Genomic DNA, 217,092 nt, shown 5'->3' on the forward strand with positions numbered 1-217,092 from the left:
GCGAGTCACTTTTTGTCCGAGCGACAAAAAGTAACCAAAAAACGCGTCGCCTGTGCGGCTGGCAATCCATTCCACGGCGTTGGTGGTTCGGACGGTGGTGCTTGCCGTTTGGCGTGGGTGCCCGTTCGACCCTGCTACGCCATGTGAGTGTGGGACAGTGCCTCCGTTAACCCACTATTGAACGATCCCCATGCAGGGCGTAGGCCACCTGCTGCCAGCCATATCGCGGGGACGCCTACGGCTGCTGCGCAGGCTCAAAATGCGCTGACGGTCATTGGGCGCTTGCGCGAAGCGCAGCCGAAGGCGTTGATGCGAGATCGCTGGAGAGCACGGGCCACCGCCCGACTTGGGGATCGTTCAAAAGCCGGTTATCGCAGGCACTGTCCCACACTCACATGGCGTTAGCAGGGGTCGAACCGCGACCACATCCAAACGGCAAGCACCGCCGCCCTTACGACCAACACCGTGAAATGGATTGCCAGCCGCACAGGCGACGCGTTTTTTGGTTACTTTTTGTCGCTCGGACAAAAAGTGACTCGCCGGCTACGCCGGCGAAACAGCCACGCCCGCCAAGAACGACAAGCAACCGTATGCGTCAAGGCTAAGTGCCATCACCCAAAACTCCCCATCACCTCCTCCTCTCATCCCAAGGATCATACCGATCCGCCTCCCAATAAGGCGAAATCCCGTAATACTGGTGAATGCTGGTAGCCCACTGCGAATCCGCCATGCTGGGCCAGTGGTCCTTGTCAAACCCCGGCGCGGCCTTGAGCCGATCCCTTTCAACACCAAGCACAAAACACTTGCGCCGCGTATCGAGCGTCAGCGCCGACCACGGCAAGGCGAAGAGTTTTTCACCAATGCCAAGGAAGCCGCCCATGGCCAGCACTGCGTAGGCCACGCGCCCGCCCAGCACGTCGATCATGATGTGGTCGATGGTGCCGATATCGTCGCCGGCGGGGTCAACCACCTTGTTGCCCTCGAGCGTGTCGGCTGCCATCACGAATGGGCCAGGGCCCGGGGAATCGCGGTCGATGCCGCCGACGATGGATGCGCCGTGCGGCGGCCGTTCTTCAGGGGGTTCAGGTTGGACTCGGGTCATGGCTATCTCCGTTTGGCGGGGCCGCGGCGCGAGGGCCCTGGGTAGGGCCCCGCCGCGGCACCTGGACTCAGGGTTGCGGAAATGCGCTTCAGCGCTTGCTGGCCGACCCCTTGCGCTGGCCTGCCGGCTTGGCGCCCACGGGCTGCTCTTCACTGCCCCGTTTGAGCTTCCAGTCGACATCGTCGCGCGCGGTCTGCGTCTTCTTCTCGGCGTGCATGGCTGCGCTCGGCGAGATCGGGTCGCTGGCCGGGAACGTCATCTCCAGCGAGTCGTCCACGGCGGCCTGGTAGGTCTTGGCTTCCTTGCCCCGTTGCTTGTCGCCTGCGGCGGCCTTGCTGCCTGCACGGGCCTTGCCCGCGGATGGCCCGCTCATGCGGGCAGCCCGGGACTTGTCGGATTTCGCGCCGGACGGCTTGTGAGCAACCTGCGCGGCCTTGTCGGATTTGCGGCTGGCTTTGGGCATGGTTGTACCCTCCTTGGTTGGGTCATTCATCCATGCAAGGCGCGGGCCAGAAACGGGAAAAGACAGGAGCGTGGCGGGGGAGCGGTGCGGGCGCTGTCGTGACGCCGCAGGTATGGCAAGTGCAACCACGGCCGGCCGGCAAGCGCTACGCGTAGCGCACGCGACAGGCCGGTAAAAACTACATGGATGCGCGGCGCCGCGTCAGGCGCTCATGTGGCGCGGGAACCTGACGGCGATGCAGACCCTGATCCGGTCGTTATCGCAGCCATCGCTTTCCGCGCTCAGCGCCGCCCCGTGCATTTCGACCATGCGGCGCGTCAGCAGCAGCGCGCTGCTCTGCCGGGCCGGGGTCGCGCCGTCCGGCGCCGCCCGGCGCCCGAAGAAATCGGTCAGCGCGGCCAGCCGGCTGGCGCTGCGCTGCTGGTCCAGCGGCGGGCTCTCGGTGATGCGCAGCTTTACGTGATCCGGCTCGCTCAACACCTGCACGGCGACCGTGCCGCCGGCCGGCGCGCGCCAGATGCAATGCACCAGCAGGTGCCGCAGCAGCGGGGCCAGCCGCTCGGCGTCGCCATCGATCAGATAGGCCGATTCGGACGAGTCGCCGGCACCGTCGGTGGCGACCGGCGACAGCAGCACGCCACGGGCTTCGGCAGTGGTACGCCGGTCGGCAATGGCCTGGGCCGTGAGCGCCAGCAGGTCCAGGCGCTGCCAGCGCGGTGCGCTCTCGTCGGCCAGCAGCCGCACGGCCTCTTCCATCTCCTCGATCAGCGCCAGCTGCTGCTGCATGCCGGAGCGAATCCCGTCCAGCGCGCGCTGCGCGGGCGCCGGCGTGGCATCGAAAGCACGGTCCAGCACGTAGGCCCAGCTCTGGATGGCGTTCAGCGACGAACGCAGGTCATGCGCCGATTGCTCGATCAGCGCGCTCACCTCTTGCACGCTGCGCACGGCGCCGGCCGGCGAAGAAAGCGGAGCGTCCGGCATCGCGGATTGCGGGGGTTGCTGCGTCATGTGCGGCTCGGCATTGGCACGTCCCCGGCCGGATTGGCCGGGTTGGATGCGTTGGAGGAAGCAAGAAACGTGCTGCACAGGGCGCTGCGGCCCACTGGCACGGGCCGATCCCCGCAAACGCAGGCGCTGCCTCACGCCGTCAGCCGGTAGCCGACGAACCGGTGTCGTTGCGCGAGGCGCGTAGCCACTCGGGCAATTCGCCGCGGGCGGCATAATCTTCCAGCCGGTTGTACAAAGTCTTCAGGCTGATGCCGAGGATCTCGGCCGCGTGCTTCTTCACCCCCGCGCATTGCTCCAGCGTGGCGAAGATCAGCTGCCGGTCGGCATCGGCCAGGGACATGCCCACCGGCACCGACACCACCGCCGCGCCCGGCGCCTGCGTGGCCGCGACCTGCAGCGGCACCTGCACTTCGGTGATGAGGTCGTCGTCGGACATGATGAAGGCGCGCTGCACGAAGTTGCGCAGCTCGCGCACATTGCCGGGCCAGGCGTGCAGGCGCAGGCTGTCCAGCACATTGGGCGCGAAGCGGCGCCGGGTGCCCTGCTCGGCATTGAGCTGGTCCAGCATCAGGTTGGCGATCTGGATCACGTCGTCGCCGCGCGCGCGCAGCGGCGGCAGTTCTACCGGGAACACGTTCAGCCGGTGGAACAGGTCCGCGCGCAGCTTGCCGTCGGCCACCGCATCTTCAGGGTTGCGGTTGGTGGCGGCCAGCACGCGCACATCGGCATGGCATTCGCGGTTGGTGCCCACGCGCATGAAGGTGCCGGTCTCCAGCACGCGCAGCAGCTTGACCTGCAGCTCGGCGGGCATCTCGGTGATCTCGTCCAGGAACAGGGTGCCGCCGTCGGCGCGCTCGAAATAGCCCTTGTGCTGGCGGTCCGCGCCGGTAAAGCTGCCGCGCTCGTGGCCGAACATCTCGCTTTCGATCAGCGTGGGCGAGATCGCGCCGCAGTTGACCGCCAGGAACGGCTGGCGCCGCCGCGACGAGAGCTCGTGCACGGTCTGCGCGGCCAGTTCCTTGCCGGTGCCGCTTTCGCCGATCAGCAGTACCGTGGCTTCAGTCGGGGCCACGCGCGCAAGCTGGTCGTAGACCACCTGCATCACTTCGGAACTGCCCATCAGCCGGCCGAAACGACCGTAGCGGCGCAACTCACCGCGCAGCGAATGGATCTCGGCGCGCAACTCGCCGGTGGTGGCCAGGCGCCTGAGCACGGTCTGCAGCCGCGCCACGTTGATGGGCTTGACCAGGTAATCGGTGGCACCGGCGCGCAGCGCTTCGACCGCGCTTTCCACGCTGGCATAGCCGGTCGTGAGGATCACTTCGACGCCCGAGGCGCCAACCTCGTCGAACAGCTCCATGCCGTTGCCGTCCGGCAGGCGCAGGTCCGCCACAATCGCCTCCGGCATGCGCCAGCCGATCTGCAGCCGTGCCTCGCGCAGGGTGCCCGCCGTGGCGGAGCTGAAGCCTTCCATGGCCACGATCTCGGCTAGCGCGGCACATGCGTTTTCGTCGTCATCGACAATCAGGATGTGGGGCATACGATCCGTCAGTGAGACCTATTGGAAACTTGGGCGAAATCCGCTGGCGCCTCCGTTCGCGGGCCACGGCGGTCATGCTGCCGGGCTCGGGCACGCCTGCCGCCACGCTCCATGCAAGGCGTGGCGCGACAGGCACAGGGGCGGCACGGGTTTCGACTGCGACATTGTCAGTCGGTTGCACAAGTCCACTGCGTAATGCCAGTCTAAGCGCGGGCAGGCACGGTCGTTGCCGGTGTCCGTCTGACACAGCTGTCGGATGTTTCCGCGCGGGCTCAGACACCTATGGCAAGCCCCTGCGCCAAAGGCTAGCATAGGAACTTCTCACGACAAGCCCGCCCCCGACCGAGGCCTTCATTGTGCCCGTGACCGCCAGCACATCGCGGCGCACCAACGCCGCTCTCTCTGGCCAGCCCGCCAGCCACGCCGCCAGCACATCCGAGCCGGCGCGCGAGCCAGCGCCGCGCCGTGCCATACCCTCGCAGGTCTCGCTGCTGTGGGAAAGCGCGTCGCCCGCCATGCAACGCCTGCTGGCCCAGATCGAGCGCGTGGCGCCCACCGATGTCACCATGCTTGCGGTAGGCGAAAGCGGCTCCGGCAAGGAAGTGGTGGCGCGCGCGGTGCATGAGCGCAGCGCGCGCCGCAAGGGTCCCTTCATTGCGGTCAACTGCGGCGCAATCCAGCCCACGTTGATCGAGTCAGAACTGTTCGGACACGAGAAAGGCGGCTTTACCGGCGCGATCGAGCAGAAGGCAGGCTACTTCGAGCAGGCCCATGGGGGCACGCTGTTTCTCGACGAAGTCACTGAAATGCCGCTCGATATGCAGATCAAGTTGTTGCGGGTGCTGGAAGGCCGCACCTTCCACCGCGTCGGCGGCGACACGCCCATCGCCACCGACGTGCGCATCCTGGCAGCCACCAACCGCGACCCGGTCGAGGCAGCACGTGCCGGCCAGTTGCGCGAAGACCTGCTGTACCGGCTGGCCGTATTCCCGCTGCATATCCCGCCGCTGCGCGAGCGGCCCGACGATATCGTGCCGCTGGCACGCCACTTCCTGGCCGAGTACAACGCCATGGAGCGCACCGACAAGGCCTTCTCGGCCGCCTCGCTGGAGCGGCTGGTGCGCTATGACTGGCCGGGCAATGTGCGCGAGCTGAAGAACGCCGTCTACCGCGCCTTTATCCTGGCCGACAAGGTCGTGGAGATCGGCAACCCCAACCTGGCCACGCAGCCGCCGCGGCCCACCACGGTGGACGGCGTGGTCAGCGTGCGCGTCGGCACCACGCTGGCCGACACCCAGCGCGAAATCATCATGGCCACGCTGGCGCGCTTTGACGGCGACAAGCGCCAGGCCGCGCGCGCGCTCGGCATCAGCCTGAAGACGCTGTACAACCGGCTGGACGCCTACCGCTCCTTGTAAGGCCGCGGCGCAGCCAGCGCGCGCGACAGGGCCTCGATCGCCAGCGGCTTGGTCAGGTAGGCATGGAAGCCGGCCAGTTCGCTGCGCCGCTGGTCTTCGGCAGTGCAGCGCCCGGTCAGCGCCAGGAACTGCACCGCGTGCGGGGCGCACGCCTGGCGCAATGCCGGCAGGACTTCAAAGCCCGACATGTCGGGCATTTCCAGGTCGAGCAGCACGCAATCCGGGCGGAATTCGGCAACCAGGTCCAGTGCCTGCTGGCCGCCATGGGCCGCGCGCGCCTCATGGCCGAGCAGGCCCAGCAGCTCGGCCATGCTGTCGGCCGAATCGGCATTGTCATCCACCACCAGCACGCGGCGCCGCGGCACCGGCCCCGGCGGCGGCGTGCCGGCCTCGCGCCGGCGCGCGCTGACGCGCGGCAGGATCACGGTGAAGGTGCTGCCCGTGCCCGCGCCACCGCTGTCGGCCTGGATCGCGCCGCCGTGCGCTTCCACCACGGCCTTGGCCAGTGCCAGCCCGATGCCCAGGCCGCTGCGGCTGCCGGCGTCGGCCTCCTGCGCGAACAGGTTGAAGATGCGGTCCAGCGCCGCCGGCGCGAGACCCCGGCCAGTATCCGACACGGCGGTGATCACGCGCGCTGACTCCACGCTCACATGCACGCTGACGGTACCGCCGCGCGGGGTGTACTTGACCGCATTGCTGAGCAGGTTCAGCAGCACCTGCCCCAGCCGCGCGGCGTCGGCGCGCACATAGGGCGAGCTTGCCGGGAGCGCCAACACGAGCCGCTGGCCGGCGGCTTCCAGCACCGGGCGGATTGCCTCGATGCTGGTGGTTACCACGTCGTTGTACGAGGTGGGCGTCAGCTCCATCTTCAGCTTGCCGGCGGTCACGCGGCCTACGTCGAGCAGGTCGTTCACCAGCCGCTCCAGCTGGTGCAGCTGGCGGTCGATGATCCCGGCGCAGCGGCGCACGCGCGTGTCGGCATCCGGGGTCAGCTCGATCACTTCGACCGCGTTGCGCACCGCCGCCAGCGGATTGCGCAGTTCATGCGCCAGGATGGCCAGGAACGATTGCAGCCGGCGGCTGCCGGCTTCCAGCATTTCCAGCCGCAGCGCATCGCTCGGGTCGCGCACGGTCCACAGCAGGCTGGTCGGGCAGCCGGCGGCGTCGCGCACCAGCACCATGCGCGTATGGCAACGCACCACCGAGCCGTCCTTGCGTGCCACGCGCTCTTCGCCGGCCCACTGGCCGCAGGCGCGCGCGGCTTCCAGCGCCGCGCGGTCGCGCCCCGCGGCGGCATCCTGGCGGGAATAGAGCAGTGCCAGCGGCTGGCCGACGGCTTCGGCCTCGACATATCCGGCCAGCGCCTGCGCGCCGACGTTCCAGCTGCGGATGGTGCCGTCCAGATCAAGTTCGCACACCGCGGTGCCGGGCAGGTTTTCGGCCAGCAGCCGCATCCGGGTATCGGCCAGCCGGGCATGCTCGGATGCGGCCTGCTGCACGGTAATGTCGCGGCACGACACGATAAAGCCGGCGGCCTGGCCTGCCGCGGACTCCACGGACGAGGCATCGCCATGCCTGGCCGCCACGTCCGGCCCGTCGGCAGCACCAATGGCCCGCATGAGGCAGGACGCCTGCAGCAGGCTGCCGTCGCGCCGCACACGCCAGCCCTGGTCGCGCGCGCTGCCTCCGAGTGCGGCCGCCTGCAGCCATTGCTGCGGCAGGCCGGCAGCGACATCGTCAGGACGATGCAGGCAGGAAAGGTGACAACCGGTGATTTCCTCGGCGCTGTAGCCGAACACGCGCCGCGCGGCATCCGGCCACATCGCAATGCACCCGTGCGCATCGGTCTCGAACACGGCGCAGTCTTCCACCGCGTCGAGCAGGCGCCGGTACTGTGCCGCCAGCAGGAGGCCGGCATCGTCCGCCAGGGTGCCGTCCGGATCGCCGACGGGTGACGTACGGACGCCTTTTGCCGCATGCGGCTCGGACATGTGCACACCTTCTGTGTGATGGGGTGAAGACAGCAGGCCCCGTGCGCGCGCGGCCTGGCGCCGCCGCGCTGCGGAGGGCCGAATGCCCGCAAATGCGGGCATTCGAGTCAATGATAGGTGTTCTCGGCGCATGCGCCACCCATGTGCGCGGCACCGGACACTAGCGCCTGTGCCGCAACTGGTACACCGCGGCAACCGCGGCGGAGGCGCCCACCACCAGCGCAGTGGCCAGCATCGGGTGCCGCGCCGTGGTGGTGTAGGGACAGGAGTGCAGCGCGTGGTGGCTGCCGCTGCGTTCCTGCAGGCCGCTGCCGCTGCCATACAGCGCGTTGTCCTCGAGCGGGCCCGCGGGGTGGGCCGTCTGTTGCGCGCGGCCCATGAAGCGGCGCATGAAGCGGTCGAAGGTGTGCGGCGCGTGGTACGCTGCGGCCGAGAACGCCTTGGCGGCCGCACCAACGAAAAGCTCGCGGCGCGGGTTCGCGGCGGCAAACAGGATCGCGTCGGCCGCCAGCGCCGGGTCATACAGCGGCGGCGGCATGCGCGGTTCGACATCGAGGAAGTTCTTGGCGTGCATCGCCAGCGGCGTTTCCAGTCCGGCAGGCTTGATCAGCGTCACGCTGACCGGCGCCTGCTCCTGCTCCAGTTCCAGCCGCAGCGAATCGGTAAAACCCTTGATCGCGTGCTGCGAGGCCGCGTAGGCGCTTTGCAGCGGCAGCGGGCCGTCCGCCGCCTCGCTGCCCATGTTGATGATGGCGCCGCCGTGCTCGCGCAGGTGCGCGGCCGCCGCCAGCGAGCCATGCACGGTGCCCCAGTAGTTGGTATCGAACAGCCGCCGCTGGTCTTCCAGCGGCACGTCGCAATGGCGGCCGAAGATAGTCACGCCGGCGTTGTTGATCCAGGTATCGAAGCCACCGAAGCGCTCGATCGCAGCCTGCGCCACCTTGCCAACCTCTTCATGCTTGCCGACATCGGCCACCACGGTGATGACTTCATTGCCATGCTCGCGCAGCTCTTCGGCCAGCTGGTGCAGCGAGCCCTCGCTGCGCGCCACCAGCACCAGCCGCGCGCCCTGCTGCGCCGCCTTGCGCGCCGTCACCAGGCCCACGCCGCTGCTGGCACCGGTCAGGACGATGACCTGCGAGCCAATGTTCTTCAGGGTTGGTTTCATCGCCGCTTCTCCTCGGGGAGGCCCGGCACGGTGCCGGGCATGCCGCTGGGGAGTCGCAAGGAGCGTTCCTGTCCGGGGCGGCCCTGGCTGGCGGCGCCGCGGCAGGCGGGCTGCCGCAGATTTACAACACCCGGTAAGAACCACATGGCGCGGCGCGCGCATGGGGCTGCCGCCGGGCGCTGTAGGACGGGCGCCGATTTCAGCGGCGGCATGTGCTGCCTAAGCTGGATACATCCCACCTAACCGGCGACAGCCATGGCCAAGACCACGCGACCGACAGCGCCAAAGGATCCAGGCAAACGCCGCGCCGCGGCAAAAGGCGCCGGCAAGCCCAGCGGCAAGCGCGCCAGCACGGCCCCCCCGGCGGCACGCGGCGCGCCAGCCGCCAAGGCCGCTCCCGCCGCGCTCGATAAATACCGCCGCATGCGCGACTTCGGCGCCACGCCTGAGCCCAGCGGCGCCGCGCGCACCCGCGGCAAACCGCGCAAGCGCGCCGGCGAGCTGTCCTTCGTGATCCAGAAGCATGCGGCGCGTCGGCTGCACTACGACTTTCGCCTCGAACTCGGCGGCGCCCTGAAAAGCTGGGCCGTGCCCAAGGGCCCGAGCCTGGACCCGGCCGACAAGCGCATGGCCATCCATGTCGAGGATCACCCGCTGGACTATGCCGGCTTCGAGGGCGTGATCCCCGCCGGCCACTATGGCGCCGGCACGGTCATCGTCTGGGACCGCGGCACCTGGTTGCCGGTGGGCGATGCCGAGGCCGGCTACCGCGCCGGCAAGCTGAAGTTCGAGCTGCGCGGTGAAAAGCTGCACGGTCACTGGACCCTGGTGCGCATGCACGGCAGCCGGCAGAAGGAGCAGGACGCCTGGCTGCTGATCAAAGAGCGCGACGAGACCGCCGTGCCGGCATCGGAGTTCGATGTGGTCGAGGCCTTGCCGGACAGCGTGCTGGGCGGCACGCAGCGCAAACCCGCGGCAAAGCGCGCCAAGTCCGCGCAGCCGCCTGACGAAGCCGCACCAGATGCACACGGCACGGCGAAGTCCCTGAAGCCGCCGCGCGGCGCGCCGCGCGCGGCCTTGCCGCTGGCGCTGGCGCCGCAGCTGGCCACGCTGGTGGAGCAGCCTCCGTCCGACGCGCAGGCGTGGCGCTACGAGATCAAGTTCGACGGCTACCGGCTGCTGGCCCGCATCGACGGCAAGGATGTGCGCCTGTTCACGCGCCAGGGCAACGACTGGACCAGCAAGCTGCGTGTGCTGGCGCGCGACGTCGGCACACTCGGCCTGCCCGACGGCTGGCTCGATGGCGAGATCGTGGTGCTCGGCAAGCATGGCGCAACCGACTTCCAGGCGCTGCAGAATGCCTTCGATACCGCGCGCGTCGAGGGCATCCAGTATTTCGTGTTCGACCTGCCCTACTTTGCCGGCCATGACCTGCGCAAGGTGCCGCTGGTGGAGCGGCGCGCCCTGCTGCGCCGGATCTTCGCGCACAACACCTCGCCGCGCCTGCAGTTCAGCGAGGACTTCGAGGCCGGCCCTGCCGACATGCTTGAGGCAGCCTGCCGCATGAAGCTTGAAGGCGTGATCGGCAAGCGCGCCGACGCCGCCTATGTCAGCGCGCGCACCAGTACCTGGATCAAGCTGAAATGCACCTTGCGCCAGGAGTTCGTGGTGGCGGGCTTCACCGACCCGAAAGGCAGCCGCGCCGGCATCGGCTCGCTGCTGCTTGGCGTGCACGACAGCGGCGGGCGGCTGCGCTACGCGGGCAATGTCGGCACCGGCTTCGACACACGCACGCTGGGCGCGCTGCGCACGCAACTGGACGCGTTGCGCGCCGATTCCGCGCCCTTTGAGAGCGTGCCGGCAGGCGTGAAAGGGCACTGGGTGCGGCCAAAGCTGGTGGCCGAGGTCTCGTTCGGCAGCTGGACCCGCGAGGGCCGCGTGCGCCATTCCGTCTTCCACGGCCTGCGCACCGACAAGCCCGCGCGCGCGGTGTCGGTGGAGCGGCCGGCAACGCCGGCGGCCAAAGGCAAGCCCGCGGCAACCACGGCAAAGCATGCCGGCACACGGCCGAAGGCCGCGGCAAAGCGCACCACCGCCGCCGGCGGCAAGGTCGCGATCAGCCATGCCGAGCGCGTCATCGACACGGCATCCGGCCTGACCAAGGGCGACCTGGTGCGCTACTACGAACGCGCCGCGCCGCTGATCCTGCCGCACCTGCGCGGGCGACCGATCGCGATGGTGCGCGCGCCGTCGGGCGTGGGCGGCGAGCAGTTCTTCCAGCGGCATAGCGACACGCTGCGGGTCGACGGCCTCAACGTGCTCGATCCGGGCCTGTGGCCGGGGCATCCCGCGCTGCTGGAAATCGCGTCAGCCGAAGCCCTGGTGGCCGCGGCACAGCTCAACGTGGTGGAGTTCCACACCTGGAACGCCAGCAAGCGCAGCATCGACCGCCCCAACCGCATCATCTTCGACCTGGACCCGGGCGAAGGCGTGCCCTGGGCACAAATGCAGGAAGCCGCCGCGCTGATGAAGGCGCTGCTCGATGAACTCGGCCTCGCCAGCTTCCTGAAGACCAGCGGCGGCAAGGGGCTGCACGTGGTGGTGCCGATCACGCCGCGTGCCGGCTGGGACGAGGTGAAGGCGTTCGCGCATGACGCGGTGCGCCATGTCGCCGCCACCGTGCCGCAGCGCTTCGTGGCCAAGAGCGGTCCAAGCAACCGCGTTGGCAAGATTTTCATCGATTACCTGCGCAATGGCATAGGCGCCACCACGGTGGCGGCATTCTCGGCGCGGGCACGCCCGGGGCTGGGGGTATCGATGCCGGTGTGGTGGGAGGAACTCGATAGCCTGCAAGGCGCCGCGCAGTGGACCGTGGCCAATGCCGGCCCGAGGCTCGACGCCGTTGCGGCCGACGACCCATGGGCGGACTACGCCGAAACCCGGCAGGCGATCACGCGCGCCGCGGCGCGACTGGCACGCGCCCGATAGCCTCCCGTTCCCGCCGGAAATCCGCAGCAGAAGCCAAGCGGCACATTTCTTGCCGCATCCCGGTCATGGCACACGGCCCGGCACACCCGCCGCGTGTGCCTCGTTGCACTGCTGCCAGTGCAGCAACGACATGGAGACGTGATGATGAGCCAACTCAGGATCGCCGCGAAGATTCGAGCCGCCGCTGCCGCGCCACGCAACCGGCGCGCCTTGCGCCACCTGCTGGTTTCCTGCGCGATGCTGTCCTTCGCCGCCAGCCCGGTGCAGGCACGCCTGCCGGCACCGACGCCCGAGCAGCAGCAGGCCGCCGAAGCCAAAAAGACCAAGGAAGCCGAAGCGGCCAAACAGCAGGCCGAGGCATTAAGCCGGGTCCAGGACCGGATCGCTGCGCGCTTTGGCAAGGGCGCCACCGGCGGCGGTACTACCGAGCCCGGCAAGATCCCGCAGAAAGCTGCCGAAGCGGCCGGCTCGGCCGGACCGCACGGCGGCACCTCCCCCAGCGCCGAAGCGCATGGCGGCGAGGCGGCCCGCCGCTGAAGCGCGACGCCACGCGGTTGCCGCGCTGCGTGCCGGGCGACGCCTGCCCGGCACGCCTCTTGCCACTCTGCCAGCGCAACAGCCTGGCAAAGACCGCAGGCGTGCTGATGCATAAGGGGGAATGGCGATGGACGACTTCTGTGCGCATGTAATAACTACAACCGGCAGCCGCGCCGGCGCGGCAAAGCTTGCAAGCGGTGCGGCGCGGCCGGCGCGGTTTTACACGGCGCCGCCGCGGACCATCCCGGGCCCTGAGCAGACCTCCGCGCGGGCGCGCAAGCGCCTGTCAGCGTGATGCCATGACGCCGCATGCCGCCAACCCGGCCCCGCTGATCCTGAATGTCGATGACCGCGAGGGGCCGCGCTACGTCAAGAGCCGCATCCTCCATCGCGGCGAGTATTCCGTGATCGAGGCCGCCACCGGCCATTCGGCGCTGTCGCTGGTGCGACAGCATGCGCCGGTGCTGGTCCTGCTGGCCTCACGCCTGCCCGATATCAGCGGGCTGGAAGTTTGCCGGCTGCTCAAGGCCGATCCACAGACCGCGCACACGCTGGTGCTGCTGACCTCGCCAGGGCTGGCGCAATCGCGCCAGCGCGTAGAGGCGCTGAACTGCGGCGCCGACGGCTACCTGGTCGAGCCTGCCGAGCCGGAAGAGGTGTTGTCGAGCATCCAGGCGCTGCTGCGGCTGCGCGGGGCAGAGGACGCCTATCACCGCACCTCGCGGGCACTGCATGAGCATGAAGACATGTTCCGCCAGCTGGCTGAATCGCTGGCCGACGTGGTCTGGATCCTCGACCCGGCCGAGCCCCGCTTGCTGTTCGCCAGCCCCTCGCTCGCCACGTTGTGCGGCCATGCGCCCGAGCAGCTGACGCAAGAGCCGCGCCGCTGCCTGGAGCGCGTGGCGTCGGCCGACCGTGCGCGCGTGGAAGCGGCGTTCGCCAGCATGCTGAGCGATGGCAGGCTGGACCTCGAGTTCCGCCTTGCGCGCCCGGACGGCGAGCTGCGCGATATCCGCGCGCGCGCGTTCCCGGTACGCGGCGCGGAAGGCCCGCCGGCCGACGACCGCACGCCGCCGTTGCGCATTGCCGGCACCTGCCAGGACGTGACGCTGCAAAACCGTGCCGGCCGCGCGCTGCACGACGAGGAACGGCGCAAGGACCAGTTCCTGGCCATGCTGGCGCACGAACTGCGCAATCCGCTGGCGCCGCTGCGCAGCGCCGCGGACCTGTTGCAGCAGCTCTCGCCCTCGCGCGAGGACATGTTCCGCGCGCGCGACATCATCGGCCGGCAGCTGCACCACCTGACCCGGCTGGTGGACGAGCTGCTCGACATCTCGCGCTTCAACCAGGGCCGCATCACGCTGCGCGAGGACCTGGTGGAACTGCGCACCGCGCTCAATACCGCGGTGGAAGCCGTGCGCCCCACGATGGACGCCTGCGGCCATACGCTGCGCCTGTCGCTGCCCGAGCAGCCCCTGCCGGTACGTGGAGACCTGGTGCGCCTGACGCAGATCTTCAGCAACCTGCTGCAGAACGCCGCGGCCTACACGCCCGCCGGCGGCCAGATCTTCGTCGATGCCAGTCTTGAGGACGGCGCGGCGGACACCGCGCCCGATGCCGCGTCCGGCGCCCGCGTCACCGTGCGCGTGCGCGACAACGGCGCCGGCCTGTCCGAGGCACTGCAGCGGCAGCTGTTCGACCCGCTGGCCCCGCGCGACGACGGCACCCAGCCAGAACCGCCGCGCAGCGCGTTCCAGCAGGACGGTCCCGGCATCGGCCTGACGCTGGTGCAAAAGCTGGTGCGCCTGCATGGCGGCACCATTCGCGCCGACAGCCCCGGCCCCGGACAGGGCAGCACCTTCACGGTGACGCTGCCGGTGGAGCCGTGGCAGAAGTGGCACCCAGGCTCCGGCCGCGCCGCGCCGCACCGGGGCATACCCCGCCGAATCATGGTGGTGGACGACAACCCTGACGCGCTCGAGGCCATGATGATGACGCTGCAGACGCTCGGCCATACGGTGGTGACCGCCGCCGACGGCCCCAGCGCGCTGGCGCGCGCCACCGATGCCCGGCCTGAGGTGGTGCTGCTGGACCTGGGCATGCCCGCCATGGACGGCTTCGAGACCGCGCGCCGCCTGCGCGCGCTGCCCGAGATGCGCGGCGCCACGCTGGTGGCGCTGACCGGCTTCGGCCAGCCCGAGGACCGCCGCCGCGCGCTGGAAGCCGGCTTCGACCAGCACCTGGTCAAGCCGGCCGACCTGGACGCGCTGACACGGCTGCTGGACGCACTCAGCGCGGACCATCCCTAGCGCGATGCCGATGCCAGCCGCCGCTCCCATCCACCCTTGAACAAGGAAGCTCCGTGCATACCACGCCCGATCCCGACATCCCGCCGCGCAAGCCTGAAACCCCGCCGCCGGAACCTCCGCCGGGCCCGCCCGAACCGGTGGCAGACCCGCCTCCGGGCGATCTGCCGCCCCCGCCGCCGCAACGTGCCCGTGCGGCTGGCAAAGGAGCCCTCACGTGTCACGCATCATCTGGAAAGGCGCCATAACCTTTGGCCTGGTCAATATCCCGGTGGTATTGCGGCCCGCGTCGCGCAGCCAGACGCTGGACCTTGACCTGCTCGACGTGCGCGACATGGCGCCGGTGGGCTACCAGCGCATCAACAAGAGCACCGGCAAGCCGGTCGACAAGGAGCATATCGTCAAGGGCTACCAGTACGCCAAGGACGAATACGTGCTGCTGAACGAGGAAGACTTCCGCCAGGCTAATGTCGAGGCCACGCAGACAGTGGATATCGTCAGCTTTGTCGACGCGCAGAGCATCCCGCCGTACTACTTCGACACGCCCTATTACCTCGAGCCCGACAAGCGCGGCGAGCGCGGCTACGCGCTGCTGCACGAAACCATGCGCCGCACCGGGCGTGCCGCGCTGGCGCTGGTGGTGCTGCGCGCCCGCCAGCACCTGGCCGCGATGCTGGTGCACGGCGACGCGCTGGTGCTCAACACCATGCGCTTTGCCGACGAGGTGCTGCCCATCTCCGAACTGCGCCTGCCCAAGGCGGCCACCGGCAAACCTACCGGCGCGCATGCGCGCGAGATCGAGATGGCCACCAAGCTGGTCGAGGACATGAGCGAAGACTGGGAGCCGGAACAGTACCGCGACAGCTATCGTGACGACCTGATGGCGCGCATCGAAGAAAAGATCGACTCCGGCAAGACCCACCAGCTGACCCCGCCTGCGGAAGAGGAAGAAGCGCCGCGCCAGGGCGCCAAGGTCATCGACATGGTGGCGCTGCTGCGCCAGAGCCTGGGCCAGCGCGGCAAGGAAGACAAGGAAGACGCCACGCCCGCGCGCCGCAAGGCCCCTGCGCGGCATGCCGCCGCCAGGAAGCAGCCGGCTGCCAAGCGGGCTGCGACCCCGCCTGCCAAGCGCGCCAGCACCGCCGCCAAGACCAAGCGTGCACCGGCCAAGCGCGAGTCGCACGCGCCGGCCGCGCGCAAGAGTTCAAGCACTACGCGCAGGAAGCACGCGGCTTAGGCAGGCGGCCAAATTCCGATTGCGTTCTCCCTCTCCCGCGCGCGGGAGAGGGGAGCTTACCCTCAGCATCGGACAAACCCGCTTACCGCGATGACACCTTCAGGTTGTCATTGACCGACGTCACGCCCTCGACGCTGCGGATCGCGTCGAGCGCCACGTCGTGCTGCTGCTGGCTCGGCACCGTGCCGCTCACGTCGACCGTGCCCTGCCTGGTTTTCACACGGATGCCGGTGGACTTGAGGTCCTTGGTCGTGAGCAGCTTGGTCTTGATCCTGGTGGTGATGGCACCGTCCTCGACGGCCCGCTTGGCCTTGTCGGCGCTCACGTCCGGGGCGGCGCCCCGGTCAGGGTCGGCACGGCCGGGCATGCCCGGCGCGGAATTGACGGGTGCCACAGGGGTATCGTCGGCCGCAACCAGGATCAGGCCGCTCTTGTCGAGCGCCAGGGTGTTGCCGGCCACCGCCAGCGCTGCAGCAACACAGGCCATCCGCACGGCGCGCGCGGGGATTCGGGAAAAACGCATGGCTGCCTCCTGTTTCGGGTCACCAGCGCATCCGTTGCCGGCCTTGCCTGGCACGCGGAACCACTGGTAAGGCATATTTCAGCAAGCTCCATACCTGCCAGCCAGGCCGCACCAGGCGTCCGCGACCGTATCCAGGGTGTGTAAATCGGGCCGCCCGTTGTAAAAGCGCCCGCCGCGTGATGTGCTGCATTCCCCGCTACAGGCCATTGCTGGCGGCACCCGGGTCCTTCCATGCTTGGCATGGCGATTGCGAAACAGGGAATGCGGCAGTTCGCCGCGTCAAGGAGCTAGCAATGGGACAGCAGCAACAGCCGGGTCAATCGCAGTCGGGCCAGAAGCCGCAGGAACAGAAGCAGCAGGAACAATCTGGCCAGCGCGGCAGCCAGCAGCAGCCGGGACAACAACAAGGCGGCGGTCAGATGGGTAACCAGGACCGCAAGCAGGACCAACAACAGCAGCAAGATCGCGGCAGCTCGCAACCGGGCCAGCAAAGCGGCCAACGCAGCGGCCAGCAAGGCGGCCAGGGCGGGCAACAGGGTGGCCAGCAAGGCGGACAACGCCAGCCGTAAGTAAGCCGCACCAGCCACGACAACAGGCAGCTTTCCGGGTATGTGCGGCAGCAACATGCGGTGCGGCCGCAGGGGCATACGCCGGAGATTGACAGGCCGGGACTCCCGCAAGGGGGCTCCGGCCCTTTTTGCGGCAAGCGCAGCGGCATGACCCCGCGCACATCGCCCCGCATCCCGTGTATGCTGGCCCTGACTTTCCGATTCAGGCACCGGCCTTGTCCAGCTTTACCGACCCCGCCGCCGGCCGCTCTGCGCAGCCACGACGCGGCCCGCTGAACCATCTCTCCACCAGGCTGCGCGAGCGCGCCGGCGCGCACGTGCGCGCGCTGACCCGCAGCAATTCCGGCCTGACCCTCGACTACGACAACCCGCCGGGCGATCCCGGCCTGTTCGGGCCCGACGCGGTCTGCTGGCGCGTGCATGCCGACTTTCCGGCAATGCTCGCGAGCGGCGTCAGTGCGCTGCTGCTGCAGACGCTGCATCCGCTGGCGCTGGCCGGGGTCTGGGACCACTCCAGCTTTCGCACCGACATGCAGGGGCGCCTGGGGCGCACCGCGCAGTTCATCGCCGGCACCACCTACGGCAGCCGTGCCGATGCCATGGCGCTGATCGGGCGCGTACGGCGCATCCATGCCGGCGTGGTCGGCGTGGCCCCGGACGGGCGGCACTATGCCGCCTCCGACCCGGCGTTGCTGACGTGGGTGCACGTGGCCGAGGTCTCGAGCTTCCTGGCTGGCTATCTGCGCTATGTCGGACCACTGAGCGGCACCGAGCAGGATCGCTACTACGACGAGGTTGCGCGCATCGCCCAGATGCTGGGCGCGGCCGACGTGCCGCGCTCGCGCGCCGAAGTCACGGCCTACCTGGAGGCCATGCGGCCTGCGCTGCTGGCCAGCGAACGCACCAGCGAAGTAGTGCGGCTGGTGCGGAAGATGCCGGTGGCCAACCCGCTGCTGCAGCCGGCGGTGCGGATCATGGCCGACGCGGGCATCGCACTGCTGCCGCCGTGGGCACGGCAACAGCTCGATCTGGACGGCCCTTCGATACGGCGCCCGGCAGCACTCGCGGGCATGCATGTGCTGGCACCGGCGCTGCGCTGGGTGCTGGGCGCCGGCCTGGCAGCGCGCGCACGGCGGCGCGTGGCCCGCGGCACCGCCACGACGGTCGGCTGAGGGCCGCGCCGACTATCGGCGTTCAGCGGACACTTCTTGAAGGGAAATGAGAATTAGTGGCAAAAACCCTCGCATTTCGGAGGATTGCACGGCGCGAAAGTGGCGTTTAATCGCCTTGGGCATTCCGAACGGCCGGTCGGATTTACCAGCCGCACCAGCCACAGCGCCACAGAGCGCGATTCAAACGACGCAGGCAAAAAAAGAAGCCTACGCGCGGGGTGCTCGTAGGCTTTCCAGGACTGCTCGAGCTGAAAGGCTCTTGCCAAGAATATAAACGCGCTTACATGAGGTGTAAATCCTGTTTCTATCAGGGGATTCCCTCATGACGATATGAGATTGTTTGCGCACTTTTGGCGGTTTTAGCCCTGACGCTACATCAGGGCATTTTTCGCATGGGCTGGCAATTTCCTCGCGGGCCGGCCCAGACCGGCGCCTGCCGGCCCAACGCTCTAACCGCAGTATGCGGCAGCGCACAATCTGTTACAATATCGCAGCTTCGAGAGCAACAACTTTTATAGAGCAAAGCCTCTATTCCAGGAACGGCGTGCGGTTCGTCAACGCTTGAAAAAACTTTGCTACTCTCGGCGCTGAAGTACTCCCCTTCTCTTCTGGCAGCGCCAACCGCCGGCATCAGCGCCGTTACCGAGAGCGGATGTTTCTCTTGCCGCCCTGGCCACGCTGCACCTCAAGCCGCCGGCCAACGGACTGTTATCAGCCGCCAGAACCCTAGCGGGCTCTTCCGGAGTCGTTGTGAAGAAGAAGGAAACCCGGCCCAAGTCACGCAGCCGGAAACAACTGCAACACCAACAATTTGCGGCATACAGCACCAGCCAGGCCCCGGTGATCGTCCACCTGTCCACCGGCGCCCGGCTGCAGGGCCTCGTCCTGGCGTCAGACGACTACGTGGTGCTGCTTGGCCGGCAGCCGGACGACATCCGGCCCACGGTGGTCTACAAGCGGGCGATCTGCCTGGTCACGCTGGCCAATGCGCCGGACGCGCCGGCGGTGGCGCCGGATTTGGCTCCAGAGCCGGACTTCCTGCCGATCTACATCCCTCGCACCAGCAAGCGCCGCTAGGCCAACGCCCGCCCCACGCGCCTTCCTGCCCTGCCGCGCGGGGCCTCAGCCCGCCCTGCCGGCACCCCGCGAAACTATCGCGGAGATCACTCTAAACCTTTGCCTTGCCCGGTCGATAACCCAAGCAACGGAGGCACTCTACGCCCTGCAAAGCAGGCCGCCAACGTTACGGCACTAGCCGGAATGCCCAAAACTTTGCATATAGGAGTCGTACCATGGCGCAAGTCATTAACACCAATTCGTTGTCTCTGATGACTCAGAACAACCTGAATACGTCGCAATCGTCGCTGAACACGGCGATCCAGCGCCTGTCGTCGGGCCTGCGCATCAACAGCGCCAAGGACGATGCTGCCGGCCAGGCCATCGCCAACCGCTTCACCTCCAACATCCGCGGCCTGACGCAAGCCCAGCGTAATGCCAACGATGGCATCTCGCTGGCGCAAACGACGGAAGGCGCGCTGACCGAAGTTAACAACAACCTGCAACGCATCCGTGAACTGAGCGTGCAGGCCGCCACGGGCTCGAACTCGGCTTCCGACCTGAAGTCGATCCAGGACGAAATCAAGCAGCGCCTGGACGAAATCGACCGCACTTCGGCCCAGACCGACTTCAACGGTGTGAAGGTGCTGTCCGGCAACGCCAAGCCGCTGACCGTGCAAGTGGGCGCCAATGACGGCGAAACGATCACCATCAACCTGAAGGAAATCAGCTCGAAGACCCTGGGCCTGTCTGGCTTCTCGGTGGCACGTTCGCAGCCGAAGGTCGGCGACGCCGTGACGGAAGTGGGTGCGTCCGGCGCATTGCAAAACGTCAACATGAGTGCCGTGGAAACCGGCCTCGGCGTCGCGGCTGGCTCGACGAGCCTGCACCGTGTATTGGATTCGAACGGTAACGCTACCGCCCAATACGTCGCCAAGTCCGGCGATGACATGTACGCCGTGAACGTTGCCGACGCAACTGGCGCCGTAACGCTGACCAAGACGGCCAACACGATCACGTACCAGGACGGCTCGCTGCAGGCTGCCGCCGCCGCGTACAACATCAAGGTGGCAGCCGATGCCAACGGTGCCGCCGTTGGCTACATCACCATCCAAGGCCACAACTTCGAGACGAACAGCCTGACCAACACCACCGCCACGCTGACGGACGTTGACGGCGCAGGCACCGACGGTATCGCCATCGTTCTGGGCACTACCACCGAGTACAAGGGCACGGCTTCGAACAACCCGAAGGCTCTGCTGGACTCCGCCCTGAAGATCGTGGACGACCTGCGCAGCTCGCTGGGTGCCGTGCAGAACCGTTTTGACTCGGTGATCTCGAACCTGGGCACGACCATCACCAACCTGTCGTCCTCGCGCTCGCGCATCCAAGACGCAGACTACGCCACGGAAGTGTCGAACATGACCCGCGGCAACATCCTGCAACAGGCTGGTACCTCGGTGCTGGCGCAAGCCAACCAGACCACGCAAGGCGTGCTGTCGCTGCTGCGTTAATCGCGCCGCAACCCTCCGCAGAAAGCCGGGCCACTTCGGCCCGGCTTTTTGCCGGAGTGCTAAGCAAGCGGACCACCACTTGCTTAGCACTTCCCCGTGTCGACTACGACGACTGACGAGACCCGACCATGGCCATACCCTCCGCTGCTTCCGCAGTCTCCTCTGCTCAGCCTCGCACCTTCGCGGGCACGGCGCCGCAGGCACCAGTCCGCAACGCCGCTGGTACTGCGAGCGCGGCTGGCGGCTTCCCGGCCAACAGCGTGGAAACCCTGCCGGAAGACATGTCGGCAGCGGTCCGCGAACTGAGCGATGCGTTACGCACCACCACCATCGGCCTGCAGTTCGAGATCGACGAGACCACGCACAAGGTCATCACCAAGGTGATCGACCGCGACACCGGCGAGCTGATCCGCCAGTTGCCGTCCGAAGAGGTCATGCGGATCGCGCGCGCCATGAACAAGCTCCAAGGCCTGCTGGTCCACCAGTCAGCCTGAAGCCAGGAAGACAAGAAGGTCTCTCCGATCTCCCTGAAGACGTTAATAAGAAACGAGGTACAGCCATGGCATCCATCTCCTCCCTGGGCAGCGCTTCCGGCCTGGATCTGCAAGGTCTGCTCGACAAGCTGACCACCGCGGAAAGCGCGCCGCTGACGATGCTGAAGAACCAGCAGACCGCCTACCAGGCCAAGTTGTCCGCCTATGGCACGCTGCAAAGCGTCCTGTCCGCCTTTCAGGCATCCGCCGCCAAACTGTCCGAAGCCGCGACGTTCAGCTCAGTCAAGGCCACGACCAGCAATACCGAAGTGCTTGGCGTCGCAACGAGCACATCGGCCGTGGCCGGCAGCTATTCGGTCAATGTGACGAGCCTGGCCCAGGCGCAGTCATTGGTCAGCGGCGGCCAGGCGAGCCAGACCGGCGCAGTTGTCACCGGCACGCTGCCCGCCACGTTGTCGTTCGAGTTCGGCCAGGTGACCGGCTACGACAGCGCGACCGGCAGCTATGGCACGCCCGGCTTCACGCCCACCGCGGGATCGACCAAGACCGTCACCATCGACAGCAGCAACAACTCGCTGCAAGGCATCCGCGACGCCATCAACAAGGCGAACATCGGCGTCACCGCCAGCATCGTGAACGATGGCAGCGGCACGCCCTACCGTCTGGTAATGACCTCCAGCAACACCGGCGAGTCCAACAGCATGAAGATCTCCAGCAGCGACGGCGATCTCCAGAACCTGATCGGCTTCGACCCCGCAGCCATGAACGCATCGGGCACCACGGCCAACGGGGTGCGAGAAACGGTACGCGGCACCAATGCCAACCTGACGGTCAACGGCATCGCCGTCACCAGCGCCAAGAACGCCGTCACCGACGCCGTGCAGGGTGTCACGCTGACGCTGAACAAGACAGGCACCAGCACCGTCTCGGTCACCCGTGACACGGATTCCATGAAGGCGGCGGTCACTGCGTTCGCCACGGCCTACAACAATCTGCAGTCCACAGCTGCCAAGCTGACGGCATTTGATGCCAGCGAGGGCACCAGCTCCGCGCTGACCGGGGACGCTGTGCTGCGCAACATCCAGATCCGTCTGCGCGGTGTCCTGAACACGCCGCAAACCGGAGGCGCAACGCTCAACAGCCTCTCTCAGATCGGCGTGTCGTTCCAGAAGGACGGCACCATCTCCGTGGACGACAGCAAGCTGACGAAGGCGCTGAACGAGAACCTTCCCGGCGTGACGCAGCTGTTTGGCGGCGACGGCAAGACCGGTGGCTATGGCCGCCAGATCTCCGACACGATCAAGAGCTTCAGCGCCACCGACGGCGCGCTGAAGTCGGCACAGGACGGCATCAACAAGACGCTGAAGGACATCGCCGCCGACTACGCCAAGCAGCAGGACCGCATCACCGACACAATGGAGCGCTACCGCAAGCAGTTCACGCAACTGGACCTGGTGGTATCGCAGATGAACCAGACCAGCAGCTACCTGACACAGCAGTTCAACGCGCTCAACAACGCGGGCAAGAAGTAAGCTGCCGCAGGGCGCCCGTGACCGGGCGCAGTGCCTTTCCCATAGCGAGGTCCATTCATGTACGCACGTCACGCCATCAATGCCTACGCCCAGGTCGGCGTCCAGACCGGTGCCATGAGCGCCAGCCCGCACAAGCTGATCGCCATGCTCTACGACGGCGCACGCGCAGCCATAGCGCGGGCGAAGTTCCACCTGGAAGGCGGCAACATTGCCGAACGCGGCAACGCCATCTCCAAAGCCATCGACATCATCGACAACGGCCTGCGCGCCGTGCTCGACCATGAGGCTGGCGGCGAGATCTCCGCCAACCTCGAATCCCTGTACGAGTACATGGTGCGCCGGCTGATGCTGGCCAACCTGCGCAGCGACGCGGCCCTGCTGGCCGAGGTCGACACGCTGCTCGAAAGCCTGGCTTCGGCCTGGGCGCAGATCGACGACACGGCCGCGGCCGCAAATCAGCAACCCGCCTTGCAGGACAACTGACATGGCTTCCCTTCCCGAGTTTTCCCCGATCGTGGACTGCTACGAGGAAATCCTCGCGCTGTCCGCACGCATGCACGAAGCCGCCCAGGCAGCTGACTGGGACACCGTCACCGCGCTGCAGCAGGGCTACCTGGCCCTGGTGGACCGCCTGCGCCAGATGGACCACGAGGCACCGTTCTCCGATGCGGAGCGCATGCGCCGCTACCAGTTGCTGGACCGCATCCTCACTTACGATGCCCGCATCCGCGACCTGGCCATGCCGCAGCTGAAGAAGCTAGGCGACATGCTGACCAGCTCGCGCCGCCAGATCGAACTGTCCGCCGCCTACGGCGCCACCGCCTGACGCAGCCTGACCGCTGCGCTACTCACCGCGGCGGGCCGGAAAGCCCGCCGTCTGCATTCACACGGCCCGTATGACCGGCATCCATCTGCCTCCAGGCCTGACACCCGGTCAGGCCCCGGACCCGCAACCGCTGCGCACCGCGCTTGCCATCGACAAGCTGGCGGCGCTGCAGCCCGTGCCCGAGGCCACCGAGTCGAATGTCCAGAACTCCACCGGCCAGGCGATCCGCCACAGCCAGCAGGCCACCGGTCCCAACGCCTTGGCAGGCCAGGCTACCTTGCTGCCGGGCACTTCGACGCAGGAATCGCTGAGCGCGGCGGCGCGCGCCATCCTGGCGGTGATGGACGGTACCGAGGCCCAGCCGGTGCGCAGCGCCGGCCCGCTGCTGGCCGCCGCGCCCACGCCAGCGTCCGCGCAGGCCGCCGCGGCGGCCCTTGCCAACACGGTCGGGCAGAGCGGCCTGTTCTACGAATCGCACCTGGCGCAGTGGGTTGCCGGCGCGCGCGCGTTGCCCGGCATCCGCCAGGAGCCGCAGGCGCAAGTGCCGGTGCCGGCCCGAGCGGCTGCTCCAGGTGGCACTGCGCAAGCCGCGGCAACACCGCCGCCGTCTTCGCTGCTGACCTATGCCGGCGGTGCCGTAGCGGCAGAGCCGGCGCGGCCCTCGGCGCCGCCGCTGATTCCGGCCTCGCAGGTGCTGGCTGAAGCGCTGGCCTCGGCCGGCAATCCGCGCGTGGCCCATAGCCATGCGGCGGCGGAACAGGCGCTGCGGCAAGGCGCCGCCACCACGGCGGCCTACAGCCGCGAAGCCGCTGCCGGACCGGGGGCCCAACGCCAGTCCGCCGCGGCGCTGGCCACGCAGGCCTACCAGACCACCGCGGAGGCTGGCGCGCCGGACAGCCTCATCCCCCACGCGGCGCGTGCTGGCCTGCCGGACACCGCCTCGGCGGACGCCGGCCGGCAGGCCGCGGCAGCCGGCCCGGCCATCCATCCGGCAACCGAAGGCGTGGTCCGCCAGCAGCTGGAGTTGCTTGCCACGCAGCAGTTCCGCTTTGCCGGCGAAGCCTGGCCCGGCGTGCCGATGGCGTGGGAGCTGCTGCGCCCCGATGCGGATGGCGCGGCGCAAACCCATGACGACAGCACCCGCCAATGGTCCAGCCGCCTGCGGCTGCAATTGCCGAGCCTCGGCATCGTCGAAGCGGTGCTGACACTGGGGCCGGCAGGGCTCGACGCCCGCGTGGCAACGCCCGAGACCGATGTCGCGGCGCGTTTGATCGCGGCACGGCCGCTGCTGCGCAACCAGCTGGAGGCGCAGGGCATCGTGCTGCAGCGCCTGAGCGTGCAGACCCAGGACAACATGATGGAAGGAGCGGCGCGATGAGCGAAGCGGCGCAAGACCGCGGCGCGGCGATCGCGCTGTCCTACCAGCACAGCGACAGGGCCCCGCGCGTGGTCGCCAAGGGCTATGGCGTGGTGGCCGAAGCCATCATCGCGCGCGCGCGCGAAGCGGGCGTCTATATCCACGATTCACCCACCCTGGTGAACCTGCTGATGCAGGTCGACCTGGACAGCCACGTGCCGCCGCAGCTCTATGTGGCCGTGGCGGAACTGCTGGCGTGGATCTACCACCTTGAAGCGGGCAGGGACGCAGGCGCTGAAGCGCAGGCCTGACCCGGCAGGCCTCCCTGACGACAAGAGCCCCTGGCCGCTTGCGCGCCCAGGGGCTTTTTGCTTTAGAGGCAGGCCGGTAGGCTTACACCGCCATATTCATCATTTCCTGGTAAGCCGCCACCAGCCGGTTCCGCACCTGCACCCCGGTCTGGAACGACACATTGGCCTTCTGCAGGTCGATCATCACGTCATTGAGCGCCACGCCGGGCTTGCCCAGCTCGAACGCCTCGGCCTGGCCGTAGGCGCGTTCCTGCGCGGCGTTGATGCGCCCCAGCGAGCGCTGCAGCTCGCCGGCAAAGCCGCCGCCGACCGGCGCGGCGGACTGGCTGGCACTGTTGCCCGAGGCAACCTGGGACATCCCGCGCAGTTGCTGCAGCATGCCCTCGATGGAAGAGATAGTGGTCATTTGGCTCGTCGTATGCCGGTCCACCGGCAGAGTTCGTCTTGTGGCGCGCCCCTCGCATCGCAGAGCAGCCTGCCGGCAGGAGGGCCTCAGGCGGTTCGCACCCAGTTTCAGCCCCCGCAGAGTACCCGCCGTCTCCGTCCTCCCATGGGCCGAAATCGGACAAAAAACCGCGTCTGTTCGCCGGATTGTCGCGCTCAAGTCTGGCCGATCATTGCCATCGTGCCGGAAGAGCGCGGGCGGCCGTCCTGTGCTGGCTCCGGAAATCACCAGACAACCATCGATTCGGGAGTACGCGTGTTTTCTCTGCAGCGTAATGTGAGCCGTGCCGTGAGCCGCGCCGACGACCAAGGCGGTCAGCATCGCCCGTGCCGTCGCCAGCATCGCGGCGCCGGATCCGGAGCACGCGCATGACCGCGACCGTGGCACTGCCCGGGCGCCCGGCAGAAGTGATCGAGCGCCTGAAGGCCAACCCGAAGCTGCCGCTGATGCTGGCCGGCGCCGCCCTGGCCGCGGCCATAGCGGTGGGCGTGCTGTGGTCGCGCAGCCCGGACTACAAGGTGCTATACAGCAACCTGTCCGAGCGCGATGGCGGCGCGGTGCTGCAGTCGCTGCAGCAGATGAACGTGCCGTACAAGTTCGCCGAAGGCGGCGGCGCGGTCATGGTGCCGGCCGAGAAGGTGCATGAGACGCGCCTGCGCCTGGCATCGCAGGGCCTGCCCAAGAGCGGCACGGCCGGCATGGAGCTGATGGACAACCAGAAGTTCGGCATCAGCCAGTTTGCCGAGCAGGTCAATTACCAGCGCGGGCTGGAAGGCGAACTGGCGCGCTCGATCGAATCCATCGCCGCGGTGCAGTCCGCCCGCGTGCACCTGGCCATCCCCAAGCCTACGCTGTTCGTGCGCGAGCGCCAGAAGCCGACCGCGTCGATCGTGCTGCAGCTGTACCCGGGCCGCGCCATCGATGAAGGCCAGGTCGCTGCGATCAGCCACCTGGTGTCGTCGAGCGTGCCGGAGCTGACGCCCAAGTCGATCTCGATCGTCGACCAGCACGGCAACCTGCTGTCGAACAGTGGCAACGAGCGCATGCTCGACGCGACCCAGCTCAAGTACGTCCAGGCGCTGGAGCAGAACTACCTGAAGCGCATCGAAGCGATCCTGACGCCGATCGTCGGCAAGGACAACGTGCGCGCGCAGGTGACCGCCGACGTGGACTTTTCCATCGTCGAGCACACCGACGAGAGCTACAAGCCCAACCAGGACCCGACCCGCTCGGCGATCCGCAGCCAGCAGACCAGCGAGTCGACCCAGCAGGGTGTCACGCCGCCGGGCGGCGTGCCCGGCGCGCTGTCGAACCAGCCGCCGGCTGCCGCCGCCGCGCCCGTGACCACGCCGCAGACGCCGCGTGCGGGCCAGGCGCCGGGACAGGCCGGCGCTCCGGCTGCCGCGCAACCGGGACAGCCGGGGCAGGCTGCCCAGCCAGGCCAGGGGGCCCAGGGCGCCAGTTCCACGGCTTCCGGCGGCCCCAGCAGCAATCGCCGCGACTCCACCGTCAACTACGAACTGGACCGCTCCGTGCGCCACGTGCAGCAGGCACCGGGCGGCGTGCGCCGCCTGTCGGTGGCGGTGGTGGTCAACTACCGCCAGCAGGCCGATGCCAAGGGCAAGCTCGTGGCCGAACCGCTGCCGCCGGCACTGCTGGCGCAGATCCAGAACCTGACCAAGGAGGCGATGGGGTTCTCGGCCGACCGCGGCGACTCCATCAACGTAGTCAACAGCCCGTTCACCGCCGAGCGCGACAAGGCCGCGCCCGAGGTGCCGCTGTGGAAGCAGCCCGACATGATCGAGCTGGGCAAGACCCTTGCTGGCTACCTGCTGCTGGCAGTGCTGGCGCTGTTCGTGTGGTTCAAGGTGGCGCGCCCGATCCTGCGCCGCTACACCTCGCCGCCGCTGCCGGCACCGGAAGCCAAGGACGAGACCGAGGCAGTGCTGCTGCCGCCGGACGAGCCCGCCAACCCGGAGATCCTGCGGCTTGCCGCCAAGTATGAAAGCGACCTCGCGCTGGTGCGCGACGCCGCACAGCGCGACCCGCGCCTGGTCGCCAGCGTGATCAAGAACTGGATTGCCAATGACAACCGCTAAGGGCATCTCCGAATCTGGCCTGCAAAAGAGCGCCGTCCTGATGATGGCGATCGGCGAGGATGCCGCGGCCGAGGTGTTCAAGCACCTGTCGCAGCGCGAAGTGCAGGAACTGGGCTCGGCCATGGCCACACTCAGCTCGGTCACCCGCGAGGAAATGGCCGAGGTGCTGGGCGAGTTCCGCGCCGAGACCGAGCAGTACCTGGCCCTGAACGTCGATTCCAACGCCTTTATCCGCAGCGTGCTGAACAAGGCGCTGGGCGAGGAACGCGCCCAGTCGGTGATCGAAGACATCCTGGAGTCGCGCGATCCGGGCGGCGGGATCGATTCGCTGAACTGGATGGACGCCACGGCCATTGCCGAGCTGATCCGCGACGAGCACCCGCAGATCATCGCCACCATCCTGATCCACCTGGACCGCCAGAAGTCGTCAGAAGTGCTGGCACTGTTCACCGACCGCCTGCGCAACGACGTGATCCTGCGTATCGCCACCTTCGGCGGCGTGCAGCCGGGCGCGCTGCAGGAACTGACCGACGTGCTGACCAAGCTGCTGGCGGGCCAGAGCCTGAAGCGCAGCCGCATGGGCGGCGTGCGCACCGCGGCCGAGATCATCAACCTGATGAGCACCGCGCACGAAGAGGCCGTCATCGACGGCGTGCGCCTGCACGACGGCGACCTGGCGCAGAAAATCATCGACGAGATGTTCCTGTTCGAGAACCTGCTGGAGGTCGACGACCGCGGCATCCAGCGCGTGCTCAAGGAAATCGCCACCGAGTCGCTCATCGTCGCGCTCAAGGGCGCGCCGCAGGAACTGCGCGACAAGTTCATCCGCAATATGTCCACCCGCGCCGGCGAGATGCTGCGCGAGGACCTGGACGCGCTGGGCCCGGTGCGCGTGTCGCAGGTCGAGGCCGAGCAGAAGGCCATCCTGCAGGTGGTAAGACGCCTGGCGGATGCGGGCGAAGTGCAGATCGGCGGAGGCGACGATGCCTATGTCTAAGGCAAACCCTGAGCGCGGCCAGGCCGCACGCCACGCGCCGCGCGGCGACCCGCTCTCTTCCCTTGCCGGCAACGGCGCGGCCGCCGAACCCGGCGGCTTTGCGCCGTTCGAGCCTCCGCGGCGCGCCCGTGGCGGCGCGGCCGGCTGGCAGCGCTGGCAGATGGGCTCGCTCGATCCCCGCGAAAGCGAGCCGCCCGAAGCCCTGGCCGCCATGCCCTCCGAGCCCGCACCGCCGCCGATCGACTTCGAGGCGCTCGACGCGATGCGCGAAGGCGCGCGCAAGGAAGGCTATGCCCAGGGCTACACCCAGGGGCAGACCCAGGGCTACGGCGACGGCCACCGCGAGGGCTACGCCCGCGGCCTCGAAGCCGCACGCAACGAGGCCACGCAACTGCAGGCGCTGGCCACCAACTTCCGCAGCGCGCTCAGCGGCGTGGACGACCAGGTCTCGCGCGCGCTGGTGTCGCTGGCGCTGGACGTGGCGCGCCAGCTGGTGCGCACTGCGCTTGCCGACGACCCCGCGGTGCTGCTGCCGGCCGTGCGCGAGCTGCTGGCCAGCGAACCCGCGCTGTGCGGATCGCCCAGCCTGCTGCTGCATCCCGACGACGTGGCGCTGGTGGAAACCCATCTGCATGGCGAACTGGCGGCGGCGGGCTGGGCCGTGCGCGCCGATACGTCGGTGGCGCGCGGCGGCTGCATCGCCAGCGCCGCCAGCGGCGAGCGCGATGCCACGCTGCCCACGCGCTGGACGCGCGTGGTCAAGGCGCTGGGCCGCGACGATCCATGGGAGCCGCCACATGCCTGACGCCGCCGCGCAAGCCACGCCCGCACCGGATCAGGGACTGCCCCATGCGCAACGCTGGATCGGCGCGCTGGACAGCGCCGCGGCCGGCATCGCCGGGCTCGACAGCAAGCGCAGCTGCGGCCGCCTGACACGCGCCGCGGGCCTGGTGCTGGAAGCCGTGGGCCTGCGCCTGCCCGTGGGCAGCGACTGCCTGATCGAGCTGCCCGCGGGGCAGTTCACCACCGACAGCAATGCCCCGCGCACCGCGGAGGCGGAGGTGGTGGGCTTTGGCGCCGACCGGCTCTACCTGATGCCGCAATCGGATGTGGTGGGCTTGCTGCCGGGCGCGCGCGTCTATCCGCTGGAACCATCGCCGCAGCCGGCCGGCACCGCCACGCCGCGCGAGCCGGGCTCCAAGCGCCTGCCGGTTGGCGCCGGCCTGCTGGGCCGCGTGCTGGACGCCGCGGGCCGTCCGCTCGACGGGCTGGGCCCGATCACCGCCGCCATGGAAGTGCCGCTGGCCGGCGAGCAGATCAACCCGCTGATGCGCGCACCGATCGAGACTGTGCTCGATACCGGCGTGCGCGCCATCAACGGCATGCTGACCGTCGGACGCGGCCAGCGCATGGGCCTGTTCGCGGGCTCGGGCGTGGGCAAGAGCGTGCTGCTCGGCATGATGGCGCGCTATACCAGCGCCGACGTGATCGTGGTCGGCCTGATCGGCGAACGCGGCCGCGAAGTGAAGGAGTTCATCGAGAACATCCTTGGCCCCGAAGGCCGCGCACGATCAGTCGTGGTGGCCGCGCCGGCCGATACCTCGCCGCTGCTGCGCATGCAGGGCGCCGCCTATGCAACGCGGCTGGCCGAGTATTTCCGCGACCAGGGCCAGCATGTGCTGCTGATCATGGATTCGCTGACGCGCTACGCCATGGCGCAGCGCGAGATCGCGCTGGCCATCGGCGAGCCGCCGGCGACCAAGGGCTATCCGCCCTCGGTCTTTGCCAAGCTGCCGACGCTGGTCGAGCGCACCGGCAATGGCCCCGAAGGGGGCGGCTCGATCACCGCGTTCTACACGGTGCTGACCGAAGGCGACGACCAGCAGGACCCGATCGCCGATTCCGCGCGCGCCATCCTGGACGGCCATATCGTGCTGTCGCGCAGCCTGGCCGAATCCGGCCACTACCCGGCCATCGACGTGGAAGCATCGATCAGCCGCGCCATGACCGCGCTGATCCCGCAGGAGCAGTTCGGCTCGGTGCGGCGCTTCAAGCAGCTGATGTCGCGCTACCAGCGCAACCGCGACCTGATCAGCGTGGGTGCCTATGTGCCGGGCAACGACCCGGAGCTGGACCTGGCGATGCGCCTGCACCCGCGCATGGAAGCCTTCCTGCAGCAGGACATCCACGAGCGCGCCGGCTACGACGACGCCATCGCTCAGCTTCACAGCCTCTTCGACAGGAGTGAACATGCTCAAGCATTCACCGCTTAATACGCTGGCTGACCTCGCCCAGAACGATACCGACGCCGCCGCGCGCGAGCTGGGCAGGCTGCAGGGACTGCGCACGCAGGCTGAGCAGCAGCTCAACCAGCTCACCGAGTACCGCCATGAGTACCGCGCGCGCATGCAGATGGTGGCCGCCGAAGGCATGACCTCCAGCCGCTGGCAGGATTTCTCGCGCTTTCTCGATTCGCTCGACCATGCCATCCGCCAGCAGGGCGCGGCGCTGGCCAAGGCCGAAGCCGACCTGCTGGCAGGGCGCAACCACTGGCAGCACCAGAAGCGCCGCCTGAACTCGTTCGACACACTGATCGCGCGCGCCGAAGCGAAGGAAGAACAGGTTGCCGCGCGCCGCGAGCAGCGCGCCAACGACGAATACGCCGCCCGCCTGGCCCGCACCACGGCCAGCCGTCTCAGCGAAGCCTGACCCGGGCCACCCCCGTAGCCAACTCCATGATCGATATCAGCCAGATTGTCAGCAGCGCCGCCAATGCGGTCGAGGGCGCCAGGCGCGCCAGCGCCGATGCAACCGCGAGCGGATTCGGCGACGCGCTGTCGCGCGCCCGCGAAAGCAGCAAGGCGCCCGCGCCGCCGGCCAGGGAAGCCGCCGCGCGCGACCAGCCCGCATCGCGCCAGCCCGCGGCGCAGGCCGACGCCGGCAAGCCGCAGCCAGCCGCCGCGGCCGGCAAGAAGCCCGCGGCCGGCCACAAGGATGAAGACCAGGACCAGGATGACACCGCGGCGGCCACGCCGACGGATGCCGCAGCCGCTGCCGCAGCGGCCCTGGCCCTGATGCTTCCCGCCGCAGCCCCGGCCAGCCCCGCTGCCGCGCCGGCCGGCGCGGCGGGTTCCGCCATCGCCGGCGTTGCCGACACCGGCGCCGCCGCACTGCAGGCGGCACTGGCAAATGCCGCGCAGCCGGCCACGGCAGATGCCCCGGCCGATGCCATGCCGGCGGCCGCCACGCCACTGCCGGAAACGCTGCAGGTCGTCACCACCGAAGCCCGGCCAGCACAGCCTTCGGTAGCCGACACGCTGGCCACCATCGCATCCCAGCGCGCCGCGATGCAGGCCAGCACCAGCGCAGGCACCGACGGCAAGACCGGCACGGCCCAGGCCATCCCGGGCGACGTGCTCGCGGTCCAGCAGGACGCCAGCGGCCAGTCTGCCGGCGGATCGGGCAATCGCCCGGACAGCGGCATCGCCCAGCACCGCGCCGATCCGCTCGCCGCCAGCCCCGGCACGGCCGATGCCAGGCCCGCGGCAACGCCGTTCGCCGTCGCACAGGCTGCCGCCCGCACCGGCGAGGCTGGCGCGGCCAGCCCCGACAACACACAAGCCGTGGCCGCCGCGCTGGCCGGCCAGGCCACCCCGTCGGCTACTGCAGCCGCTGCCGCCGCCTCCGCCCGTCCGGTGGTCACCCCGCAGCTGTACGACAGCCAGTGGCCGCAGGCCCTTGGCCAGCAGATGATCCGCATGAGCACGCAAGGCCAGCAACGCGCCGAACTGCAGCTGAACCCGCCCGATCTCGGGCCGCTCAAGGTCGTGCTCAACGTGGTCAACGACCAGGCCCAGGCCCAGTTCGTCTCGCCCCACCAGGCCGTGCGCGCCGCGGTGGAAGCGGCGCTGCCGCACCTGCGCACCGCGCTGTCGGAGAATGGCATCCAGCTTGGCCAGACCTCGGTGGGCGCAGACGCCTTTGCCAGCCAGGCGGGCAATGGGAACGGGCAGCAACAGCAAGCGCCGGGGAATGGGCGCGGGCAAACCGGCTTTGGTAGCGGCACGCTGGCGGCTGTTGAGCCGGCGGCAGGGGCCAGTACGACGGTGCGTCCCGCGCGTGTGCTTGGGCGTGGCGAGATCGATACGTTTGCCTGATCAATCACTGTGTAACGGGGTCCCTTGAAGGGATAGCAGGAGCAACCGGTGTTGGATAACCGCCTGGGTGCTCCCTCTCCCGCAACCGGGAGAGGGGAGCAAACCACCGGCAAGCTGATTCTGCAGCAGCAAAGGCGCGCGGAATAAATGGCTGCAATTGCGCTCCACTGACTTGCCTGCAACAAGGGCAGGTAAGGAGCACAATGCATGGGATTGCCGCAGCATGTGTATCCGGCCACCTGCCCCATGACCTTTGATCTTTTCGACAGCCTCGACGGCCCGAACCCCGCTACACCAACCATCGAGTCCCTCGCCGACGGCGCCGTAGTCCTGCGCGGCCTGGCCCGTGCGGATGCCGAAGTGCTGCTGGCCGATGTCCAGGCCATCATCGCGCTTGCGCCCTGGCGGCACATGATCACCCCCGGCGGGCTGACAATGTCGGTGGCAATGGTCAACTGCGGCACGGTCGGCTGGGTCTCCGATGCGCGCGGCTATCGCTATGACCCCATCGATCCGCTGAACGGAAAGCCGTGGCCGGAGATGCCTGCGAGTTTCCGGCAGCTGGCCACCACCGCCGCGGCGCAAGCGGGCTTTGCCGGTTTCGAACCGGATGCCTGCCTCATCAATCGCTACGAGCCGGGCACCCGGCTCTCGCTGCACCAGGACCGCGACGAGCGCGATTTCAGCGCGCCCATCGTTTCGGTCTCGCTGGGACTGCCCGCGGTGTTCCTGTTCGGCGGCATGCGCCGCGCCGACCGCCCGCAGCGGGTGCGGCTGGCGCATGGCGACGTGGTGGTGTGGGGCGGGCCGTCGCGGCTGGCCTTCCACGGCGTGGCGCCGCTGGCCGACGGCGACCATCCGCTGCTGGGGCGGCTGCGCATCAACCTGACATTCCGCAAGGCGCGTTAGCCATCACCGCCGCCTTGGCACTTTGCCGGGGGTTTTCTACAGTCAATGGACTGTCCTGAACGCCACCGTGCAAAGGCCCATACCATGCATCTCGACGGCTCCTGCCATTGCGGCGCGGTCCACTTCTCGCTTGAATCCGATTCACCCAGTCCGTATATGCATTGCCATTGCTCGATCTGCCGCAAGACGGCCGGCGGTGGCGGCTACGCGATCAACATCGGCGGCGACGCGGCCACGCTGCGCGTGCGCGGGCGCAAGCACCTGGGCATTTACCACGCCGTGCTGCGCGAACCCGGCAAGCGCGCGCGGCGCTCGCCGGCGCAGCGGCATTTCTGCGTGAAATGCGGCAGCGCGCTGTGGCTTTGGGACCCGCGCTGGCCGGAGTTGGTATATCCGCATGCATCGGCCATCGACACGCCGCTGCCGCGCCCGCCGGAGGTGGTGGAGGCCTCGCTGGAATCGGTCGCGCCCTGGGTCGACGTGCCCAAGGGCAAAGGCCATGTGCACTGCGACACCTGGCCGGAAGAATCGCTGGCGGACTGGCACAAGCGGCACGGCCTGTCGTCGCGCTGAAAGGCTCCCGTTCGGCGTCAATGTGCGGCTCGATGCCGGCTTCGGGCGGCGCACGCGCGGGGTCTACTTCCAGATCAATGAAGCGTTCTGAGCGCCCGGGCCGCAAAGGCCGGGCGCTTGCGTCTGCTTAGGCGGGCAGGAACCCCTCGACGGTCAGGTAGCGCTCGCCGGTGTCGTAGTTGAAGCCCAGCACGCGCGCGTTGGCCGGCAGCTCGGGCAGTTTCTGCGCGATCGCGGCCAGCGTGGCGCCGGACGAGATGCCGACCAGGATGCCTTCCTCGCGCGCGCAGCGGCGTGCCATCTCGCGCGCGGGCTCGGCATCGACCTGGATCACGCCGTCGAGCAACGAGGTATCGAGGTTCTTCGGGATAAAGCCCGCGCCGATGCCCTGGATCGGGTGCGGCGCCGGCGCGCCGCCGGAGATCACCGGCGAGGCCACCGGCTCGACGCCAAAGACCTTGAGCTGCGGCCACTTGTCCTTGAGCACGCGGGCGCAGCCCGTCAGGTGGCCGCCGGTGCCGACGCCGGTGATCAGCACATCCAGCCCCTCGGGGAAGTCATTCAGGATTTCCTGCGCGGTGGTGCGCGCGTGCACGTCGACATTGGCCGGGTTCTCGAACTGCTGCGGCATCCATGCGCCCGGCGTGGCCGCAACCAGTTCCTCGGCGCGAGCGATCGAGCCCTTCATGCCCTTCTCGCGCGGGGTCAGGTCAAAGGTGGCGCCATAAGCCAGCATCAGGCGGCGGCGTTCCACTGACATGCTGTCGGGCATCACCAGCACCAGCTTGTAGCCCTTGACCGCGGCCACCATGGCCAGGCCGATGCCGGTATTGCCCGAGGTCGGCTCGATGATGGTGCCGCCCGGCTTGAGCACGCCACGGCGTTCTGCGTCTTCCACCATCGACAGCGCGATGCGGTCCTTGATCGAGGCGCCGGGGTTGCTGCGCTCTGACTTGATCCAGACCTCGTGGCCGTTGCCGAACAGGCGGTTGATGCGGATATGCGGGGTATTGCCGATCGTCTGCAGGATGTTCTGGACCTTCATGGTGTTCTCCGTGGCGGGCGCGATGCCGCAGGCCTGTAAGGCGCTGGCATCGCAGGATCGAATGACGGGATGATTCTAGAGCAAAGCGCCGTGCAGGCCGAATGCTGGCCAGTGACCGAAATCCCTCGCCCCTGCCTTAAATGGTCTTCATATCAGAAATAAACAACAACCGCCCGATGCGACATCGGGTCGTCAAAGAGCTCCCTCTTATGGCACCATGCGGACTAGTCGGATGACTATGCCGACATGCTCTCCGCTTGTAGCTCGACGGGCACCGCGCCCATTGGAAGCCAACATGAAGACTGAGCAGCCCAAACGCTATATCGCCTGGCTAGTGGCCGTCTATGTGTCTTGCGGATTCGCGTATCTCGCCTGGCGCGTAGGAACCGTCAACATGGACGCGCCGTGGCTGTCTCTGCCGCTGTATGCCGCTGAAGTCTACGGATACCTGAGCGGCCTTCTGTTCGTGCTGATGACCTTCCGGCTCAGCGTGCGGGAGGTAGTACCGCCGCCAGCGGGACTGAAGGTCGATGTGTTCGTGCCCACTTATAACGAGTCCGTGGAGCTGCTGCGTCGTACGCTGCTGGCGGCCACGCGGATGGAGTACCCGCATGTTACCTGGCTACTGGATGACGGCCGGCGGCCAGACATGCGCAAGCTGGCCGAGGATCTTGGCTGCCGCTACCTCGCCCGCGATAACAACTCCCACGCCAAGGCCGGCAACCTGAACCACGCGCTGCAGTTCTGCGAAGGCGACTTCATTGCGATCTTCGACGCCGACCATGCTCCTCGCAAGGATTTCCTGGTGAAGACACTGGGATTCTTCCTCGATGCAGACGTTGCGTTCGTGCAGACACCGCAAGACTTCTTCAATATCGACTCGTTCAACCACCGCGTCGGAAAGAAGCGGGTCTGGGATGAGCAGGCGCTCTTCTTCAAAGTCATACAGCGCGGCAAGGACGCACTGAATGCGGCCTTTTTCTGCGGCAGTTGTGCGGTTATCCGACGTTCCGCGGTGGAGAGAATCGGCGGCTTCGCCACCGAGACCGTTACGGAGGATGTCCATACGGCAGTCAAGCTGCACAAGCTGGGATTCAAGTCTGTGTACTACGCCGAATCACTTGCCTTTGGCCTGGCGCCGCACAGCATTGACACCTACCTGAAGCAGCGCATGCGTTGGGGAATGGGATCGATGCAGGTATTCCGGCGCGAAAGAATTCTTTTCAGCCGGGGCCTGACGCTGGGCCAGCGACTCAACTATTTCGCCTCGGCACTTTTCTTCTTCGAAGGTTGGCAGAAGCTTGTTTTCTTTCTGACACCGCCGGCAGTATTTCTCTCGGGCGACCTACCCATAGTCTCATCGCTCAACACCTTCCTGCTGCTGTTCTGCCTGTACTACCTGCTGTCGATGTTGGTTCACCTTGAGCTGGGACGCGGCTACAACTCGCTGCTTCTCAGCGAGCAGTACGCCATGACTCGATTCTTTGCCTTCATGTCAACGAGCGTTGGACTGTTTCGTCGCAACATCCCGTTCGCCGTGACCGACAAGCAGCTTTCCGATACAGGCAGGATGTGGCTCTGGATGTCGCCGGTGCTTGCGCTGGCGGGGATTACGGCAATCAGCGTGCCGATAGGCCTGTACCGGATGCATACAGGGAGCATTCCGGTCGGTGCAGGCCTCGTCACGCTCCTATGGACCTGCGTGACCCTTCTCACGGCAGCGATGGTGACCGTCTACGCTCACCGCCATGCAAGCAACCGCCGCACCGAGTACCGCTTCCCGCTGCGGCTGCCGATCACGCTGACCCTTGATGGCAAGTCATACCTTGGCTTGACATCGGACCTTTCCCCCAACGGCGCGCTTTACATCGGGGAGCCAATTCCAACGTTATCCCGCGGCGACACGGTAAACATGGCCATCCACCTGCCCAATCTGATCGTATGCGATGCGGCCGTGGCGACCTTCGTCAACCGAGCTGCGGCGTGGGCGGGAAAGGCCGCGTCGGGCGTCGCCGGGGAGGCCACAGTGGGACTGCGCTTTAACTGGGATGCGCAGGGCAACACCGGCGCACTCGAGACGTTCCTGTACGGTAGTCGGCTGCAGCTTGAAATGGGCAACCTTTCTGAAACCGAGACTCCGCCTCTGACTCGCCTGGCTGAATTGCTGAGCCGCGACGGGGGCGCGCCACTGCTGACGCAGAACTGGGCGCCGGGACTGCTGATGCAGCCGCTGCGCGCCGGCGTGTTGCCGGTGGTCATCGCCACGATCGAGGGCGCGGCGCCGCTGCTGTTCAGCAGCATCGAACTCGATCTGGACACTGGTGCCACGTTGCGTCGTACCACGGAAGGCATGGCCACGGAACATACGGTCAGGCTGACGCCCACGGGCAGGCTAGCGACGCCAACCGGCGATTTCCACCTTTACAACATTACGCCGCACGCGACGACGGTATGAGAGAAAAAAGCCGAATGACGCAGGACACGCGCAAGAATATTCGGGCCGACCGTGCTCTCGCCATCGTGACCCTCTGTGGCGCGGCCATGGTCCCGTTGCCGGCCATGGCGGGCACGTTGTTCGGCGGGGCAAGCTTCGCCGGTGGAGGTGAGCGTAGCGAATACGCTGGTGTCACCGGCAATTGGCTGCCGGTGTCCTTCCTCACCCAGAAGCTCGTCGTCAGCGACTACCACTACAAGTACGGCTCGAACGGCACGACGGTGTCAGTGAACGGACAGTCGGCCGAGGCGGCGCTTGGCGTACAGAAAGGCTGGGAGACCGGCTGGGTTGAAGCCACGGCCGGTGCGCGCTATCGCTACAATCGCGTGTCGCCAGAAGGCGCCGATAACCGTGTCGACGGCGGCGAATGGGGCCTGGCATTGACAGTCCTCGGCCAGCAGGAGTTCGCGAAACACTGGGCCGTCAACGGGATCGCGAGCTACAACATCGGGCCCAAGGCGTATTGGGCGCGCGGCCGGATTCTCTACAAGATTTTCGGCGATGCGTGGGCCGGCGCGGAGATCATCAAGCACGGCGACCCGTTTTACCACTCCACGCAGGGCGGTCTGGTGCTGACCGGCATCTCGCTCGGCCAGACCGTGAAGCTTGGCTTCTACGGTGGTGTCAAGAAGACCGGTGGGCAGCCGCGCGCGTTCTATGGCGGGCTGGAAATCAGCAAGGCGTTCTGATGGCGCTGGTGCCGCACACATACGGCTGCGGGAGCGGCGCACGGCGTTGCTGCTGACGGGAACGAGTGGGCGCCGCTGAATCCGGGGAAGATCGTCACAGATGCCCCAAAGTGCCCCAACAATACGCTAACTATTTGATTCCATTGACATGGAACGTTAGGCTGAAGTTGTTGGCGGGCATTGGCACCGGCTCGTCGCAGCGCATGCCCTGCGCCTCGCCCAACGCGATCACGGCTTCCATGTCGCGCACGCCCCAGTCGGCATCGGTGGCGCGCAGCTGCGCGTCGAAGGCGGCGTTGCTGGGCGCCGTATGCGCGCCGCCGCGGCGATAGGGGCCATACAGGAACAGCACGCCGCCCGGGCCCAGCAGCTTGCCGGCGCCTGCGAAGAGCGCCTCGGCCGCGGCCCACGGGGCGATATGGATCATGTTGATGCAGACCACCGCATCCGCGGCGTCGATGCCCCACGGCTGGCGGCAGACATCCAGCGCCAGCGGCGCGCGCACATTGGCCAGGCCCGCATGCGCGGTCCACGCGGCGATCGACGCGCGCGCGGCGGCTTCCGGATCGCTTGGCTGCCAGGTCAGTCCCGGCAACGCTGCCGCGAAGTGCACGGCATGCTGGCCGGTGCCGCTGGCAATTTCCAGCACCGTGCCGCTGGCGGGCAGCACTTTGCGCAATACCGCAAGGATCGGCTCGCGGTTGCGCTCGGTGGCGGGCGCCATGCGGCGTGCATCGGGGTCTTGGGTCGAGCCGGTCATGATGGCATGCTCAGCGGGGGAAAGCGCCTAGCGTAGCAGAATCGGCGCGCCGGGGGGCGCGCTGCCGCAGTGCGTCAACGGCGCCCCGGAATCCGGTAGATCAAGCGCTCGAACTTGCGCGTCGTGGCCTGGCCCACGACCGTGCCGCCAAGCGACTCTGCGATCCGGCGGCTGGGCCAGTTCGGTTCGGCCACGGGATAGACCAGGTGCGCCGGCGACAGGTTGTCCTGCGCCCATTGCGCCAGCGCAGTGACCGCTTCCAGGCCGAAGGCATGGCCGTGGCAGTCCTCGCGGATCCAGATGCCGAGTTCCGGCGCGGGCGTGTCGGCATGGTGCAATCCCGCCAGCCCCAGGAACAGCCCGTCGTCGGCACGCCGGATGGTGAGCACGAATTCCGAGCCTCGCGCCATGCCTGCCAGCCAGCCTTGCCACACGGCCTCGAAAGCCGCCGGCGAGGGCGACGGCTCTCCCAGTCCATGAATCGCGCAAGCGTCGGGGTGATGCAGGCAAACGCCTCGGCTGCATCGTCGCCACGAAAGGGCAGCAGGCTGAGGCGCGCGGAGCGGATGTGCGGAAGCTGGTCAGGCATGACGGGCGGGAGGCTGGGCGTGAACCGGAGTTGCCATGTTAGACGATCGCGCCCCAGTAAAAAACGGCGGGCCGAAGCCCGCCGCCCTCATCCTGGCACTGCGCGACGCGTCAGGCCTTGGCCAGCCTGACGCCGGTCGGGTCGCCCGTCAGGTAACCCACGGCGGCACCGAAGCGGTCCTTGTAGTTGGCCATCACCTTGGCTTCAAGCGCCGGCCGCACCTTGTCGTGCAGCGGCGACTCCCAGTCGCCAACGTGCTGGAAGTTGCTCATCACATAAGTCCAGCCGTTGATCTCGTCCACCGCGTGCAGGCCGGTGGATTCGGCGCCGACCGGGCACGACAGCACGCGGCTGAGCACCTTGGTATCGACGTTGTACGCCCACAGGAAGTTGTTGACGTGGGTGTTGCTGTCCTCGCCGACAAACAGCGTGCGCAGCTTTTCCGAGAACTTCAGGTTGTCGGGCGTGGCCACCTTGTCCGGGTTGGCAAAGTTGCCCAGCGCATCCTGCTGCTTCATCTTGCCACCGCCCAGGTCTTCGCTGACCAGCGCGGGCACCGCCGCCATGTCGACCGGCACCCATTCGCTGTTGATGGCCGTGCCGGTCTTGTCGGCCTGGCCGCCCTTCAGGTTCAGCTCATAGACCGCGCCGGAGTACGGGCCTTCCACCTGGATATCACCGGCGTTGGCGGCATTGCCCGTGAGCATGCTCGACTCGATGCGGGACATGGCCGAGTAGGCCTTCTTGTCCTTGATGTTGACCGTGGTGCCTTCCATCTTGGTAAAGCCCAGGCTGCCGCCGACCAGGGCGGCGTAGCGGTGCGTTTCCAGGAACGCCGCGGCCTTTTCCATGCCCGGCATCAGCTTCACCCAGTTCGGCTTGCCGTTGTAGATGATGCGGGTGTAGCTGACGTCAGCGGGATCGGTGGTCCTGACATCCATGATGTCGGCCAGCCTGATGCCGCCGTCGACCAGCGCGCGGATTTCGGCACTGGTGGCGCTGCCCAGCCTGATCCACGACAGCGTGGCGCTGCCCGGCCCCACGCCCGAGGTCTGGTGCCACTTGGCCACGTACAGCGTGCCGGACGACAGGTCGCGGGCGCGGTCGGCGATAAACAGGAACAGGCCGCCGTTGGTGGCATCGTCGCCCATCAGCACGGTGCGTTCGTCGGGCATGACCTGCACCAGCTCATGCGAGATGCGGCCCAGGCAGTAGTGCTTCTTGATGGTGCCGGTGCCGTCCGGGTTGACCGTGACTTCCGGCAGGTGGCCGTAGTTGTAGGCGTTGGCGCGGGCCGGGTCGCCGTACAGGTTCTGGCTGTAGCCCTGCAACTGCGTGACCGCGCTGGCGTTCAGCAGGTCGGTCTCGTACTCCTCGCTCGACAGGTGGGTGTTCCACGGCGACAGGCTGGCGCCGCAGGTGATCCACAGGCCGTTGACGCCCGAGGTATCGACATTGTGGTACTTGACCGGGGTCAGCTTGCCGGTGGCCGGGTCCTGGTCCAGCGTCACCACCGCGATCGGCGACGGCAGCAGGCCGTACATGCTGACATTGCCCTGGTTGCGCGTGGTGTACTCGAACTGCACCACCGCAAACACCGTCTTGCCCTTGATGCCGGGCACGGTCGGGTTGGCCAGGGTCAGCAGCGAGCTGCCGTCCGGCGCGTCGGAGAAGAACTGGCGTTCCTTGCCGGCCACGGAGGTGTCCATGATCGGCTTGTTGTTGATGTCGTAGTAGCCGCCGGCCAGGATGGTGCCGCCCTTGCCGTCGGGCAGGGTGTCGCCGGTGATGAAGAACGGCTGGTAGGCCAGCTTGTAGGTCTGGCTGCTGCCGTCGCTGAACGACACCTTGAGGCTGGAGCCCACCGTGGTGGTCGCCATGGCGTCGGGCGTTGCCAGCGTCGGCGCGCTCATGCCAACGAATTCGGCCGTGGTGAACGTGGCCGCCTGGGCCGGCGGAAGCGGCGCGGCGACAGCGTCGTCGCCACCGCCGCAACCTGCCAGCAGGCTGGTGGAGGCAAGGCCAAGCGGCAGCATCGGCGCGCCGGCCAGGAGCTTCAGGGCCTTGCGGCGGCCTGCATTGGGTTGTTCAAGCATGTTCTCGATCCGGGGAAAAGGAAGGGATATGTTGTTCACTGCGTATTTGCGCCGGTCCTGCGGGCGGGGCCGGGCACCAGTTGGCACAGGCGGGCGGCGGGCGGCATTGCGCATGGCCGTAGCGGATCGTAGGCGCCGTTTGTGACACCAAGTTGACGATACAACACAAAAGCGGTGCTATCGCCCTGGTCCCGGATGCCGCTGCGGTACACTTGCCCTTTGCATCCGCGGCTCCACAGGCGCGGATCCGTTGAATGCCGGCAGCCGCCGTTTCTGCCTCCTTCCGCCCTTCCGCTTGCCCACCTACACGCTAGCCAACCCCGTCCGGGCCGAGATCGAAATCCGCAAGAGCCGCTTCCTGGCGCTGGCGCTGCCCGTTGCCGACCGTGACGCCGCCATGGCGGCGCTGCAGGCGCTTCGCGCCGAGCACCCCACTGCCACCCACGTGTGCTGGGCCTTGCTGGCTGGCGGCGCCTCGGGCATGTCCGACGATGGCGAACCTTCCGGCACCGCCGGCCGGCCCATCCTGGAAGTGGTGCGCCACCATGACCTGGACGGCGTGCTGGCGGCGGTGGTGCGCTATTACGGTGGCGTCAAGCTGGGGGCCGGCGGGTTGGTACGCGCTTACACCGATGCCATCGCGGCCGCGCTGAAAACGGCCGAGCGCGTGGAACGCATCGCCTACGGCACCCTGACGGTGTCAGTCGACTACGCCGACGAGCCGCGCGTGCGCCGCTGGCTCGACTACGATGCGCAGCCGGGATGCACGCTGGCCGACACCGCCTATGGCGCGCTGGCCACGCTGGTCCTGCGCATGCCCGCAACCCAGCTCGACGCCGCGCGCGACGCCCTGCGCGACGCGACCCACGGACGCGCCCAATTCCCGGAAGCGGAGGATGAGGACCATGGCTGAACGCGAGCCGGTGGCGCCCGACGACCGCGCGGAATTCACCGCAAGCGTCCTGCCAGGCAATACCCGCTTCGCCGCGTCGGCGGCGCTGAGCCTGCTGGAAGCTGCCTTGCTCGAAGGCGTGGCGCTGCCCAACTCCTGCCGCAACGGCACCTGCCGCGCCTGCGCCAGCCGGCTGCATGCGGGGACGATCCGCTATCGGATCGAATGGCCGGGGTTGAGTCTGGATGAGAGGGATGAGGGGCTGATCTTGCCGTGCGTGGCTTGTCCGGCCAGTGATGTGGTGATTGAGCCTGTCAGTTTGGGATAGGGCTCAGGCCTGAAGAGAGCCTTAATCACCGTTGGGCAGCGTCAAGACTACGCTCTCACCCCTCAACCGCCAGAAAAAACCGCAACGCCAGCTTCAACCCATCCGGCCCCGCCGGATCGGAAAACGCCTGCCCGCCTGCCCCGCCACTCCAGGCGTGACCCAGCCCCTCGATCCGCACCAGGCGCACGTAAGGCGACTTTCCGTCCATCCAGTCGAACACATCCATCGCATGGCGCATGCCGCGCTGGATGCGCCGTGCCGGCACCGCGGACAGCGCGTGCGCACCCTCCGGCTGCAGGTGCATCCACATGCCCGCCGCGGCGGTGGCGTTGCTGAAGTCGACCACGTGGTCGGCATCGCCATGCAGCAATAGCAACGGCGGCGGGCGGCGCCCTGCCAGCCCGAACCGCAGCGCCTGCATGGCCTTGGCATCGGGCCCACGCCCCCCGCGCATGGCGCGCGCTGCCTGGGCGGCATTGGTGGCGCTCCATGGCACCGCGCCGGAGTGCGACCCCACTGCGGCAAAGCGTTCCGGATAGCGCAGCCCCAGCATCAGCGCCATCGCGCCGCCCGCGGACAGCCCCAGCACGCTGATGCGGTCCGCGGCAACTGGATGGCAGCGGCAAGCCTGGTCGACCAGCGCCATCAGCAGCCCGGCTTCGACGCCGCCCTGCGCGGCGGGCCGGAACCAGTTCCAGCAGCGCTGTGCATTGGCCTGCGAGGTCTGTTCAGGCAGCAACACCACCCAGCCGGCTTCGCGCGCCACCGCGGCGGCGCGCGTGACCGTGGCAAAGCTGGCGGCGTCCTGGCCGCAGCCATGCAGCAGCACCAGCATTGGCGCGCGCCGCGACGCCGTGACGCCGGCCGGCACGAAGATGCGGTAGCGGCGCGGTGCCACTGGCGCGCCCCATGCGCCTTCTTCCCAGCGCCCGCTGCCGCGGCTCTGCGGCGCCTGCACCGGCGATACCACGCCCGACAGTGCGCGCTGCGTGGCGGCCGTGACTGCAGCAGATTGCTTCACTGCGTTGCGCACGATGGCCTCGGTCATCGGCCTGGTCAGGTTCTGGTTGACGGCGCGCTGCATGCGGCGCGCATTGCGGGCAGCAGCCTTGTTCAGCGTGGACCAGAGTTTTGCACCGGATGAGCGGGGCATGCGGCGTCCTGTCGGCTTGGGTAACCCGTACATCATATGCGCAAGCCCAGGCCCACCTTGCATGCAACGCGTGCCGGATGACTGCCTACAATGCAAGGGCCGTGTCGCCCCGAGACATGGACAGGAGGCAAGCATGAGCGATGTGACAAACGAGTTCAGGCCTTTGGATCCTGGCCGCATCAACCTGATGGATCCGCTTGAAGTGCAGTACTGGTGCCGGGAGCTCGGCTGCAGCACCAGTGACCTGGAGAACGCCGTCGATGCCGCGGGCGACCATATCTCCGCGGTACGCGCGCAACTGGAATCGAACCAGGCCGGCGCGCGGCCTGGCTGAAATCCCGAGACAAACGGTGGCAGGCAGGCATCCCCGGCTGAGCGGGGATGCCTGTGGCGGCCTGCGCCTTCAGCGGCCACGTGAGATGTCGGCGCCGTCCATGACGGCATGCGCGGCACGCATCAATCGCATGCGTGCATGCAGTCCATACTCTTGTTAAGCGCTGTGCAGACCGGAATTCAGCAATGCCTTATTCGCTGGACGGCGGTTTTGCTGCATGATTTCCGGCCCGGGCAAAAGACCCGGCACTCAAGACTGGGACAGCTTGATTACACCATGTCGGAAAACAAGGGGTTACCAACACTAGGACGCATCGACAATGAACACCAGGCTGCCGATTTTCACGGTTTGCACCGCCTTGCTTGCACCTGCCGCGTGGGCCGGCAATGACCCGCACTGGAGCTACACCGGACCGACCGGCGCCAGCCACTGGGCCAAGCTCGACCAGGACTACAAGACCTGTGCGCTGGGCAAGCACCAGTCGCCCATCGATATCCGCACCGGCAAGGCCCAACCTGCCGACCTGAAGCCGATCGGCTTTGGCTATGCCGCGGCGCCCGCCACCGTGGTCAACAACGGCCACACCGTACAGGTCAACCTGCCCGCAGCGGGGCAGATCGAACTCGACGGCGTGCCCTACAGGCTGCTGCAGTTCCACTTCCATACGCCCAGCGAAGAGAAGATCAACGGCAAGAGCTATCCGCTGGTCGCGCACCTGGTGCACCAGAATGCAGAAGGCAAGCTGGCGGTGGTGGCGGTGCTGTTCAAGTCCGGGCGGGAGAATGCGGCGCTGAAACCGGTCTTCGCGAGCCTGCCGGCCAAGGCCGGCGAGTCGCGCGAACTGACGGCGCCGCTGGATGTGGCGGCGTTGCTGCCGGCCCGGCAGTCGTACTGGGCCTTCTCCGGCTCGCTGACCACGCCGCCGTGCAGCGAGGACGTGCGCTGGCAGGTGCTGAAGACCCCGGTGGAAGTGTCGCCGGCGCAGTTGGCCGCATTCCGCCGGCTTTATCCGATGAACGCCCGTCCGGTGCAGCCGCTGAACGGCCGCACGGTGCAGGCCAGCCGCTAACTGCGCACTGTTTGCTCCCTCTTCCGCTTGCGGGAGAGGGAGCAAACCGGCAGCGTGCTTAGGACAGCCCGCGCAGCGCCAGCTCGCCGCCCAACACCAGCAGCCCGCAGAAGAACAGCTTGCGGAAGCGCTCGGCGCTGATCCGGTGGCGCAGCCACTGGCCCAGGAACATGCCGCCGAGCGCCGGCACCAGCGCCAGCGCCGAGGCGCCCAGCACCGGCATATGCAGCAGCGACCCGCCCATGGCCAGGCTCACCGCCAGCGCAATGGTCGATACCGTGAACGACAGCCCGAGCGCCTGCACCAGGCTTTCCTTGTCCATCCCGAGTCCCTGCAGGTAAGGCACGGCGGGAATCACGAACACACCGGTCACCGCCGTAATGCCACCCGTGACCAGCCCGGTCAACGGCCCGAGCCACCGCTCCGCCCCCGCCGGCACCACCAGCTTCACCGCTGCCAGCCCGACCACCGCGTACAGCACCAGCGCCACACCCAAGGCCGAGGTCGCGTGCGTCATCATGCCGGCCGGCACCCATGCCGCGCACAGCCAGGTGCCGGCGCAGATCGCCACCAGCATCGGCCACAGCCGTTGCATCAGTTGCCCGAAGCGCGGGCCGCTGAACAGCTGCACCACGTTGGTCACCATCGACGGCGCCACCAGCAGCGCCGCTGCCTGCGCGGGCGGCATCACCAGCCCCAGCATGCCCACCGCGACCGTGGGCAAGCCCAGGCCCACCACCCCTTTGACAAAGCCTGCCAGCAAGAATGTCAGGCCGATAAAGGCGGCTTGGGTGGCGATTGCTTCCATCGTCATCGCTGCTCCCCCTCAGCCCGCCTTGTGGTCATGCACCGCGCGGCTGTCCGCCGGCGCCTGGTCGCGCTCGTTCAGCCCGTAGTCGCGCAGCACCTGCGCCACGCGCAGCCGGTAGCCGGCAAACACGCCGCCGCGACCGGACGCCTGCGCCTGGCGATGCGCCAGCGTATTGCGCCAGGCGATCACCGCGGCCTCGTCGCGGAAGAACGACAGCGACAGCAGCTTGTTGGGGTTGGTCAGGCTCTGGAAGCGCTCCACCGAGATAAAGCCGTCGATGGCCTCCAGCTGCGGGCGCAGGTCCGCGGCGATGTCGAGGTAGTTGTCCTGCCGGCCCGGCGCGGGCTCGACTTCGAAGATGACTGCGATCATGTTGTCTCCTGGGGGCAATGGCGGGAATCAAAGGAAATGCGGAATGCGTGCGTTCAGCGACGGACGATAGCGGAATGCCTGCGCCAGCGCGGCCGGGTCGGCCCCACGCACACGCAGCGCCGCCACCATGGCGGCAGCCAGCGCCTGCGCCAGGCGGTCGCCGGGACAGGCATGGCGGCCGTGGCCGAAGGTCCATGGCCGTTCGCCGGCCGCGGCACCACTGCACGACGCCGCGGCCAGCAGCACCAGCACCGCGTCGCCGGCCTTGACGGCGTGGCCGCACAGTTGCGCATCGGCGGCCAGGAAGCGCCGCGTATTCTGCACCGGCGGATCCTCCCGGGCGACCCGCGCCACCACGGCATCGAGCGGCAGCTCTGACTGCGTCGTGTCGCGACCCAGCCGCAGCAGCGTATTCCCGGCCAGCGCCGCGGTAGCTTCGCAGGCTTGCACCAGCAGGCCGATGATGTTGGCGGCGACCGCCTGCGCGTCGATGCCGGCGGCACGGGCTGCCTGCCGCAGCGCCGGCAGCGGCCCTGCGCCGTCCGCCGCATCGGCAAGCCAGTGCCCCAGCCATTGAGCGGCCTCGGCGCCTGCGCGCACGGCCGGTGCATCGGCCAATGGCGACTGCGCGCCGGCGAAGGCCGCAACCCGTTGTGCGGCTTCGGCCGCGCTGCTGCCTTCGTTGGCAGCCGGCAGGCCGAGCAGGTCGGCGACCGTGATGACCGGCAGCGTGAACAGCCAGCGATTGATGCACTCGCCGGACATGGCGGCCCAGGACGCTTCGCCGGCATCGAGCACCGCCGCCAGCACCGTCGCGCGCTGCGCCGCGGCGGCCGGGTCGATACCCGCCAGCATCGGCATCAGCAGGGCCTTGAGCGGCGCGTGCGCGGCGCCGTCGTTCATCCGGATCAGCCGGCCGAACAGCTCGCCGGCGGCGGTGCCGGCCAGCGCGGGCGGCACCGGCTGTGCAGGCGGCCGCACGCGGCAGTCGGGGTGGGCAAGCACGTCGGCCACTTCCCGCGCGCCGGCGGCAACCCACAGGCGCAGGCGGTCATCGCGGAAGAATGGCTGGCTGGCGGCCAGCTCCCGGTAGTACGGGTACGGGTCGGGATGGGTGACGGCGCTGAGCGGATCGATATTGGTATCGGGCATGGCGGCACAGTGGATGGAAGTGCTGAGTCCTTGCAGCGAACCCAGCGCCCGGGGGCGGGCGGACAGTCGCATCATGCCCCCGCGGCGCAGGCCGAAGGTTCATGGTGACATGAACTATCGAATGCAATGGCGCAACACCGCCGCACCCTGGCTCACGCATCCATTCGCGCCAGCTCCCCTTCCCCTTGCGCCGCTTGCGTCGCCGCCTCGTCGTTCCGGTGCGCCAGCCGGTACAGCACCGGCAACACCAGCAAGGTCAGCGCCGTCGACGACAGGATGCCGCCGATGACGACCGTCGCCAGCGGGCGCTGCACCTCGGCACCCGTGCCCGTGGCCAGGGCCATCGGCACGAAGCCCAGCGAAGCCACCAGCGCCGTCATCAGCACGGGGCGCAGGCGCGTCAGCGCGCCGTTGCGAATGGCATCGTCAAGGCCATGGCCTTCCTCGCGCAGCGAGCGGATAAACGACAGCATCACCAGCCCGTTGAGCACCGCAACGCCGCACAGGGCGATAAAGCCCACTGCCGCCGAGATCGACAGCGGGATACCGCGCAGCCATAGCGCCAGGATGCCGCCGGTCAGCGCGAACGGGATACCGGTGAAGACCAGCAGGCCGTCCTTGACGTTGCCGAACATGGCGAACAGCAGCACGAACACCAGACCCAGCGCCAGCGGCACCACCACGCGCAGCCGCGCGGTGGCGGACTGCAGCTGCTCGAAGGTGCCGCCCCAGCTGGTCCAGTAGCCCGCCGGGATCTGCACGCGCGCGCGGATCGCGGCCTCGGCCTCGGGCACGAAGCTGCCGATATCGCGCCCGCGCACATTGGCGCTGACCACGATGCGGCGCTTGCCGTTCTCGCGCGAGACCTGGTTGGGGCCCGGCGCGATCTCCACGCTGGCGACTTCGCTCAGCGGGATATAGCTGGTGCGCGCCGCGGCTTCCTTCGGCAGCGGCACCGGCAGCCGCTGCAGCGCTTCCACGTCCTCGCGCACGGCATCGGGCAGGCGCACCACGATGTCGAAGCGCCGGTCGCCGCTGAAGAAGGTGCCCGACACCTTGCCACCGATGCCGATCGCCACCGCATCCTGGATATCGCTCAGGTTCAGGCCATAGCGCGCCGCCTTGTTGCGGTCGATCTGCACCGTCAGCATCGGCAGGCCGGTGGTCTGCTCGACCTTCACCTCGGCCGCGCCGGGGATGCCCTGCAGCACTGCCGCGATGCGATTGGCGGTCTGCTCCAGCACCGCGTTGTCGTCGCCGAACACCTTGACCGCCACGTCGGAGCGCACGCCCGAGATCAGCTCATTGAAGCGCAGCTGGATCGGTTGCGAGAATTCATAGTTGTTGCCCGGCAGCTTGCCCACCTCGTCGCGTATCGCGGCGATCAGCTCGTCGCGCGTGCGGCGCGGCTCGGGCCATTGCGACATGGGCTTGAGCATGATGTAGCCGTCGGAGATATTCGGCGGCATCGGGTCGGAGGCGATCTCCGCGGTGCCGGTGCGCGCAAAGATGCGCTCGATCTCCGGGAACTTGGCCTTCAGCGCGGTTTCCACCTGCTGCTGCATCGCCACGGATTGCGTCAGGCTGGTGCCGGGGATGCGCAAGGCCTGGATCGCCAGGTCGCCTTCGTTGAGGCTGGGCACGAACTCACTGCCCAGCCGCGTGGCAATGGCCAGGCACAATGCCACCGCCACGCCGGCAAACGTCAGCACCACTGGCGTCGCGGCCAGCGAGCGCTCCAGCAGCACCGCGTAGCGGCGGCTCGCCCAGGCCATCAGCCGGTTCTCGCGCTCGGCCACGCGGTTGCCGATGAACAGCGCCACCGCGGCCGGCACGAAGGTCACTGACAGCACCATCGCGCCCAGCAGCGCCAGCACCACGGTGAAGGCCATCGGGTGGAACATCTTGCCCTCGACCCCGGTCAGCGCAAAGATCGGCAGGTACACCACCATGATGATGAGCTGGCCGTACAGCAGCGGCCGGCGTGCCTCGCGCGCCGCGGCAAAGACTTCATGCAGGCGTTCGCCGCGCGTGAGGGGCCGGCCGTGGCGCTCCTGCGCATGCGCCAGCCGGCGCACGCAGTTCTCGACGATCACCACCGCGCCGTCGACGATGATGCCGAAGTCCAGCGCCCCGAGGCTCATCAGGTTGGCGCTGATGCGGTAATGCACCATGCCCGTGAAGGTGAACAGCATCGACAGCGGGATCACCAGCGCGGTGATCAGCGCCGCACGCAGGTTGCCAAGGAACAGGAACAGGATGGCGATCACCAGCACCGCGCCTTCCAGCAGGTTCTTCTTGACCGTGGCAATGGCCTTGTCGACCAGCGTGGTGCGGTCGTACACCGTGACGGCCTGCACGCCCTTGGGCAGGGTGCGGTTGATCTCGGCCATCTTGCGGTCCACCGCCTGCGACACCGTGCGGCTGTTCTCGCCGATCAGCATGAACACGGTGCCCAGCACCACCTCGCGGCCGTTCTCGGTGGCCGCGCCGGTGCGCAGCTCGCCGCCGGTCTGCACGGTGGCCACGTCGCGCACGCGGATCGGCTGGCCCTGCGCGGTGCCGACGATCACGTCGCGGATATCCTCAAGCGAGCGCACCTGCCCCGGCACGCGAACCAGGTACTGCTCGCCGCGGCGCTCGATATAGCCGGCGCCGACGTTGTCGTTGTTCTTCTCCAGCGCGCTCACCACATCGGCCAGCGACAAGCCGTACGACGCCATGCGCTCCAGGCTGGGCGCGACCACATAGGCGCGCGCATGGCCGCCGATGGCATTGACCTCGGTCACGCCGGGCACGTTGCGCAGCTGCGGGCGGATCACCCAGTCCTGGATCTCGCGCAAGTCCGCGAGCGTGTAGGGCGTGCCGTCAGGCTTGCGCGCACCGGGGTCGGCCTCGACCGTCCACAGGTAGATCTCGCCCAGCCCGGTCGAGATCGGGCCCATCGCGGGCGTGATGCCGGCAGGCAGCTTGTCGCGCGCTTCCTGGATGCGCTGGTTGACCAGCTGGCGCGCAAAGTGGATATCGGTGCCGTCGCGGAAGATCACCGTCACCTGCGACAGCCCGTAGCGCGACAGCGAGCGCGTCTGCTCCAGCCCGGGCAGGCCCGCCATCACGGTCTCGACCGGATAGGTGATGCGCTGCTCGGTCTCCAGCGGCGAATAGCCCGGCGCGGCGGTGTTGATCTGCACCTGCACGTTGGTGATATCGGGCACCGCATCGATCGGCAGCCGGGTGTAGCTGTACAGGCCCAGCGCGGCCATGCCCAGCACCGCCAGCAGGACCAGCCAGCGTTGCTCGATGGCAAAGCGGATCAGGCGTTCAAACATGTGTGCCTCCCGCTCAGTGCTCATGCCCGGCGCTGGCTTTGCCCAGCTCGGACTTGAGGATGAAGCTGTTGGCCGCGGCGTAGCGCGCGCCGGCCTGCAGGCCCTCGGTCACCTCCACCAGCTTGCCGCCGGCGCGCCCGGTCTTGACCGGCTGCACCGCAAACCCGCCCGGCACGGCGATGAACACCACGCTCTGGCCGTCGACCTGCTGCACCGCGTCGGCCGCCACCGTCACCGGCACCTGCGCCGGCGCGCCCAGCACGCTGACCGTGACGAACAAACCCGGGCGCCACGCCATGCCGGGATTGGCCAGCGTCACGCGCGCCTTGGCCGTGCGCGTCTGCTCGCCCAGCAGCGCGCCGACGTAGGACACCTTGCCCTCGGCCTGCGTGTCCGAGGCGCTCGAGCGCACCGTGACCGCTTCGCCCACGCGCACCTGGTCCAGGTCACGCGCGGACACCACGAACTCCGCCCACACCGAACTCAGGTCCGAGACCGTGAACACGCTGGTGGCTTCCTGGACCGCTTCGCCCAGCGCCAGGTGCTTCTCGACCACGATGCCATCGAACGGGGCACGCAGCGCAAACTGGTTCAGGCCGCCGCCCTTGCCCGCGCTGTTCTCCGTGGCGCCGATCGCGGTCAGCTTCTGGCGCGCGTTCTGCACCGCGATCTGCGCTTCCTCCAGCGCCGTGCGGGCCTGCTGGTAATCCTGCTCGGCGGAGATCTTCTCCTGCCACAGCGTCTTCTCGCGCGCGTAGGTGGCACGCGCCAGCGCCTCGCGCTTCTGCGCCGCCAGCAGTTCGCTGCGCTGTTCGGCCAGGGCCATGCTGGCGAGCAGCGCCAGCACTTCGCCCTTGCGCACCTGCTGGCCAAGGTTGGCCGGCACCGCCTGCGCCACGCCCGCCACGCGCGGCACCACGTGCGCGGTGCGGTCTTCATTGAAGCGGATCTCGCCGGGGAAATCGACGCTGCTGCGCAGCGGCGCAGCGGCGGCGGCGGCAATGCCGATGCCGGCCTGCTGGATCTGCGCGGGCGTCAGCGCGATCAGGTGCGGCTTGCCTTCGCCTTCCGGTTTCGCCGCGGGGACGCTGGCGTCAGCGTGCGCGGCCGCCTTGTCTCCCTCCTTGTCATGTTCATGCTCCTCGCCATGCTCGGCATGCCCGTGCCCGGCCTCGCCGGTAGTGCTGCCGCCCTTGCCGGTGAACAGGATCGCCGCGCCGCCCAGCAGCCCCGCGACCAGGATGGCCACCACGGCGGCCCGTTGTTGCTTGCTCATTGCCATGTCTGCAGCTTCCGTATCAGTGTCCGAGGATGCGGTCGATGCTGGCCGCCGCGTCATAGGTGCGGGCCAGCACGTCCAGGTAGCGGATGCGCGCCTGGAACAGCGTGCGCTGGGCATCCAGCACATCGAGGAAATTGAATTTGCCGGCCTCGAACCCGCGCGAGGCGGCGGCATAGGCCTGCTCCGCCGCGGGCAGCACCGAGGCCTGCAGCGTCTGCGCCGCGGCGCGCGATACCGACAGCTGCGTCGACGCCTGCTGCAGCTCACCGACCAGGCGGATGCGCGTGGCCGCGTGCGTGTCCTGCGCCTTGTCGGCGCGGCGCAATGCGGCGTACAGGTTGCCCTGGTTGCGGTCAAACAGCGGCAGCGGGATCGCCACGCCCAGCACGGCCATATTGCGGTTGGCCTCGTTGTCGCGCTTGGCGCCCAGGCTCACGGTCACGTCGGGGTACTGGCGGCTGCGCGCCACGGCGACTTCGGCGCGGCTGCGCTCGGCCAGGAGGCGGCTTGCCGCCAGCTGCGGCGAGTCTTCCAGCGCCGCTTGCAGCGCTGCCGGCGCGGGGCGCGAGGGCAGTGCATCAAGGTCGCCCTGCGCCTGCGCAAAGTGCGGCACGGCATTGCCCCACAGCGCGGCCAGCGACTGCCGTGCGGATTGGAGCGCGCCGGTGGCCTCGGCCAGTTCCAGCTCGGCATTGGCCTGTTCGACCCTGGCGCGCGCTTCTTCCAGCGGCGCGACCTTGCCGGCGGCCACGCGCCGCCCGGCCGCCGCGGCCGCCTTGCTGGCGATGCCGACCGAGCCTTCGGCGAGCTTGACGCGCTCCTGCGCCACCAGCACGCCAAAGAAGCGTGCGATCACCGCGGCGCGCAGCTCGGCGCGTGCGCCGCCCAGCTCGGCCTGCGCCAGTTCGCGCCCGCGCTCGGCCACGCCGATGCGCGCGGCGCGCTTGCCGCCGAGTTCGATCGGCAGGTTGATCTGGCCGGTGGTGGAGCGCGTGGCCTTGCGCGTGTCTTCCATCGACACGGCCAGTTCGGGATTGGGCAGCACGCGCGCCTGCGTGACATCGCCCTCGGTGGCGTCAAGCTCCTTGCCCGCCGCGGACAGCGCGAAGTTGCCGGCTTCGGCCAGCGCCAGCGCGGCGTCGAGCGTGAGCGTGCCGGCAGGCTCTTGGCCCGGGGCCGGCGAGGATGCCGATGGCTGCGCCATGGCAGGGGGCGGCGTCTGCGCGACGCCATGGATCGGGCTGGATAGGACGGCCGCCAGCCCAAGCGGCAGCAAAAGTCTTCGCATCGAATTGCACCAGGAAAGAAACCGGGAGAATTCGGCGAGACGCCTGACGTCAGGGACTCAGGAAGACCAGGAAATGGAAGCGTCGTCTCGCCGGCTAGGCAAGACGCGGCCACTGCGGACGGTCTGGCGCCCGCGCACTGTGCGAAGAGAAGCTGGGCTGCGGCGCCGGTGGCGCCAGTTCCACCCGGCGCATGGCGTGCACGTCGGGCGCGTCGGCCCGTGCAAACGGCAGCGAAGCGATATGGCAGACGCCGCAGTCGGGATCGGGCAGGCCGAGCTTGGCCTTGTCCTGGGCCTTCTGCGCGGGCTGATCCTGCTTGCCGCTGTCGGCCTTGTGCTGGTGCTCATGGTGCCCGAAATGGGCCTTGGCCGAAGCCGCCACCTCATGCCGGCAATACGCGGCGGCTCCCGCCCAGGCGAACTGGAGCGGCAGGACGAGCGCAAGAAGGATGAGGATGAGCCGTTGCATAGGGGAAGTGGCAGTTGCCCTGGGCGCCTGGCATCAGGCGACGGGGGATTGCAGCGAGCCGCAAGTTTAACCGAGCCGCGACGGGCATTCCGGCGACGGGGTCATTACATTTGCGTCATGCCACGGGTGGTTTCCGCCCTCGCCCGTTAATTCAATTTTTTTGAATAACTTGTCCGGCAACTGGCCTGCTTCCGTCTCGATGGCGCTCCTATAGTTCTGTACATGAACGGCACGCACACAACGCAAAGCCTTCTGACAAATTCAACGAGCTTAAGGAGAACCATCATGACCAAGACCACCCGCCTCGCTACCGCCCTGCTCCTGTCGCTGGCCGCCCTGGGCGCCGCGCAAGCCGCCACCGCCGCCGAGCAACTGCCCGGCGACAAGTACGGCTACAGCTTCCGCAGCACCGTGCCCGGAGACAAGTATGGTTATGAGTTCCGCAGCCATGATGTGTTCACGGAAGGCGCCCGCGCCGGCAAGGCCGATCCGTTTGTCGACGGCGCCCGCACGGTGGCCGGGCTGGACCGCAGCGGCGTGTCGACCGCCCCCGCGCGCAGCTTCGACACCTATACCGAAGGCAGCCGCGCTGGCCGCTTCGACCCCTACGGGGAAGGCGCTCGCGCCTGAGCGATGCCGGCACCCAGCCAGCAAGAAGGCCAGCGGCTCCGCTGGCCTTTTGTCATTCGTCGCGCCCGAGCCTGTGCATGGCCTCGCGCAGGGTCCGCATCTGGGCGCTGAAGCTGGTGCAGGCGTCGCAGATCGCCAGGTGGGCGCGCATGCGCAGCCGCTCGGCCCATGACAGCGGCCGGTCCAGGCCCTTCATGGTGAGGTGGTGGACCTCTTCGCAGTTCGGCAGCAGGCGGCGGGAAGGGCGCGGATCTGGCATATAGGTCAGTGACTTGTCCGTTGCATGGGCGGTATGAGGCTCAACCGGCCTTGCCCGGCCGCCCGCGCTGGCCGAACCAGTGCAGTTCCAGGCATTCGCGCAGGCGCATGCGGGCGCGGTACAGCATCGCCCAGGCATTGGTCGCGCTGATCTGCAAATGCTGACAGATTTCTTCGGTGTCCAGCTCCAGCCACTCGCGCATCATGAAGATCCGGCCGGTGCGCTCCGGCAGGCGGTCAACGCAAAGCTGCAGGATCTCGAAGAACTCGCGGCGCTCAAAGGCGCGTTCCGGGTTGCCCCAGTCGGACGGCGGGTCCTGGTAGTGGCCGTTGCGCGTGAACAGCGCGTCGAAGGCGTCGTCGTCGGATTGCGGCTGGCCCTCGGCATCGGTGGCCAGCGCCAGCCTGACCTCGCGCTTGCCGCTGCGCAGGGTGTCGATGATCTTGTGCTTGAGGATGCCAACCAGGTAGGTGCGCAGCGTTGACTGGCCGGCGAAGCGCTCAGGGTGCTCCAGCGCCGCCAGCAGCGTTTCCGAGACGGCATCCTCGGCCAGCGCCTCATCGCGCAGCTGCAGGCGGGCAAAGCGCAGCAGGTAGGGGCGTATGGCCTGGAGTTCGGCGGGGTCGAGGCTCATCGGGGATCGGGGCGCGGTTGCCTGGACGGATGCCCCATGATACCCGCGCGCCGGCGCCTTACCCTATCCCGCGGAACTGCCCGCACAGCCGGAACACGTCTTCCGACAGCGGGATCCCCTTGGCCTTGCCGTAGCGCGTCGCCAGCTTCAGCAGCTCCTTGATGTCGCGCCCGCTCGCCTTGGGGTAGGCGGCGGTCAGCGCATCGATCAGCCCGTCGCCCAGGTCCGCGCCGAACTGCCCGGCCTGCAGGCGCCACAGGCGCATGGCGTCTTGCTTGCACGGCGTTTCGTAATGGATGGTGGCGATACAGCGCGACAGGATGGCATCGTCGACGTCGCCGATGCGGTTGGTGGTCATGAACAGCAGGCCGTTGAAGTACTCCAGCGTGCGCAGGAATTCCGCGACGATGGCGTTGTGCTCCAGGTCGTTGTCGCGGCAGCGGATATAGACGTCGGCCTCGTCCAGCAGCAGGATCGCGTTCCAGCGCATGGCGCGGCGCAGGATCGTCATCAGCGTGGCACCGACCGACGCGGCGGTGGTGCCCAGCTGCCCGGAGTGCACGCGGTAGAGCGGCTTGCCCACCACCTCGGCGTAGACCTCCGCGGTCAGCGTCTTGCCTAGGCCTGGCGCGCCCTGGCACAGGATGGTGGTGCCGCCCGACTTGCCGGGCACGAAATCCGGCACCAGCATGTCCATGTGCGAGGTCAGGATATCGATCAGGTCGCGGTGATGCGCGGGCAGGACGAGCTTGTCACGCAGGGCGGGCTGGTAGCGATACTCGGACAGGTGCTGCACATGCACCCAGATATTGCGATGCCATTCCAGGTGGAACAGGTGCACGTAGCAATGCAGCGGCACGCGCTCAAAGCCCTCCATGACCCCGGCATCGCGCCAGAACGCCGGGTCGCAGGTCATCTCGAAGCGGCGCTCCAGCCGCTCCTCATCATTCACGCAGCGCGCGCCCGTGGCGTCGGCGATCGGCGTCAGCTCGGCGGGTCCTTTGGCATCGAGCGAGAACGCCGCGCGGGTGGCGACGAACTGCGCGCCGAAGCGGCGCTGGTAGCGCACGAAGCGCTGCGCATGCTGCTCGTATTCGTGCCGGAATTCCGCGCACTCCTTGTAGAAGCCGAACTCGGCCAGCAACTCCGGGATGGTGCGGTTGGCGATGTCGTCGTGGGTAATCACCATCGACGTGGTCATGCCGGAGCGGCGCAGGTGGTGGTCGGTCAGCGTGGAGTTGGCCGACTGCATGGTGTTGGCCAGCATGTCCACCACCACATAATGCATGCCCTGCTCGGGCGACACATAGCGCATCCGGCGCACCAGCCACGGCAGCAGCACGCCGTCGCGGCTGCGCTGGTACAGCCAGCCGTCGATGGCATCGCGCGACAGGTAGGCGGCCAGCCCCGCCACCAGCTGGTCCAGCCCCGGAATCAAGCGCGCCTGCGGTGCGTTGTAAACATTGTCCAGCGCCAGCATCTGGAACATCAGCGCGCGCTCGTTTTGCGTCTTGCTCAGCGTGTAGAGCGAGTTCAGCGACTGCGCGTCGAACAGCTTGCTCGACACCAGCATATTGCCGTGGCAGACGCCGTGCTCCTGCAGCTGCCGCGCCAGCGGCGACCCGGTTTCGATCATCGCCAGCAGGGGATGGATCAGCGCCTCCGGAATCTCGAAATCCATGTACCGCACTCCCGTTGAATGGCATGGCCGCGCCGGCCAGCGGCCGGGGTTTCACTGCAGGAAGAAATCGATCGCGCGCTCGACCACGGGCGGATGGATGACATGCAGGCCATCGAACTCCACGTATTGCACGTCGTAGCCCGCGGCCTTCAGCCTGGCCGCATGGGCGCGGCCGCTGGTGGCGACCGGCAGTTGCTCGTCGGCCAGCCCGTGCGCGACAAACACTCTGGGCGCGCCCTCCTGCATGAACACCGACATGAAGCCGCCGGAGAACGCAATCACATGGCTGGCAATGTCGCCGTTGGTGATGCCGACCGAGAGCGCGTAGCTGGCTCCGTCCGAGAAGCCGGCAAAGGCAAGCCGGCCCGGGTCGACCCGGTAGCGCGAAGTCACCGCGGTCAGCGCCTGGTGCAGCCGCTGCAGGTCGGGGCCGTTGCCGCCGATCACGATGTCCCAGGTCGGGAAGAGCGAATGCGGCGCCAGCACCAGGAACTTGTGGCGCTGCGCATGCGGTTCGATATGCGGCAGCACCTTTTCCGGAAACCCGCCCGCGCCGTGGAACATCACCAGCAGCGGCACCGGCCCGCGGTCCGGCAGGCCGTCCGGAACGAACAGCACGGCATCGCGCTCCGCAGCCACGCCGAGCGGGTTACGCCCGGGTGGCAGCGGGCCGTCGACGGGATCAGCGTGGGTGAACGACAAGCGACCGAACAGCGAGGGATCGAGCATGGCGGCAGGAGACGTTATACACACTTAATATATTGTATATCACATATCTAAGTGTGGCGATGGGCTCCGGACGACCGACAGCGAGCTCCCTCTCACGCTTGCGGGAGAGGGATCAAACCTGCACCTGCCCTAATCCTGGTTCTCCAGCAGCGAGAAATACCGCCCGATATCCCCATCCTCGCGCAGGATGTCCTGCATCAGGTCCGCCAGCGGCATCTGCCCCCAGCGCACCGCGCGCCGCAGCAGGTAAGGCGTGGGGCTGTGCGGCTCATGGCGCGCCAGGTAGTCGGCCACGTCGCGGATCAACTGGTAGGCGTGAGCACGGTTCTCGATGCGGCCGTGCGCCAGCATGACGGTCTGCCCCGGTCCCGCGGCCGGCAAGACCGGCAGCGGCTCGGGATCGTCCACGCGATCGTTGCTACCGGCCGGTGCCGGCGCCGTGGCGGCGGGTTCGCCTCTGTGGGCGCTGCCCGTTGCGTCGCCGCGCAGCGCGGCCACCGCCCGCACCAGCCGCGCCAGCGTGTCCGACACGCGCGCCAGGCTCGGCGCTTGCGCTCCCAGCAGCGCGTCGATGCGCCGGTCAAAACCAGCCCATTCGGTGCTGGCACCGTGCAGGTCGCGCCACAACGCATCCAGCCGGGTCCGGTCGGGCGCGTGATGCGCGCGCTGCAGCAGCGCCTCGCGGCCCAGGCTGTCGTCGTCATCGACCGGCGCCAGGCTGCGTTCCCACAGGTCCAGCGTGATGTGCAGGGGTTTCTCGTCGGCCAGCGACAACAGCGGGACATGCAGCGCCAGCACCGCCGGCAAGGTCTCGTTGAGCCATGCGATCGGGGCGCAGCGTGCCTCCGCATCGTCGGCTTCCATGCGCGGCCAGGCGCTATCCCAATACGCGTCCGCCAACGCCCCCAGCAAGCGCACCCCGGCGCAAAAGCCGGCCGCGCCGTGCAGATGGGTCCACGCCTCGCACAGCCATGCCGCCAGCTGGAAGTCCTTGCTGCGCGTGGCCAGCGCCTCGCTGGCGAGCGCGGCCACGCGTTTCCAGTCAGCCTTGACCAGCGGGCGCTCCCATTCCCGCATCGGCAAGGACTCGTCGTCGTGCTGGCGCGCTTCGGCGATGGCGCGATAGACCGGCTCGTAGCGCAGCGAAGCGCCCGCGGGATCGTCGCCCGGCACCGGCGCAAGCAGTGCCTGCGCGTCCGGGATGCGGTCTTGCGTTGGCGTCGTCATAGGTTGGTCCATTCAGGAGCCCGGGTGGGAAAGCTTTGCGGCCACGGCAGCGGCATCTTCCTGCCCGCGGCCGTCAGCACCAGGCGCAGGAACACGCGGCCGCGCACCGGCCTGGGCGCCGCCGTGAGATCCGGCGCGGCGCTGCCCAGCGGAAAGTCGAAGCGCAGCAGTTGCGCCGTGCCGTCGGCGCGTCCGCCCGGATCCGCGATGCGATGGCGCGCAATGAACGACAACAGCGACCACGGGTCGGCAAAGCGCCAGGTCATGGTCTTGCCGTCGGCGGCCAGCGCGCGCTGTTCGGCGTCAGGCAACGCGACCATCGGTGAGTCCTTGGCAAAGCGCAGCGTCAGCGTCACCGGACTGCCGTAGTCCCAGTGCAGCGAGCGCGGCGCATCGCGCATCGACAGGCTCTGCGCGCCGATCGTCAGGGTCCAGTCGATGATCTGGTTGCCGGCCAGTTCCGCGCCACGGTTGACGCGGAACTCCGCGCTCACGTCATAGCCCGCGGGCGCGCCCTCCTCGACCGGATACAGTGGCGCGAGCAGGGTCCTGACCTGGTCGAAGCTGTCGATGAACTGGTGCACCGGCACGCCGGACGCGATATTCCTGAGCGGCCCGTCGCCACGCGCGGCCCGGTACGTCGCCGAGAGCGGTTCATAGCGCTTGAGCACGCGGCCAAGCTCGGCATAGTCCGCCGTGCGCACCTCGCCGGCGTTGGCGCCGCCGCCAAACGGCGCACGCCCGGCCAGCCGTTCATTGAACGTGGCCGAGAACCCGTCCCACTGCCGCTGCAGGTCGGCAAAGTAGCCTTGCGCACAGCGCGCGAGCAGGCCGTCGTACAGGCGCACGTGCAGCGCGGCAAAGTAGTCATCCCCGCCGGCCGGCCGCGCCGCAAAGCGCGCCAGGCACACGCCCTGGCCGGACTCGGCCGCCGCGGCCTGCACGAACTGCTCCAGCATCAGCAGCCGGCTGTTCGGGTTCTTGAGCCGATAGCGTTCCAGGTCGCGGTTCAGCGCCTGCCAGCGCAATGCCAGGCCGGAGCCGGCGTCGGCGGGCGAGAGCGCGGCAAGATACACCGCGGCCTCGCGGCCCAGCGCCTGCGCACGCGCCGACTGCTGGTCCAGGTACGGCCCCAGCGCCGCCGCGTCGTTCAGCCCGAACGCCGTCAGCAGCGGCGCGCGCGGCGCACGGGCCCCGTCGCCGGCGCTGCCCTGCCGGATCGCGTACAGCTCGGACTGCTGCAGGAGCTCGTCCACCGCGCGCAGCCGTGCCAGCGCATCGCGCGAAACCAGCGCATCGAGATCATCCACGCGCGACATGGCATGCATCTCGCCCAGCATGGTCTTGATGCGCGCGATCCGGCCCAGTGCAGCCTCGAAGCCGGCGCTGCCGCCATCGGCCTGCAGCGGCGCCAGGATTGCCGCGGTCGCGACCTGGTCGGTCACCAGCCGCGCAAACTGCTGGTCCACGCTTTGCGCAATCGCATCGCGCCAGGGGCCTGGCAGGCCCGTCAGCCCCTCGTCAAGAAAGCGCTTGCGCATGTCGCCCAGGGCGATGGCCTGGTCAAGCTGCTGGCGATCCCACAGCACCGCCGACCCGGCCGGCACCGACGGCAGCGCCAGGTCGCGCGGCGGCGCCATGAACGGCTGGTTCAGCAGGGCGGCGAGCCGGTCGCGCAAGGCCAGCCGCTCGGGCGTGACCACGAAGCGGCCGTCCTTGTCCTGCCACGCGATCCCGCTGTCGGGTCCGCTGAAGCGCTGCGCCAGCTCGCCGGTGAAGGCCTGGAAGCCGCTTTCAGCGCGTGCGCGCGCGGCGGCCACCAGGTCTTCGCCGAGCAGCCGGTTCTGCGCGGCCTGCGCCAGCGTGCGCGCGTAGACGGTGCCCGCGGCGAACTGGGGCTGCCTGATCCAGCCGCCCTTGCCGGACGCCAGCAGTTCCTGCTGCGTGCCGATCGCCGCGACAATGCCGCGGTAGTCGGCCAGGACCCGGTTGACGCCACTGCCGGCATTGGCCCCGCCGGCCAGTTCATCGAGGCTGGACCTGACGGCGCGCTCGGCCACCAGCAGCGGGTTGTTGTTGAAGAGCCGCTCGTCGAGCTGGCGCGCGCCCTTGTCGAAGGTGCAGCGCAAGGGCGGCACCAGCGCGGTCAGTGCCCTGCCGCCGGTTGCCAGGCTTGCGGCACCACGCCCCTTGCCAGGGTCGCGCTGGAAATACGGCAGGCTGCCCGAGACCTCGCCCTGCAACTCCGCCCCCAGCGCATAGCGCACCACCAGCCGCAGCGCATCGGCGTTGCCAGGCTGCGGCGTTTCCAGCCGGTGCAGCGCTTGCAGCGCAGCGTCGAACTGGTCGACCGCGGCAACGTACTGCTGCAGCGCGCGCATCTCCGGCATGTCTTCCAGCGCCAGGCTGCGTGGCGGCAGGGCCTCGCCCCGTGCGCCCGGCGGCGCCAGGCAGCTGTCGCCGATAATCAGCTGGCCGGTGCTCGGGTCGCGCCCCACGCCTGTCAGCGTGTCGACGCGTGCCAGCAGTTCGCGATCGATGGTGTCGAGCGCGATCTCGCCGAAGGCGCGCTGGAAGCGATCGTGCACGCGGCCGTCCAGGTCGTCGATAAAGGCCCACGAGCCCGGCATGAACCAGGACGAGACCGATTGCGCGCTCAGGCGCTGGTTCATCGCGATCAGCCCCAACGCCTGGCGCCGGTACCAGTCCGGCGGCAGGTCCTGGCCGCGCTGCGCGGCCAGCGCGCGCTGCTGCGCGCCGGCACGCAGTTCGCCAAGCGCGGCCAGCAGTTCGGTATGGCGATGTCCCATCTGCCATGCCGCGACCTGCAGTCCCCCGCCCCACGCGCACAGCACGGCCATGCCGCCCCAGCGCAGCGCACGGTGTACCAGCGGCCGCGCCAGCTGCTGCGAGCGCGATGGCCGCGTCAGCCCGTACTCCAGGAAGATCTTCTTCTCGAACAGGTCGCGCAGGAACGCCGGTTGCCGCATCAGCTCGTTGAGCAGGTCGGTGGACGAGCTGGCGCTGGCTGCCGGCGCCAGCTCCGGCGCGTGCGCATCCTCTGGCGCCAGTGCGTCAGGCTGCGCCGCACGCAGGCGCGGCGCGGCGAAGGCCGGCGCATGCGCCGCCAGCTCGCCGCTGTCGCCGGTCAGGTAGACGCCGCGCAGATAGAAGGGCTCGTGATAGGCGCTGGGCCGCAGCAGTTCGTCGACATAGCGCGTGAGCTGCCCGCGCATGGCTTCGATGCGCGCCGGCAGCAGCAGCGACTGGCAGGCATCCACCTCCTGCGCCCCTATCGCCAGCAGCTCGGCCACACCGTCCGACACCGCGCGCACCACGCCCGACATGGCGGCATCGATCCAGCCCGACTGGTAGGTGGCCGACAGGTCGTACGGCGAGGACCAGCCCAGCATGCCGGCGCGCATCGGCTCTGGCAGCGCGCGCGCAAAGTGCGCGAAGCCCGGCAGCGACTCACAGCCCGTCACCACCACATAGACCGCGAAACGCACCGCAAAGCGGTTCTGCGCCAGCCATAGCCGCCGGTGGGCCAGCTTGGCCCGGCGCACCAGCTCAAGCTGTGCGTCGGTGTCGTCGGCCAGCAGCATCGCCGCCGGCACCGTCACCACCACGCTGTCGAAGGGCCGTTGCGGGCGATAGCCGCGGCACAGGCCGAGGAACTCGTCCCAGGGCTTTTCATCGGTATCGTCGTCAGGCGAGCCCAGATAGGCCGCATTGATGTCGATGACCACGCCGCGGTCAAAGAAGTGCCATGAAATCCCCTGCGTGGCGGCCGCATTGGCAGCGTCGGAGCTCAGCACGCTGGCCACGCCGGACTGCGCGATCGGCAGCGGCCGCGCATCCTCGCCCTCATTCAGGACCAGGATCCACGGAATGTTGTAGCGCTCGGCGCGCGAGGCGATATTGCCCTCGACCAGCTCGATCGCCTGGCGGAACGCGGTGCGCAGCGAATCGGTGCGCAGGCGCACGATCTTGCGCTCGGCCGCCGGTTTGGCGCGGGCCCGCTGCGCAGCGAAATACAGCACCGCGCCGAGCACGGCGAGCGCCACCAGCGTCAGCACGCCGATCGAAATCAGAAACAGGTTGCTGGTCAGCATGCGCCTGCCCCCCGGGCGCGGATGGGCTGCCGGCGCGTCATGGCGTGCCTCCGGCCACGGTATCGGCCCGCAGCGCTTCGCGCACCGGCCAGGATTGCCACAGCCACGTCACCTCGGACAGCGCCAGCAGGGTAGCCAGGCCCAGCAGGAACACCACGGTCCAGCGCGTCATCGTGGGCAGCTTGCGCGGCGCGATATGCGAGAGCGTGTGGGCGTAGGCGGGCTCGCTGAGCACGCGCTCGCGTCCGCCCAGGTCTGGCCGGCGTTGGTAGATGAACTCATACAGTTCCTCGCGCAGGCTGCGCAGCCGCGCTTCGGCATCGGCGCCGCGAAAGCGCCCCTGGAAACCAAGCCCGAGCGTGAACAGGTACAGCCGTGCCAGGTTGCGGCGCGACGGCTCGCGGTCCAGCAGCAGCTGCTCGATACGGCGAAACACCTGGTCGCCGGCCACGTTGGTGCGAAACAGCGTCGATTCGAGCAGATGCCCGTGCCACGCGGCGCGGCCGGCCCAATCGGCGTTCAACAAGATTTCATCGGCGAGCACCGCCTTCAGGTAGCGGGCATCGGCCACGTCCTCCATCTCGAAGCGCGAGCTGTCGCGCCGCGATTGCAGGGTCTGCACTTCCAGCAGGTTCAGCAGCTGGCGGTTCATGCCTTGCGCGGCAGCTTCGCCGCTGAGGTCGGGTTGTTCGGAGAACCGCTCCTGCAGCTTGACGAGTTCATCCAGGAACGCCCGGAACTGCCCGGTGGCAAGATCGTCTTCCTCGGTTTCCGGTCGGTAGCGCGCCATAGTCTGTTTGCCTTGATAGTCTGCCGTCAGCCCTTGACGAACAGCAGCATTTCCTGCGGCCGCTGCACGCTGGCGCCTTCATTGGGATTGCCAATCACCATCGCCTCGCTGGCATGGACCAGCGCGGGATCGGCTTCGATCTCGAACAACAGGTAACCCGAGCCGGAACGCACCCCAAGGTCCTCGGCATGCTCGACCACACGGCGCACCGCGCCCAGTACGCGCCGCGTGCGCAGCGACGGGTAGACCGACTGCGAGCCCACCACAGCGCCCGACATCCACGCCAGCAGGTCGCGCTCTGATTGCCCGCGCAGGCCCACCACCAGGCGCTCGCCGATCCAGTCCGGCTGCAGCACGATGTCGAACGCGCCGTGGCGGAACTCGAACTTGTGCTCGCGGTACTCTTCGCTGACCTCGGCCAGGGTCTCGCGCAGCGCGCGCAGCAGCGGCGTGAACACGGCCATGGGGTCGGCGTGGTCATAGTCATCCGGCACCGGCGGCAGGCCGCCCGGCTTGAGCAGGCTGAGCGAGCCCAGCACCGAGGCCAGCGCCAGGTAGAGTGCGAGCGGGTGCAGATGCGGCGTGCGCAACACCGCCTCCAGCAGCGGCAGCGCGCTGACCAGGCTGCGCAAGCGGTCCTTCAGTTCCAGCTGGGTCAGGCGGTCGTCCGCCCGGGATGACGGGATCGCGGTCTGCTTGGCCACGAACGCGGCCTTGCCGCGCAGCTGGGCCACCAGCGACGCCACCGCCGTCCACAGCGCGCTGCCGCGTGCCACCTCCAGCAACGGCGGCAGGCGGTCGCCGAGCCGCACGATCTCGTTGTCCTTGTAGACCGCGCCCAGGCACAGCGACACATGGAGCGGCGACGGCCTGGCGCCGGCATCGAGTGCCAGGCCTGGCAGCAGGCGCGGGATGTCGGCGGGCGGCGCCTCGGACACTTCGTCCTCCACCGGGGCGCCCGCCACCGAGCGGAACCGCCGCACCTGCCCGTCCTTGCGGTTTGCGGCCGCCACCGGCAGGGTCAGGTAAAGCGCCAGCATGCCGCCGGCAAGCGCGTCGGCAAACGGTTCGAGCGCCAGCTCCAGCGGCGGCTGGCGGGCATCGTCGCGCGCGTAGGATACGGCCGTGCCGTCCGGCATGATGGCTTCGAGCTGCAGCACGCGCACCACGCCCGCCGGCAGCAGCCCGGCGTCGAACTCCAGCCGGCGCACGCCCCAGCCAAACGGTGCGGCCGCCAGCGTCTGCCACGCCACCAGCGAATCGAGCCGCCCGGCCAGCAGCTGGAGATGCTGGGGCGCCAGCAGCATGCCCTCATGCCATTCAACCCGATCGACCGGCAGCGCGCGCTCAGACATGGGGGGCTCCCGGGCCGTACGCGGCCGTGGCAGGAAAAAACAGGTTCATTTGGTCACAAGCACGGTAAAGGCGGCGCTGTCGAGCTGCACGGCAAGCGTGCCGTTGAATTGCTCGACGCGGGCGCGATGCGCGCCCGGCGCCTGGTAGTTGGCGAACACATAGGCCGCGGCGACGCGCGGCCCCTCCAGGTCTTCGGCCGGCACGTCCAGCCGCTGGCCGGGCACCAGTTCCCAGCTGCGATAACGCAGCCCGCTCGGATAGGTGCTGCCCAGGTCGCTGCGCCCGGCAAACCACTTGGCCGCGGGCAGTTCTGCCAGCCGGGCCTGCAGGGCCTCGTCGCTGACCAGCACCACGTCGACGGCCACCGGGCTGTTGCCGTTGGCATCCGCCGCCGCCGTCAGCGTGACTTGCTTCCATTTGACCTTGTCCCCCTTGAAGCCCAGCCATGAAGAGGCCGCGCAGCCCCCGAGCAGGCCAGCGAGCGCAGCCGCCGCCAGCAGCGTGCCGGCGCGGCGCAGGGACAAGAGATGCACGGGCGTCGTCATCATCAGACTCCTTCGTGGTTGCGGATGCGGCATCATTTCGCACCCACCCCGATGCCCATCAGCACGATCAGCAGCGCCGCCAGCAGCGCGCTGGCGCTGGCCAGCGCCAGTTGCGCGCGCGTCAGCACCAGCCGCACCGCCGCGGCCTGTGCGGCGGGCAGCCGTGGGCCCGGCACGCCGGCGCGCCCATCCACGCCCTCCGTCCGCTGCGCCGCGACGCGCTCCATCGGCAGGCCCACCGACACCAGCGCAATCACCGCGCAGGTGCAGACCAGGCTCAAGGCATTGCGCGGGCCGTCGCAGATCGGGTCGATCGCCAGCAGCAACACCGCGGCTGCCTCCGCCGGCAACTGCAGCACCGAGAGCGCAACGCCCGCATAGGCGATCGTTCCCAGGCCGCCCTGCCCGGCCGAGAGCCAGGCCGCGATGGTGGCGGCCATCGCGATCCATGCCACGTCGCCGGCGCCCACGGGGCGCCCGTACAGGTTGGCGACGAACACCGTGACCAGCGCGAAGTACAGCGCCGAGCCCCCGCGCACGAACACCGCGCCCAGGGGCACCACCAGCTCCACCAGCCCGCGCGGAAAACCCAGCCGCGCGCTCATGGCCTCGATCGTGTGCGGGATCGGCGCGGTGGCACTGCCTGAGGCCAGGCCGACCAGCATGGAGCCATTCAGCTCGGTCACCACCTGCGAGAACGGCAGCCGCGCGCAGGCGGCAATCGCGGCCGCGGCCACGCCGCTGAGCAGCAGGCAGAGCATCAGGAACGTGACCAGCACCCCGGCCATCGCGCCCATGGTGGCGCGGTCGGCATGCATCGACAGATGGGCCGCAAGCCCGAATGCCAGCACCGGGATCAGCAAGTTGGCATGGGCGATGATCTGCTCGAAGGTGCGGTAGATCCCTTCGAACACATTGCTCAGCATGCCGGTCTGCTCGCGCGACAGCGCCGCGAAGGCAAGCCCGAACAGCAGCGTCCCGGTGAGCACGCCCAGCGTCTGGCCATGCGCCAGTGCGCGGTAGAAGTTGTCGGGAATGATGTCCCCGAGCGCGTGCGGCGGCTTGTCCGTATCCGCCTCGGCCCCGGCCTTGCCATGCAGGTCCACGCGCACCTCGCCGCCATCGGCCACGCCGCTGAGGATCAGCGCGCCAAGCTTTTCGCTGGCCCGGGCAGAGAGTTCCGCGCCCGGCGCGGTCAGCACCCCCGCCAGCGCGCCGGCCAGCGCGCACACCCCCACCACCCCGGCAGCCGTGCCGAAGATGGCGCCGAAACGCGCCCCGGCGCGCGGCAGCGCCAGCACCTGGCGCAGGCCGAAGAAGGTGGCCACCACCAGCAGCGGCACCGCGGCCATGTTCACCACCGACAGGTAGAGCTGTCCGACCAGCCAGGCGAAGCGGCCCAGCGGCCCGGCCACGGTGCCGGCGAGCGCGCCCGCCACCAGGCACAAGAGCAGCCCGGGCACGCTGTGCGAGAGCCAGTTCAGGGCTTTCATGCGGCCTTGTTCCAGCCGCGCGCCAGCGCGAACGCCACTGTCGCCCGTGCCAGCTCGTTGGTGCTGTCGACCAGCATGAGCGGCGGCGCGGCCAGGCCGTGCGCCGCCACCGGGATTTCCGTGCAGCCCATGATCGCGGCGCCGACGCCGAGCGCCGCGAGCCGCGCCAGCGCGCTGCCGAGCGCCTCGCCGGCCTGGTCCAGGGCGCCGGCCTTGACCGCCCGGATGCAGGCATCGACCTGCAGCTGCACCGGCTCCGGCGGCACCACCGCCCCGATCCCGCGCGCGCCGAGCGCTTCCTGGTAGATGCCCGAGGCCAGCGCACCGCGCGTGGCCAGGATGGCCACGCTGCCGGTATCGGCAGGCAGGGCCGCCACGCAGGTCCGCGCGATATGCAGGATCGGCGCCGCGCTGTGCGCGCTCAGTTGCGCATACCAGTGGTGCGAGGTATTGCACGGGATCACCACCAGCCCCACCTGGTTGCGGTTGAGCAGCTCGATGCCGCGCAGCAGGTAGGGCAGCGGCAAGGCATCGCCAGCCAGGATCGAGCGCGAGCGGTCCGGGGTCTGCGGCAGGTGCGCCACCACCATCGGCAGGTGGTCCTGGTCACGCGCGGCATCGGTGAGCCGCACCACGCGATCAAGGAAATCCACCGTCGCCAGCGGCCCCATGCCGCCCAGCACCCCGATCATGGTCATGCCAGTACTTCCGTTGTTCATATGAACCGACCCTAAAGCTTCAGCGGCCGCGGGCAGATCACCGACACCGCCGCGGTATTGCCGACCACCAGGATCAGCGTGCGCAGCATGTCGCAGACCGGGTCGACGGCAAGGAAAAGAATGAATGCGGCCTCGAACGGCAGGCCAAGATAGGCACAGGTCATGCCGACCAGCGAAACGATCACCAGGCCCGTCATGCCGGCCGAGGCAAAGCCCGCCAGCACCGAGGCCAGCAGCACCGTGGCGATATCGACCAGGCCCAGCGGGTGGCCGTAGAGCTGCGCGATGAACAGCGTGGCGCAGACGTAATAGACCATCGGCCCCACGCGCAGCAGCGAGATCGCCAGCGGCACCAGCAGTTCCACGCGCACCCGGGCAAAGCCGAGCCGGTCGACCAGGCACTCGATCATGCTGGGCATGCAGGCTGCGCTGTTGCGTGTGGCCAGCGCCAGCGCAAACGGCGAGCGCAGCGCGTCCAGCGTCGCGCCCAGGCTCTGGTTGGAGCGCTTCCAGATGATCCCGACCGCCAGCGCCAGCAGCAGCACCGACGCAATGGAGAACGCCAGCACGAACTGCATCATTGCCTGCAGCGGTTCCAGGCCGGACTTGCCCAGCTGCGCCGCGCTCATGCAGAACAGGATCACGGGCAGCGGATAGCTGAGCCAGTGCATCAGCTTCTGGCAGGCGTGGTAGACCGTCTCCAGCGACAGGCTCAGCCCGATCGAAATGCGCTCGGGCACGCGCCCCACGGCCAGGCCGAACATCAGCGCGAACACCAGGGCCTTGAGGGCGTCGCCATTGGCGAGCGCGGCAAAGATGTTGGTCGGGATCAGGCTGGTCAGGACTTCGGACAGGCTCAGCGACTTCTCCTGGATATCCTCGCCGTAGAGGTTCATCACCGTATCGCTGGACCTGGCATCGCTGCCCACCATCGCGCCGAAGGTCTCCATGGTGGCGCTCGACAGGTTGCTGCCCGGGCGCATCACGATCAGCACCAGTGCCGACACCAGCGCCACCAGCAGCGACGCGCCGACGAACACCGTCACCACGCGGATCATCAGCCGCGAGGCCCCGCCGTCGCGGAAAAGCCGCTGCAGGCTGAAGATCACCGCCGACACCATGAACGGCAGCGTGGTCATCTTGAGCAGGTCCACGTAGACATCGCCCACCACGCCCAGGTGCCGGGCCAGCGCGGGCCAGAGCAGCCCGGTGGCGCCGCCCAGCGCCAGGCTGCCGATCACCACCCACGGATTGAGGGCAATGGCGTAGAGCTTGCCGGCATCCAGCTTCATGGACGCGGCGCGCTGTGCCTGGGCTGCGCCCGGCTTCATGGCGGGCGCGCTCATCGCGTGGCCGCCTGCAGCACGTCCGCCACCTCGAGCCGCTTGGGCCGCTCGGCGAGGAACTGGTTGACAAAGCCCAGCAGCGCCGGCGCCGACACATTGACGGCGATGCCCAGCGTGTCCTCAAGATCCTGCAGCGTCACCACGCGCAGGCGCAGCGCCGCGGTCGGATCCGCCTTGAGCACGCGCTTGACCTCGAACTCGTCGCGGTACACCGCGGCGACGCGGCCGTCGTTCAGCGCCTTCAGGGCTTCATCCCAGGTTGGATAAGCCGTGACGTAGGCCTTGGGGAAATTGTTCACTACATACTCCGAGTACGACGAATTGCCGACCACGCCAATCGAGCTGTCATAGGCGCGGATCACCTCCGGCACCGGCCGGCCGCGTGCCATCTGAGCGAACTTGACGCGATTGAGCAGCAGCGCGCGGTTCAGCCGCAGGTAGGGTGTGCTGAAGCTGATGATCTGCATGCGCGGCAGCGTGCGCGACAGCTTGCTGATGGCCACGTCGGCCTGCCCCTGCGCCAGCAGCTTGACCACCCCGTCGAAGGTGGTGGCGTCGCGGTTGAAGCGCACCCGCACGTTGAGCTTGCGCGCAAGCTCGCGCGCGAGGTCGATATCGAGCCCGCTCAGCTCGCCGTTGCGCTCCTGGAAGAACGGGGGCTGGTCCACCTTCAGCACCGCGACCACCAGTTCCCCGCGGCTGGCGATGCGGGCGAACTCCGGCGCCATCAGGCGTCCGTCAGGCATCAGCACCAGTCCGTTCGGCGTGGAGACGGGCCCAGGGGCGGCGCCTTCCGGCATCCCGCCCTGCACGGCAAACGATGCCGCCGGGTGGGCCGGTGCCGGCGTGTAGGTGGCCTGCGCATGGCCAGCGGCCGGCAGGGCAAGCGCGGCGCCCGCGAGGGCGCGCGCCAGCCAGCGCCACGCGCGTGTTGCCGCGCGGCGGGAATCAGGGACGGGAGTCAGCGACATGGCGTCAATCGGTTCATGTTTCAGGGAGTCGAGGGCGCGCCCGGAGCCGCGCCAAGGCCAGCGGCAATGGCGGGCGCCTGGGTGGCGGCGGGCTGCGTGGCAGTGGCCGGGGCCGCGGGCGCCACGGCCATGGGTGCGGTGTCCGCACGCTGGGGTACGCCAGGCCGCCCCAGGCGGGCGCCGATCTCCACGCCCATCAGGAACAGCAGCGCACACAGCAGCACCGCGCAGGTCACGGCGATGGTCACCATGCGCGAGCTCATCGAGAATACGTAGGTCATGCTTGCCTCGGCGGTCATCAGGGGGTCATCACGGTGGCTTGCGCCGGCGCGACGATCTGGATCACGCCGCCCCATGCGCACATCAGTTTCGAGCTGTCCTGCAGCGCCGGCGCGCCGCCGATCTGCACGGTCGGCGCGCCCGGCAGCCACGGCGCCGACGTCGCCGGCACGCACGGCATCGGTGTCAGCACGCCCTGCGCCGCGGCGGTGGCCGCGGCCACCTGCGGGTTGCCGAGGCAGTTGCACATGCCGAAGGGCGGGATATTCACCATCGGCAGGTGGTCCATCACGCTGGCCGCACCGCTGCCGGCCAGCACGCGGCCCAGCGGCAGCACGACCAGGCTGGACGGCGCCAGCCCGAAGCTACACTGCATGGTCGCGCCCATGGTGACCTGCAAGGCCATGCCTAACCCCTCAGCCAGCGTTCGAGACGCTGTGCAAAGCCGGCGGGCATTGCCGCGCCATCGTCGCCATCGGCGGGTGCGATCGCCTGCCAGTCGCCCCGGGGCTTGCCGTCGGCATAGCTGCGCACTGCGATGACCTCGCCTTCCGGGTCGAACCTGCGCGCCATGCCGTGCAGCAGGTCGTTGCGGTACGGCAGCGACTGCGCCAGCGTGCCGCCAGCGCCGTACTCACGGGTCTCGCCCTCGAGCCTGCCGGCGCGGTAGCGGCTGCGGCGCACCACCGCGCCCTCATGCGCATAGACGGCCTCGTCCTCGAGCCGGCCCTGCCGGTAGACGCAGCGCGCGGTCACCTCGCCGGACGGCGCGTAGCACACGCTCTCTCCCGCGAGCTGCCCGTCGGCGTACAGCTGGCGCGTCTCCAGCCGGCCGTTGCGGTAGGTGGCGCTGATGCCGTGCAGGCGGCCGCCGGCATAATGCGCTTCGTATTCGAGGCTGCCATCGGCGGCATAGGCACGCAGCAGCCCCGCCAGTTCGCCATGCTCGTATTCCGCATCCAGGCGCAGCGAGCCATCCGGATGGAAGCACTCGAACCTGCCGTGCGGGCGCCCGCCGGCCAGCGGCACGCGCGACACCAGGCGGCCATCGCCGTCATAAGCTTCGGCCATGGCGGGTCCTGGATCGGGCGGCGTCGGGGCAGTTAAAGTCATGGCTCTGTTCCGCGGGTCAGTTCAGTTTCACCAGGGCGCCCTTGAGCTCGAGCATGCCGCCGCTTTCCACCGTCTGCGCGGCCGACGCCTTCTGCCGGACCATCATGGCTTCGTTGCTCAGGGTGGTGCCGGCCTTGCTGCTCAGCGTGGTGCCGGCCTCGCACTGCAGCGAGGTTCCCGCCTTGAACGCGATCGATCCGCCGACCTCGATCACCAGGTTGCCGGCCACCGTGAGCTTGTAGTTGCCGCCAACGTCGTGCGCGAACGCCGCGCCGCTGGTGTGGGTCTCGTCGCCATCCGCCTTGACCTGGCGCGTGCCGCTCACCTTGTGCGTTTCATTGCCGGACCGCACTTCCAGCGCAAGGTCGCCGGCCTTGACCAGGTGCGATTCGCCGCCCGCCTCCACCGTGGTGGACAAGGTGTCTGCCACCGAAACCGTCATGGCGCGCTGGGCGCGCAGGAACAGCTCCTCGGCACCAGCCTTGTCTTCCATGCGCAGCTCATTGCCGGCCGACCCGCCCTTCGATGCGCGCGAACGGATCACGCTCTGCGTCTGCATGGCCGGCAGCGGCACCGGTACGCCGGACTGGCCGTTGTAGACGCTGCCGGTCACCAGCGGCCGGTCCGGGTCGCCATCGACATAGCCGACCACCACCTCCTGCCCTACGCGCGGCAGGAACAGGTGGCCCCAGCCGGCGCCGGCCCAGGCCTGCGCCACGCGGACCCAGCATGAGCTGTCCTGGTTAGCGCCGGGCGCACGGTCCCAGTGGAACTTCAGCTTGATGCGGCCATGCGCATCGGTCCAGATCTCTTCGCCCTGGGACCCGGCCACGGTCGCGGTGTGCGTGCCGGCGACCAGCGGCCGCGGCGTGCTGAGCGGCGCGCGGAATGGCACCGACAGCGGCAACACCGACACGGTATTGCCATAGGCATCACCGCTCCAGGCATGCTCCACCGCGCGCACCACGTAGGCGATATCGAGCGCGGGATCGACGTGGCCGTGCAGCGTGAAGCGGATGCCCGCGGCCAGGTGGTGGCACGCGCTCTCGCCCATGCCCGTCTGCGCCTGGGCCTGCTGCGCGCCGACCCGGATCGCGGCCTTGCGGCTGGCGTCGGCGGCATCCTTGTGCCGGCCGGGAAACACGTACTGCTGCGCCACCGGCGCCGCGCCGGCCTGGGCGGTGCCCTCCGAAGTCCGGGCCTGCAGGTAATCGTAGTCGGCCAGCACCTGCGTCGCGGCGCCAAGCTGGCGCGCCATGCCGAAGGCGAGCATCCGTGCCGCGCCGGCCTGCGGGCGCTCCATGTCATGCATCGCCAGGTCGGCGCAGTGCGCGCCGGGCGGGTGGGCCGACGGGCTGTCGGCCAGCACCATGGTGTGCGCGCCGTCCGCGAAGGTGAAGAAGTAGAAGATGCCTTCCTCCTCCATCAGCCGCGAGATGAAGTCGAACGGGCTTTCGTCGTACTGCACGCAGTACTCGCGCACCGGGTAGCGCGTTTCGGTGATGCGGGCCTCGAACGCCACGTCGAAGGACTGCAGCACGCGGCGGATGATCTGCGGCGCGGACAGGTTCTGGTAGATGGCGCGGTCGCGCCCGAGGGTCAGCAGCCACAGCCGCGGCGCCAGTTCCGCGGTGTAGAAGCCATGGTTGTGGTCGGCGCCGGCGTGGGCAAAGCGCGTGACGATGCCGTTCAGGTAGCGGGGCGCGCCGCCCGGGTGCTGCAGCGTGACGGTAAGGCGCTGGCCCACGATGCGGCCCGGGTCGAGCGCCTTGTCCGCCGAGCGCATGCGCAGGCTGAAGCGGAACAGCTCGGATATTGCCTCGCGCCCGGCAAAGCCATCGAGCAGCAGCACGTCGCCGCCAAACGGCGTGGCCAGTGTCGCGAAGCTGCCGGCCTGGGTGGCCTGTGTCGGGATCATGCGTCAGCGCCCCTCTTGCGGCAGGAAGCGGAACGCCACGCCGCCGCCGGTGTCGAGCGAGAGATGCACGCCGCCGAACGGCTCCGAGATCGACAGCTGCTCCAGCACGCGCCGCGCCAGTTCCGGCAGCACCGACTGGGTCAGGATATGGTCGACATTGCGCGCGCCGCTGTCGACCTCGGTGCAGCGCTGCGTGATCGCCTGCGCCAGTGCCTCGTCCCAGCTCAGGCGCGCGTTGTGGTTGCGCGCGAAGCGTTGCGCCAGCCGGGTGAGCTTGAGGTCGACGATATTGCGGATCTGCGCATCGCCCAGGTGGTAGTACGGCACCAGCACCAGGCGCGCCAGGAACGCCGCGCTGAACTGCCTGAGCAGCGCGGGGCGCAGCTTCTCGACCAGTTCCTGCGGCGGCGGGCGCCGGCCGCCGCGCGAGGCCTCGGTGATCACGTCCTGCGCCGCGTTCGAGGTCAGCAGGATCACCGTGTTGCGGAAATCGATCGGCACGCCTTCGCCGTCTTCCATCACGCCCTTGTCGAAGACCTGGAAGAACAGCTCCAGCACGTCGGGATGCGCCTTCTCCATCTCGTCGAGCAGCACCACACTGTACGGGCGGCGGCGCACCGCCTCGGTCAGCACGCCACCCCGGCCGTAACCGACGTAGCCCGGCGGCGCGCCCTTCAGGCCCGACACGCTGTGGGCCTCCTGGAACTCCGACATGTTGACCGTGATCATGTTGCGCTCGCCGCCGTAGAGCAGGTCGGCCAGCGCATGCGCGGTCTCGGTCTTGCCGACGCCGCTCGGTCCGACCAGCAGGAACACGCCGACCGGCTTGCCCGGGTCATCGAGATCGGCGCGGAACGTGCGGATGCGGCGCGCGATCGCGTCGAGGGCCTCGTCCTGGCCCACCACGCGCTCGCCGAGCTTGTCCTGCAGGTACAGCACCGTGTGCAGTTCGTCGGCCAGCATGCGGCCGACCGGGACACCGGTCCAGCCTGAAATGACCTCGGCCACCGCGGCCGAGTCCACGCATACCGGCACCATCGGCTCATCGTTCTGCACCGCCTCCAGGCCTTTTTCCAGGCGCGCGAGACTGGCGCCAAGCGACTCCGCGCTGTCGGCGTTGTCGTCGTCCTCATGCCTCGCCGCACCGTCGGCTCCGGCCTCGGCCTGGCTCTCCTGCTCAAGGAACGCCGCGATCCTGCGGCGCCAGGCCAGGATTTCCTCGACGGCCAGCTTCTCGGTGGCGAGCTTGTCGCTGAGCCGCGCGTGCTGCGCCCGGGCTTCGTCGCGCTGGCGCGTGACGGCAGCGATTTCGTCGGCGCGCCCGCTGCCGGTGGCGGCCTCATGGCGCAGGATGCGCAGTTGGTTCTCGGCGCTTTCGATCGAGCGCCCAAGCGCTTCGATCGCCTCGGGCACGCCGCTCTGCGCGGCCGCCACGCGGGCGCAGGCGGTGTCGAGCACGCTGATGGCCTTGTCGGGCAACTGCCGGCCCGAGACATAGCGGTGCGACAGCCTGACCGCGTCGCGCACGGCGTCGTCGAGGATCTCCACGCCGTGGTGCGCTTCAAGCTTGCGCACCATGCCGCGCAGCATGTCCACGGCCGCGGCCTCGGCCGGCTCGTCCACCTTGACGATCTGGAAACGGCGCGCGAGCGCTGGGTCACGCTCGATGTACTTCTTGTACTCGGCCCAGGTGGTCGCGGCAATGGTGCGCAACTCGCCGCGCGCCAGCGCAGGCTTGAGCAGGTTGGCGGCATCGCCCTGCCCTTCGCTGCCGCCGGCGCCGATCAACTGGTGCGCTTCGTCGATAAACAGGATCACCGGCACCGGCGAGGCCGCCACCTCGGCGATCACGGACTTGAGCCGGTTCTCGAACTCGCCCTTGACGCCGGCGCCGGCCTGCAGCAACGCCAGGTCCAGCGAGCGCACCGACACCTGGCGCAGCGCCGGCGGCACGTCGCCGGAGACGATGCGCTGGGCAAAGCCTTCGACCACTGCGGTCTTGCCCACGCCGGCCTCGCCGGTCAGGATCGGGTTGTTCTGGCGGCGGCGCAGCAGCACATCGACCAGTTGCCGGATTTCACTGTCGCGCCCGCGCACCGGATCGATCGCGCCGGCTCGCGCCAGCGCAGTCAGGTCGACAGTGAACTGCTCCAGCGCCGATGCCTGCCCGCTGCCGGGTCCGCGCTGCGGCATGCCGAACGCTGCCGTGGCCGCCGCTGCCGGGATTGCATCGGTTCCGGACCCGCCGCCAATGGCGGATGCCCCCAGCAGCGCTGGCAGGGCCTCGCGCAGCGCCGCACGCGGAATCCGCAGCAGCGCCGGCGCCGATTCCAGCAGCATGCCGCGCAGGCTTTCCACCTCCAGCAGTGCCAGCAGCAGCGTGCCGGCGCGCACTTGCTGTTCGCCGAGCAGCATCGAACTGAGCAGCCAGGCTTCCTGGAACAGCGGCGAGAAGTTGGGCGACAGCGCCGGCGTGCGGCCGTTGCCGCGCTTGAAGCCGTCGATCGCCTTCTGCAACTGCGACACCACCTGCGCGGGCGCGAGGTCGAAATGCGCGAGGATCGCCTGCAGGTCCGTGGCGCCGCCTTCCAGCAATTGCAGCAGCAGGTGCTCGACGTCGACGCTGTAGTGCGTTTGCCGGACGCAAAGCTGGGCGGCCTGCTCCATCGCGTGCCGGCACTCGGGATTGAGGCGGCTGAGCAGCGTGCGGATATCGATGTCCATGTTTGTGCCGGTCAGGATGCGTGCGCTCGCAACGCCAGTTGCACCGGCGCGGGCCGTGCCTGGGCGCCGCCGGCCAGCCAGGCGGTCCAGCCCAGGCGCGCACCCAGCCCCAGCCCCGCGGGCTGGCGCGTGCCGAGATGGAGCGCGAGCCGCACGTCGAGCGGTTGCGGCACATAGGCGCGTACCAGCGCCGCGACCAGCGCGTGGTCGCGCCCGCCAGGCAGCAGGGCGCGCAGGCGCTCGGCCCCGGGCACCTGCACATCAAGCCTGATGCCGGCGGCCTGGTCCCACGTGCGCCGCCCCAGCACCGCGCCGCCGCCGAGCGTGATCCCCCCGGCTGCACCGCGTCCGCCGAGCCGCACGGCATCGCTGGCTTCAACCGGCAGCCAGCCGCCGAGACACTGCGTCCCGCTCACGCGCAAGCCGAGACGGTCCCCCAGCATGGCCAGCAACCCCGCCATCGAACGCGGCGCCGCACCCAGCAGCCCGGCATGGCGCAGCCACGGCGCCGCGCCGGCGGGTGCATTGGCGGTTGAGGGCCCACGCTGCAAGCCGAGGTTGCTGAGCGCATCCAGGCACGCCGCCAGCGTGCCGCCGCTCGGGCGCTGGCCGCCCAGTGCGGGCGAGTGCTTGCGCCGGCCGCGATACAGGAAGGACAGGAAGCGGTGATTGAAGCTGTCGAGCAGGTCGCCCATCGCGGGGTCGCGCGCGGCGCGGCGCTCAAGCAGCATCTCGGTGTAGGCCAGCGGCAGCGGCCCGCCTGCCCCCGCCAGCGACATCACGGGGGTCGTCAGCGTGAACGGGCGCCCGCCCCGGCCAGCACCTTCGGTGGACGCGTGCACCGCGCCGATATCGCGCGGCTGGAAGGCCAGCGAGACCAGTCCGCGCAGGCGCACCGCCTCCCCGGCGCCGTTGCCGCGGCCGACCGGCTGTGCCCCCGGCACCGCGCGTTCAATCAGGCTGATGGCCTGGAACAGGTCGAAACCGGCCGGGTTGGACGCCAGGCAGTCGATCAAAGCAGCTGCTGGCTGCCCGTCATTGCGGGCCATTGCTTCCATATCTCGTCTCCGCGGCGCACGACCAGCCGCACGAAGGAATTGACTGAGGCATACAGCGCAAGGAAGCGCGCCAGCACCGCTCCCAGCAGCAGCGGCGAGCCGCCGACAAAGGCATCGGGATCGAACTCGATCGAGACCTCGGTGCCACGGCAGTAGCCGCGCCAGGCCTCGGTGCCCACGTGCGCGGCCGCGCCGCGCGCGCGCACGCTGCGGATGCCCCGCACCTGGTCCTGCTGGCGGTGGCCGTCGCCCGCGAACAGGCGCAGCATCTGCTGCACCTCATGGCGCCCGGTGCCACCGCCGGCCAGGGTGCCGTGGTGCAGCGTCAGCAGCGAGATCAGCGGCCACAAGGTCTCGCTGCCCATGGGCGGATCGCACTGCACGGTCGGCTCATAGAGGCAGCGCACCTGCGCGTACTGCGACACATCTTCCAGCACCATGCGCGCCCCCACCGGCACCTGCTCCGCGAGCCGGCGATTGGTGCACAGCACGTTGGCATAGACCACGGGTGCCGCCGGCAGGCGTTGCACGTTGCCCGCATCGACAAAGCTGAGATACATGTCGGTGCCGGACAGGTTGGCCCGCAAGGTCGGCTCGCGGCGCGCGTGCCAGAACAGCTCGCCTTCGGCCGGGTCGTCGGTGGCCGCCGCAAACGGCGGCACCGCCAGCGAGCGGTCGCTGGCCGGATCCGACAGCACCACCGACCGGATCGAATGGATCTCGGTCATCGCCTCGCGGCGCTGGTCCGCCACCAGCCGGTACTCATAGTGCCGGTGGTCGAGCATGATGGGCTCGCTGGTCTGCGAGAACAGGTTGATCGCCGGCACGCAGCCAAGCCGGAACATGCCGGCATGCAGCCGGTCCAGCCCGGGCGCGCTGCGCTGCAGGCGCAGCACCACGTCGCAGCTGCGGCCCTTGCCAAGCCGGCCGGCGGGCAGGTCCAGGTCGAAGAAGTGAAACTTGCGCGCGAAGGCGAAGTACTCCTGCATCAGCCCGTAGGCCGGCTGCGCATGCGGCGGCTGCGGCAGCACGTTCTCGCCGGGGCCGTAGCCGGCCTCGCGCCACGCGCTGGCGGGCAGCCACGCCGGCGGGCCATCTGGCGGTTCGACGCTGACGCCGGCCACGCTGGTGACCAGCAGTTCATACAACGGCACGGTCACCATCCAGTCGCCGTGCAGATGGATGCGCAGCGTTCCCAGTCCGAGCTCGGAGAAATCGACGCCGTCGGCGCATTCAAGCGTCAGCCGCAGGCCGTTGTCGTCGGTCATGCGCGCGTGCGTGACCGCCAGCGGCCACAGCGTCGTGTCCCATGCCGTGCGGAAGCGGCACATCTCGCCGCCCTCGGTGCGTGCATGCAGGCCGGTGTGGCGCGGCACGGCGTAGCCGGTGGTCACCTTGCCCTGGGCCGCGTCGAGATCGAACTGCACCACCGTCATCGACGGCACCGGCTGCACCAGCGACGGGCACACGTTCTCCAGCAGCGCTGCGGCAACTTGCGGGAACACCTGGTCCAGGTCGCGATGCACACGCGCCGCCAGGAAGGCGGTGGCTTCGATCAGGCGCTCGGTATGCGGGTCGAGCGATTCGGTGCCATGCAGCGCAATGCGCGCGGCCACGTTGGGATAGCGCTCGGCAAACGCGGCGCCTTCCGTGCGCAGGTAGGCAAGCTCGCGCTTGTAGTACGGCAGGATGCCGCCGTCGCCGGCACCGTCTGCGATGCCCTCAGCCATGATCGCCCCAGCGCGGGTCAGCGGGCTGGCCTGCCGCGGCGAGCTCGAACGCCACGCGCACCGGCGCGGCGCCCAGCGGCAACTCGCCGTCGATCACCAGGACCGGGCGCGGGGTGTCGCGCTCGGCAAAGCGTACGCGCGCCTGGCGCAGGCGCGGCTCGAACATCGCGATCGCATGCGCAACCAGCGCCGCAATCGCGTCGCAGTCCGGCACCGACTGGAACGAGCGGAAGGAGAAGTCCGGCACACCGTAGTCGAGCACGGTCCCGTCCGACTCCAGGAACTGCGCCGCCGTCAGCCGCGAGCGCGTATTGAGCAGCCGGGCAAGCTCGCGCGCCACCGACTGGCGCAGCGGCTCGCCCTGGAGCAACTGCGCCGAGGGGGCGTTCGCACCCGCCGACAGCCGCTCGAACAGCGGCATCGGCGACCCGGTGACGATGACGGACATGTGCAGCCCCGCTTACGCCGCCTTCTTCTGCGGCTCCGGCGGCGCGGACACTGCGCAGGCCATGTTCTCCACCAGGTCCCAGCCGAACGCTGCCGTGCCTTCCTTCTGCGCGTCGCCCTTCTGTTGCGTGAAGAACGCGGTGATGCGGGTGAAGTCGAGCGTGAACGTGTCGGAGGAATCGCCCATGCCGCCAGCGGTCTGGATGGACTCGACGATCGCGTCGCTCAGCGTGTAGGTCATCTCCGAGCGGAACGCACCGTCTTCGGTTCGTCCGATCTCGAGTTTCACATCGCCGAGCGACTTGCCGGCGGCGCACGCGGCGTACAGACCGGGCGTGGCCTGGTCGGTCTTCTTTGACATCGTCATGCTCTGGAACTGCGCCTTGCCCGAGGTGCGCTTCGAGTTGGCCGGGTCATTGGTCACGGCCATCGCCACGCCGTGCGAGAACGAATAGATCTGGATGCGCTCGGCGGCACGGCCAGTCTGCTGCTTGTTGCTGCCCTTGATCTCGGGGATGTCGAGAATGATGGTGTCCATGGTGTCTGTGCTCTCTCAGTTCCGTTATGTCCGGGGATGCCGGATGCGAGCCTGCCGGTCTACGCTGCCGCTGCCGGCAGGTCTGCAACCAGGCGGATCGATGCGGTCAGTTCTTCCATCTGGAAGTGCGGCTTCAGGAAACACGTGGCACGGTAGGCGCCGGGCTTGCCCGGCACCTCGGTCACGTCGACGCGCGCGGCGCTCAGCGGAAAGCGCGACTTGGCCTCCGGCGTCGCGGAGGGATTGAGCAGCACGTAGTCGGCGATCCAGTTGTTCAGGTAGCGCTCCACGTCCCCGCGCGTCTGGAAGCTGCCCACCTTGTCGCGCATGATCACCTTCAGGTAGTGCGCAAAGCGCGAAGCCGCCAGCACATACGGCAGACGGGCAGACAACTGCGCGTTGGCGTTGGCCTGGTCCTTGTTGTAGACCTTGGGCTTGTTTGCCGTCTGGCTGCCAAAGAAGGTGGCGCTGTTCGAGCCCTTGGCGTTGACGATGGCGATAAAGCCCAGGTCGTTGAGCTCCTTCTCGCGGCGATCGGTGATGGTGACTTCGGTCGGGCACTTGAGCGCGACGTCGCCTTCATCCGTCTTGTAGGTATGCGCAACCAGGCCGTCAACCTTGCCGCCGCCTTCAACGCCGCGGATGGCGGTCGACCAGCTGTACTTGGCATGCGCGTCGGTGATGCGCAGGCCCAGCTGGTAGGCCGAGTTGGCCCACAGGTACTTGCTGTGGTCGGTGCCGTCGACGTCTTCTTCGAAATTGAAGCTCTCGACCGGATTGGTCCTGGCGCCGTAAGGCAGGCGCGCCGCGTAGGACGGCAGCACCAGCGACACATAGCGCGAATCCTCGGTTTCGCGGAAGCCGCGCCACTGCGCCAGCTCCGCGCTCTCGAAGATCTTGGCCAGGTCGCGCGTCACGCCCAGCTCGGTGAAAGCGCGCAGGTCGAACAGGCTCGGCGCCGCGCTGGTGATGAACGGTGCATGGGCGGCAGCTGCCACCTTCGAGATCCGCTCAAGCAGCGCCACGTCCTGCGGATGGCGGCCGAAGCTGTAGTCGCCGATCAGCAGCGTATAGGGATGGCCGCCGAAGGTGCCGTACTCTTCTTCGTAGATCTTCTTGAACAGCACGCTCATGTCGTGGTCGACTGCGGTTTCAAGATCCTTCAGCAGCTCGGCCTTGGTCACGTTGAGCAGGCGCAGCTTCAGGCTGGTGCCGGTCTCGGTGCCGTAGACCATGTCGTGCAGGCCCGTCCACGCGCCTTCCAGCGCCTGGAACGCGGGGTCGTGCATGATGGCGTTGAGCTGGTCGCTCAGCAGGCGGTCGATCTCGGCCACGCGCTCGTTGATGGTTGCCACCAGGCTCTTGTCCGGGCTGGTGCGCATGCCCTCGTCAAGGATCTGCGAGGCCAGCTGGCCGATCAGCTTCCTGGCATAGCCGCTCTGCGACGGCTCGACCGCCATATTGCCTTCCTGCACGATACGGTCGAGCAGCGCCAGTTCACGCTCGGCTGCGGCCGTGGTGCTCCCCTTTGATTCGGCGCTCGCGTTGTCCGCTGCGGAGTTCTTTGCCATCTGGTTCACCCTTTGTGAATTCGTTGCGTCCTGCGGGCCTCGATGCCCGCGCCCCGCCGCCGCGTCATGCCGGCGTGGCGTCTCCGGTTTCCGGCTGTGCCGCCGCGGCGCCGGCGTCGGCTTCGCTGCGCAGCAGCTTGAGCTCATCGGCGTTGTTGACGATGCGCTCAAGCAGCACGTCGAGTTCGTCGTTGCCATCGAGCTTGCCGAGCAGGTCGCGCAGTTGCTGGCGTGCTTCCAGCAGCTTGGCCAGGCGCGGCACCTGTGCCACCAGGCTTTCCGGGTGGAAGTCGCTGAACTTGCCGAAGCGCAGTTCGACCTTGAGATTGGCGTCGCCCTTCATGGTGTCGGGCACGGACAGCTCCAGGCGCGGTGCGATCTTGCCCATGATCTCGTCGAAGTTGTCGCGGTCGATCTCGATGAAGCGCCGTTCCTTGAGCTTGGGCGGCGGCACCGCCGGTTGCCCGGACAGGTCCGCCAGCAGGCCGACCACCATCGGCAGCTCGCGCTTCTCGACCGCGTCACCGACCTCTACGTCATATGAAATCTGGACCCGAGGCGGGCGATTTCGCCCTACCCACTTCTGCAGACTATTGGACATGGAACTCTCCGGAAGGACTCGAATGTGTCCGGTCAAATCATCGGTTTCGCACGGCAGCCCGTGCTGAAGGCAAAACCAGTCCCCCGGGCCGGCGCAACCGGTCCGAAAAAGGTCGAAGCGCATCGCGCCGCAGGGCCGGCATGGCGGCTGCGGAAGGCGGATACCCTCGCTGGCAAACCCACTTTTTGTTACCCGTTCCTACCTGGCGCAGAGCGCAGGCAGCAGGCTGCACGCGCTCGACCCCGCTGGTGGCTCCGCGCCAGCCGGCTCGCGCATGGCGTGCTGCGGCACGACGAAGGCACCTTGTCTTTGCGCGCCGTTCCATCGTTGACCCTTGCTGTGTTTCTAGTTGCGGCGCGCAAATTCAAGCGGAATTTAAGGTGACGGTGAGGTCGGGCACAATCCCTGAGAATTGGTATTTTGATGAGCAGGGCTGCCGCCCGAGGTTGCGCCGCGCGGTATTGCAAACCTGCCTGGCTGGCCCCCAGCCTCATTCGGGGGAGATGGCTTGCCCCCACGCGCGGCAGCCGCCTCTGCCTGATTTCAGGTATAGGAAAAACCGCCTGATTGGGCTTTACTTCTACCCAAGGCCCAGCTGCATGCCACGTCAATGCCGTGGCATGCGCCGCTACCAAGGGTCAAACCAGAACGAGAAAGGGGTCAGCCATGTCAATCGCATACGACAGTTGCCGTATTGCACCACCGCGGGTCCGATGGTGAAATCAGCGCCGCTGATCATCTGAACTGCACCCGACCGGGCATGCAGCTCGCATCCCTGGTCGCACCAGCCCCCATGCCTTTCTCCATGCCAACGAACGCGACGCTCTCCGATAGCCGCCGAAACGTCATGCGTGGCCAACTGCTGCTGGTCGGGCACGAGAGCCCGATGCTGACGCGCCTTTGCGGGATCCTCACCGTGCTCGACTACGCGGCCGGCGCGCTCTCGTTCGCGGGCACCATCGCGCAGGCCTGCGCGATGGTGGAGCAGGGTCCGTTCGACATGGCGCTGGTCGACACCAGCCTGCCCGATGGCGGTGGCATCGAGCTGATCCGATGCCTGCGCGAGCGTGCCCCGGATCTGCCCATCGTCGTGATTGCATCACCGGGCACGGACACGGAAATCGTCGGCGCGCTGATCGCCGGCGCCACCGGCTACCTGCTCAAGGAGCGCGACGACATCGAGCTGACGGTGTGCCTGCGGGGCGCGCTGCGCGGTGGCACGCCGATCGATCCGTCCATTGCCAAGCGGCTACTCACGGCATTGGTACCCAAGGCCGCACCCGCCGAGACCAGGCTTTCACCGACGGGAAGCGCAAAGCCGCTGCTCAGCGCACGCGAGACCGAGATCCTCGTCTTCATCAACAAGGGGTCGACCAACCGCGAGATCGCCGACGCACTGTCACTGTCGCGGCTGACCATCGAGTCGCACGTCAAGAACATCTACAAGAAGCTGGCGGTCAAGACGCGCACGCAGGCTATCTTTGAGGCGCGTGCGTACGGCGTGCTGAACTGAGGCGCGCCCCCTTGCGCCAGCGGCGCTTGCAGCCCATCCGGCGCACCGTTTTCCGTCAAGCGGCGCCCCACGGCCGGTCTGGCTTCACGAGCTGACCTCATGCGCCGGTGCCCCGATGCTGATTGGCTTGCCGCCGGACAGCGTGGACAGGACGCCCCAGTCTGCGACGGTGAAACCGTTGGCCTGCACGATCACATGGAATTCCCCCGAAGTCAGCTGGCTGGCCTGGGCCAGCAGGGCGGGGTTGTAGTTGTCGACGAAATCGTAGTCGGCGGTATCCATGGATTGGTCCATGCGGTCCGGTGGGCGGGAACAGGGCTGGCCCGGCAGCCTTCTTGGCGTGCGCAGGAAGTTTAGGTATAAAGTAATTGATTGCGCGCCTTCCCTCGCTGCGCAGGCGAGCCAGGACACGCTGCAATCCGCCAGGAGTGAGACGATGCAGACCACCCCCCAGTCACCCGCCGAACAGCCCTCTTCGCCAGCGGGTGATGACAACTGCGCGCCACGAGGCATGCTGGCGAACTACCCCTCCTTTCGCTCCGAGGATGTGAAGGAGGCCCAGGGCAAGATCGCTTCGGTATTTTGCCCGCATGAACTGCGAGTGGTCGGCGCATTGCAGCAATTGCACGTCCAGCACAATCTGGTACGACTGCATGAGACCGCAATCAACTTCCTTGCCTATGGCGCCCATGTAGAGATCGACCCTGGCTGCCTAAAGCACTTCTATCTCGCCCAGATCCCGGTTGCGGGCCATGCCGAAATCAAGTGTGGCTCGCAGGAGATACTTTCCGACGTCCGCACCGCCAGCCTGCTGAGTCCAGACACCCCAACCCGAATGCACTGGCACGAGGATTGTGCGCAAGTCCTGCTCTGGATTCAGAAGGAAGCCATCGAGCAACGTTTCGCATTGCTGACCGGGCGCGATCCCAGCGGGCCCCTTTCATTCGATCCGGCGTTGCCCCAGCACGCTGGGCTCTCGAGTCCATGGAGCCAGTCCGTACTCGACCTTACCAGGAATATCGACCAGCACGGCACCAACTGGCTCCAGTTTCCGGCCGCGGTGGCGTCGATGGAGGACTACCTGCTGCGGATGCTGCTGCTGCTTCAACCGCACACCCACACCTATCTCCTTGCGCGCAACGCCGAACCCGCCAGGCCACGTCATATGCAGCGGGTGATAGATTATGTCCGCGCGAATGCCGACACACCGCTGACCGTCGCCGACCTGGCGCAAGTCGCCTGCGTGAGCATCCGGGCGCTGGAAGAAGGCTTTCGCCGCCATCTCGATACGACGCCGTTGGCCTATCTGCGGGATGCCAGACTGGACTGCGTCCGACAAGCGTTGATTGCTGCCGCCGGAGCGGAGCAGGCCTCCATCACGGATATTGCATATCGCTTTGGCTTTACACATCTCGGCCGGTTTGCGGCCTACTACAAGAAGCGCTTCGGCGTTTCTCCGTCGGCGACCCTGCGCAGGGGCGCAGCGGAGCGCCACGTCCGCGATGCCGGGCGTTGAAACTCAGCAGGCTCTCTAGCCTCTCAATACCCCTGCGGCCTCGCCCCGTTTCACTGCCTTGCAGTTGTTGATACAACAACGCCAGCCCGCGCTCGCGGGTGAACGGTTACCTGCACGCCCGGCCATCCGGCAAGGCCATCGCGCCACCCTTTCCTGATTCCCCGCCTCCTTTTCCCGGTCCGCCAGCAACGGCTCGTTATCTGGATATTTGCCGGCGGATTGTGGATAGCAGCGTCATCACCGCTACACCAAACTAGGTTGCACATGGCTACATGCGAGCCAATACAACAAGTGGAGACGGACATGCAAGGAATCGAAGGCAAGACGGCGATTGTCACCGGTGGCGCAACGATGATTGGCGAGGCAGTGGTATCGGCCCTGGTCTCGGCCGGCGCCAACGTCGTTGTCGTCGACATCGACCAGCAAGGGGGCCGCAATGTTGCCGAGCGGCATCCGGAGCGCTGCCGCTATGTGGCCGTGGACGTGACCAGCGATGCCGACATCGCTGCCTGCATCGCCGACACCATGGAGACCTTCCGCGGCATCGACCTGCTCGTCAACTGTGCCTGCACCTACGTGGATAACGGTGCCGATTCCACACGCGAGCAGTGGCTGGAATCCTACAACGTCAATGTCGTCGGCGCGGCGATGATGCTGAAGGCGTGCGTGCCGGAGATGAAAAAGCGCGGCGGCGGTGCGGTCGTCAACTTTGCCTCGATCTCCGCGGGCGTGGCGCAGACGGGGCGCTGGCTGTACCCGATTACCAAGGCAGCGATGCAGCAATTCACACGTAGCGCCGCATTGGATCTAGCCCCGGACAACATTCGAGTCAACTCGGTCTCGCCGGGCTGGACGTGGTCCTCCGTCATCAGCGCGCTGAGCGGCGGCGACAAGGCGAAAGCCGACGGTATCGCCGCAGATTTCCACCCGCTCGGCCGGCTCGGCAAGCCAGAAGAAGTCGCGCAAGTGGTTCTCTTCCTCCTGTCAGATGCTTCCGCCTTTGTTACCGGCGCCGACTATGCATGTGACGGCGGATACGGCGCCCTCGGCCCCGAGGGTCGGCAAGCAGCCATCAACCGGCTGACGGCATAAGCCGGCCGGTGATTCCGGGCGACCCCGGTTCGGCCGGAACGAAGTGAATTGCACACAAGACAATGCCACAGGAGAGACACATGATCCCCCATTCCATCGACAAGATCACGCCGCGCAAGATTGCGATTGTTGGCGCGGGTCAGGCAGGACTATTGCTCGGCTGCGGCCTGCTGGATCAAGGCTATGAGGTCACGCTGGTGACAAACCGCACCGCTGACGAGGTATGGAGCGGCAAAGTAATGTCGTCCCAGTGCATCTTCGACCAAGCACTCCAGATCGAGCGCGATTTCCGCATGAATCAATGGGAAAGGCAGTGCCCCACGGTGGACGGCATCGGCCTGACCATCCCTACCGACGACGGCAAGGGCGAAGTTGCCATCCACTGGCGCGCCCGCCTGAATGCCTACGCCCAGTCTGTCGATCAACGTGTAAAGATGCCAGGCTGGATGGCGGAGTTCGAAAGCCGTGGCGGCATTCTGCGTATCGAAAATGTCGAGATTCCCCAGCTTGAAGCCTTGGCCGAATCTCATGATCTTGTTCTCCTGGCCGGTGGCAAGGGGGAGATCGTCAATCTGCTGACACGCAATGATGCGCGCTCGCCTGTTCGTCATCCCCAACGCCAGTTGGCACTGGCTTACGTGACGGGCATGCAGCGCAGTGGTCCGTTTGAGTGCGTCAACTTTAATCTGATTCCCGGCATCGGCGAGTACTTTGTCTTCCCGGCGCTCACCACCCAGGGCAGTAGCGAAACCCAAGCCTGCGACATCATGGTCTTCGAGGCCATTCCCGGCGGCCCGATGGACCGCTGGGCAGACGTCAAGTCCGCCGACCAGCATCTGGATACCTGCCTGGGCATCCTGCGCGACTACCTGCCGTGGGAAAGCGAGCGCTGTGCCAATGTACGACTCACCGATGCCAATGGGATCCTGAGCGGACGCGTGACCCCGACCGTGCGCAACCCTACCCTTCCCCTGCCTTCCGGCCGGCTTGTGATGGGGCTCGGCGACGCGGTCATGGTCAACGACCCGATCACCGGCCAGGGCTCGAACAACGCCACCAAGGGCGCCCTGCACTATTTCGAGGCCATCCTGCGCCATGGGGACAAGCCCTTCGATAAGGCATGGATGCAGCAGACCTTCGACGGCCTTTACGAAGGCTATGCCGAACCGGTCATCCGTTGGACAAATTCCCTCCTGTTCCCGCCGCCAGCCCACATCGTCAAGCTGCTGGCCACAGCGCAGCACGCGCCGCGCATCGCCCAGCGCATCGCCAACGGATTCAACGATCCGCGCGACTATGGCAGCTACTGGTTCAACGAGGAAGCCACCGAGGCCTGGATCGCTGAAGCGTCGCAATCCAAGGCCGCCTGAGGCAATAAAAGTCACCCATACGAAAGCAAGCAGCCTGCTCACCGTGCAACGGTTGAGCAGGCGACAGGAGACAGCCATGACCGACGCTCGCGAATTTCGGAATGCCCTCGGCCGCTTTGCCACCGGCGTAACCATCGTCACAACGCGCACCCCCGACGGAGAACCCTGGGGCGTGACCGTGAATAGTTTCAGCTCGGTATCGCTGGAGCCTCGCCTGGTGCTGTGGAGCCTCGCCAAGAAGTCCTACAGCCTCGAGGCATTCCAGAAGACCGGGAGTTTCGTGATCCACGTCCTGGCAGCCGACCAGGAACATGTCTCCAACCGCTTCGCACGCGGCGCGGAAGGCAAGTTTTCGGGAGTCCCCTGCACGGATGGCATCGATGGCTCGCCTGTCCTGTCAGGTTGCGCGGCGGTATTCCAATGCCGCAACACGCATCAGTATGACGGCGGCGATCACATCATCTTCCTGGGCGAGGTCCGGCACTTTGACACATCGGATCGGGAATCCCTGCTCTTCTACAAGGGCAACTACGCGCGTACCGCCAACGCTCTTACGGAGCTTTCAGAGCTGATCCGCACCGAATACGTCGCCGCGACCTGATTCCGGTACCGCACACGGCAATCCGTCTAAAGGAAGCTGGCCAACACCGCGACCGAACGCATTTGCCCGTCTCTCTATCCTTCCCCCGGGATCATCCAATGAGTACGTATGACGCCGTCATTGTCGGCAGTGGTATCAATTCGCTCGTCTGCGCTGCCGTCCTGGCCAGACGCGGCAAGCGTGTCTGCGTGCTGGAACGCAATAGCACGCTGGGCGGATGCATTCGCACAGAGGCCCTGAATGCACCGGGCTATCTCCACGACACGTTGTCCACGGCACATCCGCTCTTTGTCACGTCGCCAGGCTACGCGGAGCTGAAGGATGAACTTCATCAGGCAGGGCTCAGCTACCGCAATAACAGTACGCCCACTGGCGTACTGTTGCCCGATAACCGTTCGCTGATTCTGAGCACGTCCCGTGAGCGCAATGTCAGCACATTCAATACGCTGGCAAGCGGCGACGGTGATGCCTTTCAGTCCGCCATGCAAGAGGTCGAGCAAAACGCCGGCCTGGTGTTCTCGCTGCTTGGCAACGAACTGTGGAGTGCCGGTGTTGCAAAGACCGTGGCCGGCCGCCTGTGGAAACAAGGCGTGCATGACACCGTCGCCTTCTTTTCCCCTGCCCTGATGAGTTGCCGCAGCTGGCTGGAGACCCGGGTCAAATCCGACCTGGTCCAGGCGCTGCTCGCGCCTTGGGTACTACATACAGGCCTTGGCCCGGAAAGCGCCATGTCTGCATTGATGGGAAAAGTCGTCGCCTTCACGCTGGAGGCGGTTGGCCTGCCTATCGTCCAAGGCGGCAATGCCCGTACTGTCGACGCCTTTCGCAGAGTCATCGAGAGCCGGGGTGGTGCTTTCCACGTTAATGCCGACGTCGAGGACATCCTGGTCGAGGGCGGCTCGGCGCGCGGCGTAAGGACGCGGGACAACCGCGTTTTCATGGGCAAGGAGATCATCTGCAACGTCACGCCCGGCCAGCTTTACGGAAAGCTGCTGGCCGCTGAGCACGTTCCCCCTGGCCTACGTCGGCAGGCAGCCGAGTACCGCTACGGCAAGGGGAACATGCAGATCCATTTGGCGCTGTCCGCCCCTCCGGACTGGCCCCAAGAACATCTGCGCGATGTCATCTACCTGCACCTTACCTCGGGTCTGGACGGTGTCTCCAGGGCAGTCAGCGAAGCAGAGCGAGGCCTGCTTCCAGCCGAAGGCACGATTTGCGTTGCCCAGCCTTGCGCTGTTGACCCTTCCAGAAGCCCGGCCGGAGGCTGGGTGCTCTGGATTCAGGTTCCGGAGTGTCCGCGTCAAGTCAAAGGCGATGCGCTTGGAGAGATCGCCGTTCCCGCGGATGGTCGCTGGACCGCCGAGCTCCGTGAGCGCTACGCCGACCGGATTATCGACCGCATTGCTCGCCAGGTTCCGAATCTCAAGGCGAGCGTCGTCGGGCGTACGGTCCTGTCCCCGGCGGATCTTGAGTCGATGAACGTCAACCTCGTCGGCGGCGATCCCTATTCCGGCGAATGCAGCATCGACCAGTTCATGTTCTGGCGTCCGGTCCCTGGCGTCAAGGATCACGCTACCCCGGTCAAACATCTGCACCACATCGGCGCCTCGACCCATCCAGGCCCCGGTCTTGGCGGTACCTCCGGTTACCACGTCGCCAATGCGCTCGCAAAGAAACGGGCGAAATCCAACTCATAACTGAAGCAACCACAGGAGACAACAGCCATGAGCAACAGCCTCGCCCACTTTGCAGCGGACCTGCTGTCCGGCCGCATCCGCGTGGTGGACCTGACGCAGACCTTGAGTTCTGAATTTCCGACCATCTCGCTGCCTCCGGAGCTGGGCCAGACCTGGCCCTTCCGGCAAGAGACTATCTCGCGCTACGACGATCGCGGACCGAACTGGTACTGGAATAACTTCTCCTGCGGCGAACATACCGGGACCCACTTCGACGCACCAGTCCATTGGATCTCTGGCAAGGACTTGCCGGACAATACGACCGACACCATCCCTGCCGAAAAATTCTTCGCCACCGCCTGCGTCATCGACTGCTCGAGCGAGGCCGAGGAAGACCCGGACTACTTGCTCACTGTCGACGCCGTCAAAGCCTGGGAAGCACGGCATGGCCGCATCCCTCCGCGCTCCTGGGTCCTGATGCGCACCGACTGGTCCAAGCGCAATAGTCCCGAGGCGTACCTGAATGCGCGTGACGACGGCATGCACACACCTGGCCCTGACCTGGGCGTGGTCCAGTGGATGATTGCAGAGCGAGATGTCCATGGATTTGGCGTCGAAGCGATTGGCACCGACGCGGGCCAGTCCTATGGCTGGGAGTTGCCGTTCCCGTGCCATTACCTCATGCATGGCAACAACCGCTACGGTCTGCAATGCCTGACCAATCTCGACCAACTCCCGCCGCAGGGTGCATTGATTGTCGCCGCCCCGCTGAAGATCAAGGACGGTTCCGGCAGCCCGCTTCGCGTCCTGGCTCTTATTCCCGGTTGATATTCGCGGCGACAAATTCCGGGTTAAGTGGTCACCGCTTTCTGACGGAATAGGCCCGCGAGGCCCTGTGCTGTGCTTCTGTAGCCCTGCGAGGAGGCGGCGCTGATATTCGCCTCGGTGCGAACGGCAACGTGGCCTGCCGGTCAGGGCGTGCCGCGCCGTTGCAGATATGCTCCAATAGCAAAAGCCCTGCCGTCGAATGGCCAGCCCGTCAGGCTGACTCCTGTATGAATTTGCGGCGGAGCGGAAGAGGTGAAGCATGGCCCTTATTAGCCGCCAGCTGTTCTTGGCCAGCCCGCAGATTCGGGTGCGAGATGTAACGCTTTCCGCACAAGACGACTTCCAAACCCAGCGAGCCAAGCTTGCCGGCATCATGCTGGACGCAATGTACCAGTTCGTCGGCCTGCTGGACGTCGATGGCAAGATGCTCGAGATCAATCGCGCAGCGCTCGAGGGAATCGGCATTCAAATGGATGACATTCGCGGAATGCCATTCTGGGAGGCCAGATGGTGGGTCATCTCTCCGGAGACCCAGCGCGCCTTGCAACAGCTGATCCGGCGCGCAAGCCAAGGCGAGTTTGTCCGCGGTGACTTCGAGGTATACGGCCAAAAGATGGGCGAGGAGACGATCATTGTCGACTTCTCGCTATTACCGATTAGAGATTCGGATGGCAAGGTGGTGTTCCTGCTGCCTGAAGGGCGCAACATCACGGAAAAGAAGCGCGCCGAAGCAGCGCTTGCGCGAAAAAACGAGGAGCTTCAAGCCAGTTGGGATCTCATCTGCCGTCAGCGCGATGAACTTCAGAGTCTTTACGATCGACTCATGGTCGAGCAGACGCTTTCGGAGCGGCTGCTTTTGAACCTGCTGCCCTCTCCGATCGCTGAACGACTAAAAGCACGTCCGGAAATCGTAGCCAACAGCATTCCTGAAGTCATAGCCGACAGCTTCCCGGAAGTGACGGTCTTGTTTGCGGACATCGTGTCATTCACCCGTTTCTCGGTGGGCATGAGCGCCGAGCGCCTGGTCGCAGTGCTCAATGAGATCTTCACCGAATTCGACACCATCGCGGATCGCCGCGGACTTGAGAAGATCAAGACAATCGGGGACGCTTACATGGCAGCCGCCGGGCTACCGGAACCGGTTTCTGACCATGCTGTCCGAGCTGCCGACATGGCACTGGACATGATAGACGCGCTCAGACTGTTCAATCGACGCACCGGCTATAACCTCCGAATGCGAATTGGCATCAATAGTGGATCGGTCGTGGCCGGCGTTATCGGCAAGCGCAAATTCATTTACGACTTATGGGGCGATGCCGTCAACACTGCAAGTCGGATGGAGTCCCATAGTCTGGCTGGACGGATTCAGGTTACCGACGCAACTCGCAATCGACTGGGAGAATCCTTTCAGTTCGAAGAACGCGGCATCATCGTGGCAAAGGGGGTCGGTGCAGTGCATACCTGGTTCCTGACTGGCCGCCGCGAGGCGCTATAGCGAGGCATGTCGCCAAGCCTGACTCAGCGAATGTCCGAGGTCGACTGCGGATTCAACCGGTCGATGCAACGTTTTGATGGAATCGTTCGGCCGGGGTATCAAAGTTGAGTGTCTTGCGCGGACGTTCATTGAGCCGCCTCGCGACGGCATTGAGTTTGGCTTGCGAGTAGACAGAGAGATCCGTGCCTTTCGGGAAGTATTGTCTCAATAGGCCGTTCGTGTTCTCGTTTGAGCCCCCCGTTGCCAGGGATTCTGAGGGTCGCAGAAGTAGACCTGGATGTCGGTCGCCACGGTAAAGCGCTTGTGATCGGCCATCTCTTTTCCACGATCCCGCGTCAGCGATTTGTACAGCTCCTGGGGTAATTTGCCTGCATGTTTGATCAAGGCGTTGACCACAGTCTCTGTGTCCTTGCTGGCAACCTTCACCAGCATCACAAACCTCGTCCGACGCTCGACCAAGGTGACGATCTGGCTGTTGCCGCTGCCGAAGAGCAGGTCGCCTTCCCAGTGGTCGGGAATCGCGCGATCTTCGACGGTTGCAGGCCGCTCACTGATCGAAACGGTGTCACAGATTCTTCCGCGCTCGTCAGTCTTCGCGGAATAGAGACGAGAGTGACGCATGACCCGGCAGCGCCTCAGGTGCTCAAGCAACTCCTTGTTCAGCGCACCGCGGGCCTGTACATAAGGGCTACGATAGATCGTCTCGTGCGGCGGCGCGCTCGCGCCCAGGCAAGCTCGTCCGCCTGGTTTGCACGATAGCCTTGGCTTCCCCCGTTTCGCCTGAGCTCACGACTAATGGTAGACGGGGCGCGTCCTAGCCGGGATGCAATCGACCGGACAGAGAGCCCGGCCGCCACGGACCGAGAGATCTCCGCTAGTTCGGCAAGCGTCAACGCCAATCGGGAGCGGCTTCGCTGTACTGGCTGGATACCACCGGTCTCTGCCAAGATCCTCTGAATCGAAGAGTGACCCCGATCGAACAATCGTGCGATCTGATGAAGCGTGTCACCTTTGCGCCACCGTTCCCACATCAGTCCCTTTGGGGTCTCGGTGTAGTAGATCCGCCGTCTTTGCTTCATTTGCAGCACCCCTCAGGCTCGCAAAGCCTTTAGTGTGTTGCATCGACCGGTTGAATCCGCACCTGACTTCGGCCACTAGAGCTAAGCTAGGCTGTGGCAGTAATGGGCGGGAGCTGCCGTCGGACACCGTCCCGTTCAGCAACCGCTATGACGGTATGCAGCCAAGCTAGCACTCCTGGCCTGGAGTACCAGATGCGTGTGGCGAGGACTCGGTGCGTACCGGCTGCGCGCCGATTGCTAAAGCATGCACCGACGAAATCGCGGAAGCCGCCGTGGCCGCCTTCTCCCATCGCCACAACGTCGCGCGACTGACGCCCAGCCGTTGCGCTGCTTGCTGGCGATTGCCACCACATTCCGCCAGCACCTCCAGTACACGTTCGCGCGGTGCGATCAACGGTGGCGAAGCATCCGCAGCAGCCTGTTGCCGCGCCCCGAGGCTGCCGGCCCTGACGCCTTCAGCCATCCCCCCAAACAACTCCGGGCAATCGTGACGCAGTTCGTCGAATGCGATGTGATGCAGGACCTCCCATTGCGAGAAGAACACCGCCATTCGCTCGCAGATGTTCTCCAGCTCGCGAATGTTGCCGGGCCATGCATAGGCCTGGAGCCGCGGCAGCAAACGCGCGACAAGGGCCGGTGCGTCCAGGCGCGAGTCCAGTCGATCGAGCGAACGTCGCAACAGGAACGTGGCAAGCAGTTCGATGTCCTCGGAGCGCTCGCGCAGCGTCGGCAACGCCAGTTGCAGCGTGTTGATGCGGTAATAGAGATCCTGACGGAACTGCCGCGCGGCAATCAGTTGCGGCAGCGGCTGGTGCGTCGCCGCGATGATCCGTACGTCGACCGGAATCGGAATTGCGCCGCCCAGACGCAGGATCTCGCGCTCCTGCAACACGCGCAGCAGGCGGGTCTGCAGCGAGACCGGCATGTCACCAATCTCGTCGAGAAACAGCGTGCCGGTATGGGCCGATTCGAATAGCCCGCGCTTGCCGCCCCGGCGCGAGCCGGTGAAGGCCCCTTCGTCATAGCCGAACAGCTCGCTCTCCAGCAGCGCCTCCGGAAATGCGGCGCAGTTGATCGCCACGAAGGGCTTGGCGGCGCGCTTGCTTTCATTGTGGATGGCCTGCGCGAACTGCTCCTTGCCCACCCCGCTCTCGCCGGCCAGCAGCACCGTGAGGTCCGTCCTGGCAAAGCGCCGCGCCGTTGCGCAGGCGCGGGTAAAGGCTGGGCTGGCGCCGATCAGGTTGTCGAAGCGGTTGCGTGCGTTGCGCGGATGCCGGCGCTGCTGGCTGCGCAGGCTGGCGTCCGCATCCTGGATGTTTCGCGAGTCGTACAGCGTGATGGCCGCGCCGACCGTATCGCCATGCTCGCGGATCGGGGTGCGATTGACGATCCAGTCGCGCTGCGCGAAGCGGAACACGCTGCCCCGCTCCTGCACGCCGCTGGCCAGCGTGGATTGCAGGGACAGCGCCGGCTCGATGTCTTCCAGATACTGGCCGATCATCCGATTCTTGGCGCGGCCAAGCAGCACTTCCATGGGTGGATTGACGGCAATCACGCGATTGTCCCGATCCACTGCCAGCACGGCTTCCTGCAGGTTATGCAGCACGCCATTGAGCTGGTCATAGCGGCCGGCTTCCAGCCGGGCCACGCGCGCCAGCTCGATGGCGTCTTCAATCCCCTGCCGGACCGCATTGATCGAATAGGCCAGGCGCCCATGGATGCCGTACTGCTCGGCCAGTTCCACGACGATGCTGGAACCCACCACTACTTCATAGCCGTCGCGCGCCAGCAGCTCGAAGCACTGACGCGCCTCGTCCGGCGTGCGGTATGCGTACTGCGCAATCTCGATATTGAGCAGTTCGCGGATGGCGTCCAGTTCTGGGATGCATTCGCCATACATGACCACACCAACCCGGCTGGAGATGCGCCGCGCGTTGTAGAGCGCCAGCAGGATGTCGAAGCCGCTGAGCTTGATGGTGGCAACCGGCGCGTCGAGCGCGTTGCGCAGGATCGTGGCGTTCGCGCCGGCGCTGACGAAGACGTCGGTCGCCCCATCGCGCAGGCGGTCATGGGCGGCGTCCAGCGCGGCCTCGAACGAGCCATTGACCACCTCGATCGTCGCGCGATCGGCAAACTCGTCCAGTACCGCCATGGCAAAGCGGCTCAGGTGCCTGTAGCTGATGAAGCAGATGCGCGGCCGGCTGCCGCGTTCGGGAAGGGTGCTGCGCATGGGGCTCCTCGCCGGCCCGGGCGGCTGCAGTGCAGTGCCGGGCGCCTTCATTCGTCTCGTGTGCGTTGCACGAGCGTCTCACCGTTGTTTCACGGACGTTGCATGAGTGTTTCATGAAACCGGGGATTTGTCATCCGAAAGCCCTCTGCCCCATGGAAATCAAGCACTTGCAAGCGCCTGCACGGGCTGGCACACCCATTGCGCTGACACCATCAGACGAACGAACCATGGAGGAATCAATGCAGGCGCTCGGACACATCACCGTGCTGGACCTGACCCATATGCTCTCGGGCCCGTACGGCACCATGCTGCTCGCCGACCTGGGCGCGCGCACGATCAAGGTCGAACCTCCCGGCACCGGGGAAGGCACGCGCAAGCTGCTCGCCGAGAGCGAGGACTACGCCCGCGACGGCATGGGCGCGTACTTCCTGACGCTGAACCGCAACAAGCAAAGCGTGTGCGTGGACCTGAAGTCCGAGGCGGGCCGGGCGGTCTTCCTGGATCTCGTGCGCAATGCCGACGTGGTCTTCGACAATTTCAGCGCGGGCGTGACGGAGCGGCTCGGCATCGACCACGCATCGCTGAGCAAGGTCAACCCGCGCATCATCACGTGCTCCGTCACAGGCTTCGGCCAGACCGGGCCGGACCGCCAGCAGCCGGCGTTCGACCAGGTGGTGCAGGCCATGGGCGGCGGCATGTCGATCACCGGCATGGCCGACGGCCCGCCGGTACGCAGCGGCATTCCGGTCGGTGACCTGGGCGGCGGCGTGTTCGGTGCCATCGGCGTGCTGGCGGCGCTGGCCGCGCGCGAGCAGACCGGCGTTGGCAAGCACGTGGACATCTCGATGCTGGACGCCCAGATCTCGCTGCTGAACTACATGGCGACGATGCACCTGATGTCCGGCCTGGTGCCGGAGCGCATCGGCAACAGCCACTTCGTGCACGTGCCGTACAACACCTACCCCACCAGCGACGGCCACATCATCATCGCCTGCATTGGCGACGCGTTCTTCGAGCGCTTCCTGAGCGTGATCGATCATCCCGACCTGCGGGCGCCGGAATATCTGAAGCAACCCGGCCGCTATGCGGACAAGGCACGCATCGACGCCATCATCGCCAACGAATTGCGCGGCGAATCGTCCGCCTATTGGCTGGCGCGCCTGCGGCAGGCCCGCATCCCCTGCGGTCCCGTCAACGACTTCGCGCACGCACTGCGCGAGCCGCAGGTGGAGGCCCGCGACATGATCGTCGAGGTGCCGCTGAAGACCGGCGAAACCGTGCGCATGCCGGGCAACCCGGTGAAGCTTTCCGGCGTGACCGAACCCGCGTACACCTGCCCGCCCGCGCTGGGCGAGCACACGGCCTCCGTGCTGCGCGACGTGCTGGGCTATGACGACGAACAGGTCGCGCGGTTGCGCGAAGCCGGAGCGGTGGCATGAGCACCGGCCATAGCAACGCCCCCGGGACGGACGACACCCCGGCCATCACCATCACCGACGTCGCGCCGCGCGACGGGCTGCAGAACCAGGCCGTCGCCATCTCCACCGACGCCAAGGTCGAACTGATCCGCCTGCTTGCGCGTGCGGGAATACGCAGCGTGGAAGCCACCAGCTTCGTATCGCCAAAGGCCGTGCCGCAGATGGCCGACGCGGCCGACGTGATCCGGCGTGCATCGGCACAGTGCCCGGACCTGCGACTATCCACGCTGGTGCCGAACCTGAAAGGGCTGGAACGCGCCCATGCCGCGGGCGCCACCGAGATTGCCGTCGTGCTGTCCGCCACCGAGACGATGAACCAGCGCAACATCAACATGGGGCTGGATGCGGCGACCGAGGTCAGCGAGCAGACGCTGATCCGGGCGCGCGGACTGGGCCTGCGCACGCGCGCCTATGTGGCCGTTGCGTTCGACTGTCCGTTCGAAGGGACGGTCGATCTGGACACGGTGCTGCGGCTGGCCTGCCGCATGCGCGATGCGGGCGCCGGGGAAATCGTCATCGCGGACACCATCGGTGCAGCCGCGCCTGCCGCGGTCAAGACCCGCATGTCGGCCCTGGCGCAAGCGCTCGGCCCCGACTCGCTGGCGATCCATCTGCATGACACGCGGGGCCTGGGTGCGGCCAATGCATGGGCCGCGCTGGAAGCCGGCGTGCGGCGCTTCGACGCCAGCGTGGGCGGCATTGGCGGTTGTCCGTTCGCGCCCGGCGCGGCGGGCAACCTGGCTACCGAGGATCTGGTGCTGATGGCCGGCCAATGTGGCTTCAGCACCGGGATTTCGCTCGACGGGCTGCTCGACGCGGTGGCCTACGCCGAATCGCTGCTGGGCCGCGCGCTCGGCGGTCGCTCCAGTGCGTGGCTGCGCAGACAGCGCGAGCGCCAGCGCGTGGCGGCCTGACCGGGCAACGTTGCAACCAGACAGTCCGCCCAGGACGGCACGCGATGCCGACACGGATGCCGGCGCGCATCCGGACTGACAAGACATAAATGGAGGAGACACACGATGTGGAATGTTCGCTCGATTCGTGGCGCACTGCGCGCCATGCGCGTAATGGGCGCCATGGCCTGTACCGCGGCAGCACTGGCTTCCGGGCACGCCCTGGCCAAGTGGCCGGAAAAGCCCGTCACGCTGGTGGTGCCTTATGCGCCCGGTGGCGGCACCGACATCGTCAGCCGGCTCATTGCGCAGAAGCTTTCCGAGCGCTGGGGGCAGTCTGTCATTGTGGAAAACCGGCCAGGTGCCAATGGCGTGATCGGCTCCGGCCACGTGTACAAGTCTGCTCCGGATGGCTATACGCTGCTGATGGTGGTGGGTTCGCACGCGATCAATCCCGTGCTGATGAAGAAGCTGCCCTACGACACCGTACGCGGCTTTTCCCCCATCACGCGGCTCGCCATCTCGCCGATGGTGCTGGTCGTGTCGAAGTCCAACCCCGCGAAGTCGCTGACCGATCTGGTCAGGACCGCCCGCAGCCAACCGCTCGGCATCGGCTACTCCGAAGGGCAAACGCGGCTGACCGGCGAGCTGCTGCGCCAGGCCGGCAATCTCAGGACCATTCCGGTGTCGTACAAGGGTGGCGCGCAGATCATGGTCGATGTCATCGGTGGCCACGTCGGTGCCGGTTTTACCAGCGTACTCACAGCGCTGCCTCACGTGCAGAGTGGCAATCTGCGTGTGATCGGCGTGGCGGCAGACCAGCGTATGGCCCTCTTCCCGGATGCCATGACGTTCAAGGAGGCGGGACTCGACGGCGTGGAATCGCTGAACTGGTACGGCCTGTTCGGGCCGGCGGGCATGCAGGCAGCCATCGTGGAGCAGATCCATCACGACCTGCAGCAGGTGACGCAGGATCCGGCGCTCGCCAAGCAGATGAAGGACCAGGGGGCTACCATCGTGCTGACGCCGCCAGCGGAGTTTCGCGCGTTCCTCGGCAAGGAAACCCAGAAGTGGGCGGATGTGGCCAGGCGCGGCGGCATCCAGCCTGAATAGCGGCGTCGCCGGGCCGCCCCGCGTATCTTGCCGCGGCACACATCGAACTGACATGGACACCACCCGATATGGATCTTGAACTGAGTGGAAAGCGCGTGCTGATTACCGGCGGCAGCCGCGGCATCGGACTGGCATGCGCGCGCGCATTCCTGCGCGAGGGCGCCAGGGTTGCCATCGTCGGCCGCAGCGAGGCGAATCTCGCCACCGCGCTGACGACGCTGGCGGCCGACGCACCGGACCGCCCGCCCTTCACCGTCGCGGCCGACCTGACCGATGCCATGCAGGCCGCCCACGCCGCTGACGCGGCCGCGGCCGCGCTGGGTGGCATCGACATCCTCGTCACGTCCGCCGGCGGCGCGCGTCGTACGCCTCCGGCGGAGCTCACGCCTTCGGCGTGGCGCGATGCCATGGACGCCAAGTACTTTGCCTACATCCATGTCATCGACCCCGTCATCAAGCGGATGGCCCAGGCGGGCAGCGGCGTGATCGTCAACGTCATCGGCATGGGTGGCAAGGTTGCGAGCCCGACCCATCTGCCCGGCGGCGCCGCCAACGCCGCGCTGATGCTGGCCACTGCGGGGCTGGCGAGCGCCTACGGACGCTCCGGGGTGCGGGTGAACGCGGTGAATCCGTCGGCCACGCGTACCGAACGGCTTCAGCAAGGCCTGGAGGCCGAGGCCAAGCTGGCCGGCGCGACCGTGGACGAGGCACTGCGCCGCGCCAGCGAGCGCACCGGGCTCGGGCGGCTGGCCGCGCCCGAAGAAATTGCAGATGCCGTGCTGTTCCTCGCATCGGCGCGGGCGGCCTACATCTCTGGCGCGATCCTGTCGATCGATGGTGCCACCACGCCCATTGTCGTCTGATCGTGCCGAGGCCGTACCCGTCGTTTTGCAGTGCCAATAACAGGCGATAACGCCAAAAAACTCACTGTTTGAGCAGGAGGAGACAATATGCAACGTCGTACCCTCGTCAAGGCGCTATGCGCCATAGTCGCCGTCCCGCCAGCAGTATTCGGCACGGGCGCCGTCGCGCAGGACTACCCTTCGCGCCCCATCCGCCTGATCGTGCCGTTCGCGCCCGGTGGCGTCTCGGACACCAGCGCACGTGTGATTGCAGACAAGCTGAGCCAGCGCCTGGGTCAGCAGATCGTAGTCGACAACAAGCCCGGCGCATCGGGCAATATTGGTACCGCGATGGCCGCCCAGTCGGCACCGGACGGCTACACGTTACTGCTTGGCTTCGATGGCACCATCGTCATCAATCCACATGTCTTCCCAAAGATCCCGTTCGATCCGCTCAAGGACTTCGTGCCTGTCGGCAAGATTGGCGATGCGGCACTGATCCTGATCGCTCATCCGTCCGTGCCGGCGAAGAACCTGAAGGAACTCGTCGCATATTCACAGACCCGGCCGGATGGCCTGTCCTATGGCAGCGCCGGCACCGGCAGCACGCCGCACCTGGCCGGCGAACTGCTCAAGGCTCGCACCGGCCTGAAAATGGTTCACGTCCCTTACAAGGGTGGCGGCCAGGCCATGGGCGATCTGGTGGGGGGCACGCTGCCCGTGCTGTACACCGCAGTGGCCGGTGCCCAGCAATACGTGAAGTCCGGCAAGGCCACGGCGATCGCTGTCTCCGGTGCGAGCCGCGTACCCGCCCTGCCGGATGTGCCGACGCTGGAAGAATCAGGTGTCGCGGGCCAGGTCAGCGACTCGTGGGTTGGGTTGCTGGCCCCTGCCAAGACCCCGAGGGAGATCGTCGATCGCCTGTCCAAGGAACTGAATACCGTTGTCAACCTGCCTGACACGCGCGAGCGGCTCGCGACGCTAGGCATCGTTCCGGTCGGCAATTCGCCGGAGGCGTTTAGCAAGCAGATTCAGACCGATCTGAAGAAGTACGGCGACGTCGTCAAGGCAGCAAATATCAGGGTCGAATAAGGTAATGGGGCATCTGGTAGCGCCCCGGATGCCCTCATCGACGTCTCGACTGTCAAGGTGGCTCGTACCCGCCGACCATAGTCGTTCTACATATCGGATGACCCAAACGTAGAAGACATCAACCGTGCCAATCGCGGTTGACGGCAAACCGATGTCCGCGTTCGGCCAACTTCTGCCACTCGCCGAATCGCCAAGGCGGACACCCAGCCGTCGGCTTCGCTCAACCGACCGGACATTCGACATTCTCCGACACCAAAGGAATCGGCGACCTTCAAACGGCTGGCTTCCGCCCAGTACACGAATCGCACGGCAGAAAGGCCAACATATGCCTCCTCGCGGAAGCGGTTGACGGCCGCCCGCCGCTGGAAATATTCGTCTGCCCTCGCAGGCAACGGCGGATCATTCGCCACGGCGTATAGAACTTCACTCAATTCGCGACCCGTCCTTGCTGCACCTGCGGACCTCTGACCGAACCAAACGAGCAGAATGCGCAGCAGTCTCCCGATTTGGGTTTCAGCGCCACTCTGCAATGCCGACACTCATAGAAGAACACGCAAGCATCCGTAGGCATGGTCTCCCGCTGCGCCCACCCGCAATGTGGGCAGGTCACGACTGATTCCAGGATGACGTCGCGCATCGCACTATCGTCGCTGAAGATCAGAAGGATCGCCCGGGCTTCCCGTCCACACGGCTCAGTGCTCCGAAGCGTCCGTGAGACGCCGGTGAATCAGCCAGTCAACCGAGAGCGCCCCGCCCCCCCGCGCCAGCAGTACCAGCAGCATTGCCGCCCACTGGATATGCGTAGGCCATGCCTGCGGATAAACGAACAGCTGGATCACCGTGATCATGCCAAGCAGTATCAGCGCCACGGGGCGGGTTGCCAGGCCGAGCACCAGCAGCACTGGCGCCGTCAGCTCAACGGATACCGCCAGGTAGGCGGCCAGTTCGGGCGGCAGCAGCGGCAGTTGGTATTCCTCCCGGAACAGCTCCACCGCCGTCACCCAGTTCGCCAGCTTGGCCACGGCCGAATTCCAGAAGACGGTGGCGACCGCGAGCCGCAACGGAATGGCCAGGACTGTGTACGGCATGCGATCGAGCCAATCCACCGCGCGCTGCGCGCGCGCGGCAAGCGTTAGAGAGGCGCGGGGGGAAGGCGCAGCGTGTGTCATGGCGAGAGATCCGGGATGGGTAAGTCAGAGGCCTGGGCCCGGCCGAAGCCGGTAAAGCAGCCGGCCGACAACAGCGTGGCCAGCCACGCGGGTGCGTCCGCCGGCGGCGTCGGGCCCAACGCGGCGTGCAGTGGATGCCCGGCCAGCAAGGCCGCGGTGAATTGCCATCGCCACGCGCTGAGCCGGTCGACGTCGATGCCGTCCGATGTGCGGCGCACCAGCAGCCAGACCGGGTCCGCAGCGGGGTCGATGCGCGACAGGGCATGGTCGTCGCGGTTCAGCACCGCGCGCCAGATGGCATCGACGGGGAACGCGGCATGCACCAGGCGCACCGCGGGATGCGGCAAGAAATGCATATCGCCGGCTGCGGATAAGTCTGATTCCGCCAGGCGGCGCAGATCGAGCGGCGTGACGTCCGGCGCGTGCAAGACCGTACTCACGGCCCACTCCAGCCGGGCGACGTCAGGCAGGTAGCCAATTGCGGCTGCCCCAGGCAGGCGCGCCAGAAATTCCGCGAACGCCTCGCCATACGCATCCAGCCACGCGCTCTGCGGGGCAGACTGCCCGATGAACAGCCGGGCCGCGCCTTCGAAGAACTCGGGGCCTACCAGCGCCTGGATGGCAGGATAAGACAGGCGCAGCGCGCCTACGAGCGTGGCGGTGGCGGTGTTTCGGTAGATGCCCAGCCGCGCCTGGGGCGCCAGCCCGTCCGCGATCACGTGCGCCGAGGCCTCGCCGGTGGCAGCATTCCCCAGTTCCTGGGCGAACGCGCGCTGCAGCTCAAGCAATGAGGGCGGATCGGATTGCATGCTGCTGTTTCTCCAGTGCCGCCTGAGCGATACGCGCTTCCCCCATCAGCACATCGAGAGGCGGCACGTCCGTATCCCATTCGATCAGCGTCGGCACCGCACCGAACCGCTCAAGCGCCGCCTCGTAGAGCGACCACACCGCCGGTGCCACGCGCGAGCCGTGATCATCGATGCGCAGGACCTGCCCCTGCCCGAGTTGCCGCACACTGTGGCCGGCCACATGGATTTCCCCGATAGCGGCCGGCGCAAGCGCATGCAGGTAGGTCATGGCGTCCCATCCGTGATTGCAGGCGCTGACATAGATATTGTTGACGTCACACAGGAAGCCGCACCCGGTGCGCCGCGCCACTTCGGCCAGGAATTCCCACTCGGGAACGGTTGAGTGGCGATACTGCAGGTAGGTAGACGGGTTCTCGACCAGGATGCGGCGCCGCAGTGCGCCCTGGATCTGGTCGACATGCCGGCATACCACGGCAAGCGCCTCCTCGGTCATCGGCAAGGGCAGCAGGTCGGCGAGATACGTGCCGCGGGTGGTGCTCCAGGAAAGATGCTCCGACACAAGCCCGGGTTCGACCCGTTCAACCACCTCGCGCACCCGCGCCAGATGCGCCAGGTCCAACCCGTCTGCGCTGCCCAGCGACAGGCCAACGCCGTGCAGCGATAGGGCGTAGTCACGGCGAATGGCGTCCAGGCAGCCCGGCGCGCGGCCGCCGCCCATGTAGTTTTCCGTATGCACCTCGAACCACGCAACGGCCGGGCGTTCCTCCACCACTGCCTGATGGTGCCGAAAGCGCAGTCCGATCCCGGCGCGCGGCGGGATCGGGCCCAGGGCGCGTGGAGAGGCGACAGCCGCGGCAGGCATGTTTCGCCCCTGCCTCAGGAGGCCTTCAGCTTGCCGCCCTGGATCTTGCTGCAATCGCCGGCGGGCAGCAGCACGTAGGATTTGGCATCGCGTGCCTGCGTGGCTTGTCCCGCGCAGGAATGCGCACCTTCCGCGCAGTCGTTCTTTGCCACGGCATTGATGCCATAGCACTTCTCCAGCTTGCTCTTTTCCATCCTCGCCATGTTGTCCTTCACGACCTGCGGCATCGCGCTCATGTCCTTCGTGGTTTGCGCTTGCGCGGGCGCGGCGACCATGGCAAGCGCCAGCCCTAGGGCGGACGACAAGGTGGATGCGGCCAATACATGCTTGTTCATCTTGCTTTCTCCTGACGGTTGCGGCCCGGATCCGGAGCCGTGTCAGGAGATTCGGCCCCACGCGACCAAAGGTTACGCATCCCCGGAAAAACTAACTGCGCGACAGGCGGCTCTCCATGAAGCAGAATTCAGGCATGTCTTCCCAAGCTGACCGCTCACAACGTCCAGGCCACCATGCCGGCGGCAAGCTGGGTCTCGTTGACGCCACGCACGATGCGGCTGGTCCTGACCCCTTGTCCAAACCCGCGTGCCGCCCGGACGGCACGCCGGACTGGTCGGCCATGATGGCCCGCGCACAGGCCGGCGACCGCGCGGCGTACCGGCGCCTGCTCGAAGGCATCACCCCGTACATCCGGGCGCTGGCCGTACGCCAGGTCCGCAACCCCGGCGATATCGAGGACACCGTGCAGGATGTGCTGCTCACGATTCACGCCGTGCGCCACACCTACGACCCGGCGCGTCCGTTCGGCCCGTGGCTGGTGGCCATCGCCCGCCGGCGGATTGTCGACGGCCTGCGCCGGCGGGCACGCACCAGTGCGCGAGAAACACCGCTCGACACGGAACCGGAAACCATTTCCGACCCCGGCGCGAACCTCCAGGAAATGGCACTGGACGCACGGGCGGTGCGCGACGCGGTGGACTGTCTGCCTGCCGGACAGCGCGAGGCGCTGCGCATGCTGAAACTGGAGGAGATGTCATTGAAAGAGGCCGCCATCGCCAGCGGCATGTCTGTCGGCGCGCTGAAAGTGGCCACCCATCGCGCCTTGAAGACACTGCGCAAACTGTTCGAATCCCAAGGTAGCAAGCCGTGAGAGACACCCCTGACCTGATCGACTCGCTGGTGGCTGACGCCACGCCGGTTCGCCGCTTGCACCGGCCCTTGGTGCGGGTGGTGTGCTGGCTGTTGCTGGCTGCCCTGTTGCTAGCGCTGGTAGTGCTCGTGAATGGCGTGCGGCCAGATCTTGCGCTGAAGCTGCAACAGCCCGTCTTCGTCACCAGCGTTACAGCCGCCATCGTGACCGGCGTCTTGGCCGCGGCGGCCGCGTTCATCGCCAGCGTGCCGGGTCGCTCGCGCCGGTGGCTGTTGTTGCCGCTGCCATCCCTGGCCGTCTGGGTGGGCACAATCGGTTACGGCTGCCTGACGAACTGGGTGGTGATCGGGCCGGAAGGCATGTCGCCCGGCGAGACCGCGCGCTGCTTCGCAACGCTGGTGATGGTCAGCGCGCCGCTATCCATTGCCTTGACGGCCATGTTGCGCTATGTGGCACGCCTCTCGCCAACGCCGGTGGCGATGTGTGCGGGCCTTGCCGTTGCCGCGATGGCGGCAACGAGCCTGCTACTCATTCATCCACTGGATGCCAGCGCGATGGTCTTGTTGTGGAATCTGGGTGTCGCGCTGCTGTTTGTCGGTGCCGGCAGTCTATTTGGACTTCGACCGTTCGCTCGAATGGCGCGACACTGAGGCTACCCGACGGCAGCTCTCCCAGCCTGTGTGACAAGCACTTGGCCACGACGCCCGCCAGGAGGGCATGCAGGTAGAGCCGATGGAAGCGGAAGGCTCGTCACAGTATTCATCTCCCTCTGTCTACGATTCTCAGTTGCCCCGGATAGGCCGAGAACTTACCGACCAACGCGGCAGCACGAATGACGGTTGCACGTTGGAAGCCGCCCTTGACTTGGCATCGGGGCCGACGGCCGAAGTGGGTCGGAAGTCGCTTCTGGCGCTGCAGAGTCCGGCCCCAAATGGCCAGCGGGTCGAGACCGGCCAAAAGCGGCCTGTACCTCGCCATCAAGGCTTCTAGCTCACTAATGGCGGCTTCCAAGCTTGGAGGGACATCAATTTGACCGGCCAAAAACGCCCCACTCCACCGAGCGGGGGCGTCTCCCTGTTTAATCCCTGTCAGCCTACCGGATTGCGTGCCATGACGATCCACGCCGCGCCGTTGATCATCACCGACCGCTCGCCGGGGAGCCCCGCGAAGGCGGCACGAACTGCGGCCGAGGCGCGGGCGCGGATGTCGTCGGGCTGATCAGCGAGCGCACGCGACAACGGGCCGACCTCGAGTGTCATCTTCACCGCGTCGTCGATCGCAGCGTCCCGCGTCCCGCCCTCGCCGAACGGGACGGAAGCGTCGAAGGGGGCGATAGCAATATCGGTGAAGCCAGCCGCCGTCAGGATGCGTGCCACGCGCCCCCGGTCGCCGAACGAAAACGGGCCGGGCGCTTCGGGATCGGGCAGCGCGCTCGGCGGGACGATGCCCTTGAGCGCGCCCATCGGCAGGCGCACCCAATCGTTCTCGGCCGCGCCGCGCCAGCAGACGAAAGCGACCCGCCCGCCGGGCCGGAGCGCGCGTCGCATGTGGGCGAACGCCGCTATCGGATCGTCGAAGAACATCACCCCGAAACGCGAGAACAGGATGTCGAACGCGCCCTCGGGCAGCTCTGCGCTGCTGGCGTCGGCCACCTGAAACAGGGCCGGCGTATCCCGTTGCGCAAGCGCGCGCGCTCGGCCGATCAGCGGTTCGGATATATCCACGCCCAGCACTTGGCCCCCTGCGCCGACGCGGGCTGCGAGAGCCAGACTCGACGCGCCCGCGCCGCAGCCGATGTCCAGCACGCGCTCACCCGTCGCAGGCGCGGCGGCTTCTATCGCGGCCTGGCCGAACACCGCCACCATAGCGTCGAGCCGGGCCTGGTTGGCAACCCAGCGCTCCCCGCTTTGACCGTTCCAGTCACCGACCTGATCGGCACTTTGCTCTGCCATGTCATCTCCTTGACTCGACGATCCGTCCTTCACCGCGCCGATCTACGCCAACCTTTTCGAAGGCGACGACGCAACGGGAGAAAGGAATCCGTGCTCTCAAACAACCATCGACTGCTGGGCGAAGATACCCGCCATCGCGCCCTGCGATGATGCCTGGGTGACCGAGGGCAAGAAGGGCGTGGCGAGGTCGCCAGCGGCGTAGATGCCGGGGATGCTGGTTTGGCGGCGCTCGTCGACTTTGAGGACGATGCCAGTGGGCGTATCGACCGTGGCAAGGCCCAGTGATTCATGCAGGCTTGCGGACGGTTTGTTGCGCGGATGGGCGAACAGGACGTCGACCGCGACATTGCGGCGGGTATCGAGATTGACCGTGGTGATATGGCCCTTGTGATGGGCGATCTCGACGATCCGGCCATCGACGACAGGTATGTTGCGGCGCGCCAGATCGGCCTGGATATCGGCCGCAATGTCATGACCATCGGCGAAGACAGTCAACTTGTCAGTCCAATCGCGGAACAGCCTGGCAGACTGGTGCGACTGTGGGCCGGACCAGACGAGGCCCCAATGCTGGCCGGCGACTTCAAAGCCGTCGCAATAGGGGCAGGGCACGATGGACGTGCCCCAGCTTTCGGCAAAGCCCGGAACATCAGGCATCTGGTCGGCTACGCCATAGCTCAGGATGAGGCGGCGCGCCCTTAGGCTTTCGTGATCGTCAGTGACGACGCAGAAATCGTCGATGGCGCCAGACACGCTCTCGGCCCGAGCATTGACCAGCCTGATCGTTGGATAGCGCGCGAGCTGCTGCCGCGCCTCGACTAGGATGTCCAGCGGCGGCTTGTGATCGTGGCCGAGCAGGCCATGCGAGTGGCCGGCAAAGCGGTTGCGCGGCCGGCCGGTATCGAGAACGGTGACCTTGCGGCGCGCACGGCCGAGCTGCAGGGCGGCGGCGAGGCCGGCAAAGCTGCCGCCGATGATGATGACGTCATTCATGGTGATGGGCTCCGTGTTGTGGATAGAGGGGTGGCTAGGCCTGGTGCGCAATAACGTCCGGAGATAAGCGCTTGAGACGGTCAGCGAGCAGGGCTTCGGCATTGGCAGAAAGTTGCCCATGGCTATTGACCGGCCGGACAATGCCGCATTCGTTATCGCCGGGCGGCCCGGGGAAAGCTGATTTGGACAACCGGTTGGAACCTACCCTTGGCTTGCACATTTTCGATACTCCGTGGTATCGTAGTGCAAGAATTTGAATACTGTCAAGTACTGGAATTTTCGTGACCGAAAACAGCCAGGGCCGGCGCGGTCGGCCCGCCAACGAGGCGCTTCGCCAAACGATAGTCGACACCGCCTGCGAACTCTTCGTGGAACTGGGTTTTCAAGCGACGACCATGGACAAGGTCGCCCAGCGGGCGAAGATATCCAAGCTAAGCATCTATCGGCACTTCGAGAACAAGGAGGCGCTGTTCAGCGCGGCCATGGTGGCCCGCTGCGAGCAGTTTGCACCGCAGGCTCTTTTTGAAGGCGTCGACGGTTCGGCCGAAGATCAGCTCATGGCGGTGGGGTCATCCCTGCTTCGCACGCTGTTGAGCCCGGACGTCCGCAGTGTCGAAGCCATGGTTTTGGCCGACAAGACGAATCAAAAGTCGTTAAGCAAGCTCCATTACGAAGCCGGCCCCGCCCATGTCATCGCCCAAATCGAGGCCGTGTTGCGTCAGTTGCACGCGAAAGCGATTCTGAACGTACCCGATGCTCTCCAGTCCGCCCGCTTGTTCGCCGCGCTTTTCAAAGGATCCGATCTCCTGCTTATCGCCCGCTTCGACGAGGCGAGAGCAGAGGACGACAACGAAATCGAATCCTATTGCCGGTCGGCAGTCGCCATGTTCATCGCCGCGCACGGTGGCATCTAAAGATGCCATCGCGGCCGATGAAGAACACGCAGCAGTTGCGTACGCTGTTCGCCCTGAGCAACCTATGGATGATGCGTGGACGACTGATGGGCGAGGCCATTGCATGAGCGCAAAAGCCGTCCGCGCGGGCAGGCAGAGGCCGCTTTACACACGATAGCGGCCGCTACTGCGGCCTAAGTGGAACGACAGGGAAGGGTCGTAAGGCGCCGGTCGGCTCCTCTCAACTTGGTCGTCATGACGTTCGGACTTGAGCAGCCGGTTGCTTCCCTACGGCTGACATTGCACAACGGCCTGAATCCAGCGCCTACAAGCTACCCAGCCTCAGCCGGTGCCAGGAGAGGTAGATCTTCCGCGGTCAGGGACTTTCACCCTCTACTCCCTTGCCGGTTAGCCGGCGAACACTGTATATTTATACAGTTGTCGTCGCATCCCAGAAAAGCTGGCTCCTGAAGTCAAGCCCGTGCGGCGCCTGCGCTTTCTCTCCTTCACCTTGAAAGGCAATTATGTTCGTGGACCGCACCGAAATCATCAACGCCGCCAAGGCACTGCGAGCCAGCCAGGAAGAGTCCAGGTACAGCAAGCTCGTCGCGCTCGCGAACAAGCAACTCAAGGCAATGCAAACGGCAATCCAGAAGGGCAAGGAAGAATTCGAGACCAGACTGGTACTCGACATCAACGAAGACAATCCGCAAGCAGCGCTGGAACCGCGCGCGCAACGGCTAGCCGACGACCTCAGAACGCAGGGCTACACCGCAACGGTGACAACGTTTGCCGAGGTCAGCACCGACCGCAAGAACTGGACGCCGAATATCACGGTCGTCATCGGTCTGGGCGACATGGTTTCAGAAGACGACAACGCGATAGCGGAAAGCACGGTGTCCGACGAGACGGAAGTCGCGCTGGCCGGCGAAGCTGCCAGTGAAATGGCCTGACAGCAGGCGGGCAATCCGAGGCAAGGACCGGCATCACGGGGATGCTTCGCGCACGGTCGCGTGCATGATGGCTTTTCCAACAAGGGAAATCTGCACGCGGTCTACAGTGGCACCCGATGAAGGAAACCGTGGCGTATAAGGGCGCAATAGCCTGCGTCTATGCAGGCTGTCAATAAAGTCCGGAAAGCCACGCCAGACACAGGTCGCTGGGTGTTTGAGGACGATTTTTTCTGACTTTATTGACGCGATGTTTCTGACTTTATTGTCCGTGCACCGCTTCACCGACCGCTTCACCGCTTCACCGCTTCACCGAAGATACTCGAACAGATGCCATCAGTACCGACAGCACGGCCGCGCGCTCCGGTCTGCCAGCAAGGCTGTGGCTCGCTACGAGGGCGCAGACGCGCAGACGCACAGACGCGCAGATGCCAAACGCCAAACGCATGCAGATTCACCCCCGGAATCTGCATGAACGATTGCAGCGCACCTTCCGTGCCCCCTCGCGGGACAGTACTCCGTGACGATCAGAGCGTAGTTGAGGTCCGTAGATCAGCGTTCGGGATAGGTTTCAATTGCTGGTCGAACCAGACGTGCCCGCTCATAGGTGCTCCGCTGCGTCGATGAAACTGACCCGCGCTACATCCGCGGCGCTGTAACGCCGGATGCTGTCTAAAGCGCGACCCGCCTGGGTGAAAAGCTCAGTCACATAAGCGCTCCAGGTATGTCGCAGGTGGATGGCCCGCTCATGCAAGGCGGTGGCGATCCACCCCGTAGGCATCTGGACTATGCACCATCAGTGAACGGGTCGCGTTTGTCGCCGATCTTGGCACGTCCGTATAGATATCGTATTTCCCCGCTTCCCACTGTCCGTATAGGGATCGCGTGGACCGGAAATACTGGCACCATCCGTATAAACATCCCATGTCGTGCTGCCATACGCGACGCCCGCGCCAAGGGCGATCACCGCGCCGACGAGAAGCAAGAGTAGCGCACCTCCAGCGATCAAGAGCAACCTCTTCGCCGGGGGCGGCGAGCCCTCGAACGAAGCCGTCGTCATCAAAAGATTCGCCGCCGAGCCCGGAAAGGTTACGCGCGGCCAAGGGCAAGTGCTTGGAATACGACTGAGCTGCACGATCCGCACACAGGCGTCCGTTCAATCGAGGACGGAAACTTTGAGTCCCGCGAGCGAATCTTTTTGCAAGGACAGGGTAAGTGCCGATTAAGGAATTTTCCAGGCCAAGCCTCTTCTTCTGCCCGCGCGATTCGCAAGGCATCGAGCGCTGGTGGTTGGAAATAACCGGCAAGGGCAACAAGACTAGGCTTGGCCCGCCACCGGCGAAGTGATCGCCGATCTGGCGCGCTACCGCCGCGCCAACGTGCCGCTGCCACTTTTGCTGGTCAACCGTATGGGAACTACGCCCCGTCGCCGGGGCAAGTCGCATCAGAACCGGTGACGAACGCCCATCACCGCACCCACCTGATCCTTGCCAGGCTGTACGTTGAAGACGGCCGACGTGCCGCTACCGCTGTTGAAGCCATTAACACCTAGCGCCGAGTTATCCTTGTTGAGCGCGTAGGAGACTGACGCGTAGAGGTCGGTGCGTTTACTGAGCGAATAATCGCCGGTCAGCACGAATTGCCAGGGGTCGGATCCGGTCTGCCGGAAGTCTTGGTAGTAAGCCGTGCCAGTCAGGGAGAAAGCCGACGTCAGCTTGTAAGCCAGGCCTAGCCAGTAGAGGTTCGAGCCGGCATCAGCCGCCTGGGCGCCCGGCAGCATGGCGCCATCATAGGCTTTCGCCAGGCGGTAGCCCGCATAGACCTTAGCATCACCCACCGCATATGTGCCAGCCACGGAAACGCGCCTCAGGACCGGCGCCTGGTTTGACGGCGTGCCGACGTGCACATCGTCATAGGCCACGCCCAGCGCGAAGGGGCCGGAGGCATAGTTGAAAAACGCGCCGAAATTACGTCCGAATACGTTGCTGCCAGCCACTTCGCTGCCATTAGCCTGGAATGAGTAGAAAGCCTGTCCAGTTAGCTTTCCGAACTTGCCGACATACTTGATGGCATTGTCTGCGCGCGCGCCAAACTCCGGCGCAATCGAGAGGATGCTGTAGCGGTCGGCAATAGCATTGGGATCATAGATATTGCCGAATTCGCGCATGCTGGTCTGCTGACGCCCCAACAGCAGTGAACCGTATTGGCTATCGAGCCCTACATAGGCATTGCGGCCGAACAGACGCCCGCTCTGGCCCGAATTGCCGGTATCGATATCGAAGCCGCTTTCCAGCAGAAAGACTGCCTTCAGCCCGCTGCCCAGATCCTCCGCGCCCCGCAGGCCCCAACGCGAGCCAGACTGATTCCCGGAAACCAGCCGCACGAGACTGTCGCCGTTGCGCCCTGCATTATTGTTGAATTCGATACCGGCGTCGGCGATACCGAACAGCGTCACGCCGGACTGGGCGTACGCCGCATTGACTGCGACCGATGCGGCAGCTATCGCAAGTATTTTTTTCATCTGACCTCTCATTGTCCTCGTGAGCAGTCGCGCATGGAACATGATTTCCGTGCAGTACCCAGGTTTCCAGCCTCGGAACGAGCGTACACATCGACACAGCAATTTCGCGGCTGTGCAATTTGAAGTTGAATTGTATTTGCTGCGTATCTGAAGCGATGGACTATTAAATGATACTTTGTCCGCAAGCCAACCAAGTAGACATGATTTGCGGCCCCATAAGGGTAGCAAATGCCACACGAAGACATCAAAAATTCCTGTTCGCGCTGTTGCGATTTCCAGACGCACGCTTGTGAGAGGCCTACAGGGAATGCCAAGATACGCCAATTAGCTATCATGAGCCCTTTGGTTATATCGAGGTCCAAGATGATATTGATATCGATATAAGGGCGCAATGTCGTTGGGGTAGATCGATATCGAAGATTCTCATCTACTCAAGGCAGGCGTGGATATCGTCGTGATCAGCCAATGGCTCGGTACGGTGAGACCGCCGACCGTATGCGCAAAGATGGGAAGCACCCCCCTTCCCATCTTTACTTGCAGCGCCGCCTCAAGAATTACAGGGCTGCGTCCTTCAGCTTCTTCAGCGGACGGACCTTCACCTTTACCGATGCTGGCTTGGCAGCAAACCATTGCTCTTGTCCCGTGAAGGGATTCTTGCCAAAGCGCTTCTTCGTGGCCGGGACCTGGATAGCAGCCACCTTAAACAGGCCCGGCAGCGTGAACTCGCCAGCGCCCTTCTTGTGGATAGCGCTCACGATGGTGTTCTCTAGGTGAGACAGGACAGTCTGCACCGTCTTCTTGTCCAGTTCGGTCTGGGTAACCAAGTGAGCCAGCAGGCTCGACTTGTTGAACGTCTCCTTCAGCGGCTTCGCTACAGGCGCTGCTGCGGCCTTCTTAGCTGCAGGTGCAGCCTTCTTTGCCGGCGCTGCCGACTTCTTGGCCGCAGTCTTCGTGGCGGCCGTCTTCTTCGTTGCCATGTGGCTCCTTTTGCAGGAATACCGGCACTATTGCCGGAATCCGCGCAGCATCGCGGAGGTTCATGCAGATGTGCAGTAGGGGCCGGCCGCATGTTGTGGCTTGTTACGCAGGAATCTTCACGGTCCAGCGCTCAGGCATGTGGTAGTCGCAGCCAGGAGGAATTCACCCGGATACCCTCACCCAATGTCAGACCTGCCTAGCGACTTGCTCGAACTCGTTCAAGACTGTCGCCTTGAACTGGTCGAACACCACCCATTTGTTGAACTGACTACTCCAGAATCCTCTGCCTCGGAATATTGGCTCAGCCAGCTCCTCGATAACGCTTCCACTCTGGATGCGTTGGGTAGAATGAACGTTGATACAAGAACTACAACGGAAGGCATTAGCCATGAGGGTCTTGCGGAAGAGGATTGGCTGGCGCGCCAACTTGGCGGGGCCCGTGCCGACGTGGGCGACCAGAATGCCCCGGGATGCTCAACGATGAGCCACAGCGCGGTCGTGTTGGTCGACTTTGAGAGCGTCCAGGAATCCAATTTTTCCGGCTCGCGGGTTCGCGTCTAGTAGTGTTCGCCGGAGAGGTCCAGAGGAAGGTCCCCATTGAGGTGGCCATGGGCCTGCAAGCGCTTGGCGAGCGAGCCCGGTGGGTCCGCTCGAGCGGGGTAGGCCCCAACGCCCTCGACTTTCACATCGCCTTCGAGATCGGCCGCATGGTGGAGAAAGGCGAGAAAGGGCCCGTGTTCGTGCTCTCCCGCGACAAGGGATTCGATCCCTTGCTAGCTTGGCTTGGCGCGGAGCTGGGGATTCCCGCGCGGCGTGTCGCCTCGCTCGCCGAGGCGTTTGGCGCCGGCCCGTCACCTTGATCCGGTTGTTGACGCCTTCGACCAGATTGGTGCCCAAGTGTCAGCGGCTTGGGCCAGGATGCCTGGCAGGTAGGGCTTGAGCCGCCAGGCGAACTGGCCCGGCTTTGACTCAGAAGGCCGGAACCGAAGTCGCCGCGTCGCGGTACACCTGGCGACCTCCGACATGGGTGGCAATGGCGTGGAGATTCTGGATGTCGACTTCAGGCACCGCCCGATAGTCTCCCGACAACACCACGAAGTCGGCCAGCTTGCCCTTTTCGATCGAGCCCTTGGTATCGGCCTCGCCGTTCAGGTCGACATAGTTGATGGTGAACATGCACAGCACGTCGGCGCGTCGCACGCGCTCGTCCGGACCATAGACGCCGTCGGCGATCGTGTCGCGGGTAATGAAGTGATACATCCCCCAAAACGGATTGACCGACATGTTAACGGAGTCGGTGCCGCCGACGAGCTGGAAGCCGGCATCCATGAAGGTCTTCACGGGGGTCACGTGTTCCGCTCGGTCGTGCCCCCAGTACTTCGATAGCACCGGTGCCGCAACGTACAGGTGGGCCTACACGGACAGCCTAGCGCCCAGAGCGCGCACACGCTCAAGCTGCTCCTTGCGGAACCACGAATGCATGCTCGATGGTCCAGCCTCTGACAGCACCCGGGCTCGCCTTGTCAAGGCTTTCCCACGCTGCCAGGACCTGGTCCAGCGCCGCATCGCCAACCACGTGAACGGCTAGCCGCGCGCTAGGCCTGGCTTCTCCGTGCCTACGGCTATGCAAACCCAGACCGGTCAAACGCAAGACAAGGGGGGATTTTGCATAGCAGTTGTTTCGAGGCGCGGGCGCGCGACCGTGTATGCCTTGGAGGTAAGCGGCAAAGCAGGAAGCGAAGAGCCCCAGGACAAGACATTTCAAAAGGACATTAATGTCCAGGAAGGCGCTTTAATGTCTAGAACGGGACTTTAATGTCTTGGAAGGACTTTAATGTCCGAGGTCAAATGGTGAGTCGTGCAAATTAACTTTGGACGAAATGCCTCGTAAGCCTTTGATTCTTCGTTGCCATCGGTTGGACCGCACTACCAAAGTTCTTACGAGAAGTGCGCCGGCTGGAAATTAACTTCTTCCACATATTTGGAGTTCTTGAGCAATAGCCGGCACCGCCTCGCACGCGAACAGACAGGCTGAGACCCGCCAGAAAGCGACTGCCGGGCTCTCAGACTGAATGACCAAAGCGAAGCTCCGCCACAGCGGTGGAGCTTGACAGGCCTTCGTTAGCCAAATCCACTTTCGGTTGGTTCCAGTCCCGTCATTCAAGTGGAGGTGGCTCTCACCAGGTTAAGCGCCGCCAGCGGACACGCCATGAAATTGTTGCCGCCGTCCGCTCACATCAAGCGAACCGAAATCGACACCGAAGAACCAAGGCGGTCGATCAACGTGGCAACCTCCGCTGTGGCTCGTATTGCCGACTCTTCAATGCCGGGAGGCTGTCGAAGCTTAGCGCCCGGCCACTAGGTCCTTGATAAAGCGCCAGACGCGCTTAACAGGGGACCGTTTTGCATGGCGCTCCTTTTCCCGTGCCGCGAAATACTTCTCGCGGCGCTGATGCTCGCGGCGCCGGCCCGCCTGAACCTGGGCTACCGTCCAGTCGCCATGCCATTCGACCTCCCCTTGCCAGATCCAATAGTGTGAGCGGCAGGGTTGCTGCCAATTGCCCACAGACGGACTCAGACTGGGCCCGTCTTGAGTGTCTTCAAGCCTCCACTCAGTGGGACCGAGCGGCGTGCGGATTTTTGCCCCACATCCGCAGGCGCACAGGTGTGCTGCCGCCCCAAATTCCTCTGAGGCGTACAGCACGCCAGGCTCGAGGACCTTCGGCATGTAGTGAACGCGCTCAAGGCGCAACCGGTCAATTTTCGCCATCTGAAGCAATCTTAAGGTCGCGTATATCGAACAGGAAGTTGTTTCCCTGGACATCGTCCGCATAGAACCCGCGCAACTGCTTGTATCGAATCACGGCGATGGCGGCATTCAGGGCATTGAGTTCGACGAGTTGGATGTTGGTTCGATACACGTCCTCGGGTGCATCCTGCGTCTCGACGTGCCCCTGGGCCGCGACATCGGCCGCCTTGCCCGGCGGGAAATACGTGGTACGCAGCAACCCTTTGATAGAGCCTTGCTTCGATATGGAAGGCCCCATGCCGACATCGATAAAAGGAATGCCTTTCTCGATGAGGATTTTGAAGATTTCGGCGCGGGCTGAACCCTTATCCACGCAGACGAATGCAAACGTCACACCGTCAAAATCGCTGCCCGAAGTGCTATCCAGCATCTTGGCCTGACATACCAGCCCATACCGAAAATTCTCGTACCGATCCGCATACACGTCGGCTTTCGACTTATCGAGCTCGCTTTCCACAAGCCGGCCTGGTGAGCGGTAGGCGTTGTGGACATGATACGGATCGAGGTCAAACGCTCGGATCTCTTTGACCGGCGACTTCACGATGTAGTCGAGCACAAAGCTGCCCGTGCCACCCAACCCAACAATGGCGACGACCTCGTCGGCGAACTTGCGCGAGAGCTCCGTGATTTCAGCACGGCTTGTGAGCGTGTCCTGGAACTTGAAAACCGAAGGCTCCTGTTCGGTTTCGATGACCCTGAACGTGTACGGACTTACGCCGTAACGCGCCATGGCGGGTCCTGAAATAAGCGCTACGTAGCTCTCTATCTTGTCGAAGAAATTCTCGAACTTCCCGGTAGCACGGGGCTTGTTCGAGAAGGAGCGCTGCACGACCACATCTGCAGAGCCTAGGCCCAAGGCGATCGTGTGGGGGCCCCCCGCAAGGTTTTGCACAGGGGTACCATCCATGTTGTGCGGGATGCCGCCGCTGAAGTAGATCTGATGATCATCTTGAACGACTCGCATCTCGTCTACGAAGACCAGCTTCGCGACAAACGCAGCCTGGTGCAGCGCACCGCCGGCATCGAGGTATGGGACGTCGCGGACGATCAGATGCGGGCCGTCAAACGCAACGGCGTAGCCCTTCTCGACCAGGCGACGAATGTCCTCGTTATGACTGACCAGTTTCTGAAACACTGAACACCATCCCTTCTTTGACCTTCACGGACTCGCCCGGCGACAGGATGCCCTCGGGCTTGTTGCCCTGGCCGCGCGTGTACTTCACGGCGTAGCTGATGCCGGAGGTGGTCGAGTAATCCGACACTTCCAGTTTGACGACCTGCTCGTACGAGATGTCCTCGTTCTTGGGCCACTCGTGGGGACTCCCCTCGACGACGATCGTCACGGTATTCGGTTCATGAGCCATTTCAACCTCCTATGAAGCATCCCCGGTGTGATGCCATAGGTGCAGAGTAAACCGCCCCGGAATCAATGTCAACTGCGTTAACTATGTCAATGACACAAACATTAATGGACGACAATGTCAGTATTGTTGACATTATGCATTGGGGATGCTAAACTTCTCCCTCATAGGAGAATGTTTGCATCATGATTGATGAGAAGCGCCTGTACGCCGCACTCGGCACAAGGCTGAAGAAGCTGCGCGAGGCTGACAGAGGTCCGCTGGGAAAGCTGACCCAGGGTGCGCTGGCTCAAGAGGTGGGCCTCGAACGAACTTCCATCACTAACATAGAGCGAGGCAACCAGAAGGTCCCGCTGCACGTGCTCTATCGCATCTGCGAGGTCCTACAAGTGTCCGTGTCTGAGCTACTCCCAACCCTGGCCGAGACAAAGTCGCTTGTAGAGTCTGAAGCAGTCGGCGAACTGACCTTCCAAGGCCGCAACGTTAAGACGACACCTAGAGTCGCCGAAATCCTGACACAACTCGCCAACCCTGGAGCCTCGAATGACCAAGACGCCTAGCGGCCGTGCTGCCGCTATCGAAAGGCAATCGGAGGAAGTGTTACGCAAAGCAAATGCACTGTCCTGCCCAGTGGATCTCGAGAAAGTCTGCAACTCGCTAAACGTCAACGTCCGCTACGAGCAGCTGGAAAACAAGGTTTCAGGCGTCTTGATGATTAAAGGAGGGCATCGACATGCCCTCATAAATGCGGAACATCACCCCAACCGCCAACGCTTCTCCTTAGCGCACGAGATTGGACATCTAGTCCTACATGATTGTCGTGCTGACCGCTTGTTCATAGACACCAATATGCGCGTGTACCAGCGTGTTGGCGTGCCTTCTGACAAAGCGTACGCCCACGACGAGTCGCTTACTTCTCCGGCCGAAGAAAGAGAGGCGAATCTGTTTGCCTCTGCCCTATTGATGCCGGCGGACCTACTGAAGGCACAGGCATTCCATCTCGACTTGGAGGAAGAGTCCGACGTGGCGCTCTTGGCCCGTACGTTCGCGGTTAGCGATCAGGCCATGACCATTAGACTTCAGCAGTTAAAGCTCCTGACTAGTGCCTTCATTTAATTAATGGTGTGTCAGAGGCCATGGCACAAACCGTTGCAACGTTAAAAGCCTCAACACGCCGGGCGGTTTGGGTCTAGTTCCCCTCAAGCCGTTGCTGTGCCGCGAGAATTTCGCACGAGGCGAGGACGTGAGGGCAACCTCTGTTGTCACATCATGCATCCAATAGGTTGGTCCTCCAGTGACGGCACGGAAGTTCCACTCGGATACGGCCCTTGGAATTGCGCCGTCTCGACCGGTTGAATCCGCAGTCGCTAGCTGCCATTGACGCCAGGAAGGCCGTGCGATGGCGATCGTCACGCGCGGTCTCCTAAAAATAGCCCTTGGGTCGCGTTCAAGGCCTAACGCATCTTGTCGACGGATAAGCCGCGCGTGGCCACCGGCCAGAAACTGCGACTCCCCGCGGTTCCCACTGCTTACAGACGCTACAGATTTGACGACGGCCATGTAAGCACGCAGCAATCCCTAGGCGGGGCTATCCGCCGCGCTTTCAACAGGCCTGGGCCGCCCCGCATTCAGCCATCATCTTGGCCGCTTTGCGATCATCTTAGCGGCACTCCTGGCAATGCCGAGTTCATCGGCGATTGTCGCCAGAGTCAGCCCGTCCCGACGGCGCATGGCAATATAGTCTGCATACTTATCGCCATAGTTGTTAATTCTATCGACGTCTTTCAATGAAATGTCGCATCCCGCCAGTGAAACGTTCACCTTAAATGAGAAACCGCAGGGGCAATTTACATGGGCGAAGTTTTTATCACCGGAGTAAATCCTATAGCTGGTGACCCAATGATCTTCACCGTGTCCACAGATGCGGCTCGCGCAACGGAACTTCAACTGCGCAGAGGTGGGCCAGGTAACTTGTCGGCTGTATCGCTCGTCATGGATATCGATGCCATATGTCTCCCTAAAGAAGACCTCGAGCATCACACGAAGGTAAGGCTTGCGACATCCCAAGCGAAGACTAGGAAAATTTTCACGGGGAAGTCGCCCAAACACCTGGCGGCCCACCGCGCGCGCAAGCACTTCGGCCCACATGCCGCGAAACTCGTGGACGAGTGTATCGATACGCGGAAAATACTTGGATTGGAAGTGAATATACCGTACAGATCCGAGGTGCGGCGTCGACTCGGCCAAGGTAGCGTACGGCGACGCCAGTATTCCGAATAGTCGGTTGTGCAGGAGACGAGAATGTTCGGAGCGAAAAACAGTTGGCTTGACGTATTTCTCGACGCGCTTGGGTATTGCGAAATCGGCGGGCCGGTTCGGCATCCAATCCCGCCCGGAATCTTCTGACGCGACCAAATCCAATTGATGCCGGTGGCACATCCAGGTCCCGTACAACTGATGGGCGCGTCGCCAATAGGATTCCCCGTGCTTCTCACGATCTTCCTTGACACACTGGGGACACCATCTCAGCGCCGCCGGAAATTCTGCGGCGGCAAAACGGTGCAGCACACGCAGGTAGTCGTATCCGCCTTCCCGGCGATACAGCTGCTGGGTCCGCGTCCGGCCTTGAAACGTCAGTAAATATGGAATGAGCGAATGGTTCTCGACCAGATGCGGCAGAACGCGCGCCAGGTGGGGCATTGAACTCACGGAGAACGGCGCAACCGACGGCGGATAGTACACGCACTTTGGCGTTTTCGGGCGAAACAAGTGCCGTAAGACCTGGTCCGCATCTTCGGGCAATAGCTGCATGGCATAGCGCAGGCAAACGTTGTGGAGCAGCTCGTCTTCATACGGCGGAGGCAAATCGATGAGCATCGGTGTTTGTTCCTGTTTTGACGCGCGCGAAGGCGCGTGCGCGGTGGCACATGGTTGATGCCTAGGCGTGACGCGCCGCTTTACTGCGCACCGCGTTGCGCGTGGCTTGCATCTGCGCCGCTGCCTTGGCATCGGCTGGCCCCGGCAGCGTGGGTGCCGACTCGGGCGCAAGCGACTCTTTGAGATAGCTCTCCACCAGCCATTCCAGCGTCGCGCCCGGGTTGAGATTGATCAGCGCGACCAGTTTCGGTATGCCGCTGGCAGGATCTTCGCCCAAGTCGGCTAGCTGCAAGCAGGCACGCTTGAGCAGTGGATGCCACGCACGACGCATCCGGCCCGGATCGAGCGCCTTCGACGCCGAGGTGGTGCGCATATCGATTTCCTCTTCGAGGCGATCGATTGCCTTTCTCAACTCAGCGTCATAGCGCGTCAGATCGATGTGGCGTTCTTCACGCAGGACGGCGAGACAGTCCTGCACCGGCTTGAAGTAGCGCTTGGCCACATCGAGCAGTATGGTGTCGGTCACCTTCTTGGCGGATCGACTCGAGACCGCTCTGACTTGGGCGAGCTCGAACAAGCGGCTCGCAAGCGCTGGGATCCGACCAGTCAACATCTCTAGCGTAGGCCCGATTTCCCCAACGGTGGTTATTTCGCGTGTCCACTGATACTGCAGCAATCCGTCGACATACCTGTCCCAGTCTGCGCGGTTCATGTTCGGCTCCAGCGTGCGCAGGCCCCCATCAGTAGCACGACGCGCCGTGTACATGTTGCGGAAGAACGCTTCCAGCGCCGAGGGCAGGCCCACGTGCATGACGGCGGTTTCGCCCCCATTGGTGATATTGGTAATGAAGTTCAAGTAGATCTCGCGCGTATTCTTCTGGAAGACGTAGTGCGCCTCGTCCAATACAAGAATCCCGACGTGGTACATGCGCAGCAACCGCGCCAGCAGGTCGACCCGATCCGTGTACGTCCCGAACCGGCCTTTGAGCATGGCGACGTGATTCGTACCCATGAGATTGTCGATATGTCGTAGCAGCCATAAGAGGAGCTGATTCAGTTCGCCATTGGGCGGGCATTGCACGTGAATCCAAACCAATTGGCGAAATCCATGCATTGGGTGATTGATGACCTGCGGCAGGAAACTGAGCGTGCGGCGCACGACGGTGGATTTGCCCATGCCCGAGGCGCCAACCAAGCCAATCATGGAGGCATGCGCCGGCTCCATGGGTGCGAGTGGCTGCGCCGACATGCGCCCTTTCTGAATGGCTTCGTAAAGGTTCTGTACCGCAGCGGCTCGGTTGACGACGGGATTGCGGTGGTCATACGAGCCCCATACCGTGCGGAAGATGTCCTTCATCACAGCTTGGTCCCAGCCCATGGTTTCATGGAAGCTACGGATACGACGGATGGCGCTGATGCGGTATGCTTGGGACTCTCGCCGCTCCCACTCGTGACACTCGGGGTAGCTTGCGAAATATTTCAGCGGTTCGTCGGACTGCAGATAGGGGGGCAGCGCTTCCACCAGTGGATTGCCGCGGTGCTCCCCGGCTTGCGCCTTGCAGTATGCGGCATCGACCCTCAGGATTTTGGCGCCATCCGCGACCCACCTCGAATCCGTCATTCTCAATTCCATCACACATCTCCTTGATCGTTGGCTTGGCGCTGACGCTTGATCTCCACCAACGCGTCTTCGGCAATGCCATCGTCGTCCCACGCGGCGGTGTCTAGGCGCTCGACCCGTTGTGCCCCAGTGGATCGCTCGGCCTGCGGCTCAACGAACGCGGCGGCACGCTTGCTGCGCTCGTGGTCTCGATCGCCCTCGCGGGCTGCGCGAATGTCCTTCGTTGAGGGCACCTTGACTCCTGCCAGGGTCTTCTCGTCTGCCGTCTTTTTCTTGGCCGTGGCAATGACGTCTTCGGCGAACGCTTGCACATCGAGCTGGAAGTCGGCGATGTCATGCACCCCCTTCGCGAAGTTCTTGGCGGCAGCTTGTTTAAGCAGGATGATCTCGGCCAAGCTCACCGATTCGTTGTAATGCGCGCCGGTGGCGCGCAACGTCGCGCGCTCGAAGGTGCCATCGTCGTGGATCAAATAGGCCCGCTCCGGCGCCGCGGGATCGCAGGCGAGGTCAACCGTCCACGAGCCGTCAAACCGTGCCCGCGAGAACCATTGCTCGGCCACGCTTCTAGGTGTTTCAAAAAAGCGCGTCCCGAAAGCAATACCTTCTTTGGTCACCCGGACAGTCGCTCGCGGGTAAACACAAGCGCGCACCGCATCAATTGCTTCGCTGCGAAGCAATCCGCTGAAATGCTGCACGCCAAACTTCCAGAGTTCCACCGGCGAAGGCGGCAGTCCTTCGGCGACGAATTCGGGAAGGTGATCGATGTCCTCGAGCGGTCGATTGTTGTACTTGAGGACCCCTGAGACGAATACCTTGGTAAATTCCTGCAGCGTCAGGTGTGCATCCAGCCGGTAGTCGGCGCCGCCGCGCTCCTGATAGTCGCGCTCGACGAGGCCGGGCACGTAGGGTCCCCATTCCTTGTTCAACAGGTGGAATCGCGACTCGACGATCGCCTTCCAGTCGGGTCGGAATGGAGGCGCATTGTCAAAGTCAACGCCATAACGTCCCTTTAGTCGCTGCCAAGCCAGGAAGCTCATAAACTCGCTGCCCCGATCATGCATAATGCGCGCGGGCAGATGATGGGACGGCCAATGCGCCTCGTCGAGCGTCAGCCCGTAGCCCCGACAGAGATCGACCTTCGGTGTCACCACTGACTCGATTGCCAGCGCCGCGCCGAGAATGGATGGGTTCTCGAAGCCGACGTAGAAGCCGACGATCAACCGCGAGAACGTATCGGTAACGATATAGATGGTCGGGCGGCCCACGACTTGCGCACGATTTAGCGCGGAGACCAAGTAGACGTCAGCGACGGTGGCATCGATCTGGTATTCCGCGCCGGGTCCGTACACCCGGGACTTGCCGTGGTACGGGCGCGACTTTAATTTGAAGTTGCGCGCGCCTTGTCGGCGTTTTTCCCGCGCGACCACGCTCTCAGCTTGTTCGATGTAGTAGCGGATTTGCCCGACCGTATAGCGCGCACTGACCGCCCAATCACGGCAGTAATGCAAATCAATAAATTCCTTGACCTGCTTGTAGCTGAGGTTTTGCGCCTTATACACGACGAAGCCGGCATTCAGGATGCCGCGGCCCCGCGCGTCGACCTGGGTGCCGACACCTTCGGTATGCACGCGGGGCCGCCCGATCTTGCGCGTCGTGTTGCGGCGCTGGCCGCGGCCGCCACAGTGGTGTAGGTCCCCGTCGAGGGCGTCGGCGCATAGGCCGCGGGTGAGATAGAGCTTGACCCATTGCGCGATGGTCTGCCGAGACTTGCCAGCCTCCTTACCGCAAGCCTCATACAGCGCCGTAGTACGGATGCCCGCTAGCACGCGGTAAAGATTCTCCCCGCTCACTAGTTCCTTGATCAGCGCGAAGCGCTTGGCAGCGCGTTGGGTCGGCTCGGCACGGTGGCTCGCCAAGAACGGATCCTCGGCACGGTCCACCAGTTCCAACGCATCGGTGTCCGCATAGTCGGGCGCGAGACGCGCCTGCAGCGCTCGGGTTGCCGTGTGGGCGATCCAGTCTTCCGCGCCATCGACCCTCACAAGGAAGGTGGTCGCCGAGTCCTTGCCTGTCCAGACGATCCGGTATAACGGATCGTCCGGGCGCCCTCGCCTGCGCACCAAAAGGTTGTCGACGAGCAACGGCAGGTCTTCAAAAGTGTCCATACCACTTCGCTCCAAGGGCCAGCATGCAGCCTCGGCTGATGTCGACACAATTGATGTCCGTCACGAGAACGCGTTCGGCCAGCAAACGGCGGATCAAGGCCAGCGCCGTCCCTGCGGGTGCGTTCCAATCGCCATCCATGCGCTGCGCCAGTTCGCGCGATGGCATCCCCGTGGTACGGGCGACGACCCGCAGCATGTCGCCCACCATGGGGCTGTCACACGCCAGAATCGGCGCGTCCGTTTGGGCCGCGCGGGCGTCGTAGATCCAGATCAAGTTGCGCGAGCGCTGCGTGCGCAGCTGCGAGGCCAGCACGAGTTCCAAGGCGATGCCTTCGTCGGCCAAGAACGCCTGGGCAATATCAAAGGTCTGCCGGGTGCGCGCCCGATACCAGTCGGCATCCTCCATGACGGCCGCGGCTCTGAAGCCCTCACGCGTGGTAACGAGAAAATCGATAGTTTGCGGAATCCAGAACGCCGTACGGGGATTTCTCGGGTGTCGGACACCGAGCGCACGGGCAATATCCAACGTGCGTTGCAGGGGCAGTAAGGGATAGTGTTCCCGAATATCCTCGACCACCTCATCCCACCAGTACTCGAGATAGGCGAAGTACTCGAGGTTCGAGCGCAGGTGGTGAATCCGATAGCCCGTCTTGCTGCTGGTCGTACGGTGACAACGACCTAGCGAGGTGCCCTCGTCCACGCGCTTCCAGGGGCGGTACGCTGCACCGGTCCCCTGCCCCCGTCCTTCGCGCAACATGCGCCGATACTTGTTCTCGTCGATGTCGGATTGGCGACGCCCCCTAGTGGCCATGGCGTGCTCCCGTGGCAAAACGCGACGCACCCGAGCAGGGGCAATTCGGCAAGCGGGACCCTGCGAGCAGCAACGGCTCGGCTCGCCACCGCGCGTTTGCGCTATATAGAGCAACGCGCTTACCCATGCGAGGGTGGCAGGCATTGACCCGTAGCGGTGGAAGGGAGGCGCGGTCCGTCCCAAGATACTCCCCAGCGTGCGTCCCAAACGCCGCATGGGGAAGGGCGTCCTTAGGGAGCGCGAAGGGGCCGGCGTGCCTTGCGCCGCTGTGCCAGTGGGCGATCGCGGCGCGTGTTAGGAACCGCCAGGCGCGCGAGGCCGACAAACGTTGTCCCGCCCCGCGCAGGCGATGGCGCGGGGGCGATGGTGAGCGATGAAGCATCGGAAGAAGTTGGGTTGTTCCACAGCCTTGCAGAGAATCCACGCATAAAGGAATTCCTGCCTTGACGGTTGCCGATCCATCTTCCATACTGTCAGCGCCAACCAGCAGTATTGAAAGATGCCCCGGAAACAGCGTCGGCATGCAAGTCATGCGGAGACGTTGAAGGGCGGTGCGCCACCGGCGCACCGGAATTGTGTATCGCTGTGGTTTCTCCTAGTTATTGGTGCCACCCCAGTGTATGCACGAAATAAGCCGCCCTACAAGGCGGCTTATTTATTTTTCAGACGACACTCACGGGCGAAACTGCACGACTTATACTGACTCAGCATTGAATGCTGAATCATATAAAAAAAACGCTATTTCTCCATTTTAATTCGATCTGCAGAGTTAAAGTTGATATAAGCTTTATTTCTGGAAAAGCTCGCAGCAGCGGCAATAAAATTAATATTTTTTATTCCGCCCAGAGCCTTTCCATCAGGCTTTGCCGGCGCGCGTGCTCGGTGCGCACATAGCATGTGGTCGTGTCGAGCGAGGCGTGCCCGACATTCTGTTGCACCACTTCCACAGGGACCCCCGCGGCCAAGGCGTGAGAGATATGGGTATGGCGCATCCAATGGGCACTGGCCCGCCGCAAGCGCACCGCAGCGGCGGGCTCGCTCTGCGCCAGGCTGTCAGCACAGATGGCCAGGAAGCGCTTGAGCTGGCGGTGAAAGGCACTGGCGGATACGCCATCTCTAGATTGACCCGGGCTGTTTGGCCTGCTTGATCGGTCTGCCGCCCCCCGACTGACAACTGGAGGCGGGCCGCGGCGCGTCGGACCGAACAGCGGGATCCCAGGCTGTTGCGCTACGTCGCCGGCGTAACCGCGGGCCGCCAGATAGGCCGCCAGCTGCTCGACCCACGCCGGCGGCACTGGCACCTCGCGCAGCTTGGCGCCCTTGCCCTGCACCGTTAGCCACCACCCACCGCGCCGTGAGAAGGCGTCCTCGGCACAGTCCTCCCAACGCAGGTCGTCGGTGGTGGCCGCCAGCATTTCGGTCAGCCTCAGGCCGGTCGCGTGTAGTAGCGGCAGCGCCAGTTGCAGGCGCTGCGCCTCCAAGCCCGCCGGCAAGCACGCGAGCGTCTTCCGGACATGCGCCCACTGCGCCGCGGTTAGCCCGCGGCCGATATCGGGGCCGTTCGAGCGCCGCTTGGGCGGCGTGACCGCGCGCCACGGGTTGCCGACCAGGTACCCCTGGTGCACCAGAAAGCCGAATAGGTTTCCCAGCACCGACAACGCGTAGCTGCAGGAGCGCGGCGACAGCGGACCCTCGAGCGGACGCCATCCCGCCTGCCAGCGCGGAACGGCGCGCGGCCCGCACCAGGCGGCAGGCGGGTCGAGCAGAAAATCCCGGTACGCCAAGCAGTCCTCCACCGTCGCCGAAGACAATGCACAGCGGCGCTCCAGCGTGATCCACAACAGAAACCGCTCCGCCTCCTTGCGATAGGCCAGTTGGGTGTGCGTCAGACGTGCCTGGGCGCCCAACGCCGGCCCCTTGGTTGCGAGCCAGGCCAGGATCGCCGCGCGGTCATCGTCAGCCGCGAGGTGGCAGCGCGCGCGGTCGGCGCGGAAGCGGCCGTCTCGGCCGCTGCGCGAATCTGGCAGCACCAGGCGCTCCAGCGGCATCAGCGGCGACACCGTCACAACCGCCCGTAGCATTTCGGATGCAGGGCTGGCGTCTGTACGCGCCGCTTCCGGCACCGGCAACGGCCCGAGGGTCTGTGCGTGCGCCTCGACAAAGCGCCGCAGTGCGCCGGCCTTGCCGACTCCAATCCCCGGCACGTCCCGCCACCAGGCCGGACTCGCGGCCATCCGCGCATGCAGGTCCGCCAGCGTCGCCACCCCGTGGCTGGCCAAGCGCGTCGCCAAGGAATCGACAAACCACGCCTCACACCCATCCTGCAGGCCAACCGGCAGCGCCGCCTGGGCCTCGAGGGTATGAACGGCAAACAGCTGGCGCCGCAACAACTGCACCCGCCGCTGGTCCTGAGCGAGCGCCGTGCCGTAGCGCGCGGCATAGGCCGCGTGCTGCTCGGCTTCGCTGAAACCCTCGAGCCCGGCCGCGGCGACAAAGGTATCCAGCGCCGGCAACTCCGGCGAGGCGCGCGGCGACAGGTCCAGGCGCAGCAGGTGCGCGCGGCCAAAGTTGCCGCCGCGCGCGGCGGTCGCCGCCAGTTCGCCGCGGATCCAGCCGGTCATCCGATGCACATCGGGGCCCTCAAAGACCCCCTGATCGCTCAGATAGCGATCCCAAAGCACGCGGGGCGACAAGCCCTGAATCACCCCGCGCAGGAAAGCGAAGTGCCCGCGGTGTAGGCGGGGACGCGTAATGCGGGGCAGTGGGGCATCGGTAGACGGCATCGCGCAGGCTTCGCCGGTCAGTGGCCGGACGAAGCGCTTTTCTCACTTTAGTCATCGGACTGGCCCACTGCGCGGGCAAATCGCCGGACGGCAAGGGCTTGGGGCGGCATCCGGCCATCGCTGGGCCGCGCAAGCGGTGCGCCCCGCCACCGTCACGTCACACCAAAGACGCACGGATCGCTACTACCTCGCATCCGTCGTCACTTTTTCGCTGCTAAATAAGCCGGGTTATCTTGCACAACGATTCGCAATTTCTGCACACGCGATCCAGGTCTGCGTCAGCCCCTAACGGAAAGCTGTCCGGTAACTGAATGTATAGTGTCGTGCGATGGCTGAATGTGGAGATCGTCCGACTCGCCCTCACGCGCGGCCGTCACCACCTCTCGGGCGGTAGATTGAAGTGACAAAGTCCGGCTCAAGCGAGCAAAAACTTCCCGCTCGGAAAGAAGACCGCTGCTCGGAGATCGTGGACGCTCCCTTGGCTAGTCCCCCGTCCGGTTGGCAGCGCTCTGGCGACCTTGCCCAGTCGCCTCTGAGGTCTCTTCGGCCAAACATTCCGACTCGCCCACTGAAATCCGCTTTACCATCACAGATGGGAACGGAACGGGCTGTGTTGGCCGTCTGCTATGTCACTGCAACAGAAAATGCGGCACTTATCGTCCTGGCTGCCGGCCGGGCTTCCTCACTTCGAAGCTGAGGTCGGCACCTACCTGCATCTTCAGGATGTCCCGTACGAGTTGGAGAACATCCTTGCTCGCTGGCTGCTGCGCCATCCCGAGCTTACAGACAGAGCGCTTCCAACCTGCGTTCTGATCGAGGGTGGCAAGGGCCTAGCCATCCGCCAAGAAGGATGGGAAAGCTTTGTCTGCTGGCTCGTGGAAACACTTCGAACCAAGCTTGACGACATGGAGCAAGCCCAGCCGACCCAATGAACCAACCAAGCAAGGAATTGACCTATGTTGCGGGTACGCATAGAACTGGTGCCGGATGGCGATGAGGAGGCAGTTAAGCTGCTTGCTGCCGTCGATATCAGCAATGACGAAAGCGGTACCGAAGCTACCGGGCACTACAGCGCCGTCCTGAAAGAAGCTTGGCAAGGTGCAGGGGACCAGCAGACAATCTGCACCACGGAAGCCAAAATTCACGATGTGGATCGCGAGATCATCAGGCCTGTCCAGCTGGATAGCATCGCACTACAAGTTCTTGCTCCGATAAAGCGAACAACCGCCACATCGCTATTTTCGTGGGGAGAAATCGTCAAAGGGCCAGAGTAGATCCTGTTGAAAAATTGCGCGAATCACCCTGCCCGTCGCCGCGGGTTATGCAATGTCCCGTGGGTTTTAAAAGGTCGTAGCGCCCACTAAATTCACGAGACCGCAACGCCTGGCGGCTCAGGCGGAACGACGTTTTGACGGCGAAAGCCTCACTCTCGCATGCGTTCCGGATGTCGTTACTTGTGATCGAAGTCTTGTGGCCGACGCGATCGGGGAGTGGTTCGATAGTTTCGAGGGCAGCATTCCGACATGGCGGATGGTGTCGCAAGATCGATAAAAAGGCCCGCACCTGAGCTACGACACTCTCGACCGAGACTGCCTGATTGCCATCAGCGGCGGCAACCGGCTGCAGTCCCGTCAATCATCTCCCCGCGGCATATGTGGGCCGTGCCAGCCTGCATCAATGAGAGCACTAACTAATCGAAGCCCTTACGCAGCCCCAAACGGAATTGTCCTACCCTTCGTCGAAGAAGGTCGTTGTGTTCTCCGACGCGCGTGGGCAAGCGTACGCGGCCCGAACGGTTTGCTATTGAGACGAAATTCAAGCGAGGACAGCGCCCTATGGGCACTCGGATACCGAAGGGACACTGTCGAATCGCTGTGTCATCCAGTCCAGTGCAACCGGCAAGCCGAGAAGCAGCCCAGTGGCGTGTTCGGTCGCGCCGATGGTCCTAAACGCCACGTTGCCACCGCGCGCACACCAGGCGGCAAACAGCTTCTGGTTCTGCCCAAAGGGAATGATCTCGTCGAGGGTTCCCGCATACACCAACGCCGGTACGGCAGGCACGCCATTGCCGCTCTGGTTCTGCGCCATGCGCGCCAGCCAGTCGGCGCGGTTCAGGATGGCCGGACCCTGGACGAGGACCGAATCAGACAGGAACGGATAGCTGGCAGTCACGTCAAGCAGGCATTTTGTGCCGCGAAAGTCGGCAATCACCGACTGCCCATAGGGTGTGAGGATCGATGAGAGGCCAAGTTCAGGGTAGGCGGCGTTCAGGCCCATCAGCGCAACCGGCCCTACCCCGCCGAACGGGCCACCATTAACGTTCGCATACACATCAGCGATGCTGAATGGCCCAGCTCCTGCGGCAACGCCCCGCACATTGAGGCCGGGGGCATATGCGGGCTGCAGTTCGGCCGCGAAAGCCGCTGCATGGCCCCCCTGAGAATAGCCCATGATGCCGACGGGGGCGTTCGCCGACAGGCCCGCGCCGCTCAACTGCTGCGCCGCCAGTGCCGCGTCGAGGACGGCTTGCCCTTCGGCCTTGCCGATCCCCCAGGTGTGATCGCCCGGTGTACCAAGACCCTGATAGTCTGTCATCGCGATCGCCCAACCGCGGGCTAGGGTTGCCGGCGTTGCGCCGGCAACCGTCGCTTCATATTCCGAGCCCAGCGCGTACTGGTGCGAGGGCGCGCAGTTGTCGGCTTGACCCTGCGTTCCTGGAGCCCACGCAATAACCGGCCGGGGGCCGAGGAGCCACGGCGTAAAGGGCACCAGCACGGTGCCAGTGATGGCAATCGGCAAGCCATTGACGTCGGTGGACTTGTACATGATCTGCCAGCCGTAAGCCAGCAATCCAACCGGAATGAATGGACGGGAGCGGATCAGCGTGCCATGGGGCCCGCTCGGCAACGGCTGGGGCGGCGTGTAGAAGGCATCGTTCCTCGGGTCGTCGAGCGGGCTGGCTAGCGCTGGCGCGCCAGCCAGAACACACAGCGCCATGGCAATCGCCAGGACTGCGCGTGCCGCGCCCCTGGCAAGGGCCATGCCGGGGGCGCGAGACGTTACGCGGGTCCGCAACGGACTTGCAGTACGACGAGTCATGCGTCTTCTCCTGTCAGGTTTGCTGGCGCAGGCGCGCGAAGGCGCCTTGCCTCATGGAATCGGCTGACTGATGGCGTGCGCCGCAACGCCTACAGCCATCAGGCAACCACATGCATGCCCGGCTGTGAGGCCTGGCGGGTACTGCCGCAGCGCAAAGTCCAGCCGACAAATGGGTCGCCCGCGTGGCAACTCATCACCCAGCGCGCCCCGCAGGTGCTGCAACGGTGCTCGCACCGCAACACCGCCAGGTGCGAGGAGTAGTGCCGGCGGGACGCGGCGGAAAGAGCATAGAGGCGCGCATGGCCGGTTCCGCGCCTGGGGTCGTCCGACAGTCGGGCGCAGTCCGCGCACAGCGCCTGCGGATTCAGTGAAGCACCGTCCACCAGGCCAGCCTGAACTGGCAGGCACTGGCCGTCACCGGCGCGCAGGCGGCGGTAGAAGTCCCAGCGCCGCATGACCGCCCAGTAGAGGACGCGCAGCAGTTGGCCCTCCGACTGCATTGCCGTGGCGAAGCATCGATCAACGTGCTGCTCCAGCAGGATCCCGAGCTCGGCTGCCGAGGCAAAGCAGACAAGTTGCTGCTGCCCGATGCTGTTGGTCATCCAGTCATCGAAGACCTCTGCCAATGCGGCGCGATAGGCCTCGCTGCCCAGACGCCCGGCACGGGCGGCGAGCGCATTCGCACGCCGGCTGGCGCGGCGAATCTCATGCCGCAAGGAGGTGAGCCTCGCCAGCACGGCGCCGCGGGTGCTCTCGCTGTTGTCGTTGCCACTCACATTCCATCTCCTGCCGGCCGGCGCCATAGCGCGTGCGGCCTGACGGTGATTCCAGCGGAGGCCAGCCAGATCGCGGACAGCGCCCTTCAAGCCGGCTTTTCGCTCCCCGCTGCCGCACGGCCCGCCGCTTCGAGTGGCACCTTGACGCTCTCCAGGGCACCACCGCCGTCGCACGGCACAAGCGCGCCCGAGATGTACCCCGCATAGGGCGATGCCAGGAACAGTGCAAGATTGGCGATATCGTCCACGGTGCCAAAGCGCTGCATCGGCACGCTGGATTGCGCAGCGGCGCGCTCCGCCTCGGTGGGCGCCATCAACCGCCGGAAGCCCTCCGTACCCTCGATCGGCCCTGGCGAGATCGAGTTGATGCGGATGCCATCACCGCCCCATTCGAGCGCAAGCACGCGCGTCAGTTGGTCGACCCCCGCCTTGGCGGCACTGGCGTGCGCCTGGTAGCGCATCGGAACGAAGGACTGCGGCGCTGTGATATTGATCACCGCCGCGCCTGGCTTGCGCAGGTGGCCATAGGCCTGGCGCAGCACGTGAAAGGTGCCGACCAGGTCGATGTCGACCACCACGCGAAAGCCGTTCGACGACATGTCCTTCGCCTCGCACAGAAAATTGCCCGCAGCACCGGAAATCAGCACATCGACAGGGCCGAAGCGCTCGACCGCTTCGGCGAACGCCCGGCCTACCGCATCGAAATCGCGCACATCGGCGCAGACCCCAAGGACCGGCCCGCCCAGCTGTGCGAGCTGCAGGTGCGCGGCATCGACGTTCTCCTGCTTGCGGCTGGCCACAGTCACCGTGGCGCCTTGCCTGGCGAACGCCTGGGCGATGCCGAAGTTGATGCCGGTCGTGCCGCCGAACACGAAAACGTGGCGGCCGGTGAAATCGAGATTGACTTGCATTGACTTGCCTCGTGAAGAACGCTACCAGGGCCGGAGCCGCCTGGCGTCCAGTGTCAGTCGAACCGGGGCGCCCGTCTTTCGATAAAGGCAGCGACGCCTTCAGCGGCGTGAGCACCGGCGGCGGACTCGACCATCAGCCTCTGCTCCAGATCGAGGTGCGCGCGCAGTGTTCTCTCGTGCGCGCCGTCTACCAGTTGCTTGATCCGCCCCAGCGCTGCGGTCGCCCCGTGCGCCAGTGTTTCAGCCAGCGCATCCGTGTGTGCGACGAGTTCGGGATCCGGGACCACTTCGCTCACAATCCCCATCTCCAGGCACTGCCTGGCGGAAAGCGCCCGATTGGTAAAGAAGATTTGCTTGGCACGCATGGCTCCGACGCGGCGCGTCAGGAACCAGGACGAACCGGCATCCGGTGTGAGCCCGATGGCGGAGTAGCCGCCGCGCAGCTTCATCGACTCGGCCGCCAGCACGATATCCGCGCAAAGTGCCAAGCCAATGCCGCCGCCGCCGACCGGCCCGTTGACGGCGCTGATCACCGGAACCGGCAAGGTTGCGAGCTTGTACAGAGCCGCATGCAGCGGACCAAGCAGTTCATCGAGCATGGACGGCAGGCTCGCGCCGGCACGGAGGAAGGCGTCGATGTTCCCACCGGCGCAGAACTGCCGCCCCACAGCGCGCAACACGACCGTGCGTACCGCCGTGTCGGCTGCCACCTCGTCGATGCACCCGATCAGCGCGCGCGCCGCCTCGGTGTCGATGGCGTTGCCCCGCTCGGGCCGGTTCAGCGTAATGGTGGCGACGGCACCTTGCCGCGTCAGAAGGACGGGTTGGTCCATGGTCAGGCTCCCGGAGATGATAGCTAGTGGTCGAGATGAGCACGATCCGCGGGTCAGCCCTGGCGCTGCAGGATCGCGACGGATACCGCAGTGCCCAACCCGCCGTTGTGCTGCAGCGCCGTGCGGGCGCCCTCGACCTGCCGCTTGCCGGCGCTGCCACGCAATTGAGTGGTGAGCTCGGTGATCTGCGCCAGCCCGGTCGCGCCCAGCGGGTGCCCCTTGGACAACAAGCCACCTGACGGACACACCACCACCTGGCCGCCGTAGGTGTTGCGTCCCTCGACCACGAAGCGCTCAAGGTCTTGCTCTTCGCAGAAGCCCAGGCACGCGTAGGTGAGCAACTCGTTGCTGACGAAGCAGTCGTGCACCTCCGCCACGTCAATGTCCTGCGGCGCCACGCCGGCCATGGCGTACGCGCGCTCAGCCGTGCGCCGCGCCGCGCCGCGGCTCAGCGCATCGGGCACGTTGGGCGGATCCAGGTCGGCGGAAATATCGCTGCCTATCTCGTGCGCGAGGATCGCCACGTCCGTACGCAGCCCGTGGCGTCGCGCAAACGGCTCGCTGCACACAATCACGGCGGCCGCGCCACAGCTCGGCGGGCAGGCGTAGAGCTTGCGCAGGCGCCCCCAGACCGTGGGGGCGGCCAGCACCTCTTCGACGGTGAGCGGATCGCGGAAGATCGCGTAGGGATTGTGCCTGGCATGCGCGCGCGCCTTCACCGCAATGCGCGCGAACACCTCGTCCGGGATATGCAGTTCGCGCGCCGTCCATTCGAGCTGCGAGCCGAACATCATCAGCGCCGGCGGCAACGCGCGTTCCGCATCACCAAATCCCATCGCCGCCGCCACGCTCTCGCGGTGGCGCTCCAGCGGATCGGCATGGCCTGGAAACACACGGTCCAGCGCGCCGGGCTGCATTTGCTCAAAGCCGACCGCAAGCGCGCATTCCGCTGCGCCTGCCAGCACGGCCTGCCGCGCAAGGTACAGCGCGGAAGAGCCCGAAGCACAGTTGTTGTTGACGTTGGTGATCGGGATGCCGGTCATGCCTACCCGGTAGAGCGCGCGCTCCCCCGAACATGAGTCCCCATAGACGAAGCTCGCGAAAGCCTGGTCCACAAGACTGTATTCGATGCCGGCATCGGCCAGCGCCGTGCGCACCGCCTTTTCGGCCATCACGTCATAGGGGTCGCTCTGACCGGGGCGCCGAAACGGCACCATCCCGACGCCAGCGATCAGTACATTGCTGCTCATGGATCTCCTCGTCCTGTCATCAGATGCTGTGGTTCTGCGCGGTCCAGTACGGCGTGCGCAGGTCCTTCTTCAGCACCTTGCCGTTGGGGCTGCGCGGCAGGGTGGCGACGAAATCCACCGACTTCGGTGCCTTCACGCTGCCCAGCCTTTCCTTGCACAGCGCAATCAACTCCTCGCCGCTTACATCCATGCCCGGGTTCAGTTCGACCACGGCCTTGACGGCCTCGCCCCAGGTGGCGTCCGGCACGCCGATCACCGCACAGTCCCGCACCGCCGGGTGGGCCCAGATCACCTGCTCGACTTCGCTCGGATACACATTGAAGCCACCCGTGATGACCATGTCCTTCTTGCGGTCCGTGATGCGCAGGTAGCCGTCGCCATCGATGTGCCCGATGTCCCCGGTGTGCAGCCAGCCGTCGATGATCGCCTCAGCCGTCTTTTCCGGCGCCTTGTAGTAGCCCTTCATCACCAGGTCGCCGCGCACGCAGATCTCGCCGGTCTCGCCGGTGGCAAGCGGCTCGTTGCGTGCGTTCATGATCGCCACGCGCACCAGCGGGCCGGGGCGGCCGCATGAAAGCAGCCGCGCTTCGTCGGCAATCTCGCCGCCGGAGAAGTTTTCCTCGGGCCGCTTGATCGCGATCGATCCTGGCGCCTCGGTCTGGCCGTAGGCTTCCATCATGACCGGCCCGAACACCGCCATCGCACGGCGCAGCTTTTCGGCCGACATCGGTGCCGCGCCGCAGATGAAGTACTTCAGCGAGGAGTAGTCGTGCTCCCCGATGCCCGGCATGTCGAGCAGCCGATAGATCACGGTCGGCGGCAGGAAGAACTCGCTGACCCGGTGCTTCTCGATTGCCTCGACCAGCGCGGCGGGATCCGGCTTGGTCAGTACCACCACCGTGCCGCCACGCGCGGTACACGGCAGCGACAGCACACCCGCCGTGTGCGTCATGGGCGCGGCGGCCAGGTTCACGATCTTCTCGTCGGCGCGGTAGCTGCAGGCGATCATGAACTGCGCGCAGAAGGCCTGGAAGCTGCGATGGGTGTTCATCACCCCCTTGGGCAGCCCTGTCGTGCCGCCGGTTGGCATGACCGCGATCGTGTCATCCGGCTCGTACAAAACCTCCGGCCTGTTCGCCGGTTGGGCCGCAGTCCAGTCCGGCAGTCCGCTCGCGCCTGGCGCGGCTTCTTCGATGCAGACATAGAGCCTGACCTTGGGCAGCTTCGGGCGCATTGCCTCTACCACGGGCGCGAACGCCTTCTGGAAGAACAGGACTTCGCAATCAAAGCCGTCCAGCAATTGCTGGTTCTCTTCCGTCGAGCCGCGTGGATTGACCGGCATCCACGCCATGCCGGCTCGCCATAGGCCCAGCGTGCAGGTCCACGCGGTGGGATGGTTGGCTCCCAGCACCGCGCCGATCTTCCCGCGTCCCATACCCGCGGCGAGCAGCGCATTCGCGATGCGGCATGAAAGTGTCCCTACCTCTTCGAAGGTGAACACCTGTTCATCCATCACGTAGGCAGCGGCGTTGGGATCGATCTGCCAGCCACGGTCGAAGAAATCGATGATTGCCATATCCTTTGTCTCCTGAGGCCTGGCTTGCGCGCAAGTGTGCTGCCGGATCTCGATCAGGCGCTGTCGCCGACCGGTTTGAAATAGCGGATGTCCCAGATGTTGCCCACGCGCTCGTCCGCCAGCACGGCGCGCACGCGCATGCCGGGCTTCACGGCCGCGGGGTCGATTTCACCGAGGTAGTGCACCAGGGCCGTATCGGCACCATCGAGGCGGATGAGCCCCAGGACATATGGGCGGGCCACGGGTTGCAGCATCCCGGGCTCGCGCACGATGGTGCAGGTCACCAGCGTGCCGGTGTCGCTGACGTCGGCCCAATCGCGCAGCTCGGCAAAGCACTCGGGGCAGGACAGCCTTGGCGGGACGTAGGTGCGCGAGCAGGCGGCGCAACAGGTCGCGGTGATCCTGCCGTGGTCGCGCAGCGTGGCGAAGAAGCGGCCGTTGATCTCGCCCACGTCGAAATTGATGTCGGCATACAGCACCGGCTGGCGCAAGATCGCGGGCTCCGCGTCTTCCAGGTATGCGGGATACATGGCCTTAGTCTCCTTGTGTTGTGTCAGGGTCTCGCACCGGTTCCCAGTAGAGGATGTCGGTCATCAACCCCTTGCGCTCGGCTTCGGGCCGGAAAACGGCGCGTACGCGCATGCCGTTGTGCACCTTGCTCAGGTCGGTTTCGCCGATGTAGTGCCACAGGAAGCCCGCATTGCGGCCCGGCGAATCGACCATCAGGACGCCGACGGGATAGGCGCTTGACTGTACCGAGAGATCGTTGGGGTCGATGAATGGCATGTTGAACGACATGAAGCCCGCCACCGTGGCCTCTGGCCCCATCTCCACCCATTGCGGATCCTCGAAGTTCTCGCCATGGCAGACGCTGCAAACGGCCTGCGGCGGCAGCATGCTGAAGCCGCAATGGCGGCAGACCATGCCAAGGAGGCGGCCGTGGTCGCGCATTTCGCGGGAAAACCTGCCGTTGAACAGGCCCAGCGGGTACTCCATGAAGAAGGGCGTGCGCAGGCGCGTCGGCGGCACGGGAAGGGTTTCGGGTTGCTCGGTGCTCATTGCCTTTCCTCCTTACTTGTCCTTGGACAGCAGCATCAGCGGCGTCCAGCCGGTGCCGCCGAAGCCGGTGGCCAGGCCAAGCCTGACATCGCGCGGGACCTGGTGTTCGCCGGCATCGCCGCGGATCTGCAGGGCCAGTTCGCCATAACGCAGCAGGGTCGAGGGAACGCCCGGGTTGGTACACGTGACCCCGCCCGATGGATTGATGGGCAGTTCGCCATCGATATCGGTGGCGCCGGTGCCCATCAGCTTCCAGGCCTGGTTCGGCTCGCAAAGGCCCATGGTTTCCATCCACACCAGTTCTGCCCAGGTGCAGGGTTCGTACATCTCGATCACATCGAGCTGTTTGGCAGGATGCGTGATGCCGTTGCGCTTGTAGAGCACTTCGCACGCCTTGGCCAGGCTCGGCAGCACGCAACGCTCCTTGGGAGCGATGAAGTCCTGCAGCGCGGCCCAGTGCTGCGCGGAGTGGATGGTGACCATGTCCTTCACCCATACCGATTTGTTGGTGAGCTTGTGCGCTACGTCCTCGCTGGCGAAGATCATCGCCGCCGAGCCTTCGGTGATCGGGCACATATGGAGCTGGCGCATCGGCGCAGTCAGCATGGGCGAGTTGAGCACGTCGTCCACGGTCAGGTGCTCGCGCAGATGCGCATAGGGGTTTTTCAGCGCGTTGTTGGCGGCCTTGACCCGGGCGATGGCAACCGCTTCCTCGGTGCAGCCGGACAGCTTCACATAGGAGCTCGCCATCAGGGAGAAGGTCCCCACGGCGCCCACGCTGCACCATTTCTCGGTGAGCGCGTGCAGGCCGGAATTGATCGCCGCCTGCAGGAACGGCCCGCGCGGCAGCGTGCCGGGCGGCGGGCCGACGAACTTCGCCGTTGCCGACACCAGCGCAACGTCACAGGCACCGGCGGCGATATGGTGTACGGCCGACAACGCCGCCGACCCACCCACGGTGCCGCCGGTCTCGATCTTGACCACGGGCTTGCGGCGATGCCCGACCCAGTCGGCCAGCTCCATTTCCGATTCAGCGGTCCCCGACACGTAGTCGATGTCGGCCAGCACGACCTCGTCGACCTGCTTCATTGTGATCTGCGCATCTTCCAGTGCCCGCCGCACGGCCTGGTTGGCCAGCTCCGCCTTGCTCAGCGGGCTACGCGCCATCATCTCTGTCTGGCCAAAGCCGATGATTGCCACTCTGCGATTCATTCAGTTTCTCCGTTGCCGCGACGTCTTGCGTCGTCCCGCGTCACCTGCCGGACCTCAGGGCGTGGTGCCCAGGACCATGACCTGCTGCAATTGCCCGCAAGGCCCCGAAGCCAGGTGCGCAAGCCCCGTGCGGGCACCGTCCACTTGGCGTACACCCGCCTCGCCGCGCAGTTGCAACACGATCTCGGCAATGCGGCCCATGCCGATGGTGGTATGGGAACAGCCGGACAGCGCCCCCCCAGACAGGTTGACGGGCTGATGCCCGCCGCGGCTGCTCGTGCCGGACTCCAGCCAGCGGCCGCCCTGGCCGGCGTCACACAGGCCTAGTCCCTCGTAGGTCATCAGCTCCTGGTAGGAGAACTCGTCGGTCACTTCGAGCAGATCGATCTCCTTGCGCGGATCGCTGATGCCGGCCATGTGGTAAGCCTTCTTCGCCGCGATCGTCAGCACCTCGGATTCCGCGAGGTCGCGATCCCCCAGGTAGTAGCCGTCGCAGCAATTGGCCTGTCCCTTGATCCAGACGGGCTTGCTGGTCAGTTGCCGGGCCCGCTGCTCGCTGGCCAGCAGCATCACGATGGCGCTGTCGCCGAACGCACGCGTCTGCAGCGCCGTGATCGGATCCGACAGGGCTTTCGAGCCGAGGACGTCGGCAACGCTGTAGTCGCCCGCCCGCAGCGCCAGCGGGTTGTCCTTCGCGTGGCGCAGGTTCTTCACGGACACCCCGGCACATTGCTCGGAGGTGACACCGTACTTCTCCATGTAGCGGTTTGCCTGTAGTGCGGCAGCCTGCACGTTGTCGAGGCCGAGCGGCCGGCAGAAGAAGGGATCGAAGACCTTGTTCTCGATGGCATTGCCCCCGCTGCGGCTGGTGGAGTCGTGGCATACGGCGACCACGAGCACCGTTTCGAACTCGCCGGAGGCAATCTGCCAGGCTGCCTCAAGGACGCCGACGGCGCCGTCCTGGTCGATCTTTTCATCGGGACGCAGGTTCGCGCCGGCAACGTCCACCACCAGCGAGGCCGAGAATGGCCGCGCGATGCGCGAGTGTTCGTGGCAGATCAGGCTTGCGTCGATCCCGCCCTTCTCATAGGCCGGCAGGAACCTTAGGCCGGTTTCCTGCAGCACAGGACGGATTGCCTGGTAGGCCAGTTCCTCGGGCGAACACGCCCGCTTCTCGTTGTAGTTGACTTGTGCCATCGAGACGATGGCGACACGGTTTGACAGGCTCATCTTGTTGCCCTCGAGCGGTTGACTAGTTCACCTTGCGCTGCTGACCGGCCCAGTATTTGTCGCGCACTTTCCGGCGCAGCACCTTGCCGATCACCGTCATTGGGAGCTGGTCAACGATGGTCACCGTCTTCGGCGCCTTGTACCCGATGCGCTCCTTGCAGAAGGCGACGATCTCGGCCGGATCGGGCGTATGGCCTTCCTTGAGCACCACCTCGGCGTGCACGGATTCGCCCCACTCGGCATGCGGCACGCCCACTGCCGCCGACATCAGCACGGCGGGGTGCGCATTGAGCGCGGCCTCGACCTCGATGGCGTAGATGTTGAAGCCGCCGCTGATGATCATGTCCTTCTTGCGATCGACGATGTATACATAGCGGTCTTCGTCGATGTAGCCGAGGTCACCGGACTTCCAGAAGCCGTCCTGGAATTCGGCTGCAGTCGCTTCCGGATTCTTGTAGTAGCCCTTGATCACGCCTGGTCCGCGGATCCAGAGTTCGCCGGTCTCGCCGACCGGCAGTTCGTGGCCTTGTTCGTCCATCACCACGATCTCGGTTTCCGGCAGTGCGATGCCGGTAGAGCTCAGGCGCCGGTTGCTCTGGCCGGGCGCGCACAGGTGCTCCGCCTTGCTCAGCACCGCCACGGGTGCCAGCGCTTCGCTGCTGCCATAGGCCTGGAGGAAGATGTTGCCGAACTTCTCCTGCAGCAGCGCGAGCTTGGCCGGACTCATCGGCGCCGCCGCATAGAGGATCGTGCGCAGGCTGGACAGGTCAAATTGCTCGTGCAGGTCAAATTCCAGGAAGCGGTAAAGGATGGTCGGCACGAGGTGGCTGGACGTGATCCGCTCGTTCTGGATGTTGGCGCAGAACTGCCTGAGATCCGAAGCGTTCATCGTCACATGGCAGCCACCCTTGAAAGCAAGCGTCGTGGCGTAGGCCGCGGACCCGTGGCTCAGCGGCGTAATGCTCAGGTGACGGGCGCCGTAGCCGAACATGTCGTCCGGCATCGAATAGAAGTAGCGGTGCAGGGCCAGCCAGTTGTTCAGCGTGTACATGCAGCACTTGCCGCGGCCGGTGGTGCCGCCGGTGAAGCGCAGGAGCATCGGTTCGTCGGCGTCCAGCTCGATATGCGGCTCGGCGTCCGACACGCCCTCCAGCAGGTCCCAGAAACAGGACACGCCATCGCGGGGCGCCGCGAGCGGATCCATGCACACGATCCGGATGCCGCGCTGGCGCAGCGTGTCGTAGTACTTGTCCAGCAGCGCGGTTTCGAGGAATACCACCTTGGGCTCGACCCAGTCGATCTGCCAGAGGTGTTCGTCGAAGGTGTCCCGAAAATTGCACCATGCCGCCTTCACGTCCGCCTTGGCCAGCGTGCAGAAGGTCAGCAGGCTCATATTGTCGTTGTCGAGGATAGTCAGGTAGACGTCGCCTGACGCAAGCCTGAGCCGCTCCTTGATCATGCGGGCGATCCGGTTGGTGAGCCGGTGCAGTTCCAGGTGCGTATAGCGGCGGTTGCGCTCAACGTTGACCAGGGCTTCGCGCTGCGCGAAACGCGAGGCGGCATCGAGCGACCACCTCGAGAAGTCGATCTTCATCTTTGTCTCCTTTATGTTTTTGGCTTGCCTGGGGCAGCCGGGGCGGTCAGATGCCGCGGAATGCAGGCGGGCGCTTCTCGCTGTAGGCGGCGAGACCCTCGCGGAAGTCATGGGAACGGGTGTGCTGCTGGCACATCAGCAGTTCGTCGCGCAGGGCGGCATCCATCGACAGGTCGACCGAGCGGTTGGCCACTTCCTTCATGCGGCGCAGCACGAGACTGCTCCTGGCCGCCATCCGCTCTGCCAGTGCCGCCACCGCCGGCAGCAGTTCCTCGTCCGGCAGCACCTCGTTGAGCAGCCCCCAGGCCTGCATTTGCACGGCGTCGGCAAGGTCGCCCGTAAACAGCAGTTGCTTGGCCCGGCTGAGGCCGACGCGGCGCGGCAGCACCGCTGCGCCGCCACCGCCAGGAAACACGCCGAAGTTGGCATGGCCGTCGCCGATCCTGGCGCTCGCCGCGCCGATCAGGATGTCGCAGCACATCGCCAGTTCCAGCCCGCCTGCGATGGTCAGCCCGTTGATGGCAGCGATGACTGGCTTGGGCATGTTGCGCAGCAGCGAAAGCGTGGCCAGCGTGCGATCGGCGAAATTCGGCTCGCCCGGGGCGGCGTCGAGGCCGACAAGCAGCGCCTTGAGATCGGCGCCGGCGCAGAACGCGCGGCCCGATCCGGTCAACACCAGTACGGCTTGGCCCGCATCGGCCCGTACTGCGGTGAGTGCGTCATGAAGCTCTTCGAGCATGCGCTGGTTCACCGCATTCAGCTCGGCTGGCCGGTTCAACGTGATCCACGCGACTGGCCCCCGCTGTTCATGGATAATGGTTTCGTAGTGCATTGCGCTGTCTCCTGCGGGGTGGCAGTGCCGTGGCCGCCCAGCTTCAGTCGAGTCCGGATCTGGCTGTCCCTTCGCTTCTGGTTCAATGATGGGTTGCCGGCCGCGTGGGCGCACCACACTTATCGGGTGTCATCGGGTGTGACAGGGCCAGAGCTGTGCGCCGAAGATCTGCCTCCAGGCGGCCGCTTCGACCTTCCGCGGCACTTCCGATAAGATGCCCTTCGCATGTCAGCAGGAGACCCTGGCTTGGCCCCCGATCGCCTTCTTATCCCCACCAAGTTCGCGCCGCCGCGCATCAGCCCGCAGTCCACGCCACGGTCCAAGCTGCTGGCGCGGCTGCTGGATTCGCGCGACAGCCGGCTGACGCTGGTGTGCGGCAGTGCGGGCTTTGGCAAGACGACCTTGCTGGCCCAGTGGCGCCAGCAGTTGCTCAAGGACGGGGAACTGGTCTGCTGGCTGTCCCTGTCACCGGACGAGCGGCACTTGCCGCAGTTTCGCGCCTATCTGACCGGCGCACTACAGCAGGCAGGACTGCACGTCGATGACGGGACTGCCCTGGCCTCTGAGGTGCGTGCCGATCTGCCGGTTGCAGGACTGGTCGCGACCATCGTTGATGCGGTGTGCCAGCGACGCCAGGAAGTGTTCCTCTTCATCGACGACTATCATCACGTCGACGACAGCGATACCCATGCGCTGATCCAGGGTCTGGTGGATCACGGGCCCGAGACCCTGCATCTGATCCTGGCCTCACGGACCCATCCACCGCTTGCCGTAAGCCGCCAGCGTCTGACCGGGGAGCTGTCGGAGATCACCTTCCCCGACCTGCCGTTCGATTTCGCGGAAACGCAGGACTTCCTGGCCAAGCACCTCGGCGACGTCTTGCCGGACGATGCGCGCCTGATCCACGACATCACCGACGGGTGGCCGGTTTGCCTTCAGATGATCTGCATCCGGCTCAAGCGCAGCCCGGCCAACCGGGAGGTGCTCTCTCAGATGCTGCATCGCCGCACGGATCTGCAGCGCTATCTTTCCGAAGACGTGGTGCGCCATCTGGCGCCAGACGTCACCGACTTCATCGAGAAGCTCTCCGTCTTGCGCCGCTTCAATGCCGATCTGGCGCAACACGTCACAGACAATGCAAAGGCCCGCGCGCTGCTCGACCAGATCGAGCGTGAAAACCTCTTCCTGCTGCCGGCCGAGTTCGACAGCCCCCAGCCGTGGTACCGACTTCATCCGCTTTTCGCCAGCTTCCTCCAGGACCGGCTGCAACAGCGCGATCCTGCGATCATGCGCGAGATCCATGCGCGGGCCAGCCAGTGGTTCGAGCAACGCGGCCTCCTGATTGAAGCGCTACGTCACGCCTATCACGCGCACGACACCGAGGCCGCGGTGCACCTGGTCGAGCGGGCTGACCTGCCAATCCGCAGCATGAGCTTCTTCAGCACGCTGCAACACTGGATGGACGAACTTCCGGCCGATATGCTGCTGGGCCATCCCCGGCTGCTGCTCCTCGGTTGCTGGGCGTTGGTGGCCGCAGGCCGCTGGCGCGACGCCCAGGGCTGGCTTGAGCGGCTGGAGAAGACACCCGGCACGCTGGCGCCCGAGCATGCCTTGCACGCGCTCTACCTGAGGGCCAGCATCGCGCTGCAACGCGATGACACCGAAGCCGCATTGGCCCTCGTGGCGCCGTCAGACTTCGAAACCCTGACCGATCGCTTCCTGCGCCAGGCGCACCTGGCTGTGCTTAGTTTTTCCTATTGCGCGGCCGGGCGGTACGAGGACGCCCGCTCGCTCCACGAGCACATCGCGCGGTTGCCTCGCTCGGAGCTTCAGGATGACATGGCCCTGGTGGCCGAATCGACCCTGCTGCTCAGCCACCTGCTCGAGGGCAACAATCGCGAGGCCATCCGGATCGGCAGCGCCCTGGTGGCGCGCGCCGAGGCAGCGCACGGCCGGCGTTCGGTGTCGGCCGTCAACAGCGCGGCATTCCTCGCCAACGCATATTACGAAGCCGACCTGCTGGCCGAGGCGAACGACGTGCTGGCCAACCGGCTCGATTTGCTGCGTCTCTCCTCGCCCGAGCCGATGACGCTTGCGATCATCGTCCGCAGCCGCCTGATGGCGACGCAGGCATCGGCAGCGCAGGCACTGCACGCGCTGAGCGAGGAGGAAGTCCGCTGCCGCGAGCTGGCATTGGATCGGCCTTTGGCCTATGTGCTGGCAGGACAAGCGCGGTTGGAACTCCAGTTAAACCATCAGGATGCCGCCCGGAAGCCGCAGACCGAACTTGACCGATTGGCCAGCCGCTATCGCGATGGAACCGGTTTCCTCGCCGAGATCGCGGCGATCGCGGCCCTGACCGGAGCCCGGATAGCGCTGTCCGGCATGGACTGGAACGAAGCGCTGGCGCGCGCAGAAACGCTGCGCAGCTACGGTATGGCATACGGGCGGCAAAAATGCGTGGTGCAGGCCGATTTGCTAGCAGGCACTGCTCTTGCTGAAATGGACGAGGCCACCGAAGCCATGCGCCTTCTGCGGACTGCTGTCGAAACAGCCCAGAGGCTAGGGCTCGTTCGCACGTTGCTCGATGAAGGTGAGCGCGTCCGGCAGGCCTTGCAGCAACTGCAGCCCACCCTTGGCCCCGGCTCCGGCGGTGACTATCTGGTCGAGGTCCTGCGCCGCGGCGTCGCGGCGCATACGCCGGTTCAGCAGGCCGGTGAGCCCGACGCGCAGGCGAACGGCCCCGAGCTCAAGCCGCGCGAAATTGAAATTCTGCGCCTGGCCGCGCAGTCCATGTCGAACAAGCGGATCGCACTGACCCTCAACCTCACGTTGGACACAGTGAAGTGGAACATGAAGAACGTGTTCCAGAAGCTGGGGGTTCCGAGCCGCTACGATGCCGTAACCGTCGCGCGCAGGCGCGGCCTGATCGACTGACGGCGCGATCACTCCGCCGCCCGCCGAACACCCAGTTAGATGGCGGAGCAGACTGAAGTTTGATGCCGTCACGGCCGGCGAGCGGTCGCTTGCCGGCCATTCCCGGTCATTCCCGTCTAGCCCGCGAATGGCAGTTGCTGCTCCGACATTCGACACCGGTCATATTGGCCGTAATACCGGTGAGGTCGAGATCCAGTTTACTGAGATCCACCTCCCGGCAATACCGGAGTTCCGCAGACATATTCGCTCCATGTGTCGGAGTTATGCTGCGACCGCCTTGAACATGTCCTCGACCACCTTCTTGGCGTCGCCAAACACCATCATGGTCTTGTCCATATAGAACAGTTCGTTGTCCAGCCCGGCGTAGCCGGCGGCCATCGAGCGCTTGTTGACGATGATGGTCTTGGCCTTGTACGCCTCCAGGATCGGCATGCCCGCGATCGGCGACTTGGGATCGGTCTTGGCCGCGGGGTTGACCACGTCGTTGGCACCCAGCACCAGCACCACGTCGGCCTGGCCGAACTCGCTGTTGATGTCTTCCATCTCGAAGACCTGGTCGTAGGGCACCTCGGCCTCGGCCAGTAGCACGTTCATGTGGCCCGGCATGCGGCCCGCCACCGGGTGGATCGCGTACTTCACGGTCACGCCCTTCTCGGACAGTTTCTCGGTCAGCTCCTTCAGCGCGTGCTGGGCGCGTGCCACCGCCAGGCCGTAGCCGGGCACGATGATCACGGTCTCGGCGTTGCCCATCAGGAAGGCTGCGTCGTCCGCCGAGCCCGACTTGACGTTGCGCTGCGCTTGCGCGCCGGCACTTGCGCCAGCCGACGCATCGCCGCCGAAGCCGCCCAGGATCACGTTGAAGAACGAGCGGTTCATCGCCTTGCACATGATGTACGACAGGATCGCACCGCTGGAGCCCACCAGCGAGCCGGCGATGATCAGCATCGGGTTGTTCAGCGAGAAGCCGATGCCGGCGGCCGCCCAGCCCGAGTACGAGTTCAGCATCGACACCACCACCGGCATGTCGGCGCCGCCGATCGGGATGATGATCAGCACGCCCAGCACGAAGGCGATCGCCAGCATCACCAGGAACGGCAGCCATTCCTGCGTCATGAAGAAGGCGATGCCGAAGCCGACCATGGCCACCGCCAGCGCCAGGTTCAGCATGTGCTGGCCGGCGAACACCACCGGCGCGCCTTGGAACAGGCGGAACTTGTAGCGCCCGGCCAGCTTGCCGAAGGCGATTACCGAGCCCGAGAACGTGATCGCGCCGACGAAGCAGCCGATAAAGAGCTCGATGCGGTTGCCCAGCGGGATCAGGTGCGAGCCGGCCGGGCTGATGCCGAACGCCGCCGGCTCGGCCACCGCCGCCACCGCGATGAACACCGCCGCCAGGCCGATCAGCGAGTGCATCGCCGCGACCAGTTCCGGCATCTTGGTCATCTGCACCTTCTTGGCCACATAGGCGCCGATGCCGCCGCCCACCACCAGCGCGGCGAAGATCAGCGCGATGCCGGTGCCCACCGACGACTGGGCCGTGCCCGCGGCGAGGAAGTCGTTCTTCAGCTTGACGATCAGCACCAGCGTGGTGACCACGGCAATGGCCATGCCGATCATGCCGAACGCATTGCCCTTGCGCGCCGAGGCCGGGTGCGACAGCCCCTTGAGCGCCTGAATAAAGCAGACCGAGGCCACCAGGTAGAGCAGGGTGACGAGGTTCATGCTGACGAGGCCCGCCATCACGCGCCCTCCTTGGCCAGTGCCGGCTTGGCCTCGGGCGCCTTGGCCTTCGGTTCCTTCTTCTTGAACATCTCCAGCATGCGCTGGGTCACCAGGAAGCCGCCGAACACATTGACCGCGGCCAATGCCACCGCCAGCGTGCCCATGATGCGGCCCGTGGCGCCTTCGGTCAGACCCGCGGCCAGCATCGCGCCGACGATGATGATGGCCGAGATCGCGTTGGTTACCGCCATCAGGGGCGTATGCAGGGCCGGCGTGACCGTCCAGACCACGTGGTAGCCCACGTAGATCGCCAGCACGAAGATGATCAGGTTGATCACCGTGTGGTTCACCATCTCCATCGACTTCTCCTTAACCGGCTAGCGCCGCTTCGGCTTGCCCTGTCATCAGGCAGGCCGCGACGATGTCGTCGTCTTTGTTGATCACCAGCCTGCCTTCCTTGTCCAGAATCAGCTTGAGGAAGTCCAGCACATTGCGGGCATAGAGCGCCGAGGCGTCGGCCGCGACCATGCTGGCCAGGTTGGTATGTCCGATCAGGATCACGCCGTTGTGGTTGACCACCTGGTCGGCTACCGTCAGCGGGCAGTTGCCGCCCTGCGCGGCGGCCAGGTCCACCACCACCGAGCCCGGCTTCATCTGCGCGACGGTGGCTTCCTGCAGCAGCACCGGTGCCTTGCGGCCCGGGATCAGCGCGGTGGTGATGACGATGTCGGCCTGGAGCGCGCGCTGGTGCACCAGCTCGGCTTGCCGCTTCATCCAGTCCGGCGGCATCGGGCGCGCGTAGCCGCCCACGCCCTGCGCGATCTCGCGCTCTTCGTCGGTCAGGAACGGCACGTCCACGAACTTGGCGCCGAGCGATTCGATCTGTTCCTTGACCGCGGGACGCACGTCCGAGGCTTCGATCACCGCGCCCAGGCGCTTGGCGGTGGCGATGGCCTGCAGGCCGGCCACACCCGCGCCGAGGATCAGCACGCGCGCGGCCTTGACGGTGCCGGCGGCGGTCATCAGCATCGGCATGAAGCGCTGGTAGTGGTGTGCGGCCACCAGCACGGCCTTGTAGCCGGCGATATTGGCCTGCGACGAGAGCACGTCCATGCTCTGCGCGCGCGTGGTGCGCGGCGCGGCTTCGAGCGCGAAGGCGGTGATGCTGGCGGCCGACATGCGCGCGTTGTTCTCGGCATCGAAGGGATTGAGCATGCCCACCAGCACCGCGCCGGGCTTCATCTGCGCCAGCTCGGCGGCATCGGGCGCGCGCACCTTCAGCACCAGTTGCGCGCCGAGCGCGTCGGCGGCGCTGCCGATGGTGGCGCCGACCGCCCCATACGCGCCGTCGGGCTGGCTGGCGTTCAGGCCGGCACCGGCCTGCACGACCACCTTGTGGCCCTGGGCGACGTATTTCTTGACGGTCTCCGGGGTGGCGGCGACGCGAGTCTCGCCGCGAAGCGTTTCCAGTGGAATACCAATTTGCATATCAATAGATTCCCTTGTCAGGCCAGAGTCAGCCCCCCGTCGACAAGCAGCGTCTCACCAACCATATACGAAGCCAAGGGAGAGGCCAGGAAAACGGCAACCCCTGCGATTTCGTGCGGCAAGCCCATGCGGCCAAGGGGCACGCGCGAAAGCGTTGCATCGAGCCGCGCCGGCGAAGCCGTGGTCACCTTGGTGAGCTTGGTATCCACCAGCCCCGGGGCAATGCCGTTGACGCGGATACCGTCGGCCGCCCACGCTTCACCCAGCGTGCGGGTCAGGCCCACCACGCCGGACTTGGAAGCGGCGTAGGCCGGGTTTCCCCGCACGGACCGGAAGCCCGCGATCGAGCTCAGCGTAACCAGGGAACCCTGGCTCTCGCGGAGCATCGGCCGGAACTTGACCGCGCAGGCCATCACGCTGGATAGATTTAGCCGCAGGACATGGTCGAAAGCTTCCATCTCGAACTCGGCCCGCTTGTACAGGATAGTGCCCTGTGACAGCACCAGCGCATCCAGACGCCCGAAGGCGGGTTGCACGGAGCGGATTGCGGCCTGGTCGGAGACGTCCACCTGCGCATAGTGCAAGCCGGAGAGATCCGAGCCTTCGTCGGCGCTGTAGTCGGACGCGCGGGCACGCGTGCCCCAGGCGTGCACCTCTGCGCCGAGTTGCCGGAACGCCTGGGCAATGCCGTTGCCGATGCCACTGGAGCCGCCAACCACCAGCACCGTCTTGCCGGTGAAGTCTAGGAAGCCGGCAAAGCCGGGCTGCGCGATAGGGGTCGGTGTTGAATTCGCCATGATGCTGTGATGTTGGAAAAAATGCCGTTCAGCGCGCATGCATTTGCAGGTGCTTCCAGGCCATCGCCGCGACCGGCCCGGCCAGTTTCCCGGTTTCGAGCGCCTGCGCGGACGACGCCGTGCCATCCGCTGCCCGTTTCATGATCCCTTGCAGGATGCCGGCGGTGCGGAACATGCTGAAGGCGAGGTAGAAGTGCCAGTCTTCCCCAGTCTCGCGTCCGGTACGTTGCTCATAGGCACGGCGATAGGCGGCCTCGTCCGGGATACCCGGGCTCGCGGCGTGGACGCCTGCCATGCCCCGGAGCGGGCCCGGTTCGATATGCCAGCTCATGCAGTGATAGCTGAAGTCCGCCATCGGGTGCCCCAGCGTCGAGAGTTCCCAGTCAAGCAACGCAAGCACTCGAGGCTCAGTCGGATGGAAGATGAGGTTGTCGAGCCGGTAGTCGCCATGAACGATGCAAACCTGTTCCTCCGCCTCGTGCGGTATGTGCTGGGCCAGGCATGACATGAGTGCATCCATCGCCGGAATGGATTCGGTCTGGGAAGACTTGTACTGCCTGCTCCACCGCTCGATCTGGCGGGAAAAATAGTTGCCAGGCTTGCCATAGTCGCCAAGGCCAACAGTCTTGTAGTCGATGCTGTGCAGCGCCGCGATGACCCGGTTCATCTCGTCGTAGATGGCCGCGCGCTCGTGCTCGCCCATGCCGGGCAGGGAAGGGTTCCACAGAACCCGCCCTTCGACGTGCTCCATGATGTAGAAGGCCCGGCCGATCACGGTCTCGTCCTCGCACATGGCATACGTCCTCGCCACCGGCACGTCGGTGCCGGCGAGCGCTGCCATCACGCGGAACTCGCGCTCGATGGCGTGCGCCGACGGCAGCAACCTTGCCCGCGGGCCGGGCTTGGCACGCATGACGTAAGCCTGACGCGGCGTGACCAGCTTGAAGGTTGGATTGGACTGGCCGCCGTTGAACTGCTCGATGGTCAGCGGGCCGACGAAGCCCTCCACGTGCTGCGTCATCCATGCCTGCAGTGCAGAGGGATCGAACCCGATGGCTACCGTTACCGGGCGCGTGCCGGCGAACGCGGAAAAGTCCTTACTCATATGAACGCCTTGTTCACCGGGCCGCCAGCATCGCGGACAGCGATGCCTCGCGCTTTTCCGCGCGCTCCAGCGCACCATAGGCGTAATACATCACGACGCACATGAGCGACCACGTAAGGCACGCGAGGATATAGAAAATGGCCTGCTCGTCGTCACCGGGAATCTTGTGGAAGTCATAGATGCTGGCGATGGCCTGCGACGTCAGCAAGACCACGACTACGGCGAATGCATGCAGGCCCTCCCCGGCGCTCAGCAATCTCCAGGCAAAGTAGACCAGATACACCGAGAATGCGGACCACATCGCGACGTAGAAGTACGGCCGGAGCTGCACCATGAAGTCGGCCGAGACCAGGACGGCCGTTCCCGCGATGGCGGCGCCAAAGAACAGGACATCCCCGACGATGGACGGCTTGTACCGATGCGTGACGGCCAACAGGCCGGCGGTCGCGATGACCGGAATGCCGAAGGCTCTCGAGAATGCATCCAGGAAGTATGAAATGCGATAGGAGAACTGCACACCCCCCAGGAAATAGAGCAGGAAGTTCGATGCCGAGAACGTCACGACCAGCCACTCGAACCCGAGAAGATAGTTGCGCTTGCCCAGAAACTTCAGGCCAAAGATCAGGGACGTCGCCACCAGTGTGGCCATCGAAAGGCAGAGAATGTAGAAGCTGAGTTCCATCACGACTCCAGGTATACGTTTTCCAGGGGGAAGTTCATCACTTCTTCTGCGGAGCAAGGCTCGCAAGGTAGATCGCCATCGCCTTGCGGTCCTGCGGGGACGCTGCTGTGGCAATGCGCGTCATCATTCCGGTCGGATCGCTGCGAGCGCCATTGGCAAACGCGTCGAACTGCGCAAGCAGGTAGTCATAGCCTTGACCGGCAAGGCGCGGGAATTGCTCACGTCCCATCAGTTGCCCACCGTGGCAAGCGGCGCAATTGCCCTGTGCCACCAGTTGCCTGCCCTTCTCCCGCAAGACCGCATCCGGCATGAAGCTCCGGTTGTCGCCGGGGGGTTGCCGGGCAAAGTGATCGGCCAGGTGGTTGATCTCGGTCTCGCTCATGGTCATGGCCAGCGGCCCCATGGTCGGGTTGGGCCGCTCGCCGCTAGCGAACTTGCGGAGCTGGGCCGCCAGGTACGGCGCCGGCTGGCCGGCCAGGCTCGGGTAGCCCTGATGCATCGAGTTGCCCTTGACGCCGTGGCACCCGATGCAGGCATCAGTCACGTGAGGCCAGGGCCCGCTATTGGTCTCGTAGGCCGCCGCGGACGCGGAGATATAGCGGTCAAGCCGATAGAGGCCGAGCAGGTCTGGCCCGAAGTAAGCCAGCAGTCCGGCAACGATGGCGCCGGCGGCGCCCAGCAATATCCGTTTCTTCATCTCTGCCTCCTATGCGCGACGCAGAGCGTTGAGCGCCTCAAGCGCAGCCTGGTGGCCCGATCGCACGGCGCCGTCCATGTAGCCGGCCCATATCTCGGCCGTCTCGGTGCCGGACCAGATGAGCTTGCCGCACGGCGGGCGCAAGGCCGCGCCGTGTGTGCTCCAGAAACCCGGCGGGATCGCGGAGACGCAGGTGATCGTCCATGGATCAGCGCGGCCCCAGTCGTGATCGTGGTATGACACCGGGGACAGCGCTTCGCGGCCAAAGGCGCGGGCGTAGAGCGCCGTCAGGAATTTCTGCGCGGCCTTGTGATCCGACGGGACCTGCGCGTTCGAGACAAAGGCGTTGATGACGCCGATCTCGCCGCCGGGGGGCGAATTGTCGAAGGCCCACAGGATGGGCCCGTTCACTTGGAAGATATGTCCGTTCAAACCCTTGTCGCGCCAGAACGGACGGGCATAGACCATGGCCGTCTTCCGTGCCGGCGAGTGAGCGGGCCAGGCCCGTTGCAGCGCGGCACGCTTTCCCGGCAGTGGTGGATCGAACTGGATCTGCTGGCACAAGGGCGGACTCAGGGCCATGATCACCTGGCGGGCCTGCACCTCGCCCTGGTCCGTGTGCAGCGTGACGACGTCGCGGTCCCAGCCCGAGATCCGGCGGACCGGACTCGACAGGCGCACCTTGCTGCCCAATGCCTGCGCCATCCTGGTGCTCAGGATCTGCGAGCCACCGACGAATCGCGTTTCCTGCGCACTATGCTTGATGCTGTCGAGCTGCATGTAGTCGCAGGCGGCCGAATTGATCATCGAGAGGAAATGCAGCAGTCCCATCTTGGCCGGCATCACACCGCCGGAGAGCGTGATGCTCGCATTCCATCCGGTGCGGTCCTCCGCCTTGATGCTCTGCTTCGCCAGCCAGTCGCCGACCGAGAGCTTGTCCAGTTCGGCCGCCTTCGGTGATTGCCACGGCTTGCCGGAGGGCACTTCACGCGAAAGCCCGCTGAGCTTGCTCCCTATCGCCTCGTCGCTGCCAAACGTGCCCTTGAGGTCCATCTCCACGCGGCCGTCACCGCCGAGGATGACGGTGTTTCCCTTGTAGTAGCTCGGGAACGTGCCGACATCCAGTTCGCGCGCAAGATCGGCCACGGCGGTCTGGCCGGGGCCGATCCACTGGCCGCCGACCTCCGACACCTGCCCCGAACCCACGTCGTAGTTCAGGGTCCGCCCGCCAACCCGACCGCGCGCCTCGAGCACGACAAACGACTTGCAGCCGGCATGGCTCAGGTCCCGGGCCGCCGTTAGGCCTGCCAGGCCCGCGCCGACAATAACGACGTCGAGGACGTCATCCGGCTTGCCGGCATGCGCCAGCCCCGGCCCCAGGCCAATACTGCCTGCGGCAGTCGAAATGCCCGCGAGTTTAAGCAGTTGCCTGCGCTGCGTATTGATTGAATGCTTCACCATGGTGATTCAATGTTTTCTATGCCTCATGGCAAGTCGAGCGTGAACCTGCGGGCGCCCTTCCCGCTTCTCATGCTTCTGTGCCTGACCGCCCAGACCAGTCCGCGCAGGGCCTGCTGATCAGCCTGTTGCACGGCGGCCGTACATTGCTCGAGGACCTCTGGCTCCGGGAACAACATGAGCTCCGCCGCGCTGCCGAGCACCAGCGCGATATCGAATGGCGAGCCCGCCGCGAGCGCGTGCCGCAGGAGGGTCGACAGGCGCCCTTCGATGCCGGCGCCGTTTGCCGCATCCACGCGAATGCGAGCCACCGAGGCGCGGATCCGGTGGAGCAGTTCGCTGGAGCCGGGCTGCCGCCCCCATGCGGCCGTGCTCGCGCTGAAACATGTCGTCATGACTGCTTCTCACTGCAAAGGGCTGGCTTGTCCGGTGCGTCCCGGTGATCCGCTGCGACGGCCGGTGTCTGACGCAGGCCCGGAAAAATGCAAGAACGCTTACTCGTGCGCCCAGCCATTCTGGTAAAGCCTCCCCGCCAGCACGCCCAGACGCGAGGCAAGAACGTAGTTCTCGCCGTCCTCGATCAGCGCGGAGCGCACATCGCGGAAGAGCTTCTCGATCGGGAACTCGCGCGTGGTGCCGTTGCCGCCGAAGAGCTGGAATGCCTCATGCGTGATCTTCATCGCCTCTTCGGTCACGCTGACCTTGGCCTGCGCGGTCGCATAGGGGTGGCTCTGCGGCGACAGGCGCGCGAACGCCAGGCTGCGACGTGCGATGGCGCGCGCCATCTCCAGCCGGCGCAGCATCTCGCCCACGCGCAAATGCGTCATCTGGTGATCCATCAGCAGCGCCCCGCCCTGCTTGCGCTCGTGGCAATAAGCCAGCGCCAGTTCGAAGGCTGCGCGCGCCACGCCGACGAATACCTGGCACATGTGGGTGCCCGCGAACGACCAGGTCGAGGCCAGGTTGCCAAGGTACTCATCCTTCAGCGCAATGGCGAAGCGCTTTGGCACCCTGACATTGTCGAAATAGATCTCGCCTTGCGGCAGGGAACGCTGGCCGATCTTGTCCAGCGGCTTGCCGCGGGAGATTCCCGGCAGGTCGAGCGGCAGGATCAGGCCAATGCCGTTGGTGAATGCACCATGCTCGCTTGTGCCATGGAAGCCGTCGCCGTAGTCCGCCGCCATGTAGGCCAGCGCGACCTGCGCCACCGATCCGTTCGATACCCACGCCGAACTCTGCCCGTTGATGACGATCTCATCGGCACCGACCTTTGCGGTGACGTTGCCGACCGGCTGCCTGCCGCCCACGCTCAGTTCCTCGCTGTACAGGATCGCGGCATCGGAGCCGCGGTCGGGCTGCGTATTCATCCAGCAGCCGACCTTGCCCGTGCACATCTCGACCAGTTCCTGGTTGCCGAGCGATTGCGCCATCGTCAGCGGCATGGTCGCGGCGCCCAGCGAAACGGCTAGGCCCGCATCGCCCCACCCGAGTTCCTCGCCAATCAGCGATTCGATGCGAACGGCGACCTCCGGCGGAAACTGCGCAATGAGCTGCGGGTCGAGTCCCAGCTTCGCGCCTTCCATCATTGCGGCCCAGTACGGCGATCCGGGCGCGATCATCTCCTCCGGCGTCATGCGATCCAGTTCCCGGCCGATCGGCCGCAGGACATCGCGCGCAAAGCGATGGACGGTCTGCTGGATCGCGTTTTCCTCTTCGCTCAATGGCGTCTCGAAACCGGTCAGGCCGACTGCGGGCAAGGCCGCGGTCTTGTTCAGACGAATCATCTTTGTCTCCTTTCTTCGTGGACACAAGCGACCCCGATGACTGCTAGGCCGGCCGCTCATAATTAGAACACTATACAAAACATAGGTCATGTTGCCAAACATAAAGATATAAAAAAAGACAGGGTTATCCCTGTCTTTCCGCGTCCCTGCAACGACGATGTGATCGCTAGCCGGCCTCTGCGGTCGAGCGCTCCCCCAGTAGCAGATGATTGACGGTGGCACGAAATGCTTCATCCAGGCCGCCGGGGTAGGCACGCTTGCGGCGTCCCGCGCCAAGCTGCAACGCGAGACCATCGGCCAAGGCGATCAGCAGCGAGGCTGCGTGCAGGCTATCGGCCGTCTTCAGTTCCGGATTCACGGCTCGCGCGAGTTCCGCGATGCCGCGGGTGAGCGTGTCATACCACTCGTCGAACATGCGCGCACACTCGGGATCGGTGGAGGCGAGCGAAACGAAGTGCCACCACAACGCCGAGTCCTTGACGTTCCTCGCGTCGGCGAGCGCCTTCCCCAGCAGCGCGTCGAGCGCCTCGCGCGGCGACAGGCGGCTGTCCAGCGCTCGCTTCAGGTCTTCGAGGTAGGCGTCGATGATAGGCGCCATGATGGCGCGCAGCACGGCCTGCCTGGTCGGAAAGTAATACTGGAGGTTGCTGATGCTGATACCAGCGCCGAGGGCCACGGCGCGCAGCGAGAATTCCAGGCTGCCGCCTTCGAGCAGCAGCTTCCTGGCTACGCGAATTATGGCATTGCGCGTGCGCAAGCCTTGAGCCCGCAGCCCTTCGGGGTCTGCTCCGGTGGACGCTGCGGTCGATGTGCGCCGCTTCTTGGCGGTGCGCTTTTCCGTAGGCACAGTCATCTCTTCTGCCTTGAATCAGGGCCATTTGGCGCTGGGAAAGGATCGCGCCAGCGGATCGCTGGGCGGGCGTCATTATAGCTGACGCCCGTCGGCGCGTATGGCGCCAGAATCTCTTCGGCGGCGGCCCCCTCCTTTCAAAAATGGCAGTGAAATGGCATGTCACCATGCCTTACCGAAGCGCGGCTTGCCGCACCTTGTGGTTGACCCGGTCATCCAACCAGTTGGCCACGCCCAGCGCAAAATTGGCCGCGCACCACTGCAGCGGCTCCGGCAGGGTTGACGGCGTCTTGTGGCGCAACGCCGAAAGCAGGGGGTGCCCGTTACCCCTAATGCGTTCGGCCAGCAGCAGGCCCATCATCGATTGCGTTCCCACGCCATGCCCCGAACACCCGGACGTATATAGAATGTTCGGCTGCGCGTCTGCTTCGCCGACCACGGGCAGTGCGTCGTAGGCGAAGCTGATATACCCGCTCCAGCACGAACGAACGGCAACTTCTCCGAGCATCGGGAATCGATCTCGCAGGCCCCTCGCCAGTTCACGATAGGTGGCCTCATCCGGCACATTCGGTGTCTGCCGGCCGTACATGTAGCGCAGCCGCTTCGTCGTCAGAACCAGCGTGTTGCGCGCCGTCAGGCGATGGCTTTCCATCGTCCAGTGCGCGGTCACAATGCCTTCGCGACGGGGCCAGCCAAGCGAAGCCAGTTGCGCAGCGGTCAGCGGCTCGGTCTCGATCGCCGAAACCCGCAGCGGCATGACCTTGTCGCGCAGCAGGCCAAGCTGCGGCGTATAGGCATTGGTCGCGAGCACCAGCAATGGTGCGCGTGCGCGGCCCCGCTCGGTCTGCACCGAGACGGTGGGACCGGCAGACCACGACAGCACCTTTGTGCTTTCGTGAATCTTCACCCCGGCACGCAGCGCCGCACGCCGCAATCCCATCACATACTTCCCCGGATCGAGCGTGCCACCGCTTGGTATGTGGCAACCGAACAGGAACGCCGGCGGAATGCCGCGCGCGCGCATGGCGGCGTAGTCAAGGAACTCCCCCGGTGAGCCGAGCTCCACGCCGGTCCGCATGCTCTCGCGCAGCCTCTTCTCCTGTGACGGATGAACGCCCGCGCGGATGATGCCCGAGGCGTTGTAGTCGCAATCGATCCCGTACTCTCGAAGCTTTCGCTCCACGTAGCCGACGCCTTCATCGTAGAAGCGCACGATCTGCTTCGCCTGCCCGTGTCCCACGCGCTTCACGAACAGGTCGTACTCGAGCCCCTGCCCACCCGCGAGATAGCCCGCGTTGCGCCCGCTCGCGCCGAAGCCGGCGAACTCGCGCTCGAGCACGATCACTTTTGCGCCGCGCGCGGCCAACTCCAGCGCGGTGGAGAGCCCGGCAAAGCCGGCACCGACAACGATCACATCCGCGGCCGCCTCACCCTCCAGTTCGGGCTGCGGATCATGCGGCGGCTCCACCCAGCCACCGAGCGCGCGGTACGCCTGCTTGCGCTGCCCGTCGAACCCAGCCATGTCTGTCTCCTTCAATCCTTGCTCAGGATATGAATGGCCAGCGCCGCCTCTTCGACGCCCTGCAATCCGCCGCCGTTTTCCTGGATCGCGTGACGCGCGCCCTGCACCTGTCGCGCGCCGGCTTCCCCGCGCAATTGGGTGACCAGCTCATAGAGTTGGCCAATGCCGGTCGCGCCCAGGGGATGGCCCTTGGATTCGAGCCCGCCCGACGTGTTGATGGGGATGCGCCCACCCAGCGTGAACTCGCCGCGCTCGGCAGCCGGCCCCCCTTCGCCGAACGGCACCAGGCCGAGGTTTTCGGCCTGGATGATTTCGCCCATCGCCGAGGCGTCGTGGACTTCCGCGACGTCCATGTCTTGCGGGCCCAGGCCAGCCTGCGCATATGCCTGGCGCGCGGCCAGGTGGCCGATGTTCCGTTCCGGCGCATCGATGGGCCGGTGCGTGAAGCTGCGGATCACGCTCGCCGCAACCCGGATGCATCGGCCGCGGTCTGCGCCGACACGCCGCAGGCCTGCCTCGGTGCAGAGAATGGCGGCCGCTGCGCCGTCCGACACCGGCGCGCACATCGGCAGCGTGATCGGATACGTGATTGGCGGCGCGGCAAGCACCTCGTCGATCGTGAACGGCCGGCGGAACTGCGAGTGCGGGTTATGCACCGAATGCCCGTGGTTCTTCGCCGACACGGCCGCGATCTGGCGCTGCGTGGTGCCGTAGGTCTTCATGTGATACCGGCACAGCGCGGCGTAGATCTTCATGAAACGGCTGTAGGGCTTGTCTGATTCCGATCCGGGCGGTGGCTCGATACCTTCGCCCAGTCTTGCCAACGTCGCGAAATTCTCCTCAACCCGGGACACGTCCCACCCCCCGTCGAAGAGCGCAAATGACTTGGCCTTGTCCGGAACGTTCATCTTCTCGGCGCCGATGGCCAGCGCCACGTCGCACGCCCCGGCCCTGAGCTGCTGCACCGCCAGGTGAACGGCGGTGCTGCCCGACGCGCAGGCGTTCTCGACGTTGAAAACCGGAATGCCCTCGATCCCGGTCTTGCTGAAGACGACTTGTCCAGGGACCGACAACTGGCCCTGCAGCGCGCCGTTGGTGATGCCCGAGTAGAATGCCGCGCCGATGGCGCCGGCACCGCAGCCGGCGTCCGCCAGCGCGCCACGCAGCGCCTCGCCGGCAAGGTCCTCGATGCTGCGCTCGGGATGCCGGCCGAATACGGTCATTGCGATGCCGGCGATGTAGATATTGCTCATGGCTTGTCGTTCTCCATAACCCGATCAGATCTTGCGTTGCAAGCCGTGCCAGTACTGCTCACGCAGGTCTTTCTTCAGTACCTTGCCGACCGGGCTGCGCGGCAGCGCGGCGACGAAGTCCACGCTCTTGGGCGCCTTCACCGAACCGAGCTTCTGCTTGCACAGGCCGACCAGTTCGTCAGCGCTGACGCTATGGCCCGCGTTCAACTCCACCACCGCCTTCACCGCCTCGCCCCACGTGTCGTCGGGCACGCCGATCACCGCGCAGTCCTGCACTGCGGGGTGGGCCCAGATGACCTGCTCGACTTCGCTCGGGTAGACATTGAAGCCGCCGCTGATGATCATGTCCTTCTTGCGGTCTGTGATATGGAGATAGCCCTCGGCATCGAGATGGCCGATGTCGCCGGTATGCAGCCAGCCGTCGACAATGGTCTCGGCCGTCTTCTCGGGCGCCTTGTAGTAGCCCTTCATGACGAGGTCGCCGCGCACGCAAATCTCGCCGCTCTCGCCCTGGGGCAGGACCTCGCCACGGTCGTTCAGGATCTCGACGCGGATCAGCGGGTTCGGCCGGCCGACCGAGGACAGCCGCTCGTCCGATGCCAGCTGTCCGCCGACGAAATGCTCGGCCGGCGTCAAGTAGGAGATCGACGCCGGCGCCTCGGTCTGGCCGTAGCCGCCCGCCATGACCGGGCCAAACACCTCGATCGCGCGCTTGAGCTTCTCGACCGACATCGGCGCGGCGCCATAAAGAAAGCACTTGAGCGATGAGAAATCCTGCTTCGAGATGCCGGGAATGTCGAGCAGCCGGTAGATGACCGTGGGCGGCAGGAAGAACTCCGTCACCCGGTGCCGCGCAATGGCGCCCAGCACCGCCGCGGGATCGGGCTTGGGCAGGACGATCACGGTGCCGCCCCGTGCGGTGCAAGGCAGCGACAGCATTCCGGCCGTATGCGTCATCGGCGCCGCGGCGAGGTTCACGGGGCGGTCTTCACCCTGGTAGGGGAAGGCAGTCATGAACTGCGCGAAGTAGGTCTGGTAGGCGCGGTGCGTGTTCATCACGCCCTTGGGCCGGCCCGTGGTGCCGCCCGTGGCCGACAGGGTCACGACGTCGTCCATGTCGTAGTCGACCACCGGTGCGCTCGACGGCTGGCCCGCGCTCCACGCTGCGAGCGACGGCGCCCATGGCAGTTCGGCGTCGATGCACACCCAGAGCCTCACCTTCGTCAACCCGTCACGGAGCGCTTCAATCACCGGCGCGAACGCCTGCTGGAAGAACAGCACCTCGCAGTCAAAGGCGTCGAGGACGAACTGGTTCTCTTCCGGCGCGTTGCGGCCATTGACGGGGATGTACGCCATCCCCGCGCGCCACAGTCCCAGTGCACAGCTCCAGGCCGTGACATCGTTGTCCGCCCAGACCGCGCCCTTGGTTTCCTTGGCGAAGCCTTCTGCGAGCAGCCCGTTGGCGATGCGGCACGACAGCTCGCCGACCTCCCGGAACGTAAAGCTGCGCTCGTCCTGGATATAGGCGATGCCGTGCGGATTGATGCGCAGGCCGCGGTCAAAAAAATCAATGATTGCCATCTCAGGCGTTCCTCACTCTCAGCGTGTTCTGACGAATTCTGTGAAACTATTCTGCGCAGCTATTCCCCGCCCTGAGGCGGGCAAGGAATAGCCGGACCGGCGAGTTAAAGGCTGGTCACCGTGGCGCGGGCCAGCCCGCGCTGCTCGAGGAAGCCGAGCAGGTAGCGGTGGCCGAAGGCCTTCGAGCCCGACGCAAAGCCGACGCGTGCGGTGTCGCCGTCAAGCAGCTTGATGACCTCGGCCGCGTGGATCGCGCCGGTGGCGATGTAGGGCGTGATGCCGTGCACGGTCGCGCGCACCGACGCGAGCTGGCCGCGACCGATGGCAAAATCCACCGTGCGCTGCAGCGTGGTGCGCTCACGCGGCGGCATCGCCGGCGTGGTCGAATCGACGAGCTGCTTGAGCACCGCATCCTGCTGCTCGAGCGGCAGGTTCTTGTATTCGGACTCCCACTTCTGGCCGATTGCGTGCACCATGCGCATGGCGTCGTTGTCGTAGAAACCCACGCAGGAGGTACAGCTACGCACGCGCGGGTCGTGCTCGAAGTAGACCGGCAGCGAAGTGCCGCCCCACGGCAGGCAGAACACCGGCTGCATGAACGCCGGGTCGACGATGTTGAACGACGCGTCCGGGGCATGGCGCTCCAGCTTCTTTTCCCACAGAAAGCAGGCTTCCTGCCGGTAGCCTTCGAAGATGGTCGCGGTCGAGCCGACGCTGACCCCGGCGCCCCCGCGCGGACCGCGGCACAGCGCGGCGGTCTCGAGCGCGTCGACGCCCGGCGTCTCCAGCGCCAGTTCCGCCGCGATCTCCGAGAACGTGTACATGTACGCGTTCGACGGCGACACCAGCAGCCCGGCCTGGCGATACTGCTCGCCGAACTCGTCGCGGACCTGGCGGATGTAGTGCTGCTCGCCAGCCGGGTCGAGATAGTGGCATCCGGCCTTGAGCGCCGCTTCGACCGCGACCATGCCGAAGCGGAAGAACGGTCCGACCGTGCTACAGACCACCTTGGCGCCGCGGAAGGCCTTGGTGAGTGAGTCGACGTCATGCTCCGCCTCGATGATCTCGTACTCCGCCGCTTCGAGGCGGACGACACGCTGCGCCATCATCTCCTTGGTCCGGCCTGCATTGCGCGCGACGGCGGTGAAAGGGATGTTCTGGTCGATCAGCCAATCCATGATCAGCATGCCGGTGTAGCCGCTTGCGCCATAGATGACGACGGGATGCTTTGCCATGTTTGTCTCCTTGAGAGTATGGGTGGCAGGTATTTCTGCTCGGTGAATGAAGGTGTTGCAGTGCCGCGTGTGCGCTACGGCTTATGGTTTTGTCGGCCTGTCTACCGCCAACGGACCGCTCATCGACACCAGCAGCGGGCGCGCTCCATCGGCAAGCACGGCTGTCAGCGCCTCCTGCCCTGCGCGTTCCACACGCGTGAAAGTCTTGGCGCGGTCTTTGCTCGTCAGCACGGTGCCGCCCATGCCGACCACAGCCACGCTGCCGTCGGCGAGTTCCGCGATGCCGGTCAGCGACTGGGTGGTATGCGCGTCGACGGCATGCCACGTCTTGCCGTCGTCGCTGCTGCGATAGAGGTGGCCGCGCATGCCGCACACGAGGAGCGTGCCGTCCGAGAGCCCGAGACCGTGCCAGAGCGAGCCCTTGCCTCCGGTGGTCGTCCCTTCCCATGACTTGCCCCGGTCGGTCGAGCGATAAATGGTGCCGCCCTCGCCGACGACGAACAGCGAGCCGCGGGCGGTAGCGAACATGTGCAGGAGATGCCGGTCGTTGCTTTCGCGCGATGCGATCGCCAGGTCGGTCCAGGTCCGGCCCGCGTCGTGCGTCTCGATCGCCCAGCCGTACAGGCCCACGGCGATGCCATGCTCGAGGCTATCGAAGTGCATCGCCAGGATCGGCTGCTCGAGGCCTGGCGTAGCGCGCAGCAATGTCCAGGTCTCGCCGCCATCCTGCGTGGCCAGCACCACGCCATCGTGGCCCGCCGCGTAGCCATGGCGGGCGTCGACGAACTGGAGCGTGGTCAGCAGAGTCCGGACCGGGACCGCTTTCGCCTGCCGGAAGCTGGCACCGTCATCGGACAGCAGGATCACGCCGTGGTCGCCCACCGCGACGACACGTTTCCCCGCGCGCGCGGTCGCCAGCAGCGGCGCGGCGGCTGCGTTCGAAACCTGCCGGGCCGGTTCCATGGACGGCCAGTGGGCCGGGGCCTTGGTCCCGTCAGCGGCGGCTGGAAACGACAGGCATGCCATAAGCAGAGGCAGGTATCGGAGCGGGCTCATCAAAAGGTGGCTCATCGGTGTGTCCTAGTGCTTCAGAATTTCCGGCATGTACGCCGGTCCGCGCCGCGGGAAGAATTTCTCGAGCATCGCCGCGAACGCGGGCAGCAGCGTGATGGCCATCACCATGTTCACGATGAACATGAAGGTCAGCAGCGCGCCCATGTCGGCCTGGAACTTGAGGCTCGAGAACGTCCACGTGGCCACGCCGACCGACAGCGTAATGGCGGTGAATACAGTGGCAAGCCCGGTCTCCTTCATTGCTAGCTCAAGCGCCCTGGTGAACTCAAGACCGTGCGCCAGCTGCACCTGCAGGCGGTTGTAGATGTAGAAGGCGTAGTCCACGCCGACGCCGACTGCGAGCACCATCACCGGCAGCGTGGCCACGGTCAGGCCGATCTCCAGCTTCTTCATGAACCAGTAGCCGATCCACGTCGCAACGGTCAGCGGCAGGCAGCAGGCGATCATCGCTCGCCAGTCGCGGTAAACCAGGAAAACCAGGATCAGGATGGCTGCGTAGACGTAGAGCATCATCGGCAGCTCGCTCTCCTCCAGCACCTCATTCGTGGCGGCCTGGACGCCCGCGTTGCCGCTCGCCAGGCGCACGCGAACGCCGTCGAGCCGGTTGGCATCGCGGAAATCCTTCACCGCCTCCACCACGCTCCTGATCGTCGTGGCGCGGTGGTCCGGCAGGTAGAGGTTGACGCCCTGCACGCGGCAGTCGATCGACGACAGGCCGGCGATGCGGTTGTTCACGCCCTGGAACTGCGAGCCGAGGCCGCGCGGGTCGCGCGTCACGGTCGCCATCTTGGGGCTGCCTTCGTTCATGCCGACGTTGTAGAGCTTGAGCTGCGCGGCCAGCGAGTCGGTCGACACCACGCCCGGCACGCTGCCCATGCGCCAGGCGAAGTCGTCGATGAACAGCAGCTGGTCGGCGCGCGAGCAGACTTCGCCCTTGTGCTCCGGGGTGGCCTCGAACACGACGGTCAGCCAGTCCAGGCCCACGTCGAAGCGGTCGACGATCGCCGCCACGTCAAGGTTGTAGCGGGAGTCCGCGCTCAGTTCCGGCGCCCCCGCCTGCAGGCTGCCGATGTGGCGCCCCTGGCTCTGCCATACCGCCAGGCCGAAGACCACTGCGCCGGCGAGCGCCACCTTCGCGGCGTTGCGCGGCTGCGCGGTGCGGGCGATGGCTTCGAGCCAAGCGTTATGGCGTTCACGCCGAGCCAGGGATCGGCGCGCGAACTCCGGCGAAAAGCGGAAGTACGACGCGGCCACCGGCAACATCATCAGGTTGGTGACGATCTTGTAGCCCACCCCGATCGCCGCCGTGAGCGCCAGTTCACGGATCATCGGAATCGGGATCAGGAGCAGCGTGACGAAGCTGACCAATGCGGTGATGAGCGCGAGCGAGCCGGGGATCAGCAGGCCCGTGAAGCTGCGCCGCGCGGCCATGGCGGAATCGGTGCCCTGCGCAACTTCACGAACGATGAAGTTGATCTGCTGGATACCGTGCGAGACGCCGATCGCAAACACCAGGAACGGCACCAGGATAGCCAGCGGGTCAAGCCCGTAACCGAGCAGCCGCAGCGTGCCGAACTGCCAGACCAGCGACACTAGCGAGCACGCGAGCGGCAGCAGCGTCAGGCGGATCGAGCGGCAGTACCAATACACGGCGAGCCCGGTGAGCAGGAAGGCGATGGCGAAGAAGCGCGCCACGTCCGCCGCGCGGTCGGCGATGTCGCCGGTCTGCTTGGCAAACCCGATGATCTGGATCTCGACCTTGTCATTCTCGAACGGGCGCCGGATCTTCTCCTCCAGCAACCGGTTGAACTGGATGTAGTCGAGCTTCCTGCCCGTGGCCGGGTCGACGTCTCCAAGCTCGGCGGTGATCAGGGCGCTGGTCTGGTCGCGGGCGACCAGGGTGCCGATATGGCCGCCGGCGGTGGCGCGCTGGCGGACCTTCCCGATCACGTCTGCCGAGAGCTTTTCCGGCACGATCTCGCCACCGGTCACCGCCTCGGCACGGAAGCCATCCTCGGTAATCTCGGTGAAGAAGACGTTCGGCGTCCACAGCGACGTCACGCTCGCCCGATCCACGCCGGGCAGGTAGGTGACAGCTTCGGTGACCTTGAGCACTTGGGTCAGCGCCTGCGCGTTCCAGATGTCGCCGTCACGTGCATGGACGGCGATGGTCAGCCGGTTGGCGCCGAACAGCTGGTTGCGGTACTGCTCGAAGGTCTTGATGTACTCATGACCCTGCGGCAGCTGCTTTTCGAAGCCGGCCTCGAGTTCGAGCTTCGCCCCCAGCACGCCCATTGCGGCCGTGAAGCCCGCCAGCAGCAGCAGGAAAGGAAGGCGATGCCCGAACAGGGCAGCTTCTAAACGGGTGATCAGGCGTGCGAGCATCAGAATGCGGTGGTCATGCTGAGGGAAAAGAAGTCGCGGTCGCGCAGCAGGTTACTGCCGCTACCGCCCCAGTTGTGGGTGTAGTCCAGGCGCATCTTCGTTTCCGGCTTGGTCTTGAAGTCGATGGTCGCGCCGATCACCGCGGCGCCCGCGCCCTGGATGAAGCCCGGCAGTGCCGTTGCCGAATATCCGCCGATGCCCTGCATGACAGCGATATCCGGCGACAGCGACGCGCGCGTGCCGAAGATGTTGGGATAGGTCACCGACGCCGCCAGCACCATGCCCGCCGACAGCCTGGTTGGCAGCTTGTAGTCCGCGGTGACCGCATACGGGATGCCGGCGTTGAGCTTCAGCTTCGGGTAGTACGCCAGCGCGCCCTCGGCGGTGAGCGTGCCCTCGGTGGCGCCGAGCGTGCGCAGCAGCCAGCCGAACGATCCCGATGGCGACATGATGTGGATGCCGGTCAGGTGGAGCTGGTAGTGTTGCGTGTCGACCCAACCCTTGCAGTTGCTGCCGACCGGCTTCACCGTGAAATCGGCCAGCGCATTGCAGTAGTACGGGTTGCCCGGATCGATCACCGCGGTGGGGTCGATCGCAACGCCATCGCGCGGGCGATAGGAAAGCTCTGTGCCGATCACCCATTCACCTGCCTGGAAGTTGTAGGACAGGCCGAACAGGTCGCGGTTCTTGCCGTAGTCGAGCGACGCCTGCCAGCCGAAAGGGTTGGCCGTCGTGTTGCCGACCTGGTAGCTGACGAAGGGCACCTTGTCGCTGTAGTGCTGGTAATAGAAGCCGAGCTCGTTGCCGCTGTCGGGGAACTTGTAGCGCAGCGCCAGGCCGCCCTGCCCGGCGTTGGTCGGCTTGTTGTCCGGACCGCGCGGGATGAACGTGCCGGTGCCGAGCAGCGGCCCAACCGGGTTGGTGCCGGGGTCCGCCAGCTCGCCGGCGCTCAGGCGGCGGTTATAGGGCAGCCCGGTCGCGGGATTGATGCCGACGATCCTGGTGCCGTTGTCGCCAATCGTGGCGCGCGGAAACGGCGGCATGCCCGCGGCGCCCAGCGCCGCGTTGACCGTCGAGGTCGGGATATAGAGGCCGCGCCCGCCGCTGCCGACAAAGTCGCTGGTCGAGAAGAACGTCCCGGGTGCGTCGAACACGAAGCTGTTCCACTTCCACTGATAGAAGGCCTCGATGCCCAGGTCCGGTCCCAGCGACGAGCTGGCCGACACCATCGGCGACGGGATGAACAGGTTCTTCAGCGGCGTGCCGGGCTGGTGCGCCGACGGCACGTAGATCGGGTTGATCGAGTTGACGCCGCCCGGGATGTAGAGGTTTTCGCCCCAGCTCAGCACCTGGTTGCCGACGCGCACGCGCGCCTGCTGGTCGCCGACATCGAACTCCTTGGTCACGTAGGCATCGAGCAGCCGCGGGTTGCTGGTGGCGAAGTTGCGCGCGGACGGATCGAGGTCGCTGCGACGGGTGTGGTCGACCGCGAAGTCGTAGTTGACCACGCCGCGCAGCAGCCCGCTCCAGCCGTCCGAGGCCTTGACGTACAGGTCACTGGTCCACTGCGCATTGGCAGACACCGGCTGCCAGCGCTTGTAGTTCAGGTTGCCGTCGTCCTGGTTCACGCGCAGCACGTCAAGGCTCGACGAGAACACGGCGGGGTTGGACTGCTGCAGCGGCGTCGGCGCGTCGCCGACACAACCGCCGTTGTCGTTGCCGACGAAGCTGCAGTTCGTTTTCGACGTGCGCACCGCCACGCCGAACGAGACCGTCGAATCGAAGGCCACCTGCCAGCCGTTGTCGAGCGTCCATTGCGCGGCGTGGGCCGGTCCTGCAGTGGCTCCTGCCAGCACGCCGAAGATCGCGGTGCAGACCAGCCTGCGGTCCAGTTTCCTTGCACTTGCACGTGCATTCGCACTTGCCCTCCCGATCGTCCCGACGACCGGTCCCGCGTGATCACGCAGTTTCATGATGGCCTCTCCGTGTTCCCGTTTGGTCGCTCAGCGGGTGGTGAAGCGGCGCAGGCCGTCCGGCTCGAAGGTCTTCTCCTTCAGGCGCCCTTCGCGCGCGGCCAGCCAGTCCGGCTCCTTGTGGCCGGCGACGACGCGGTCGAGCACCGCGCGCCGGGTCTGGTGGTCATAGCTGGTGTTGGCCGCCCACACGCACGCCGGAATTTCCCAGGCCATGTACGGCCCCATCTCGGTCGTGCGCCAGACCTTGCCCTGCGCGTCGTACATGTCTTCCACCAGGATGGTCCAGGTGTCCTCATCGAGGTAGAACACGCGCTTGGGGAAGGTATGGCGCATGCCGGACTTGAGCGTGGCCTCCACCACCCACATGCGGTGCAGCTCGTAGCGCGTGTGGTCGCGGCTTAGGAACTTCGGCTTGACGACATCCTCGACCTTGTTCGCGGAGGAGTTGACGCGGTAGGTGTTGTACGGGACGTACATCTCCTTCTTGCCGGCCAGCTTCCAGTCGTAGCGGTCCAGCGGGCCGTTGAACTGCATGTACTGGTCGACCGTCAGCAGGTTCTCCGTATTGAGCTGCGGCGCGTCGTACTGGTACGTCGGAGCGCGGCGCACGCGGCGCTGGCTGGCGAAGTACAGCCAGACGTCATTGGCCTCGGCGAACTTGTACTGCGTGAGCGTGGCATCGCCGGCGATCGAGGGCGGGCTGGTGAAGGTGTTGAGGTACAGGCTCTCGATGCCGCGCGCATCGGCGACGCCCTTGTTCGACGGCGACCACATCGGCGACATCTGCCATTCCTCCTGGCCGAGCGGCTCGCCGATGCTTTCGCTGCCCTTGGGTGGGATATAGCCTGCGTAGCGCATCTGGAAGCCCTCGCCTTTCCAGTGCAGCTTGTGGTTCCACATAGCTTCGACGCCGTTCTGCGGGATCGGGAACGGCACGCCGGCGCCGAGCGCCTCGGCCAGGTTCTGGCCGTTGTCGGCGAGTCTGGCGCTCGCCGCATTCTTCTTCGTGCGCTCGTAGTAGAAGTCGGGGAAGCCGCAGGAACGGCGCGTCGTATAGACGTCCATCCGGTAGCCCGGGATGGTCTTCACCATCTCGACCTGGCCGGGGGCGAGCTTGTCCTTGAAGCGGTCGACGTTGGACGCATCGATCGACAGCAGGCGCTTATCGTTCGCATAGGGGTCGGGGCGCGGCGTGCCGGGCTTCCAGCCGCCGGGCGCCTTCATGTCGCCGCCGGTCCATTCCGGAATGGACCCGTCCTTGTTGCCGGCGCGCTCGGCACCCACCGGTGTGAGGTCCTTTCCGAGCCGGGCCATGTCCTGCTCGGGAGCGGCGGCGTAGGTTGCACCACCAAACGCAACGGTCGCGCTGATCAGCCATGTCGTGTATTTCATCTGTGTCTCCTACCACCAGGGTCAACCGGTTACTGTCCCGGTTTCTTATTTTTTAAACAAAGTGCCTAACATAGGACACTGTGACAAACATAGAGTGCAAAAAAATGGCAGTTGTTGCCAGCGACCGGGACTCAGGTTGCGCCGCAGCCCGCTACCGCAACCGCCTGGATCTCGATGCAAAGCCCCGGCAGCGCCAGCTCGGTCACGCCGACCGCAGTCCAGGACGGATAGCGGTTCGGGATGTACTCGTCCTTCACCCTGGTGAAGTCGGCGAGCTCGCTGCGAAGGCTGGTGTGATAGGTCGTCAGTTCGACCACGTCGGCCAGGCTTGCGCCGGCGGACGCCAGCACCCCTTTCAGGGATTCGAAGGCGAGCCGCGCCTGTGCCTCCATGCCTTCTGCCGGCGTCATGGTGGCGTCGATGCCGACCTGCCCGGAGACCCAGATGGTGTCGCCAACCCGGGTCGCGGGTGAAAAATGGAGGGCATCGTACAGCGCCTCTGCGCCGGGTGGAATGATGGACTGTCGGTTCATGGTGGGGGTTGTCATGTCAGCGAGGGCTTGGCTTAGAAGATTTGACGGAAGCAGGAGGCACGGAACGGATCGCCCGCCTTCAGCGATGCCAGTTCTTCGACAAACAGGACGCCCGCCGGCGTAAACCCCGAATCGCTGTGCTCCGGCAGCGGGCTGAAGACCGCATCGTCGCCAAAGAAGCGCATCACCAGGGTGTAGCGATCAGGGAAATCGGCGTCGACGGCACCGCCCCCATGCAGCACGCCGGGATGCAGCAGCAGCACGTCGCCGGGCCGGGTCGCCCAGGAGACGATGTCGTAGGCATCGGGATTGACACGGCGCTCGGCCTCGATGTTTGGCAACCGCGGCCAGACGCCACCACCGTGCAAGGGTTCGGTGGGATCGTCCGGGTTCTGGAAGGTGCTGCCGTCGTGACGCGCGCCCAGATGCGAGCCTCGGACGATTTCCAGCGCGTTGCGCCTGGGAACCGCTTCGAAACTGATCCAGGCGTTGGCAAAGTGCTTGCCGGCCCAGGGCAGGTAGGAAGTGTCCTGGTGCCAGGGCGAGCGCCCGGCGTTGCCGCCCGACTTCAGGAACAGCTCCTCGGCGAAGTACCACACGTGCTCGGAGTCCCACAGGTCGGCGAGCAAGCTGCCAAAGGGCAGCGCGGCGGCCAGCTCATCCAGCCTGCCTTTGGCAAAGGGATTCGCGTTGTCGACATGCGACTTCTGGACCGAGCCGTCGAACAGGCTATGGGCGTTGGGACCGGGGTTCTCGATGCCCCAGTCGAACACCTGCCTGCACCGTGCCAGCTGTTCCGCATTGAGACAGCCTTCGATAAGGACGGCGCCGTCCTCCGCGAAAGCTTTGCGCTTGGATTGATCCATGGGTGAACTCCTGTCGTTCCGTAGCGACCCTATTAATAGGCCAACACAGCAAAGTTAGGTAACTATGACAAAGATAGAAAGAAGAAAAAAGACAGGGTATTCCCTGCCAGACGCGAGCGAGTCTGCGTGTAGCGATGCTGGAACCACGTCATCTCACGGACTTTTGACTTGTTTGTCTTTTTGTCCTATATTTGGCCTTGTATCCTATTTATGGTTTTCACCGAACAATGAGCGAGCACACAAGGCGCCGGGATGGCACGGCACAGGTCGAGGCGGTAGGGAAAAGAGCGCCCGCCTCCGGGCCGGACTCACACACGCGCCGCCGGCTGCTCGGCCTTGCGGCAGCGGCGGGCGCCGCATCGCTGGCGGCGGCCGCCGCACCGCATGCCGCCAACGCCGCGCCACTGCGCGCGGGCGCTGCACGTGGCCAGCGCGATGTGCTGGACGTGGCCATCCTTGGCGCCGGCCTGGCCGGGCTAACCGCCGCGCGTGACCTGCAGCGCGCCGGCTGCCAGTCCTTCGTCGTGCTGGAGGCGCGCAACCGCGTCGGCGGCCGCACCTATAACCACGACCTTGGCAACAGCGTAGTCTCCGAAGCGGGCGGTCAGTGGATCGGCCCCGGCCAGACCTCCATTGCGGACCTAGCGCGCGAGCTCGGCGTCCAGACCTTCGGCACCTATTACGCGGGCAAGACCGTATTCCTCGCCGACAACCTCCGCGTGACGCAGGACCTGCATGGGGGCATCGGCGCCCAGGGACAGGTTGCCGCCAGGCTCAGCGAGATGGCGCGCGGCGTACCCAGTGGCGCGCCATGGAAGGCGTCAAAAGCGGCGGAGTACGACAAGCTGACGCTTGGCGACTGGCTGGCGCGACAAGGCCTGAACAATGAGGAGAAGTTCTCCTTCAGCATGGCCGCGACGCTGTCGCTCGGCGCGCCGCCCGCGCAACTAGGGCTGTTGCACTACCTTTCGGTGATCAACAGCGCGAACAGTGACTACGACACGCTCGAGAAGATCAAGGACGGCGCGCAGGAAACACGCTTCGTAGGCGGCTCGCAGGTTCTCAGCATCCGGATGGCGCAAGACCTTGGCGACAAGGTCCGGCTATCCTGCCCGGTACGCAAGATTGTCGGCTGGGATCGCGAGATCGTCGAACTGCACACCGACCAGGGCGTGGTGCGGGCTCGTCACGTGATTGCTGCGCTGAACCCGGCGCTGTGCCAGCAGCTTGTGTTCGATCCGCCACTGCCCCCGGGGCGGGCACAGTTGCACAGGATCTGGCCTGCACATGCGCCCATGCGCAAGGCCACACACGTCTATGCCCGGCCGTTCTGGCGGGAGAAGGGCTTCAACGGACAGGTCGTGCCGCTCGACGGGCCGCTGATCTGGTCGGTCGACAACTCGCCGCCGGACGGCTCTGTGGGCGTGATCAGCGCCTTCGTCAAACCCGGATACCTGCCGGCCAACCCCAAAGCGGCCGAGCCCATCCTGTCGGCTATCTATGCCAAGGCATTTGGAGACCAGGCGCTGAAGCCCACGCAGTACCACGACCTTGACTGGGGCAAGGTCGACCCATGGTCGATGAGCTGCATAAACCCGATGCCCGCCGGCTTCTGGACGAAGCTGGGCCGGCACCTGCATCCGCCGCTGGGCCGCCTGATCTGGTCGGGGACCGAGACAGCCGACATCTGGGCCGGCGCGATGGACGGCGCCGTACGCTCGGGACACCGTGCCGCCCTGCAGGCACTCGGCGCGCTGCACTCGCCGGCCGGGGAGGCATAAATGAAGATGAAGCGCGCTATGTTCGCGACAGCGGCGGTAGTGGCGGTAGCGGCCGCATTCCTCGTTCCCGATTTCGTGGACTACCACCGGTTCGGCACGGCACTGGACAACCAGGCCCAGGCTAGCCAGGCCACTGGTGGCCCGTGGCCGCAGTTTGCGGAGACCTGCTTCGCCTGCCATGGTTCGCACGGGCAATCCCGGAATGCGGAGTATCCCGCCCTGGCCGGTCAGCCGGCAGCGTATCTCGAGGCGCAGTTGCACGCGTTCGCCAGCGGGCAGCGGGACGACCCGACCATGGGGCCGCTCGCCAGTAACCTGACGGATGACCAGATCAGGTCACTCGCAGCGTACTACGCCGGGCAGGCGCCTGCCGGAAGCCCGGATGTTACGGAGAGCACCGCGCTCGAGACACGCGGCAAGGCCGTGGTCCAGGCGCGCAGTTGCCAGGCCTGTCATGGAGAAGCATTGACGGGCAAGGATCTGGCACCGCGCCTCGCCGGCCAGGGAGAGCACTATCTCGCCCACCAGCTGGTCGCGTTCAGGAGCGGCAAGCGCCATGACGCGACCGGCGGGATGGACGCCATTGCCGCGACCTTGTCGAACGAAGACATCCCGGCAGTGGCCCGCTACCTGGCCAGGATGTCTCCTGACCGCCGGGAGATCGGAGCCCGATAGGGTCCGACGGCGCCGGTGTGGCGGCTGTTTTCATGCTCTGCATGGCTGCGGTCACGGGCGCGGCGCCGCGCAGCGCCTACCATGACCCGGGCGCGCCACGCCGGCTGGAATCCCTGCAACAGCCCGACCTGCGCGACCAGCCCGAAAAGCTGGCGGATGCCAGTGCAAATTCTTACACGAAGAGCCCGTGCGACGCGGCGACACGATCCGCCACGCTGCTCAGACGGCTCGGTGTGGAAGATCCCGACGCGCGGCAATTTATCTCCGCGCCATTGAAGTGGCATCCAGCCTTGGTTGAGCCGCCTGAAGTGGCCCATCGTCGACCCGCGAGTTGAGCGGCGGCCTTACCGCGCATGTCGGTTTTCACGGGCAGTGGCTGCGCGTATTCTTCCCTTGGAGACGCGAATCCGGCAGCCTGCCATCGCCTTTTGCAGGCAGGCGCCAGACCGCCGACTGCGGGGGAAGATGATGCGCAGGGAGACCCATGACCGAGCCGGAAAGGATCGTCCTTCCGCCCTCGACTTCAGGAAGTTCGAGCCGCAATTCAGGCTGCTCGCCGACGGCATTCCTCACATGATCATGACCGCCGATGCGGACGGCCGGATCGATTATTGCAACCGACGGTGGACCAGCTATACCGGCCTTAGTCTTGACCAGACCCGGTCCGGCGCCTGGAAATCGGCCGTCCACCCCGAGGACATCGCGCGCAATATCGGCCACTGGGCAGACGCGGTGGCACAAGGTTGCGAGTACGAATTCGAATATCGCCTGAAACGGGCATCCGACGGCGCCTACCGGTGGCACCTCGAACGCGGATCGCCATTGAAGGATGCCGACGGCAAGATAGTAAAGTGGCTGGCATCCGGCACCGACATTGAAGCACTGAAGCAGGCCCAGGCCTCAGCTGAAAGCGCCAACCATGCGAAATCGGAATTCCTGTCGAGCATGAGCCACGAGTTGCGCAATCCGCTCAACGCCATCCTGGGCTTCGCGCAACTGATGGCCTCCGAGGCTCCGCCTCCGACCGCGTCTCAGCAGGCCAGCATTGACCAGATCCTGAAGGCGGGCTGGCATTTGCTGGAGCTCATCAACGAAGTCCTTGACCTGGCCAGGATAGAAGCCGGTCAGGCGTCGCTATCCCCCGAGCCGGTATCGGTCATCGACACCTTGCATGAATGCCAGGCAATGCTTGAGCAGCAAGCACTGAAACGCACGGTCCGCATGCGGTTTCCCGCAGTCGATCCACCCTGCTTCGTCCGTGCCGACCGAACACGCCTGAAGCAGATCCTCCTCAATCTGCTTTCTAACGCCATCAAGTACAACCGGGATCAAGGCTCAGTCGATGTGCAGGTGACGACGACGGGGCATCGCGTAGGCGTCAGCGTGCACGACACCGGCGCAGGGTTGAAACCGGAACGGCTGGCCCAGCTATTCCAGCCGTTCAACCGCCTGGGGCATGAGGCGGGCCCCGTGGAAGGCACCGGCATCGGTCTCGTGGTGGCCAGGCGGCTGGCCGAGCTGATGGGTGGAACCATCGAAGTCGAAAGCACGCCTGGCGTAGGCAGCGTGTTCCGGGTTGACCTGCCGGCGGCCGCCCCACCGGCAATGGCCGGCGAACACGCGGAGATCGCCGCGCCCGTCCGGCCGCCAAGCGAAGCCCCGTCAACGATGCACACCCTGCTGTATGTGGAAGACAATCCTGCCAACCTCAAGCTTCTTGAGCAACTCATCGCGCGCCGGGCAGATGTGCATTTATTGTCCGCAGCCACGGGGACACTCGGTGTCGAGCTTGCGCGCACTGCCTTGCCCGAGGTGATCGTGATGGATATCCATCTCCCCGACATCAACGGCATCGAAGCACTGCGACGCCTGCGCGACGACCCGAAGACGATGCATATTCCGGTCATCGCGCTCAGTGCCAACGCCATGCCGCGCGACATTGAACGGGGCATGAAGGCAGGATTCTTCCGGTATCTGACCAAGCCGATCCGGATCCAGGAGTTCATGGACGCACTAAACGCCGCGCTGGAACGGCCGCGATTAGACTTGCCATGATCCATGCAGCGGACATCCTGGCGGCAAGAATCCTGATCGTTGACGATCTGGAGGCCAACGTATTGCTGCTCGAAAGGATGTTGCGCGCGGCGGGCTACACCTGTATCGAGTCAACAACCGATCCACGCGCAGTCGGCGAGCTTCACGTCAGGAATCACTATGAACTGATCGTACTGGATCTCCAGATGCCTGGCATGGACGGATTCGCGGTCATGGAACACCTCAAGGCCGTCCAGCCGGACAGCTACCTTCCGGTAATCGTCATCACCGCCCAGCCCGACCACAAACTGCGCGCACTACGGGCTGGAGCGAAAGACTTCGTCAGCAAGCCGTTTGATCTCGGCGAGGTGTTGATGCGGGTGCGTAACATGCTGGAAGTTCGGCTACTGCACAGCGAGTCCTTGCAGCACGGCAAGGAGCTCGAGCGCAAGGTATGTGAGCTGGAAGCGAGCAGGGAAACTATCGTTCGCCAAAGCGATGAGCTCAGGCAGCTCTACGAGAAGCTTGTTCGCGAGCAACAGGTCACCGAACGGCTGCTCCTCAACGTACTGCCGTCGCCCATTGCCGAACGATTGAAAGTGCGATCGGATCTCATCGCCACAGGCCCACCGGAGATCATTGCCGACAGGTTCGAGGAAGTCTCGGTGCTGTTTGCCGACCTCGTTCAGTTCACCCGCTTCTCCCCCGCCCTGAGCCCCGAAGGACTCGTGGCCGTACTCAACGAGATCTTCGCCGAGTTTGACGATATCGCCGAAAACCGCGGACTAGAGAAAATCAAGACAATCGGTGACGCATATATGGCAGCGGCCGGCCTTCCCTTTCCTGCTGCCGACCACGCAGCCCGGGCCGCCCATATGGCACTGGACATGATGGAATTCCTGACCCGGTTTAACGAACAAAGCGGCTTCAGCTTGCAACTGCGGGTTGGCATCCACAGCGGCACGGTCGTTGCCGGTGTGATCGGCCGACGAAAGTTCATCTATGACTTGTGGGGCGAAACCGTCAATATTGCCAGCCGGATGGAGTCCCACGGTATGGCTGGCCGTGTTCAGGTAACGGATGCCACCCGGCAACGGCTTGGGAATCCCTTCCTGCTGGAAGCGCGTGGGCCTATCAATGCGAAGGGCATCGGCGAGCTACGGGCATGGTTTGTAGCTGGCCGAACCACCGACGCATCCTGGTAATCGCATGCTGGCTGCGGTGCTGCGCGGGAACGGTCGCGTAGTTGCGGCACAGGGAAAGCCAGGCTGGAGGTGGTGTCCACAATTCCCGGCGCGATACCGTTGACGCGGATGACTTCGGCCTGACCTTGACCGCGCAGTCCATTACGCTGGACAGGTTGACGCGCAATACCCAGTCGAACGACTCCCCCTCTAACAGTTACGCTCATGCCACCCCGGCCACCGGCCGCGCGACTTGCCCGCTTCGAGCGCCTGCGCCGACGACAAGGTGCCGTCCCCGCTTCATCGCTTGCAGGATGCCGGCGATCCACAAAATCTCTCGCCTCGATTACCCGGACCACCCGTCAACCCCGCGGAACCACGATGCCCCACTTTAACACAACAGACGTTGTCTTAAATCGAATTGCGAGTTATTGTTCATGCATTGCACCGGCCAGCGTCCATCACCCATGAAGGAGACCTATCTTGCTCACCACCCAATCCCAACGAGAGGCGTTTCGCAATGACGGCGCCGTACTTGTAGAGAACTGCCTGGACTCGGCGCAGCTCGCTCAGTGCTACGAGGCGTTCAAGTGGAACGTCGCCAACCCGGGCCCGTATCACTTCCGTGCGCTGGACGGCACCAGCCTCCAGACCCATATCGATAACGCAAATCCGGTCGTCAAGGACAAGCTTGACGATCTGGTCACGACGCTGCCGTTCGGAAATGTATTCCAGGAGTTGTGGGGATCCGAGCATGTCTGGTATTTCGCCGAGGAGGTATTCGCCAAGGAAGGTGGTAAAAGCGGCCGCGGCCCGTGGCATCAGGACACCGCGAACCTGCCTTGGGCCGGCAGGCACTGGGGCAATGCCTGGATCACGTTCCAGCCCATTCCAAAGAAGAACTCGCTGGAGATCATTCGCGGCTCCCATCTCGGCATCCAGTACGACGGGGCCAGCTTCGCGAATGCCGATGACCCGACCGATCCGCTGTACGGCGATGGGACCTTGCCGCGACTGCCGCATATCGACAAGGAACTCGCCGAAGACCCGAACGCCTGGGACGTGCTCTCCTGGGGCGTGACGCCCGGCGACGTCGTATTCCTGCATCCGCGTTCGCTGCACGGAGGAGCCGCCGTCGACGCCGACTGTCCGACCCGCCATACCCTGGTGCTTCGATTCTTCGGTGACGACGCCACGTTCCGTGCCTTACCGCTGTCGAACCCGCGCTATGCCCGCAACGGGCCTCTGTTCAGCGCAGAAATGGCCAAGCTCAATGAAGGCGACCCGTTCCGCTCGCCTGTCTTCCGCCAGATCGCCTGATATCGCCTTGCACGGAGAAGCGCCCATGAAACGACAGATGATCAATCCCGGACTTGCACAAGCAAGGCACTACGACCAGCTTCACTTCTCGTCGGCGACCCGTGTCGGCGACATGATCTGGGTGTCCGGCCAGGTAGGCTTCGACCTGGCGACAGCCACGGTGCGCCAAGGCATGGAAGCGCAGGCCCGGCAGGCGTTCGAGAACCTGAAGGCGGTCCTCGAAGCCGCGGGAGCGAGCATGGCAGACATCGTGGAGATCATGACTTTCCACACTGACTTGCGCGGCGACATCGAGGCGTTTGTGAAGGTCAAGGATGAATACCTTCCCGACCGGTATCCGTCGTGGACAGGGGTAGGCGTAAGCCAGTTGGCGCGCCCCGAGTTCCTCGTCGAGATACGCGCCATCGCAGTCGCCGGCTGCGGCGCCGGCTGACCGTACAAGCCGCGGCCCATTTTCACACCAAGGCCGCGGCACACCCCCCAAAAAAAAGAACAGCGACAAAGCTGATGGAGACAAGCAATGTATCGTCCGAATACGGTCGTCAGACCGGATAAGCCTTACAGCATTCTTGCGCGGCTTGACCGCCTGCCGGTGATGGCATCCCACTACGTCTGGGCCGCGCTGCTAGCGGCCAACCTGATGCTGGAGTATTACGACAACGCCATCTTTGCCTACGCCAGCCCGACGATCAAAGCGCATACCAATCTGAGTACGGAGCAGCTCGGCCTCATCAGCAGCGCGTTCTTCATTGGGATGATCATCGGCGCGCTGGCGGGAGGACGACTGTCTGACCGATGGGGGCGACGCTCGGTGCTGGTGTGGACCACGGTGCTGTACTCGCTGGGCGCCCTGGCGACGGCTTTTGCACCTACCTACGAGACCATCCTGGCCTCGCGTGTCGTCACGGGTATCGGCGTGCAGGCCGCCACCTCGGTGCTGCTTGTCTATATCGCCGAGATGTTTCCCGGCAATGCACGTGGCCGTTTTGTCTCGATCGTGACCATCGGGTTCGTGGTCTCCGGCGTCGGCGCTGCGGCACTGGCAATGTTCTATCTGCCGCACAGCAGTACCGGGGCCTGGCGCAATCTGTTCCTTGCCGGCAGCGTCGGCTTGCTGATTGCGCCCCTGGTACGCGTCATCCTGCCGGAATCGGTACGCTGGTGTGTATCGTGCGGGCGCTTCGACCGCGCCGAACGCATCGTCAGCGAACTGGAAGCGCGTGCACTGCGCCGCGGTCCGCTCGACGAACCCGGAATCGCCGCAACGCAACAGAACGGCGCAGCGGCAACGCTGCGCGACCTCATCAACGACAAGGCCGTGCTGCGCACCATCGCCGTCCTCACGCTCGGCTATTTTGGCGCCACGCTGGCCTACTACCTGTTCGGACAGTGGGGCGTCTACTCGCTTGTGTACAGCCTCAAATACTCGGAGGAACATGCCTATCACATCCTGTTCCTGTGGAACCTGATCTACGGCGTCACGCCGTTCGTCGCCATGTTGTTTCTCGACCGATATGAACGCAAGTCCACCATCCTTTTCGTGTCTGTGCTCAGCGCACTGCCGTTGGTCGTGCTTGGCATCTCGGCCACCAGCTGGGTGGTGATCGGTGCGGGCGGTCTCGCTTCCGTCATCACCGGTCTCGTTGTCAACGCGTACTACACCTACATCCCTGAGGCGATTCCGACGCAGCTGCGCGCCCTGGGCAGTGGCATCGTGATCTCTGGCGGACGGTTCGGCGGAGCGGCCGCTGGCGTTCTGGGCGCCGCGCTGTTTTCCGCAAGCGGTATGGCCGGCGTCATGCTCGTGGCGGCAGCCTGCTACATCGTGTTCTCCATCCCCGTTGGCCTGTTCGGCCCGCGCACGACGAAGCGCTCGCTGGAGGCCGTGACCGGCGAAGGGCAGGACACTGCCAACGGCGTGCCCCAATCCCCGGACACGTCCATGGCCGCCTGACACGCGCGCGTCATGCAGCAGCGCCGGCGAATGCAGGGCGATGGCATGACGGCAGCGCAGCTCGGAACCCCTCTATTCCCCGATCTCACTACGGAGATACGCATGACAACTCTGTACGATGTTGCCGTGATTGGCGCTGGCTTCGCAGGTGTAACCGCTGCGCGGGACCTCAGCATGGCAGGCCATTCGGTGGTAGTGCTCGAAGCGCGTGACCGGATTGGCGGCCGGACCTGGTGGGGACAGGCGCTTGGCCTGCACCTCGATCTGGGCGGCACCTATGTGCACTGGACCCAGGCGCATGTCTGGCGCGAACTCAAGCGCTATGGCATCGGCCTGGCGACACCGATGCCGGTGACCAAAGCTTACTGGTTCGCCGGCGGCGCCATGCATGCCGGGACGTGGGAGCAGCTTCACCAACTGACAGCGCCACTGGTCGCCCGGTTCTTTGCCGATGCCCGGATGCATTTCCCTCAGGCGGACGACCTGGCAGCCGCGGATGTCGGCACGATCGAAAGGCAAACCATCGGCGACCGGCTGGACGCGCTTGAGCTCTCGGCTCACGACCGTGACCTGCTGCTCAACGCGATGTCCATCCTGGTTTGTTCCGAGCAGGAGCAAGGGCTCGCGCAACTCCTGTTCTGGTGCGCGATGTGCTTCGGCAACTGGAGCGCATTCAAGGAACTCGCCGGGCACTGGCCGATAGAGGGCGGCACCGGTCGTCTGATCGATGCCATGAGCGCCGAGTCGAAAGCCGAGTTGCGCCTTTCGACGCCGGTGGCCGCTGTCGATGACCACGGGCACGAGGTCATTGTGACCACGCGCGATGGACAGCAAGTAAGGGCCCGGCGTGCCGTCGTGGCGTTGCCGCTGAACATGCTAGGCGAGATATCTGTCACGCCCGCGCTGCCGCAACCCGTGCGCGCCATGATTGAGCAGAAGAACCCGATCATGCCCAGCAAGATCTGGGTACGGGTCAAGGGCGAGATCGAGCCCTTCGTAATCTACGCGCCGGCGGGAAAACATCCCATCAATACCGCCCACGCCGAACGGCGCGATCATGGCGACACGCTGGTGGTGTGCTTCTGCTGCGATAGCTCAGCGCTGGATGGCAATGACCGCGCGGCGGTACAGCAAGCGCTGCGGGACTTTATCCCGGACATCGAAGTCGTCGACACGGTCTGCCAGGATTGGGCGAAAGACCCCTTTGCCAAAGGCGGATGGATGCATCACCGCCCCGGCAACCTGACTCAGGCAGCTCCGTTGATACGACAGCCCCATGGCCGAATTCATTTTGTGGGGGCAGACATTGCGCCCATCGGGGTCGGCGGCATCGACGGTGCCATCGAAACCGGCGCCAAAGCTGCGGTTGACGTGGCCCGCGCGCTGGATCGTAGCCGCCACCCCTGACCCCTCCTATGCACGCGCCGCACGCTCGCCGGACTTCTTCTCGCCCGGCGGGGGCGCAACCAGCACCGCCAAGGCATCAATGAGCGCCCGCATCCGCTTTGGCGTGAAGCGCTTGGGTTCGATGGGATACATCATCATCCACCCATCGCCCATGGCGACGAGCTGGTCAGTGAGGATGTCCGCCGGAATATCGTTGCGGACGGTGCCTCGTTCCTGCGCGTCCTTGACGATGATGGCGAGCAGGCGGCGATAGCGCGCATAGCGCCTGGTGATGACTTCCGCGAAAGCAGGTTCGTGCCGTCCTTGCGCGAGCAACTCCGATGTCGCCGGCCAGAACCTCGCACTGCGGTCGGTCAGCCTGATCCAGCTTTCGAACGGCGCCAGGATATCACCGCTTTCCCGGGCCGACTCCAGCATCGCGTCGAAACGATCAAAGGCGCTTTCCATCAGCGCCACGACGAGTTCTTCCTTGTTCGCAAAGTAATAGGTCACCGCACCAGTGGTGTAGCCAGCATGCTTGGCAACCTTGCGCAGCGATGCATTGGCATATCCCTCCTGTGCAATCACCGTTGACGCGGCGCGCAGCAACTCCTTGCGCTTCGCTTCGCGGTCGCCGACCGGACGACCGCGGGTTGGGACTTGCTCGATATCGTCGTCGCTGTCCATTGTTCTGTTCTGTTTTCTGAGGCTCTCGTTTACTGGATGCCAACTGGTTAGCTGCCAGAAGCCTGATTTTACAGAATCAACGTTATGACTCCGATTCCGGGCATCGTAAACAGGCCAGCTTCGAACCACGCGTGATACGGCCCGTTACAGCTGCGTCGTGCAACCCACGTTCGCATGCTCCCACGCAACAACACCTTGGGCCTTTCCTCAGCCCGCACTACGCAGGGAATACCCGCCCTTTTTCTTTAACATCACGACCGTTATGCTAATTCACGATTCGCGCGAATCAGCGGCAGGTTCAGAAGCGTGCACGGCCGATGCCTTTGCATGCAGTCGCCAAGAGACTGATAAATATGGAGATCGTTGATGGATGCATTCAGGCGCAATGCCTCGAGCAAGGATGGTGCTGTCGTTATGGAACAACGCCGCGAGGCGAAGCACCGAGTGCGGTCCAACGTGGCACGCTGCCGGGGCAAGCCCCCATTGATCGCACTGGCAGCACTTGGCCTCTTGGCAGGCACGGCACATGCCCAGGCATCCATCACGTTGTACGGGACGGTGGACACCAACATTGAGATCGATACCCACTTCAAAAGCGCAAGAGGCGGCTCGGCCAATCGATACGCGTTGAACGGGGAAGGCCTGTCCGGTTCGCGTTGGGGTCTACGCGGCGTGGAAGAAATCGGCGGCGGCCTGAGCAGCGTCTTTGTGCTGGAAAGCGGCGTCGGCGGAGACGATGGCACCTTGCAGCAAGGCGGCCGCCTGTTTGGCCGGCAAGCATTCGTCGGCCTGCAGAGCGCCTGGCACGGCAAGATTACCTTCGGTCGCCAATACACCTCGATGCTCGATGCACTGGCCAACTTCTCGCCAGCGGCCATGTCGAGCCTGTATGAACCCGTGATCGCCCAGATTGGGCCGGTGTACCGCGAAGACAACACCGTCAAGTATTCGGGAACCTTCGGCCCGGTCAGCATCGGCGCCCACTGGAGCTTTGGCACCGGGGGGAGCAGCGGCACCGTGGATCTCAGCCGCCTTGGTGGCTCGGGAGAGGTTCCCGGCCAGTCTCGCCGCGATACCGGCTATGGCGCGCGGGCCTCCTATACAGCAGGTCGGTTCGGCGCCACCGTGACTTATGACCAGGTGAACCCGAGCATCATCGGCATTGGCGGCTTCGCCGGTACCGGGACCTTCAAGAAGGCCGCAGCAGCTGCCAGCTACGCTGTCGGACCCGCGATCTTCATGACCGGATATCGCTGGAGCATGTCGACTGCGCCGGGGCAGACACTGACGCGCGACAACCTGTACTGGGCCGGGGTCTACTACGAGATGACGCCGGCCCTGAGCCTGACGCTGGACTACTACTACCAGACGTTCCGGTCCTCGACCTTGCCGGCGCTCAGGCCTGCCGGCAATCCGAGGCAGTTGATGCTCATCGCCGACTATCGCCTCTCCAAGCGTACGGACCTGTACCTCACCGCCGCTTACGCGAGGCATGCCGGCCTGTGCCTGGACACCGCATCGATTGCCTTCAACAACGGCTATCAGCCCGGTGCCGGCAAGGACAGCATGTTCGGCGCCGCATTGGGTATCCGCCACAACTTCTGAGCGCGACGGATATCGTCAAACCATTGCCGAAGCATACCCGGTGCGATGCTACCTCAGCGATCCGCATCGGGACTTGTCATCCCACCCGGTAGACGCCGTCTTCACTCACCTCCACCCGCCCGTCGGCCAGCAGCTCTGCCAGATGCTGAGAAATCGTTCGGGTCTCGGCGTTGACGACCCACAAGCCCTCAAAGCCTGGCGGATACAGCAGCCGAATGTCGACCAGCTGCTCTAGCGTCCTGGGGGCTTCGCGCAGCAAGGCCATCAGGCGCTGTTCGCGCTCGTCCAGCTTGGCCGCATAGGCAGCCAGATCGCGCAGGAAGTGTTCACGATCGGTATAGATTCCCCGGTGATGGGACGTGACCCAAACCTTGGCCGGAATCTCAGGCAACCGTGCCAGGCTGCGACGGAAGTCCGCCAGGCTGGACCCCGCATCACCATAATACGGACCGAATCCGGTCAGGTCGATGTCGCCCGTGAAAGCCACGCCCTCCGGTTCGACAAGAAGAACGGTGTGGCCGGCGGTGTGCCCGGGCAGGTGGAAAGCGCGAATGCCGGTCTGCCCCAGATCCCAGCGCGCGCCGTCTGCGTAGCCCTGCGCATCGGGCCGCGGCACATAGAAGAATTCGCGCTGGAACCTGAGAAGCGTCTCCGACGCGTACTCCGCATTGCCAAAAGCGGCGATCATGCCGTCCCAGCTCCTTGCCGCGGGTAAATCCCGTTCGTGCACATATATGGATGCGCCAGGAAGGCGATGCAACCCCGCCATATGGTCCTCATGCACATGGCCCATCACCACCAGCTCGGTCGCGTCAAACTCGGGGCCGATGTAGTTGGCGACAAGCGGCGTGTCGAACGCCGCGCGAGTCTCGGAGCCTCGTATCAATACCTGATTTCCATCGGGGTATTTGCCGCTCTTCTCACCGAAGAAGACCGAAACGCGCCCGAAATCCGCGCGCTGGATGTGTCGCTTCATGTCGGAATTGCTGAAAGCTGTGCTCATGTCGATCATCCTCCCTGGCAGTCCGCTGCGATCTCCCCAGTGCTGCGGCGCTCGAGGAGCGGTCAGGTCTGGCTGCGCAGTTCACTTTTGAATACATTTATAGTAACACTAGTTATTATAATAAAAGATGCGCTAAACCGCAGGCCGTAAGATCTTCTGGATGACCGCTGCGGGGTGTGTGTCGGTCAGATTGTAGTGTTGGACAGGCGGCCGATACGGGTCGGGAACGGCCTGCGCTCGAGCTATTCCTTTTGCGCGACGCGGAAAGGCTCAATCGGCTACCCGGCATTGACGGCGCGCCGCACCTAATCGGCAGATCGCCAAGGCCATTCCAGGCGTGACCACCTCTGGCGTAAGAAGATTTGGTTCCCGCCTGCCGACGGGCTTCGGTGGCGTAGCAATATCAATTCACACCGCCGACACCCGGTTCAACTGCCCTGGCGTTGCCTTTGCTAAGTCGTTCCAACCATCAATTAGGGTAGGATGGCGGTAGTCACGCAAGGTGCGACACCGCCCTCGCCGGGGTGCCTAGGCGTGCCAGGCGAACGAGATTGCACGGCAATGACGCAAAGACTTTCTACACTCCATTCTTCCGCCCAGCCTCTTCCCTTTGGCCCTAAGAGTTCGGATGCGCATCGGCTACGACAGCGTGCCGATGCCATTGTTTGGGTCAAATCGCAAATGGCGCGAAATGGTATTCATTTCGAGGACCTGGAAGCGGTAGGGTGCTTCTCCGCTCCGGCATTAGCAGGCACGGCAGCGACAGTCCCGGTCCCGCGATACAAGGACGCAAATGGCCATACTTGGGATGGCAACGGTGATTTGCCCGATTGGCTCCAGCGCGCAGTGGACGCCGGTCAATCTGCTAACCACTTCCGCATTGCCTGAACTTAGCGCAGCTATGGTGAAACCTTATCTTCGAGACTTACGGGCCGACGCGGCTGCTCTTCTCAATCAGAGAGGTCTTTGGGTTGTTGCAGGCGTCGAAGGCGGCGTCGCTTGGCCGAAAGTCTCCCAAGTCGTTCCATTCGAAGGCATGGATTACATCCTGCGTCCCGCCGGCGACGACCTGATGGCAACGATTGCCTTCAACGCAGGTCTCTATGGCCTCAACGTGATGCAAGGACAAGCTCGTATTCTCAAGTTGGCGACAGCAATGTCGTGGGGCGACGGGGCCAGCCTTGCAGTCACCAGTTGGGTCAGTGGTAGCCATCCTATTGGGCTTGGAGACCGGCGTATGCGAATTGTTCGCGATTTCATGTCGGGCGATGACCTCCCCCGGCCCGCCGAGGAAGAAGCATGGGTCGCCCTAGCCTTGTTCCGAGAAGGGCTCGCTTCGAAGAACGTGTTCTATTCCTTCCTGAGCTTCTTCAAAGTCATTGCATCTATCCATCGTGACGGGCGAAAGCGAGGAGACTGGATTCGAGCTAGACTAGGCCTCCTGGATGCCGAGGATGCTATCAAACGCCGAGATGAGCTTCAAGCCAGCGTGCCGGACGTTGCAGACTATTTGTTCGACGAGGGCAGGAACGCTATCGCGCACGCAGAGAAAGCTTACTTTGTGAATCCCGACGAGCCAGTGGACTATGAGCGCATCTCCCTAGATATACCGGTGGTCCGTAACCTCGCCGAGATGGGCATCGAAGAACAGTACAAGCTGCTTCGACGGCGGACTCGCTATAAGACCAAGGGCCTAGATGTCGTCGGATTCAAGGAAGCCGTTGGACCTGAACTTTGGCGTCTGCTGCTTGATAAGTCGCCTGACGTCCAGGGTAGGAATATCGAGCTTCCGGATTCCGTGGCCATCGTGGCGCGCCGAGATGCACAGTTCTATGCGTACGAAGGGATGCGCTTCGACACCATAGGAGTTGAGGAGCACGGCCTTAGATTCCTTCTTACTAGCCCCGACGAAGCGGTTCAGTTCAGCCTCGCATTGAATCTCGAAAAGGAAGAGCTTGGCTTTGAGCCGCTCGAGGACATGGGCTTGGCAAGGGAGCCGGAGTCTCCAGAAGCCATCGACCGCGCCATCACCTTTCTCCGGTTCCAATTTTGTATCCTCTGCAATGGAAGAGTCGAGCTCTGGGACGAGAAGCTCAACACGCTGCTCGGGGCTACCGCTGGCTATCTTCCCGTGAACATGATGATTAATCCAGCCGGGTTTAACGAGCAAATCGCAAAGCTCGAGGCCCGCAAGGCAGAACTGCCAAGGGGTTAGCGCAGCGCTTCAGGCTCATCGAGCCATTCACGGCAAGGTTTTCCAGTTTTAGGTCATGGCCGGCAGGAACTGAGGTACCTTGTGGGCCGCTATGGAAATTTGCTAGTCGGGCTGGCAACCACCATAGTTTTTACGGCCGCTCGCGGTAATCGTGTACGTACCGCCACGAGGGCCCGTGTAGCATGTTTGCCCGGACCCCGTCGTGCGGGGCGCTGACAAGACATTCGCGGCTTGGCTTGTTGTGCGAGAAGCATAAGGAGCAACGAGCTTCGCACTACCACTCCCGCGGTGGCAATGGTACCCAAGCTACCGGGCACTACAGCGCCGTCCTGAAAGAAGCTTGGCAAGGCGCAGGCGACCAGCAAGCAATCTATACCACGGAAGCTAAAATTCACGATGTGGATCGCGAGCATCAGGCCTGTCCAGCTGGTTAGCAGCGCACTACAAGTTCTCGTTCCGATAAAGCGAACAGCCGCCACATCGCTATTTTTATACGGAGAAATCGTCAGAGGGCCAGATTAGACCCCTGAAAAATTGCGCGAATCGCCCTGCCCGGCGCCGCTTTCGCTATCACCCGGTCTTTTAAAAAAGTAATCCCTGTGAGAGCGGGTAGGATCAACCGTTTGGATCCAGACGCAAATGGCGAGGGATTCTCATCATTTCAGAAGGAATCTTAAGCGGAATTCCAGCGAATCTCTGAAGCGCGAAGGGCTTGTTATCCACCCGTTGCGAACAACTTGCGCACTTTCGATCAGGTCGTCACGATGCAACTGGAAATACTTGTCGCATACGGCCAGGAGCGTTGCAGACTGTATGGGAAACCGGGGCCTCAGAATCATGGCGGCAAGCCGGAAGATGTTCGCGTCGCGCTTGTTCAGAGTGGTCGCAACGCCGTGCAGAGCCACTTCGATGCACCGGTCGACGATCTCCATTTCCTCTGCTCTGGATGGCATGTCGCTCCATGAGATTAGATCGCCTCATCCCCCCATTCTGATCTGATTGCCTCTACATATCGGCGGGTAGCTGATGCCTGGTTCCTCCAAAGGCCGAAGGCATCTACTGACTCCACCGTCACTCGCCAGTTGAGAACATAGGCTTGGATTGCATCGAGAATCACTTTTTCGCGCGTGGACTGCTCTGATCTGGCTATAGAAGCGACTCGTGCGTAAAGTTCTTCGGGCAACTCAACCATCAATTTCGTCATACGTATTTCACTGCTTCGAAGTCAGTGCGCGTACCTCCTAAGATTATCATAAGCGCGCCTATCCGCTTCGTTGGGGTAACCACCGAATCGTGCCTTTAACTGCACAAGATTCGAAAACCGTGACCTTCCCAATCCCCGGTCTTACTGATAAGTGCTTTTATCGCCGCGCCAGACGAGCGGTGTACTGCCTCATCGTATTCTCTTAGAGAAGGTGCTGCCAAAGCATATGCGGCCGGCCATCTAATGCAGGCTGTCAATAAAGTCCGGAAAGACACGCCAGACACAGGGCTCCGGTTGTTTGAAAACGATTTTTTCTGACTTTATTGAGGCGATTTTTCCGACTTTATTGTCCATGCACACCAACCACTGTCAGGTTAAGTCTAGCCTTTCACAGATACTCGAACAGATTCATTCCTTGAATCTGCACGGGCGACTGAGACACACTCTCCGTATCGTCTTAAAGGCGGACGTACACAGCAATCGCAGCCGCATACTCGGTGACCTGTCGGCCAGACCGCGCCGTGGGACCACCGACAGTCCTTCGGACCTGTAGCCCTCATCAAGCGCCCGGTCTAACGCAGCATGAACATAGTTGCCACCCATTATCTGGCTGCGGGTGGTTCTGCCTTTCCAAAACGCTCGTTGCGATCGTAGTTGCATCATGTCGCCTTGCTTGCGCAAACCAGGAACGAACGCACTTCGTGACAGAAAACGCCATCGTCGACTCACTCTTCTAGCCCCGCATGTATTCGGTGAGCTTTTCGATGATGCGAAGCGGCGACGGTGTCGTCACCCACACCTCGTTACGCGCCGTCAACATGCCCGCTCGGAGATGCTGAGCAAAGGAAGCCAATTGCACATCATCGTCAGACTGCTGCTTTTGTAGAATGACAATCTCCACTGCGCGAGAGTTAAGGTGCTGCTTGTCAGGTTGAGCGGGGAAGGGGGCGAAAGGAGCGGGATTGTCAGCCGACTTGTTGGAGTTCGGAAGCATCATTTCCCGATAGCAACTGGCACCTCGCTTATGGTGTGTCGAAGGCTTCGCGAGCGACCAGAAAGTTGGGGCGGAAGTGCTGCCCACCTGAAACAGACGCTGCGTCGAAGTCCAGGATCGCAATGGCAGGCCGGCATCGGAGACTACGCCAAACTGCTTCTCCTGGCCGAGCGCCGGCGCTTGCCCACGAACTCGCAGCAAGCGCAACGTTGGCCAACGATCGCCCGTGAACACGCCTCGTGCGAGCTCACGTTTGGTCTGGCGCACGCCGGGATCGGTCAACCACGATGCCCAACGAGCGGCACGGGTCGAGTCGATAAAGACCACTGCATTGGCGTCCAGAGCAGCGATCTCGTCGAACGTGCGGGTAAAGAACTGTGCAAGCAGCTCCCGTTGCCCGATATACGTAGGCGGTAGTTCCATCCTGCCCGACGCTAGATACTTGGCGCCTTCATCGAATCGCATCCAGGGCGTGACGATACCCTCTGCACCTTGGTGTCCGAATCGGACCCAAGCTTGCCCGCTGGCGCATTCCAGCCGCGTTGCAACAAACACCGACTGCTTGCCCGCCCATTCGTTCTGGACGACCAGAGAACTGACTGCACCAACCCATCGGGGGGCGACCGACTGGCTGCCAAAGCAAGCCTCGCAAGCCCGCTTAAGCCCCCAGACGGACCCTGCATGGCCGAATACCAGATCGAGCACGGCGGCCTGGAGCCTAGGCAGGAACTTATCCAGCCTACCCGGCTCGCTCGGTAGCAGATATTGCACCGTACACCCGATGCTGGATAATGCTTTGCGCGCCGCAAGCTTGTTCACGGAGTCGTCTGGCTTCTTCTTGCCGTCGGCAACGTCATAGAACAATGGTGCTTGAACGAGCACCATTGCCCGTTCCGGTATGCCGACGGTCTCAGCGAACTTGAGCCACTCGCGCATGCGAGCTTCGAATCGCTGCCGCCGTTTGCCCCCCTCCTCCGGAAGCGAGTTCCGCGGGCCATGGGTGTTCGCTGGCAACGGCGCACTGATAACCTTGATGGCATCTCCGAGGATCGAGCTGACCGACGTCTTGATCCATTCAACGTCTTCGGCACCGTAACTGAGCAGGTAGATAGTCTGCCGGTTCACATCGGATGCGTAGGCGGTGTCCTTCACGAGCGTCTGGATCGCGCCAACTACCCGGTGGTGTTCAAGATCGGGAACGGGAACGCCGGACTTAAACCAACGGCTGGTCGGTGCCGCGGTTGCGCTCTCGACAATCTCGTCGACGCTTGCGTCATCATCTTCCACGCGATGACGCTCAAGCAAGCGAGCTACGGCAACTTCGGCCTTTAGGAGGCTGAGCGGCGGCGCCTTCATCGGCACAGGCGAGGCCACTTTGAAATCAGTGAACGGGCGGAGGCCAAGGGTTCGCAGCACCTCTGCGGCCGCCGCAAAGCCATCGGCCTGATCCACCAACGGAACCCCCGCTTGCAGATCAGAACGACTCGCCTCTGCCACCTCAGCCTTGACCATGACGACCACGCTCGCCCGGTCGTCGCTAGGATAGCCAAGCACCTTCTCGTCGTGGCAGTCGTGCGCTAGATCAAAGGCGTATTCGAACTGTGCGTAGCCCAGGTCGGTGGTCCATTTGTCGTTGCGCCGCATGACGCTGAAACGGAAAGCTTGATGCGGGCGTTCGACGTGGGGAAAAACAAATCCGCCGATCGTGGAATTCAGGGGGTACTTACCGTTCAAGCTATCTGCCCAGCGCCGCCGCTTGAAACGTAGGTAGACCAGCGGCTTGCTGGCCCCGGGAAGCGTTTGCAAAGATACTTCGCAGACCAAGCTGAAGTAGCCGCCGGCCGCGTGGTGGGGCCGCGTCATAACTTCGGCACTGTTTCGGTTCGGACTACCGACTATGCGCACGACGGGACCGAGGCCGGGAAAAATTTCCTTGCCCGACAGGTGCGAAGCCAGCACCCCAGCCGTCACGTCGAAGGGCGTTAAAGCTCCCGGCTTCAGCGCCGCCCCCCACGGGAACACTTGAACCTGAGAAGGGCTAAAAGCGACTACGTCGTTGTCTTGACTGAGCTGACGAAGGGCAGCGATCCCGATGATGTGGGCCCCACGTCCCTGGCTGAAGTGGGCAAGCGCGCCTTCAGTCCAACGGGCGAAGGCATCCCGCACCTTTTGCATCTGCTCGCGCGCATTGCCACTGGTCAGCAGTCCCCAGGGCTCCGGATCCTTTGACGACTCATACAATGAGCGCAGTCCGACGTCGTCATTCATCGATGCCCAACCATCGATCTCCAGCTGCAACTCGGCCCGCAAGCTAGCATAGGGCAAGTGAATAAACGACTCTTCGTCCCTTTCCTTCGCTCGGCTTGTGGCTTCATCACGAATTTGCTTGAGCACGCGTAGCACCGCCGAGCTCCAGCTGATGGCCACAATGTCCTGTACCAGCGGTGCGGCACCTTCTTCAAACTCGAGCGCAAATGCCGCGTCACGGGCAATGAACTTCATCGGAAATTCTCCTCTTGAATGGGTGAATCTGCCGCCCAGAGCGGGTTATCGGACCACGGCTCGTCCTCGCCGTCGTCTCGCGCCATGCCCGCCGTCCTTAAGCCCGTCATGCGAGTGAGCGGTTCCAGGAAAGCGCCATAGAGCGCGCGGTAGAGGGCCGCCTCCCTGCGATCATCGGACGCAACACCGCGCTCAAGGATCGCCCGAAGTTGTACGAGCATGCTGCTCATTTCGGTATCCTCATCGCCCCGACTGGTACGTTCTGCCCAAGCGCGGTCAACAAAGAAGCATTGCACCGGGCAACCATTTCGCATGGCACGGCCGATGGTTTGCATCAGGGTCACAGCCATGTTCGCTGTAAATGGCTCGAACAGCCTACCGAGCGCGCGTGCATACAACGGGCGCCGAAGGAGCCGTCCGATCCGCTGATAGGCCTGCCGTCGTGCACGGAGCAGACGCCTGCCCACCTCGTCTAGGGAGGTCGAGTCATCGTGGTGAAGATCGAAGTCCAGCGTAGCCCTAGCCGCCATGCTCACCGGCAGACTCATGTCATTCGGCGCCGGATGCGGACGGGTCAAAAAGTACAGCGTTCCGATTGCTGCATCGCGTTTGCGCGGGCCCGCCGTAAACACCACATTCGTCCCGCGGCCCAGTGCACCGGGTGGGAAAATCAGGACTTGCCAGCGGTCGTCATCGCCCAGACTCTCCACGCGAGAAGAGGTCACGTACCCCGAAACCCCGTGGAGTGGGAGGTCGTCGACCACGGCCACGACCTTGCCACGCCAAGCTGGCAGTCGCTGATCAATGAACTGCTTTAGTCGACGCGCCTGGTCATAACTGTTCACGATAAAGGCGGCCTTGCGCGCAACGCCTTCGCGCACATCGAAGTGGAGACAGTCGCGCGCCAGCTGCGAGTCACTCGGCCCTCCTTCGAGCAAAGCCAAGACCATCTTTTCGAGATTGGCGATCCGAACCGTCTCGGATCGCTCGCCGCTGAAGCGCAGGAAACGCGCGTCTGCGCCTTGCCCGTCCGGAATCGGTCTGAACGCGTAGTGCGAGCTGGGCGCATCGTCGCGTTCCGGTGTGAGACGCTGCAAAACATAGTTGGGCGGCACCGCGACGTGGTGGGCCGGGCTAGGCGGTAGATAGCTCGTGGCACTGGTCAGCAATACGGCCGGACCGTCATGTGAGCCGTCTGGATGCTTGATCCATTCGTGGAGTCGATACATGAGCAACCGGGGTGTGCCTGCGAAAACCACATACTGCAATTGCACGTCAATGGCGTTGCTGGAGGCATCCCGCTCGACTGGCATGGAGAAGAAACGCACACCGCTAAGGCTTCCCAGAATGTTATCCGGCGACGCCAGGATTAACGCCTTGGAAGCCAGTTCGTCGACATGAACGGGATCGAGCAGCCCTTGAGCGATCATGTCATTCAGTCGCGGCGACAGACGTCGGTAGCTAAGAATGGTGAACGTGACCGGGAGCAAGAGGCCGACGAGTTGTTGGGCTTCGGCATCACTCGATACACGTCGAACGCTCCGCAGCAACTCTGAGATTTTTTTGCTCAGCAGAGCTAGCTCGAGAAGGTTCGACTCACCCAGCCAGTCCGACATCGTAGCGCTGAGTTCGCTGTGCAAACTGGAGGCTGCCTCGTCGGTGAGACCAAAGGCTGACGCCGTCCTCGCAATCATGTCCGGCGATGGCTGCACGCTGCCTGCCCGCGATCCCCGCAACTGAAATGCGCGAATGGCAGCCGCCTCCCACATTTCGCATAGCGCGTCCTTTGCCTGGGCCTGTGGGTCTGCACCCAGATCCTCCGCCAACGCACTCGGTCTTTTGGGCGAGAGCCAATCGCCGATGATTCGCAGAGGTGACATCAATAGACCATCGAAAGCCTTGCGGAGATCGTCGGTGAGGCGCAATACCGCATGCGTCAACGCGACGTTCAGCTTCTCAAACTCGGCAATTTCGATGGCAAGCTGCGCGTAGTCAATGCCGTGCAGGACGGAGTTTTTCCCCGCCGCGATGGGCTGCAGCGTGCTGCGCTGCACCTGCCGATGGAATGAGCGGTCGTGACCGGACAGGCTAAGTTCAGCAATACCTCCGCGGTCCAAGTCCTGTTGGGCGCGATCTGCCTCATCGAACACGACAACATCGAATGAGCGCCCGATAAGTTCAAAATAGCGCTCATCGAGCGGCGTAGTCTGACTGGGTACTCGCGTATCCGCGGATAAGATGTGCCCAAGCCAGACGCTCGCCTGTGGCAACTCCCGTGCCGCGCGCGTGAAGCCACAAATTGACCAAACCGGACAGAGGCGTTTTTGATGTTCTTCGGGCCGGTCTTCTCGAGCATCCTGCCCTCCTTGCTGCAGCACCTTTGAGCAGAAGCTGTCTGTAATCCCAAAGGCAGCACTAGGAGCCGACGTCAGCGAAGGTAGCGCACACACGCCTTCGAATAGTCCAGCGCTTTCGGAAGACTGACCGAATCCACGCAGTGGGTCGTCAGTCGCGAGAGCCTCTGCCAGCTTATGGGCATGGCGAAGCCGCGTCTCGCGAGATTGCCCGACCAGTAGACCAGCTTGGACACCGTATCGGCGCAGGTCTTCCAAATACTGGCGGCAGACCTCGATCGACGGGAAAAACACCGCCACCTTTATACCTCGTGCGCCGAGATAACGCAGCAGACACATTAGCAATGTAGTCTTACCCGCGCCTGGCAAGCCGATCAAATGCTGAAGGCCGTTCAATTCAAGGCGGCTCTCAATATGGAACTGGCCATCGCCATCGACGCTATGGAGCGCTACCGCCTGAAGGCGCTGGCGCCAATTTCCGCGGCGGGTCGTTTGCATCCACTCGTCAATCGCATCCATCTGACTCGCTTCTTCGAGGAGGTCTTCCCACGCGATTGAAAACCGTTGTCCAGCGGACCGATTCGCCTCGTGTGCCGCGGGCTTCGGCAACGCCGCAGGTACTGACTTGACCGCATAGCGGCGGGATTCGCCTGAGAACTCAACATGGATTGCAAACGGCTTGTCTGCTTGCGCCATGAACTGTCCGTGAGGGTCTGGCGAATGGGGCTCTCGCAGTCCTGACAGTGCTTCGGTAAGTTCAGCCGCCATGATGTCAAACAATGGCTTGATCGCCAGCGTGCGCTCGTCAATACGAAAGAATCGTCTACGACCTGCCGCCAACGACGCGTCGTTGTAGCGCCCGGCGGCCGCCTTGATGGCTGCGATGGTCGACAAGCCGCTGCAAGCACGACGCAAATTATCTAACTCAATCTCCCGTGCCCGCAGCAGTGGCGAACGAGCGACGCTGCGAAATCCCATCAACAGGCCCGGCGCGTGCTCCAGCGACGCCACTCCGAGCTCATAAAAGAGAAACCCGGCTAACAGGTCAAGCCGATGCAGGCCGAGAGTTTGTAGGCGGTTTGCGATCATGAGCTGGCTCTTAGTTTTCGACGTAGGGCACTCACGGACATGAACTCGACGTCTCGCCGATCGCATTCGCGACGCAATATCTCCAGGTAGTCAGGAAACCGAGAAATCGCTTGATCGTTGATGGCGATGTACTTCTTTAGAAAGAGCTCAAGGCCTCCAAGGCTGCGATTGAGCGTCGCGGCCAACACGAACGGGTTGGCATGGCTTTTCACGTCGATGCCAACTGCCTCGTTATCCAGGCTGATGTCGCATTTATCTCGACCGGGATACAGGCTGGCTGCAAGTCGAGCCGGATCTGCAATCGCGGTGTCATACAGTGCCACTTCGTCCAGACCAGGACCACACCAGTACACAAGAATGTGTGCTTTGGCGACGAGACTGTCCTGAACAGTGATCTGTCGAGCTGATTCGTGAAGCACAGCGGCATCAAAGGCCTTGCATTGCCGAACCATGCAACTGACGTGACCGGAAACCACTGATGTCCGCATCGGGCTCCCACAGCTTGCGCATTGCAGAAGTGCACCTTTGATCCGATGATGAGGCTGGGATGGCTCATAACACGAAGCTAAGAACGGCGCGGCCAACTGCATATTCCTCCCCTCCAGAAATCTGCGCTGTTCAGCTGGGTTCGTGATGGGGTGGCGGGTAATGAATTCGCGTAGCGCCGAATACACGTCGGCGCCGCGCAGAGCAAACTGATCGCAGGTGGAATGGAGTTGCGCGAAAGCTTGCTGCTCGAGTAGATCGAGTTCAGAAGAAATTTGCCGAGCGAGGTCGATACACTCGATCGTTGGCAGGCGCGTATGCTCGTCGAGTAAGCGGATGCCGTGAAAATGGAATTCAGGAAGGTCAAAGGCGCGCAGGCCCCACTCGCGCCCACGTAAAGGTCGGCGGCACTTCGCCACCAGGGTATGGGCACCGTCGCCTTGCACCGGAAGCCCGTACATAACGTATAGGCTAGCCAATCGAGACATTGCTCCCTTGAGCCAGGGAGACAAAAGCGCGTCATGGAGAAGGGGCTGTCCATCGCGTGCCCGCCGGAAGTGGTCGACCAGCCCCGCTGCCATCAAAGGGACCACTTCGTGCGCGAGGGACAAGACACGGGCTTCGTCAACCACCGCAGTGCTTTGCCCGCTCAAATCCTGCGCTGAGTCTGGGAGACCGACCTCCAGCAGCGCAATGATCTCCGCCGGCGCAAGAGACTGAATATGTTTTGCGACGGCTTTACGCGTCTGGCCCATCTGCACCAAAACGCAAGAAACAACCAATTGCACGAGATGGCGCCATTGGTAGCGCTTGCGAACGGCCGGTGAAATGAGCCCAACGGTACGGTAGTCGACGACGACAGAACGAGTAGGCGCGCGTAATGGATGCCCTTGCCAAGTTTGCTGCTCCTGCAACAAACCGGCGGCGGTCGCTGTAAGTTGTTCCAGAGAGCCTTCCCAAGTCGGAAGTTTCTGGAGTGCCACAATCAACGCTGACATCAGAACAACCCTTGGGAATTATCCTAAGAGCCATTCTAATATCAGAATGTAACGCCTAATCAGCCCATCTGAACGGGTAGGTCGACTTGAAGTGCACAAATCGCCTCAATCGGCGTTCGGCCCGCGAAGCTCGCCTAATGTGCGAGTTGCGCTGGCACAAGCTGCCAAGCGCCAAAGCGATTATCGAGGGGCGATCCATCGATGATCGCAGCGGATTCGGTGATCCGAATGTGGGACGGCATTGAGTTGTTGCTGATCCTGATCGTCGTCCCCGGGTTGAACCTTGCTTCCTTCACGACCAGATGCCGCGCAAACGTACCCGCGATTCTCGTGCAGTCCGGTACGCTAGACGGTACCTTGACGTCCTTCATGCCGAAGGATTGCATACCACTACAGTGTGCACCGTCAATTCCGGCATCAATGGTCGCAACGAAAGCGCGGAATATTCCGTCGATGCCATCTTCGGCCAGCGCCAACCAGTTCCGCGCGGGGTGAGCAAGACCAGCGTTTTCCACGTACACACCCAAGGCTCCGGCTCTGACCACGGCGCTCGCTGTGGCCATTACATGTGCCATGCGCTGGGAGCTACCACCAGGGTCCGCAAGGATGACATGAGCGGTATGCCCGGCTATGGCACGCATGTCATCTGAGTCGTACCAATAGGTACCCCCCCATCGAAAGTCATCCACAATGCTCGGGGTGTGCCCCATTCGAAAGTGGACGCGGACGCCTTCGCGAGTGCGCTGATCCACGAGTACGCCGTTGGCAAAGCGATAGCTCGGCGCGTGTTTCTTGATGGCCGACTTAAATTCAGCAAGCGAAGACCATGTTCCCGGAAGAATAAGTACTGCGAGATTCTGCATGAAGTGAATTGCTGAGTGGGGTGCGCCAAATCCGTGCGGTGGGCGCGAGGCAAGGCCTTCTCAGCCTATGCGGTTAAGTAAATCGATGATCGTTAGTGATTGGCCTGGGCGAAGGCGTGGAGTCTGTGCATGGCGGGCAGCCAGCGCGCTAACGCGCGAGGCGCCGCAGTCGGGATGGGATCGACCGGCACGGGCAGATCGTCATCAGTCTCGATAGCTCGGGCGACCTCTTCGATCGTCGCAGGAGGCGCAGCATTGATGCGGTCGATGTTGCGCAGAATCGCGTCCGTTCGAAGATACTGCCGCTCAGAGATTTCGCGGCTGACTCTGAGCCGTCGATTCGCCAGGTGCAACGCCTCGAGCGAATAATGCTGAGCGAGCTTAACGACATCAAACAGCGTCGGACGAGCAAGGATGATAGGTATTTCTGCGTGGGTACCACGCAGCTTTGGATTGGACCAAAGATGTGCGCCCGCGCGAAACTCCGCTTCCCGAAAGACGAATTTCTCGGCCATCGTGTTCTCCTACCGGATCCCGCCGCGCTTCAAATGACTTCGCGCGTAAGCACCACGCCCTGCGGCTCATAATCTTGGGAGCCGTGCATGGTGCGTTTGACAGGCGCGACGACACTCAGCGCCATCCCAGTTAGTTGCATGGGACGGACCAGATCTCGCTCCACATTGTCCAACACGGCAACGGTCCGAAACGTCGTGTATTGACCCGTGCCGCGTGCGTCGAACTCGTTCATGACGATGCGATAAGCACCGGTGGCTAACGATTCGCCGTCAATATTCTCGATCTCCATTCGTCCAAGCATACGGCTGCATTCTTCCTTGCCGTCTGGGATAAGTTCCACGGTCACGCGTAGCATTGCGGTGAATCCCCATCGGTAAACTGAGCGGCCATCCACTGCAGTCGCTTCGCCAACTCTGTTTGTGAGGTCGCGCTCGCTAGACCCAACTCCCCGTCCGTCTCAATCAAATGGTCGCGAAGTTCGCTCGGCCATCCCTCGCTGTCGTCATCGATTGCTAGCCAGTGTTCGGCACGCAGCCCTGCCCGCGAGATGTACCGCGCAATTTGCGCATAGCGAGAAAGCTCAGAGAACCAGTTGGCATCGATGCGATGGTTCCCTTCATGATGCCGCGCCATTTCCGAATGCCACGTCGCGCCAATAACTCGTGCTTGCAGCTCGGCTGGCAGAAACGCACGCACGCGACTGAAGCTCTTGAGAACCCGAACCCACGAAGTAGAAAGGACAATTTGGGCGTCCGGATACGGCGCGAGCGCTTCCTCAAGAATCGGGGCCCACATGAACAGAGCTCCTGCCGCGCGAAGCTCCGGACGACCTTTCATCAAGTAAGCAGCGTCTGGATGCAAGACACCGTCAAAGTCCAAAAACACAATCATCGCCGCCCTGGCTTTCTCTGGAACGGAGTGACGCGGGCCCATGGTTCCCGCCAGAGGCACCCCCGACGCGAAGCATTATAGTTTTATAAGCAGTAGATGTATATCCAGTAGAGCTGGATGCGTGTAGATTTTTAGTCGTGCTTTGCGCACTCTGCGCCCCATGTCAAAGAGTGCAGAAAAGACCTACGCGCGGCTTCGGGTTGCTTCCAACCTACGTAAGATGAGGGAGGCAGCCGGCCTCTCCCAGGAGGATCTCGCCATTAGGGCAGGATTCCACAGGACCTATGTCAGCCAGATCGAGCGCGCAGTGAACAATGCAACCATTGACAACATCTGCAGGCTCGCAGAATTTCTGGGAATTGATGTTCACGAGCTGTTCGTCGATCCTGGCCAGCAGTAGCGCCGCGCCGAATTAGTGCGGATCCCCTCGCCTACGGCTCGCCCGTGCGAAGGGCAGCGCAAACTCTTCTCTTGGGCACCCGCGGTCCCCAGTGTCAATCCCGCCTTAGGTTCCTTCAGCGTCCTTTTTGAGCCGCTAGAACGCTCGCGCGCCGAGCGCCGATTTCGTCTCTTGGTAAGGACTTAATTCGCTTGCAAGAACTTAATTAGCTTGCAAGAAGTTAATTAGCGCGTCCCAAATGGCCCGCCCATCTCCTATACTCCGCATGCCACCTTTCATCCGGAGCCAAACCATGGATTACACCCCCGGCATCAGCCAGCTCGCCGGCCTGCTCGCCGATCCCGGCCGCGCGGCCATGCTGTGGGCGCTGATGGACGGCAGCGCCCGGCCCGCCGGCGAGCTGGCGCTGATCGCCGGGCTGTCGGCCTCCTCCACCAGCGGCCACCTGGCGCGCTTGACCGAAGGCGGGCTGCTGGTGGCCGAGACGCGCGGGCGCAACCGCTACTACCGCCTGGCCGCGCCGGAGATCGGCGTGGCGATCGAGGCGCTGGCGTCGGCGTCGCTGGCCAGCCAGCCGCCGCGGCTGCGCGACGTGCCGGTATCGCGCACCGCGCCACCGGCGCTGCGCCAGGCGCGCACCTGCTACGACCACCTGGCGGGCGAGCTGGCGGTGGGCCTGTTCGAGCGGATGACGCATTCAGGCTGGCTGATGCTGGACGGACAGCGCGTAGACCTGAGCGGCGACGGCGCGCAGGCGCTGGCGGGGCTGGGTGTCGACGTGGCGGCGGCGCGGCGCAAGCGGCGCCAGTTTGCCTGCACCTGCCCGGACTGGAGCGAGCGCAAGCCGCACCTGGGCGGCGCGCTGGGCGCGGCGCTGTTGGGCAGCCTGCTGGCGCGCGGCTGGGTCGAGCCCACGCGCACCTCGCGCGCGTTGCGCGTGACACCGGCCGGCCAACGCGAGATCATGCGCATCGCGGCCTAGGAGACCGCAGCAAACGGAGAAAAAAGATGGCCACACCACTGGACGACGACACGCAGGACGCGATTGCGCGTTTCTTCGCCCTGATCAACCTTGGCGACAGCGCGCAGACCTCGGCGCAGCTGTCGATGTTTGAAGATGCCCTGCTCGATGCCGAGGACGATGACACCGATGGCCAGGAACTGCTGTGGGTGATCCGCGAGGTCATCGACTGGCAGTCCGGGTTCTTTGTCGACTGGAAGGATGCCCAGTCCTTTATCGGCTGCCTGAACCAGCTATGCGAACGAATCGACCTGGAGATCGACTGGGGCAGCGATGACCCCGAGGAAGAAGCCTTCCTGGAGACCACCAGCGTGCCGGAACTGATGGAGCTGGCGCACAACCAGTTGCGCGTGGCCGGCTATACGCTGTGGAACTGGGATACCGGCGGCGACGCCTACGGCGGCTGGATCACGCGCAGCGAGGACGACGAGGAAATGCTGGATCTTGCCGAAGTGCTGCACTTTGACGTGCGGCCGGCCGAGCAGCCTTATTGACCGATGCCTGCGAGCGGAGGCCGCGGCAGCTAAGCGTTCTCCCTCCGCTTGCCGGACGGGCGCCGCGCCTCCGGCACCCCCAGCGTTTGCTCCAGCATGTCCAGCAGCACCCGCACGCTGGCCGGCATCAGCTTGCGCGCCGGCATCAGCACGTAGACCTTCAGCGGCGATGAGGCATAGCCCGGCAGCACGCGCACCAGTTGCCCCTGCCCGACCGCATCCTGCACGAAGCGCGGCGACAGCCGCGTCACGCCCAGCCCGTCGAGCGCCGCCTTGAGCCGCAGCTCGGCGTTATGGGTGCAGATGCGCGGCTCGACATCCAGGCGTGCAATCTCCACGCCGTCGCGCAGGAACTCCCAGTGCCGGTCGTCGGCGTTGCCCAGCGTGGGCCACCCCTGCAGGTCCTGCGGCGTGCGCGGCAGCCCGCGCGCCTTGATCAGTGCCGGCGCGGCATAGAAAGCGCGTTCAACCAGGACCACGCGCTTGCTGGCGAACGAGGTGTCGTGCAGCGCGGTGTCGGTCATCACGAACGCCAGGTCGTAGCCGTGGCGGATCAGGTCGGGCTGGTCCCAGCTGACATCGACCTGCACGCGCAGGCCGGGGTGGGCGCGCAGCACGCGCGTCAGGCTTTCGGACAGATGCTGGGAGCCGACTTCATAGGGGGTGGAGATGCGCAGCAGGCCGCTGACTTCGGCGCTGTCCGAGGTGGCCTCGGCACTGATTTCATGGAGTTCGGCGAACAGCGGCGCCACGCGCTCATACAGGCGCTGGCCGCGTTCGGTCACGCGCACGCGGCGCGTGGTGCGTTCGAACAGGCGGATGCCAAGCTGGCTTTCCAGCCGCGCCACCGCGGCGCTGGCGGAAGATTTGGGTACCTCTGCCAGCTCGGCCCCCTGGGTGAAGCCGCCGCCTTCCACCACGCGGCAAAAAATCTCCCAGTCCTTCCATTCGATTGTCTTCATGCGGCGCCTCGTCATTGCGGTGCGCCGCGATTGTCCCACAGCGCGAACCATGGCGCTGTGGGCAGCGGCCCTTAATCGAACAGGATCACCGAGCGCGCCAGCTCGCCGCGGCGCAGTTCGTCGAAGGCATCGTTGATGCGCTCCAGCGGCAGGCGCTGCGCAATCAGTTCGTCCAGGTGCAGGCGGCCGGCCATATAGAAGTCCACCATGCGCGGCATGTCCACCGGAAAGCGGTTGGATCCCATCAGCGAACCCTGGATGCGCTTCTCGGCAAGGAAGTCACTGCCCTTCAGTTCGATCTTGACGCCGGGCGCGATCATGCCGATGACCGTGGCGGTGCCGCCCCGGCGCAGCATGGCAAAGGCCTGCTCGGTAGTCTGCTTCAGGCCGATGGCCTCGAAGGCATGGTGCACGCCGCCGCCGGTGAGGGTGCGCACGGCATCCAGTACGTCTGCATTGCCGGCGTCGATCACGTCGGTCGCGCCGAACTTGCGCGCCAGCTCCAGCTTGGCCGGCACGCGGTCGATGGCGATGATGCGCCCGGCACCGGCAATGGCGGCGCTGTTGACCGTGGCCAGCCCGATGCCGCCGCAGCCGATCACGGCAACGGTCTCGCCCGGCCGCACCTTCGCGGTATGGATCACCGCGCCCATGCCGGTGGTGACCGCGCAGCCGATCAGCGCGGCGCGGTCCAGCGGCATGTCGCGCCGTATTGCCACCAGCGCGTGCTCATGGATCAGCATCTGCTCGGCAAAGGCCGACAGGTTCAGGAACTGGTTCAGCGGCCCGCCCTGGCGGGCCATCAGGCGTGGCTCTTCACCTTCGCGGCGGCGGGTATCGGGCTCAATGCACAGCGAAAGGTGGCCGGTCAGGCAGTGCTCGCAATGGCCGCAGTATGCCGACAGGCAGGTGATCACGTGGTCGCCGGGCTTGACCGTGCGCACTTCGGCGCCGACCTGCTCGACCACACCCGCGGCCTCGTGGCCCAGGATCGCCGGCATCGGGTACGGGTAGGCACCGTCCAGGAAATGCAGGTCCGAGTGGCACACGCCCACGGCGGCGGTGCGCACCAGCACCTCGCGCGGGCCGGGCTTGCCGATGGCAACGTCTTCGATAATCAGCGGGGTCTTGGGTTGATGCAGGACAGCGGCTTTCATGAAGCTCCTTTGCGGCAGGCAACGAAGCGGAAAACCATACGCCCAAACCCGGGTTCAGGAAAGGCGCGGTGCAGCACCGCAGTCAGGTTTACAACTCTTCCTTGATCGGGAGCACGCGCAGCACGCCAATGCCCAGATGCTGCAGCGGACCCATGCCGGGTTCGCTGTCATAGACCATGAGCTGCCCTTTCTCGCGCGTGGTCCAGGTCAGGCGCCGGTTGCCGCCGTCGCCATCGGTCTGCATGCCGACGCGGTAGGCCATGTCGAGCAGCCCGTGCTCGGTGGACTTGATCATGCGCTCGGCCAGGGCCGGGCTGTCCAGCACGACGCCCATCTCGGTATTGAGCTTGGCCGAGCGCGGGTCCATGTTGAGCGAGCCGATGAATACCAGGTGCCGGTCGACGATGTAGTTCTTGGCATGCAGGCTGGCGCGGCTGGACGACAGCCATGAGCGCGAGCGCGAACCGCGCGCGGCCTTGCCGCTGCTTGCCAGTTCGGCGTAGGCGCTGGGCTTGAGCTCGTACAGCTCGACGCCCGCGGCCACCAGCGCCAGCCGGTGCGGGGCGTAGCCGGCATGCACCGGGCTGACATCGGTGGCGGCAAACGAGTTGGTCAGGATGCGCACGCGGATGCCGCGCTTTGCCAGGGCGATCAGCCAGGCCTCGCCGTCGTCGTCCGGCACGAAGTACGGCGAGATCAGCAGCACTTCCTTCTGCGCGCCGTTGATCATTTTCTCGAGCCGGGCGGTGGCGTGCCCGGGGTCGTCGTCGGTCTGGTGCGTAATCTTGGCGGCCTTGTCGGAGACCACGACAGCCTTGCCGCTGTAGGCAGGCATGCGGCCGCTCTCGATGCCCTTGGCCAGGCCGGACTCCAGCAATTCCTTCACGTAGGGGCTGGCGACGGCCTGGTCGCCGCGTGCTTCCAGGCCCTTGCGCAGGCTGCGCATCTCCACCGGCGCTTCCTTGCCTGCGGGGATCAGCGCCACCACCGGGTATGAGGACTGGTCGTTCCAGTATTCGTCGAACACGGCCGATACCTGCGGTACCGCCGGTCCGGCAATCAGCACATCAAGGTCGCTGAAATCCATGTCGGTGCGCGCGGAGAAGTAGGCATCGCCGACATTGCGCCCGCCCACCAGCGACATCTGGTTGTCCACCGTCATCGACTTGTTGTGCATGCGCCGGTCCAGCCGCTTGAAGCCTGCCAGCATTTCCAGCCAGCGCACGCTGCGGTTGGCAAACGGATTGAACAGGCGCACCTCGATATTGGGATGCGAATCGATGGCCGACAGGATTTTGTCCATGCCGCCGGTATGCAAGTCGTCGAGCAGCATGCGCACGCGCACGCCGCGGTCGGCCGCGTCGATGATGTCGCCCAGCACGGCGGCGCCGGTGCCGGTGGTTTCGAAGATATAGGTCTGCAGGTCCAGGCTGCGCTGCGCCGCACGCGCCATCGCCAGCCGCGCAGCGAGCGCGTCGGGCCCGGACGACAGCGGATAGAACAGCGATTCGCCGGGGCGCTGGGCAAGGCGCGGCGCCAGCACCTTGCCCAGCGGAGTATCGGCGGTACTGGCCGGGGCGCTCGAGGGGGTGCGCTGCGCCGAGGCCGGCAGGCTGGCGCACCCTGCCAGCAGCCCGGCCGCCAGCGCCGACCCCAGCATGGCCGCCGTCAGCCGGCGCAGGCCCCGGCTGGCGCCCGCGTGCGCCGCGGCACGGCTTGACCGGGTATCGAACGGAATATGGCAGAGCGTCTGGAACATCCGTAAGGTCCCCCTGCGGCGGGATGGAATGGAGCTGGCCCCGCGCGCCGGCCGGCATGCAGCGCCTGCTACCTCGCACGATATACCGCGCGCCGCTGCCGTGGCAGCGGTGCCATTCCTGTTCCGCGCCGGGTGTTTGTCCTACACCTCATTGCACAGGCACGCGGCGACGCGGCGGATGCAGCACACCTGGCGGCCCACAGCCCGCGCAGCGGCTTTCCCTGCACAGCGATTTCTCTTATGATGCCGCCCAATATACCGGCCGGTAGAACCGGGAGGAGGCACTGGCGGCGGGCCGCCGCGACCCGTGCGGCTGGCGCTTCGGCACAGCTTGCCGCCTCTCGGCGATGCCGGCATAGTTGCGCGCCTTCGCGCCTTTTGTCCTGGCGCGCGCCCAGACCGGATCCTGATGTCAAGCCAACCTTCCCAGCCCACCTCTTCCGGCGCCCCCGCGCCGACGCTGCGCCGCACCCTGCGGGCACGCCATCTCACCATGATCGCCATCGGCGGCTCGATCGGCACGGGGCTGTTCGTGGCCTCGGGTGCCACCATCGCGCAGGCCGGCCCCGGCGGCGCGCTGGCCGCCTATATCCTGATCGGGGCGATGGTCTATTTCCTGATGACCAGCCTGGGCGAGCTGGCGGCCTATATGCCGGTGTCGGGCTCGTTCGCCACCTATGGCGCGCGCTATGTCGATGAAGGCTTCGGCTTCGCGCTCGGCTGGAACTACTGGTACAACTGGGCGGTGACCATCGCCGTGGAACTGGCCGCGGCCCAGCTGGTGATGCAGTACTGGTTCCCCGACACGCCGGGCGTGCTGTGGAGCGCGCTGTTCCTGGGCCTGATGTTCCTGCTCAACGCGATCTCGGTGCGCGGCTTCGGCGAGGCCGAGTACTGGTGCGCGCTGGTCAAGGTGGTGACGGTGATCGCCTTTATCGGCATCGGCACGCTGATGATCTTCGGCATCCTGCGCGGCGACGTGTCGGCCTCCCACGGATTGGCCAACCTGACCACCGGCGACGCGCCCTTCGTCGGCGGCCTGCCGGCGCTGATCGGCGTGGCCATGATCGCCGGCTTCTCGTTCCAGGGCACCGAGCTGATCGGCGTCGCCGCCGGCGAATCGGCCGATCCCGCCAGGAACATCCCGCGCGCGGTGCGCCAGGTTTTCTGGCGCATCCTGCTGTTCTATGTGCTGGCGATCCTGATCATCGGCATCCTGATCCCCTACACCGACCCGAACCTGCTCAAGAACGACGTGCAGACCGTGGGCGTCAGCCCGTTCACGCTGGTGTTCCGCCATGCGGGCCTGGCCTTTGCGGCAGGCGTGATGAACGCGGTGATCCTGACCGCGGTGCTGTCGGCCGGCAATTCGGGCATGTATGCCTCCACCCGCATGCTGTACAACCTGGCCACCGAAGGCCGCGCGCCGCGCATCTTTGCGCAGCTGACGCGCAACGGCGTGCCGCTGATGGCGCTGCTGGCCACCACCGCGGTGGGCGCGCTGTGCTTCCTGACCTCGCTGTTCGAAAGCAGGTCGGTCTACCTGTGGCTGCTGAACCTGTCCGGCATGACCGGATTTATCGCGTGGCTGGGCATTGCGGTCAGCCATTACCGCTTCCGCAAGGGCTTTGTCGCACAGGGGCTGGACCTGGACCGGCTGCCTTACCGCTCGCCGTTCTTCCCCTACGGGCCGATCTTCGCCTTTGCGCTGTGCCTGATCGTGACGCTGGGGCAGAACTACCAGGCCTTCACCAGCGGCAAGATCGACTGGGTCAGCGTGGCCGCCACCTATATCGGCATCCCGATCTTCCTCCTGATCTGGCTGGGTTACCGCATTGCGCGCAAGACGCGCTTCGTGTCCTATGCCGAGATGCAATTCCCCGCCCTGCCGGCCAGACGCGATGCCGCCCCGGCCCGCGCCGCCGTGCCGGCAATCGGTGAATAAGCGCCAATCCCGGGCGCTTCACAACCAGCAGTACACAAAAGCAAGAAAGCACAACAACAAGGAGCATCGCTTTGAAGAAAGCAATCCGCATGAGCATGCTGGCGCTTGGCGCCTGCATGGCACTGAGCCTGTCCGCGCACGCCGCGCCGACGCTGGTGGAATCGGTGCAGGGCTATACCCTGAAGCAGGACAAGATCACCAGCTTCACCGGCCTGGTGTTCGACCAGGGCAAGGTGCTGGCCACCGGCGACGCCGCCGCGCTGCGCGCGCAGTACCCCGATGCCAGACGCATCGACGGCCACGGCAAGACCCTGTTGCCGGGCCTGATCGACGCCCACGGCCATGTGTTCCGCCTGGGCTTCAAGACCACCGAGATCTCGCTGTCCGGCACCAGGACGCTGGCCGACGCGCAAGGCATGATCCGCGCCTATGGCGACAAGAACCCGCAGCGCAAGTGGCTGCTGGGCTATGGCTGGAACCAGGTGAACTGGAAGCTGGGCCGCTTCCCGACCGCGGCCGAGCTGGACGCGGCGGTGTCGGACCGCCCGGTGCGGCTGGTGCGCGTGGACGGCCACGCCGCGTGGCTCAACACCAAGGCGCTGCAGGCCGCCGGCATCACGCGCGACACCAGGGACCCGGCCGGCGGACGCATCGAGCGCGATGCCAACGGCAACCCCACCGGCGTGCTGGTCGACAAGGCCATGGCGCTGGTCAACAGCGTGATCCCGCCGTACAGCGACGACGATCGCCGCGCCGCACTGGCCGCCTCGCTCGCGCACATGAACGCGCTCGGCCTGACCGCAGCGGGCGACGCCGGCGTGACCGTTGCCGAAGACAAGATCTACCGCGAGTTCGCCGACCAGGGCAAGCTGACCACGCGCATCTACGGCATGATCCGCGACACCGGCGACGACTTCAAGGCGCTGTCGGCCAAGGGGCCGCTGGTGGGCTATGGCAACGACCGCTACTACCTGCGCGCGGTCAAGCTGTATGGCGACGGCGCACTGGGCAGCCGCGGCGCCGCGCTGATGGCACCGTACTCGGACGACCATGTGCACAGCGGCCTGCTCTTCATGAGCGATGCCGCCATGCAGACCGCGGTCAAGAGCGCGATCAAGGCCGGCTACCAGGTCAACATCCACGCCATCGGCGATGCCACCAACCACCAGGTGCTGGATGCCATGGAAGCGGCCTACAAGGACGTGGGCGGGCGCCAGCTGCGCAACCGCGTCGAGCACGCGCAGGTGATCGCGCTGTCGGACATCCCGCGCTTCAAGACGCTGGACCTGATCGCCTCGATGCAGCCCACCCACGCCACCAGCGACATGAACATGGCCGAAGACCGCGTCGGCAAGGACCGCATCAAGGGCGCTTACGCCTGGCAGACGCTGCTCAAGCAAGGCACCGTGATCGCGGGCGGCTCGGACTTCCCGGTGGAATCGGCCAACCCGTTCTACGGCCTGCACGCCGCGGTCACCCGCACCGACCATGAAGGCCGCCCGATCCGCGGCTGGCATCCGGAAGAGGCCATGACCCTGCCGCAGGCATTCCGCGCCTTCACGCTGGACGCGGCCTATGCCGAGCACCAGGAGAAGACGCTGGGCTCGCTCGAAGCCGGCAAGTGGGCCGACTTCATCCTGGTCGACCAGGACCTGTTCAAGGCCAAGCCGGCAGACATCTGGAAGACCCAGGTGCTGGAGACCTGGGTGGCGGGTGAGCGGGTGTACGCGAAGGACGGCAAGCGCTGAGCGTTTCCCACGCATCCCGCGCGCACGCGGTAAATCTCACCCGCTAGCCATGGCTGGCGCTCCCCCTCCCGCACGCGGGAGCGGGGAGCTCACAGACCGCATCAGTCGCCTGCACGGCAGAGATCGGCCCTCAGATCGTCCAGCGACTCAAACCTGCGCAACCCGCCGGCCCGCGCTTGCCTCAGCGCAGCAATAGTCGCCGCATTTGGCGTCATCAACGCCAAGGGAAGTGCCTTGTCGGTTGCTATGCGCTTCAACAGCATGCGCACTGCGTCGGACACCGTCAGGCCCATCGCTTCCAGCACGGCAGAAGCCTTTTCCTTGGGTTCGCAGATCAATCCGGACACGAATGTTCGACATGGCCATGGCAGGCTCCAGTGATCGATAAGGGAGTCAGGGAGCCTAGCGCGAACGGCTACGCCAGCCATCCGTTGCTTTCACCGCAACACCCCTTCCCACACCTTGACCCTCGCAACCGGCTTAGGCATCATTCGGCCTTTTCCTAAATGCGAATTATTCGCATTTGTATCTACATTTACATACAGGTTTGCCTGTCTCCTGCCCTCTGCGGGTCCCCTCATGAATCGTCAAGTCATTCGCGCCGCGCGCCTGCGCGCACCGAAACCCCGCCATCTCGCCGTGCTGGCGCATCTGGCCGTCCTGGCCGGCTTCCCGGCAACCGCCGCGCTGGCGCAGCAAGCCGCGGCGCCAGCGGAGGCGCAGTCGCTGCCCGCGGTGACCGTCAGCGCCTCGGCGGTCGACGATTCCGGCCTGCAGCTTGAGAAAAAGGCCAGCACCGGCGCGCTGGGCTCGCGCACGCAGCTCGACACCCCGTACTCCACCACCATCGTCACCGGCGAAGACCTGGCCGACCGCCAGGTGGCCAAGCTGGGCGATGTGTTTGCGATGGATGCGTCGGTCAGCGACAACGGCAACGGCTACAACAGCTGGTCCAGCTACCTGAGCGTGCGCGGCCTGCAGATCGACTGGCAGAACGGCTTCAAGATCAACGGGCTGCCGTTCGTGGCCTACGGCATCACGCTGCCCTATGAGCACATGGAGCAGGTGGAACTGCTCAAGGGGCTGCCGGGCTTCATGTACGGTTTTGCCACCCCGGGCGGCATCGTCAACTACGTCACCAAGAAGCCGACCGACACCTTCACCGCCTCGTTCGAACTGGGCTACCGCGCCGCCAATGTCTGGAGCGAGCACGTCGACCTGGGCGGGCGTGCCGGCCCGAACAGTATGTTCGGCTACCGCCTGAACGTGACGCACGAGGAAGGCACGCCCTACAACGCGCGCAATATCAAGCGCGACAGCGTCTCGCTGGGCCTGGATGCGCGCCTGACCAGGGACCTGACCTGGACCTTCGACTCGATCTACCAGGACCGCCGCGCCACTGGCCAGATGCCGTCGTTCAGCCTGTGGAGCTACGGCGACGCGGCCCTGCCGGCCGCGGTGTCCGGCCGCATCCGCAACTTCGCCGGTGCCGACCAGCACCTGAACACCAACCTGCAGCTGTACAGCACCGGCCTGCGCTACCAGATCAATCCTGACTGGGCGGCCAGCACCAACTACAGCTTCACCAAGGTTAACCGCAGCCGCAACGAAAGCACCTACAACCTGCTGAACCAGGCCGGCGACTACAGCGACCAGCGCTACGACACCGCGCAGAACCAGCAGGTGGGCCAATGGCAGGCGATGCTGGAAGGCAAGTTCCGCACCGGGCCGTTCGGGCACCAGCTGGTGGCGGGCCTGTCGTGGCAGAAGCAGATCGACCGCTATGACAACAACGGCTTCGGCGCCGTCATCGGCACCGGCAACATCTTCGAGCCCAACACCAACACGTACTACAGCTCGACCGCCTTCAACAAGGTGCGCAACAGCGACATTACGCAGAAGTCGGTGTTCGCCAGCGACACCGTGCAGCTGAGCGAGCGCTGGTCGGTGCTGGCCGGCCTGCGCGTGACCAACTTCGAGCAGAACGGCTACGTGCCGGTCAGCTCCAGCTACAGCAAGAACGGCGTGGTCACGCCCACGCTGGCGCTGATGTTCAAGCCGGTGCCCACGGCCACGGTCTACGCCAGCTACGTGGAAGCGCTGGAGCCCGGCTCGATCGTGCCGGATGGCTACACCAACGCACGCCAGCTGCTCAGCCCGATCCGCAGCAAGCAGTATGAAATCGGCGTCAAGGCCGACCAGGCCGCCTGGAGCGCCACCGCCGCCGCCTTCCGCATCGAGCGCGGCGCCGAGTACGACAGCATCAACGGCGGCGTGCCGACGCGCCAGCAGGACGGCACCTCGATCTACCAGGGGCTGGAACTGGCCGGCGTGTACCGGCTGGGCCCGCAGTGGGAATTCGGCGCCAGCGCGATGTACCTGGATTCGTACTACGACAAGGGCCTGGCCAACAACGGCAAGCGCGTCGCCGGTGCGCCTGACCTGGTGCTGGCGGGACGCATCAGCTACCGCGTGCCCTTCGTGCCAGGCCTGCGCCTTGGCGTCGATGGCAAGTACACCGGCAATACCAAGCTGAACGCGGGCAATACGCTGGACGCCGGCGGCTACACGGTGTTCAATCTCGGCGCGAGCTACAACACCCGCGTCGCCGGCAAGGACCTGACGCTGCGCGCCGCGCTGAACAACGTGACCAACAAGCGCTACTGGGGCTTCCAGTACGAGAACTACATCCAGCCGGCCGATCCGCGCAGCGTGAGCCTGACGGCGAAGATTGCTTATTGAGATTGGCCGGACCGCAAGGCCGCCCGCAGAAGCCCCGCTTCCGCAGGCGCCTGCCTTCAGTCAACCTTGACGTTCAGGTCTTTCACCACGCCAGCCCATTTGGCCAGCTCGGCGTTGACGAAGCGGCTGAGCTCAGCCGGGGTGCTGCTGGCCGGCGTCGCCCCTTCCCCGTTGAAGCGCTGAACAAGCTTCGGCGACGCCAGTGACCTGGCGACGGCCCGGTTCAGCGCATCGATCACCGGCTGGGGCGTATTCTTCGGTGCCAGCAATGCATTCCAGGTATTGATCTCGAAGCTGCCGAAGCCCGGCACTTCACGCATGGCGGGAACATCCGGCAGTTGCGGCGACCGCTCCCTGGTGGTCACGGCGATGGCGCGCAGCCTGCCGGCCTTTACCTGCGGCAGGGCGCCAGGCAGCGTGGCGAAGCTCAGTTGCGTCTCGCCGGCGATCACCGAAGTATTGGCAAGCGCGCCGCCCCGATACGGCACATGCACCAGTTTGGCATTGGCGCTCTGGGCAAACATCGCGCCGGCCAGGTGGACGGGCGAACCGTTGCCGCTGGATGCGTAGTTCAGCTCTCCCGACTTCTTCCGGGCCAGCGTCACCAGGTCAGGCACGTTCCTGGCGGGCAGGTTCGGGGTCGTGATCAGCACGAGCGGGATCGAGGCGACCATGCTGACGGGCGCAAAGCCGCTGACCGGCTCGTAGCCCAGCGTTTTCTTGTACAGGGCTGGGTTGATGCCGTGGCTCGACACGGTTGCCATGAACAGCGTATAGCCATCCGGCGCCGACTGCTGCACATAGGCGGCGGCCGAGTTGCCGGCCGCGCCGGGCTTGTTCTCGATGATCACCGACTGCTTCAGCTCGCTGGCCAGTTGTTCGGCCAGCGCCCGCGCCAGGATGTCGGTCGTGCCCCCGGCCGCATAGCCCACCACGATACGGATGGGCTGTTGCGGATATTGGGCCGCCGCGTGCCCTGCCAGGCCCAGGCCGGCCACGGCCATCGCGAGGACAAGCCTCTGCTTCGTGTTCATGCCATGTCTCCTCTCTTTTGTATGTGTCCCCACGTCATGCGTGGCGGCATTGCCGATATTCCCGGATCTCCGGGATGTAACGCTTATTGGCCCTTGAAGGCGGGGCTGCGCTTTTCGGCGAAGGCGCGCTTGCCCTCGCGGTAATCGTCGCTGGCGAAGCACTGCATGACGAGCTGCTGCATGCCCGCGATATCGACCTGCGGGCCCAGCTGCTGCAATTGACGAATCATGCGTTTGCCGGCGCGCAGCGTGAGGGGCGCGTTGGCGGCAATCTGGTCCAGGCGCGCCTGCAGCGCCGTGTCGAGGTCGGCCGCATCGGTCACGTGGTGGACCAGGCCAAGGGCCTTGGCGTCCGCCGCCGCATAGCGGTTGGCGGTCAGGAAGATTTCGAGCGCATTGGCGGCGCCGACCGTGCTGACCAGATTCCGGATTGCGGTGAGCCGGTAGCCCAGGCCGAGCTTGCCGGCCGGGATGGCGAAGGTGCTGTCGGCCGACGCAATCCGGATATCGCAGCACAGGGCAATATTCAGGCCGCCGCCGATGCAATAGCCCTTGATCCTGGCGAGGGTCGGCTTGGCGTAGTCGTAGAGGGCCAGCTGGGCGGCCTCGGCCACTTGCTCATAGGCCGCGACGGCCTCTTCGCCGGAGCGCAGGCTGTCGAACTGCGCGATGTTTGCCCCGCTCACGAAGGCGCGTTCTCCGGCGCCAGTCAGCACTACCGAGCGCACTTCGTCGTCCTGCTCGAACGCTGCGAGCGCCTGGGGCAGTGCCGCCCACATGTCGAACGAGACGGCGTTGTGGCGGCCAGGGTCGTTGAAGGTAATCCAGCCGGTGCGGCCGCGTTTTTCGACCAGCAGGGTATCGGTAATCTCGCCTTGCAGTATGCGTGTCGTGGTCATGTTGTCTTTCCAGGCGCTCGGGCCTTATGTCTTTCAATACCGTTGGTCAAGTGGTAGCGCATGGCGGCGCGCGCCTGGTCGGCGTTCCCCGCGGCAATGGCGTCGAAGATCGCGTGGTGCTCCTGCTCGACTTCCGCGATGCGCGTGGTCCCGGTCGAGGTGGAACGCAGCGTGCGCACGGAGTCGTGGAGCACATGGCTCAGATGCGCCATCAAGCGGATGAAGTACGGGTTGTTGGTCGCGTTGCCGACCGCGAGGTGGAAATCGAGTGCGGTGTCCGCGCCCTTTTCCCAGTCTCCGCCCGCTTCATCGACCTTCGCCAGCGCCAGTCGCAGCGCCTCCAGCTGCGCGGGCGTGCGGAACCGCGCCGCCAGCGCGGCCGCGCCCGATTCGATCTCGACGCGCAGCTGGAAGACATGCTCGAGCGCATCCTCATGCAGCAGCTCGTCGGTGACGATCTCGAAGTTGCGCTGCCCGATGCCCTGCGCCACGAACGTGCCGGTGCCGCGCCGGGTTTCAACGTAGCCGGCCAGCTTCAGGCGCGCGATGGCCTCGCGCACGACATTGCGGCTCACGTCGAACGCGGTGGCCAGCTCGTTCTCGGTGGGCAGCTGCTGCCCGTGGGCCAGGGTCCCGTCCAGGATGCGCTGGCGGATCTGGTGCGCGATCTCGTCGGGCAGGTTGTCCGGCCGGCGCAGGCTCGTGAATCCGCGAATCTCCATGCCAAGTTGGGCCTTCATCAGAATCTCCGTCATGTCCGTGGCCCCGGAAGCGGGGCAATCATGGCGGATATGGTAGCGCCCAATCAGATGACCCCCTGCACTGCAAGCGCTTCGATCCGCGCGGAATCCAGGCCGAGCAGCGAACGGTACACGTCGTGGTTGTGCTCACCGCTCTCCGGTGCCGGCGCCAGTTCGCCCAGCGAGGTCCGGCTCAGGATCACCGGCTGGCCGACCACGGAGATCGTGCCCAGCCTGGGGTGCTCGATGGGCTGGCTCATGCGCAGATGTTCGACCTGCGGATCGGCGAAGGCCTCGTTCATGCTGAGGATGGGGCCGCACGGCACCCCTTCGCGATTCATGCGGGCGATCCATTCCTCGGTGGTGCGCGTGCGCGTGCGCTCGGCGATCGCGGCGTTCAGCGCCGGGCGATTGCGGGCACGCAACGGCACCGTCAGGAAGCGCTCGTCCGCGATGAGTTCAGGCACGTCGAGCACCTTGCACAGCCGCGCGAAGATGTCGTTGCCCATGGCGGCGATATTCATGTAGCCATCCTGCGTCGGGAACACGCCGGTCGGGCTGCTGGTGGGATGATCGTTGCCGCTCTGGCCCGGCACCTCGCCATTCATCAGCCAGCGCATGGCCTGGAAGTCCATCATCCACAGCTGCGATTGCAGCAGGGAGGTCTGCACCCACTGGCCCTGGCCGGACACTTCGCGTTCCAGCAGCGCCACCATCAGGCCGATCGCGCAGAACAGGCCGGCGGTCAGGTCCGCAACGGGAATCCCCGCGCGCATCGGTCCGCGCCCGGGTTCGCCCGTGACCGACATCATGCCGGAGATTCCTTGCGCGATCTGGTCCAGGCCCGGGCGCTCGTGGTACGGACCATCCTGCCCGAACCCCGATACGCTGCCATAGACGATGCGCGGATTGACCTTGCGCAGCGACTCATAGTCGATGCCCAGCTTGAACTTCACGTTGGGCCGGTAGTTCTCCACCACCACATCGGCCTTGCGCACCAGTTCCAGGAACAGCGCGCGCCCCTCCGGATGCTTGAGGTTGAGCGTAATGCTCTGCTTGTTGCGATGGGTGTTCTGGTAATCGGCAAATTGCGCCGAACCGCCAGGCTTGTCATCGGGCGCCTGGCCCGGCTCTTCGATCTTGATGACGGTCGCCCCCCAGTCGGCGAACTGGCGCACGGCGGCCGGACCGGAGCGCACGCGCGTGAGGTCAAGTACGGTGAATCGGGAAAGCGGACCATGCCCCATAGTTATCTCCAATTTTGTCTCTTTGCCAGGCATCTACAGATGGGATGTTGGACATCCTATATTCAGGATCTGCACGAATCAAGCCGGGGGTAAACCCCTGAGGACATCCCGGAGTGGACGAAAAGACTTCAGGGAAAGCGAATGTTGACAATCACGAAACCGTGATCTACAACATCGTCTACACACCAAATCAATTTTGTAGACAATTTTGTAGTCAATAAAAAGCAGCTTTCCACCGGCGCACACCAAAGAGCCAAACGGCCGCATGTCGCCTATCGTCAAGACACACATCTGCCAGGAGACTCAGATGATGCAAACGACCGCAACCCCCGCCGACGCACCGCAGGTGCAGGCGGGGCATGCCGCACACGGCAACGCCCTGATCAAGCCGGGCTATGACGAACGCCTGACCAACGAGGACCTGGCGCCGCTGCGCAAGCAGACCTGGGGCACCTACAACATCTTTGCCTTCTGGATGTCGGACGTGCACAGCGTGGGCGGCTACATCACTGCCGGCAGCCTGTTCGCGCTGGGGCTGACCAGCTGGCAGGTGCTGGTGTCGCTGCTGGTCGGCATCCTGATCGTGCAGTTCTTCTGCAACCTGGTGGCCAAGCCCAGCCAGGTGACCGGCACACCCTATCCGGTGATCTGCCGGGCCTCGTTCGGCGTGCTCGGCGCCAACATCCCGGCGGTGATCCGCGGGCTGATCGCAGTGGCCTGGTACGGCATCCAGACCTACCTGGCTTCCAGCGCGTTCCTGCTGCTGGCGCTGCACTTCTTTCCCGCGCTGGCGCCGTATGCCGACGTGAAGCTGCACGGCTTTGCCGGGCTCTCCACGCTGGGCTGGGGCGCATTCATGGTGCTGTGGGTGCTGCAGGCGCTGGTGTTCTGGACCGGCATGGAGACCATCCGCAAGTTCATCGACTGGGCCGGCCCGGCGGTCTACGTGGTGATGATCGCGCTGGCGATCTGGCTGGTGAACAAGGCCGGCTGGGAGAACGTCAATTTCACGCTGAGCTTCGTCAAGTACACCGGCTGGGAATCGGTGCCGGTGATGCTGAGCGCGATCGCGCTGGTGGTGTCGTATTTCTCCGGCCCGATGCTGAACTTCGGCGACTTCTCTCGCTATGCCAAGGACTTCAAGTCGGTCAAGCGCGGCAATTTCTGGGGCCTGCCGGTCAACTTCCTGGGCTTCTCGCTGCTGACCGTGATCACGACCTCGGCCACGCTGCCGGTGTTCGGCAAGCTGATCACGGACCCGGTGGAGACCGTCAGCCATATCGACAGCACCTTCGCCATGCTGCTGGGCGCGTTCACCTTCATGACCGCCACCATCGGCATCAATATCGTCGCCAACTTTGTTTCGCCGGCATTCGACTTCTCCAACGTCTCGCCCAAGCACATCAGCTGGCGCACCGGCGGCATGATCGCGGCCGTGGCGTCGATCTTCATCACGCCGTGGAACCTGTACAACAACCCGGCGGTGATCCACTACACGCTGGACGTGCTGGGCGCCTTCATCGGCCCGCTGTTCGGCATCCTGATTGCTGACTACTACCTGGTGCGCCGCCAGCATGTCGACGTCGACGACCTGTACACGCTGAACCCGCGCGGCCGCTACTGGTACCGCAACGGCTTCAACCCGGCGGCGGTGGCCACCATGATCCCGGCGGCCATCATCCCGATCCTGTGCGTGGTAGTGCCGGCCTGGCAGTCCGCGGCCAACTACAGCTGGTTTATCGGCATGGGCATTGCGCTGGTGCTGTACCGGCAACTGGCGCCGCGCATGATGCCCGGCCACTTCGGCAGCCGTGCCGCCAGCCAGGCCTGAGCTCCGGAACCATTTTTTCGACTGCACGATTTCGACCGCACTTAGCAGAGCCGCGCCCATGAAGCTGAAGATCATCAACCCCAATACCACCCAGAGCATGACCGACAAGATCGGGCAGTGCGCCGTCGCCGTGGCGGCACCGGGCACGCGCATCAGCGCGGTCAGCCCGCGCATGGGACCGGCTTCCATCGAAAGCCACTATGACGAAGCCCTGTCCGTGCCCGGCATCCTCGACGAGATCCTGGCCGGCGAGCAGGAAGGCGTGGACGGCTACGTGATCGCCTGCTTCGGCGACCCCGGCCTGTACGCCGCGCGCGAGGTGGCGCGCGGACCGGTGATCGGCATCGCCGAGGCCGCCATGCATATGGCCAGCATGGTCGGCAGCAGCTTCAGCGTGGTGACCACGCTGGCGCGCACCTGCAATATCGCCTGGCACCTGGCCGAGCGCTACGGCATGAAACGCTTCTGCAACAACGTGCGCGCCTGCGACCTGCCGGTGCTGGAACTGGAGCGCCCGGGCTCGGACGCGCGCCGCATCATCACCGAGGCCTGCCGCCAGGCGCTGGTTGAAGACCGCAGCGAATGCATCGTGCTGGGCTGCGCCGGCATGACCGACCTGTGCGACGAGATCGCCGACGCCATCGGCGCGCCGGTGATCGACGGCGTGGTGTGCGCGGTCAAGATGGCCGAGGCGCTGGTCTCGGTGCGCCTGGGCACCAGCAAGCGCGGCGACTGGGCGCGGCCGCTGCCCAAGGCGTATGCGGGCATGCTGGCCCCTTATGCGCTGAACTGAACCTTATGACTTCCCGACCCATTTCCGACTCCACCACCATGCTCCAGTCCCGCTATCCACGCGATCTCATCGGTTACGGCGCCCGGCCGCCGCACGCCCGCTGGCCGGGCGGCGCGCGCGTTGCGCTGCAGTTCGTCCTCAACTACGAAGAAGGCGGCGAAAACTGCGTGCTGCACGGCGATGCTGCCTCCGAGCAGTTCCTCTCCGAGATCGTCGGCGCCGCGGCCTACCCCGACCGCCACATGAGCATGGAGGGCATCTATGAATACGGCTCGCGCGCCGGCGTCTGGCGCATCCTGCGCGAGTTCGAGAAGCGCGGCCTGCCGCTGACCGTCTTCGGCGTATCGATGGCGCTGCAGCGCCATCCTGAACTGACCCGCGCCTTGGTCGAACTGGGCCACGAGATCGCCTGCCACGGCTGGCGCTGGATCCACTA

General features: G+C 65.3%; 188 protein-coding genes and 3 pseudogenes. 74 read left to right on the plus strand and 117 right to left on the minus strand.

Annotated elements, in window-relative coordinates; all coding sequences use genetic code 11:
• Positions 1-628 precede the first annotated feature (628 nt).
• From AC3WON_RS00005 to AC3WON_RS00020, 4 genes are all read right to left on the minus strand, one after another.
• Positions 629-1,102, minus strand: coding sequence for a PRC-barrel domain-containing protein (locus AC3WON_RS00005; protein ID WP_010810663.1), 474 nt, complete (start codon positions 1,100-1,102; stop codon positions 629-631).
• An 88-nt stretch (positions 1,103-1,190) separates the two neighbouring features.
• Complete coding sequence (locus AC3WON_RS00010) at positions 1,191-1,565, minus strand: hypothetical protein (protein WP_492318334.1); 375 nt, start codon at positions 1,563-1,565, stop codon at positions 1,191-1,193.
• A 201-nt stretch (positions 1,566-1,766) separates the two neighbouring features.
• Complete coding sequence (locus AC3WON_RS00015; protein WP_492350781.1) at positions 1,767-2,573, minus strand: sensor histidine kinase; 807 nt, start codon at positions 2,571-2,573, stop codon at positions 1,767-1,769.
• Positions 2,574-2,712: 139 nt separating this feature from the next.
• Positions 2,713-4,113, minus strand: coding sequence for a sigma-54-dependent transcriptional regulator (locus AC3WON_RS00020; RefSeq protein ID WP_492318332.1), 1,401 nt, complete (start codon positions 4,111-4,113; stop codon positions 2,713-2,715).
• A 356-nt stretch (positions 4,114-4,469) separates the two neighbouring features.
• Between AC3WON_RS00020 and AC3WON_RS00025 the strand changes: the two genes are divergently transcribed.
• Positions 4,470-5,531 carry a sigma-54 interaction domain-containing protein gene (locus AC3WON_RS00025; protein ID WP_492318331.1) on the plus strand — a complete coding sequence of 354 codons (1,062 nt, stop codon included), beginning with the start codon at positions 4,470-4,472 and terminating at the stop codon, positions 5,529-5,531.
• Here the strand turns inward: AC3WON_RS00025 and AC3WON_RS00030 are convergent.
• Positions 5,516-7,522 (minus strand): PAS domain-containing hybrid sensor histidine kinase/response regulator, encoded by a 2,007-nt coding sequence (locus AC3WON_RS00030; protein ID WP_492350782.1) that lies wholly within the window; start codon positions 7,520-7,522, stop codon positions 5,516-5,518. The two genes, AC3WON_RS00025 and AC3WON_RS00030, sit on opposite strands and share 16 nt — an antisense overlap.
• Before the next feature lie 160 nt (positions 7,523-7,682).
• Entirely contained in the window at positions 7,683-8,690 is a 1,008-nt protein-coding gene (locus AC3WON_RS00035; RefSeq protein WP_492350783.1) for an SDR family oxidoreductase, read from the minus strand.
• A gap of 255 nt (positions 8,691-8,945) precedes the next feature.
• Between AC3WON_RS00035 and ligD the strand changes: the two genes are divergently transcribed.
• The 4 genes from ligD to ku all read left to right on the plus strand — a co-directional run bounded on the left by ligD (position 8,946) and on the right by ku (position 15,758).
• Positions 8,946-11,678: a DNA ligase D gene (gene ligD, locus AC3WON_RS00040; RefSeq protein ID WP_492350784.1), complete on the plus strand. Its 2,733-nt coding sequence runs from the start codon at positions 8,946-8,948 to the stop codon at positions 11,676-11,678.
• A gap of 141 nt (positions 11,679-11,819) precedes the next feature.
• Positions 11,820-12,215 (plus strand): hypothetical protein, encoded by a 396-nt coding sequence (locus AC3WON_RS00045; protein WP_492318327.1) that lies wholly within the window; start codon positions 11,820-11,822, stop codon positions 12,213-12,215.
• A 299-nt stretch (positions 12,216-12,514) separates the two neighbouring features.
• On the plus strand, positions 12,515-14,524 hold the full coding sequence (locus AC3WON_RS00050) for a response regulator (protein WP_492350785.1): 2,010 nt from the start codon (positions 12,515-12,517) through the stop codon (positions 14,522-14,524).
• Between the two features lie 214 nt (positions 14,525-14,738).
• Complete coding sequence (ku, locus tag AC3WON_RS00055) at positions 14,739-15,758, plus strand: non-homologous end joining protein Ku (RefSeq protein ID WP_492350786.1); 1,020 nt, start codon at positions 14,739-14,741, stop codon at positions 15,756-15,758.
• Positions 15,759-15,840: 82 nt separating this feature from the next.
• On the opposite strand, the gene AC3WON_RS00060 is transcribed toward ku, so the two are convergent.
• Both AC3WON_RS00060 and AC3WON_RS00065 read right to left on the minus strand, forming a co-directional pair.
• Positions 15,841-16,281 carry a BON domain-containing protein gene (locus tag AC3WON_RS00060; protein ID WP_492350787.1) on the minus strand — a complete coding sequence of 147 codons (441 nt, stop codon included), beginning with the start codon at positions 16,279-16,281 and terminating at the stop codon, positions 15,841-15,843.
• Positions 16,282-16,568: 287 nt separating this feature from the next.
• On the minus strand, positions 16,569-16,907 hold the full coding sequence (locus tag AC3WON_RS00065) for a hypothetical protein (protein ID WP_492350788.1): 339 nt from the start codon (positions 16,905-16,907) through the stop codon (positions 16,569-16,571).
• 158 nt (positions 16,908-17,065) lie between these two features.
• Here AC3WON_RS00065 and AC3WON_RS00070 point away from each other — a divergent pair, with 158 nt between their 5' ends.
• The 9 genes from AC3WON_RS00070 (at position 17,066) to AC3WON_RS00110 (ending at position 25,112) form a co-directional block, all read left to right on the plus strand.
• Positions 17,066-18,022 carry an oxygenase MpaB family protein gene (locus tag AC3WON_RS00070; RefSeq protein ID WP_492350789.1) on the plus strand — a complete coding sequence of 319 codons (957 nt, stop codon included), beginning with the start codon at positions 17,066-17,068 and terminating at the stop codon, positions 18,020-18,022.
• A gap of 750 nt (positions 18,023-18,772) precedes the next feature.
• A complete protein-coding gene (locus AC3WON_RS00075) occupies positions 18,773-19,099 on the plus strand; it encodes an RNA chaperone Hfq (RefSeq protein ID WP_492350790.1) in 327 nt (108 codons plus the stop codon).
• Positions 19,100-19,314: 215 nt separating this feature from the next.
• Positions 19,315-20,592, plus strand: coding sequence for a FliC/FljB family flagellin (locus AC3WON_RS00080; protein ID WP_492350791.1), 1,278 nt, complete (start codon positions 19,315-19,317; stop codon positions 20,590-20,592).
• Between the two features lie 128 nt (positions 20,593-20,720).
• Entirely contained in the window at positions 20,721-21,086 is a 366-nt protein-coding gene (locus tag AC3WON_RS00085) for a flagellar protein FlaG (RefSeq protein ID WP_492350792.1), read from the plus strand.
• A 65-nt stretch (positions 21,087-21,151) separates the two neighbouring features.
• Complete coding sequence (gene fliD, locus AC3WON_RS00090) at positions 21,152-22,618, plus strand: flagellar filament capping protein FliD (RefSeq protein WP_492350793.1); 1,467 nt, start codon at positions 21,152-21,154, stop codon at positions 22,616-22,618.
• A 57-nt stretch (positions 22,619-22,675) separates the two neighbouring features.
• Positions 22,676-23,101 carry a flagellar export chaperone FliS gene (fliS, locus tag AC3WON_RS00095; RefSeq protein WP_492350794.1) on the plus strand — a complete coding sequence of 142 codons (426 nt, stop codon included), beginning with the start codon at positions 22,676-22,678 and terminating at the stop codon, positions 23,099-23,101.
• A gap of 1 nt (position 23,102) precedes the next feature.
• Positions 23,103-23,444 (plus strand): flagellar protein FliT, encoded by a 342-nt coding sequence (locus AC3WON_RS00100; protein ID WP_492318317.1) that lies wholly within the window; start codon positions 23,103-23,105, stop codon positions 23,442-23,444.
• Between the two features lie 70 nt (positions 23,445-23,514).
• Positions 23,515-24,822 (plus strand): flagellar hook-length control protein FliK, encoded by a 1,308-nt coding sequence (fliK, locus tag AC3WON_RS00105; protein WP_492350795.1) that lies wholly within the window; start codon positions 23,515-23,517, stop codon positions 24,820-24,822.
• Positions 24,819-25,112, plus strand: coding sequence for an EscU/YscU/HrcU family type III secretion system export apparatus switch protein (locus AC3WON_RS00110; protein WP_492318315.1), 294 nt, complete (start codon positions 24,819-24,821; stop codon positions 25,110-25,112). The genes fliK and AC3WON_RS00110 overlap by 4 nt, the downstream gene beginning before the upstream one ends.
• Positions 25,113-25,194: 82 nt before the next feature.
• Here the strand turns inward: AC3WON_RS00110 and fliE are convergent, their stop codons facing one another.
• On the minus strand, positions 25,195-25,518 hold the full coding sequence (gene fliE, locus AC3WON_RS00115; protein WP_041688225.1) for a flagellar hook-basal body complex protein FliE: 324 nt from the start codon (positions 25,516-25,518) through the stop codon (positions 25,195-25,197).
• A 407-nt stretch (positions 25,519-25,925) separates the two neighbouring features.
• Here fliE and fliF point away from each other — a divergent pair, with 407 nt between their 5' ends.
• The 8 genes from fliF to AC3WON_RS00155 all read left to right on the plus strand — a co-directional run bounded on the left by fliF (position 25,926) and on the right by AC3WON_RS00155 (position 34,292).
• Positions 25,926-27,656 (plus strand): flagellar basal-body MS-ring/collar protein FliF, encoded by a 1,731-nt coding sequence (fliF, locus tag AC3WON_RS00120; protein WP_492318314.1) that lies wholly within the window; start codon positions 25,926-25,928, stop codon positions 27,654-27,656.
• On the plus strand, positions 27,643-28,653 hold the full coding sequence (fliG, locus tag AC3WON_RS00125; RefSeq protein WP_492318313.1) for a flagellar motor switch protein FliG: 1,011 nt from the start codon (positions 27,643-27,645) through the stop codon (positions 28,651-28,653). Before fliF ends, fliG begins: the two co-directional genes overlap by 14 nt.
• Positions 28,640-29,458 (plus strand): flagellar assembly protein FliH, encoded by an 819-nt coding sequence (gene fliH, locus AC3WON_RS00130; protein WP_492350796.1) that lies wholly within the window; start codon positions 28,640-28,642, stop codon positions 29,456-29,458. The genes fliG and fliH overlap by 14 nt, the downstream gene beginning before the upstream one ends.
• A complete protein-coding gene (fliI, locus tag AC3WON_RS00135) occupies positions 29,451-30,926 on the plus strand; it encodes a flagellar protein export ATPase FliI (protein WP_492350797.1) in 1,476 nt (491 codons plus the stop codon). The genes fliH and fliI overlap by 8 nt, the downstream gene beginning before the upstream one ends.
• Entirely contained in the window at positions 30,904-31,362 is a 459-nt protein-coding gene (fliJ, locus tag AC3WON_RS00140; RefSeq protein ID WP_492318310.1) for a flagellar export protein FliJ, read from the plus strand. Before fliI ends, fliJ begins: the two co-directional genes overlap by 23 nt.
• Before the next feature lie 26 nt (positions 31,363-31,388).
• The gene (locus AC3WON_RS00145; protein ID WP_492350798.1) at positions 31,389-32,810 is read left to right on the plus strand and encodes a flagellar hook-length control protein FliK; all 1,422 of its coding nucleotides are present in this window, start codon (positions 31,389-31,391) and stop codon (positions 32,808-32,810) included.
• 246 nt (positions 32,811-33,056) lie between these two features.
• Positions 33,057-33,719: a DNA oxidative demethylase AlkB gene (gene alkB / locus AC3WON_RS00150; RefSeq protein WP_492350799.1), complete on the plus strand. Its 663-nt coding sequence runs from the start codon at positions 33,057-33,059 to the stop codon at positions 33,717-33,719.
• 84 nt (positions 33,720-33,803) lie between these two features.
• Positions 33,804-34,292: a GFA family protein gene (locus AC3WON_RS00155; protein ID WP_492350800.1), complete on the plus strand. Its 489-nt coding sequence runs from the start codon at positions 33,804-33,806 to the stop codon at positions 34,290-34,292.
• A gap of 127 nt (positions 34,293-34,419) precedes the next feature.
• On the opposite strand, the gene cysK is transcribed toward AC3WON_RS00155, so the two are convergent.
• A complete protein-coding gene (gene cysK, locus AC3WON_RS00160; protein WP_436224655.1) occupies positions 34,420-35,337 on the minus strand; it encodes a cysteine synthase A in 918 nt (305 codons plus the stop codon).
• Positions 35,338-35,632: 295 nt separating this feature from the next.
• On the opposite strand from cysK, the gene AC3WON_RS00165 reads away from it, so the two are divergent.
• Positions 35,633-37,792 (plus strand): glycosyltransferase, encoded by a 2,160-nt coding sequence (locus AC3WON_RS00165; RefSeq protein ID WP_492350801.1) that lies wholly within the window; start codon positions 35,633-35,635, stop codon positions 37,790-37,792.
• 14 nt (positions 37,793-37,806) lie between these two features.
• The gene (gene bcsS / locus AC3WON_RS00170; protein WP_035827204.1) at positions 37,807-38,520 is read left to right on the plus strand and encodes a cellulose biosynthesis protein BcsS; all 714 of its coding nucleotides are present in this window, start codon (positions 37,807-37,809) and stop codon (positions 38,518-38,520) included.
• 130 nt (positions 38,521-38,650) lie between these two features.
• Here the strand turns inward: bcsS and AC3WON_RS00175 are convergent, their stop codons facing one another.
• The 3 genes and pseudogenes from AC3WON_RS00175 to AC3WON_RS00185 form a co-directional block, all read right to left on the minus strand.
• Positions 38,651-39,280 (minus strand): DUF938 domain-containing protein, encoded by a 630-nt coding sequence (locus AC3WON_RS00175; protein WP_035827207.1) that lies wholly within the window; start codon positions 39,278-39,280, stop codon positions 38,651-38,653.
• Positions 39,281-39,354: 74 nt separating this feature from the next.
• Positions 39,355-39,869: pseudogene (locus AC3WON_RS00180) on the minus strand (GNAT family N-acetyltransferase).
• 110 nt (positions 39,870-39,979) lie between these two features.
• Complete coding sequence (locus AC3WON_RS00185) at positions 39,980-41,965, minus strand: PhoX family protein (RefSeq protein WP_492318305.1); 1,986 nt, start codon at positions 41,963-41,965, stop codon at positions 39,980-39,982.
• A gap of 295 nt (positions 41,966-42,260) precedes the next feature.
• On the opposite strand from AC3WON_RS00185, the gene AC3WON_RS00190 reads away from it, so the two are divergent.
• Positions 42,261-42,878, plus strand: a complete 618-nt coding sequence (locus tag AC3WON_RS00190; RefSeq protein WP_492350802.1) for an IMPACT family protein — start codon at positions 42,261-42,263, stop codon at positions 42,876-42,878.
• Positions 42,871-43,185 (plus strand): 2Fe-2S iron-sulfur cluster-binding protein, encoded by a 315-nt coding sequence (locus tag AC3WON_RS00195; RefSeq protein ID WP_492350803.1) that lies wholly within the window; start codon positions 42,871-42,873, stop codon positions 43,183-43,185. The genes AC3WON_RS00190 and AC3WON_RS00195 overlap by 8 nt, the downstream gene beginning before the upstream one ends.
• A gap of 55 nt (positions 43,186-43,240) precedes the next feature.
• On the opposite strand, the gene AC3WON_RS00200 is transcribed toward AC3WON_RS00195, so the two are convergent.
• Positions 43,241-44,338 carry an extracellular catalytic domain type 1 short-chain-length polyhydroxyalkanoate depolymerase gene (locus AC3WON_RS00200; RefSeq protein ID WP_492350804.1) on the minus strand — a complete coding sequence of 366 codons (1,098 nt, stop codon included), beginning with the start codon at positions 44,336-44,338 and terminating at the stop codon, positions 43,241-43,243.
• A 133-nt stretch (positions 44,339-44,471) separates the two neighbouring features.
• On the opposite strand from AC3WON_RS00200, the gene AC3WON_RS00205 reads away from it, so the two are divergent.
• Positions 44,472-44,672, plus strand: coding sequence for a DUF3606 domain-containing protein (locus AC3WON_RS00205; protein WP_010810704.1), 201 nt, complete (start codon positions 44,472-44,474; stop codon positions 44,670-44,672).
• Between the two features lie 319 nt (positions 44,673-44,991).
• Entirely contained in the window at positions 44,992-45,741 is a 750-nt protein-coding gene (locus tag AC3WON_RS00210; protein WP_492350805.1) for a carbonic anhydrase, read from the plus strand.
• Positions 45,742-45,799: 58 nt separating this feature from the next.
• Here AC3WON_RS00210 and AC3WON_RS00215 read toward each other — a convergent pair whose 3' ends face one another.
• The 7 genes from AC3WON_RS00215 to czcI form a co-directional block, all read right to left on the minus strand.
• Positions 45,800-46,555, minus strand: coding sequence for a sulfite exporter TauE/SafE family protein (locus tag AC3WON_RS00215; protein WP_492350806.1), 756 nt, complete (start codon positions 46,553-46,555; stop codon positions 45,800-45,802).
• A gap of 12 nt (positions 46,556-46,567) precedes the next feature.
• Positions 46,568-46,924, minus strand: coding sequence for an antibiotic biosynthesis monooxygenase family protein (locus tag AC3WON_RS00220; protein WP_492350807.1), 357 nt, complete (start codon positions 46,922-46,924; stop codon positions 46,568-46,570).
• A 27-nt stretch (positions 46,925-46,951) separates the two neighbouring features.
• On the minus strand, positions 46,952-48,076 hold the full coding sequence (locus AC3WON_RS00225) for a cytochrome P450 (protein WP_492350894.1): 1,125 nt from the start codon (positions 48,074-48,076) through the stop codon (positions 46,952-46,954).
• Between the two features lie 152 nt (positions 48,077-48,228).
• Entirely contained in the window at positions 48,229-51,405 is a 3,177-nt protein-coding gene (locus AC3WON_RS00230) for a CusA/CzcA family heavy metal efflux RND transporter (RefSeq protein ID WP_492350808.1), read from the minus strand.
• Positions 51,406-51,418: 13 nt separating this feature from the next.
• Positions 51,419-52,687, minus strand: coding sequence for an efflux RND transporter periplasmic adaptor subunit (locus AC3WON_RS00235; RefSeq protein ID WP_492350809.1), 1,269 nt, complete (start codon positions 52,685-52,687; stop codon positions 51,419-51,421).
• 16 nt (positions 52,688-52,703) lie between these two features.
• Positions 52,704-53,975: a TolC family protein gene (locus AC3WON_RS00240; protein WP_492350810.1), complete on the minus strand. Its 1,272-nt coding sequence runs from the start codon at positions 53,973-53,975 to the stop codon at positions 52,704-52,706.
• Positions 53,976-54,069: 94 nt separating this feature from the next.
• Entirely contained in the window at positions 54,070-54,444 is a 375-nt protein-coding gene (gene czcI, locus AC3WON_RS00245; RefSeq protein ID WP_035827227.1) for a cation efflux protein, CzcI family, read from the minus strand.
• Positions 54,445-54,729: 285 nt separating this feature from the next.
• On the opposite strand from czcI, the gene AC3WON_RS00250 reads away from it, so the two are divergent.
• Positions 54,730-55,074, plus strand: a complete 345-nt coding sequence (locus AC3WON_RS00250; protein WP_492350811.1) for a hypothetical protein — start codon at positions 54,730-54,732, stop codon at positions 55,072-55,074.
• 52 nt (positions 55,075-55,126) lie between these two features.
• Here the strand turns inward: AC3WON_RS00250 and AC3WON_RS00255 are convergent, their stop codons facing one another.
• The 24 genes from AC3WON_RS00255 to tssB form a co-directional block, all read right to left on the minus strand.
• Complete coding sequence (locus AC3WON_RS00255) at positions 55,127-55,333, minus strand: zf-HC2 domain-containing protein (RefSeq protein ID WP_492350812.1); 207 nt, start codon at positions 55,331-55,333, stop codon at positions 55,127-55,129.
• Positions 55,334-55,373: 40 nt separating this feature from the next.
• Positions 55,374-55,967 (minus strand): sigma-70 family RNA polymerase sigma factor, encoded by a 594-nt coding sequence (locus AC3WON_RS00260; protein WP_492350813.1) that lies wholly within the window; start codon positions 55,965-55,967, stop codon positions 55,374-55,376.
• Positions 55,968-56,025: 58 nt separating this feature from the next.
• On the minus strand, positions 56,026-57,648 hold the full coding sequence (locus tag AC3WON_RS00265; protein ID WP_492318292.1) for an AAA family ATPase: 1,623 nt from the start codon (positions 57,646-57,648) through the stop codon (positions 56,026-56,028).
• Positions 57,649-57,699: 51 nt separating this feature from the next.
• A complete protein-coding gene (locus AC3WON_RS00270) occupies positions 57,700-58,377 on the minus strand; it encodes an alpha/beta hydrolase (protein ID WP_492318291.1) in 678 nt (225 codons plus the stop codon).
• 129 nt (positions 58,378-58,506) lie between these two features.
• On the minus strand, positions 58,507-59,604 hold the full coding sequence (gene tssA / locus AC3WON_RS00275) for a type VI secretion system protein TssA (RefSeq protein WP_492350814.1): 1,098 nt from the start codon (positions 59,602-59,604) through the stop codon (positions 58,507-58,509).
• The gene (locus AC3WON_RS00280) at positions 59,601-63,719 is read right to left on the minus strand and encodes a type VI secretion protein IcmF/TssM N-terminal domain-containing protein (RefSeq protein ID WP_492350815.1); all 4,119 of its coding nucleotides are present in this window, start codon (positions 63,717-63,719) and stop codon (positions 59,601-59,603) included. The genes tssA and AC3WON_RS00280 overlap by 4 nt, the downstream gene beginning before the upstream one ends.
• Positions 63,720-63,756: 37 nt before the next feature.
• Positions 63,757-64,509: a DotU family type IV/VI secretion system protein gene (locus AC3WON_RS00285; RefSeq protein WP_492350816.1), complete on the minus strand. Its 753-nt coding sequence runs from the start codon at positions 64,507-64,509 to the stop codon at positions 63,757-63,759.
• A 26-nt stretch (positions 64,510-64,535) separates the two neighbouring features.
• Positions 64,536-65,864: a type VI secretion system baseplate subunit TssK gene (gene tssK / locus AC3WON_RS00290; RefSeq protein ID WP_492318287.1), complete on the minus strand. Its 1,329-nt coding sequence runs from the start codon at positions 65,862-65,864 to the stop codon at positions 64,536-64,538.
• Between the two features lie 45 nt (positions 65,865-65,909).
• A complete protein-coding gene (locus tag AC3WON_RS00295) occupies positions 65,910-66,413 on the minus strand; it encodes a hypothetical protein (RefSeq protein WP_492318286.1) in 504 nt (167 codons plus the stop codon).
• A gap of 29 nt (positions 66,414-66,442) precedes the next feature.
• Positions 66,443-67,903, minus strand: coding sequence for a dicarboxylate/amino acid:cation symporter (locus AC3WON_RS00300; protein ID WP_492350817.1), 1,461 nt, complete (start codon positions 67,901-67,903; stop codon positions 66,443-66,445).
• Entirely contained in the window at positions 67,900-68,601 is a 702-nt protein-coding gene (gene cuyB, locus AC3WON_RS00305; RefSeq protein WP_492350818.1) for a cysteate racemase, read from the minus strand. Before cuyB ends, AC3WON_RS00300 begins: the two co-directional genes overlap by 4 nt.
• 32 nt (positions 68,602-68,633) lie before the next feature.
• A complete protein-coding gene (locus tag AC3WON_RS00310) occupies positions 68,634-69,914 on the minus strand; it encodes a dicarboxylate/amino acid:cation symporter (RefSeq protein WP_369798934.1) in 1,281 nt (426 codons plus the stop codon).
• 50 nt (positions 69,915-69,964) lie between these two features.
• Positions 69,965-70,939 carry a substrate-binding periplasmic protein gene (locus AC3WON_RS00315; RefSeq protein ID WP_492350819.1) on the minus strand — a complete coding sequence of 325 codons (975 nt, stop codon included), beginning with the start codon at positions 70,937-70,939 and terminating at the stop codon, positions 69,965-69,967.
• A 20-nt stretch (positions 70,940-70,959) separates the two neighbouring features.
• Positions 70,960-71,220, minus strand: a complete 261-nt coding sequence (locus tag AC3WON_RS00320) for a hypothetical protein (RefSeq protein WP_492318282.1) — start codon at positions 71,218-71,220, stop codon at positions 70,960-70,962.
• A gap of 17 nt (positions 71,221-71,237) precedes the next feature.
• Positions 71,238-71,624 (minus strand): DUF4280 domain-containing protein, encoded by a 387-nt coding sequence (locus AC3WON_RS00325; protein ID WP_492318281.1) that lies wholly within the window; start codon positions 71,622-71,624, stop codon positions 71,238-71,240.
• 2 nt (positions 71,625-71,626) lie between these two features.
• Complete coding sequence (locus tag AC3WON_RS00330; protein ID WP_492350820.1) at positions 71,627-72,289, minus strand: toxin-antitoxin system YwqK family antitoxin; 663 nt, start codon at positions 72,287-72,289, stop codon at positions 71,627-71,629.
• Positions 72,290-72,347: 58 nt separating this feature from the next.
• The gene (gene tssI / locus AC3WON_RS00335; protein ID WP_492350821.1) at positions 72,348-74,249 is read right to left on the minus strand and encodes a type VI secretion system tip protein TssI/VgrG; all 1,902 of its coding nucleotides are present in this window, start codon (positions 74,247-74,249) and stop codon (positions 72,348-72,350) included.
• Between the two features lie 3 nt (positions 74,250-74,252).
• Entirely contained in the window at positions 74,253-76,973 is a 2,721-nt protein-coding gene (gene tssH, locus AC3WON_RS00340; RefSeq protein ID WP_492350822.1) for a type VI secretion system ATPase TssH, read from the minus strand.
• A gap of 11 nt (positions 76,974-76,984) precedes the next feature.
• Positions 76,985-78,031 (minus strand): type VI secretion system baseplate subunit TssG, encoded by a 1,047-nt coding sequence (tssG, locus tag AC3WON_RS00345; protein WP_492350823.1) that lies wholly within the window; start codon positions 78,029-78,031, stop codon positions 76,985-76,987.
• Positions 77,986-79,761: a type VI secretion system baseplate subunit TssF gene (gene tssF / locus AC3WON_RS00350; RefSeq protein ID WP_492350824.1), complete on the minus strand. Its 1,776-nt coding sequence runs from the start codon at positions 79,759-79,761 to the stop codon at positions 77,986-77,988. Before tssF ends, tssG begins: the two co-directional genes overlap by 46 nt.
• Entirely contained in the window at positions 79,754-80,209 is a 456-nt protein-coding gene (gene tssE, locus AC3WON_RS00355) for a type VI secretion system baseplate subunit TssE (protein WP_492318275.1), read from the minus strand. Before tssE ends, tssF begins: the two co-directional genes overlap by 8 nt.
• A 12-nt stretch (positions 80,210-80,221) precedes the next feature.
• Positions 80,222-80,746 carry an Hcp family type VI secretion system effector gene (locus AC3WON_RS00360; protein ID WP_010810734.1) on the minus strand — a complete coding sequence of 175 codons (525 nt, stop codon included), beginning with the start codon at positions 80,744-80,746 and terminating at the stop codon, positions 80,222-80,224.
• Positions 80,747-80,805: 59 nt separating this feature from the next.
• On the minus strand, positions 80,806-82,317 hold the full coding sequence (tssC, locus tag AC3WON_RS00365; RefSeq protein WP_492350825.1) for a type VI secretion system contractile sheath large subunit: 1,512 nt from the start codon (positions 82,315-82,317) through the stop codon (positions 80,806-80,808).
• A gap of 64 nt (positions 82,318-82,381) precedes the next feature.
• Entirely contained in the window at positions 82,382-82,918 is a 537-nt protein-coding gene (gene tssB, locus AC3WON_RS00370) for a type VI secretion system contractile sheath small subunit (RefSeq protein ID WP_492318273.1), read from the minus strand.
• Positions 82,919-83,765: 847 nt separating this feature from the next.
• On the opposite strand from tssB, the gene AC3WON_RS00375 reads away from it, so the two are divergent.
• The gene (locus tag AC3WON_RS00375) at positions 83,766-84,431 is read left to right on the plus strand and encodes a LuxR C-terminal-related transcriptional regulator (protein WP_492318272.1); all 666 of its coding nucleotides are present in this window, start codon (positions 83,766-83,768) and stop codon (positions 84,429-84,431) included.
• Positions 84,432-84,515: 84 nt separating this feature from the next.
• Here AC3WON_RS00375 and AC3WON_RS00380 read toward each other — a convergent pair whose 3' ends face one another.
• Entirely contained in the window at positions 84,516-84,713 is a 198-nt protein-coding gene (locus AC3WON_RS00380) for a hypothetical protein (protein ID WP_492340398.1), read from the minus strand.
• A gap of 154 nt (positions 84,714-84,867) precedes the next feature.
• On the opposite strand from AC3WON_RS00380, the gene AC3WON_RS00385 reads away from it, so the two are divergent.
• The 7 genes from AC3WON_RS00385 (at position 84,868) to AC3WON_RS00415 (ending at position 93,009) form a co-directional block, all read left to right on the plus strand.
• Positions 84,868-85,947: an AraC family transcriptional regulator gene (locus AC3WON_RS00385; protein ID WP_492318270.1), complete on the plus strand. Its 1,080-nt coding sequence runs from the start codon at positions 84,868-84,870 to the stop codon at positions 85,945-85,947.
• Positions 85,948-86,250: 303 nt separating this feature from the next.
• Positions 86,251-87,039: an SDR family oxidoreductase gene (locus AC3WON_RS00390; RefSeq protein WP_492318269.1), complete on the plus strand. Its 789-nt coding sequence runs from the start codon at positions 86,251-86,253 to the stop codon at positions 87,037-87,039.
• An 80-nt stretch (positions 87,040-87,119) separates the two neighbouring features.
• Positions 87,120-88,409: a styrene monooxygenase/indole monooxygenase family protein gene (locus AC3WON_RS00395; RefSeq protein ID WP_492350826.1), complete on the plus strand. Its 1,290-nt coding sequence runs from the start codon at positions 87,120-87,122 to the stop codon at positions 88,407-88,409.
• A gap of 76 nt (positions 88,410-88,485) precedes the next feature.
• Positions 88,486-89,010: a flavin reductase family protein gene (locus tag AC3WON_RS00400; RefSeq protein ID WP_013953987.1), complete on the plus strand. Its 525-nt coding sequence runs from the start codon at positions 88,486-88,488 to the stop codon at positions 89,008-89,010.
• A gap of 98 nt (positions 89,011-89,108) precedes the next feature.
• Positions 89,109-90,707: a phytoene desaturase family protein gene (locus tag AC3WON_RS00405; protein ID WP_492350827.1), complete on the plus strand. Its 1,599-nt coding sequence runs from the start codon at positions 89,109-89,111 to the stop codon at positions 90,705-90,707.
• Between the two features lie 27 nt (positions 90,708-90,734).
• Positions 90,735-91,514, plus strand: a complete 780-nt coding sequence (locus AC3WON_RS00410) for a cyclase family protein (protein ID WP_492350828.1) — start codon at positions 90,735-90,737, stop codon at positions 91,512-91,514.
• A gap of 259 nt (positions 91,515-91,773) precedes the next feature.
• Positions 91,774-93,009, plus strand: a complete 1,236-nt coding sequence (locus AC3WON_RS00415; protein WP_492318264.1) for an adenylate/guanylate cyclase domain-containing protein — start codon at positions 91,774-91,776, stop codon at positions 93,007-93,009.
• Between the two features lie 52 nt (positions 93,010-93,061).
• Here AC3WON_RS00415 and AC3WON_RS00420 read toward each other — a convergent pair.
• Together AC3WON_RS00420 and prpR are read right to left on the minus strand one after the other, a co-directional pair.
• Positions 93,062-94,088 (minus strand): annotated as a pseudogene (locus AC3WON_RS00420) (IS30 family transposase).
• A 166-nt stretch (positions 94,089-94,254) separates the two neighbouring features.
• Complete coding sequence (prpR, locus tag AC3WON_RS00425; protein WP_492350829.1) at positions 94,255-96,318, minus strand: propionate catabolism operon regulatory protein PrpR; 2,064 nt, start codon at positions 96,316-96,318, stop codon at positions 94,255-94,257.
• A gap of 227 nt (positions 96,319-96,545) precedes the next feature.
• On the opposite strand from prpR, the gene AC3WON_RS00430 reads away from it, so the two are divergent.
• From AC3WON_RS00430 to AC3WON_RS00450, 5 genes are all read left to right on the plus strand, one after another.
• Positions 96,546-97,757, plus strand: coding sequence for a CaiB/BaiF CoA transferase family protein (locus AC3WON_RS00430; protein ID WP_492350830.1), 1,212 nt, complete (start codon positions 96,546-96,548; stop codon positions 97,755-97,757).
• Positions 97,754-98,710, plus strand: coding sequence for a hydroxymethylglutaryl-CoA lyase (locus AC3WON_RS00435; RefSeq protein ID WP_492318261.1), 957 nt, complete (start codon positions 97,754-97,756; stop codon positions 98,708-98,710). The genes AC3WON_RS00430 and AC3WON_RS00435 overlap by 4 nt, the downstream gene beginning before the upstream one ends.
• 153 nt (positions 98,711-98,863) lie before the next feature.
• Positions 98,864-99,802, plus strand: coding sequence for a tripartite tricarboxylate transporter substrate binding protein (locus AC3WON_RS00440; protein ID WP_492350831.1), 939 nt, complete (start codon positions 98,864-98,866; stop codon positions 99,800-99,802).
• A gap of 68 nt (positions 99,803-99,870) precedes the next feature.
• Positions 99,871-100,665 carry an SDR family oxidoreductase gene (locus tag AC3WON_RS00445; protein WP_492350832.1) on the plus strand — a complete coding sequence of 265 codons (795 nt, stop codon included), beginning with the start codon at positions 99,871-99,873 and terminating at the stop codon, positions 100,663-100,665.
• A gap of 87 nt (positions 100,666-100,752) precedes the next feature.
• Positions 100,753-101,736 (plus strand): Bug family tripartite tricarboxylate transporter substrate binding protein, encoded by a 984-nt coding sequence (locus AC3WON_RS00450; RefSeq protein WP_492350833.1) that lies wholly within the window; start codon positions 100,753-100,755, stop codon positions 101,734-101,736.
• Positions 101,737-102,163: 427 nt separating this feature from the next.
• Here the strand turns inward: AC3WON_RS00450 and AC3WON_RS00455 are convergent, their stop codons facing one another.
• Genes AC3WON_RS00455 through bufA1 form a run of 5 tightly spaced genes read right to left on the minus strand, consistent with a single transcriptional unit; the run spans position 102,164 to position 104,911 of the window.
• Positions 102,164-102,373, minus strand: a complete 210-nt coding sequence (locus AC3WON_RS00455) for a GDCCVxC domain-containing (seleno)protein (RefSeq protein WP_492350834.1) — start codon at positions 102,371-102,373, stop codon at positions 102,164-102,166.
• A gap of 55 nt (positions 102,374-102,428) precedes the next feature.
• Entirely contained in the window at positions 102,429-102,905 is a 477-nt protein-coding gene (locus AC3WON_RS00460; RefSeq protein WP_492318256.1) for a DoxX family protein, read from the minus strand.
• Complete coding sequence (locus AC3WON_RS00465) at positions 102,902-103,714, minus strand: HvfC/BufC N-terminal domain-containing protein (protein ID WP_492318255.1); 813 nt, start codon at positions 103,712-103,714, stop codon at positions 102,902-102,904. Before AC3WON_RS00465 ends, AC3WON_RS00460 begins: the two co-directional genes overlap by 4 nt.
• On the minus strand, positions 103,686-104,576 hold the full coding sequence (gene bufB / locus AC3WON_RS00470) for an MNIO family bufferin maturase (RefSeq protein ID WP_492350835.1): 891 nt from the start codon (positions 104,574-104,576) through the stop codon (positions 103,686-103,688). The genes AC3WON_RS00465 and bufB overlap by 29 nt, the downstream gene beginning before the upstream one ends.
• 14 nt (positions 104,577-104,590) lie before the next feature.
• Positions 104,591-104,911 (minus strand): BufA1 family periplasmic bufferin-type metallophore, encoded by a 321-nt coding sequence (gene bufA1 / locus AC3WON_RS00475; RefSeq protein WP_492318253.1) that lies wholly within the window; start codon positions 104,909-104,911, stop codon positions 104,591-104,593.
• A 116-nt stretch (positions 104,912-105,027) separates the two neighbouring features.
• Between bufA1 and AC3WON_RS00480 the strand changes: the two genes are divergently transcribed.
• The gene (locus tag AC3WON_RS00480; protein WP_492318252.1) at positions 105,028-105,723 is read left to right on the plus strand and encodes a sigma-70 family RNA polymerase sigma factor; all 696 of its coding nucleotides are present in this window, start codon (positions 105,028-105,030) and stop codon (positions 105,721-105,723) included.
• Positions 105,720-106,373, plus strand: a complete 654-nt coding sequence (locus AC3WON_RS00485; protein WP_492350836.1) for an NrsF family protein — start codon at positions 105,720-105,722, stop codon at positions 106,371-106,373. Before AC3WON_RS00480 ends, AC3WON_RS00485 begins: the two co-directional genes overlap by 4 nt.
• A 438-nt stretch (positions 106,374-106,811) precedes the next feature.
• Here the strand turns inward: AC3WON_RS00485 and AC3WON_RS00490 are convergent, their stop codons facing one another.
• Positions 106,812-107,675 (minus strand): class I SAM-dependent methyltransferase, encoded by an 864-nt coding sequence (locus tag AC3WON_RS00490; protein WP_492318250.1) that lies wholly within the window; start codon positions 107,673-107,675, stop codon positions 106,812-106,814.
• Between the two features lie 96 nt (positions 107,676-107,771).
• Entirely contained in the window at positions 107,772-108,665 is an 894-nt protein-coding gene (locus AC3WON_RS00495; protein WP_013958644.1) for an NAD(P)/FAD-dependent oxidoreductase, read from the minus strand.
• 281 nt (positions 108,666-108,946) lie between these two features.
• On the opposite strand from AC3WON_RS00495, the gene AC3WON_RS00500 reads away from it, so the two are divergent.
• From AC3WON_RS00500 to AC3WON_RS00510, 3 genes and pseudogenes are all read left to right on the plus strand, one after another.
• A complete protein-coding gene (locus AC3WON_RS00500) occupies positions 108,947-109,579 on the plus strand; it encodes a TetR/AcrR family transcriptional regulator (protein WP_013958643.1) in 633 nt (210 codons plus the stop codon).
• Positions 109,567-109,686, plus strand: a pseudogene (locus AC3WON_RS00505) (IS5/IS1182 family transposase); the annotation flags it as partial. The gene AC3WON_RS00500 and the pseudogene AC3WON_RS00505, both read left to right, overlap by 13 nt.
• A gap of 396 nt (positions 109,687-110,082) precedes the next feature.
• Positions 110,083-110,511, plus strand: coding sequence for a hypothetical protein (locus AC3WON_RS00510; RefSeq protein WP_492318247.1), 429 nt, complete (start codon positions 110,083-110,085; stop codon positions 110,509-110,511).
• A 1,441-nt stretch (positions 110,512-111,952) separates the two neighbouring features.
• Here AC3WON_RS00510 and AC3WON_RS00515 read toward each other — a convergent pair.
• A complete protein-coding gene (locus AC3WON_RS00515) occupies positions 111,953-113,029 on the minus strand; it encodes a porin (protein WP_492350837.1) in 1,077 nt (358 codons plus the stop codon).
• 554 nt (positions 113,030-113,583) lie between these two features.
• A complete protein-coding gene (locus tag AC3WON_RS00520) occupies positions 113,584-114,006 on the minus strand; it encodes an HU family DNA-binding protein (protein WP_492318245.1) in 423 nt (140 codons plus the stop codon).
• A gap of 184 nt (positions 114,007-114,190) precedes the next feature.
• On the opposite strand from AC3WON_RS00520, the gene AC3WON_RS00525 reads away from it, so the two are divergent.
• Positions 114,191-114,568, plus strand: a complete 378-nt coding sequence (locus AC3WON_RS00525) for a hypothetical protein (protein ID WP_492350838.1) — start codon at positions 114,191-114,193, stop codon at positions 114,566-114,568.
• Between the two features lie 47 nt (positions 114,569-114,615).
• A complete protein-coding gene (locus tag AC3WON_RS00530; protein WP_492350839.1) occupies positions 114,616-114,867 on the plus strand; it encodes a PIN domain-containing protein in 252 nt (83 codons plus the stop codon).
• 109 nt (positions 114,868-114,976) lie between these two features.
• Here the strand turns inward: AC3WON_RS00530 and AC3WON_RS00535 are convergent, their stop codons facing one another.
• From AC3WON_RS00535 to AC3WON_RS00550, 4 genes are all read right to left on the minus strand, one after another.
• A complete protein-coding gene (locus AC3WON_RS00535; RefSeq protein WP_492350840.1) occupies positions 114,977-115,396 on the minus strand; it encodes an amidohydrolase family protein in 420 nt (139 codons plus the stop codon).
• A 955-nt stretch (positions 115,397-116,351) separates the two neighbouring features.
• The gene (locus AC3WON_RS00540; protein ID WP_492350841.1) at positions 116,352-116,777 is read right to left on the minus strand and encodes a ubiquitination-like system serine protease family protein; all 426 of its coding nucleotides are present in this window, start codon (positions 116,775-116,777) and stop codon (positions 116,352-116,354) included.
• Entirely contained in the window at positions 116,764-117,951 is a 1,188-nt protein-coding gene (locus AC3WON_RS00545) for a ThiF family adenylyltransferase (protein WP_492350842.1), read from the minus strand. Before AC3WON_RS00545 ends, AC3WON_RS00540 begins: the two co-directional genes overlap by 14 nt.
• Positions 117,926-118,159, minus strand: coding sequence for a multiubiquitin domain-containing protein (locus AC3WON_RS00550; RefSeq protein ID WP_492350843.1), 234 nt, complete (start codon positions 118,157-118,159; stop codon positions 117,926-117,928). The genes AC3WON_RS00545 and AC3WON_RS00550 overlap by 26 nt, the downstream gene beginning before the upstream one ends.
• Positions 118,160-118,362: 203 nt before the next feature.
• Between AC3WON_RS00550 and AC3WON_RS00555 the strand changes: the two genes are divergently transcribed.
• Together AC3WON_RS00555 and AC3WON_RS00560 are read left to right on the plus strand one after the other, a co-directional pair.
• Complete coding sequence (locus AC3WON_RS00555) at positions 118,363-118,737, plus strand: helix-turn-helix domain-containing protein (RefSeq protein WP_492350844.1); 375 nt, start codon at positions 118,363-118,365, stop codon at positions 118,735-118,737.
• Complete coding sequence (locus AC3WON_RS00560) at positions 118,721-119,293, plus strand: ImmA/IrrE family metallo-endopeptidase (RefSeq protein ID WP_492350845.1); 573 nt, start codon at positions 118,721-118,723, stop codon at positions 119,291-119,293. The genes AC3WON_RS00555 and AC3WON_RS00560 overlap by 17 nt, the downstream gene beginning before the upstream one ends.
• Positions 119,294-119,812: 519 nt before the next feature.
• Here the strand turns inward: AC3WON_RS00560 and AC3WON_RS00565 are convergent.
• From AC3WON_RS00565 to AC3WON_RS00585, 5 genes are all read right to left on the minus strand, one after another.
• On the minus strand, positions 119,813-121,054 hold the full coding sequence (locus AC3WON_RS00565) for a TniQ family protein (RefSeq protein ID WP_492350846.1): 1,242 nt from the start codon (positions 121,052-121,054) through the stop codon (positions 119,813-119,815).
• 61 nt (positions 121,055-121,115) lie between these two features.
• Complete coding sequence (locus tag AC3WON_RS00570; RefSeq protein ID WP_492350847.1) at positions 121,116-122,687, minus strand: ATP-binding protein; 1,572 nt, start codon at positions 122,685-122,687, stop codon at positions 121,116-121,118.
• Positions 122,687-124,840 (minus strand): TnsB C-terminal domain-containing protein, encoded by a 2,154-nt coding sequence (locus tag AC3WON_RS00575; protein WP_492350848.1) that lies wholly within the window; start codon positions 124,838-124,840, stop codon positions 122,687-122,689. The genes AC3WON_RS00570 and AC3WON_RS00575 overlap by 1 nt, the downstream gene beginning before the upstream one ends.
• Positions 124,827-125,597, minus strand: a complete 771-nt coding sequence (locus AC3WON_RS00580; RefSeq protein ID WP_492350849.1) for a TnsA endonuclease C-terminal domain-containing protein — start codon at positions 125,595-125,597, stop codon at positions 124,827-124,829. Before AC3WON_RS00580 ends, AC3WON_RS00575 begins: the two co-directional genes overlap by 14 nt.
• 887 nt (positions 125,598-126,484) lie before the next feature.
• Positions 126,485-128,272 carry a site-specific integrase gene (locus AC3WON_RS00585; protein WP_492350850.1) on the minus strand — a complete coding sequence of 596 codons (1,788 nt, stop codon included), beginning with the start codon at positions 128,270-128,272 and terminating at the stop codon, positions 126,485-126,487.
• Between the two features lie 788 nt (positions 128,273-129,060).
• On the opposite strand from AC3WON_RS00585, the gene AC3WON_RS00590 reads away from it, so the two are divergent.
• The gene (locus AC3WON_RS00590) at positions 129,061-129,366 is read left to right on the plus strand and encodes a hypothetical protein (protein WP_492350851.1); all 306 of its coding nucleotides are present in this window, start codon (positions 129,061-129,063) and stop codon (positions 129,364-129,366) included.
• Between the two features lie 24 nt (positions 129,367-129,390).
• On the plus strand, positions 129,391-129,708 hold the full coding sequence (locus AC3WON_RS00595) for a hypothetical protein (protein WP_492350852.1): 318 nt from the start codon (positions 129,391-129,393) through the stop codon (positions 129,706-129,708).
• Between the two features lie 559 nt (positions 129,709-130,267).
• Here AC3WON_RS00595 and AC3WON_RS00600 read toward each other — a convergent pair.
• From AC3WON_RS00600 to AC3WON_RS00655, 12 genes are all read right to left on the minus strand, one after another.
• Positions 130,268-131,533, minus strand: a complete 1,266-nt coding sequence (locus AC3WON_RS00600; RefSeq protein WP_492350853.1) for a lipase family protein — start codon at positions 131,531-131,533, stop codon at positions 130,268-130,270.
• A gap of 98 nt (positions 131,534-131,631) precedes the next feature.
• Positions 131,632-132,309 (minus strand): hypothetical protein, encoded by a 678-nt coding sequence (locus tag AC3WON_RS00605; protein WP_492350854.1) that lies wholly within the window; start codon positions 132,307-132,309, stop codon positions 131,632-131,634.
• Positions 132,310-132,395: 86 nt separating this feature from the next.
• Positions 132,396-133,220 carry an SDR family oxidoreductase gene (locus AC3WON_RS00610; protein WP_116386253.1) on the minus strand — a complete coding sequence of 275 codons (825 nt, stop codon included), beginning with the start codon at positions 133,218-133,220 and terminating at the stop codon, positions 132,396-132,398.
• A 53-nt stretch (positions 133,221-133,273) separates the two neighbouring features.
• Positions 133,274-134,053 (minus strand): enoyl-CoA hydratase/isomerase family protein, encoded by a 780-nt coding sequence (locus AC3WON_RS00615; RefSeq protein ID WP_116386252.1) that lies wholly within the window; start codon positions 134,051-134,053, stop codon positions 133,274-133,276.
• Positions 134,054-134,106: 53 nt separating this feature from the next.
• A complete protein-coding gene (locus tag AC3WON_RS00620; protein ID WP_492350855.1) occupies positions 134,107-135,303 on the minus strand; it encodes a lipid-transfer protein in 1,197 nt (398 codons plus the stop codon).
• A 19-nt stretch (positions 135,304-135,322) separates the two neighbouring features.
• Entirely contained in the window at positions 135,323-136,879 is a 1,557-nt protein-coding gene (locus AC3WON_RS00625; RefSeq protein ID WP_492350856.1) for a class I adenylate-forming enzyme family protein, read from the minus strand.
• A 53-nt stretch (positions 136,880-136,932) separates the two neighbouring features.
• A complete protein-coding gene (locus AC3WON_RS00630) occupies positions 136,933-137,409 on the minus strand; it encodes a Zn-ribbon domain-containing OB-fold protein (protein WP_116386249.1) in 477 nt (158 codons plus the stop codon).
• 4 nt (positions 137,410-137,413) lie between these two features.
• A complete protein-coding gene (locus AC3WON_RS00635) occupies positions 137,414-137,938 on the minus strand; it encodes a Zn-ribbon domain-containing OB-fold protein (protein ID WP_116386248.1) in 525 nt (174 codons plus the stop codon).
• A gap of 12 nt (positions 137,939-137,950) precedes the next feature.
• The gene (locus AC3WON_RS00640) at positions 137,951-139,150 is read right to left on the minus strand and encodes a thiolase C-terminal domain-containing protein (RefSeq protein ID WP_492350857.1); all 1,200 of its coding nucleotides are present in this window, start codon (positions 139,148-139,150) and stop codon (positions 137,951-137,953) included.
• Positions 139,151-139,204: 54 nt separating this feature from the next.
• Positions 139,205-140,380, minus strand: a complete 1,176-nt coding sequence (locus tag AC3WON_RS00645; RefSeq protein WP_116386246.1) for a thiolase family protein — start codon at positions 140,378-140,380, stop codon at positions 139,205-139,207.
• Positions 140,381-140,402: 22 nt separating this feature from the next.
• Positions 140,403-141,974, minus strand: coding sequence for a class I adenylate-forming enzyme family protein (locus AC3WON_RS00650; protein WP_492350858.1), 1,572 nt, complete (start codon positions 141,972-141,974; stop codon positions 140,403-140,405).
• A 46-nt stretch (positions 141,975-142,020) separates the two neighbouring features.
• Positions 142,021-142,806, minus strand: a complete 786-nt coding sequence (locus AC3WON_RS00655; protein ID WP_116386244.1) for an enoyl-CoA hydratase/isomerase family protein — start codon at positions 142,804-142,806, stop codon at positions 142,021-142,023.
• Between the two features lie 246 nt (positions 142,807-143,052).
• Between AC3WON_RS00655 and AC3WON_RS00660 the strand changes: the two genes are divergently transcribed.
• Complete coding sequence (locus AC3WON_RS00660) at positions 143,053-145,743, plus strand: winged helix-turn-helix domain-containing protein (protein WP_492350859.1); 2,691 nt, start codon at positions 143,053-143,055, stop codon at positions 145,741-145,743.
• 261 nt (positions 145,744-146,004) lie between these two features.
• Here the strand turns inward: AC3WON_RS00660 and AC3WON_RS00665 are convergent, their stop codons facing one another.
• The 21 genes from AC3WON_RS00665 to AC3WON_RS00765 all read right to left on the minus strand — a co-directional run bounded on the left by AC3WON_RS00665 (position 146,005) and on the right by AC3WON_RS00765 (position 170,143).
• The gene (locus tag AC3WON_RS00665) at positions 146,005-147,483 is read right to left on the minus strand and encodes an NAD(P)(+) transhydrogenase (Re/Si-specific) subunit beta (RefSeq protein WP_492350860.1); all 1,479 of its coding nucleotides are present in this window, start codon (positions 147,481-147,483) and stop codon (positions 146,005-146,007) included.
• On the minus strand, positions 147,483-147,824 hold the full coding sequence (locus AC3WON_RS00670) for an NAD(P) transhydrogenase subunit alpha part 2 (protein ID WP_092306425.1): 342 nt from the start codon (positions 147,822-147,824) through the stop codon (positions 147,483-147,485). The genes AC3WON_RS00665 and AC3WON_RS00670 overlap by 1 nt, the downstream gene beginning before the upstream one ends.
• 10 nt (positions 147,825-147,834) lie before the next feature.
• A complete protein-coding gene (locus AC3WON_RS00675; protein WP_492350861.1) occupies positions 147,835-148,953 on the minus strand; it encodes a Re/Si-specific NAD(P)(+) transhydrogenase subunit alpha in 1,119 nt (372 codons plus the stop codon).
• A 17-nt stretch (positions 148,954-148,970) separates the two neighbouring features.
• Positions 148,971-149,789 carry an SDR family NAD(P)-dependent oxidoreductase gene (locus tag AC3WON_RS00680; protein WP_258874708.1) on the minus strand — a complete coding sequence of 273 codons (819 nt, stop codon included), beginning with the start codon at positions 149,787-149,789 and terminating at the stop codon, positions 148,971-148,973.
• Positions 149,779-150,855 carry a phosphotransferase gene (locus tag AC3WON_RS00685; RefSeq protein ID WP_116385471.1) on the minus strand — a complete coding sequence of 359 codons (1,077 nt, stop codon included), beginning with the start codon at positions 150,853-150,855 and terminating at the stop codon, positions 149,779-149,781. The genes AC3WON_RS00680 and AC3WON_RS00685 overlap by 11 nt, the downstream gene beginning before the upstream one ends.
• A gap of 13 nt (positions 150,856-150,868) precedes the next feature.
• Positions 150,869-151,537 carry a hypothetical protein gene (locus AC3WON_RS00690; protein WP_492350862.1) on the minus strand — a complete coding sequence of 223 codons (669 nt, stop codon included), beginning with the start codon at positions 151,535-151,537 and terminating at the stop codon, positions 150,869-150,871.
• 37 nt (positions 151,538-151,574) lie between these two features.
• Positions 151,575-152,234 (minus strand): c-type cytochrome, encoded by a 660-nt coding sequence (locus AC3WON_RS00695; RefSeq protein WP_116385473.1) that lies wholly within the window; start codon positions 152,232-152,234, stop codon positions 151,575-151,577.
• Positions 152,235-152,243: 9 nt separating this feature from the next.
• The gene (locus tag AC3WON_RS00700) at positions 152,244-153,695 is read right to left on the minus strand and encodes a flavin monoamine oxidase family protein (RefSeq protein ID WP_492350863.1); all 1,452 of its coding nucleotides are present in this window, start codon (positions 153,693-153,695) and stop codon (positions 152,244-152,246) included.
• Between the two features lie 23 nt (positions 153,696-153,718).
• The gene (locus AC3WON_RS00705) at positions 153,719-154,087 is read right to left on the minus strand and encodes a hypothetical protein (RefSeq protein ID WP_116385475.1); all 369 of its coding nucleotides are present in this window, start codon (positions 154,085-154,087) and stop codon (positions 153,719-153,721) included.
• Positions 154,088-154,186: 99 nt separating this feature from the next.
• Positions 154,187-155,476, minus strand: a complete 1,290-nt coding sequence (locus AC3WON_RS00710) for an acyl-CoA dehydrogenase family protein (RefSeq protein WP_492350864.1) — start codon at positions 155,474-155,476, stop codon at positions 154,187-154,189.
• A 166-nt stretch (positions 155,477-155,642) separates the two neighbouring features.
• Positions 155,643-156,329, minus strand: a complete 687-nt coding sequence (locus tag AC3WON_RS00715) for a TetR/AcrR family transcriptional regulator (protein WP_116385477.1) — start codon at positions 156,327-156,329, stop codon at positions 155,643-155,645.
• A 169-nt stretch (positions 156,330-156,498) separates the two neighbouring features.
• Positions 156,499-157,848 carry an NAD(P)/FAD-dependent oxidoreductase gene (locus tag AC3WON_RS00720; protein ID WP_492350865.1) on the minus strand — a complete coding sequence of 450 codons (1,350 nt, stop codon included), beginning with the start codon at positions 157,846-157,848 and terminating at the stop codon, positions 156,499-156,501.
• Between the two features lie 11 nt (positions 157,849-157,859).
• Positions 157,860-159,101 (minus strand): thiolase family protein, encoded by a 1,242-nt coding sequence (locus tag AC3WON_RS00725; RefSeq protein ID WP_492350866.1) that lies wholly within the window; start codon positions 159,099-159,101, stop codon positions 157,860-157,862.
• A 24-nt stretch (positions 159,102-159,125) separates the two neighbouring features.
• Positions 159,126-160,682: an AMP-binding protein gene (locus AC3WON_RS00730; protein ID WP_116385480.1), complete on the minus strand. Its 1,557-nt coding sequence runs from the start codon at positions 160,680-160,682 to the stop codon at positions 159,126-159,128.
• Positions 160,683-160,786: 104 nt separating this feature from the next.
• Positions 160,787-161,917 carry a saccharopine dehydrogenase family protein gene (locus AC3WON_RS00735; RefSeq protein WP_116385481.1) on the minus strand — a complete coding sequence of 377 codons (1,131 nt, stop codon included), beginning with the start codon at positions 161,915-161,917 and terminating at the stop codon, positions 160,787-160,789.
• A gap of 81 nt (positions 161,918-161,998) precedes the next feature.
• A complete protein-coding gene (locus AC3WON_RS00740) occupies positions 161,999-162,988 on the minus strand; it encodes a WD40/YVTN/BNR-like repeat-containing protein (protein ID WP_258874710.1) in 990 nt (329 codons plus the stop codon).
• Positions 162,989-162,997: 9 nt separating this feature from the next.
• Entirely contained in the window at positions 162,998-165,376 is a 2,379-nt protein-coding gene (locus tag AC3WON_RS00745) for an efflux RND transporter permease subunit (protein ID WP_181925873.1), read from the minus strand.
• On the minus strand, positions 165,376-167,349 hold the full coding sequence (locus AC3WON_RS00750; RefSeq protein WP_492350867.1) for a DUF1302 domain-containing protein: 1,974 nt from the start codon (positions 167,347-167,349) through the stop codon (positions 165,376-165,378). Before AC3WON_RS00750 ends, AC3WON_RS00745 begins: the two co-directional genes overlap by 1 nt.
• Positions 167,350-167,379: 30 nt before the next feature.
• Complete coding sequence (locus tag AC3WON_RS00755) at positions 167,380-168,744, minus strand: DUF1329 domain-containing protein (protein ID WP_116385484.1); 1,365 nt, start codon at positions 168,742-168,744, stop codon at positions 167,380-167,382.
• Positions 168,745-168,875: 131 nt separating this feature from the next.
• A complete protein-coding gene (locus AC3WON_RS00760; protein WP_181925874.1) occupies positions 168,876-169,277 on the minus strand; it encodes a RidA family protein in 402 nt (133 codons plus the stop codon).
• A gap of 32 nt (positions 169,278-169,309) precedes the next feature.
• On the minus strand, positions 169,310-170,143 hold the full coding sequence (locus AC3WON_RS00765) for a phytanoyl-CoA dioxygenase family protein (protein WP_492350868.1): 834 nt from the start codon (positions 170,141-170,143) through the stop codon (positions 169,310-169,312).
• A 227-nt stretch (positions 170,144-170,370) separates the two neighbouring features.
• Here AC3WON_RS00765 and AC3WON_RS00770 point away from each other — a divergent pair, with 227 nt between their 5' ends.
• From AC3WON_RS00770 to AC3WON_RS00805, 8 genes are all read left to right on the plus strand, one after another.
• Positions 170,371-171,924 (plus strand): flavin monoamine oxidase family protein, encoded by a 1,554-nt coding sequence (locus tag AC3WON_RS00770; RefSeq protein WP_492350869.1) that lies wholly within the window; start codon positions 170,371-170,373, stop codon positions 171,922-171,924.
• Complete coding sequence (locus AC3WON_RS00775) at positions 171,925-172,599, plus strand: c-type cytochrome (RefSeq protein WP_492350870.1); 675 nt, start codon at positions 171,925-171,927, stop codon at positions 172,597-172,599.
• Positions 172,600-173,067: 468 nt separating this feature from the next.
• Positions 173,068-174,654 (plus strand): PAS domain-containing hybrid sensor histidine kinase/response regulator, encoded by a 1,587-nt coding sequence (locus AC3WON_RS00780; protein ID WP_116386042.1) that lies wholly within the window; start codon positions 173,068-173,070, stop codon positions 174,652-174,654.
• Positions 174,651-175,838, plus strand: coding sequence for an adenylate/guanylate cyclase domain-containing protein (locus tag AC3WON_RS00785; RefSeq protein ID WP_116385488.1), 1,188 nt, complete (start codon positions 174,651-174,653; stop codon positions 175,836-175,838). Before AC3WON_RS00780 ends, AC3WON_RS00785 begins: the two co-directional genes overlap by 4 nt.
• 462 nt (positions 175,839-176,300) lie before the next feature.
• Positions 176,301-177,137 (plus strand): phytanoyl-CoA dioxygenase family protein, encoded by an 837-nt coding sequence (locus tag AC3WON_RS00790; protein WP_492350871.1) that lies wholly within the window; start codon positions 176,301-176,303, stop codon positions 177,135-177,137.
• Positions 177,138-177,162: 25 nt separating this feature from the next.
• Positions 177,163-177,570 carry a RidA family protein gene (locus AC3WON_RS00795; protein ID WP_492350872.1) on the plus strand — a complete coding sequence of 136 codons (408 nt, stop codon included), beginning with the start codon at positions 177,163-177,165 and terminating at the stop codon, positions 177,568-177,570.
• 87 nt (positions 177,571-177,657) lie between these two features.
• Positions 177,658-179,091 (plus strand): MFS transporter, encoded by a 1,434-nt coding sequence (locus AC3WON_RS00800; protein ID WP_116385490.1) that lies wholly within the window; start codon positions 177,658-177,660, stop codon positions 179,089-179,091.
• A gap of 102 nt (positions 179,092-179,193) precedes the next feature.
• A complete protein-coding gene (locus AC3WON_RS00805; RefSeq protein ID WP_116386043.1) occupies positions 179,194-180,498 on the plus strand; it encodes a flavin monoamine oxidase family protein in 1,305 nt (434 codons plus the stop codon).
• 6 nt (positions 180,499-180,504) lie between these two features.
• Here AC3WON_RS00805 and AC3WON_RS00810 read toward each other — a convergent pair whose 3' ends face one another.
• A complete protein-coding gene (locus AC3WON_RS00810; protein ID WP_492350873.1) occupies positions 180,505-181,164 on the minus strand; it encodes a TetR/AcrR family transcriptional regulator in 660 nt (219 codons plus the stop codon).
• A gap of 366 nt (positions 181,165-181,530) precedes the next feature.
• Between AC3WON_RS00810 and AC3WON_RS00815 the strand changes: the two genes are divergently transcribed.
• Positions 181,531-182,769: a porin gene (locus AC3WON_RS00815; RefSeq protein WP_116385492.1), complete on the plus strand. Its 1,239-nt coding sequence runs from the start codon at positions 181,531-181,533 to the stop codon at positions 182,767-182,769.
• A 76-nt stretch (positions 182,770-182,845) separates the two neighbouring features.
• On the opposite strand, the gene AC3WON_RS00820 is transcribed toward AC3WON_RS00815, so the two are convergent.
• Positions 182,846-183,772: an MBL fold metallo-hydrolase gene (locus AC3WON_RS00820; protein ID WP_492350874.1), complete on the minus strand. Its 927-nt coding sequence runs from the start codon at positions 183,770-183,772 to the stop codon at positions 182,846-182,848.
• A 681-nt stretch (positions 183,773-184,453) separates the two neighbouring features.
• Here AC3WON_RS00820 and AC3WON_RS00825 point away from each other — a divergent pair.
• Together AC3WON_RS00825 and mauJ are read left to right on the plus strand one after the other, a co-directional pair.
• Positions 184,454-184,660: an H-NS family nucleoid-associated regulatory protein gene (locus AC3WON_RS00825; protein ID WP_492350895.1), complete on the plus strand. Its 207-nt coding sequence runs from the start codon at positions 184,454-184,456 to the stop codon at positions 184,658-184,660.
• Positions 184,581-185,987, plus strand: coding sequence for a methylamine utilization protein MauJ (mauJ, locus tag AC3WON_RS00830; RefSeq protein WP_492350875.1), 1,407 nt, complete (start codon positions 184,581-184,583; stop codon positions 185,985-185,987). The genes AC3WON_RS00825 and mauJ overlap by 80 nt, the downstream gene beginning before the upstream one ends.
• A gap of 656 nt (positions 185,988-186,643) precedes the next feature.
• On the opposite strand, the gene AC3WON_RS00835 is transcribed toward mauJ, so the two are convergent.
• The 8 genes from AC3WON_RS00835 to AC3WON_RS00870 form a co-directional block, all read right to left on the minus strand.
• A complete protein-coding gene (locus AC3WON_RS00835) occupies positions 186,644-186,919 on the minus strand; it encodes a hypothetical protein (RefSeq protein ID WP_492350876.1) in 276 nt (91 codons plus the stop codon).
• Positions 186,920-187,924: 1,005 nt separating this feature from the next.
• Complete coding sequence (locus AC3WON_RS00840) at positions 187,925-190,687, minus strand: pPIWI_RE module domain-containing protein (RefSeq protein ID WP_492350877.1); 2,763 nt, start codon at positions 190,685-190,687, stop codon at positions 187,925-187,927.
• A complete protein-coding gene (locus AC3WON_RS00845) occupies positions 190,684-194,130 on the minus strand; it encodes an ATP-binding protein (protein WP_492350878.1) in 3,447 nt (1,148 codons plus the stop codon). The genes AC3WON_RS00840 and AC3WON_RS00845 overlap by 4 nt, the downstream gene beginning before the upstream one ends.
• Positions 194,127-195,614 (minus strand): restriction endonuclease-related protein, encoded by a 1,488-nt coding sequence (locus tag AC3WON_RS00850; RefSeq protein WP_492350879.1) that lies wholly within the window; start codon positions 195,612-195,614, stop codon positions 194,127-194,129. The genes AC3WON_RS00845 and AC3WON_RS00850 overlap by 4 nt, the downstream gene beginning before the upstream one ends.
• Positions 195,615-195,748: 134 nt before the next feature.
• Complete coding sequence (locus AC3WON_RS00855; RefSeq protein ID WP_492350880.1) at positions 195,749-196,477, minus strand: hypothetical protein; 729 nt, start codon at positions 196,475-196,477, stop codon at positions 195,749-195,751.
• A gap of 92 nt (positions 196,478-196,569) precedes the next feature.
• Entirely contained in the window at positions 196,570-196,992 is a 423-nt protein-coding gene (locus AC3WON_RS00860) for a hypothetical protein (protein WP_492350881.1), read from the minus strand.
• Between the two features lie 29 nt (positions 196,993-197,021).
• Positions 197,022-197,339 carry a hypothetical protein gene (locus AC3WON_RS00865; RefSeq protein WP_492350882.1) on the minus strand — a complete coding sequence of 106 codons (318 nt, stop codon included), beginning with the start codon at positions 197,337-197,339 and terminating at the stop codon, positions 197,022-197,024.
• A complete protein-coding gene (locus AC3WON_RS00870; RefSeq protein ID WP_492350883.1) occupies positions 197,336-197,926 on the minus strand; it encodes an HAD domain-containing protein in 591 nt (196 codons plus the stop codon). Before AC3WON_RS00870 ends, AC3WON_RS00865 begins: the two co-directional genes overlap by 4 nt.
• A gap of 118 nt (positions 197,927-198,044) precedes the next feature.
• Here AC3WON_RS00870 and AC3WON_RS00875 point away from each other — a divergent pair, with 118 nt between their 5' ends.
• The 3 genes from AC3WON_RS00875 to AC3WON_RS00885 all read left to right on the plus strand — a co-directional run bounded on the left by AC3WON_RS00875 (position 198,045) and on the right by AC3WON_RS00885 (position 199,799).
• Entirely contained in the window at positions 198,045-198,284 is a 240-nt protein-coding gene (locus tag AC3WON_RS00875; protein WP_492350884.1) for a helix-turn-helix domain-containing protein, read from the plus strand.
• A gap of 292 nt (positions 198,285-198,576) precedes the next feature.
• On the plus strand, positions 198,577-199,266 hold the full coding sequence (locus AC3WON_RS00880) for an ArsR/SmtB family transcription factor (RefSeq protein WP_492350885.1): 690 nt from the start codon (positions 198,577-198,579) through the stop codon (positions 199,264-199,266).
• Between the two features lie 26 nt (positions 199,267-199,292).
• Positions 199,293-199,799 (plus strand): DUF6630 family protein, encoded by a 507-nt coding sequence (locus AC3WON_RS00885; protein WP_010810742.1) that lies wholly within the window; start codon positions 199,293-199,295, stop codon positions 199,797-199,799.
• 29 nt (positions 199,800-199,828) lie between these two features.
• Here AC3WON_RS00885 and AC3WON_RS00890 read toward each other — a convergent pair whose 3' ends face one another.
• The 3 genes from AC3WON_RS00890 to AC3WON_RS00900 form a co-directional block, all read right to left on the minus strand.
• Entirely contained in the window at positions 199,829-200,761 is a 933-nt protein-coding gene (locus AC3WON_RS00890) for a LysR family transcriptional regulator (protein ID WP_492340394.1), read from the minus strand.
• Between the two features lie 71 nt (positions 200,762-200,832).
• On the minus strand, positions 200,833-201,918 hold the full coding sequence (locus AC3WON_RS00895) for a Zn-dependent alcohol dehydrogenase (RefSeq protein ID WP_492350886.1): 1,086 nt from the start codon (positions 201,916-201,918) through the stop codon (positions 200,833-200,835).
• Between the two features lie 88 nt (positions 201,919-202,006).
• A complete protein-coding gene (locus AC3WON_RS00900) occupies positions 202,007-203,677 on the minus strand; it encodes a phospholipase D family protein (protein ID WP_492350887.1) in 1,671 nt (556 codons plus the stop codon).
• A 409-nt stretch (positions 203,678-204,086) separates the two neighbouring features.
• Here AC3WON_RS00900 and AC3WON_RS00905 point away from each other — a divergent pair, with 409 nt between their 5' ends.
• Together AC3WON_RS00905 and AC3WON_RS00910 are read left to right on the plus strand one after the other, a co-directional pair.
• On the plus strand, positions 204,087-205,622 hold the full coding sequence (locus tag AC3WON_RS00905; RefSeq protein ID WP_058697403.1) for an amino acid permease: 1,536 nt from the start codon (positions 204,087-204,089) through the stop codon (positions 205,620-205,622).
• 71 nt (positions 205,623-205,693) lie between these two features.
• Entirely contained in the window at positions 205,694-207,370 is a 1,677-nt protein-coding gene (locus AC3WON_RS00910) for an amidohydrolase (protein ID WP_492350888.1), read from the plus strand.
• 101 nt (positions 207,371-207,471) lie between these two features.
• Here AC3WON_RS00910 and AC3WON_RS00915 read toward each other — a convergent pair whose 3' ends face one another.
• Complete coding sequence (locus AC3WON_RS00915; protein WP_492350889.1) at positions 207,472-207,717, minus strand: type II toxin-antitoxin system RelB/DinJ family antitoxin; 246 nt, start codon at positions 207,715-207,717, stop codon at positions 207,472-207,474.
• 232 nt (positions 207,718-207,949) lie between these two features.
• On the opposite strand from AC3WON_RS00915, the gene AC3WON_RS00920 reads away from it, so the two are divergent.
• Positions 207,950-210,112, plus strand: a complete 2,163-nt coding sequence (locus AC3WON_RS00920; RefSeq protein WP_492350890.1) for a TonB-dependent siderophore receptor — start codon at positions 207,950-207,952, stop codon at positions 210,110-210,112.
• A 56-nt stretch (positions 210,113-210,168) separates the two neighbouring features.
• Here the strand turns inward: AC3WON_RS00920 and AC3WON_RS00925 are convergent, their stop codons facing one another.
• The 4 genes from AC3WON_RS00925 to AC3WON_RS00940 form a co-directional block, all read right to left on the minus strand.
• Positions 210,169-211,146 carry a Bug family tripartite tricarboxylate transporter substrate binding protein gene (locus AC3WON_RS00925; RefSeq protein ID WP_492318236.1) on the minus strand — a complete coding sequence of 326 codons (978 nt, stop codon included), beginning with the start codon at positions 211,144-211,146 and terminating at the stop codon, positions 210,169-210,171.
• An 83-nt stretch (positions 211,147-211,229) separates the two neighbouring features.
• Positions 211,230-212,045, minus strand: a complete 816-nt coding sequence (locus tag AC3WON_RS00930; RefSeq protein ID WP_492318235.1) for an enoyl-CoA hydratase — start codon at positions 212,043-212,045, stop codon at positions 211,230-211,232.
• The gene (locus AC3WON_RS00935; protein ID WP_492318234.1) at positions 212,042-212,785 is read right to left on the minus strand and encodes a FadR/GntR family transcriptional regulator; all 744 of its coding nucleotides are present in this window, start codon (positions 212,783-212,785) and stop codon (positions 212,042-212,044) included. Before AC3WON_RS00935 ends, AC3WON_RS00930 begins: the two co-directional genes overlap by 4 nt.
• 65 nt (positions 212,786-212,850) lie before the next feature.
• On the minus strand, positions 212,851-214,032 hold the full coding sequence (locus tag AC3WON_RS00940) for a CaiB/BaiF CoA transferase family protein (protein WP_492350891.1): 1,182 nt from the start codon (positions 214,030-214,032) through the stop codon (positions 212,851-212,853).
• A gap of 307 nt (positions 214,033-214,339) precedes the next feature.
• Between AC3WON_RS00940 and AC3WON_RS00945 the strand changes: the two genes are divergently transcribed.
• The 3 genes from AC3WON_RS00945 to AC3WON_RS00955 form a co-directional block, all read left to right on the plus strand.
• Positions 214,340-215,863, plus strand: coding sequence for an NCS1 family nucleobase:cation symporter-1 (locus AC3WON_RS00945; protein ID WP_492350892.1), 1,524 nt, complete (start codon positions 214,340-214,342; stop codon positions 215,861-215,863).
• A gap of 58 nt (positions 215,864-215,921) precedes the next feature.
• Complete coding sequence (locus tag AC3WON_RS00950; RefSeq protein WP_492350893.1) at positions 215,922-216,656, plus strand: aspartate/glutamate racemase family protein; 735 nt, start codon at positions 215,922-215,924, stop codon at positions 216,654-216,656.
• A 38-nt stretch (positions 216,657-216,694) separates the two neighbouring features.
• On the plus strand, positions 216,695-217,092 hold a 398-nt coding region (locus AC3WON_RS00955), incomplete at its 3' end, for a polysaccharide deacetylase family protein (protein ID WP_492350896.1).

The sequence above is a fragment of the Cupriavidus sp. FW305-46 genome (assembly GCF_058787075.1).

Bases quoted from the DNA above. Each gene is read 5' to 3' on its own strand.
- AC3WON_RS00005 (WP_010810663.1), bottom strand. From the start codon at position 1,102: ATGACCCGAGTCCAACCTGAACCCCCTGAAGAACGGCCGCCGCACGGC.
- AC3WON_RS00010 (WP_492318334.1), bottom strand. From the start codon at position 1,565: ATGCCCAAAGCCAGCCGCAAATCCGACAAGGCCGCGCAGGTTGCTCAC.
- AC3WON_RS00015 (WP_492350781.1), bottom strand. From the start codon at position 2,573: ATGACGCAGCAACCCCCGCAATCCGCGATGCCGGACGCTCCGCTTTCT.
- AC3WON_RS00020 (WP_492318332.1), bottom strand. From the start codon at position 4,113: ATGCCCCACATCCTGATTGTCGATGACGACGAAAACGCATGTGCCGCG.
- AC3WON_RS00030 (WP_492350782.1), bottom strand. From the start codon at position 7,522: ATGTCCGAGCCGCATGCGGCAAAAGGCGTCCGTACGTCACCCGTCGGC.
- AC3WON_RS00035 (WP_492350783.1), bottom strand. From the start codon at position 8,690: ATGAAACCAACCCTGAAGAACATTGGCTCGCAGGTCATCGTCCTGACC.
- ligD (WP_492350784.1), top strand. From the start codon at position 8,946: ATGGCCAAGACCACGCGACCGACAGCGCCAAAGGATCCAGGCAAACGC.
- AC3WON_RS00045 (WP_492318327.1), top strand. From the start codon at position 11,820: ATGATGAGCCAACTCAGGATCGCCGCGAAGATTCGAGCCGCCGCTGCC.
- AC3WON_RS00050 (WP_492350785.1), top strand. From the start codon at position 12,515: ATGACGCCGCATGCCGCCAACCCGGCCCCGCTGATCCTGAATGTCGAT.
- AC3WON_RS00060 (WP_492350787.1), bottom strand. From the start codon at position 16,281: ATGCGTTTTTCCCGAATCCCCGCGCGCGCCGTGCGGATGGCCTGTGTT.
- AC3WON_RS00065 (WP_492350788.1), bottom strand. From the start codon at position 16,907: ATGTTGCTGCCGCACATACCCGGAAAGCTGCCTGTTGTCGTGGCTGGT.
- AC3WON_RS00080 (WP_492350791.1), top strand. From the start codon at position 19,315: ATGGCGCAAGTCATTAACACCAATTCGTTGTCTCTGATGACTCAGAAC.
- AC3WON_RS00085 (WP_492350792.1), top strand. From the start codon at position 20,721: ATGGCCATACCCTCCGCTGCTTCCGCAGTCTCCTCTGCTCAGCCTCGC.
- fliD (WP_492350793.1), top strand. From the start codon at position 21,152: ATGGCATCCATCTCCTCCCTGGGCAGCGCTTCCGGCCTGGATCTGCAA.
- fliS (WP_492350794.1), top strand. From the start codon at position 22,676: ATGTACGCACGTCACGCCATCAATGCCTACGCCCAGGTCGGCGTCCAG.
- AC3WON_RS00100 (WP_492318317.1), top strand. From the start codon at position 23,103: ATGGCTTCCCTTCCCGAGTTTTCCCCGATCGTGGACTGCTACGAGGAA.
- fliK (WP_492350795.1), top strand. From the start codon at position 23,515: ATGACCGGCATCCATCTGCCTCCAGGCCTGACACCCGGTCAGGCCCCG.
- AC3WON_RS00110 (WP_492318315.1), top strand. From the start codon at position 24,819: ATGAGCGAAGCGGCGCAAGACCGCGGCGCGGCGATCGCGCTGTCCTAC.
- fliE (WP_041688225.1), bottom strand. From the start codon at position 25,518: ATGACCACTATCTCTTCCATCGAGGGCATGCTGCAGCAACTGCGCGGG.
- fliF (WP_492318314.1), top strand. From the start codon at position 25,926: ATGACCGCGACCGTGGCACTGCCCGGGCGCCCGGCAGAAGTGATCGAG.
- fliG (WP_492318313.1), top strand. From the start codon at position 27,643: ATGACAACCGCTAAGGGCATCTCCGAATCTGGCCTGCAAAAGAGCGCC.
- fliH (WP_492350796.1), top strand. From the start codon at position 28,640: ATGCCTATGTCTAAGGCAAACCCTGAGCGCGGCCAGGCCGCACGCCAC.
- fliI (WP_492350797.1), top strand. From the start codon at position 29,451: ATGCCTGACGCCGCCGCGCAAGCCACGCCCGCACCGGATCAGGGACTG.
- fliJ (WP_492318310.1), top strand. From the start codon at position 30,904: ATGCTCAAGCATTCACCGCTTAATACGCTGGCTGACCTCGCCCAGAAC.
- AC3WON_RS00145 (WP_492350798.1), top strand. From the start codon at position 31,389: ATGATCGATATCAGCCAGATTGTCAGCAGCGCCGCCAATGCGGTCGAG.
- alkB (WP_492350799.1), top strand. From the start codon at position 33,057: ATGACCTTTGATCTTTTCGACAGCCTCGACGGCCCGAACCCCGCTACA.
- AC3WON_RS00155 (WP_492350800.1), top strand. From the start codon at position 33,804: ATGCATCTCGACGGCTCCTGCCATTGCGGCGCGGTCCACTTCTCGCTT.
- cysK (WP_436224655.1), bottom strand. From the start codon at position 35,337: ATGAAGGTCCAGAACATCCTGCAGACGATCGGCAATACCCCGCATATC.
- AC3WON_RS00165 (WP_492350801.1), top strand. From the start codon at position 35,633: ATGAAGACTGAGCAGCCCAAACGCTATATCGCCTGGCTAGTGGCCGTC.
- bcsS (WP_035827204.1), top strand. From the start codon at position 37,807: ATGACGCAGGACACGCGCAAGAATATTCGGGCCGACCGTGCTCTCGCC.
- AC3WON_RS00175 (WP_035827207.1), bottom strand. From the start codon at position 39,280: ATGACCGGCTCGACCCAAGACCCCGATGCACGCCGCATGGCGCCCGCC.
- AC3WON_RS00185 (WP_492318305.1), bottom strand. From the start codon at position 41,965: ATGCTTGAACAACCCAATGCAGGCCGCCGCAAGGCCCTGAAGCTCCTG.
- AC3WON_RS00195 (WP_492350803.1), top strand. From the start codon at position 42,871: ATGGCTGAACGCGAGCCGGTGGCGCCCGACGACCGCGCGGAATTCACC.
- AC3WON_RS00200 (WP_492350804.1), bottom strand. From the start codon at position 44,338: ATGCCCCGCTCATCCGGTGCAAAACTCTGGTCCACGCTGAACAAGGCT.
- AC3WON_RS00205 (WP_010810704.1), top strand. From the start codon at position 44,472: ATGAGCGATGTGACAAACGAGTTCAGGCCTTTGGATCCTGGCCGCATC.
- AC3WON_RS00210 (WP_492350805.1), top strand. From the start codon at position 44,992: ATGAACACCAGGCTGCCGATTTTCACGGTTTGCACCGCCTTGCTTGCA.
- AC3WON_RS00215 (WP_492350806.1), bottom strand. From the start codon at position 46,555: ATGACGATGGAAGCAATCGCCACCCAAGCCGCCTTTATCGGCCTGACA.
- AC3WON_RS00220 (WP_492350807.1), bottom strand. From the start codon at position 46,924: ATGATCGCAGTCATCTTCGAAGTCGAGCCCGCGCCGGGCCGGCAGGAC.
- AC3WON_RS00225 (WP_492350894.1), bottom strand. From the start codon at position 48,076: ATGCCCGATACCAATATCGATCCGCTCAGCGCCGTCACCCATCCCGAC.
- AC3WON_RS00230 (WP_492350808.1), bottom strand. From the start codon at position 51,405: ATGTTTGAACGCCTGATCCGCTTTGCCATCGAGCAACGCTGGCTGGTC.
- AC3WON_RS00235 (WP_492350809.1), bottom strand. From the start codon at position 52,687: ATGGCAATGAGCAAGCAACAACGGGCCGCCGTGGTGGCCATCCTGGTC.
- AC3WON_RS00240 (WP_492350810.1), bottom strand. From the start codon at position 53,975: ATGCGAAGACTTTTGCTGCCGCTTGGGCTGGCGGCCGTCCTATCCAGC.
- czcI (WP_035827227.1), bottom strand. From the start codon at position 54,444: ATGCAACGGCTCATCCTCATCCTTCTTGCGCTCGTCCTGCCGCTCCAG.
- AC3WON_RS00250 (WP_492350811.1), top strand. From the start codon at position 54,730: ATGACCAAGACCACCCGCCTCGCTACCGCCCTGCTCCTGTCGCTGGCC.
- AC3WON_RS00255 (WP_492350812.1), bottom strand. From the start codon at position 55,333: ATGCCAGATCCGCGCCCTTCCCGCCGCCTGCTGCCGAACTGCGAAGAG.
- AC3WON_RS00260 (WP_492350813.1), bottom strand. From the start codon at position 55,967: ATGAGCCTCGACCCCGCCGAACTCCAGGCCATACGCCCCTACCTGCTG.
- AC3WON_RS00265 (WP_492318292.1), bottom strand. From the start codon at position 57,648: ATGGATTTCGAGATTCCGGAGGCGCTGATCCATCCCCTGCTGGCGATG.
- AC3WON_RS00270 (WP_492318291.1), bottom strand. From the start codon at position 58,377: ATGCTCGATCCCTCGCTGTTCGGTCGCTTGTCGTTCACCCACGCTGAT.
- tssA (WP_492350814.1), bottom strand. From the start codon at position 59,604: ATGACGACGCCAACGCAAGACCGCATCCCGGACGCGCAGGCACTGCTT.
- AC3WON_RS00280 (WP_492350815.1), bottom strand. From the start codon at position 63,719: ATGCTGACCAGCAACCTGTTTCTGATTTCGATCGGCGTGCTGACGCTG.
- AC3WON_RS00285 (WP_492350816.1), bottom strand. From the start codon at position 64,509: ATGGCGCGCTACCGACCGGAAACCGAGGAAGACGATCTTGCCACCGGG.
- tssK (WP_492318287.1), bottom strand. From the start codon at position 65,864: ATGTCTGAGCGCGCGCTGCCGGTCGATCGGGTTGAATGGCATGAGGGC.
- AC3WON_RS00295 (WP_492318286.1), bottom strand. From the start codon at position 66,413: ATGATGACGACGCCCGTGCATCTCTTGTCCCTGCGCCGCGCCGGCACG.
- AC3WON_RS00300 (WP_492350817.1), bottom strand. From the start codon at position 67,903: ATGAAAGCCCTGAACTGGCTCTCGCACAGCGTGCCCGGGCTGCTCTTG.
- cuyB (WP_492350818.1), bottom strand. From the start codon at position 68,601: ATGACCATGATCGGGGTGCTGGGCGGCATGGGGCCGCTGGCGACGGTG.
- AC3WON_RS00310 (WP_369798934.1), bottom strand. From the start codon at position 69,914: ATGAAGCTGGATGCCGGCAAGCTCTACGCCATTGCCCTCAATCCGTGG.
- AC3WON_RS00315 (WP_492350819.1), bottom strand. From the start codon at position 70,939: ATGTCGCTGACTCCCGTCCCTGATTCCCGCCGCGCGGCAACACGCGCG.
- AC3WON_RS00320 (WP_492318282.1), bottom strand. From the start codon at position 71,220: ATGACCTACGTATTCTCGATGAGCTCGCGCATGGTGACCATCGCCGTG.
- AC3WON_RS00325 (WP_492318281.1), bottom strand. From the start codon at position 71,624: ATGGCCTTGCAGGTCACCATGGGCGCGACCATGCAGTGTAGCTTCGGG.
- AC3WON_RS00330 (WP_492350820.1), bottom strand. From the start codon at position 72,289: ATGGCCGAAGCTTATGACGGCGATGGCCGCCTGGTGTCGCGCGTGCCG.
- tssI (WP_492350821.1), bottom strand. From the start codon at position 74,249: ATGATCCCGACACAGGCCACCCAGGCCGGCAGCTTCGCGACACTGGCC.
- tssH (WP_492350822.1), bottom strand. From the start codon at position 76,973: ATGGACATCGATATCCGCACGCTGCTCAGCCGCCTCAATCCCGAGTGC.
- tssG (WP_492350823.1), bottom strand. From the start codon at position 78,031: ATGGAAGCAATGGCCCGCAATGACGGGCAGCCAGCAGCTGCTTTGATC.
- tssF (WP_492350824.1), bottom strand. From the start codon at position 79,761: ATGGCTGAGGGCATCGCAGACGGTGCCGGCGACGGCGGCATCCTGCCG.
- tssE (WP_492318275.1), bottom strand. From the start codon at position 80,209: ATGTCCGTCATCGTCACCGGGTCGCCGATGCCGCTGTTCGAGCGGCTG.
- AC3WON_RS00360 (WP_010810734.1), bottom strand. From the start codon at position 80,746: ATGGACACCATCATTCTCGACATCCCCGAGATCAAGGGCAGCAACAAG.
- tssC (WP_492350825.1), bottom strand. From the start codon at position 82,317: ATGGCAAAGAACTCCGCAGCGGACAACGCGAGCGCCGAATCAAAGGGG.
- tssB (WP_492318273.1), bottom strand. From the start codon at position 82,918: ATGTCCAATAGTCTGCAGAAGTGGGTAGGGCGAAATCGCCCGCCTCGG.
- AC3WON_RS00375 (WP_492318272.1), top strand. From the start codon at position 83,766: ATGCGTGGCCAACTGCTGCTGGTCGGGCACGAGAGCCCGATGCTGACG.
- AC3WON_RS00380 (WP_492340398.1), bottom strand. From the start codon at position 84,713: ATGGATACCGCCGACTACGATTTCGTCGACAACTACAACCCCGCCCTG.
- AC3WON_RS00385 (WP_492318270.1), top strand. From the start codon at position 84,868: ATGCAGACCACCCCCCAGTCACCCGCCGAACAGCCCTCTTCGCCAGCG.
- AC3WON_RS00390 (WP_492318269.1), top strand. From the start codon at position 86,251: ATGCAAGGAATCGAAGGCAAGACGGCGATTGTCACCGGTGGCGCAACG.
- AC3WON_RS00395 (WP_492350826.1), top strand. From the start codon at position 87,120: ATGATCCCCCATTCCATCGACAAGATCACGCCGCGCAAGATTGCGATT.
- AC3WON_RS00400 (WP_013953987.1), top strand. From the start codon at position 88,486: ATGACCGACGCTCGCGAATTTCGGAATGCCCTCGGCCGCTTTGCCACC.
- AC3WON_RS00405 (WP_492350827.1), top strand. From the start codon at position 89,109: ATGAGTACGTATGACGCCGTCATTGTCGGCAGTGGTATCAATTCGCTC.
- AC3WON_RS00410 (WP_492350828.1), top strand. From the start codon at position 90,735: ATGAGCAACAGCCTCGCCCACTTTGCAGCGGACCTGCTGTCCGGCCGC.
- AC3WON_RS00415 (WP_492318264.1), top strand. From the start codon at position 91,774: ATGGCCCTTATTAGCCGCCAGCTGTTCTTGGCCAGCCCGCAGATTCGG.
- prpR (WP_492350829.1), bottom strand. From the start codon at position 96,318: ATGCGCAGCACCCTTCCCGAACGCGGCAGCCGGCCGCGCATCTGCTTC.
- AC3WON_RS00430 (WP_492350830.1), top strand. From the start codon at position 96,546: ATGGAGGAATCAATGCAGGCGCTCGGACACATCACCGTGCTGGACCTG.
- AC3WON_RS00435 (WP_492318261.1), top strand. From the start codon at position 97,754: ATGAGCACCGGCCATAGCAACGCCCCCGGGACGGACGACACCCCGGCC.
- AC3WON_RS00440 (WP_492350831.1), top strand. From the start codon at position 98,864: ATGGGCGCCATGGCCTGTACCGCGGCAGCACTGGCTTCCGGGCACGCC.
- AC3WON_RS00445 (WP_492350832.1), top strand. From the start codon at position 99,871: ATGGATCTTGAACTGAGTGGAAAGCGCGTGCTGATTACCGGCGGCAGC.
- AC3WON_RS00450 (WP_492350833.1), top strand. From the start codon at position 100,753: ATGCAACGTCGTACCCTCGTCAAGGCGCTATGCGCCATAGTCGCCGTC.
- AC3WON_RS00455 (WP_492350834.1), bottom strand. From the start codon at position 102,373: ATGCGCGACGTCATCCTGGAATCAGTCGTGACCTGCCCACATTGCGGG.
- AC3WON_RS00460 (WP_492318256.1), bottom strand. From the start codon at position 102,905: ATGACACACGCTGCGCCTTCCCCCCGCGCCTCTCTAACGCTTGCCGCG.
- AC3WON_RS00465 (WP_492318255.1), bottom strand. From the start codon at position 103,714: ATGCAATCCGATCCGCCCTCATTGCTTGAGCTGCAGCGCGCGTTCGCC.
- bufB (WP_492350835.1), bottom strand. From the start codon at position 104,576: ATGCCTGCCGCGGCTGTCGCCTCTCCACGCGCCCTGGGCCCGATCCCG.
- bufA1 (WP_492318253.1), bottom strand. From the start codon at position 104,911: ATGAACAAGCATGTATTGGCCGCATCCACCTTGTCGTCCGCCCTAGGG.
- AC3WON_RS00480 (WP_492318252.1), top strand. From the start codon at position 105,028: ATGAAGCAGAATTCAGGCATGTCTTCCCAAGCTGACCGCTCACAACGT.
- AC3WON_RS00490 (WP_492318250.1), bottom strand. From the start codon at position 107,675: ATGGCAGAGCAAAGTGCCGATCAGGTCGGTGACTGGAACGGTCAAAGC.
- AC3WON_RS00495 (WP_013958644.1), bottom strand. From the start codon at position 108,665: ATGAATGACGTCATCATCATCGGCGGCAGCTTTGCCGGCCTCGCCGCC.
- AC3WON_RS00510 (WP_492318247.1), top strand. From the start codon at position 110,083: ATGTTCGTGGACCGCACCGAAATCATCAACGCCGCCAAGGCACTGCGA.
- AC3WON_RS00515 (WP_492350837.1), bottom strand. From the start codon at position 113,029: ATGAAAAAAATACTTGCGATAGCTGCCGCATCGGTCGCAGTCAATGCG.
- AC3WON_RS00520 (WP_492318245.1), bottom strand. From the start codon at position 114,006: ATGGCAACGAAGAAGACGGCCGCCACGAAGACTGCGGCCAAGAAGTCG.
- AC3WON_RS00525 (WP_492350838.1), top strand. From the start codon at position 114,191: ATGTCAGACCTGCCTAGCGACTTGCTCGAACTCGTTCAAGACTGTCGC.
- AC3WON_RS00530 (WP_492350839.1), top strand. From the start codon at position 114,616: ATGGGCCTGCAAGCGCTTGGCGAGCGAGCCCGGTGGGTCCGCTCGAGC.
- AC3WON_RS00540 (WP_492350841.1), bottom strand. From the start codon at position 116,777: ATGGCGAAAATTGACCGGTTGCGCCTTGAGCGCGTTCACTACATGCCG.
- AC3WON_RS00555 (WP_492350844.1), top strand. From the start codon at position 118,363: ATGATTGATGAGAAGCGCCTGTACGCCGCACTCGGCACAAGGCTGAAG.
- AC3WON_RS00560 (WP_492350845.1), top strand. From the start codon at position 118,721: ATGACCAAGACGCCTAGCGGCCGTGCTGCCGCTATCGAAAGGCAATCG.
- AC3WON_RS00565 (WP_492350846.1), bottom strand. From the start codon at position 121,054: ATGCTCATCGATTTGCCTCCGCCGTATGAAGACGAGCTGCTCCACAAC.
- AC3WON_RS00570 (WP_492350847.1), bottom strand. From the start codon at position 122,687: ATGGAATTGAGAATGACGGATTCGAGGTGGGTCGCGGATGGCGCCAAA.
- AC3WON_RS00575 (WP_492350848.1), bottom strand. From the start codon at position 124,840: ATGGACACTTTTGAAGACCTGCCGTTGCTCGTCGACAACCTTTTGGTG.
- AC3WON_RS00580 (WP_492350849.1), bottom strand. From the start codon at position 125,597: ATGTTGCGCGAAGGACGGGGGCAGGGGACCGGTGCAGCGTACCGCCCC.
- AC3WON_RS00585 (WP_492350850.1), bottom strand. From the start codon at position 128,272: ATGACCGGCTGGATCCGCGGCGAACTGGCGGCGACCGCCGCGCGCGGC.
- AC3WON_RS00590 (WP_492350851.1), top strand. From the start codon at position 129,061: ATGTCACTGCAACAGAAAATGCGGCACTTATCGTCCTGGCTGCCGGCC.
- AC3WON_RS00595 (WP_492350852.1), top strand. From the start codon at position 129,391: ATGTTGCGGGTACGCATAGAACTGGTGCCGGATGGCGATGAGGAGGCA.
- AC3WON_RS00600 (WP_492350853.1), bottom strand. From the start codon at position 131,533: ATGACTCGTCGTACTGCAAGTCCGTTGCGGACCCGCGTAACGTCTCGC.
- AC3WON_RS00610 (WP_116386253.1), bottom strand. From the start codon at position 133,220: ATGCAAGTCAATCTCGATTTCACCGGCCGCCACGTTTTCGTGTTCGGC.
- AC3WON_RS00615 (WP_116386252.1), bottom strand. From the start codon at position 134,053: ATGGACCAACCCGTCCTTCTGACGCGGCAAGGTGCCGTCGCCACCATT.
- AC3WON_RS00620 (WP_492350855.1), bottom strand. From the start codon at position 135,303: ATGAGCAGCAATGTACTGATCGCTGGCGTCGGGATGGTGCCGTTTCGG.
- AC3WON_RS00625 (WP_492350856.1), bottom strand. From the start codon at position 136,879: ATGGCAATCATCGATTTCTTCGACCGTGGCTGGCAGATCGATCCCAAC.
- AC3WON_RS00630 (WP_116386249.1), bottom strand. From the start codon at position 137,409: ATGTATCCCGCATACCTGGAAGACGCGGAGCCCGCGATCTTGCGCCAG.
- AC3WON_RS00635 (WP_116386248.1), bottom strand. From the start codon at position 137,938: ATGAGCACCGAGCAACCCGAAACCCTTCCCGTGCCGCCGACGCGCCTG.
- AC3WON_RS00640 (WP_492350857.1), bottom strand. From the start codon at position 139,150: ATGAATCGCAGAGTGGCAATCATCGGCTTTGGCCAGACAGAGATGATG.
- AC3WON_RS00645 (WP_116386246.1), bottom strand. From the start codon at position 140,380: ATGAGCCTGTCAAACCGTGTCGCCATCGTCTCGATGGCACAAGTCAAC.
- AC3WON_RS00650 (WP_492350858.1), bottom strand. From the start codon at position 141,974: ATGAAGATCGACTTCTCGAGGTGGTCGCTCGATGCCGCCTCGCGTTTC.
- AC3WON_RS00655 (WP_116386244.1), bottom strand. From the start codon at position 142,806: ATGCACTACGAAACCATTATCCATGAACAGCGGGGGCCAGTCGCGTGG.
- AC3WON_RS00665 (WP_492350860.1), bottom strand. From the start codon at position 147,483: ATGGCGGGCCTCGTCAGCATGAACCTCGTCACCCTGCTCTACCTGGTG.
- AC3WON_RS00670 (WP_092306425.1), bottom strand. From the start codon at position 147,824: ATGGAGATGGTGAACCACACGGTGATCAACCTGATCATCTTCGTGCTG.
- AC3WON_RS00675 (WP_492350861.1), bottom strand. From the start codon at position 148,953: ATGCAAATTGGTATTCCACTGGAAACGCTTCGCGGCGAGACTCGCGTC.
- AC3WON_RS00680 (WP_258874708.1), bottom strand. From the start codon at position 149,789: ATGCGCGCTGAACGGCATTTTTTCCAACATCACAGCATCATGGCGAAT.
- AC3WON_RS00685 (WP_116385471.1), bottom strand. From the start codon at position 150,855: ATGAGTAAGGACTTTTCCGCGTTCGCCGGCACGCGCCCGGTAACGGTA.
- AC3WON_RS00690 (WP_492350862.1), bottom strand. From the start codon at position 151,537: ATGGAACTCAGCTTCTACATTCTCTGCCTTTCGATGGCCACACTGGTG.
- AC3WON_RS00695 (WP_116385473.1), bottom strand. From the start codon at position 152,234: ATGAAGAAACGGATATTGCTGGGCGCCGCCGGCGCCATCGTTGCCGGA.
- AC3WON_RS00700 (WP_492350863.1), bottom strand. From the start codon at position 153,695: ATGGTGAAGCATTCAATCAATACGCAGCGCAGGCAACTGCTTAAACTC.
- AC3WON_RS00705 (WP_116385475.1), bottom strand. From the start codon at position 154,087: ATGACGACATGTTTCAGCGCGAGCACGGCCGCATGGGGGCGGCAGCCC.
- AC3WON_RS00710 (WP_492350864.1), bottom strand. From the start codon at position 155,476: ATGATTCGTCTGAACAAGACCGCGGCCTTGCCCGCAGTCGGCCTGACC.
- AC3WON_RS00715 (WP_116385477.1), bottom strand. From the start codon at position 156,329: ATGACTGTGCCTACGGAAAAGCGCACCGCCAAGAAGCGGCGCACATCG.
- AC3WON_RS00720 (WP_492350865.1), bottom strand. From the start codon at position 157,848: ATGGCTGGGTTCGACGGGCAGCGCAAGCAGGCGTACCGCGCGCTCGGT.
- AC3WON_RS00725 (WP_492350866.1), bottom strand. From the start codon at position 159,101: ATGAGCAATATCTACATCGCCGGCATCGCAATGACCGTATTCGGCCGG.
- AC3WON_RS00730 (WP_116385480.1), bottom strand. From the start codon at position 160,682: ATGGCAATCATTGATTTTTTTGACCGCGGCCTGCGCATCAATCCGCAC.
- AC3WON_RS00735 (WP_116385481.1), bottom strand. From the start codon at position 161,917: ATGGCAAAGCATCCCGTCGTCATCTATGGCGCAAGCGGCTACACCGGC.
- AC3WON_RS00740 (WP_258874710.1), bottom strand. From the start codon at position 162,988: ATGAGCCACCTTTTGATGAGCCCGCTCCGATACCTGCCTCTGCTTATG.
- AC3WON_RS00745 (WP_181925873.1), bottom strand. From the start codon at position 165,376: ATGCTCGCACGCCTGATCACCCGTTTAGAAGCTGCCCTGTTCGGGCAT.
- AC3WON_RS00750 (WP_492350867.1), bottom strand. From the start codon at position 167,349: ATGAAACTGCGTGATCACGCGGGACCGGTCGTCGGGACGATCGGGAGG.
- AC3WON_RS00755 (WP_116385484.1), bottom strand. From the start codon at position 168,744: ATGAAATACACGACATGGCTGATCAGCGCGACCGTTGCGTTTGGTGGT.
- AC3WON_RS00760 (WP_181925874.1), bottom strand. From the start codon at position 169,277: ATGAACCGACAGTCCATCATTCCACCCGGCGCAGAGGCGCTGTACGAT.
- AC3WON_RS00765 (WP_492350868.1), bottom strand. From the start codon at position 170,143: ATGGATCAATCCAAGCGCAAAGCTTTCGCGGAGGACGGCGCCGTCCTT.
- AC3WON_RS00770 (WP_492350869.1), top strand. From the start codon at position 170,371: ATGAGCGAGCACACAAGGCGCCGGGATGGCACGGCACAGGTCGAGGCG.
- AC3WON_RS00775 (WP_492350870.1), top strand. From the start codon at position 171,925: ATGAAGATGAAGCGCGCTATGTTCGCGACAGCGGCGGTAGTGGCGGTA.
- AC3WON_RS00780 (WP_116386042.1), top strand. From the start codon at position 173,068: ATGCGCAGGGAGACCCATGACCGAGCCGGAAAGGATCGTCCTTCCGCC.
- AC3WON_RS00785 (WP_116385488.1), top strand. From the start codon at position 174,651: ATGATCCATGCAGCGGACATCCTGGCGGCAAGAATCCTGATCGTTGAC.
- AC3WON_RS00795 (WP_492350872.1), top strand. From the start codon at position 177,163: ATGAAACGACAGATGATCAATCCCGGACTTGCACAAGCAAGGCACTAC.
- AC3WON_RS00800 (WP_116385490.1), top strand. From the start codon at position 177,658: ATGTATCGTCCGAATACGGTCGTCAGACCGGATAAGCCTTACAGCATT.
- AC3WON_RS00805 (WP_116386043.1), top strand. From the start codon at position 179,194: ATGACAACTCTGTACGATGTTGCCGTGATTGGCGCTGGCTTCGCAGGT.
- AC3WON_RS00810 (WP_492350873.1), bottom strand. From the start codon at position 181,164: ATGGACAGCGACGACGATATCGAGCAAGTCCCAACCCGCGGTCGTCCG.
- AC3WON_RS00815 (WP_116385492.1), top strand. From the start codon at position 181,531: ATGGATGCATTCAGGCGCAATGCCTCGAGCAAGGATGGTGCTGTCGTT.
- AC3WON_RS00820 (WP_492350874.1), bottom strand. From the start codon at position 183,772: ATGAGCACAGCTTTCAGCAATTCCGACATGAAGCGACACATCCAGCGC.
- AC3WON_RS00825 (WP_492350895.1), top strand. From the start codon at position 184,454: ATGGCGCGAAATGGTATTCATTTCGAGGACCTGGAAGCGGTAGGGTGC.
- mauJ (WP_492350875.1), top strand. From the start codon at position 184,581: ATGGCAACGGTGATTTGCCCGATTGGCTCCAGCGCGCAGTGGACGCCG.
- AC3WON_RS00835 (WP_492350876.1), bottom strand. From the start codon at position 186,919: ATGGAGATCGTCGACCGGTGCATCGAAGTGGCTCTGCACGGCGTTGCG.
- AC3WON_RS00840 (WP_492350877.1), bottom strand. From the start codon at position 190,687: ATGAAGTTCATTGCCCGTGACGCGGCATTTGCGCTCGAGTTTGAAGAA.
- AC3WON_RS00845 (WP_492350878.1), bottom strand. From the start codon at position 194,130: ATGATCGCAAACCGCCTACAAACTCTCGGCCTGCATCGGCTTGACCTG.
- AC3WON_RS00850 (WP_492350879.1), bottom strand. From the start codon at position 195,614: ATGTCAGCGTTGATTGTGGCACTCCAGAAACTTCCGACTTGGGAAGGC.
- AC3WON_RS00855 (WP_492350880.1), bottom strand. From the start codon at position 196,477: ATGCAGAATCTCGCAGTACTTATTCTTCCGGGAACATGGTCTTCGCTT.
- AC3WON_RS00860 (WP_492350881.1), bottom strand. From the start codon at position 196,992: ATGGCCGAGAAATTCGTCTTTCGGGAAGCGGAGTTTCGCGCGGGCGCA.
- AC3WON_RS00870 (WP_492350883.1), bottom strand. From the start codon at position 197,926: ATGGGCCCGCGTCACTCCGTTCCAGAGAAAGCCAGGGCGGCGATGATT.
- AC3WON_RS00875 (WP_492350884.1), top strand. From the start codon at position 198,045: ATGTCAAAGAGTGCAGAAAAGACCTACGCGCGGCTTCGGGTTGCTTCC.
- AC3WON_RS00880 (WP_492350885.1), top strand. From the start codon at position 198,577: ATGGATTACACCCCCGGCATCAGCCAGCTCGCCGGCCTGCTCGCCGAT.
- AC3WON_RS00885 (WP_010810742.1), top strand. From the start codon at position 199,293: ATGGCCACACCACTGGACGACGACACGCAGGACGCGATTGCGCGTTTC.
- AC3WON_RS00890 (WP_492340394.1), bottom strand. From the start codon at position 200,761: ATGAAGACAATCGAATGGAAGGACTGGGAGATTTTTTGCCGCGTGGTG.
- AC3WON_RS00895 (WP_492350886.1), bottom strand. From the start codon at position 201,918: ATGAAAGCCGCTGTCCTGCATCAACCCAAGACCCCGCTGATTATCGAA.
- AC3WON_RS00900 (WP_492350887.1), bottom strand. From the start codon at position 203,677: ATGTTCCAGACGCTCTGCCATATTCCGTTCGATACCCGGTCAAGCCGT.
- AC3WON_RS00905 (WP_058697403.1), top strand. From the start codon at position 204,087: ATGTCAAGCCAACCTTCCCAGCCCACCTCTTCCGGCGCCCCCGCGCCG.
- AC3WON_RS00920 (WP_492350890.1), top strand. From the start codon at position 207,950: ATGAATCGTCAAGTCATTCGCGCCGCGCGCCTGCGCGCACCGAAACCC.
- AC3WON_RS00925 (WP_492318236.1), bottom strand. From the start codon at position 211,146: ATGAACACGAAGCAGAGGCTTGTCCTCGCGATGGCCGTGGCCGGCCTG.
- AC3WON_RS00930 (WP_492318235.1), bottom strand. From the start codon at position 212,045: ATGACCACGACACGCATACTGCAAGGCGAGATTACCGATACCCTGCTG.
- AC3WON_RS00935 (WP_492318234.1), bottom strand. From the start codon at position 212,785: ATGAAGGCCCAACTTGGCATGGAGATTCGCGGATTCACGAGCCTGCGC.
- AC3WON_RS00940 (WP_492350891.1), bottom strand. From the start codon at position 214,032: ATGGGGCATGGTCCGCTTTCCCGATTCACCGTACTTGACCTCACGCGC.
- AC3WON_RS00945 (WP_492350892.1), top strand. From the start codon at position 214,340: ATGATGCAAACGACCGCAACCCCCGCCGACGCACCGCAGGTGCAGGCG.
- AC3WON_RS00950 (WP_492350893.1), top strand. From the start codon at position 215,922: ATGAAGCTGAAGATCATCAACCCCAATACCACCCAGAGCATGACCGAC.